Here is a 230686-nt window from a genome sequence, read left to right as displayed (position 1 = left end):
TTATTAGGCAGCTAATCCTTCTGCGGAAGCATGTAAAGTAATAAAGGCAAAATCATATTATAATTATTGAATAAACACAGTAATTTGATTGCATTTTAATAGGCTTCTAACCTAATTATAACCCTATGAAAACCCTATGAAAACCCTATAATGACCCTATCTTTATTGCTCCTCCGGTGATCTTTAGTGCTAGATAAGAATAGACCAGTTCAATATTTTCAAGAAAAAGAATAGTGTAATTTCAACAACAGAAATAGCTTCCTTTCTTCACTTCATGTTTATGGAACAATTCAATACCAGTCAACTCACTAGAATTATCGCCCAACTAAAAGCTATTTGGGATGGCAAGTTGTGGGCAGATGTAAATCTAAAAGAGAAAGTATCTGCAATTAATGAAACCAATGCCTTTATCCAACCTGTAAAAGAGATGCGTTCAATTGCTGAAATCGTTTCTCACATGCTCGCTTGGCGGCAATACACAATCAATACAATAAAGGGGATTTCCAATACACTTACGATGGAAAGTCCGGATAACTGGAAATCAAATGAATTGCTCAAACCAATTGGATGGAAGAATTTATTGGACGCTTTTGAATCAAGCAATGATGAATTAATTACTCTTCTTAATGAAAAAGACGATGCCTTTTTAAAGCAAGAATATGTAAGCGGTTCACGATTTGAATTCTTACTTGAAGGTATTATTCATCATGATATATATCACCTGGGACAGATAGGGATCACGCTTAAATTCCTTTCGCTCACCCAATAAAAAATACCCAGGTTACAAAATCATCCGTAAACTCAATAAACTGATGCGCTGCATGAGCCGGCACATATAAAAAATCACCCGGCTTAAAATCGGTTTCTTTCTCCAGTAACCTGAATTTCCCGGTTCCTGCTATTATAAGGTAAAACTCATCACGGTCATGCGGCTGTTGTTTATCCACCAAATGTGGCCGGTATACTTCAACCGATAGCTTCCCCGCTTCAAACAAGGTAATGAATGTTGTGCCTGCCGCCTCTAATTGCCGCAACGCTTGTTCCTGCCCGATTTTATTTTGGAAATCCATGGTTATTTAATTCAGCTTTTAATTTCACTAAGTCTCCTAACAAACGGGTTTCAGTTACCTGTTCCCCCATACCCAGACTTTCCGCTATTCGTACGACTGCCGGATTCAATGTTTCAATTTCTGTTTCCCGCTTATTTCGGATATCCTGTAAGGTGGATATTTCCTGTCCGTCCGATAACCGGCTGATCTGCAACAAACTATTTTCCACTTCAACTACCTCCAGGTTTACACCCTTCGTTATTGCGATGGTCGTACATTCAAATATAATCCTTCGTGCGATTTGACGCGCCTCCTCACTTCTGTGAAAAATCCCATTGTCCACTTCCAGAAGCGGACAAATAGTATTGAATACACAATTTACAATCGATTTTTTCCAGATGATCGGCTGGATATTTTCCTCCTCCTTGAATTGGAAAAGGGGCGTACTAAGCTGTTCTACAAGAAAAGCTAACTGTTGCATAGTTCCCCGTTCTATTCCAACCGGGCAGCCGGATACTGGTTTGAACCGGACGGTCTGTTGATTGATGAGCTGGCTGGTTACAAACAGTACACAGCGATAGACTGCAGGAAATTGCTCATCCATAAATGGTTGCTCCACACCCAATCCATTTTGCAGCAATACGATGGGCGCATCTCCCGTTTTGGCTTTCAGTATCTTGGCAAGTCGGACATTCCCAAAGGATTTGGTGGCCAGCACGATGATCCCGTTAAGTACCGGGAAATTATTCAGTGTTGCTATGGTGATGGTTGATTCCTGCCAGATCCCATCTGGCATTTCCACCTTGATGCGTTCGCTGCTTATGGTACCATCTTGTATGCTTCCTCTAAGTAAATGTACCTCCTTACCCGTTTCCTGTAGAAATACCGCCAATGCCTTACCAATGGCACCTGCTCCTATTATGTAAATGGGCTGTTGCATTTTAACTGATCTCCCGCTAAAAGTAAATCCTAAACTAGTATTACCCTTTCCGCTTGTGTATATTGTCTAATTTTCGTACTATCACAACAATACGAGTAGTGAGCCAACCAATCTTCTGAAATATAATTATGGAATATAAGATACTTGACTGGGCTGCTGCCAATGAGTTGAGGAAAAAAGGGAAAGGAAAATTCCAATTAATGGTGGAGGCAACAAAGGCTCAATTGTTCCAATTAAAAGATGGCACTTATTTGCTCATGCCGATAAACCCTTTCGGAAACTCTATCCATATTATGGATAAGAATGTATTTGATAACTGGGTTTCAACCAATGAGTTTCCAATAATTGAAGAAGCAACGCAGTGGTATCATGATAACAAATTGCTCATTGACGATCTGTTGAAAAATAAAGAGAAATTAAAAAAAGATTTACTGAGTTATGTATATAAAGACAAGGACTACCATTCAATAGAAATAACTGATACTGTAATTGATGAAATCTTTGAGTATATCAAAACAAAAAGAAAATTGGACAATTTCAGACTGCATTTTATTGTTTTAGCCGGTGATTATTTAATGAAAGATCAGTCTGATATGAAATGGGGAGTGCTAAAAACCTGCCTGTTTGTAAATCCAATGTATTTGTTATCAATTATTAAAACAGATACTGAATTGAATTACTATAATCTTGAAGCTGCTTTTTTTGGGAAGTGGGGTTATGCAGTAATGTTATATTACAAAAAAACCTTTAAGAGCGAATTTAGACCTGCTTCTGAACTGGAAGAGATTATTTTCTTATAGCCTTATCTTAGAGCGGTAATCGATCTATCTGTTATACTATGAATATAAAAATTGATCAAATAATTGAAAAGCATACTGAATTATATGTAAATAGAATTTCTTCTTTTTGGGAGGAGAATCCTCAAGTACCACTTGCGCTTAACGAGATCTACTTTAATTCTGAAAAATCTGTAGTTGATCTAATAAAGAAGGTTGAAATAAAGAATTTTTATGAGTTTAAATTACCTATCGGCCATAAGGCAAATCTTGGCGATCCTGATACACTAGGATTAAAAAAACTGGAAATTCTTAATCCGATATCTTTTAAAGAGTATGATTTATTTGATCGAATAGAATGTAAAACGAAAGAGGAGGTTAATGAAAAGTCCCCTACTGCCTATTTTCTGATTCATAAGAAGTATTCACGTATTATAGATGCAAAACTTATTTCATTATTGCCTGATTACAAAAAATGTAATAATGGAAACCGCAAGAGAGTAATTAATGATAATTTGTCTTTTGAATTAGACTGGAGAATATCAAGGGAGAGGGCGGCTTTTCCTAACATTGAATATGTATTTCCTGAGTTCGTAATTAATTTCAAAGGAGAAGAATATTATCAACGCTTGGATATTACAAATCTCGCATTTATCGGTGGTCTACAAAGCTTCAGTGTTTTTTACGATATATGTATGCAATTTTATTATGATAGCTCCGGTGCAATTTATAAAGGGGAACTAAAAGAAGGACAACCAGTTGTCTATTTTGACAATAGCACCAATCTATATATCATTACCAATTCAAAAGAAAAAATTGTAAGCTGGAACAATTATATTTCTACTGTGATGAATCTGTTTTATATGCATTTTACAATTTTTGAAAACTGGTTGATTGATTCAATTTCGACGGAACTTTAACTTTTTTAAGGTGGTTTCTATGTAGCTTTTTTTCTATAAACACCACGCTTTCGGGAATAATTTCGACGGTTTCGGGAATATTTTCAGTTGCTGTTTTTTTTCAAAAACTTGTTGCAACTTTCTGTGGCAAAACATCCCAGAAATTCCCAAACCTCTTTTTATGAAGAGCAAGTTCCTGTCTTTCCAAAATGGAACCACCTTCTACAAAATCCCAATCGATGATATCCTTTTCATTCAGGTAAAGGACGATTACTGTGCAATTATTACAGGCTCCTATTCCTGCTGGATGAAAATTACGATGCAACACCTCCTTGAGCTGCTACCGGAGAATCAATTCTATCGGGTGCACCGCTTTTATACGGTTAACCTTAACCTGGTGACCGGCGTTGGGAAAAACTTCCTGTTGGTGCAGGATCAACGAATTCCTGTTAGCAGATCGCTATCCCCTGTCTTTAATGAACAGTTTATTAAGTCCAGCTGAGTAGTTCCTGAACGCTTCACTGACGCTTCACTGATGCTTCCAGAACGTTGAAACAACAGTCAAACAACGATCAAAATTCGGTTCCTGATGACTGACAGGATAGATGAAAGTGCCCGAATGGACGGTGAAAGTATGCCGAATGGTACTGAAAAAACATAGTTACGGACAACTATAACTTTCTATACTTGTCCGTAACTGTGTTTCCTACACCCCAAACTGCTTTAAATGATGTTTCGCATGCTTGTGTAGCAATTGCACCTGGCCCTCATAATTCAGCGGACCAAAGAAAGGATTCAGAATCTCCCGCTCCGGATTCTCAGCAAAGGCCTGCTGGAAGGCTTCCAGGGCCCGCTTTAATTCAGTAATCGCAGTCTCCATGTTTGGATACCGCACCGGTGCAGGGGTTTCCCCCATAAGAGGATTCTTGAAATTCTGAGGGAAGGGATCCTCGCTGAACAGAAAAGCTACCATCTGCGGCAACCGATTCTCAGGGCTTAACAACTTCACCGGTATCTTGCCCGCAGCCACTAACACCGCATCTGTCATATGTTCCACCATCTGCTGCACATTCATCTGGCCCCAGGCAGGTGGGGTAGACGGGTCTAGTTCTCTGAGTAGACGGGGGAAGTCTTCGAGGAGGAAGCTGAGCTTGGGGGACATATGAGTTGATTTATAGGTTTTACCGGGCGGGACGGCTGGCGCCTTACCCGACCGGAAAAACCCTAAGCCGCTTTGCGCTTTTCAATTTCGGCGCAGAGGGCATCAAAGATATCGTCTACACTCCCCTCGCCTTTTACCTCCACTACCTTGCCGAACTGGCGGTAATGATCAGCTACTGCCGATGTCTTCTTATGATATTCTGTAATCCGCGCACGGATAATACTTTCATTCACGTCATCTGTCCGGCCACTGGTCAACCCGCGGTTCAGCAATCGCTTCACCAACTCCTCTTCTGTCACTTCCAGGGCTAATACCACATTGATGGCCTCCCCGCGCTGCTCCAGCAACTCATCCAGAGCTACCGACTGCGCCTGGGTACGTGGAAATCCATCAAACAGGAATCCTTTGGCCTCCGGGTTATTGTCCAATGCCGACCGAATCATGCCTATTACCACGGCATCCGGTACCAATTCCCCGCGATCCATGAATCCCTTCGCCTCCAAACCCAATGTGGTCTGGTTCGCGATCTCGGATCTCAATAAATCACCGGTGGACAAATGTTTTAAACCATAACGGGCGATCAGTCTTTCTGACTGCGTACCCTTCCCACTACCGGGAGGACCAAATAGAATTAAATTGAACATGTTGTTAAAAAACTCAGATGAATGTCAAATTTAAGGGTTGCTGGCTAAAAATTGTCCATTAAAAGCCGATTAACCTTGAATTCTGTCAACTTGCCGACAATCCAAACGAACCTGTCTCCCGTAGCTTTGTTATATAATTATGCGAACTATGTATCTTAAATTCCTCCTGCTCGGCTGCCTGATCAGTTTCCAGTATTGCAGCTTTTCGCAAGCCAAAAAGGAAAACACAGCCACCCAACAAAAATCATCAACTATGGATAGCTCCAAAAATCCCGTTTACTCCCGCAATTCCACTGATAAAGTGAATCTAAGCGAGGAGGAATGGAAGAAAATCCTTCCTTCCGATGTTTATTACATCGCACGGCAAAAAGGAACCGAAAGACCTTTTACCAGTCCCTTTGAACACTCTAAAGATGTAGGTACCTATCATTGCGCAGCCTGTGGAAACCCTCTCTTCCAGAGTGATACCAAGTTCGACAGCGGTTGCGGATGGCCTAGTTTCTACCAGCCCATCTCGAAAACCAGTATTATCTATACGCCTGATAATTCCCATGGTATGCGCCGGACGGAAGTGCAATGCGGTAGATGTAAGGCCCACCTGGGACATGTTTTTGAAGATGGTCCCCCGCCAACCGGCCTCCGCTACTGTATTAATGGGGTGATCCTCGACTTCGCCAAAGCCAAAGAAGCCGAAAAATCCTACAATGAGAAGTCCGGTAAGCAGTAAAAAGCTCTTCCCGGTTTCCCATTCGTCGGGTAAAAATGACAGCCTGGCGAGTAAAAAAGCACGATAACCGAACTCATTCTTTAAACTCCGGATCCCGTTGCATCTTTACATCATGAAGCAGCAGTAATGAAATTGTCTCGGTTGTTACATTTGGACAAATTCTGGATCTGGATCACTAAACACTACAAAAAAACAAAAAGCCCCTCTGGACGGGGGCTTTCTTGTTTATGGTTGGTTCCTTCAATTATTTTACTTCATCCAACTCCACTTTTACTGTCACTTCAACCTCCTTGCCTACTACCAGTCCGCCTGTTTCAGTTGCCCGATCCCATTTCAGGTTATAATCAAATCGATTGATGGTGGTCGTTGCCTTGAACCCTGCCTTACGGCCACGGCTACTCGCAAGTATACCTCCATGTGTTACCTGAAAGGTTACCGGCTTGGTCACATCCCGAATGGTGAGGTTGCCTTTCAGTTCGTATTTGTTATTACCCAGCGGCTTCATCGAAGTGCTTTCAAATTTCATGGTTGGAAACTTCTCCGCATTGAAGAAATCATCACTCTTCAGGTGACCATCCCGGCGCTCATTATCGGTATTGATAGAATTCACATCTACTGTAAAACTGATCTTCGCATCCGAAAAATCATCCTTGCTGTGCTCTACTGTTCCATCCCACATCTTAAAGGTACCCTCCGCCTCAGACACCACCATGTGATTCACGGAAAAGCGAACACTGGAATGTCCTTTGTCCAGCTTCCATTTGGTTTGCGCAGTTGCACTCATGCCCAGCGCCAGGGCTGCACCCATCATAAGCAGGTTTAATTTTCGCATATTAATTGGTTTTATTGGTTAAACACTAAGGTACACCTTTCATCAATTTCCGAACAGGGTTCCAACATTATCCTTTAATTTCCTTGTTCAAATTGAATCGCACATGACACACTGGAGAAAAATTGGACTGGCAGGAACCCTGCTGGTTGGTTCTGCTTTGGTAGCAACGGCGCAGAAAAAAACTGCTCAAAAAACGCCGGGCCCTGCAGCTGCTGAAACTGTTTCACTCGACCAGTTCAAAAACTGGAAACCCCGGAATATCGGTCCGGCTGGTATGAGTGGACGTATTACCGCCATCGATGCGGTGGTTGATGACCCCAACATTATTTACCTGGGTTCTGCCTCCGGCGGGGTCTGGAAAACCATCAATGGCGGCCATGAATGGAAGCCTGTTTTTGACGAACAGCCAAATATCAATATCGGGTCGGTGGCTATCCAGCAATCCAATCCCAATATTGTTTGGGTGGGTACCGGCGAGGGCAATCCCCGCAACTCAATCAATATTGGCGAGGGCATTTACAAAACCATCGATGGGGGTAAAACCTGGAATCGCATGGGCCTGGAAAAGACCCGCAACATCCATCGCGTGCTGATTGATCCCAATAACCCCAACACCGTATATGCCGGCGTGATTGGCAACCCCTATGATTTTCACCCCGATCGCGGTGTATTCAAAACCACCGATGGGGGCCAGTCCTGGAACAAAATTCTCTATACCAACGATAGCTCCGGCATTGGAGATATGATCATGGATCCCTCCAATCCCAATAAACTCTTCGCCGCCATGTGGCAGCATTACCGCACCCCCTGGAGTTTCATGAGTGGTGGTAGCGGCAGTGGCTTATACATGACCCTCGATGGAGGTAAAAACTGGAAAAAGCTGGGCAAGGAAAATGGCCTGCCGGAGGGTGATTATGGCCGGATTGGCCTGGCCATCGCGCGCAATAACCCCAATGTCGTATATGCCCTGGTGGAAGCCACCAAAAATGGTTTATATAAAAGTGAGGATGGCGGCTACAACTGGAAACTCGTAAACAGCAATCCAAGCTGGGTTACCAACCGCCCTTTCTATTTCCAGGAAATCGCAGTAGATCCCCTGAATGAAAACCGCGTTTGGCTGATTTACCAGATGATTGCTAAAAGTGAAGATGGTGGAAAGGATTTTGAGGTAGTCATCCCTTACAATGGTATCCACCCCGATCACCATGCGTTCTGGATCCACCCCAAAGACAATAAGTTCATTATAGATGGCAATGATGGCGGTATTGGTATCACCCGCGATATGGGCAAAAACTGGGTATTTGATGAAAAGCTGCCAGTCGGACAATTCTACCATATTAATGTGGATAACGAACAGCCTTATAATGTAATGGGCGGTATGCAGGACAATGGTTCCTGGCGCGGACCAGCCTATACCTGGATGAGTGGTGGTATCAAAAACTATTTCTGGGAAAACCTCTGGGGTGGTGATGGCTTTGATGTGATGCCCGATGCTGAAGATGCCAACTGGGTTTATGCCATGAGCCAGCAGGGCAATGTGGGCCGCTATAATGTGAAGACCGGCGAGTCATGGTTCATCAAACCAGCTAATCCTAACCTCCAGACTATCTTACGGTTTAACTGGAATGCCGGTATTGCGCAGGACCCCTTTGATAAAAAGACCATCTATTTTGGTAGCCAGTACCTGCACAAGAGTACGGATAAGGGTGTTACCTGGGAGATGATCTCCGGTGACCTGACTACCAATGATTCCAGCAAAATTGACCAGAATAAAAACGGAGGTCTCAGTCTTGATATCACCGGTGCCGAAAACCATTGTACGATTCTGACCATTGCTCCTTCTGCCAAACAGCAGGGAGTAATCTGGGTAGGTACGGATGATGGCAATGTGCAGCTGACTCAGGATGGTGGTAAAACCTGGACCAATTTCCGTGGCAAGATTCCTGGAATGCCAACCGGCGCCTGGGTTCAACAGATTCAGGCATCCCGCCACAATGCGGCGGAGGCTATGGTGGTGGTTAATGATTATCGTCGCGGTGATTTCAAACCTTATATTTTCCGCACCACTGATTTTGGCAAAACATGGACTCGCCTGGTGGATGAGAAAAAAGTAGTGGGATATGCGCTTTCAGTAATCCAGGACCCCACGGAACCCAACCTGATTTTTGTTGGCACCGAGCAGGGACTTTGGGTAAGTCTGAACAATGGGGCCAGTTTCCAGCAGTGGAAGAATGGATACCCTTCCGTTTCTACCTATGATATGGTGATCCAGGAGCGTGAGGCCGACCTGGTGATTGCAACTTTTGGACGTTCTATCTGGGTGCTGGATGATATCCGCCCCCTGCGTAAACTGGCTTCCAATAAGGGAATAGCAACCAAATCCGCCCTCACTGTTTTCCCTGCTCCAACTGCGGTGCAGGCGGAGATCCGCAATGCTCCAGGGTATGAGTGGAGCACCTGGGGTATCTGGGATGCGGAGAATCGGAGAAGAGGCGCGGCACTTACCTACCATGTGGACAAATCCCGCCTGGATACTACTGCTGCTAAAAAAGCGGATAGTCTCTGGGTGAAGATTTACGACAATAAAAATGAGCTAATCAGAACCCTCAAGTGGAAAGCCGACTCAGGTTACAACCGCAACTACTGGGGCTTTGAGCAAAAAGGTTTCCGTCGCCCTGGTTCACCCAAGCCGCGGCCCAATGCTCCGGAGCCGGGTGGTGAGGATGTATTCCCGGGTACCTATAAGGTGGTGATGGAACTGGCCGGACAAAAAGACAGCACCATGGTTACGGTGGTGAGTGATCCCCGCCTGGGAGATCGTAAAGAGGTGATCCTGGCCCAGCGCGCTTTAAGTGATCGCTTACGTAAGAGCAGTAATAAACTGATTGATGGCATGGATCGCCTGACTGAGGCGGAGGATTTGACCAAAAAGATGGAGGCTCAACTAAAAGACATGACCGGCAAGGAAGCAGATACCCTGCGCAAGGCGGGTAAGCAAATGCAGGAGGAGATTAAATCCATCCGGGAATTCATCAATGGCAAAACGATTGAGCGCCAGGGTTATGGTCGGCCTCAGCAACCACCTACCCCCATGAGTGTGCTGATGCAGGCGAACCGCTATATCAGTGCCAAACCAGTGAAACCGAGTGCGCAGGAAGAGCAGTTGGTAAAAGATGCGGAACTGAAACTGGGTGAAGCAGTGGAGAAGATCAACAGCTTCTTTGCTGGCAAGTGGGCGGAGTACCGCAAACTGGTGGAAGCCAATCCGGTAAAACTGTTTAAAGACTATCAACCGATTCAATAAGGAATTGGATAAAATTCAAAGTCCCGCTGGCTTCAACGCAGCGGGACTTTTTTATAAAGAAGAGCAAACCAGCGGGCAGTCCTCTAGTAACCTAGTTCATTCAATTGTTTTTGAGTAAAGGGTTTTTCCATGATCTTAAGCCTTGCCCGATCCACATTCTGGGGGATATTGGGGTGAAAGGCACTGATCAGGTGTAATTCCAGGTCCGGGTATTTGTCAAGAATTTCCGGCGCATAATCCCACCCGAGTCCGTCGGGCAGATTATTATCGAGAAAAAGAACATCCGGTTGCAGGGATTCTAATTTGGCTAATCCTTCCTGCAGGGTGTTTGCGATGGATACATCGTATTGTTTCCGGCTGAAATAGATCTTCATCAGCAAACACAAGTCTTCTTCATCATCTACGATTAGTATTTTTTTGGCTGAACCCATGTTTAAACTTGAACAAAAAAATTGCCACAATTTTTTACGGTGGACAAGGGGTGAATCCTTATCCTCTTGGGGATCAATTTCCCCATTCATTTTCGCCTGAAAAGCAGGATGGGGCTAAAATAGGCAAAGTTTGTTCTGGCATGAAGTTTTGACCTATTTATTCAGATTAAAATTTGTAACCAGTAAACTTAATATCATGACAAACACATCAAAAATTGTATTGGGAGTTTTAGGCGCAGCAGCCGCCGGAGTAGCGATCGGGATGTTGATTGCGCCTGAAAAAGGAAAAGACCTTCGTACTAAAATTGCCGACAACGCAAAGAACTGGGCAGATGAACTGGGCTCCTGGCTGAACGATAAAAAATCAGAAATGAGTTCAGCAGCCAAAAAAATGTCTGCTAAAGCAGAGGATGTTGCACATTCTATGAGCTAAGCAGTAGAGTCGCACTGTCGGGTTAGGCAGTGCGACATTTTATAATTCCACAATCAAAGAGCATGGATGCATTAAAATCAAAAGTGGCGGATTTGCTGGAACAGGGAAGTGAATTACTAGATACCTATTACCGGTTGACAGTAGTTAATGCAACTGAAAAAGTAGCCAAGGCGAGTTCTGTAAGTGTGGTAGCGATGGCTGCAGCAATTTTTGGACTCATCGTGATTTTCTTTGGCGGCATTGGCCTGGCCTGGTGGATTGGGGAATCTATGGATAATATGAAAGCCGGGTTTTTCATTGTAGGTGGCATTTTTTTACTCCTGCTGGCCGCTCTGCTCCTATTTCGTAAATCACTCCTGGTACCGCTGATACGTAACCAGATAATACAAGCTATTTATGACAAATCCGATCAGAAACCACGATGATTTGCTGGCTGAGAAGGCCCGTTTGAAAAGCCTTCTGCTGGTACAGAAAAATCAGCTCAGACGCAGTTGGGAAGGCATTGAAGAAGAACTGGAGCCGGCTACCAAATTTCTGGGATCGCTGAGTTTATTCAGTTCCAGGAAATCAGATAATCCTTTGTTGAAATTGGGGCTGGATCTGGGTATCGATATGGTCATGCGCAAAACCCTTTTCCGGCAGGCAGGATTCCTGACGAGATTAGGTGCACCTATCCTGGTGAGGAATCTTGTAAGTAACCTCTTTGATAAAAAGGGTGCAGGGCTATTAGCAGGAATTAAATCTATTTTTAGGGGAAAGAAAGAAAACGCATCGGCTGTTCCTTCTTAAGGAATCTGGGCCGTGCTGAACCAATAAGAGCGGATATCTTCAATTGTTTTAACCAGGTTTTCAAAACCAACCGGTTTAACTACATAGGTATTCGCACCCAGTTCGTAACAACGATTGATTTCATTTTCATTCTTGGTAGTTGTAAACACAATCACGGGGATCTTCTTAAAACGGGGATCCTCTTTGATTTCCTTGAGCACCTCGCGTCCATCTTTTTTGGGCATATTCAGATCGAGCAGAATAAATCCAGGTAGGGGATGGTCGGTATTGGCGTCCTCTTTTTTGAGGTTTCGCAAATAATCGAGCAACTCCACACCGTTCTCTACAAACTCAAGTTTCCCCTTGAATCCATTTTCTGCGAAAGCGGTTTCAAGCAGGAAGCGGTCATCTGCATCGTCTTCTGCTACCAGGATATAAACTTTACTCATATTAAATAAAGGTACAAACAAAGGGCAGTGTTGAGCTGCCCTTTTTAAAGAATTTGCATTACCCTTTGCGTAACATCCCTGAAATCAAGGATATCAGGAATAGGACGATGAAGATATAAAAAAGAATTTTGGCAATTCCTGCGGCGCTAGCTGCAATACCGCCGAATCCAAACACAGCAGCAATGATTGCTACTACGAGAAAAATGATTGTCCAGCGTAACATGATAATATGTTTTTGGTGATGAAATAGGGCTCAACCCCTGCTTTTAAATAATCATGCCATCCGCTGAAGGCGGAGTGAATCAGCTTTTGGGGAAATACATAGTGAAAGCTGCACCACGGTTCACCACCGCATGGGCATCTATAACGCCATTGTGGTTGGCCATCACCCGCTGGCAGATGGCAAGGCCGATACCTTTGCCCGAACGCTCTTCCTGGGTATGCAGTCGGCGGAAGAGCTGGAATACCTTCTCTTTGAAATCATTTTCAAACCCGATTCCATTGTCCTCTATGGTGATAGCGTGATATTGCTTTTGCAGCGTTGGAAGGCCTTTCACCCCGATATCACTCACATTCAATTCTTTATGCGTGATTTTGATAACAGGTGCTATTCCTTGTTTACAATATGTCAGTGCATTGTCGAGTAAGGCACGAAACATCTTTTTCACCATGGAGGGATGGACTTCGAGGTCGGGCATTTCTCCAATAGTGATGATTGCCCCGGTTTCATTGATTCTTTCTTGCTCCGCGGCCATTACTTCCTCCCATAATTTTCTGACAGAGACCACAAATGCTGCTTCCTTCCATTCCAGCAGGTTCATATAAGTTGAGATATCTTCCAGCATTCCCTGGAGGCGTTTGCCCGAAGCATCTATACGATCCAGGATCATTTTGCCTTCCTCATCCAGCTTTTCCTTTTGGCGGATGCGCAGCCGGTCAGTAAAGGTTCTGATCTTCCTTACCGGCTCCTGTAAATCATGGGAGGATGCGAAAGCCAGCTGGGATAATTCATCATTGCTTTGTTTGAGAGAAAGCAATTGCTCCTGTAATTCCTGCTGGAAGCGGAAACGATCCAATATGGCTTTTACCAACAGGATAAAAAATGCAAGGAAGATGATCCCCACAATAGCAACTGCAGTCAGGAACGTGCGGGAGGTCAGTTTCTGAAAGCGTTCTTTCTGCTGGAAACGCTGATCAAGCAGGCCAGCTTCTTCTGCTTCCATCAGGTCCAGGTTTTCGTGGAAACTCGCCATCAGATCCCGGCCTTTGGCTACACGCTGTAAAATGGAAGTATAGGAGGAGTCATTTTCAATAGATGATTCAACAGACTCCAGTAATTGCAGCCGCAGTTGCAAGGTACTGCGGATCATTGCCAGCCTGTTTTGCTGGCGGGGATTATCGGATACCAACTGGCCCAGTTCCTGCAAATTTTGATTGTATTCTCTGCGAACTGAATCCATCGGCACAATATAGCCGCTGTCGCGTGTGATGATAAAACCCCGCATAGAAGTTTCTGCACCTGATATCAGATCACTTAAACTTTTCAGACTGCCAATCACCTTATAAGTATGCTCCACCTGGTTGGAATAGCGAATCATTGAGTTCATCCGCTGAAAGCTAAGCAGGCTGAAAATCACCATAACAATCAGGGTTGTGGTGAAACCAATCATCAGGTAAAGGAAAATATTGCGCTTCATGATTATTAATTCCCCGAATTGGGGAATATTGGCTACAATGATCTAAATTTGATTGTCCACGCCCCGCTTTTCTAATAACAAATTTAAAAGTTTAAGGTACTATAAATCAGGTTGTTAGAAAATAAATTTGAAATCTGTGGAACCCTGCGAATTCTGGCTTTTGGATTGATTCTATATAACTGTTAAACTCTTGTTTATGATCAGCCAAAACCAATCACAGCAGCAGACACAAAAGATCTTACCGCAACAGATTCAGTTATTGAACCTGTTCCAGTACAACAGCCAGGAATTATTATTACACATCCGCCAGGAACTGGAGCAAAACCCTTACCTGGAAGAAGTAGCTGAACACAAGGAAGATGCTGGTTCAGACGAATACAATCGCGAAGCAGCAGCCGATTATAAGGATTGGGAAGAATATGCGGATAATGATGTACCTGACTATAAAGTGGAATATGCCAACTATTTCAATGAGTCGGATATGCCGGAGCGCCCCCTGGCTGCACAGGTAGATTTTCGGGAAGCGGCAAAGGGGCAATTGTTTCTCCTCAATTTGTCTGATCGCGAAATCGCTATTGGTAATTACCTGATTGATTGCCTGGAAGAGACTGGTCTATTGGAAAAAGATATGGAAACCATCGCGGACGATTTCTCTTTTTCACAGTTCCTCACTACTCCGGAAGAGATTGAATCGGTATTGAACTATATCCAGCAACTGGAGCCCCTTGGTATTGGAGCCCGTTCTATAGGCGAAAGCTGGCTGTTGCAGTTGCAGGCGAAAAAAAAGAAAAGTCTGATAGAGCGAAAAGCCATCGAATTGTTGGCCAACTATTATGAGGAGTTTAAAAACCGGCGTTTTGAAAAACTGATGGATAAACTGGATTTGGAAGAATCTGAATTCCGGGAGTTGGTGCTCTTTTTGAGCAAATTACCCATGCGCCCGGTGGCAGGGGATGCACATTCTTTGAGTCCGAAGAATAATATTGTTCCGGATGTGGAGATCAGTCGCAACGGTGAGGATTTCACGATTACCGTATGTGGTATTCACAGTGAGCAGTTCCGCATGAGTGATTCCCTTCAGGAGAATATGGACCAGACCAAAGACAAGGCTGCTCTGCAGTACCTGCGATCCAAAATGCAATCTGCGAATTGGTTATTGTATGCGATCAAACAACGCAATGAAAGCATCATGAAAATCACCAAGGCCATTTTGCAGATGCAGGAAGCGTATTTTGAAGAAGGAGATATCAATAAATTGCAGCCGATGGTACTGAAACATATTGCCGATAAAGTAGGACTGGATATTTCTACAGTATCCAGACTCACGTCTAACAAATATGCTCAAACGCCATTTGGTACTATTCACCTTAAGGAGTTGTTTACAGAGGGAATTGAGAACAAGGAAGGTGAAGTGATCAGCAATCGGGTGATCCGGCATGCGCTGGAGGAAGTGATCGAGCGGGAAGACAAACGCAATCCATACACAGATCAGCAATTGGTTGGCATCTTACTGAATAAAGGATTCAAAGTGGCGAGGAGAACGGTCGCAAAATATCGTGATCTCCTCCATATTCCGGTAGCACAGGTTCGCGCCATTTGGGCTTAATACAAAAACTACAACAGACCATGCAGAAAATTTTGGTAATTGATGATGATCGGGACATGTGCCTCCTCCTGAACCGCTTTCTGACAAAACGCGGATTCCAGGTGGTAGAGCATTACAACGGAAGAAAGGCATTGGAACACATTAGCGCAGACAGACCTGATTTAATTCTTTGTGATTTCCGTCTGGAGGATATGGATGGAAAGCAGGTATTGATCAAAACAAGGGAAATCTATCCCGATATTCCTTTCATAATTATTACTGGTTACAGTGATGTTAAAATGGCGGTGGAGATGTTGAAGCTCGGCGCCTATGATTATGTAACCAAACCTGTATTCCCCGATGAAATTTTAGTGACTATCAAAAAAGCGTTGGAAAAGCAGGGTAATCAGACACCTGCTGAAGCGGTACCTCAGGTTGCGCCGGCAAATCGAAAGTCAAAACCGGCTGAAACAGATGATAAATACATTTTTGGTAAAACACCGGAAATGCTGAATATTCTGAAGCAGATTGAACTGGTGGCGCCAACCAATTACAGTGTGATTATATATGGTGAAAGTGGTAGTGGCAAGGAAGCCATCGCGCAAAAAATCCATGCACAAAGCAGCAGGCGCAATCAGCCTTTTATTGCGATCGACTGTGGTGCGCTTTCCCGGGAACTGGCAGGCAGTGAACTCTTTGGTCATGAAAAAGGATCTTTTACTGGTGCACTGAACCAGAAGATCGGAAGTATGGAGCTCGCGAATGGCGGAACGATTTTCCTGGATGAAATCGCGAACCTGCCGTATGATATCCAGGTGGCTTTGTTGCGGGTGGTGCAGGAAAGAAAAATCCGTCGGGTGGGTGGCAATAGAGACATTGAACTGGATCTGCGGATTATTGTAGCTAGTAATGAAAAATTATGGGATGCGGCCCGCGTTGGTAAGTTTCGGGAGGATCTCTATCATCGATTTAACGAATTCTCGATTAATTTACCTCCCCTTAGAGAGCGGGCTGAGGACATTTTGTTATATGCGAGACATTTCCTGGCTGCTACCAATCGCGAGCTGGGAAAAAACATCGTTGATTTTTCACCGGAAGTTCAGCAGGTGTTCAACAGTTACCACTGGTATGGAAACCTGCGTGAACTGAAAAACGTAGTAAAACGTGCGGCCTTGTTAACCGATGGCCCCATCGTCGGTTTGCAATCCCTGCCTTTTGAAATCATTTATCATCAAAAGCTATCAGCTGAAACGACCCCGGCTCCTGCAGCTGCAGTGGCTGCCCCTGTTGCTCCTTTACCCCCTGAAAACACATTCGTTCCTTCAGTTCCATCATTTCACGAGAACAGTCTCAAAGCCGTAAGTATTGATGCGGAATATGAAATGATTGTAGAAGCATTGAAGCAATCCAATTTCAATAAGACCAAAGCTGCCAAACTGCTGAATATTGATCGTAAAACCCTGTACAACAAGATGAAGCAGTACCAGCAATTTAATAATCTGTAATGACCGTAGAAAATGATCTGATCCCGATTCAACAGCTCCGGCAATTACTGGCATCGGGAGAAAGCAACGAAGAACTGGTGAAACAAATCACCAATTTATTTCCGGCCCTGATTTATGTATATGATCCGGGCAAGGGAAAGATTCGTTATATCAACCGGAAGATTACTGACCTCCTGGGTTATTCCTGGGAGGATGTGGCTTCCTGGAAAGAGGATTTATCGCAGCTGGTTTATCAGGAAGATCTGGCAACTGTTTTGTCGGAGCTGGATAAACTCAGTAAGAACGGATCAGAACATTGTTTCCAGTGTCGCCTGGCACATAAGGAGCAAAGTTTTCGCATATTCAGTACTGTTGGCACCGTTTTGCGGCGCAATGAAGATGGCTCTCCTGCCAGTTTGCTCCTGGTATCGCAGGATATTACCGACCAGCTTAAATTGGAAGAAGAGCGCATTGCGGCCAGGAAACTGATGCAGGAAACAGAGCAGATGCTGGGAGTAGGCATGTGGAGTCATGATCTGATCACAGGAAAAACCGAGTGGTCAGATGGTATGTATCAGTTAATGGGATTGAGCAGACAGCAATACCCTCAGATACCAAACAAGTTATTTTATGAACATGTTTGCCCCAAAGACCTGGACACATTAAGGGGGAAAGTGGACTCGGCTATAACATCTGGAAAGGAATTCCGGCATGATTTCTCTATTGAACGGATGGATGGTAAGCGTCTGTTTCTGAATACCATTACCAAGCCGGTAGTAGATGAAAGTGGGAGGGTCCTAAAGCTGAATGGCATCAATCGTGACATCAGCGATCAGTACCAACAGACCATGGAATACAATGCGAACAAGGAGTTTCAGAAAGAAACCGAACGCATGTTAAACTACGGCATCTTTATCTGGAATGCGGATTCGCGTATGATATCCTGGTCGGATGGTTTGTTCCAGATTTTTGAATACAACCGGGCTTCCCTTGTAACACCACTGACCATGAACTGGTATTTCAACCAGATTGTGGAAGACGATCGGGAACGTGTGCAAAAAGTAGTAACAGAGGCATTGGAAGAAAAAAAGGAATTTGAAATTGAATACAGCATACTAACGGGTAAGGGCAACCTGAAAATTGTAAATACGAAAGGCACTGTTGTAGTGGATAATAAAAACCACCCGATCCGGATGATTGGCAATACCCGCGATATTACTCATATTAAAAAAGTTGAGATTGATCTGCAAAGAAACCTGCGGGAATTGAACCGTTCCAACAAAGAACTGGAAGAGTTTGCCTACGCTGCTTCCCATGATCTGCAGGAACCCTTGCGTAAGATCACCACTTTCGGGTCCCGGTTATCCCAAAAATTCAGCAATCAGGTAGGGGAAGAAGGACAGATGTATATTCAGCGCATGCAGGTAGCTACCGATCATATGCGGAATTTAATAGATAACCTGCTGGAACTATCCAGGGTAACCCGCAACCGCCAGCCATTTGAATCAGTAGACCTGTCGGCGTTATTCAGTGATGTATTAGGCGACCTGGAATTATCCATCGAGGAAACCGGGGCATCCATTGAAATGGGAATGCTACCTATAGTGGATGGCATCCCATCCTTACTCCGGCAGTTGTTCATTAATCTGCTTTCCAATTCCATCAAGTTTCATAAACCGGGCGAAGCTCCGTTAATTGAAGTGAGCTCCAAGTCCCTTTCGAAAAAAGAAAAAGAAAAACATTTTTTATCTCCCTCTTCTGGTTATGTACAAATTGATATCCGCGACCATGGCATTGGATTCGACCAGGAATACGAGCAACGTATATTCCAGGTGTTTCAGCGACTGCATGGAAAATCAGAATATCCCGGATCAGGCATAGGCCTTGCCATTTGTAAGCGAATTGCAGAGCGACACAATGGATTTATCAGTGCTTCCGGAAAGGAAGGAGAAGGCGCTGTATTCTCAATCATATTACCCGAAAAACAATAACTATCAATGCCCTTTACGAACAAACTGACACGTATACTCATCGTGGATGATGATGAGGATGATTTTTTTATTACCAGCGACTATATCCGGGAGATTGAAAATGCACAATTCGAAATTGTATGGGCGAATCAGTTCAACAAGGCATTGGAATGGATGTGCAGTGGTGCTTTTGATATTTATTTTGTTGACTATCGGTTGGGTGCAAAAACAGGAGTTGACCTGCTGAGGGAAGCAGTTGAAACCAAGTGTGAACAGCCAATTATCCTGCTAACGGGGAAGGGCAACCGTGAAATTGATCGCGAAGCCATGCGGCTCGGTGCATTTGATTACCTGGTAAAGGCAGAGCTGAATACGGAAAAACTGGAACGTACGATCCGGTATGCACTGGAACGATCTTCTTATATCAATGCTATCAAAAAAAATGAACAAAAATTCCGTAACATCTTTGAACAATCACTGGATGCGGTTTTTGTTACGGATATGGAATTAAAGTTCCTGGACCTCAACCCGGCAGCTATTAACATGCTGGGTATTAGCAGGGCAACAGCCAACCAATTGGCACTTAGTGATTTCCTGGTGAACGATGCCCTGCCCATGCATTTTAAAATCATGCTGCAGTCTGGAAATGATATCCAGGACAAGGAAATCGAAATAAAAACACCTGCGGGAGAACATCGCTTTTGTATACTTTCTGCATCCGTAGAAACAGATTTGGAGGGCAGTAACTACGTCCAGGGAATTTTACATGATATCTCCAACCTGAAAAAAGCGGAGTGGCTGACATTACAAACTGAAAAGTTAGCTGCTGCAGGGCGGCTGGTGAGAACGCTGGCGCATGAAGTAAGAAATCCCCTTAATAATATCAGTTTATCAGCGGATCAGTTAATCCAGGAAATCAAAGATGAGGAAAGTCAATTGTACCTGGATGTGATTCGTCGTAATAGCGCCCGAATTAGTACAATCATTACGGAACTACTGAATAGTTCAAGACCTTCTGAAATTGAACTCAGTTCCACCAGCATCCAGGAATTGTTACAGGAGGTAATTGACCAGGCTGCTGACAGTATGCAATTGAAGAATGTAGAACTGATTGTGAACTTTCCGCAACACCCCTTTCATGTACTGGCTGATCGCAGCAAGTTGAAAATTGCCTTCATGAACCTGGTGGTAAATGCTATTGAAGCGATGGAAAATGTTGAAAACGCCAGCCTTCTTTTAAGCCTATCATCCGATGAAAACCAGGTGCTATGTGAGGTAACTGACAATGGCTGTGGCATTCCGGCCGAAAACCTGGGTCGCTTATTTGAACCTTATTATACAAGTAAGAGAAACGGTATGGGACTGGGCCTGGCTTCCACCATGAATATAATCCAGTCGCATAAAGGGTATATTGAAGTACATTCAAAACCCGGTAAGGGCACAACTTTCCTGGTTCATTTACCATTAGAATAAAAAAGGGCTGCCAAAACTGGCAGCCTCTTTTTTTCGGGAACCGGACTCCAACCTAAAAGCCAATGCCTATAAATAAACTGATATTGCTGTTTTTGTTATCGCGAAAAGCTTCTCCTGAAAGGGAACCGGATTTTCCAACCTCTCTCATACCCAGGGTATAACGGGCACCGATTGTAGTGGGTCCAAGATCAATTCCGAATCCTGCTGCTACACCATAATCAAACCGATTCAGATTTTCGGGGTTCAATTCTGCCAATTCTTCCACTGATCCATCGGATTCCAGGTCAGTGATATTGGCGCCTGCCAGATAACCAACATATGGGCCCGCATGAATGTTGAAATTTTTAGCAAGATTGATTACACCCAGAACCGGCATTTCGATATAGTGCAGGTTCGTACGATATTCTCCTTCTCCAAAAATGGCATTGTCATAACTGCGTTTGGTGCCTTTGTTGGAATACAATAATTCCGGCTGGATGGAAAAGCCTCTTGTTACAGGGAGCTTCGCATAGACGCCTGCATTTAATCCTGCTTTGAGGTTGTTGTCATTGACGTCATCGCTATAAAAATTACTCAGGTTTAAACCGGCTTTGATGCCAATACGCGGACTCATTCCGTTTCCTTTGATTTCCTGCTCCTGCGCTTGCACTTGTTGTGCTGTAAACAGGGTTCCTGCTGTTACCATTAATAGGGTAATTTTTCTCCATTCTGTTCTCATGATATACGATTTTATATCAGGAGTATTAAAAATTCTGTGCCAGCTCAGTGGTTACCCATACTGATACAGATCCAGCATTGCAGGGAAATTCAGCACCACCTTTTTCATTTAGGGTGATTTCATCCGTCCGGTGCTTAGTTAAATCAACCATTTTTCTGCCAGCTTTATGTGCGCCGAGCTCCATATATTTCCACCCATCTGTACCATTGGACAGCACTACTGCGAAACCGGAATCAGCCTGTTCAACTGTGCCTGAACGAACCCAGCCGATGCAGTTCGGATGATCAAAATAATCGTGCTGATCCCCAACCAGACTGGTTTTGCGGAGATAGAGAAAGGCGGGTAACTCTTCTACTGCAGCCAGCCAAATCTCGTGTTCATTGCCATCCTCTCCCTTGTCTTTATAATGTGCTCCATAGAGTGCCGGATAAAAGACACAGGGGGTGCCCTGCATGCGCAAAAGGATCAGGGCATAGGCCAGTGGTTTAAACCAGGCTTCTACAGGTGATTCGAGCTCCTGAAGAGATTGGGTATCATGGTTATCAACCAGGGTTACTGCTAATTCGGGTATTATATTCACCAGTGAGTTGTCGAAAATATGCCGCAGATCATAATCTTTCCCCATTCGTGAAGCCACAAAAAAGTTGTGGTGCAGGGGCGCATCAAAGAGTTGTACTCTTCCGGAAGTGGCCTCTACGTATTCCTTCAATGCATTGGCGTCATGCACATTCCAGTATTCCCCTACGATGAATAAATGATCCTGGGTTATGCTCTGAACATGGTCTACCCATTCATTGATGATATTGGGCGACATGTGTTTGATGGCATCCAGGCGAAATCCGCCTACATGAGTCGTTTCGAGAAACCAACGCCCCCAGTATTTTAGTTCCTCTCTTACCTGCGGATTACGGAAATCAATGTCCGCACTCATCAGGTAATCATAATTACCCAGTTCAGGATGTGGCATCTCTTCCCATCCTTCTCCATATTCATTTTGGATGGAAAATATACCACTTTCCTTAATATCCTCCGCCCAGTCGATGCCACTGAAACAATGATAATCCCAAATGAAATTGGAATATTTGCCAGCTCTTCCGGGGAAGGTGAATTTTGTCCAGGTTTCAATTTCAAATGGCTCACTGGTAAATTCGTTGCGGTTGGAGGGATCCATCCTCCGAACAGTTACCTTCTCCAGTTCATCCGCCCCGGCTTTGTGGTTGAAGACTACATCCGCTACTACTTTAATACCATGCTGGTGGCAGGCCTCGATGGCAGAAAGATACTCTTCTTTGGTTCCATACTTGGTGCGAACAGAGCCTTTCTGATCAAATTCTCCGAGATCAAATAAGTCGTAGGTATCGTATCCTACAGAATAGCCCCCGCTTGCCCCTTTATAGGCAGGTGGCAGCCATACGGCATTGATACCCTGTTTCGCCAATTCAGGCGCTTCCTCTTTTAATTGATTCCATAAGGAGCCATCCGCCGGATAATACCAGTGGAAATACTGTGCAAGGGTGATGGGTGTCATATAGTTTGTGTTATCGATTAAAGGAAAAGATCTTCATATCGGGATCAGAGTTTCCAGTTAATGCGGCTGTAATCTGTTCAGCAGCCAGTAAACTGAACGTGATGCCATTTCCTCCAAATCCAAGTGCAAACCAGGTATTGGGTCGTTGGCTGATGGTACCTATGTAGGGTAGTCCGTCTTTGGTAGAGGCAAAAGTGCCTGCCCACTGGAAATCAATCCGGAAAGGGATATCCGGAAATTTCTTTTGAAAGCTGGTCAACAGTTGCTTCGATTTGGCTGAAATTTTAGCGTCTCTTTTTTCAGGTGAATAGAAGTCGTCATCCAGTCCGCCGATTAAAACTCTTTTATCCGTTGTGGTTCGCAGGTATAAATAAGGGTCTGCTGTTTCCCAGATGAGGCAGTTGCGGTACCAGAAATCCTGTTCGGGCATTGGTTCACTCACCATCGCATAAGTGGAGTGCAATGTTTCCACTTTTTGTGGGATATAGTTCTGTGATTCATAACCGCAGGCGATTACCAGTTGTTTTGCTTTGATGGTAAACCCCTGTTCAGTCTGCAATTCAACAGAACGTTTTTGATGATTGATTTGCGTGATGGCGGTATTATCAAAAACTTTGGCTCCTTTCCGTTGGATGGATTGCAGCAGGTGATGAGTCAGGCGATAGGCATCTACTTCTGCACCCAGTTGAGAATAGAGGGCTGCAGGGGCTTCAAAGCCGAGGGTGTCTTTTACTTTTTGCGCATCCCACCAGCTCAACTTGAAACCATGTTGTTTGCGCAGTTTGAATTCTTCTTCCAGGTCTGGTACATCTTTTTTGAAAGATGCATACTGAAGACTTGGGCGATAGGTGAAGCCTGCCGCACCTTCAAATTGTTTGGCAATTTTTTCAAGAGCCACAATAGAATAAGCGCAAAGTTCATAGCTGCGAACGGCATGAGCTTCGCCAACTTTGGTGATTAACTCTCTGAGGGGTGTATCAATTTCATATTGCAGGAGGGCGGTGCTGGCGGCAGTAGATCCCATTCCTACATGACGTTTATCGCAAACAATAACAGAGAAGCCGGCTTTCGCCAGATGCCAGGCACAGAGTGCACCTGTAATGCCGGCACCCATAACTACGATCTCTGTTTTTTCATGTTGGGCGATAGAGGGGTAATTGCTGATCAGTCCGTTTTTTAGTAGCCAGTAAGGGTTGGGGGAACGCAGGTCCATAAATATTTATTGAATTGTATCGATTTCTTTTACTTCTTTTTTGATAATAAATACCGCAGTGTCATTGGGTTGGATACCGGAGCCGTATTGCATGGCAAATTCTTTCGTAAATGCTGCTCCGAAATAGAGGATGGCGGATGAATAATAAACCCAGGCCAGGATGATCATAATGGATGCAGCTGTGCCATAGGTGAGGCCGTAATCAGAGCGACCGATATAGAAACCAATCAGAAACTTACCGATGAGAAATAACAGGGCAGTGAAAGAAGCGCCTTTGATAGCATCTTTCCAGGCGATATGGCCATCTGGAAGAACCCTGAAAATGATGGCGAATAATCCTGTTATGACTATAAAGATGGTTAAAATATTCAGTATATAAAAAACGACTACTGCGATGCCGGGAAAGAGTATCGTAAGACGCTCATTGAGTAAATCAAGCGTTGCGTTTATTATCAGTGCTACTAACAGAATAAAACTTATCCCTACAACAAGAGAAAATGAAAGTAACCGGTTTTTGATCAGTTTAAGCCAGCCTTTTTCAGGTTTGGCCCGTATAGACCAGATATAATTAATACTGCTTTGAATTTCTGTAAACACGCCCGTTGCGCCAATCACCAATACTATGAATCCTACAATGGCACCTGTAATGGATTTATCTGCTTTCTGAATATTTGCCAATATACTTTGCAATTGATAGGCAGCTGAATTACCAACCAGTCCATTGATTTGGCTAAATAGCTTTCCCTGCAAAGCGTCCTCTCCATAAAAGATTCCGGCAATGGAGATGATAAGCAGCAGCACAGGGCCAAGTGCGAATACAGTATAATAAGACAAGGAAGCGCTGAGTTTGATGGCATCATCCTGGACAAATGTTTTTCCCGCGCTGCCAAGCAGGTGGCCCAATTGACTAAAACCTTGTAAGAGCCTCTTTACAGAAAGTTTTTTTGAATTTTTTTTCATTCCGCTTTGTAATGGGAAAGAAATTATGCCGGGAGTTAAGCTGGAAAAAAATCTACCCCGTATGTACTTAATGAGGAAAGCTTTCCCCATAATTCGTTCTAAGCAGCAGGTATTTTGGGTTTAAAGAGAGGCGGCACGTTTTTTCTATAGGTTGAATCAATACAACAATATTCATCACTATAAAAAAGCATGTTATGAGAAGCATATTGTATTTGGTAGCCGTTGTCCTGATTATTGGATGGTTATTAGGATTTTTTGTTTACAGTGCCACCGGCTTGATTCATATTTTACTGGTACTGGCCGTGGTTTCTATTCTGCTGAGTTTTATCCGCAGGGGAGAAGTCTGAATGGAAGTATGAATTCTGAATTAGGAATTATGAATTGGAAGTAGTTAACGGGTTTCAGCTTTATTAATCTTGCGGGATGATATTGCTGAAGCCTGTTTGGTTTTTCCGATACTGAGGTCAGCAGTTGTTTTAGTGAGCAAAAAAATTGGGTATGGCTTTTTGCATCCATACCCAATTTTTTTGTTTTCAGTTGTCTCCTGTCTCCTTTGTCTCCTGTCTCCTTTGTCTACTTTTCCATGCCCTTCTTCTTCTTTATGTCCTCTACTTCCTTAATAAACTCATCCACATCAGGGTTTGAGTAAACGCCGTAGGCATCCACCAGCATACCCTTCCTGCCATCATTGGTTTCAATCACATACAGAATGGAATTATCATCCGGATCTGTGATTCCTTCAAATCGATAGAAATCAACAATGTGCACCTGGTCGGGCAAATAAGAATGGCCGCTGTCCATGTGCTGGAGATGCTGGTCCTGCACCCCAAAATTAGCTGTATATCCTTCTGCAGTCATTTTTTCCATACAATGACTTAGACTTTTCATTTGTGCCTGGTTTGAACTTGGTTGCATATAAAAGGTTTTTTAGGTTTAAAAATGGTTCTTTAAAGTTCGACTATTATATGGTTCAATTATTATTCCAGCCTGCTTTGTCTTGCAGCTGCAAAACTGTGTGTTCAAAATCGGGGAGATTTCCCAAAAGGAAGGAACAAAGAGGATAGTATTGAGGCAATTGTTCCACATCTGCAAGCCTTCCTGTGCCCTTTTCCTTTGACTTTTCTGCTGGTATTATTTTTTCCTTGTTCTGTAAAATCTCCAAATATGAACAGCAATACACCTCTCGCCGAAAGAATGAATAGTTTCCAGTATGGGTTATTCATGAACCTGAGTGATCAGGAGTTTCGTTTGCCTAATGGAATAGCGCGCCTCATTCACGCGGATGAGCAGGGGAATTGCTGGCTCTTATTCCATACAAATCTGCAGGATGCAGGTGCATTTGAAAAGCAGTTTCCAGCCCGTATACGGCTGTATGAAAAAGGCAAAGACTATTATATTGAAGCGGGTGGAACAGCTGTAATCCAAACCAGTCCGGATGAATGGGCTGCTTGTCCTGCCATTTCTTATGGCATGGCCAAGGCGCTTCGCTATCACGGACTGATTGTTTGTCTCAAACTTAACCAGGTAACAGTCACTTCCACCCAACGAAATCACTTTCTGCAATCCTTTTACAACTGGATGGAGCAGACAGCCGATTGGTTTGTTGGAGAACCATCCCGCAAAAGAGCAATGGGAACACATGTTTTTTCATCTTAAAAACGAATGATATGAAATCACCACTAATCATACACCTCGAAGAGTATATGGGAGCTAAAATGCCTGAAATTGATGCAGTAACACAGGAAACCACCAATACTTCAAATGGTATGGCAGGAAAACTGGCGCAGGGCGCGATGGCTGCCGGACTGGTTATCCTCTACAAATATTCAAGAAGTATTGATGGAGCCGAATACCTGGCGCAGACAGCTCCAACGGATCTGAATTTAAGTCAGCTCCTGAATCAAAAACACCAGGTGCTGGTTACGCAACTCGCCGGGTATGCTGGCTCAAGTGATATCCAGGCAAACACCATGTTATCGGCAGTTGTAAGAGAAGCTATGTTTTTTGTTCACCAGGAAAACAAAAACCATCGCGATGCAAGTGCAGTTCAAACTTATTTTGGCAACCAGCGCCAGGCGATTCTGGGCCATTTGCCACCTGAACTAGGACTGGGAGATATAATGAAAGATGATACCCTCGATGACCGGACCAACAAAATGGAAGGGCCTATATCATCTATCGCTCACGCTATTGAAGATGTATTCTCTTCTTCTGGTACTTCGAGAAAAGACTAATCTTCTTTTGACCAGATTTCGTAAATCGGATCTCCTTTGGAACTTTTTCCACGATGGTGCCAGTCGTTGCCTTCAACTTTTCCTTCAAAGTTGAGCGACATCCCAACCCGACTGGAATCACGTGAGAAAAATTCAATGTTTTCAGTATAACGGCCATCTGTAAACGTATAAGTGCCGCCTCCCGTTCCAAAAAATTCACCGGTGGCGGTATTGATAGCTGCCCACTGGAAGCGACCACCCGTCATGATCTTGATTGTCTTTCGGGCAGACTTCTGAATAGTATTCATTTTGCCTCCCTGCTCGCGACCAGTTATTCTCCAGGTTGCATTTAAAGCGCCTCCGCCATTGTCGATGCGTGTCCACTTGCTGTCAGCAACCGGCCAGTCTATGGTCAGCTCCTTATTGGATGCAGCGGCGTTTATTGTTGTCTGTTTTCCCATTACGCCTGGATCCGTACTATTAAACTCAAGAATAGTTTCCAGCTTTGAATTGGTATGTGAATAAGTTCCAACCTCCGTATGATGGAATTTCTTTCCTTTCAAATCATAAATCGTATAGGAATAATGTTTGTTGGTGAACAGCAGTACATGTTGCAGTTGATCCTTTTCAAGCATCCAGGATCCAAGTAAAGCAGCATTGTTTGTAAGTGAGAAGGAACTAAATACGAGCACTGATAAAACAGCGATGGCAAACAATTTTTTCATAACTGATTTTATTTTTTCTTTCCACTAACTACCAGGAAGGCGCCAACTGCGGTTACAACTGCGCCGGCATAAACGGGCCAGGAAATATTTTTCTTTTCTTTTTTGTTGATTTCAACAGGACCCAGGTCAACCACTTCTTTTTCCTGTGTAAAACTGAATCCACGGAAAAGAAACATAGCTATTCCAACTACAATCAGGATGATACCAAAGGTTCTCATGTTGTTATTTTTTAAGGTTGTTAATACTGCTTATAAGATACTGAATTTATACAAAAGAAAATCGCCTATTTAATCTGCTAAAAACTGGACAAAACAAAAGGATGGTAGTAACTTTAAAATATGACCATCGAGATACATACACCAAAGAAAGGACTTGAAGAAACTGTGCTGCGGTTGGTTAAACTCTCCATCATCCGTTTCACTCAGGTTTACAAAGGGATTTCACGAATTGAATGCACCATCCGCGAAGATTCAAAAATCAGTCCTGTTGATAACAAAGTCTGTGAAATAAGAGTAACCATGTATGGTGAAAATTTATTCACGCATTCGCGTTCAAACGATTATGCAGATTCTGTACGGGAAGCAATCAATCATTGCGGAGAACAGATCGCCCTGCTTGCTTCCAAAGAGAAAGAGTTGCCCGATAAAATTACCACTACAGTAAAAGTTTGATTTCAATGCGTTGAATAGATGATTGCCCGTTAAAAGGGCAGATCATCTTCATGTACCGGATCAATCGGGCCATTATAAGGAGGCGGTTCTGATCCTGCTTGTCCCTGCGCTACCACTTTCCAGGCTTTCACATCCGTATACCAGCGTCCATTGTATTCGCGGCTTTCTACATCAAATGATACCTGTACCGGATCACCTATGCGAAACTGGCTCATGTCAATTTTATCGCCCCAAACTGCTATGCAGATCTTTTTCGGGTACTGATCGCCTGTTTCCAGGATGAACTCCTGCTTTTTCCAGGTTCCATTTTTCCCCTGGCCGGTCTGCACACCCAGCAGTTGTATAATTTTACCATTTACTTCCATTACTGTTTTTGCACAAAGAAAGGCAATTTCCTAACTTTGCGCCTCAATTCTTCCCATGAGCGACGCTATTAAACACGAATGTGGCCTGGCTTTCATTCGTTTACGCAAGCCCTTCTCTTATTACCAGCAACAATATGGAACAGTTATGTATGGGCTCAACAAGCTCTACCTCCTGATGGAGAAACAGCACAACCGGGGTCAGGATGGGGCTGGTATTGCATCGGTTAAGTTGCATGTGGAGCCGGGATATCCTTTTCTGCACCGAAACAGGAGCATAGAGCAGCGGGCAATAGCAGATTTGTTTACGCAGGTAGGGGAAGAAGTGGCAGATCTTGAAAAATACCAGCCAGATATCCGGAAACACCCTGGCTTATTGAAAGGGCATGTTAAATTTCTGGGAGAATTGTTACTGGGGCATTTGCGCTATGGTACGCAAGGAAAGAACAATGTGGAATTCTGTCATCCGTTTATCAAGCGCGATACCATTCAAAGCCGGAACCTCGCACTCGCGGGCAATTTCAACCTGGTAAATACGGAAGAATTATTCGGATTGGTGAATATTGATCCAGGTGTATTCCAGCGCCAGAGTGATCTCGCGGCCATGATGGAAGTAGTTCACCATTTCCTGGTGCAGGAAGACCAGAAAAATCCGGGTCGCCCTGATATTGCTGAAGTGCTGAAACAATCAGCCAAATGGTTTGATGGAGGTTATCATTTCGGCGGACTGGTAGGCAGTGGTGAAAGTTTTGTGATGCGTGATGCACATGGTATCCGTCCGTCTTATTATTATATTTCTGATGATGTAATCGTAGCAGCTTCAGAGCGTGCTGCCATTCGTACTACGTTTAATGTGGGTGAGAATGAGGTGAAGGAACTGATGCCCGGACAGGCGCTTATTGTAGATGTGGATGGCAATTACAAAATTGAGCAGGTGCTTGAAGCCAAAGAGCGCAAGGCCTGTAGTTTTGAACGCATCTATTTCTCCCGTGGTAATGATGAAAAGATCTATAGAGAGCGTAGTCAGTTGGGTTACAACTTGCGTGATGCTGTGTTGAAATCCATTGATTACGATCTGAAAAATACCATTTTCTCTTTTATCCCCAATACAGCTGAGGTTGCCTTTTATGGCATGGTGAAAGGGATGGAGGACTATATGAACCAGATCAAAGTACAGCGGATTCTTTCCTGGGGTAAGGATTTCGACGAAGAGAAGCTAACGGAAATGATCAACCGTAAAATCCGGATGGAAAAAATTGCCATCAAGGATGTAAAGATGCGCACCTTCATTACCGAGGATGCGAACCGGAATGAAATGGTTCAGCACGTGTATGACATCACCTATGGTACTGTTCGGCCTCATGTGGATACCCTGGTAGTAATTGATGATTCGATTGTTCGGGGTACCACACTGAAAGAGAGCATTGTACGTATGCTGGGAAGATTGAATCCGAAGAAGATCATCATTGTTTCCTCCGCACCACAGATTCGTTATCCTGATTGTTATGGTATTGATATGAGCAAGCTGGGTGATTTCATCGCATTCCGGGCTGCCATTGCATTGATGAAAGACCGTGGCATGGAAGATCGATTACAGGCTCTGCATGAAGAATGTAAGGAACTTGCACGCCTGGGTCAGTTAGACAGTAAGAACCTGGTGAAAGAAATATATCATCCGTTTACTGCAGAAGAGATCTCAGCCAAAATCGCTGAACTGATCACACCTCCTGAAATTAACTTCCCTGTTGAATTGATTTTCCAGACAATCGAAGACCTGCACCTGGCTTGTCCTACGAACACCGGTGACTGGTATTTTACCGGCAACTATCCTACTAAAGGGGGGAATCGGGTAGTAAACAAAGCATTCCTGAATTATATGGAAGGCAAGAACGAGCGGGGCTATTGATTTTGGTCAAGCTTTCGCTAAACTTGGGTGAAAATCGCGCCCATGGCTTGTTTTGGCAACATATTTGATGATTGAACGCTGACCGACCGTTTTTAATACACAACCTATGAGGGACCAATAAACAGGCCTGTTTATTTTCCATCTGTACCCATGTAAAACGGTTAATTTTATGGGATGAAAACCATTTATTTGGTCCGTCATGCCAAGAGTAGCTGGGGTGATTTGACCCAGCCTGATTTCGATCGCCCCTTAAATGAAAGGGGACAAAAAAATGCGCCGGAAATGGCCCGGCGGTTGCTCGACAAGCAAATTCAGATTGATGCATTTGTGACGAGCACGGCAAAGCGTGCACTTCAAACAGCCAGCCATTTCATTAAAACCTATGATCGCAATGTGGAGCAATTGCAGTTACGCGATGAATTGTATCACGCCCCTCCAACTGTTTACCGGGAGGTAATTTCCAGTTTGCCCGATTCCATTTCTTCTGTAGCAATCTTCGGCCATAATCCGGGAATTACTGAATTTGTCAACTCGCTCACATCCACCAGGATTGATAATATGCCAACCTGTGGAATTTTTGCTGTACAAATGGATTCCAATCGATGGTCGGATTTTCCGCTGGCCCGCAAAACATTCCTGTTTTTTGATGCACCAAAGTTGGGTTAATCTCTCACCTTTCGGGTGAGAGGATGTGGGCAAGGGAAAACCGATCCTGGTGCTGGGTTTGAATCAATTTTTTTTGTGATAGGTAGTGAGCCAGGTATTCTTGTTCAGTTTGACCGGGAGTAGGCACCATCCAACAGTTGGAATGATGGGGAAGCAAATCCATTATGCTGCTGTAGCCACTTCGGGTGAGGATGCAGTTAGCATTGGCAATGGCCTGCGAAAGGGCAGCCGGTGATAAATGATTGACTGCCATCGCATTTTGAATATGCACGACTTTCTCTTTATTACCCTTGTTCGCCAGGTTAATGTTTGTTTGAGTGCCTGAATGTTCTTCAGGCAAACCCCGCACTAATAGCAGCGACTGCCCGGGTGCCTCTGCCCATTGCTCAAGAATCAATTCCTCGAAAATGGATCGTTGAGGTTCAGGTCCGGATAACACAACCAATAATTGAATGGCAGTTCCAGGGTCCTCTTTAATCGCATCCGAGCTGAACTGAAAGGAGGTTTTGGTGATGGTGGATTCGAAAGCAGTTAAAGCAAGACCAGCCAATTCCGGAATGATCTCATTTTTTTCCACTTGAGTTATCCGCGTAAGTGGTCCAATGTATTCAACCGGAATACCTGGAAGGTGTTTGGGATGTGACAATTCCCCGGCAAGCGACTGCTCAAATTCTTCAAAATCAGGTACCCAGCAGGCGTGGAATTTTCCGATATACCGGTACAACTGGTTTCGAACCAGGGCATCTATCGATTTTCCAAAGGGAGTTTTGATGCCCAGTTGATGGGTAATCAGGTAGGAAGGAATCTTAGGGTGCCAGAGTCCATACCGGTTATCACTAATGATGGCGTCCAGAGGGTGATTCCTGGCAAACTCAAGCAGCCAGCGGTTTTCAGCCCTTATCCGCTGAGCCAGATGGGGCAAAGAAAAGGCCAATCGGGTGATAGTCCCGGCTCGGTTTTTGTGGTAGCTGACAGAGTAAGCAGGGATATCTACGATAGTGAGGGTAGGAAAAACAGCACGGATCAGGGCTGCCTGGGGGCCATTGGCAGCTACAACCAAATCAGCCTGGCAATTGTTAAGTAAATAGTTTAGAATAGGTATACAGCGGCTAGCATGTCCGAGCCCCCATTCCATGGGAGAAAGCAGGATTCGGGTCCCGGGTGAAAATTTTGGGATTAAATTCGAAAAATTGCTCAAACCGGGATACTTTTTTGTAGGAAAAATAGTTAAATTGTAAAGCTAAAATTATGAAGAAGACGCTGATATACGTCGTTCTGGCAATTATGATTAGTAGTATTGCGGTTTCCTGTAGCACTAGCAACCGTGCGGGGGGCAAGGGATGTGGCTGCAATATGAATAAGGGTTATGTAGGCTACTAAAATCTGATTAAATGAAAGCGCCAAACAGAGACTTGTTAGTGCTGGTTAAGCATGCTCGCGACAATGAGGACGCGATGGAACGTGAACTGGTTCAACTCAACAAACTATTGATGGATGTTGAGACGCAGGAAACCTATTCGCACGTGTATGAGATCATTGACTGCAACAAGTTTCGAATATCAACAGATTGCAGGCGCATCATGAAGTTCATCCACAGCGGTGAACCCCCTTTCGTATTTCTCAACAACAAAAACTGATCGGATCTAAGACAGTATATTTTGTCTTGGAGTTTGAAAATAAAATAAAAAGAGACAGGTGTTTGTGGCGCCTGTCTCTCTTTATTTATATCAATGCCGCTTTTAAACCAGCTAACATAACCGGGATTTCTTCTTTTTTACAGGTTCCAACGCTCAAGCGATACCAGGGTGATTGTGCCGATGCACCGAAGGCATAAAAGGGCACTACTGCCAGCTTTGCCATATTCAGTAAATAGCTGGTAACATCTGACTGAGTAGCCAACACCTTACCTTCAGGGGTCTGCTTTCCAACCAGGTCCACTTTGATGGTAAGATAAATGGCCGCCTGGGGCGCAACCGAATCCACCGCGAAACCTTCAGCCTTTAGCGCCTGAAAGCCATCATGAATAGCACGCAGCCGGTATTCCACTTCCGATTTGAAATGGGCGAGGAAGTGATCAATGGCTTCTTTTTCCTGCAGGTATTTTGCCACTGCTTTTTGTTCTGCCATCGGTGCCCAGGCACCCACATGGCCGAGGATAGCTTTCATTTTATCGATAATGGCAGCCGGACCAAAACTCCATCCCACCCGCACACCGGTTGCAGCAAATACTTTGGAGATCGCATCTACGAAAATGGTGTAATCGCGCATAGCCGGCCGCAGGCTAACCGGATTGTAATGCTGGATATCACCATAGGTCAGGTGCCAGTACATCTGGTCATATAATACATAGAGTTTTTTCTCTTCGGGACCACGGCTTGCATTCTCTGCCAGTACCAGGTCGCAGATTTTTTCCAGTTCTTCCTTTGTAAATACAGTACCCGTCGGGTTTTGAGGTGAACAAAGCGCCAGCAGACTGGCACCTTTCAGCAGGGGTTGCAATGAAGCAGCGCTGGGCATGAAATTGGTATCTGGTCCGGCTTCCACTACCACATGTTCACCACCTACAAAGTGGGTATAGTGATTGTTATTCCAGGAGGGCACAGCATACACCACCTTTTCTCCCTCGTCCACAATGGCCCGAAAAATTGCATAGATCAGTGGCCGGCCACCCGCAGCAACGAGATATTCTGATTTGGAATAATCTAATCCCTCTCTTTCTTTAATAAATGCCGCGATGGATTCTCTCAGGTCGAGATTGCCTTCAGCCAGCGGATAGTTCGTGAAATGGGCACGATAGGCCTCCACGATATGATCTTCCAGTTCTTTGGGAATGGGAAATACATTCGGATCAAAATCTCCAACAGTAAAATTGTATATCTTTTCTCCCAGCCGGATCTTCTCCCGGATTTCTCCACCCAGTTTCACAATCTCGGATCCAATAAGTGTTTCAGACAAATGACTCAGTTTCATATACGGCAATTTGGGGGGCAAAGGTACGGAAAGGGATGCTCTGCCCGGTTCAATTGTTGACCTTATATTTGCCGGCTCTATGAGTAAACCGGAACGTCAAACCGCCCTCTTTTTAAAACCGAATCGTCTCCATCAGCGCTGGTCGCCGGTAGAAGCTTTTTATATCACCAAACAGGCCAGGGGCGTGGATTTCGCCCGGGAAGCACTGGATGGGGATGTAGTGCGCAAAGCCTTTCCTGCCTGGCCAAGGGTTGCGCAGGAATGCCTTGCTGTTTTAGGGGATGAAGCACTCACCCAACTGGTTCAACAACTTACCCGTACGCATGCCAAACAAAAAGCCGGCACTTCACTTACTGCTTATATTGATCGCTCTTTTGTGCGGCAGGTACACCAGCTGTTTTCTCAATTGCTGGAGCAGGAAGTTGATTTCAGCTGGTATCACCAGACGATCAATCCCAAAACCGGCAATCATCTTACGATCAGTTGTAAAGTGATGCGGCAGGCTCCTGAACTGCGATTTAAAGTGGATAAATCGGAAGCCGGACTCGAACTGATTCCTCTTGTTAAAGTAGATATAGAATTTGAACCTCTGAGTGAATTTCAGCGGGAATATTTTTTTCTTTTCAGGGAAAACAGCTACTGGTTGTTGAGTATGACAGATTACCAGACCCTTCAGTGGCTGGCGGCAAATGATCCGGCGGTTTATGCAGCCGATCCCGCAGGATTTTCTGAACATGTATTGAAAAGACTGGAGCAGGACTATACCATTGAAATGGGTGCTGTTTTAAACAAGGATATCGTGGAAGTGGAGCCAACCCATGCGATTTATCTGAGTGAGATAAGTGGCAGCTTCCTGATGCTGACTCCCCGCTGGAACTACGATGGATTTTGGGTAGAAGGCGCATTCAAACTAACGGAGGAGTTTAACCGAAATGGACAGGTATATGTAGTCAAACGTAATCGGGCAGCAGAACAGGCTTTTCATGATAAACTGCAATCCCTTCACCCGAATTTCGCCAAACAACTGAACGGGGTATTCAATCTTCCCTTTGCTGAGGCAAAGAAAAAGCACTGGTTCCTGAAAGTATATCACCGGCTAATTGAAGAGAATGTAGAACTGCTGGGAATGGAGTTGTTGCGCACCTTCCGGTATTCACCCTTCCCTCCGGAAACAACATGTGTTATCATCAAAACTATCGGCAACTCCCTGCATATTCAATTTTCACTCCGCTTTGGTGGTGAAACGATTCCACTAGCCGAATTGCAAAAGTTATTACTGGCAGGTGTGAAATCAGTTTTACTCAAGGATCACTCCATTGGAGTACTTACCGAAGAATGGTTATCGCGTTACAGTGCGATCATCAAACATGGGAAGATCAAAGGTGCTGAGTTAATCGTTCCTCAATGGATATTGCTGGGCTTGAAGAAAGAAGAAAATTCGGATAACCATGAGGGTGAGGTAACAGGAGATGCAGTAACTGAAGGATCTTATGCTTTGAGAAGAGCCATCGCCAGGGAATGGTGGGAAAAATGGCTGCACTGGCAATCTGCTGAAACGGCACTGATTCCGGTTCCTTCTACAGTAAAAGCTGTATTAAGGCCTTACCAACAGAAGGGCTTCGAATGGATCAGCCTGTTGTCAGAGATTGATGCGGGCGCCTGCCTGGCAGATGATATGGGCTTGGGTAAAACACTTCAAACCATTTGCTTCCTGGCACATCGGCAGGAAGGGCCGGGAACTGATCTTCGATTAAGCATGATTGTTTGTCCGGCTACCTTAATGCACAACTGGAGAAAGGAACTCGAAAAATTTGCACCTTCCCTTCGCTCTTTTGTATATCATGGAACTTCCCGGGATATGGAAGGGTTTCGATCTTCGGGTGCAAAAGTTCTAATTACAAGTTATGGGACTCTTCGTTCTGATATTGAATCGCTTCAGGTGGTGAACTGGGATGCGGTAGTGTTGGATGAAAGTCATACTATCAAGAATCCATCGGCGCAGATTACCCGTGCAGTGTATCAGTTAAAAGCTACAGCCCGTGTGGCCTTAAGTGGTACTCCTGTAATGAATAATACCTTCGACTTATATGCGCAACTGCAATTTCTGGTTCCGGGTCTGTTTGGTCAGCCCGAGTTTTTCCGAAAGGAATACGCGCATCCGATTGACCGGGAGCGCAATGAGGAAAAAGTGCAGGCATTAAAACAACTGACTGCACCATTTGTGTTGCGAAGAACCAAACAACAGGTGGCTACCGATCTGCCGCCTAAAACAGAATCGGTGCTTTGGTGTGAGATGTCGCCGGATCAGAAAGCGATGTACGAGGAAACAAAGAGCCAGATTCGCGATAGTATTTTCCTGAATATCCGGCAGGAAGGAATTGGTAAGAGTAAACTCTCCATCCTGGCGGGCATGCAGAAACTGCGACAGATTTGTGCCGCGCCGGCATTATTAAAAGATAGCGGATTAATGCAGGCAGACTCTGTGAAAATCGAAGTATTGATGGAAGAGTTACAGCACAATCTTCGTTCCAATAAAGTATTGGTGTTTTCACAGTTTAGGGGAATGTTGCATATGATTGGAAAAGCCTGCCAGCAGGCGGGACTTGCCTATTATCATTTTGATGGTGAGACTCCACCAGCGAAGAGGGCAGAACTGGTAGAGCAGTTCCAGGCACCGGATAATGATGTCAATATTTTCCTTATCAGTTTGAAAGCTGGCAATACCGGTTTGACCTTAACGGCTGCGGATTATGTGTTCCTAGTAGATCCCTGGTGGAATACAGCTGTTCAGCAGCAGGCGGTTGACCGGGCCTACCGGATCGGGCAAACAAAAAATGTATTTGCTTACCAGATGATCTGTAAAGATACCATTGAAGAAAAAATCATCGAACTGCAGGAGCGGAAACGACTGCTGTCACAAACCCTGGTTCCCGACGATGAGAGCTTCATCAAACAACTGACAGAAGATGATCTTCAGTATTTGTTCTCCTAACCTCTCCACCCGTCCGGTGGCACCGGACGGGTGACAAAAGGCACGCAACGATTCCGGAAAGATTGGGTACTTTGCTTCAAATTTTTGAGATGGGAACCATTAAATTAACAACGGAACAGTTTAAAGAGCAGGTTTTCAATTACGATGGCGCTACTGAATGGTCATATAGTGGTACGCTGCCTGCAATTGTAGATTTTTATGCAGACTGGTGTGGTCCCTGCAAAATGGTAGCCCCGATCCTAGAAGATTTGGCGAAAGAATACGAAGGAAAACTGCTGATCTATAAAGTGGATACCGATGCAGAACAGGAACTGAGTGCAGTATTCGGCATCCAGAGCATTCCTACATTACTGTTTATTCCGGTTGGATCTCAGCCGATGATGCAACCCGGCGCGCTACCTAAAGCGGCCTTAAAACAAATTATAAATGATCATCTCATCGTTAAGCAGGATTAATTCAGCATAATAAAAGCCGCTTCGAAAATGAAGCGGCTTTTTTTCACACAACCTATCAGGACGACAACGTCGGATTTTTGGATAATTAGGCAGCAATGGCTTGAAGCAGTGTCTCGCCAATAACATGTTCAACATGTGCTGAATGTTCTGCAGCTCCTTTTTCCAATACCACCACTTTGTTGAGTTGGGGCTCCAGTCCGAATATCTGAACCGGGCTACCGTTTATGCTTACCCGAAAACGGGGTAATTCGTTGGCGGCTGTATAAGGTTTGGCTACTACTTCCAGCGGCTGACCATTCACTACCACTTCAAAATTCAATGCTTTTTGTTTTATTTTCTTTGCCATAGTTTGTCCATTTTAGTGATGAATGCTATTCTCACCAGTATAGGTTCAATAACTATGCCTCAGCGGGTAGAGAAATGTTAAAATGGCCTAACTATTTGACTTCTATGTGTTTACCGTTACCTGTTTTTTTCTGGAGAAGCTGTTTAGGTAGCGTAATATTCAATATGCCGTTGTCGTAAACTGCATTAATCTGTTCCTGTATCACTTCTTCAGGCAGATTAAAACTTCTGCTGAAACTGTTGTAATTATATTCTTTCCTGGAGTAGGCTTTGTCTTTCTCTTCTTTTGTTTCTTCTTTCTCGCAGCTTACTGTAAGCATATTGCCTTCAATATCAATATTGAAGTCTTTTTTCTCCATGCCAGGTATTGCCAGAGAGATCAGGTAGTTTTCTTTGTTGTCGGTAATGTTGACGGCGGGTACTTTCATGGTTCGGTTCCAGATATGTCCACTGTCGAACCATTCATTCCAGGGTTTGAAGAAATCTTCAAAAATTGAAGGGGTGCTTTCTTTTTGCACCATGGGTTTGTTTGCCATAACAACCTCCTTATGTTTAGTTGTGATTTAAGACTACTAATTTCAGAAGAAACAAACCCAAAAAAAATGAGGAGCGTCAGGAGAACCCCTGATAGGTGTCAGACAGGTGTATTTACACCTGTCTGACGTTTACTATAACTTATTCGTACACACGGATATAATCCACTTCCATAGATGAGCTCGTAAATCCGGCTTCCACCGGACCAGGAAAATTACCTCCCATCGCCACGTTCATGATGAAGAAGAAATCCTGATTAAATGGAACTGCTGCTGAATTGTTGAGGGAATGTACCAGCTGGTCATCTACAAACAACTGGATTTTATCCGCTCTCCATTCCATGCTGTATTTATGAAACTCGGTAGTGGCGTTCTGAATTCTGCGGGTTCCACCATCTGCATTTCCACCGAAGCGACCTGGATAATGAAAAGTTGCATAGATATTATTCAGATCACGGCCGAGGTGCTCCATGATATCAATCTCACCGCAGGCTGGCCAGCCCACCTGGTCGATATTTGCACCCAGCATCCAGATCGCGGGCCAGGTACCAACACCCACCGGCATTTTTGCACTTACTTCTACGCGGCCATATTTCATAGTGAACTTACCCTTGGAAAGCAAACGCGCGGACGTATAGGCACTGCCATTGAAATCTTCCTTGCGGGCAGTAATTCTCAATACACCATTCGTTACCACTACATTTTCTGCGCGATTGGTATAATACTGAAGTTCCTGGTTACCCCATCCGTTCTGACCTGTACCAATATCATATCCCCACTTGGTTGGATCAGGAGCACCATTCGAATTGAATTCGTCACTCCAGATTAGGCCCGGTTCATTGGAAGTTACATTCACACGAATTTGCGTACTCTTGGTGAGGTCTCCTGCTGTATTGCTTGCTTTCACCGTAACAACATACAGGTTGTTGCCCGCAGTTGAATAGGTGTATTCCAATTCACCATCTTCATCGGTTTGTGATACGCCGTTTCCAAATTCAAACAAATAGGAACTCGCATTACGTGCCGTTGCTTTAAATGTTACCAGTCCGCTGCCGTCAGCTGCAACGTCAGCTGAAATAACCAACTGGGTAGGTGCTCCATTCGAAGGCTCAGATTCATTCTCTTTGGAGCAACTGGTTGCTGCCAGTAAATAGCTAGCTATTAATAGTATGTTCATAATGATTCGCATCTTGTTAAGGTTTTACTTTTAATTTTTGATACCAGGCATTACCATCCACTCCAATATTGCGCAGGTGGATAGTATTCTCCGTAATTGAAAGGATTTCATACACATTAGCACCAGTTGCAAAATTGATGGCGCCATTGCCGGGTACGGAAAACTGAATCCGGGTAGATACGGAAGCCGGTGCTCCTGAAGTAGCATCACTGAAGGTCAATGCTTTTACTCCGCTTACATCAAGCGGATAACAATCTTCCGGACCACTGAATCCATAAGATCCAACGGAAGCTCCCTGGATCAGACTTGCACCCTTGTTGTCGATTGTCATGCTTACCCTGTTATTCGCATCCCGGCTAAAGGTGATCTCATCATCATAGAAACAACCGGTAAAAGCTTTCTCATCAGGAGATGCCTGGTACCAAATGGGTTCAAATGCATCTGCCGGACCTACACCGATATGTCCCGCCGCCTGGTTATCTGTTACCCAAACTTTGCTGCCATTTCCAGTAAGTGATGAAAGAATTGCAGCTGGGATTTCAAATATTACATTCACAGCAACCTTTTTGCTAATGGTTGAAACCACGCCGGCAGTACCAATGGCGTTTACTGTTACAACATATTCCTGGGTACCGGGAGTACCATAGCGATAGCGAACAGTTCCACCAGGAACCATGCGTGTAATACCGTCTCCAAAATCAATCTTGTAGGTGATTGCATTGCTGGCACTGGCTTCTATTTGTACATAACCGGATCCGTTTCCTTCCGGATTGGAAGCGTCTGCACCTTCCACCACGATATCAAGTGCCAGTTCGGATGGAGTCTTGATTTCTCCAAAGGAATATTCTTCTTTCTGACAGGCTACAATACCAGTTCCAAGAACTCCAACCAGTACTATACCTGTGATGTATTTTCGAATAGTCATAATTGTTAGTTTAATGTGATGTCATCAAAATACCAGGTAAAATTCGCTGAGCCGTCACCGGGAGTCCCCAGGTCGAAAATCAGCACTATTTTCTGATAGCTGTTGGCTGTATTGATGGCTGAATAGTCGAAGCTGAGTGTTTCCCATTCTCCTGCTTTGCTAGTGCTCAGTTCTCTTTCAAAGGCAATACCTCCATCATTCTGGTTTTCTACCTTGAGTAGAACCTTAGCACCTACCCTCGGAGAATATACTTTCATGGTAAAGGTTTTCTTTACAGAAAAATCAATCGGGGCAGCAAGTGAAAGAAAAGCACCTCCCCAGGGCTGGCCAGCATTTTTTACCATGCGACCAACTTTGCTGCTGGTATTACTACCTCCACTTACCGGATTATCAATTATGGTTACCTGTCCGCCATCAAAATTCACAAAGTCGTAGGCCAATGTTGCAGATTCAAAGCTCAACGGCAGGGCCAATACGTCATTGCCACCACCGGCTCCAACCATTTGCACATCGTCCCAATAGAACACTTTACCATTGCCATTGGTGCCAAAGTCAAAGAAGATGGATGCTTTATCGTAATTATTGCTCAGGTTCAATGCAGGTGTACCGGTATTAAAGTCAAACTCCAATGTTTCCCATGCATTTGCAACCGTGGTGGTGGCTAATTTTTCAACAAAGATGCCCCCGTCTGTATGGTCTTCCACTTTCAGCAGCACCGGAATGCCGGCTGCAGGTGAATAGACCCGCACACTCATTTTGGTGGCAGTAGCAGTAAAGGGAATTTTCTGCGGAAAACCTGATGGTGTTCCAATAGTAGTACCGGCCCAAACTTCAGCACCATTACCTTTAGTTGTTTTCTTCACATTATTCGATGCATTGGTTGGATCAATTGCATCTTCGCTGCTGTTCCCGCCAAAGTCTGTTACTGTGTAGTCCACATTATCCAGGTCGAATGTTACCGGCAGTGATATGGGTGCATCTGTAGGTGGCAAACTGTTCACCAGCCGGATATCATCAAACAGGAAGGTGAAATTCGCAGATCCGTCACCCGGGGTACCAAGATCAAATATTAATACTACTTTCTGGTAACTATTGGAAGTATTGATGGCACTGAAATCAAATACCAGGTCCTCCCATTCATTTGCCTTAGTTACAGGTTGTTGCAATTCATAGAAAATACCGCCATCCGAAATGTTTTCCACTTTAAGCAGTACTGTTGCTCCAGCTCTTGGAGAATAGACTTTCATGCGAAAGATCTTGTTGGCGCTGAAATCAATTGGCTGACTTAATGTAATTACAGAACCACCCCATGGCTCCGGAGCATATTTGATCATTTGTCCCACTTTAGTGGAAGGGTTACCCGGATTTACATGGGGGTTATCAACCAGTGTTACCACACCTCCGCCGAAATTGATCCATTCGTAATTGAGCGTACTGTTTTCAAAGTCTAACGGCAACAGCAACGGATTCACAATGGTGATCTCTTTACTCAATTCGGTACTGGCTTGACCGCCACTCAACGCTACAACGCGGATAGTATACGTTCCTGTTTGCGCATAAGTATAACTAGCAGTTCCTCCTTCGAGTAATGATACCGGCTCCTCATCTTCCTCTTCCCCGAAATAAACACGGAATACAGTTTCATAATCAGCGGTCGCGCTAATGTTCACCCTGAATGGATTGGAAGGATCAATGGTTGCCGTAAAATCCAGGTTTTCAGGAGCTTTGAAGCTTACAGTCAGGGGTTGTGTTACTTCAGTGGTCAAACCATTCACGCCAATCCCCAATATACGTACGTTGTAATTTCCTTCTGCGTATACGTGTTCCACATTTCTACCGGGACTAACCCGCTGCGGTTGTTGTGTGCCATCTCCGAAATGTACCAGGTAATAAGCCATACCTTCTCCGTTTGGATAGATGCTCACCTTACCGGTATTGTCCTGTGTGATATCAAACATCGCGCTTAGTTTGTCCGGCGCGGCGGCTCCCTCTGCGAAAGCAATATCGTCGAAACTTTCTTTCTTACAGCCACTCCAAAGCAGCCCTAAGGAAAGTCCAAGTATGAGTATTCGTTTCATGTTTCAATTTTTTGGATGATCAATTAATAACCGGGGTTCTGAGGTAACTCAGATACATCCACTTCTTCCTGTGGTATAGGGAAAACCTCGTGTTTGCCAGTTACAAATCCGGTGATTTCCTGTGCTGCTCTGCCTGTTCGTACCAGGTCAAAGAAACGATCTCCTTCCATAGCCAGTTCCAACCTGCGCTCATTCCAGATAGCTTCGGTCAATGCAGCTCCGGTTGCTGTGATGTTGTGATCATTGTCGCCAAATGCACGCTGCCTCACCCTATTCAGGTAATCCTGTGCTTTTGCAGTGTTGGGGGATGCTTTCCGGTTATTGGCTTCTGCCGCCATCAATAATACGTCAGCGAAGCGGATTACGCGGTTGTTGTTCAGATAGTTCAACTCTATTTGCCCGGATGTTTCACCCTTGCGCGGATGGTATTTATGGTTGTACAAGCCTGTGTTTTTATAAGGAGCAACCAGGTAGGTGATATTAAACTGAGGGTTGGCAGCACTATAGGCTTCGATATCCAGAATGGTTACATTCTTACGAGTATCATCTGTATCAAACGCATTGGCCAGTTCCTGAGTTGGCAGGTTTACACTCCATCCCTGGGCATACGGGCTGCCACCTGTCAGGTTCCGTACGCCATGGTGCTGTACAGCAAAATTACCCTGTCCGCGACCTGGATTACTCCAATCATAGAAGGGATTGTTATTGCTGTACTGGATTTCAAATACAGACTCCGGACCGTTTTCGCCACTGGCGAGGAAGATGTTTCCGAAATTGGGAAGCAGGCTGAAGGGGCCATTGATCACTTCCTCGAGTACGGTAGCCGCTTCATCAAATTTTGCCGGATTGGTACTTCCCTGGTAAAGCAGGACTTTACCCAACAAGGCCTGCGCTGCATATTTGGTAGCACGACCGGGTTCATTTACTGTTGTAGGAAGAGTAGCAATTGCAGTACGCAGATCCGTTTCGATTTGCGCATAAACTTCTGCTTTAGGTGTACGGCCAAGCGACTTGCTATCACCAACACCTAAACGACGCTCAGTAAACAGGGGCACATCTCCGAAGAAACGCACCAATTCAAAATAATAATAGGCACGCAGGAAATAAGCCTGTGCATATACCTGGTCCTTAGCTGCGAATTCCAGTTTGTTTTTATTTTCTTCCAGGTAATTGGCCCGGTTGATGCCTTCGTAGCAGGTTCTCCAGATTTCTGTGAGGTAACTGTTAACAGGAATGGTAGTGTAATCATCCATTTGCTGTAACCCCAATACATCGGTAGCGTTTTCGCCTCCTGAAACGGAGTTGTCAGAAGCTACATCACCAATAACGGGAACTGCCCAAAGCCACTGAAGAGGTGAATAAACACCGACCAGCATTTTCTGGTAATCGTCGGCAGTTTTAAAATAATCATCGGCAGTGATCTGATAATCCTCTCTCGGACTATAGTCAATAAACTTGGAGCAGGAAGGTGTGGCAGCCATCAGGGCCAGACCAACTGCTATGTATAAACGATTTTTCATTGTGCTCTGTTTGTGGTTAGAATTTTACATCAATACCTGCAGACCAGGTACGTGCCTGTGGATATACACCGCGATCAATACCTGTATCAAAAATTCCTCCTGAGATTTCAGGATCATATCCGGAATACTTTGTGAATGTCAGCGCGTTTTTAATTTGCGCATATACCCTGATGCGGTTCACTTTGATACGCTTCATCCAGTTGCTGTTGATGGTGTAACCCAGTTGCAGGTCTTTGATCTTGATAAAAGAACCATCTTCCACATAGCGGTCGGATGCGCGGGTATTGTTATTGCCATCCACAAATGAATAGCGGGGATAACGGGCATCATTTGTAGAACCTTCTCCGGTCCAACGACCCAATACACCACGGAATTTGTTGGTCATAGCCAGGTTACGCTCATACGCGCGGTAAATGTCATTTCCTACGGATGCATATACAAAAGTGGTGAAATCAAATCCCTTGTATTCGAGATTGAGTCCCCAACCCATGGTGAAATCAGGGAAGGGATCACCTATTTGTGTGCGGTCATCAGCATTGATCTGACCATCCTTGTTCATATCCATAAAACGGATATCACCCGGCTGTGCGCCCGGCTGTGCAGAATGGGCATCCACTTCGGCCTGGTTCTGGAACAGGCCATTTGTTTTGTAACCGAAGAAATAACCGGGTGTAAATCCTTTCTCGAAACGTGTAACCTGCTGTCCCGGAATTCCGTAGTTACCGCCAGCGATCAAACCATTATTGGTTTCAGTCACTTCATTTTTAGCAGTAGTGAAGTTCACATAGGTGTTAATCTTGAAATTCTTACCAATGGTTTCATTATAATTCAGGTTAAGGTCTATACCATTGGTACGGGTTGTTCCAATATTCGCAGTTGGAAGGGCAGCTGTTCCCAGGTACAAAGAAAGTGTTGGGTTGAAGAGCAGACCACTGATGTTTTTCTGATAATAATCGGCTGATAAGCTCAGTTTGTTATTCAGGATGGCGATATCAAATCCGTAGTTCTGCTGAACCTGTTTTTCCCAACCCAGGGCGTCATTGCGGAAGGAGGCGATAGTTGCACCAATTGAGGTGGCATTTTCACCAAATGTATAACCGGCATTCTGGCCTAACCCGTAGGAGTAAACGACGTTGGAGATGCGCTGGAATTGCGGGCTCACATTTTCGTTTCCGGTAACACCATAACTTCCACGGATCTTCAGGTGATTGATAAGGTTGCTATTGAAGAAGGCTTCATTGCTAACCACCCATCCGAGTGATCCTGCATAAAAATTTGCGAATTTGTTATCCGGGCCGAAGGCATAAGATCCATCCCGGCGAGCTGTAAAGCTTACCAGGTATTTATTATCGTAATCGTAGTTAAGTCTTCCGAAATAGGAGAGGTTGCGGCGTTCATATTGAAAGCTTCCTGCTCCAAGGCCATTGTTAACTGCCTGTCCGGTTGCCGCAGAAATGTCAGCAAACTCCCAGGAGTTAAAGGGTACATCCTGACGAGAAGCATCCAAACCGTTTCCGGTTATTTTAGCTACCGACATACCCACTACCGCGTCAAAATTATGCACGTCGTTCAGTTGCCAGTTATAACTGGCGAAGTTTTCCCAGGTATAGTTGTAATAGGTGTTTTTGTACTCTGATACACTATTATGCGCTCCGGGCCTGGGTGTACCATCTGCATTGAGTGTAGAATTGATATGACCTGCTCCATAAAAGGCAAGCGGAAAGAAATTCTTACCAACCACATTCGTGTAGGTATAACCGTAACGCGAGGTCAGGTTCAGGTTTTTAATCGGAGAATAGGTCAACTCCAGTTTACCATAGAGTTTGTTGGTATTGGACTTGTTATATGTGTCTGCCAATTGGGTCAGCGGGTTGAATATCTCGGAGAGAATATTCGGGCTGGTGGCATATCTCCCATAAACATTCGGGTTCGTATTGAAGATCGGTGTAGTGGGATCAAAGTTCAGCGCGTTGGAGATCACCCCGTTAATAGAGTTCTCAGGAACTCCGGAGCCTCGAATATTCACGAAACTGGTGTTCGCCGTGAACTTCAGTTTGGAGCTCAGGTTATAGGTAATGTTGGAAGTGGCGTTGATCCTTCTGAAAAAAGATTTATCGCCGCCGCCTACAATGCCATCCTGGTTCAGGAAAGAACCGGAGAGAAAGTAAGTCAGCTTTTCAGAACCACCTCGGGCTGTCAGTGCGTGTGACTGAATTGGTGCTCTTTTGAAGATCTGGTCCTGCCAGTCGGTACCTTTTCCAAGTACACTCAGATCAGGGAAAATGAGATCACCGCCACTGGCTACTGAACCTTCATTTACAATGGCTCCGTATTCGGTAGCATTAAGTACGCCAATTTTACTGAATACTTCCTGGATACCGTAGTTTCCATTGTAGGCAAACTCCGTTTTCTGGTTCCGGCGCCCTGATTTGGTGGTTACCAGGATCACCCCGTTACCACCCTTCACACCATAAATAGATGTGGTAGCAGCATCTTTCAGCACGTTAATGGATTCAATGTCGGCAGGTGGAATAGAGTTCAGGTCGTCCAGGGTCTGGATGGATCCGTCCACAATTACCACCGGATCGGTGCCTGTATAGGATGGAATACCGCGGATCAGTACGGTTGGTTTGGCTCCAGGAGTACCCGGTGAAATTACCGTAACCCCGGATGCCCGGCCCTGAATCGCATCTTCAGCACGAACCGGACGCAGCTTTTCAATTTCCTTTTCTTTTACAGTGGCAATGGCACCGGAAATCTTGGTCACTTTCTGGGTTCCATAACCCACCACTACTACCTCGTCCATTTGGCCAGACTTAGGCATCAGCGTAACGCTCAGTATGGAACCAGTAATCCGAACTTCCTGTTCAGTAAAATTTAAAGAGGAAACGGTGAGGGTGGTAGCGGAAGCAGGAACTTCCAGGGTGAAATTCCCGTTTTCATCAGTGCTTGTTCCCTGGGTACTACCTTTCACCAGGACAGAAGCATTGGGAACGGGATTTCCTTTGTCGTCAGTTACCCGTCCGGTTACAGGTTTGGTTTGAGAGAAGCCGAAAACTGCCAGCAGCAGCCCGACCCAGAGTAGCAATACTCGTCGCAGCACTTTTTTCATATGCAAGCTAATTTTAATTAATGCCCGTTAAATGCGGGAGATTAAATCTAGGAATCCAAATCGCCGCAAGCAAGCAAACCTATACAACACGACTACATCAATCATGATCAGTTGATTGATTATCAATGTAAATCAACTACATCATCACTACATCAATTCAATTTTGTAAGTTTATATGATGAAAAAATGTTGGTGGTTACTGGGGTTGTTTTTAACAGCGAAAGCATGGTCGCAGAATACGATCGGCCTGCCCAGGATCATCAATTATACCAAGACAGATTTCCGCGGTGGAGCCCAAACCTGGGATATCCGGCAGGATTCAGCCGGGCGGATCTATTTTGCCAACAATGAGGGGCTGCTAACTTTTGATGGCAGGTTTTGGAAGGATTATGCGCTCCCCAATAAAACCATATTACGTTCCCTGGCCCTCGATGAAAACAGGATATATGTGGGTGGTCAGGGAGAGTTGGGGTATTTTAGTCCGGATAGCGGGGGGCAATTGGCTTATCATTCGTTGCTGGCAGAGTTACCCGCTGATCAGCGAACTTTTGCAGATATCTGGGATATTGAAATATGGGGGTCGGCGGTTTTTTTCCGGGCCCTTGACCGGATCATAGAATGGCAGAATGGTAAAGCCAGGGTGTTCAAAGCGCAATCGGAATGGGTTTGGTTGAAAAAAATGGGTAATAGGTTATTTGCGCAGGATGTTGTGAATGGGTTGTTTGAATGGCGCGAGGATCAATGGCAGCCGGTCAAGGGAAATCAATTGGTACAATTCAAACCGATAAATGGCATGCTCCAGGCCGGAGCAGATTCCATCTTAATGCTGACCGTTCGGGAGGGGGGGTATTGGCTGGTGCGTGATTCGATTCATACCGCCACCGCATTTCCCAAAAGCTTCTTTCCATCGGATGTAAATGCAGTTTCCGCACTGAACCAGCAGGAGTTTATGGTTGGCACGAATTCATCCGGGGCTTTTGTACTGGATTATAAAGGTCGGATCATCCAGCAGTTAGGACGAAAGGAAGGCCTGCAAAACAATAATATATTATGTGCCCTGATTGATCGCGATGGCAATCTGTGGACAGGTTTGAACAATGGTATCAGTTTTATTGCCTACAATGCCGCAGTGAAATACATTCATCCGAATGTGGAAAATGAACTTTCGGGATTTGGTGCGAGAATACTGGACGGTCGGTTGTTTCTCGGCAGTTCGGATGGCGCATATGTGGTGAAACTGGACAGTTCGATGCAGGATCTGAGTTTTTCGAGAGGAGAGTTTAGGTTGATTCCGGGCAGTTCGGGGCAGGTGTGGCGATTGGATGAAGTAAATCAGGAGGTGTTGATGGCGCATAATGGCGGAACATACCGGGTAACAGCACAGCAGGCAGAAAAAATTGCACCAGAACCTGCCTGGATTTTTCAACCCTTGTCGCCAGTCCTGCCATCCAACGAAATCCTGGTTGGAAATTACACAGGTTTGAAACGATTGACCTATAAAGATGGACAATTCAAAAACGAAGGCAATCTCTCAGGTTTATATGAATCACTTCGGTTTCTTACAATTGATAACGATGGAACCATCTGGGCTTCTCATCCTTACCGGGGTATTTACAAAATCGAATTGTCAGGTGACCGTACCCGTTATGATGCCAAATTGTATACAGCGAAAGACGGTTTACCATCAGATCTGGGTAATCATGTTTTCAGGGTTCAGAACAGGGTAGTATTTGCCACTGAGAAAGGAGTATATGAATTTGATGCAACCAGCGGAAGCTTTGTGAAATCCGCTTTTTTGGGAAATGTTTTGGGGGAAATGGAAATCAGGTATTTGAAAGATGATATTCAGGGAAATATCTGGTTCGTTAGCGGTAAACGGATGGGTGTATTGTTGAGGGAGGAAGGGAAGATGGAGGAAGGAGGAGGGTTTATGGGGCCTGTATATTTTCCGGAACTGACAGGACAGATCTTATCCGGTTTTGAGCAGGTATATCCTTATGATCCAAGGAATGTATTCATTGCTTCTGAGAAAGGACTGGTACATCTGAATCTGGAAAAGTACCAGGCGAACCGGGTCCCCTTAACCGTACAATTAGGCCAGGTGAGGGCAATTGGTAGTAGGGATAGTATCCTTTATGGCGGATTTGGAAATTGGGAAGCAGCCAAATTGAACAGCCATTTCAGTGCCTTCCGCTTTGAATTCAGTGCGCCTTATTACGGCTTGTCCAATACCATTGAATACAGTTACAAACTGGAAGGGTTTGACGCGGACTGGAGCGAATGGTCTGTAAGAACGGAGAAGGATTACACCAATCTGACGAGTGGAACTTATGTATTCAAAGTAAAGGCAAGAACCAATCTGGGTCGCGAATCGGAGCCGGTAGCTTATCGGTTTACGGTATTGCCACCCTGGTACAAAAGCATTTATGCTTACCTGTTATACGCGGGGCTGTTTGTGTTGCTGGTGTTGGAATTGGTTCGGTGGCAGCGGAATAAATTGCGACAACAGCAGTTAAAGTTTGAAGAACAACAACGGCAATTGGAAATTCTGCACCAGTTAGAGATGGAGCAAAATGAAAAAGCAATTATCCAGTTGCAAAAGGAAAAACTCGAGAATGAGGTAAAGTACAAGAATAAGGAATTGGCGGATGCCGCCCTGCACCTGGTAGAACGAACCGATGCGTTGGCCCGGGTGAAAGAGGAATTGCAAAAACTATATAAATCGAGTGAACAGGATGCAAGTTTGAAGAAAGCCTTACAACTGGTGAATGATATCGAGCGAAACAATGAAAACTGGGACCGGTTTGCGGTGCGGTTTGATGAGATCAACAATGATTTCCTGAAAAAAATCAAAGGACTCTATCCGCAATTGACAAGTACAGACCTTAAGCTCTGTGCGTATTTGCAATTGAATATGTCTTCCAAAGAGATTGCTCAGTTAATGAACATTTCTCTTCGGGGTGTTGAAATATCCAGATACCGGCTGCGTAAAAAATTGCAATTGCCAACAGAGAAATCCTTTGTTGAGTTTTTTGCAGAATTGACCTAATTAGCGAATTAGCAGAAGGCTTCCTTTTTTCGATTCAACAGTTCCGCCCTGCAGTTGATAGGTACAGGTCCAAATGAAATTGTTGGAATCGGTTTGCTTGCCACGCAGGCTTCCATCCCATCCATTAGTTGGATCATTGGTTTCAAATATTTTCTCTCCGAATCTGTTAAAAATGACCAAGTGGAATTTTACTACAACTCCATATACCTGAGCTTTGAAGAAATCGTTTTTTTGATCGCCGTTGGGAGAAAATGCATTGGGAAAATACACTCCTATGAGGCAATCAATTGGTTCAACAAGAACGGAATCTGTGCTATGACATCCATTTAGGTCAGTACCAGTGAGATAGTATAGTCCCGGAGTTGAAACAATAATCGAGTTGGTTGTAGCACCCGTATTCCAATTATAGGACGTAAAACTGGAATTACTTTTAATCTCGACTTTGCCACCGTTTTTACATACTTCGAGTTTTTGGGGTAAAAAATCTTTGGCCGGGGGGATTCGGTCCACCAGATAAACGGTATCAGTTCCAGAACATCCGTTTTGATCGGTAACCCGTAACCAGTAGGTGCCAACCTGCTCCACTTCAATGGAGGAAGTTGTTGCTCCGGTGCTCCACAAGTATTGCTGGTAACCATTCAAACCCAATCGTATGCTTCCGGTATCGCAAAGAACAGGGTTGCCTAGCGCTGGTTGGGGCCGCGAGAAAACCTGTAAAATTCGAAGGGTGTCTGAGCTTATGCATCCTGATTCATGAGTAGCTTCTACCATATAAGTGCCAGGTTTCTGAACCTGTATTGATTGAGTTGTTTCAGTAGTATTCCATTTATATGCTAAATACCCATCAATAGCTGTCAGAGTTATTGCATCACCCTCACAAATAGAGCTATCAGCTCCAAGTTGTATAGGAGGAAGAGAGGGAAAATTAAGTTGTATGGAAGCTGTTGTTACGATGTCACAGAAATCTTTCATCGTTACTGAATAGGTTCCGGTTCTGTCGGCAATAAGACTGTCAAGTACCGAATTGTTCTGCCACTGATAGGAACTCATGAATTTGGGTGCTCGTAATACCAAAGGGGTCCCTGAGCAAATTGTACTATCCGGGCCAAAGCTGAAAGGTTCACCAGAACCTGTCACAATTATATCCAAAACAGATTCTAATAGTTGACATCCGGTTTCAAGCTTTGCGGTTATTGAATAATTTCCGGCTTTTTTAAAAAGGAATGTGGAAGTTGTGGCAGTTGTGTCAATTAATTGTATGGCAGTAGAATCATAGAGATATTGAGGCATTGCAGAACATTCCTGATTTTTAGTTAGGGTGAAAGTGTATTCTTTACCCAAGTCACAAATTTTTGATTCTCCTTCCAATTGCAGAGAGTTGCAAACTCCTGATTCACGACAAACAATGGTTGTAACAGCTTTGCCATTAAGAATAGTTATGTAAGGTTTATTTACAATTAATAAATTGGCATCTTTTACTTCCTGGTGACCTGGGGGACTTGTGAATTCTTCAAAAAAATCAGCAGGCTCTCCGGTAATTTTTACATCTGTTGACATACAGGATGCTGTTGCATTCTCAGTTATTTTTCCTTCCGAACTCAAGCTAATTATAAACGACCGATCCGCACCAAGATCTGTTAGCGAATTGGGTTCGCCTACCAGACCTGAAATCAAAAAATTAGAACCATCTTTTTTAACTGTAGATACGCGATATGTAGATAGACTATTAAATTTTCTGGACCATAAAACAATTCCATCAGGCTGAAATTTTGTTGCCTGTAGGTGGCTTAAACCATTTTCCCGCGTGGTATAGACTAACAAAAAGTTACCATCATTAGTTTCTGTGCAAACAGTAGCAAGATGGCGGTTCGTGAAATCAAATGGGTAGCCATTTATTGAAGGATACCAGAAATTGGAAATCTGGTTACCGTTCATGTCCAGGCATAGTAAACCAGGTGAAATGAACGATTGGAAATTGATTTGACGAAATCTAAAGTAGTTGATATAAAGCTTTCCTTGTTTAATGCTTAAAGAAGATGAAGTTAGGCCTTGGTCAGGTAAGCTGAAGTTTTTTTGCCAGATTATTGATCCGCTTGCAAAATCAATTCGTTGAACACTTAAGGTTCCATAAGAAATACTCAGAAATGATGTAACATAAATACTATTACCCTCAACTACCATTTTTGGTGATTTATCACTCCTCCCCATTTCTTTTTTCCAAATCACATTGCCAGAGCTGTTAATCCGAAACAGGTTAAAATTAAAATTTTGTGTGCAGGATAGTAAAATATCTCCATTCTCCAATTCAATGAGTTGTTCAGGTTCCAGGTCAGCATAATTATCGAATTGCAGAAACCATAAGATATCACCATTAGAATTAAATTTCGTCAGTATAGTGTAGGAGCCGGCATAGTGATCAAGAACCTGGTATTGTGTGCCAGCTGCTATAAAATTGCCATCTGATAAAGCCATCACCTCTGTAAAATTTCCAAGACGGGGGTATTGCGATAGAATTTTAGTGAAAGCCGGAGTTCCATTTTGATTCAGTTTTATAATCAACGGCTCAAAGTAATTAAAGTTATTGTACTTCCCCACTGACATCAGACTCCCATCTGATGTTCGGACAATATCTGTTAGATCGGTTCCTGCCAGGCCTTTCATTGTTAAATGAAAATTTTTATTGCACTGCTCTGGAAAACCTGTTTGTTCGAGGCAATAGTTACTGTTGCAAGTGTTCAATAAAGAAAATGGATTCGCTGATACAACCCATGAAATGGTAGTTGAAGTCCAGCTAGTAATACTTTCTAAGGCAACTGAAGGGATGTCTTTTATTCGAACAGAAGTAGAGTCCGAAAAACCGACCCGGTAGGAACTTGAACAATCTCCACTACTTAATAACTGGTTCACTTTCCAAACCCGAATATTATTGTTATTGGCGGGATCCCATTCATTTTCAAGAAAATGACCTCCAATTATATAACCATTACCGGGCACTGTATCTAGCCCGTAAAAATTACTTGTTTCAAAATCACCTCCGAGTCGTAAGACCATAGAATTAATTCCCGTCCGACCGTTTTTTATAAGATTTGGCATGTATGGTTTATAAGGGCCATTGGTCAGGTAAACAATTGAACTATCAGAGGAAACTCTTATAGGAATTAAGCCAACATCTTCAATTTCCTCCATTGGAAGCTCATCAAACATAGAGACAAACAATTTTCCATCATTTGTGATCTTACCATTAAATAGCGAAGGAACCTGGCGTTCGGCCTGTTCTGGTTGTGCTGCTTTATAAGCAAGTCCGAAATACATTCCACCATCGGCAAGCGGATGAAGACTAATCAGATTCTCATTGAATTTAGACAAAACATAAGTGTCCTGTTTTCGTATTTCAACCCGTTTCCATAACTCGCCGGTTGCTTTGTTAAGTTTTAAGAGCACACCGCCCATTAAGTCGCTCTCCAGCTGTGATTGTCCCCCAATCAGCAAACTGTCTTGTTTTTCCATAATACATTCCAGGCGGTCTTTTTTGCCTCCATCATACTTTCGTGTCCAGATAGTATTTCCATCCTGATCTATATTCAGAATTAAAGCATCAGCGGCAGCAGTTGCTTCATTTTGATTACAGGTGAGAACCAGCGTATTATCAGATAAGATCAGAAGGTCTGTAATTTTTTGCGTCCTTCCCTGCTGATAAAGTTCTTTTGTCCATATAGGATTGCCTTCAGCAGTTGTCTTTAGGAGAAAGGGACGCTCCTCGTTCGTACTGGCATCTGTCCACTTTCCAATGATAAAGAAATTGCCATCTTTTGATTCCTTAATTTTATTGAATTCTTCATCGCCATTGAATCTGAATTTTTTGCTCCAGCTGATCGCCCCCGTTTCAGTTAGTTTTAACAGGAAGGCATCAAAGTCACCTGGAGTGCCCGATGTTGTTCTTCCAATAACAATTGATCCTTTGTCCGCAGTATATAGAATGCCGGTGGTTTCATCATTCCCGGCTCCACCATATTCAGCTTTAAATAGTGGGAAACATTCTTGGGCAACTAGCTTACTGCCTGCAAGGACTGAAAAGAAAAGAAATAGGAATAGGTTTCGTAGCATTGGTTAGTTCAGGAACCGCCAATATAGAGGATAATTTCAGTCTATGCAAGCACCCAACTATATAATTCTTTTGCAAATTCCCTCCACAATGGCCGATCGAAGGCCCATACTTCAATGCTTTGTTCGAGGATGATAAACAAACCGGCATAAAGTGAAACCGGGTGGATTTTCTTCAGGTTTATCCAGTCATACACCCATAAAAACAGGATCAGACTATCGGCTAATACAAGCGCAAACCAGATTTCAGGATGGGGAATCGACGGAAAGTAATGCCGGAATCGAAACCAGGCGGGCCATAGAACCACAATTGTTGCCAGTAACATAAACCGTTTGTGAAAGTCGGGGCGGTTTCTGTTCCAGATTCCTGCAATTACTAAAGCGAAAAACAACAATCCGGAAACGATGGTTCCCAGAATAGATGAGTAGGCGCTATCTCCCAGTCCGGTTGCCAAATCCCGATCCACCACGAATTTTCCGGTCGGGAATAACGTTATTGCAATACCCGCAGCCAGGATCAATCCCAGTATGCCCAGCTTTGCATGCAGGGAATAGCGGGAGCGACGTATTAAAACGGCCTGGATAAAAAACAGGATGATCCATCCGAAAGCAAATGCACCATGAAAATGAATAATGAAAGGAGCTTGAAAGCTTCCCCGGGCAACAGGAAGAAAGAAGGTTTTGCCAAAACCGATAAAAGCAGCGGCTAGTCCTGTTAGTGACATGATAAGAAAAAAAGCAGAACGGCCGTTTTGGTTTTGGATAGAAGTAGACATTTTTTACCCGGTTGCTGTTTTACTAACTTTCATTTCCCATAAAACCAGCAGCATTATAATTGCTATTTCGCCCATAAAATAAAGCCACCCAATTGTTGTTATTTGTTGGAAATGTAATAGCAGAATTCCCAGACTGATGACACAATATACAGTATTTGCGATGGAGATAACAGTAAGAAAGGGCTTCCAGCGAGTAGGATTGAACCTTACATAATTGTACAAAGAGTAAGCGGCAAAACATACAGCGATTCCTCCAAGGAGTTTGGTGTAAAAATCCGGCAATCCGAATATGCCGGGAAATAATACAGGTAATAGAAGTAATAGGCTGGCTGTTCCCATTGCCCCCATGCCATCGATCAAAAACAGTTTTTTTGGATCATTCATTTTGTGGAATTGTGATGTTTGTCAAAACCTCCCGCATAATGCTGCTTACCTCTTTCATTTCGTTTTCATCCAAATGTCCAAAGCCCACCCGCATCGCTGTCAGGTTTTTTTGCTGATATAGCAGGGTTCGGGGAATGAATAGGTTTTTTGCTTCGCAGGCTTTACTGAACTGCGCCAGATTCAGTTCTCTTTTCCATTCCAGCCAGAAGGCGAGTCCGCCATTCGGGGGTTCAAACTGAAGTTGGTCGCTAAAATGTTCAGTCAGCAATTCAACCGTATTCTTTCTCCGTGCTCCATATACCTGAAGCGATTTCTTTAATAAACGATGCATCTCTCCCTCTTCAATTAGTTCACCCAATACCTGCTCCAATAATGGGTCACCCTGGCGATCCAGTACCTGCAGGTGTTTTTGCAGTTCAATAATCAGGTTTTCCGGAGCAACCACAAAGCCTGTCCGAAATCCGGGTGCCAGCGATTTTCCAAAACTTCCGCAATAGACAACCATACCACTGGTATCAGCACTCGCCAGGGGCAAAACGGGGCTTTTATCAAAATGGAAATCGTAATCAAAATCATCTTCCAGGATGATGAATCCAAATTCGGCAGATAACTTCAGGAGCTCCAATCGGCGGCCAGCACATAGGGTTACCGTCGTAGGATAGTGATGATGCGGAGTTATGTAAAGTAATCGAACCGGTTGCTTTTCGCAAAGTTTTCTGACTGCTTCTACATCAATTCCCTCTCCATCTACCGGTACCGTTTTGATGTGTGCGCCCGCCTGTTGAAAGATCATGTTCATGATGTAGTAGCTGGGGGTTCCAACTACAACGGTGTCGCCGGGCTGAAGCAGCAAATTTGCCGTTATAAAAAGGCTCATTTCTGTTCCCCTTGTAAGCAGGATATTGTCCGGTGAAACATGCAATCCGCGTGTGAGATTCAGAAAATTGGCCAGTTGCTTGCGGAAATACAGATTGCTTTCGGCCTGCTGGTATCCCAGGTGTCGCCGGTTGATTTTGCGTTTCAGGCTGGTGTTGTAATACCTGCTCAACTGATCCAGCGGTGTTAGCCGGTAATCCGGCAGACCATCATTCAGGTGGAGTCGGGCTTTGCTGCATCCAATTGGGTTATCCAGCAGGCTGGATTTTTTAAACTGAAAGCCGGTAAACGATGGATATTCAATTAATTGAACCGTTTTCCCGGCCTGGAATTTTATCGGCCTGGGGTCTGCTTTTCCAATTATAAAACTGCCTTTATTTGGATGAATTTCCAACCAACCCTGGGCTTCCAGTTCCTGGCAGGCCATAATGATCGTATTCCGATGCACCTGCAACGCTTTTGCGAGGATCCGGGTACCAGGTAAGCGGGTGCCGGCAGGTAGGTAGCGGCGCTGTATGGCATTGATCACCTGGTGCGCGATCTGCAGGTAAACCGGGGTTCCTGAGGATCGGTCCAGCTGAATGATAGACTCAAATGGTATGGTAACCGGACTAGTCATATTCTTAAAACTGGTACAGGTATATAGACCGGCAAGTTACTAGTTTTGTCCGCAAATTGAAATAAAGCAATGGTTTCCAGGAACATATTCATTAAAGCGACAGGCTTATTCACATTAGCAACCGGTTTATTTTCAGAAAGTTATGGTCAGAATAAACAGTCGGATCTAGATCCGGTAACAGTAACCGCTTCCGTAAACCCTATTCAGACTTCTCGTACCGGCAGGAATGTATTTGTAATAAAAGGGGATCGCTTCCTGGAATTGCCGGTTCAATCCGTTGATGAATTGTTACGTTTTTTGCCCGGCATAGAAATGCAGATGCGCGGACCCGCAGGCAGCCAGGGTGATATCGTACTAAGAGGCGGAAGTTTTCAACAAGTGCTGGTATTACTGGATGGGGTTCGCTTGAATGATCCCAATACCGGGCATTTTTCCGGTTATATCCCCCTGGCCCCGGCGGAAATCGATCGAATTGAGATTTTAAAAGGAGCAGGCTCCGCCATTTATGGAGCTGAAGCGGTGGGAGGAGTTATTCATATCATCACAAAAACCTATGCAAGCAAGGCGGATGGAGCAGACACGCTTGCCATACAGGCACAGGCTGCCATTGGAGAATATCGGTATGGATCGGTGCAGGCGGGGGCATTTTTGCGAAAGGGCCGTACGGCTTTCAGTGCGGGATTGTTATCGAATAACGCAGATGGACAACCGCAAAGAGGAACAAGAGGATTCTTTCACAATAATACGGTATCCGTATCGGCCAGTCAGTGGTTGAATGACCAGTGGAAAATTAGCGCCAGAGCAGCTTTTGACCATCGTGATTTTGGTGCGCAAAACTTCTATACCACTTTTGCATCGGATACGGCAACTGAAAAAATCAAAAGCTGGTGGTCACAGGTGCAGGCGCAGCGTGTGGGTAAGCGGGATCGCCTGGTGCTGGACCTGGGTTACAAACACCTGGTGGATCAATTCGCGTTTAATAATAGTTCGGTGGCAAACCGAAGTGTGAGCGAGCTCGTGCAGGCACAGGTTCGGGACGAGATCCGTTTTACGGAAAAGACAGAACTAACGGTCGGCTGGCAGTTTATCAGTAAAAAAATTGCTTCCAATGACAGGGGTAATCATACGGTTTTACAGAGTGGAGCATTTGTTGTGTTGAATCAGCAGTTAGGGGATAAATGGACTGTGAGTCCGGCACTTCGACTAGAATGGAATGAGCGCTCAGATGCGGAACTTATTCCGCAATTAAATATTTCTTATCACAGCGGGAACTGGCAATTGCGGGGAAGTGGGGGCAAAACAATTCGTGATGCTGACTTTACCGAACGCTTTAATAATTACAACCGCGCCCTGGTTACAGGCGGGCGGATTGGTAATCCGGGTCTGAATCCGGAACGATCCTGGAGTTATGAGCTGGGTGCAGATTATTTTTTCAACAGTCGCTTCAAACTGGCAGCTACTTATTTCCAGCGCTTTCATGAACAGTTGATTGACTGGACAAATACGCCCTATGCGGAGATGCCACGCAAGGAAAATTTATCCCCCACCGGTTCCTATGCATTGGCTAAAAATATTGCCCGTGTGAATACCAAAGGGGTGGAATTGGATGGACAATTTCAGCAACGGTTTAGTGAACACCAGGAACTCTGGGTAAACGCCGGACTAACCTGGATTGAATCCCGGAGCAATGAATCCACCCCTTCTCTTTATTTGTCTTCGCATGCGCGCTGGCTAATGAATATGAATGCACAATACCGGGTAGGAAGATTTTCCATGAGCCTGGGTGCCTTGTATAAATACCGGCTGGCACAGGAGGCTCCTGCAATTGGTGCGGCGTTAAACCAGGATTATTTCCTGCTAAACGCCAAACTGCAGGCAGCAGTATGGCAACAGAAACTTCGTGTATTCATCCAGGTAGATAATCTAACGGATGTCTCCTACCAGGATTTATTAGGTTCGGTTATGCCTGGCCGTTGGGTAATGGGTGGACTCAGTTTCAGACTCTGATCCACTAAGCATCTTTTGGATGTTGCTTGGGAGCTTCTTTTTTTGCAGGTCTGGTTGGCTTATCCAGATCAATCACTTTGATTACGGTCCGGATAATGTCAATCACGACCGGCGCACCAATTCCAAGTCGTTGTGCGTTGGTATTGGCCGGAACAATAGAAATGCTGGTTGGGTCAAATAAGATAAAATTGATCAAATTTTCTCCATCCTGGGTAGTTTCAGGAACATATACCTGTATGGTAGTTTTTTTATACCCATCCGGATAATAGCGGACATAATATCCTTCTGTATGTTGATACCATTGGTTCAGTTTGAATTCAGGATTGTGCATCTGCGAAAGTGTGCGGGGTACTGCAATGCGCTCATACGCCTCATACGAATTCACACCCGTATTGAAAATGTTCTGAATGTCTCCCAGTGTTCCACCTGAGGGCATAACTGCAGCAACCGTTTTTACGATCCCCATTACGCCGCCATTCAGTTCAAAGAGCTGTTTGGAATTTAGTAATCTTCGACCGGTGTATTGAACGGGTGTAGGAAGTTTGCTGAATTCGGTTCTGCTAACCACACCCCATAACAAAAGCTGAATATTCCTCTGATCTAGATCGTTAGCGGTTTGTGAATTTTTTAAAATGGTCTCGATAATTTCTTTGCGGGGATGATTCAGGGGAGCCTGGAAGTAGGCATCACGGGGTGTTGGATCGGGTGTGCCGGGCTGCAAACAATAGGATTTAAACTCCGCGGTATACAATCCCGGCTTTAAAACAAAACTGCCATTTTCGGTCTGGGGTTGCTCCACCATGGATAAAGATGCAGTGTCCTGCAATTCAAGGGTTTGCACGGAATACTGTGGTTCCATGGAAGTACTTGTAGTGACCGTTTTACGGGAGCTGCAGGCCATGAAAACCAGGTTGAAAAGAATGCAGGAGAGTACTAATCTTATCATGGTACAGACTCATTGGTTACCCTTATAACGAAATTTTCCGGGAGTCAGGTATATTACCGCTCTTCCAATTTTCCTGCTGGCAATGAAAGGAGCAGATAATTTTGATAGTATATGAGACCGGGATCATTGCTAACCATTTTCTTTTTGACTTTTTCATTGTTTTTGCAAGCCGGGACTATGGTCTATGACTATCCCCCTATCCAGGTAACTGTTTTCAATGAAAAGAAGGAACCTCTCGATTTTGTCAGTGTTCGTATTCTGCAAAAGGCTGATTCCGGCAGGGTGTTCAGTACGGTCAGCGATTCCACCGGTAATCTTGCCCTTCCGGATCTTAAACCGGGAGATTACCTGCTTTGTGTTAGTCGCGTTGACTATGAACCCGCCTGCCAGGATCTTATCATTTCTGCCAATAACACAAACACTACTCCACAGATACTTACTATAATACTGCATGCTTCCACACAATTAAGCACCGTAACTGTTACTGCTAAAAAACCTCCGGTTCAGTTTCTTTCTGACCGTACCGTGATCCGTGTAGATGCGAGTATCAACAATGCAGGTACTACTGCATTGGAAGTACTTGAACGTTCGCCCGGCATTACACTCGATAAGGATGGAAATATCAGTTTAAAAGGCCGCGACCAGGTACTGGTAATGATTGATAATAAACCCAGCTATCTGACAGGGGCCGAATTGAACGCTCTGCTGCAGGGAATGAGTAGTAATGACATTGAAACGATTGAGCTTATCGACAATCCGCCTGCCCGATACGATGCGGCAGGAAATGGTGGAATCATCAATATCAGATTGAAGAAAAACCGGCAGCGCGGTTTCAACGGCAACCTCAGTTTGTCGGGTGCACAGGGGATTTATCCAAAATCGAATAATGCCCTTTCGCTCAATTACTACAGTGGAAAAGTCAATCTGTATACTAATTACAGCATGACCATTAATCAGAATCTGCTGGATATGTACGCATTCCGCAGCTATTATGCGGATGATGATAAAACGCTACTGTCAACCCTGGAACAACCAACTTTTATCCAGTCGACCGCAAAGAACCATACGCTTAGAACCGGCATGGATTATACCCTGAATAAAAAAACATCGCTTGGTATTGCATTGGCAGGAACACAAATCGACCGAAACGGTACGGGCAGGGGTGAAGCGAGCTGGAAATCCGCCAACAACCTGCCGGATTCACTGATCCGTACCCGCAATTCCAATAGTACGGATTGGAAAAATGCTTCAATTAACCTAAACCTCCGTCATCAGTTTTCCGCCAAACAGGAACTTACCGCGGATCTCGACTGGCTGGGTTACCAGATCAAAGGCAGCCAGGGTTTTCAGAACATCCGGAGTGATAACAATTCTTACATGGAATCCTTCCTGGGAGAATTACCCAGCAAGATTAGGATCCTATCCTTTAAAGCGGATCACCAGTTACAACTTCCCAAACAATACAAATTGGAAACTGGAGTAAAATGGGCAGCTACTTCCACTAATAACAAAGCTGCTTACACCATCAATCAGGGCGGTGGCTGGGAAGAGGATCTTGGCAAAAGCAATCAATTCCTTTATGATGAACAGATACGTGCTGCTTACGCAAGCCTGGAGCGAAAGATCAATCGCTGGTGGTACCAGGTAGGGCTCCGATATGAACATACTTCTTTTGATGCACATCAGTTAGGCAATGCGGTTATTAAAGATTCTGCTTTTTCCAATCAATATGGAAGTTTGTTTCCCAGTCTGCAGGCCAGTGTAGAGCTTGATTCACTTAATGAACTCAGTTTAACCATGAATAAACGGATTGACCGGCCTCCTTATCAGCAACTAAATCCGTTTGTATTCATCATAAACAAATACACGTATCAGAAAGGGAACCCGTTGATGAAACCGCAGTTCACCTATACAGTTGAATTATCACATCGCTATAAAAACCTGTTGAGTACAAGTGTTTCGTATAGTGATACCCGTGATTATTTTTCACAAATCTTTTTATCTGATAGCACTGGTACGTTTTATTATTCAGAAGGAAATCTGGGAAGAAGAAAAATTCTGGGCCTTTCAGTTTCATTCAGTGAGCAATTGTTGCCATTCTGGAATTTCAGTTCACAAGCTGATCTTCAACATAAGAAGTTAAAAGGGTTTGTCTGGAAGCCATTGGAAGCAAGCATTACACAAATAAGCATTTCAATCAATAACCAGTTTAAACTCGGCAAGGGTTGGGCAATGGAAGCTTCGGGGTTCTGGATCAGTCGCAGCCAGGCCGATATACAGGAAGTGGTGGAGCCAACCGGGCAAGTTGGAGTGGGTATTTCTAAACAGGTACTAAAGAAGAAGGGAAGTCTGAAACTAACGGCACGTGATATTTTCTATACACAGGATATGGAAGGGTTTACCATTTTCAACCAGGCTACTGAGTATTTTCGCCTTCAGCGCGATACACGTGTAATTAATCTGGCCTTCACCTGGCGATTCGGCAAGCAAACTAAAACAACACCCCGCCGCACAAATAAAGTGGATGAAGCGGATCGGGTAAGTGGATAAAAAAAGAGCCGGTGGTTAGCCGGCTCTTTTTTTAGTTGCGTTTCTTTTTTCTTGCTTTCTTTTTCGATGGCTTGGCTGGCTCTTCTTTTTTACTCAAATCTTTGACACGGATATTCCGGAAGAACAGTGTATCTCCATGTCCGAGAAAACCGATATGCCCTGTTGTGCGTTTTAGACCAGGATGCTCCCGCTTATCTACTGTGCCATTGGCAGAAGCTGCGGCAAGATCACCTTCCGTAATAACGGTACCGTTCAGGGTCACTTTGATTTTATTGCCGATCAGTTCGATTTCCTGCTGGTTCCATTCACCTACAGGTTTCAGGTAACCGCGTTTGGCAGCTAATACACCGTATACAGAACCATGGTACTGGTAAACCTGCAGATTTTTATAGATATCAGCATCATTATCCAGGATCTGAATTTCCATTCCTTCATAAGCGGCGTCTCCTTCAAGTGGAGCACGTACGCCTACCCCGTTGTTGGCACCAGGGGTTAATTTAAATTCGAAACGGAAAACAAAATCGCCGTACTCATCTTTGGTGAAGAGGTTGCCATGTCCGCCTCTTTTCGGGTATACGGCAATATTACCATCTTCAATAATGTAGGCGGATTTGTTACCAACCCATTCGTGCAGGCTGGTACCATCGAACAGTACTTTAAATCCTTCCGCTTTCTCAGCTTCACTGAGCTCAAAAGGCTCTGGAGTTTTAATTTCCCGGATAAGTACATCACGATAGGCAACATAGGTTCCATGTGCCTGTAATTCGATCTGCTCTTCGCGGAACAGGGGCAGATTGCGATCCCAGTAATTTTCCAGGGGAACTTTGTCAACCACCAGTTTGCCGTTGAGATAAACGGTAACCATATCGCCTTCCATGAGGATGCGGAACTGGTTCCAATCTCCTATTGCATTGTCAGCCACTTGAGTTGGCTTACTTGGGTTTTTTTGGTTATTGTAAAGTCCTCCTGATCCTACCTGTGCACCTACATCTCTGCGGGCAGTATCCCAGATCTGAACCTGTGGAGTACCACGCAGGTAAATCCCGGCATCGCCATCTTTGGTAATCTTCCAGTCGACGAATAGTTCAAAGTCGCGGTATTTTTTATCAGTACATAGATTATCTCCATGACCGTTAAATACCAGCAACCCGTCTTTTACTGACCAGCCTTCCCGCATTTTTGCATTGGCTTTGTCCTGCTCACGAGCAAGGGTGATAACATCCATTTGAGCGCGACTGATAGGATTTCCAACCAATCCTTTCCATCCAGTAAGATCGCGCCCATTGAAAAGGGGGGCGAAATCACCTTCTTTGGGCAAGCTGGCGAGATGTTTTCTTACGGCAGCTTTCAGGTAATCGCTTTCATTGCCGGAAACAGTGGCGATAGCTTTCTCCAGCATCTGATGAACCTGCGCGCCTTTCAACTGACCGTTATTCAGGCAGGCATTCATCACTGCATTGGCTGCAGCGTTTTTCAGGGAGGGATCGTCCATGAAACTGGCTGTATATAACAGTGCCGGATAGGTGCTGATATTCCCCAATTGGCTGATAAGTGCTGCCTTTTGTTTATTATCCGCTTTGGGCAGGAGGTCGCGGATCATCAAGTATTTGTTTTCAGCGGGTTGATTACTGCTGCGTAATTGCTGTATAAATGCTGCAATCAATGATTTGCTAAGTTCCGGCGTTTGTTCTGAATTGGCCAGGCGGAAAACGGAAGCAAGCGCTTCGCCATCTTTCCATCCGCCGAGAGCATCCGCCATTTTTATGCGTGACTCAGCACTGGCCGCATTAAATCCGCCAAGCACCTCCTGTTCAAATGCTTTGCCACCAAGAGAAGCCATTACCCGGTAATAGTTGGACTGCTTATTGGCTGGCAGAGAGCGGTATACATTCAATAGCTGGTTGGTTTGAAGGGTTGGATTTTTGATTCCCTTCAATGCGCTGATCACAATATCCTGACGGTTTTTAAGGTCCTGATCAGAAGGGCCATTCGCCAATAAGGGGAACAGGCTTTCGAGTTGATCCGGGATAACCATTTTTGAAAGCGCCTGAGCAGCTGCTTCTTTCAATTGTTTATCGGAACTGCTCAGGTAAGGCAAAACCATTGGCACCTGTGAAGCAGCGGCACGTTCTCCCAGCACATTGATGCTGGCAATTTTTCCTTCTGTTCCGCTATTTGCAAGTGCGGCGGATGCAATTTCAATAGTGGAAGCTCGTTCCCCCAGCAAAAGGGCTTTTTGAATACCCATTGCTTCCTGCAAATTGGAAGATTTAAGGAGGTTCCCTAAAACAGGCAGTGCTTTGGAACCGGCCAGTTGAACGGCGGCATTCATCACGGATGAACGAATTGCCGGATCTTTTGAATCCAGTAATTGAAGCGCCATTGGTGCAGCTGCTTCGATGTTTTTAGAGGCCAGCAGGTTAACCAGCTCTGTTTTTGCTGCAGGATTCAGACTGCCTGCTGCTTTTATCCAGGCTGGAGCAGATTCCCTGGTAATATAAGGAGCAGCAAATTGGAGAGCCGACTGGCGATAGGCGGCATTTTTATCCTTTAAAGCGCCCTGTAGTAAAGGGATAGCTGCTTCTCCCTGGAGGTTACTGATCAGCTTGAGCAATGCGATTCGGGTAGCAGTCTGTTCTGGTTTGGTCAGGCTATTCATGAGGCTGCCTGCTTTTTTTACCGTGGCAGCTTTATTAGCTGTCTGTTGTCCAAGTAATTCCAGGTAGGCAGCGGTTGCCTCACTATTATCGAAACGGTATCCAGCCTGTTTTGCTGCAGCTGCCAGCATGTTTTCCGCGGCAGGTGATCCGATGGATGCAAGTGCATAATAAGCAGCATTTTTCAATGGACCATCTGCTGATTTGGCGATAGCAAGAATATCGGCCGTGGCAGGTTGATACTTTGCATATCCGAGTGACTGAACCAGGTAGAGTTTACTGTTTCCTTCAGCTGATTTCAGCGCTTCGTGTAAGGATGATAGTGATTCCTTGGTGTTTATGGTTGCCAATACACGGCTCGCGGCATCTGATAAGCGGTCTTTGGAGAGAAAGGGTTGCACATATAAGATAGCATCGTTTTTCCCAACCTGCTCCAGTTGTGCCAATAAAAATTGCTGAACAACCGGATCAGTTACCTGTGAGAGCACTTGTCCGTAAGCGTTAGTAGCCATAGAACGCCAGGCTTCTTTTCCTGTTTGTGTAGCATAAAAACTGAAGCCGGAGATGGCAAAATGCTGGCGGCTTTTATCGCCGCCACCTTCAAGTTGTTTGATTAGTTCTATCAGACCTTTTTCGCCCAGGTCGGCAACAGCCATGGCGTTATTGATCAGGTCGGTTGAATCGGCTGCAGGTGTTTTGGCCAGCAGATCTGCGATCTTGGTTGGTATGGTTCGGTTCTCATCGGTTTGGGCAAAGCTGTTATGGGAGGTAACAGCCAGCGCACCCGCCAGGATAAGAGAAAGATATGTTGGTTTCATAATTTGTTTGTCGGTTAATTGAATTAGATAGACCAGGGGCCGCGCATTGGCGGATTCATCAAGCGGTTTGCTCCTTCATCGTTGATAAAGACTTGTTGTACCGGGTCGAAATGCAGGGAGCGACCCAATTGCAGGGCGATCTTCCCGATATTCACAATGGTACAGGAGCGGTGACCATTCTGTTCGTTCAAAGCAAATTTTTTCCTGCCTTTAACGGCTTCTACGAAATCGGTGACCACCGGTGCGGGGTCAGGAAATTCTGCCAGTTTACGTTCGATATCGGGGATGGTACACTGAAAACCTTTGTAAAGTTTACCCTTTGGTCCTTCGATGTAGGCAGCATCTGTCATGCTGCCATCGCCATCCAGAATAATCTGGCAGCCATCTTCGTAGGTATAGGTTATTTTGCGCCAGGTGCCTACGGCATCATCGTGTTGTTGCGGAGCATCTACTGCCACATGAACCGGTGAATCATTGTCTTTGCCCAGGAAATATTGAATCGGGTCAAGATAATGCTGGCCCATATCACCAAGTCCGCCGCCATCGTAATCCCAGTAACCCCGGAAAGTGGTATGTACCCGGTGTGTGCTGTAGGGCTTATAAGGGGCAGGACCGAGCCACATTTCATAATCCAGTTCCTGCGGAACAGGTTCAACGGGCAGATCGGTTTTACCCACCCAATAAAATTTCCAGTCGAACCCGGTATGTCTACTAACGGTCACCTTCAGGGGCCAACCAAGCAGGCCGGAATCCACGAGTTTTTTAATGGGCTTCACGGTGGTATTCATACCATAGAAATTATCACTGAACCGGAACCAGGTATTGAGCCGGAAGATGCGGCCATGTTGCTGAACCGCTTCTACTACCCGTTTGCCTTCGCCAATAGTGCGGGTCATGGGTTTTTCACACCAGATATCTTTTCCTGCTTTGGCAGCATCTGCGGCCATGATACCATGCCAGTGTGGGGGTGTTGCTATATGAACAATATCTACTTCTGGCAAATTGATAAGTTCCCGGTAATCGCGGAAGGTTTTTACTCCGTTTCCACCTCCGAGTGCCTGAAGGGCCAGTTGGATATGACGGGTATCAACATCACAAATGGCAACGGTGCGTGTGCCGGCATATTCAAAATGCCCGCGTCCCATGGCGCCTACGCCAATCACCCCTTTTGTCAGGGTGTCACTGGGAGCTAAATAACCTCTACCTAATACATGCCGGGGAACAATTGTAAATGCGGCAATCGTTCCGACTGCGTTTCGAAGGAAACGTCGCCGGGAGTTTCTCTGTTGGCTTGACATAATGCTGGAATGATTTTGCGGGATTAAGTTACGGTTTTTAGAGGTCTGACTGTTCGGTGAATCAGATATGAAAAGCAGGCTTTAACAAGAGTGGCGTCTAAAAGGGTAAAAATCAGGAAACCTGGAACCGGATACGGGGATAAATTGGAGGAAAGGAAGAGGGAGGAAGGGAGGATGGAGGAAAGGAAGATGGGGAAGGGAGGAAAATCAAAAAACATGAAAATGCGGAAGATACTGGTTGCTGGAATTATTTCGGTTGGACTTTCCTGTATCGGAATGGACAGTGTTGCACAACCGTTGCCGGCACATAACCTGCGCTTCGATTCCCTGGCTGGACGCTGGGATGAAGGAATTCCACTTGGGAATGGATTGCTGGGTGCACTAATCTGGCAGAAAGAAGGTAGGTTACGCTTCTCCCTTGACCGGGCAGACCTTTGGGATCAACGACCCATGAAAGGATTGCATCGTCCGGAGTTTTCCTATAACTGGGTGTTTGGGCAGGTGATTCAGCAGGATTACGCACCTGTTCAGCGTTATTTTGATCATCCTTATGACCGTGAGCCTGCGCCCACAAAAATTCCGGGGGCAGCGCTTGAATTTGAAATTCAAAAGTTGGGTAAGGTAAATTCGGTTGAACTGGACATTAAGAATGCTGAGTGTAAGGTGCAATGGCAATCCGGTGCCCTTCTTCAGACCCTTGTGCATGCCAGTTTACCGATTGGGTTTTTTCGGTTAGAGGGAGTTGGGCCTGAAATGATTCCCGAGTTGCTCGCACCTCGTTACCAGGGTGCTGTTACCAACACAGGTGATCCGGTTGGAGGTGATGATCTATCCCGATTGGGGTATAAACAGGGTGTGATTACCCGAACCGCAAATAGCATGCTGTATGAGCAGGAAGGATGGGGCGGCTTTCGCTATCGGGTTTATGTTAAATGGAAACAGCGTGGTAAACGTAAGCTGGAAGGAGTCTATACCATTGAATCTTTTCCATTGAAGCAAAGCGGTAACAAAACATCCCTACTGGCGCGTAAATCACCACAGCAGATTGCTGATTCACTTTTGAATGCAGGATACTCAAGAGCACGTCAGGCGCATCTTGGCTGGTGGAAAACCTTCTGGTCGAAGTCGTCACTTCGTGTACCCGACCCTGTTATAGAAAAACAATGGTACCTGGAACAGTATAAATTCGGATCGGCGGCCCGTGAAAATACTCCCCCGATTTCGCTGCAGGCGGTTTGGACAGCAGACAATGGCCGTATTCCACCATGGAAGGGTGATTATCACCACGATTTGAATACCCAATTGAGTTACTGGCCTTCCTATACGGCCAATCACCTGGAGGAGGCAATGGGATATCTTAATCACCTGGATGAGAATAAACCCAACTACGAACGATATACCCGACTTTATTTTGGTGTGGATGGTTTGGCTGTACCCGGCGTAACCACCCTGAACGGAACCGAAATGGGAGGCTGGATTCAATATAGCTTATCCCCAACCGTTAGTGCCTGGTTGGCGCAGCATTATTATCTGCAATGGAAATATTCGATGGACACTGCATTTCTGCGTGAACGCGCCTATCCATGGGCCAGGGAAGTGGCCCGGTTTATTCGAAATATAACAGTTATAAACGAACGCGGTGACCGACACCTGCCAATCAGCTCTAGTCCGGAGATTAATGACAATTCCCTGGCTGCCTGGTTCCGGCAAACTACCAACTACGATCTGGCCTTAATGAAATATGCTTTACAGACAGCATCAGAAATGGCAAAGGCATTGGGGCTGCAGGCTGAGGCGGAAAAATGGGCTCAGGTGCTTGCAAGCTTTCCGGATTACGCTCTTACCGCTGATAAAGCATTGATGTTTGCCCCTACTATGCCCTATAACCAGAGTCACCGGCATTTTTCGCATTTGATGGCGATTCAGCCATTGGGATTGTTCAAATGGGAAGATGGTGAAACTTCACAGGCAATCATTCGTCAAACAATTGCTGAACTGGATCGTGTTGGACCATCTCAATGGTGCGGCTATTCCTATGCCTGGCTGGCAAACCTGAAAGCCTGGGCAAGGGATGGGGAAGGTGCAAGGAAGGCACTGGATGTTTTTGCCAGCGCTTTTTGTTCTGTGAACAGCTTTCATTTAAATGGCGATCAGACAGGTAAAGGATATTCAAGTTTTACTTACCGGCCGTTTACACTGGAAGGAAATTTCGCTTATGCATCCGGGTTACAGGAAATGTTATTGCAGAGTCATGCAGGATATATCAATTTGTTTCCTGCAATCCCTGCCGACTGGTCAAATTGCAGCTTTAAAAACTTCCGAACCCAGGGTGCTTTCCTGGTGGATGCCAGCTCTGAAGACGGTAAGGCTAAGCGGGTACTTATCCGTTCTGAAAAAGGTGGTGAAATACGGGTTTGGCTGGGAGAAGGATCCTGGACAATCCGACAACAGAAGTCCTGCGAAACGGATTTGAGTAAGAATGGCTGGCTAACCCTGAAAGCTGAAGTTGGTGGGCTGGTTGAACTATCCAGGAATGGAACTATTCCGTAACTTTCAAACAGGATGCCGCTATTTGATTTTCATATTCACCCATCACTCAAAGAATTATTATCTCCGGCTTCGGCTGCATTGACTCCCTGGAGTAAGAAAGAAGCAAAACTTTCCATCGGGAAACTATTCGGACAGGAAACTCAAATCGGCATTAATGCTTTGTTTAATCATGCGTTGAATTCCCAGGCAAATCTAACGCAGCTTCAAAAAGCAGGCATTAACCTGGCAGGTATTGTGTTGTACGCAATAGAAAAAAACATTGCGGAAGGAGTGTTATCCAGGAAAGTGGCCAGTAAAGGAAAGATCAAATTGTTGGATCCTGCTACTTTAAAATTGATTCTTCAATCCCCTTCGTATTATTCCTGGTTATGTAAGAATATGGATTCATTGCTGAAAAATGCTGTGAGTCCGGATGGCAAGTCGCGTTTCCGGTTTATTAATTCCATGACTGAGTACGATCAATCAGCTACTAATGTTATTCACGGTATATGCCTGGTGGAGGGTATCCATTGTTTTATGGATGACCCGGAATCGCCGGATGCGGAGCAGGCTTTTTACCGAAACATGGACGACTTTCAGAACAGGTATCAGACAAGAATTGTGGCCATCAACCTGGCGCATATGCAGTCGGTCCCGTTTTGCAATCATGCTTTTGGGATCCAATTTATAGAGGATGCATTGTTTTATCCGAAGGGGGCTGGTATAACGGATTCGGGTACCCGGATTATTAAGGAACTGTATAGTAGAAATATTTTGCCTGACCTTAAGCATCTAAGTTTTGTTTCCCGAAAGCAGCTTATTCAATTGCATAAAACAGAATTTCAGGCTTATCCATTGCTTTGCACGCATGCAGGTTTTGCAGGAGTGAGTATGCGAAACCGGTCTGCACAGTTGTATGAAAAACCGGTACGGCGGCAGGGTGTATGGGAAATCAGACATGTCAAGAGAAGAGGGCACCTGGCACAGTCGGCTTTTAATCACAGTAGTATTAATTTATACGATGAAGAAATAGTGGACATTTTACGATCTGTAGGACTGATCGGATTATCCCTGGACCAGCGGATTCTTGGGTTTCCTGCTGATAACATCGGGTACCAATGGAATATATTACCAACAGATCTGGAATATATTTCGGAAGCGGAAGCGGCTGAATTTTTTCATCCGTTTGCGGATCCTGCGGATGTATCCATTATAAAAGATCCTGATTCGGCATTAACAGGTGATGAGGTGCTGGAACAGGAGCCTGTAACGAATGAAGTACATTATTCTTATTTTCTGAATCAACTGATACATTTTCTGAGAGTTGCAAAGCAGGCGCGTTTTCCGTTGGATAAAGCCATCCGGCAAATTTGTATTGGATCCGATTTTGATGGTCTTATCAATCCAATTGATTGTTGCAATAACGCAACGGAATTACCTGCTTTCCGGACTGAAATCCATCACCGGTTGAAACGGGGAAAAAAAATTTGGGAGCAGGCGGGTATTTCCAAATCCGAAGTGGATCTGGATGGGCTGGTAGAAGGATTGTTTTATGAGAATGCAGTAAGGTTTTTGCGGAAATGGATGTGACTATTTCCTATTATTGTAATCTTTTTATAAACCTTAGTCTGTATGAAAATTCGGAATCGGATCTTTCCCTTATGTTTCTTTTTATTTTGTCTCTTGGGCCTTTCCAGCTGTTTGAATTCTAAAAGAATTGACAAATTTGTAACCAAACATTACGAAACAACGCCTCCGCCAAAAAAAGTAAAACCGGTTGAAAATATTATCATCAGTTCACCGCTTTCTATTGCAGGTCCCCAATCCGTAACAACCGGCAAAACCTACAATTGGCTGCCTTTGATTGTATACATTGAATTTCATTATGCGATGACCTGTACCCTTAACCCGGAACATGCAATAACGGTCTATTCAAATTCAATCCATAAATATGCTGCCAAAAAACTGAGCAAAAATTTGGGTAATAAACAGTTGAAGCTATCCATTGAAAAAATACCGCAGCAGTTTCAGGTACTGGATGAAGGGCATATGATATTCATTGGTTTAGCAGTTGCCTGGGATAAAATAACGATTGGTTCCATTGATAAAACGCTGGAGGTACGTTACCAGTTGCTGGAGAATGGCGTGGAAATCAGTTCAGGTACGTTAAGCGAATCCATGCCCGATTATATGGTACGGGTAAAACCAACTGTTAAACAGCAGGATATCGCCGAGTATTTCAGTAATTATGAAAAAAACATTACCATTCTAAGTCAGCGTATGGCTGATCAGCTCGAACGTGAACTGCAGTTGGTTAATCAATAACATAAATTTACAGGGTGAACCACTTCCGTAATATACTTCCGAATGGAAGCAAACCCGACCGGATTGTAAACCTCAATGGAAAACCATTTTTGTTTTTCAGTGGAACAGCCTACCTGGGTATGAATGCGAATCCGGAGTTTTCCCGGTTGATTGAAGAAGGAATGCGGATCTATGGGTCTAATTATGGCAGTTCCAGGTCTGGAAATTTCACCATCCCGGTGTATGAGGAGGCTGAGACTGCCATGGCCAAGCGTTTTAAAGCGGAGGCGGCACTGACTGTTTCTTCCGGCTTTATGTCTGCTCAACTGGTGATTCGGTATTTTGAAGAAAAAGCGGTATTTCTATATGCCCCGGATTGTCATCCCGCTTTATTTAGAAAGCAGGCGGATGGGAAAACCGGCGACTACCATAACTGGATAACCGAACTGCCAGAACTGTTGCTGCAGGTTCCTGATGAAAATGTTGTAATCCTTACCAATTCGATTGATCCGTTGAAGGTAAAATCGTATGATTTTTCCTGGATTAGTCAGCTACCAATAAACAAAAAAATTACAGTTATCATCGATGATTCCCATGGATTAGGAATCCTGGGAGAATCGGGTGAAGGAGTCTCCGGATTTCTGCCAGAGAACCCTTCCATTGATATCATCATCGTTTCTTCCTTAGCGAAAGCAATGGGTATGTCAGGAGGGGTAATTCTTGCGAATTCCAACCAGCTGTCGGCTTTACGTTCATCGCCTTTTTTTACAGCTGCATCCCCTATGGCTCCTGCCTTCCTGCATGCTTACCTTCATGCTCAAGAATTTTATGAGATGGAAAGAGTTGCCCTATTCCGAAATATCCATCAACTTCAGCAAGGTTTATTTTCGCTTACTACTCTACGTTATATCCCAAATTACCCGGTAATTTTTAGCAATAATAATCAGCTAGCTGCCAACCTATATGAGCATCAAATACTGATCAGCAGTTTTGCGTATCCCGGTCCGGATGATGATAAGATCACCCGGATCATAGTGAGTAGTCGCCATACAGAAGAGGATATAAATTATTTGCTTGAAAAACTGTATATCTGAGAAATGATCTTAATTGTCTGGACAGGATAGTGAAAATTTGATAAGACCTGGAGAAATTTACATAGTGCACCTGTTCTTAAAACATGTAACTTATAGCTATGAAACAATCTTCTCTGTTTTTTACGCTGTTATGCGTATTGTTTTCTATTCAGGTAACTGCACAAACTGTAAAAGAAGTAGATATCTGCATTTATGGCGGAAGTTCTGCTGGTGTGATGGCAGCGTATACGGCAAAAAAAATGGGGAAAACAGTTTTGCTCATTGAACCCGGGAAGCGATTGGGTGGTCTTACAAGCGGAGGCCTTGGCTTTACTGATATCGGCAATAAATTTGCCATAAGTGGATTGGCGCTGGATTATTACAGACGACTGGGAAAACACTATGGAACTTTTGAGTCCTGGATATTTGAACCGGGCGTTGCGGAATCGCTTTTTAAGGAGTATATCGCTAAAGCAAAAGTGGAGGTATGGTATGAAAGAGGATTGATCAGTCTTACCAAAGATAAAGGAGCGATTTCAGAAATCTCCGTTCGGCATCCCTTCGATCAATCAACTCGTATACAGAAGGTGAAAGCCAAAGTTTACCTCGATTGTAGTTATGAAGGCGATCTGCTAGCCAAAGCAGGCGTATCCTATACCATTGGTCGCGAAGCCAATAGCCAGTACGGTGAAACATATAATGGAGTGCAGGTTGAAAAATACCACCAGTTTCCGGATGGGATTGATCCCTATAAAACACCGGGTGATCCTTCCAGTGGCTTGTTATGGGGTATTAGTGCGGAGCCACTGCAGCCCATCGGTTCCGGAGATAAAAAAGTTCAAGCCTATAATTTCAGAATCTGTCTCACGAATAATCCCGCAAATAGACTGCCCATCGATAAGCCGGTTGATTATCACCCCCACCGATACGAATTATTACTTCGTTATCTCAATCATGGACAACCGAAAACGCTTCGGCAGATTCTCAAGATGGATCTTATGCCCAACCAGAAAACCGATATCAACAACAATGGTCCTTTTTCAACCGATATGATTGGAGAGAATTATGACTATCCGGAGGCGAGTTTTGAACAAAGAAGATCGATCATTCAGAAACATATCGACTACACCAAGGGTTTGCTCTATTTCATTGGGAATGATCCGCGTGTACCTGAATCCATCCGGCAAGAAATGCTTACCTGGGGTTATCCCAAAGATGAATATGTGGAAAGCGGTCATTGGTCGCCACAACTCTATGTACGCGAAGCGCGTCGGATGGTAGGTGAATACGTGATGACGCAGGCAAACTGCGAAGGTAAAGAAGTGGTAACGGATGGCGTAGGTATGGCGGCCTATACGATGGACTCTCACAACACACAGCGACTCATAATCAATGGCATGGTAAAGAATGAAGGAGATGTGCAGGTGGGAGGTTTTGGCCCCTATCCGATCAGCTATCGTTCGCTGATTCCCAAAAAATCGGAATGTACCAACCTCCTGGTGCCGATCTGTTTGAGTGCCAGTCATATTGCCTATGGTTCTATCCGGATGGAACCAGTGTTTATGGTACTCGGACAATCAAGCGCTGTGGCAGCCAGCCTCGCCATTGATCAAAAAAAGGCAGTGCAGGATATTGATGTGAAAAAATTGCAACTGGAATTAAAAAACAATCCGCTTGCAGATGGATCCACTCCTGAAATTATTCTGGATAATGCAGATATTACTGCTGTTGCGATAAACGGTAACTGGAAAAAAATGCGGCATGGCTATGGTCCTGATTACCTGCTGGCAGAGCAGCCGACTTCTACTGATCAGGTTGTTTTCCAACCCGCCATCAAAATCGCAGGTGAGTATTCAGTTTATGTCTATGTAATGCCGAGATACCCCAACCTGGCATCCCGTTACCAGGTGAAGGTTCAGGACGAACAAAAAGAACACCTGGTAATACTTGACCGGGAGCAAATGCAGGTAAGTGGTCAAACCTCCGGCGGGTGGAAATTGATTGGAACCTTTCAATTGGGTAAAAATGCCCGGATATCCATTGGTTCAGCCGGTGAACAAGGGGTAATCATTGCTGATGCGGTATTGGTGAAACCCTCTTTTTAGATTAATATGTATTACATAATGCATATATTTAGGAATGAAATTTTTCATTCTCAGTGTTGGATTGTTGTTGAGCGGATCGGTTTTCGGGCAGCTTCAGCTGGCGGATTGTTTTGCAAACCATATGGTTATTCAGCGGTCAAAACCATTCTCTATATGGGGAAAGGCTGTTCCGGGACTGCAGTTGAAGCTTCAGTTTAATGGGTTTAAGGGAACAACCACTGTACAGCAGGATTCCAGCTGGAAAGTGGATTTGCCTTCCATGCCAGCAAACAGCAAAGCCACCACCATGTTTATAAAGGCTGGGAAGGATAGCGTTCGCTTAATCAATATACTCGTTGGTGATGTCTGGATTTGCACCGGGCAATCTAATATGGAATGGGCATTCTCAAGAGAGGAGTTTGCCAAAAAAGAAACGCCGGATGCCAATCAGCCGTTCATCCGGCTATACAATACGCGCTTTATCGGGAAATACATTTATGGAGAACCCTATGCTGATTCCCTGACCGACCAATTACAAAGTGGAACATTCTATTCCGGAACCTGGGAGCCCTGCACTAGTGAAACCGTGCAACCTATGTCTGCTGTTGCCTATTATTTTGCCAAGCGGGTAACGCAGCAAACAGGTATACCAATAGGAATCATTAACCTGGCAATTGGTGGCGCCCCGCTTGAAACATTTATAAGTCAGGATGCAATGGTTACGCATCCTGTATTTCAAAAAAAACTAGATGGCAACTGGTTGTACAATTCTTATTTACCAACCTGGATCCGCGAAAGAGGGTTGCAAAACATCGGACATTTACCAACATCCCAAACCAAAACAGGAGAAGGCCCGAATCATGCCTATAAACCAGGTTTTGCCTATGCGGCTGCAATTCCGCAGTTTTCACGCTTACCCATTGCCGGTATATTGCTATATCAGGGTGAAAGTAATTCCCTTGAGCCAGCGCGGGTTTTCGAATATGGGTCCCTGTTAACCCTGATGGTAAAGGATTACAGAGCTGCTTGGAAAGACTCCCGACTACCCTTTTATTGGGTTCAGTTGTCATCCATTGATACGCTGAAATACCAGTCGGCCTATTGGCCTGCATTCCGGAATATTCAGAGGGAGCAACTGGATTCGATCCCTTACAGCGGTATGGCAGTTAGCAGTGATATCGGTCATGCAACCGATGTCCATCCAAGGAATAAACGCAGTGTAGGCTACCGGCTTGCCAATTGGGCATTGCATTATTATTATTGCGATAGACAACAATCTCCATCCGGCCCACTTTTTAAAAATGCAAAACTGAAATCCAACCGGTTGGAACTGTATTTTTCATACAGCGGAAAGGGATTAACAACCAGTGATGATCAGCCGATCAGGGGATTTTCCTTTGACGGAACAACTAATGTAGCAGCGATCCTTAAACGAAAAAAAGTAGTACTACCATTCCAGCATCGCCCAGTTACAGTTTACTACGGCTGGCAGCCATACTCAATTGGTAACCTGGTGAATTCAGAAGGAATGCCCGCTTCCACTTTTACTTTTAAACTTGCGCAGTAATGATACGTTTTGTTTTATGTAATCTGATTTTTGTGGTTACTAGCCTGGTTCGTTTGCGGGCACAGGAAACCGCATTGATTCCATTGCCTGTAACGGTAAACTGGAAACAGGAAAAAGGAACTTTACAAAAGGGTGTTTCAATACGGTATCGGGATAATAAACTCTCCTATGCTGTGCATGAATTACAGGATTTTCTGAATTCGAAAGGGATTATTGCCAGGATCAACACCAGTAATGCACCGGCTGTTTTGATTGAGCTGATTATATCCCCCAGGCTTGAAAAGATCTCTTCCAATGAAGGTTATTATCTAAAAGCAGATGCTAAAAAAATAGAACTCAAAGCCCTCTCTGATACCGGTATTTATAGGGGATTGCAAACATTGAAACAACTACTAGAAACACCACAACAGTTTCAGACCGCTGAAATAACAGATCAGCCCGCTTACCGCTGGCGGGGTTATATGGTGGATGTCGGCCGCAACTATCAGACAATGGAACTGCTGAAAAGACAGATCGACCGGATGGCAGTGTACAAACTCAATACCTTCCATTTTCATGTTACAGAAGACATTGCATGGCGCCTTGAAGTACCTGGTTTTCCTGCTTTAACAGCAGATTCTACCATGCTTAGGGATCCCGGAATGTACTATTCCATTTCAGAAATGAAAGAACTGATCCGGTATTGTGAAGAACGGTATATCCGGTTCGTTCTTGAAATTGATATGCCGGGGCATAGTGCCGCTTTTGAACGTGCAATAGGTGTATCCATGCAAAGCGAAAAAGGCACTCAATACGTGCAGGAAATCCTGCGTACTGTGGCTACCACCCTACCCATAAAGTACATTCATATCGGCGGCGATGAAGTAACAATTACCAACCCCGGTTTTCTGCCGGTAATGACCCGATTGCTGGATTCCTTGGGGATTGAAAGCCTGGGCTGGAGCCCTGGTGGCAACCTGGCCAATACCACCATTCACCAGCTGTGGATGTCAGAAGCTCCAATAATACCCGGCATCCGGTATATAGATTCCCGCCACCTGTATCTCAATCATATGGACCCACATGAAGCTGTAGTTACGCTGTTCCATCGTCAGATAGGTGATCGTACAAAAGCAGACGCTTCCATGCTCGGAGGTATTATCTGTGTCTGGAATGACCGGCGACTCATTAATGAAAATTATCACCTGCTCATAAACGGCGTATATCCATCCATGTTGGCTTTCGCAGAACGTAGCTGGAGAGGTGGAGGTATACTAAAATGGACTGCAGTGATTGGTGAAAAAAACACTAACGAAGCCAATCAGTTCATAGAATTTGAGGGAAGATTGATGAAACATAAAAAGGCCTATTTCCGTAATGAGCCCTTTCCCTATTTCGCCCAGTCCAAACTGGAATGGAGTTTATTCGGCCCTTTTTCAAATAATGGAAATCTGAAGCAAGTATTCGATCCGGAACTTGCCGGATTTTTTTCAAAAGAACCCCAGCCTGCTCTGAACGCAATTGGAGCATCCATTGTATTGCGGCACTGGTGGGCTCCTGCTATAACGGGACATATTCCGGATCCGAAAGAAAATACCACCTGGTATGCAAGAACCCGCATTTTTTCAGAAGTGGAAGGATGGCGAAATTGCTGGATCGGGTTTAATAATTTTTCACGTTCCATGATCACAAGAACACCTGACCTCGGACAGTGGGATGAGCGTAGTTCTGTCCTCTGGTTCAATGGCGATTTGGTGCCTGCCCCCGAATGGAAGCGTTCAGGTAAAACGATCAGTCTTGAAACGCCACTTGAAGACGAAGATTATTATTACCGCACACCTACCCGGCTCTATTTCAAAAAGGGCTGGAACGAAGTGCTGATTAAAGCACCAGTTGGATCTTTTAAAGGCAGTGATTGGCAAAACCCGGTGAAGTGGATGTTTAGTTTTCTGCCGGTGGATTAGTATCTTGTAAGTATGAGGAGTTGGCTATTTCTGACCGGACTGCTTATCCTATCTGCTAAATTATATTCCAAACAGGAAGCTGATTTGCCTGCCATCCGGCAACTCACAACGCAACAGGGCCTGGCTGATAACCGGGTCAAATTCTTCTACCAGGATCATAGCGGACTGATTTGGCTGAATACCAGAAATGGACTCCAGCGCTACGATGGAACCCGATTTTTTACTTTGTCCTACGATCCTCAGGATCCCCTTCGTTCCCTTCCTTCTTCCATTATGAACTTTGGAATTACAGAAGATGCGTACCAGAATATCTGGGCTGTTACCGAACACGAAGGCCCCGTTCGTTTTACTCCCGGTTCCGGAAAACTTCTCAGCTTCGCCCGGCAATTGAAACAGAAAGAGTATAGAAGATCACATACCATTGTGCATACTTCCAGGAAAACGATTTTAATGAGTACAGGAGGAGGCTTGTTGAAGTGGACTCCAGCCGGATTTAAACTCCTGGAAGATCAACGCAAACGGTTACCCATAAGCGATTTCAACAATCTTCGGAATGTACTGGAAGATCCGGATGGAATGATCTGGATTTCTTCGTCGCATGGTTTTTTACAACTAGATACAGCAGGACAATTTTATTCTTCCAACTATAATCCGCTTCAGAAAAAAATCCTGCAACATCAACTGGATATTTCTACGTCCCTCATGGATCGTGATGGATCCATTTGGTTCAGCTGTTGGAATGTAAATGAACAAAAAGGCAGGTCCCTTTACCGGTATGATACCCGAAAGAACCGGCTTGACAGTGTGTGGATGCCCGCTGCAGCAGGGATGCAGGATGATTATTTCAGCATACCCAATACGATGATCCAGGATGCTTCGGGAAATATCTGGATGTCGACCCTGGGTGGACATATTTATGTATTCAATAGCGATATGCAATTGCTGCAGGATTATACTTCTGTATCACTCAATGGAAACCAGCATAAACTGGAATCCATCTCCGCATTATTTGCCGATCGAAATGGTAATATCTGGATTTCATTCGAGCAGGGAGTTTTCATCTGCCGGCCTTCAGCAGCCAGTATCAATTTTTCATTACCCATCCGGTCGTTTAATTTTTCTTTTCAGCATGGGGCCACGCAGCTATTCTCTTCACCATCCGGCTCGATTTTCGTCAACAATCGTTCAAAGGGTTTATACAAATGGGATGTACAAAACAGGGAGCTACAGTATATTCCGCAACAGCTTTATCCCGGTAAATGGGCCAATTATTTGAAATTGCTCTATGCCGACAAACTGGGACTTTATATTAATCCCTGGTTCAGTGATGAAGTGCTGAGGTTTAATGAAAGCCGAAATCAGTTTGAACCCTTCATTCCTCCGGGAAAGCTTAGACTGCTTGATCCAGAGGGAATCAGTACGGATAGTTTCCATGTTTTTACAGGGAAACATGCGATCCACTTGTTTAATAACCAGGGGAATTTTATTGATTCAATTGTTGCTGGTCCGGGTCATACACAAGTAACGGACTGGACGGTTGCGGAAAAATCGGAATTGTTACTAATTGATACCGCAGCAATTATTTACCGTCTGGATCTTCAAAAGCGAAGTTTGGAAATGCTGGTCAGGCTGCCTTTCCGGGGAGGAAGTTATAACATCCTGAAACTGGGTGATAAGCTTTTAGTTGGTACTTTATATGAAGGCCTCAAATTAATAACAAAATCGGGTACTGTAGTACGCAGCTTTAGTACGCATGATGGTTTGCTTTCCAATACTATTTACGAATTGAGCAAGGATTCGCTTGGTAAAAGCTGGATAAAAACACCAAACGGAATAAACTACATTGATAGTGCCAATGGGTTGCACATTTATACCACCATGCTGCATGATAAGCGCTATCATGCCTTCCAGGATGCCTGTTTGGTTGGACAATATGGTGCCGCCTTCCTCATGCGCGATAAAATATTGTATTACCCCTATGTTGAATTGAAAGAACCGGAAAAGATCCCCTTTGTATTTACTCAAATTCAAAAAGGAAATGAGGACAATACCTACCGGTTCGAGTTTGCTGCATTGGATTATACACAACAGGAATCCATTCAATACCGCTATCGGCTGAAACAATCCGATAAAGACTGGATTTACCTGGGGAACCTGGGCAGCCTTGTATTTGATCAACTGCAGCCTGGGTCCTATCAATTGGAAATACAATACCGGCGACTCAATGAAAACTGGCAAGAGAATACGCTGGAACATCTTTTTGTGATTCACCGACCTTTCTGGAAATCCTGGTGGTTTTATACGGTCATGGCAATCCTAGTCCTGGCACCCATTGTTTACAGCATCCGTAAAGAATGGGTTTCTAAAAAAAGAATGGAGCAGTTGCGCTGGCAGTTATCCCGTGATTTACACGATGACATTGGTTCTACCCTTAGTAGTATTGGTATTTACAGCACGCTGCTGGAGTCGAGAGTAAAGGATGAAAAGGGTAAAAGTATCGTACAGGAAATCCGGCAACACACCAGGGATATGGTACAGAATATGTCAGATATTGTGTGGGCTATTCAACCACATAATGAAGAAGCAGAACCACTTATCAGGCGCTTTATTAAATATGCAGAGCCAATTCTGACTTCTGGAAATATCCGCCTGGATGCGGAAGGCGCATTCTCCTGTGTTTCGGTTGAATTAAGCATGTTGCAGAAAAGAAATATCTTTCTCATACTTAAAGAGGCAATGAATAACTGCCTAAAACATGGCAAGGCTACTGTCTTTAAATTAACCTGTTCTGTTTCAAAGAATCATTTCATCGTTGAAGTTGGAGACAATGGTATTGGATTTGATAGCAACGCGCTGTCCAGAAAAAACGGCCTGATTAATATGGCGGAACGAATTAAGGAACTCAGAGGAACGATCCAGGTGGATACGACCCCGGGTGCCGGATGCCGGATCAGGCTGACCATTCCATTACAGCAACTACCTGCATAAATATGCAGGGCTACTGTACAGATATCCTGAATTTATTAGCTTACTGTTATGAGTAGTGAAAAAAGAGAACTGACCATTGTAATTTTTGAAAACAATGAAGCCTATCGCCAAAGCCTGGAAATGTATTTCCAGGAATTTCCGGGCATCCGGGTGGTTGGTTCTTTTGCAGATGGAGCTGATGTGGAAAAACGGGTGCGTGAATCAAATCCTTCATTGATATTAATGGATATTGATATGCCGGTACTGAATGGAATTGATGCTACCACAAAGATTAAAACGCTATTTCCGGAACAACTGATCCTGATACTTACTGTATTTGAGGAAAATGAAAAAGTTTTTGATGCCATCAAGGCCGGGGCGGATGGATACCTTTTAAAGAGTACGCCACCCCATGAAATTGTACAGGCAATGTTTGATACGGTAGCCGGAGGCTCACCAATGACACCGGTAATCGCCCGGAAAATATTGCATGTTTTCGCAAGAGGAACATCCGTCCGGGCAACTCACACTCCCAACGAACTGACAGAAAAGGAAAAACAGGTGCTGCAATCACTGGTTGAGGGCAGAAGTTATAAAATGATTGCCCTGCAACTAGCTATCAGTCTGGATACCGTTCGTTTTCATATTAGGAATATTTATACCAAACTGCACGTAAACAGCGCTACGGAAGCAGTTGCACTTGCCATTCGCAACCGGCTGGTTTAATACCTACCTGCATGATCATGTGTTGCAGGCCTACGGGCTTTGCCTGAATTTTAGGGGAACTATTAAACCATCTTCCATGCGTGTCAAATTGCTTACCCTTTTTACCGCAGTTGCCTGCTGTTTCTCTTTCTGTAGTACAGACCCGAAAACAAGCACCGCTGCGGCTTCGATACAAATAGATTCCCCATCACCGGCTGCTATATCATGTGCTGATTTGCTGACATCAGAAATGGTTGAAACAACCTGCGGAATGAAAGGAATTGTTGAACGTGTAACTTCTGTTGAGCAGTCCGGAAAAAATTGCAACCGATCTTACCGGCTGGGAAAAGGCTGGGGAGATGATATGATATTTATTGTAACTCAAACGCCAGGAAAGGCAGACCTGAGTTATATTAAAAAAGCTTACGCTGATAAGGGAATAGAAGCAGTGAAAGGAATAGGTGATGAAGCCTATACGATGAACTTCAAAGACAAACTTACCGGCCGGCAGGAGCATCAACTGGTTTTTGTAAAGAAAAACCTGTTCATTGAAATCAAGACAAAAGAAAGTGCCAGTTCCAAAACTCCCTGTCCCTGTTACGACCTGGAGAACCTCAAAAAACTGGGAACTGCCATCGCCGCTAAAATCAATTGATCGTGAAAGCGCGAATTGTCTATTTCATTTGTTCTTTTCTAATGGCCTGTGCCAATGAAACGCCAAAAGAAAATGCAACTGAGGAAAATGTTCCTGTGGAAACAAAGGCAGCCTCAGTGGCTGATAATTCGGAACCGGGTTCCGCAATAAAAATAACTGTTCCCACCGGCCAAAGCAATTGGCAGTCGTCAGAAGAAGATCGCCGGTACATAGGCCATATGGAATTGAATAAACTGTATTTCCGATCGGTCAAAGAGTACCAGGAAAAAGGAAAAGAGCGGATGGAAAATATCTACCGCCAACCCTTACCGGATGCCTTTGCCTACTTTCTGGTACAAAAGGACAGGCTGATTGAACAGCGTAAAAAATCTAAGTTCAAAGTTTCACAACCTACCATACCAGATGGATGGGACCAGCCCAATTTCATCGCATATAACACGGAGTTGGCTGAACTGGAATACCGTTATGGCGATATGGATAATCTCGGTTATGGATGGCCGGTAGGTTTTGATCCCTTTTCCGGTGAATCAACCCCAAAGCATGATTATCCTTTTTACCCGGAACCGGATGATCCGGCTGGTACGGACCGGATTATGGTCATCTCCGGATATGAATACGACAAGACAACTTTTTCCAAACCTAATAAAGTGGATGGTTACACCAAATCCACAGAACGACCTTATAATCTTCCTGAACCATTAAAACTATCCTTTGATCTAAAAGGGCTGAAGGTTAAGCATGCCCTCTTGCAGCTGTTCCTGGACGATTTTCAACCCGCCACTTACCATTCCAAATTTCAGGTCTGGATCAACGACCGGGAAGCCGTCTGGATCAGCAGTTACCTCAATGAGCTGAAACAGGGTGGACCTATTGGTAAATTATTATCTGTTCAGGTATTGCCGGAATTCCTGAATGAGGTAGAAACCGGCCAGCTGACCATCCGGATTGATGGTCCGGCTACCAATTCAGGAGATGGTTTCGGAGTGGATTTTATCCGCCTGTTAGTGAATCCCAAATCCATTCCTGTTTCTGCTCTTGCAGGCAAAGTGATAAATGCCAAAACCAAAGCCCCCATTGAGCAAGCCATGGTAAAAGTATCCGGAGGCCGTGAAGTTCAAACAGGTACAGAGGGACTTTTTCAGCTCAGTGATGTGCCAATGGGCATGGTGGTGATTCAGGCTGCTGCGGCAGGGTATAAAAATAACAAACTGGTGGAAACACTGGATGCCAGGCCATTGGAGAACCTGGTAATTAAACTGGAACCTGAAACGCAGGATAACCTGGCAGCTGAATTGGAAGAGAAAGGTAAACTCGACCTGTATGGAATCTATTTTGATACCGACAAAGCCATACTAAAGCCCGAATCAGAAAAAACACTGCAACAGGTACTCGCGATTATTCGGCAGCATCCAGATTGGAAACTGGAGATAGGCGGGCATACAGATGCTGAAGGAAATGCTTCCTATAACCTGGAGCTATCTGAAAAACGCGCAAAAGCGGTGGTAGACTGGCTGAAAAAATCAGCTGCTGCATCAAAACTTGCAGCTAAAGGCTATGGAGCTACCCAACCGGTTGCTGATAACTCAACAGTAACTGGAAGAGCATTAAACAGACGTGTAGAAATTAAACTGATAAAATAACTACTATGTATAATCGAATCCTGTTTATATTGCTTGTTGCCTCGATTGGATGTGGAGATGCCGAAGAAAAAATAAGAGAGGAGTCGCCTGCTACTCCTTCAGCAGCAAGTTCAAAAAGAAGCACGCCAACAGCACAAGATCAGCCGAATGAAAATTGTTCTTTTTTATTTCCTTCCGGACTTCAAAAAGAATTAAAAGCACAAAATCTTCAAGTTGATTTTGCTGTTCAGACCGATAAAGTTTGTGATCAACGATATGAGAACAGGAAGACCAAGGCCGTATTGTGGATCAACCTGGAAAAATTTGAAGATACTGCTCAGTTGAAACGAATCATGATGGCCCTGGCCCAGATGCCGGGTTATCTTGGCCTGATCGATGCAGGAGATGGCGGAACACTGTTTCATGAAACAACCAATAAATCAGAGATCATCCGGGCCGCTTTTCGTGTCGGTTCGTATAAATGCATTATTCAATCCTCAATTCCGGAGAACGGTAAACCAGCTGATGGAATTCTCTTCACCGAAGACGAAATCCGGCAACTCGCGATGGATTGGGGCGCTCAACTTAAACAACTGTAATAATGAAAAATATCCTGCTGACTAGCTGTTTCTTGGTTCTTTGTTGCTGTATGGTTTCGAATGCCGTTGCACAGCCTTTTACACTTGACAAAAAACTGAAAGTGGTAAAACTTCAGCTCGAGAACCAAAAAGACTGGAAAGGGGCAAAAGGCATTGCAGGCGTGGGTAAACTTTCACCAAAAGGTGAATTTTTTTATGTGAAAGGAGCTTCCATGTTTCAGCCCATTGATGTTTTCCTGGTGGGCCCGGATGGCAAAAACGCCCGGATGGAAATTGTCAAAAACAATTGGGAGGATATAGAACTGAAAGGTTCGACAACCGATGCGCCTGATGGAATTGCCAATCTCAAATTAAGATCCTATGGTGATTTTGGTATAAGAGTGTATTCCGACACAGATGAAGGGGATTACCAACTGGTCGTTTATGCCAGTCCGGAAGTAAAAAACAACCTGCCATCACCTTTTGTAAAAATGGATGCCGCAAAAGAGAATACCGATTCCAAAAAAACCGAAGCTACCGTTGATGATAATTCGAATGCGGTTAATTCGGGTGGACAAAACAAGATCCTCTGGATTGCAGGCGGAATCATTGCAGTATTATTATTAATAATCCTGGTTTTGCTTAAAAATAAAAAAGGGAAGACGTTGATCCTCCTTGCTCCTATTTCAATTTTGTTACAACCAACTCCCTTATACGCACAAAGCTGGCAGATGCAAAAACATCTTTCGCAGATCAAGGAAATAATGGAAAGCAAGAATGCGGAGAACATACTGAAAAAACTGAAGGAACTGAAAGAACAGGGTGTCTCTATCAAAGAACTTTTGGAAGCGTACACGGGCATCGGAGATTGTATGGATCTGCCTATGCCTCCAGGTATGCCATCCATTCCCAGTTTTTGTGCAGAAGAGGAAGAGGGTGCAGCAAGCACGGTGAGTGATTCCCGTGGTGATTGTGCCCGTTGTTTTGTGGAAGCGAGGGCAGAGTTTGAAAAAGTGCGCCATAACCTGGAGCAACTTCGCGTGATTTATAAATGCACGAAAGATTTTTCAAAAAAGGCAATTGCCTTTGGCGATAACACATCCGGTATACATGCTGTTTCCGGATTGGCATGGCAGGCACAGAAGGTGAAGATTGAAGCCAGTGTCAAGGATATGGAAAAAGCCTATGATTTGAAATATGTTGAATTGATCGGTAAGCTGCAGGAGAGCCTGATTGCACTTGCTAATTGTGAAGAACAATTTGGAACCCGCGACTGGTATGACCGCTATGGCTATATGTTCTACGAGTTCGTGAAGGAAAAATACAAACGAAGCGGTGAATAACTACAATAAAACCTGCATATGAAAAATAGTGTCCTCCTTGTTTTGTTACTTTCTTCTTTTTTGGCACATGCTCAAAAGGATAAAGACAAAACAAACAATATTAAAAAACCGGTTGACAGAAAAGTTGTAAAGGATATTTCCAAAGGTCCTGCAGATTTTGATCTCGGTTTAATGGATAATCTGAAATTTGAATTTGTCGAATCTGAATACAAAGAACTCAAGAAAAAACACCTGGAATCTTTTGGATCGAATTATGAATCGCAACTTGGGAAAAAGGCACTCTTTGCTAAAGAATTAAAAGTTCGGGTTGCCGTGGATAACCTGGGCACAGAAACCTGGGCTTTCCGGAATTGTATAATGAACGCTTCCATTTTTGAGGGCTTTTATGATTTTACTAAAAGAACAAGTATTAACCGGACAACAATCTGGCATTTTGATACACGCCTGACAATGGACTATTCGCTGGAATCAGGAAAACTGGCGGAAATCTGGATTCCAATAAAAGGTAAGGAGACGAATAAACAAATAATGGTACGCTATCCCATGCCAATCCCGGGACTTACCGGCATTCAGAAAGTTGCGGCTCAAACCGGCAACAAGGAAATTTTTCTTGTTCCGGGTTTATGGTACACCATTAAAGTGGAGTTATCACAGCATGAACAGGATAAAAACATCCGGAACAATGCTGTTTTTATGAATTTTATTATTGATAAAAGCGGGGCTGTTACTGATAGAAAAGGACCTTTTGTTATCCCGGCTAACAAAGCAGGGGCGGGTGTTTCTGTTACAACCGGAGGCTAAGCACCTGATTATTTCGTACTTTCAGGGTAGCATAGTTGGCATGTTATCCGTTGCTTCATTTGCATTTAAAATTGACTCAGCTGCCCGGATTCTCCTGGCGCTAATTTCCTGTCTGGTACTATTTACACTGGTTCAGGACTATCTCTATGCATCATTCAGGGGTAGTGGATATTATATAGAGGAATCGCTGTTATTCAGTAGTTTCTGGCTTTTTTTTATCCCCCTTTGGTTGGCGCAGTGGAATTGGTTACGGTTTACTGTGAAGGCATCCACTCTAAGTATGCTTATCGCCAGTATTATTCCAATATTGCTACATCTCTTTATTTATGCAGTATTTATCTGGTTGTTTTCCGGTTTGTTTTTCAGTTATCAGTTTGAAGTCAGGCAAACCCTCTGGTTTGGACTGACCGAATACCTCTATGTGCTGTTGGGGTTTTACGTGGCACCGATTCTTTTGTATCGTTGGTATTCCCCAACTGAAAATATAACCAAGGAAAAACAGACTTCATCTGTTCAGCTGTCAAATCCAATACGCCAATTGATGGTGCCGGATGGCAACAGGAAGGTCGTTATTTCTGTAACGGATTTGCTTTACCTGGAAGCCAGCAGTCCCTACGTGATGCTACACCTTGAGCACAAAAAACTGCTTCATCGCGAAACCTTGAAAAGCCTGGAGGCACAACTTGATCCGGCTGAATTTGTCCGGGTTCACAAATCCTGCATGGTCAACTGTAATAAAATTCAGGTAGTTCGTTCACGCGGCAATGGTGATTACGACCTGGAGCTTGTTTCAGGGGCCGTTATCCGGCTTAGCAGGAACTATGTTTCTAATTTCAGGCAGGCATTGCAGTTATCGGGCCCTCAGGATACGCTTATTTTCACACAGGAAAGCTGATTCGATTTGTTCCCGGGCTGCAAGTTGCAGTAGTTTGCTGAAAAACCCCACTATGATTTGTTCAGTTTCACTTTCCCGGATCTTGATTTCATTGGCAATATTGCTGTTGGGTACCCTTGTTTCCTGTAAAGGACAACCCGGTTCCACACAGGTGCAAACCAGTTCAAAAGAAAAGATCGGGGGAGCTTGTGAAGGTTGCGAACTCATTTATGTTGGGATGCCAGCGGAAATTGATGCCGTGGATACCAGTGCCGGATGGGCTGAAAAAGGTCAGCGTTTGTTGATTGCCGGCACTATTTTTCAGGCCGATGGTAAAACTCCTGCTCCAGGTGTGGTTCTCTATTACTGGCAAACGGATGCAAGTGGTTTATATTCGCCTGCTGCGGGCCTTGATAAGCGGGTACTTGCACATGGACATATCCGGGGTTGGGTAAAAACCGATGAGAAAGGGCAATATGAAATTTATACCATTCGCCCGGGAGCTTATCCGGGAGAAAGTTTGCCGGCCCATGTTCATTTTTTTCTCTTGGAACCAGGGGCGAATGATGCGTATTACACCGAAGATTTGAATTTTGACGATGACCCCCTGCTGATTGCACATCTGAAAAAGTACCCATCTGAAAACCGGGGTGGTTCCGGCATAGCCCGGATCCTGCTTCGGGATGGAATGCAAGTTGCGGAACATGATATTATAGTGGGATTAAACATTCCCAATCATCCAAAAGCAATCCGAACCGGATCAGGTTTGCCTGTTGGTGAAGACCAGCCCTCCTTCATTCCATTTCATGCGTATGGTCCGGATAAAGGAACAAGGACCTGCCCGGTTTGTAAGTATGGACGTTATCACGGACTTCTTTATTTTGTGGGGAATCGTCCCGATTGGCAAGCCATCCGATCCTGGCTAAGTTTTCTTGAAAGAGAATCGGTTATCCGCCAGCAATACCTGAAAGTCTATTTCATTTATGCAAATGAGCAGGACTATTCAAAAGCCAAACGGGTAAAGGAACTGGAAAACCTGGGCCGTGAACTCGGCATACAACAGGTGGCACTAACCTTTGCTCCTTCTGTTCGGGATGAGGAAACTGAAATGTATCTCAACAAAATTGATGCAGGTACAGAAGGACTATTTGTTATTTACCGACATCGCCGTATCGTAGCCCGTTTTGAAAACCTGGCTCCAACAAAGGAAAATTTTGCGTTAGTCAGCAGAACCCTGGATAAAACAAAGGGCAATTATTTTGATCTGCAGGAACTGCCGCATAACTAATAACGAAAGCTACCACTTGTTTTTGCATTCATTGTTGGACTCGTAACACTTTGAGTTTCCATTTCAAGGAATGTGATATAAAAATCAGTAATAGTCGCACGATTGAAATAATTAACTGTTGAAAGAACAGATCCATCCGGATTGAATTGTAGCTGCTTGATTTTGGCCGGCAGCTTTTTTAAGGATGCTAAAACCGGGTAAGAATATAATTGAAAAAGTGGATGCAGTCCTGGTGATACAAAAACCCATGGATTAATAAAGCAGGGAGCTGAATAGGATTCAATACGGAGCTCTACCTGCAATATTCCGGCAGCGTTATAGGAGCGGATAAGCTGCAATTCATTTTGAGGGGAATAGGTATAAACAGCGCGACTAACCAGGCTGGTCCCGGCTTCATTGATTTGCGAATAGGTCATCTCTTTCACCAATCCGGAGCCCTGGTATTGAAATTGAAATTCATATCCGTTATTGCCAGGTATTTCTTTGTACCGGTTGCGGATACTGGTTATTTGTCCGGCTGCATTATAGGTATATACATTTTTATACAAGGAATTTTCCCTTGCATGCTCAGTAAGTTTCCTGTTGTTCCAGCTAAAAATTGTTTTCTGCGCATTTACTCCGATCTGATCAATTCTTTCCTTAACAGAACTGTCTGAATGATAATTGAAATTCGTTTGCAGATCTCCTTCCCATTGAATGGATCGCAGCAGCTTCACCGGTTGGTTGGGTAATTCGGGCTGAGTTGGTTCATCACGCTGACAAGCAGGTAAAACAATTCCGACAACTACCAGGAGTAAAAACCATTTTATGTGTAACAAGGGTTATATTTTCCTGCCTTGACAATAGTATCCAGGGAATCCGCGTGCGTGATTGGTGTATTTTTTGAAAAAACTGTATGAACGGTAATTCCAGGCGCGTCTAGCTAAAAAGGCTTAATTTGAAGCTGTTTATTGCTCAACCAACAAGAATTGATTGAATATGAAAAAAATCTTCCAGTTTTTTAGCATTGCTGCAGTTTGTATGACAGCCGGTATGGTGGCGACTGCCCAGGATCATGTTACAGTAAAATCAGCAGCGCCCCAGATTGAAGGACGTTGGGATATGACAGTTATAGAGAATGGAGTACCCAAGCCTTCCTGGTTGGAAATCAACCATTCGGGTCATAAACGATTGGTTGGTCATTTTGTTGGTATGGGTGGAAGTGCTCGTCCGATTTCCCAGGTATTCTTTACTGATGGAAAGCTCAGCTTTAGTTTACCTCCGCAGTGGGAAGCCGAAGACAATGATCAGAAATTTGAAGCAACGCTCAAGGATGGTAAACTTACCGGAACCATGGTGGAAGCCAATGGAAAAGTTTGGCCTTTCACGGGTGTAAAAGCTCCGGCACTGCGTCCGACCAAGGCACCGGTTTGGGGCAAACCAATTGCTTTGTTTAATGGCAAAAACCTGGATGGCTGGAAACCATTGGGCGAAAACAGCCAGTGGGTGGTAGAAAATGGCGTATTGAAGAGCCCCAAGTCTGGTGTAAACCTGGCGTCTGAGCAAAAGTTCCGCGACTTTAAATTACATGTAGAATTTCGTTGCCCTGCCGGCAGTAATAGTGGTGTATACCTGCGTGGCCGATATGAAGTGCAAATTGAAGACAGCTATGGTAAAGATCCGGCAAAAGATTTGTTAGGTGCGATTTATGGTTTTATCTCTCCGGTTGAAATGGCTGCAAAAAAAGCTGGCGAATGGCAGAGTTATGATATTACAATAGTAGGTCGTTATGTGACTGTTTTCCTGAATGGCAAGCAGATTATTCACTACCAGGAAATCCCTGGTATTACAGGTGGTGCGCTGGATAGCAATGAAGGAGAGCCCGGACCCATTTTCTTCCAGGGTGATCATGGCCCTATTGAATTCCGGAATATTACGATTACGCCAGCACTCTAACTACAGGGCACCTACATACATAAAGGCAGACAGGATTGACGAACCTGTCTGCCTTTTTTTAATAACTCATCTCATCGAGTTTGACTTTCCCTTTGAAGGTCCAGAAAACAAAAGCTGTATAAGTGGCTACGAGTGGTGTACCGATCATGGCGATTATTAACAGGGTTTTCATGGTTTTCGCAGAGGAAGCGGCGTTATCAATGGTGATGCTGTTTGCCGGATTATTACTTGCATAGAGCAAATGAGGAAATACTTCCACAGCCACCGCAATCAACAGGGAGGCGATAGTTATGGAGGAGAATAAAAAGGCAAGCCGGTAATTCCCTCTTTTTAATTGCCTGGGTATGCTGGCAATGGCAAGTATCATGATCACCGGAAAAATAAAATACTGCGGGTTGCTGCGTATTTTATCACTGAGGTGCGGAATGTATAACAAGGTGTATAAGGTAGTCAGTGAAAAGGCAACCACAAAAAATATGGTGAAATTCTTTGCCAGCACGGTCAGCTTAACATACAATCGGTTTTCTGTTTTCATCGCGAGATAGATGGCGCCGTGCATCATGAACAAAGCCAGTGTAGTAATTCCAACCAGAATTGAAAAGAGATTGAAGAAAGACAGCATCGAGCCGGAGAATTCTTTTTCTTCATTCAACGGAATACCAAGAGCAACATTTCCCAGCATGAGTCCGAGTGAAAAAGTTACCACTACGCAGGCGAATGTGTATATGATGTCCCAGGTTAGCCGCCATAGTTTACCAGGTTCCTTGCTTCTGAATTCAATAGCTACCGCCCGCCAGATCAATCCGATCAAAAATATCATTACGGGCAGGTAAAAGGCGGAAAATACAGCAGCATACGCTATAGGGAATCCTGCAAAAAGAGCTCCGCCGGCAATCACCAGCCATACTTCATTTCCATCCCATACCGGTCCGATGGCATTCAACGCGATGCGGCGGCTTTCTTCCTTTTTCAGGAAAAGGTGAAGGGCGCCTGCTCCCAGATCAAAACCATCCAGGATGGCATATCCGCTGATAACAGCGCCAAATACAAGAAACCACCAGGTATTGTAATCGAGTCCTAAAAACATACTTGATAATTTAATTCATGATAGGGTTTTCCCGGATACTTTTTGCTTCCACTTCTTTTTCATCCGCGGGGGCAGTTAGCTCTGGACCATGTTTGATCTTTTTATTCAGTAGGTAGAGGAACAACACTAACAGTATGGAGTAAACGAGTGTGAAGAGGATTAGAGAAACCAGCACCTGTTCCGCTTTTACGGCTTTGGATAATGCATCTGAGGTTCTCAGAAGATTGTATACAACCCAAGGCTGACGGCCCATTTCTGCAGCGAACCATCCTGCCTGGTTAGCAACCTGAGGTAATAATACAGCCCACACAAAAACACCCATCAGCCACTTGTTCTCAAATAATTTTCCTCGCCACCAAAGCCAGCTCGCATACAGTGTGAGTGCGATCAGCAGCATGCCAATCGCAACCATGATATGATAAAATTGAAAAACTGCATTTACCTGCCCCGGACGGTCTTCGGGTTTGAATGCGTTTAATCCGGTAACAGGCGTTTTGAAATCCTGATGCAATAGAAAACTGAGTCCGCCTGGTATTTTTATACCTGTGGTGGTCTGCGTTTTATTATTCACCCAGCCCATCAGGTACATATCCGCCACCGCACTGCTATCATAATGTCCTTCGAGTGCTGCCAGTTTCGCGGGCTGATTTTTTGCTACTCCATCGGCACTTTTATGCCCTGTAAAGAGTTGCGCAAGGGAGAAGATGGTCGCAACCGCCAGTGCGATTTTAAATCCTGGTTTGGCTATTTCCAGGTGTTTCCCTTTCCGTATATAATAAGCATGCACGCTTAATACAAGAAAAGCACCTGCAAGAAAAGCACCTATCCATACATGGCTCAGTCTTTCCATACTGGAAGGGTTAAAAACCATTTCCCAGAAATCGGTGATTTCGGCCCGGGCCTGTAGTCCCTCGCCTACAATATGATAACCTGCAGGTGTTTGCTGCCAGCTGTTTGCCACCACGATCCAGACGGCACTGAACATGGATCCCAGAAATACCATTATGGTTGAAAGGAAATGAACTTTTGAGCTAACCCGATTCCATCCGAATAATAGAATGCCTAAAAAACCACTTTCGAGTGCAAAGGCAAAAATACCTTCAGCTGCTAATGCACTCCCAAAAATATCACCTACGTATTTGGAATAAGTTGCCCAGTTGGTTCCGAATTCAAACTCCATGATAATTCCAGTTGCAACACCAAGACCAAAAATCAATGCAAAAATCCGGATCCAGAATCGGGTCATGTCTTCGTAAATCTTCAGTCCCGTTTTAAGATACAATCCTTCCATGATCACCAGGATTAATCCCAGACCGATGCTTAACGGTGGATAGATATAATGAAAGGCAATGGTGAATGCGAACTGAATGCGGGAAAGTATTTCAACATCCATGGATAAGAAATTTTAGCAGTGAAGAGCAGGCAATCGTTCGATCGATACTACAAAGATAGGTTGCCTTTCCGGCGAGCAATAGAATTGACCTGAAAATATTTAAAAAAGGACCAATGTGATAAATAGTACAACTTATTGTCCCGTTTTTTTGGATACATTAGAGTATGAAAAGATTGCTTCCTGTTCTTTTGATAACAACCATATGTTGTTTCTTCATTTTTCGTTTATACAGTAATGTTAGTAATAAGTCTTCCTTTAAAACTGGTGCAGAACGAACTGAACAATACCTGCCTTATTTAAAAGGGAAACGGGTAGCGATATTGGCCAATCCAACTACCGTTATTGGGAAAAAACACCTCGTGGACAGTCTGATGGCGCTTGGGATGCAGGTAGTGAAAGTATTTGGGCCGGAGCATGGCTTCAGGGGCAATGCCAGCAACGGAGCAAAAGTTAAAGATGAGGTAGATGCCGCAACTGGTTTACCTATAATTTCTCTCTATGGTTCAAAACGTAAACCCTCTGCTGCGGATCTGGCTGATGTAGATTTAATGATATTTGATATCCAGGATGTTGGTTGTCGGTTTTATACGTACATCAATGTATTGCGCGATGTGATGGAAGCCTGTTCCGAGCACAAAAAGGAGTTGATGATACTCGACCGTCCGAACCCAAACGGCTACCTGGTAGACGGACCGATTCTGGACATGCGCTTTAAATCAGGAATAGGTCAGTTCCCCATCCCAATTGCACACGGTATGACGATTGCTGAATTTGCGTTGATGATCAATGGTGAAAAATGGCTCCGCGATTTGCCTGCCTGTAAATTGAAGATTATCAAAATGCAGAACTACCATCACGACATGCCCTATACATTACCGGTACCGCCCTCTCCCAATCTGAATACACAGCAGAGTGTGGAATTGTATCCTTCCGTTTGTTTGTTTGAAGGAACAATTGTAAGTCAGGGTAGAGGAACGCAAACACCCTTTACCAAACTGGGGGCCCCTGCACTTAAGGGCAGTTATGCTTATCAGTTTGCACCGGTAAGTATCCCGGGGATGTCGGAAACACCGCTGCACATGAACCAGGTTTGTTATGGACTGGATCTTATGAACTATGATATATCGTCATTGAGAAAAGAGCGAAAGCTTAATATCCAATGGATGATGGAATTGTATAAAGCGTATCCGTATAAAGAAAAATTCTTTGACCGCAGCCAAAGTAACCAGATGGGTGATATTAATAAACTGGCGGGTACGGATCAGTTCCAGCAACAGATCCGGGATGGTGTTTCGGAACAAGCTATCCGTGCCAGTTGGGAGCCTGGATTATCGCAATACAAATCAATGCGGAAGAAATACTTGTTGTATCCTTAATGGGTCTTTATATCAGATAATTTAAGAGATGAATAAAATTGCACTTTTAGCACTGTTGTTTTTCCAACTAAAAGCAACAGCACAAAATCAACGTCCCAATATTATAGTATTCTTAATTGATGATATGGGTTGGATGGATACATCCGTTCCATTCGGTGACAGTCTGCAGCCGCTGAATAAACGATACCATACACCCAATATGGAGCGACTTGCAAGAGAAGGAGTGAAGTTCACGAATGCCTATGCCACACCGGTTTGTACACCCAGCAGGTCTAGCCTGATGACCGGTATGAATGCAGCCCATCATGGCATAACCAACTGGACTTCTCCATGGAGGGATGATCCGACGGATCAGGCGGATAAGGAGTTCGAACGTGCTAACTGGAATTACAACGGGTATTCAGGTTTGAGTGAAGTACCGCATGCGCTGCAGGCAACCCCACTGCCAATGCTGCTGAACAATGCCGGCTATTTCACGATTCATGTTGGAAAGGCACATTGGGGCTCTATAGGAACACCCGGATCCAATCCTTATAATTTGGGCTACCAGGTAAATATTGCAGGCCATTCAGCCGGGCATCCGCAGAGTTACCAGGGAAGAGAGAATTATGGCAATATTCCTGGTAAAGCTTCTGTGCAGGCAGTTCCCGATCTGCAGGAATACCATGGTACGGATACTTTTCTTACAGAAGCGCTTACACTTGAAGCGATTAAATCCTTGAAGGATCCAATTGAAAATAAGCGACCTTTTTTTCTTCACCTGGCACACTATGCAATTCATGATCCTCTTCAACCTGATAAACGTTTTGTACAGAAATACCTGGATGCAGGCTTACCGGCTCAGGAAGCCAATTATGCCAGCCTGATTGAGGGCATGGATAAAAGTTTAGGTGACCTGATGAAATTTCTTGAGGCCAGGGGTGTTGCCAACAATACCGTGGTGCTGTTTATGAGTGATAACGGCGGCTTAAGCCTGGTTCCCCCAAGAGCAGGCACTGCGCATAGTCATAACCTGCCACTGCGTGCGGGTAAAGGTTCTGTATATGAAGGAGGAATTCGGGTACCCATGCTCGTGAAGTGGCCGAAGAATTCCAAAGCAGGAAGCATCTGTTCAGAGCCTGTTATCATAGAAGACTTTTTTCCGAGCATCCTGGAAATAGCTGGTGTCAAACAGGTAAAAACGGTACAGCAGGTGGATGGCAAAAGTTTTGTACCGGCTCTATCCAGCACAACAATAAAAAACAATCCGGACCGGCCCCTGATCTGGCATTACCCAAACAAATGGCAAGTGGTTGACGGTCCGGGTATCAACTATTATAGTGCTATCCGCAAAGGCGACTGGAAACTGGTGTATTCCATGCGACAGCAAAAGCTGGAATTATATAATTTGAAAGAAGATATCGGCGAACAACAGGACAAAGCGCTTCAGCATCCGGAAAAAGTAAAGGAGCTTTCCAAATTGCTGAGTGATCAGCTCAGAATATGGAAAGCTCCTATGTTAACATATAAAGCTAACGGTAACAGGGTACCCTATCCGGATGAAGTGAAGCTTCCGTAACCAGATCAGTACCCTCCGTTTTGTGTCATATTTGGATTGGCATCCATTTCAGATTGGGGTATTGGCAGGATTCGTTTATCAAATGGATAAGGAATATTTCTTGCTGCAGCAGGTGCATTGGCACTGCGGGTAATCGGCCGTTTCAATCGGTTCAGATCATGGAAACGCTGACCCTCAAACGCAAGCTCTTTCCTCCTTTCTGTTAGAATATCTTCCAATAACTGATTACCGGATGAACTGTATCCTGCAAAGGCAGGGTCTCTCCGGGTTGCCACAGCATTCAGGTAGGAAAGTGCTGCGGCATCATCAGTTCCAACGGAAGCTTCAGCAGCCATCAGGTACACATCACTTAGTCTGAGTACCTTGGTATCGTCGCGGTCCGTAGCAATGTTGACATATTTATTGACGAATATAGAGGGCACACCACCTCGAACCCCAGCTTCAAATAACTGCCTGCGAACATCCGTCTCAGAATACAAGGCAAATAATTCAGGCGCGCATAAAAAATCACCGTATCCACTTTGATTGTAAATATTACCTAAGGCATCGAATCCCAGATTGGCTACAGCATCAGAGGAAACTTCAAACAAGGTTTCCAGTTTATTGGTAAGCGGTGCCGCATTCCTCCAATAGGCTACATAATTATCTGCACCAACCAGTGTAAAACTATTGGAATTGATTACCTCCAATGCGGCTGCACGTGCTGCGGTTTTATCTCCTTTACTCAGCTGGACTCTCGCTTCCAGTGCTTTAACTGCAAGCTTACTAAAACGGGAAGAATTGAAATAATCACCCAGTAAGCTGAATGCCTGGTTCAGGTCTGCTAAAATTTGTGCATATACTTCTCCAACTGTATTCCGGCCTGGCTTCAGGGTTGGATTGAAATTCAGCACAATTGGAACTCCCGGAGCATCAGCAGCTTCCGTGTAGGGCTTCGCAAAAAACCGGATCAATTCAAAATAGATAAGCGCCCGGAGTGCGTATGCTTCCCCTTTATAGGTTTTAATCGCGGGCGTTTCCTGAATATTGGAATTGATGATATTGTTGGAGCGTAAAATACTGCTATACGCATTTGACCACATCAATAGTGCATTACCATCTGCAATAGATTGAGCAAATTGATTAAACTGCGTATATCGGTTGGAATTGGAAACTGACTGATAAGTGTTGTCGCCCATAAGATCACCTAATAAAGGAATAGTTCTTCCATACAGATCAATGGTGCGTAAACCGGAATAATTTCCGCGAACCGCGATCAGGAGATCAGCTTCTGACTGAATGGCGTCCTCCACTGGTAATGCGTTGTATGGTTTTTTTTCGAGGTACTCCTTGCTGCAACTGCTTACGGTTACAGCCAGTAAAAGAGCAACTGCTATATTAGTTCGTATACGTTTCATGTTTCTTGATTTGTGGATTAAAAGCCCAGGTTAAGTCCGACTGTTATAGTTTTCGGAATAAAAATGTTCAGGTTGGTTTGACTGTTGATGCCCTGCTCCGGATCCCAGGGTAGATTTTTATCTCTTACCCAGGTAAAGAGGTTAGTTCCCCTGACATAAAAATTCGCATTGCTAAACCCTAAAGGTTTGAGTACCGTACCGGGTACCTGGTAGTTAAGGGTTATATCGCGCAAGCGGATATAATCTCCTTTATAGATATAAAGAGTTGAAGCGTTTTGAGCAAGTTTATTGCCATTATAAATGTATTTGGGAAGAGCGGCGTTATCACCCGGATTTTTCCAGCGATCGGTATATTGACGAAGGATTTTATTGAAACCGCCTCCGTTTCCACTGCCCATGTAAAAGCCTGCCCAGGTATCCTGTACATAGTTACCTGCGTTGTAATAAAACTGTGCGTCTAGACTGAAATTTTTAAATCGGAACCGGTTATTTACCGCGCCAAAATAACGTGGTGTTGCAGAGCCATAAATGACCCGTTGTGCCTGATTCCAGTTATTGGTTGTTTCTTTTCTGGTGCCATCAGTATACCAGAGCGGATCTCCTGTTTGTGGATCTACGCCAGCCCAAACCCGCAGGTAGAGAGATTGGAAATCATATCCCGGGCGACGCATAAACACACCCGCAAGAATATCCTGGTTATTGACTGTTTCCAGGATTTTATTTTGATTCAATGCATAGTTGATAGAAAGATCCCACTCAAATGATTTGGCTTTAATCAAGGTAAGTCCAAGGTTGATTTCAATTCCTTTATTCTCCATGGATCCGAAATTTCCACGGATAGTGGCAAAACCGGAGGAACGCGACAAGGGTGCGTCTAATAAGAGATTGGTTGTTTTCCGGTTATAATAGTCTGCGTTTAACCGTACCCGGTTGTTGAACATGGCCAGGTCAATACCCACGTTAAAGGGCTTATTCAGTTCCCAGGTTAAATCCAGGTTTCCAATATTGTTGGGAGCACTGCCTGGTTGTTGGTTGTAGTTAAATCCAAATCCATAAGTGGGTTGCCAGTCGTAGTTTCCGATCGAAGCATTTCCATTGGTACCATAAGAGGCCCGGATTTTCAATTGTTGAATGGCATCAACTTGCTGAATGAATTTCTCCTGGTCCAGGTTCCATGACGCACCAACAGACCAGAAATTACCATACCGGTTGTTAATGCCAAATCGGCTGGAACCATCCCTGCGAAAAGAACCACTTACCACAAAACGATCCTGAAAATTGATGTTGAGCGAAGAGAGGGCAGATGCAAAAGAATAGTCAGATCCCGTTGCAGAAGCTGCAATAGGAGTAGCTGCTACCACTGGCAGGGTTAATGCCGAAGTGGCCGGAAATCCTTCTGCCTGTATATTGCTCTGAAAGGTTCTGGAATCCTGGGCTTCATAACCTGCCTGTAAATTAAGTTTCAGATCCTTTTCTGGCAGAAGTGCAAGCTGGTAGTCGAGCAGGTTGGTAAAACTGTAATTAAACAGCCTTGTGTAAAAGGAGAAGCCCCGTCCATTTGCAGTTTGACCATCACCATGAAATGGGTTATTATAATTATTTTCTTCCAATACGTTATAATCCATGCCAAATCGGGAAGTGAATTTCAGGTTGGGTAGGATTTTGTAATCAGCCTGGAAGGACCCGCGTAAACCCAGTTGTTTCAGACTCCTTTTATCCAATTTTGAAACTGCAACGGGATTATAAATTACTCCATTGGGAAAATCCGGTGCTCCATAATTTAGTGAGCCGTCTTCTTTATAGGCTTGTTTAGAGGGTAACAAAAAATAGGCATTTAAAATAGGATTGCCGAATGCACCTCCTGTGAGAGGTGCTTCCTGGTTTACAAACCCGGCTGTTATATTTCCTGAAAATGTTAGTTTATCGGTGGCCTTGTTAACAAGGCTGATAGCCCCATTGTACCGCTTGAATCCACTTGCAATGGAAACCCCATCCTGACGAAAATAACCTCCGGATAAGTTAAAGGTGGTACGCTCGTTTCCGCCGGATGCACTAAGATTCACCTGCTGCTGATTAGCTCTTCTGGTAACTGCATTCAGCCAGTCAAAATCTATTCCATTCCCAAATCCAAAATTGGCAGTCATTACCTGGTTGACATTTGCAGGTGTAGCAAGATTCGCGTTGATTAATCCTTCCCTTGTTAATTCAAAGTATTCTGCAGCTTTCAAAGGACGGTAGCGGTTGTTGTAATAAGCGATATCATTCTGCCCGATTTCAGTATCCAGGCGAAATTTTGTTTTTCCTGATTTCCCTTTTTTGGTTGTAATCAGGATCACTCCGTTAGCTGCTCTTGAGCCATATAAGGAGGCGGCAGAAGCATCTTTTAATACAGAGATGCTTTCAATATCATTTGGATTCAGTGTGCTCAACAAATTTGCGGATGTGGTAATGCGAGAAGCATCCCCACTGTTTACCGGAATACCATCAATTACCCAGAGCGGTTCGGAACTGGCGTTGATGGATCCGATACCTCTCAACCGAATTTGCTGGATAGCTCCGGGAGCACCGGATGCAGCGGCAGACTGGAGTCCGGGTACTGCTCCCTGCAGTGCTTTATCCACGGATGTAAAAGGCCGGTTTTCAATATCAGCAGCTTTTACAGTATTAATAGCCCCAGTCAGTTCCGGTTTCTTAATAGTACCATAGGCAACTACCACCACTTCTGAGAGGTCATCTGTACTGGATTCCAGTTGGATTGAAATTGGGGTAGTGCTGATTCCGATTTCACGGCTTTTAAAATTGACGGAACTAATTACCAGTGTTTTGGCATTGTTGGGAACCTGCAAACTGAATTTTCCATCAACATCTGTACTGGTGCCCACCCTGGTTCCTTTCACTAGGACATTCGCATTGGCCAGTGGTTCCCCATTTTTGTTGGTTACTGTGCCAGAGACATTTTTATCCTGGGCCGTGGCCTGTTGGAAAAATGCAAGTAGGAACATGAGTACAATCATGCATTTACTTCTCATACTGTTAGAATTTGGTTTGTTAAACCAATGAAATTAGCCGACCACCGAATGGTGTTACATGCGATTCAATGAGCTGGCTGAAGAATCTAACAGAAAGCCGGTATCTGTCTATGAAAGGCGTACATGTCTTTTAAATGAAAACGGGATGTTGAAACACCCCGAGTTCGTTACAAATCACATAAATGTAACATGAGAAAATTAGTATGTAGCTTTTTGCTTTACGAATCAAATCTACAGTTACATACAAAAGGCCTGTCCGAATTTCAACGAACAGGCCTTTAAATGCTACAGATGGTTTTTGTCGACTGAAATAGCTTTTTCAGTATTAATAACTCATCTCTACTATTTCCTTTACCTTATCTAATGTAATAATGCCATTTTCTCCGAGGGCTTTCCAATTGCGTTTGCTGAATCGATCCTGGATAATACTGGCTGTTTCCTGGTATTGACCCGTATATTCGGAAAGACGGGTTTTAACGCCGAGAGACTGAAAGAAGGAAACTGTTTTCTCAATGGCTGCAGTTGCTTTTTCATCTACTGTTCCGGTATGAATGCCCCATACTCTTTCAGCATATTGTGCCAGTTTCTCTTTTTTATTGGAGAACATCACCCGGTACAGGTTAGGACCTATGATCGCGAGCGTTTGTGCATGATCGATACCATACAAGGCAGTTAGTTCATGGCCTATCATATGTGTAGCCCAATCGGTTGGAACACCTTGTGCGATCAATCCGTTTAGTGCCATGGTACAGGCCCACATGAAATTTCCCGCACTGATTTCATCAGCCGGATTCTCTAATACTTTTGGGCCAATTTCAATCAGCGTTCGGAATATTCCCTCGGCAAAATTATCCTGGATAGGGGCGTTAGCCGGATAGGTCATGTATTGTTCCAGTACATGACTATAAGCGTCAATTACCCCATTGGCAATCTGAATCTTCGGCAAACTTTTTACAACTGTAGGGTCTAATATGGAGAATGCCGGAAATACCAGTGGTGATCCGAACGAAAGTTTTTCACGGGTGGATTCCCTGCTGATTACTGAATTCCCATTCATTTCTGAACCAGTGGCAGGAAGCGTAAGAATTGTTCCAATCTGAATGGCTTTTTTCTGTTGACCTGCTGTACGGTTGACCAACATTTCCCAGGGATCAGTCCCTTCATACGGAATAGCGATTGCTATGAATTTTGCGGCATCCAATACGGATCCTCCTCCGACTGCCAGTATAAAGTCAACTTTTTCTTTTCGGCTCAGTTCCACCGCCCGCATACAGGTTTCATAACGGGGATTGGCTTCAATTCCACTGAATTCAATGACTTTATACGCTGTCAGCTCAGCCATTGCCTGCTCATAGATGCCATTTTTTTTAATGCTTCCGCCACCATACAGAAATAGAATAGTAGCATTAGCCGGAATATTGTCCTTCAATTTTTGAATTTTCCCCTTACCAAACAGAATCTTAGTGGGGTTGCGATATTCGAAACTATTCATGGTTTTTTTCTTTTAACAAAGATAGTCCCGGCTTGTTTGATACCCTGTTAATTGTTTGCATCCAGTGCAAATCGCCCGGCCCCGTTAAAAAGGAAAAGTACTGATCCAAAGAGAATGTTCAGCGCGGGAAACAAGGCTGTGAGGGGATCGTTATTCGCCAGGTGAACACCGGCAGCCAACATAAAATTAAGGACCAGTACAGCTGCCGCCCATCGGGATTTGTACCCGAGCAGCAGGAATAGTGCTCCGAAAAATTGTCCATAAACAGAAAGTAGCGCGCTCATCAGCGGAAATGGGAATCCTTCTGATTGGAGAAAATCCCTGAATTCAAGCATTCGATTCCAGCTTACAATATTATCCAATACGCCATGCAGAATCTGGAGGCAAAGGAATACCCGAAACAAAAATATACCCAGGTGTTGATTAGTAAGTATGGCTTTCATCATTAAATAAAAATTAATGAAATGAAGCTAGCGGAAAGCAGTGTTTGACTAAATTCCTTCTGATACGCTTTGGTTATTTTCTATGGACAAATGCTACTTGTTTAATCAGTACATCTCCAGTCAATACAAGTTTGGATGCTGTTGGTGGGTAGATTCCTGTTGTTCGGCGCTTTATTTTCGGTTTACTGCATTTTTATCGACTTTTGAACCGCATGAAGAAATTGCCCATTCATATTACCTACTGGCTCTTTTACCTTTCTTTAAAAACTCTGATTGAATATCTATGGGTTAAAGCGGTAATTACTACTCTTCCGGCTAATGAACTGGCACGCGGATCCGTATTAGCGGGAATTCTGTACCTGCTTCCAGAGATTTTGTTTGCGTATTATTTACTCTATATCGGACTGGATAAAGTCATTAAAAAAGGACGCTACCGCTTTTTTTATTTTCTCGAGATAGTGTTGCTGCTTTGTATTACGATTTATTCCATGCGGTTAATTGCTCACGGGCTGGTTGCACCGTATGCATATCAAAATCAGCTTCCGCTTACTCCAATTCTTGGATTCCAACGCGTATTGTTGTTATTGGTTGATATTATTTTTTCTGCAGGTTTATTGATTGCCATTGAATTTGGAATGCGGCAACTGGAGTATAAAGAAAGAGAGAAAGAATTGATCCGGGAAAAGATGAACACAGAATTGCAAATGCTTAGAAATCAGATCAACCCTCACTTCCTTTTTAACACGTTGAATAATATATACGCACTTACCAGGAAAAAATCGGATAAGGCCCCGGAAGTAGTTATGAAGTTGTCTGAACTGCTGAGTTTTATGTTGTATAAGTCAAGTGTGGATACCATTACCATACAAGAGGAAATCAGAGTTTTGGAAGATTATATTGAGTTGGAAAAAATTCGGTATAATGAACGCTTAACGGTTTCTTTCACTAAACAGATTGATGATCCTTCACAACGCATTATACCACTTTTATTCCTGCCGCTTGTTGAAAATGCATTCAAACATGGTGTAAGTGAATCCCGTTTCGACTCCTTCGTTCACATTGATTTAAAATTAAAGGACGGATTTTTAAACTTTAGTATTGAAAATTCAGTTGAACAAAAAGGAACCGAAATTCAGTATGGGAATATTGGACTTTATAATACCAGAAGACAATTGGAACTAACTTATCACGATCATCACCTGCAACAGCAAAATTCGATGGATGCTTTTCGAATAAACCTGGACCTGAACCTACTGAGTTATGGAAAAATATAGCTGTATCATCGTTGAGGATGAACCGCTTGCTGCGGAGGTATTAACTGATTATATCAGGCAAACGCCTTTCCTTGATTTAAAGGGAATATGTTCAGACGCTATCTATGCGCTGGAGTTGTTACAGCGGCAATCGATCGATCTCATTTTTCTTGATATACATCTGCCCAAGCTACGAGGTTATGATTTTATTCGCACCCTTAAAAACCAACCGCAAATTATTATTACTACCGCCTATCGGGAATATGCGTTGGAGGGATATGAATTAAATGTTGTTGATTACCTGCTTAAACCCATTAGCTTCAATCGGTTTCTCGCTGCTATAAATAAAGTGAGGAAAAATATAGATCCAGCGCAGAACCAGCTGGCACGACAGCCTGTTGGAGAATTGGAGCCACCGTATCTTCTGATTAATGTAAATAAGAAAAGAGTCAAAATAGAACTCAGTGAAATTTTGTACATAGAAAGTAAAAAAGAATATATCTCAATAGTCACCCGGCAACAAGCCTATCTCACTAAATACGCGTTGGGGGATATTGATCAGCAACTTGATAAGGCGCGGTTTCTCCGGGTCCATCGTTCATTTATTGTTGCCAGAGATAAAATCAAGGCATTTAATGCAACTGAAGTAGAAATTAATGGCATCCAACTCCCAATAGGGAGAAGTTATAAGGAGTTGGTACTTTCTTTATTAGGTGACCCTCTACTATAAAAAGTCCGCCCCATAAACAGAGGCGGACTCATATTGGGGAATATTTTCCCTTCTTACATTGCTTTTGTATTGAGATTGGTGTCTGCAATTCCAGTTAGTAACTCATCGCATTTTTTCTCTTCATTCAGGGTTTTGAGCAACTCCTGTAAAGCAGCTTTATGTCCGAGTACTTTGGCAAAAGCTGCCAAGGTTCCATAACTGGCAATTTCATAATGCTCCACTTTCTGGGAAGCTGCAATGATGCCGGCATCCCGCACAGAACCTGCTTCAGTTTCTTCCATGATGGATTTTCCTTCATCCAGCAATCCCTGCATGGCATCACATTTCTTTGCCTGGGCTTTCTTACCAAGCGCATTGAAACAGGCTTCCAGACGGGTTACATGATTTCGGGTTTGCTCCAGGTGGTTCCCAATTGCTTTTTTCAATTTGGCATCGGAAGCATTTTTCTCCATTTTAGGGAGTGCTTTTACCAGGGCTTTTTCCGCCCAGTACAAGTCCTTTAATCCGTCTTCAAAAAGGGAAGACAGGTCTTTGGCGGCATCTTTTTTAGCGGGTATTTTGGCAGATTTCTTGTTGGCTGCTTTTTTTGTAGGCATACAAAAAGGTTTATTGGTTAATGGATCTGATTGTATTCCCTTTAATCAAAAAAACTATGCCAACACTTGATTTACTCCGTCTCTTTTAACTCATCCAACAGTTTACGTATTTGCTTTGCATGTTTTCCATAATACTTTTCTACCCACCAGTTGGTTGCCCAAATAATAAATACCGTCATTAATATGAGCACCACCGGAATCACAATCCAGTCGCTGGCGTCCATTAATTGTTTGTCCGGGTACTTCACTAACCTCCTGCTAAATACAATCAAAAGGGCTGCAATCATGGCAAAGGGTACCAGTAAAAAAGAGAAGGATTTGTAGGCTTCCATATTCAGCCGGATCTCATAATACAACTCATATAGATTATCTTTTGAATTGCCCGTATACTGATGCGACTCTTTAAAAAACCTGTAAAATCGCAAAAAATAATAGACCGATACCATTATCAACAAAGCGTAAATGCTGTAATAAGCGATGCTGAATTGTTGATTGAATTTGAAATAAATGGGCCAGAATCCCATTATCAAAATTGCAATACTCTGATAAATGAGCTCCTTCCGCATATTACTGCGGATCCTGTCAAGCGGTTGATGCGCTTTATTTAATTTTTCAAGCACGAGTTTCAATGGCTCACTGTCCGATCCTTCCTTGCCCCATGCTTTCTGAAGTTCATCAAGATTCATATCCAAGTTGTTTTATAATTTGCTGTAATTTTTCTTTGGTGCGACTCAGTTTCACCCTTGCATTGTTTTCTGTTATACCAAGTTGTGAACCGATTTCACGATGTGATAGGCCCTCCATAAAATAAAAAATCAGGGCTTTTTCAATAGAATTCAGGTACTGCACCGCTTTATAAAAAATCTTCATTTGTTGTGCCTGTTCCGAAGCATGGTCATCAGCTCTCAACTCCGGCAGGTTTTCAGTTTCAGTAACTAGTATCGGTTGTCTTTTCTCCTTTCGTAAAAACGTGATGGCTGTATTTACCGCTACCCGGTACATCCAGGTTGAAAAACTGCTCTTGCCTTCAAACTGCTGGTAGTTGGTCCATAAGCGCAGCACGATTTCCTGGATAAGATCTTCCTGATCCTCCCTGCTGTCCATATACAACCTGGACACCTTGATAAGGATGCCCCGGTTTGCTTCCATCCGCGCTAAAAATTCTTTCTCCGGTATGTTGTTCACAGTTATATTCTTCCAGTTGATACTATAGATAGTCGCCCAATTTCCGGTTTCGTTACAAGAGCCTCAAATTTTTTATAGTAACTTAACACAGCAGCATGACCACTGATACCTCTACCAAAGCACCTGTTGCGGATACTGAACTGGCTATTGACCAGGAACTGCTTACCGCTGTTGATGAAGCCGGACAAGTAATTGTTCACGCCTCCATCACCTGCCGGGCCAGTTGGGAACTGGTGCGTATCTGGAAATCTACGTTTTTGATTGATCGTGCTTCGGGTTTTCAGAGCCGACTCCTGCATGCCTCCAATATATCCATAGCACCTAATTGGACACCCATTGTACAGGGACAAACCATCCGCTTTACCCTGGTTTTTGAAGCACTTCCCAAAACTTGTACGGCTTTTGATTTTGCTGAAATTATTCCAGAACCGGGCGGTTTTTTTATTGAGAATATTCCCAGAAACCAATCAGATGTATATCGCATTGATCTGAGCAACCAGGATTTATTTTAGGGTTTCAGGATGCAATTCCCATTTTATTGTTAGTTTTTCGGCATGCTTCGTCACCTATACGTTCAGGTTATTATTGGAATTCTCGCAGGTATCCTGGTAGGAGCCCTGTTCCCCTCCTTCGCTCCCGGTGCCAAACTGATCAGCGAAACCTTCATCAACATGATCAAGATGGTGATTGCACCCGTGATTTTTTTCACAGTAGTAGCGGGAATTGCTGGTGCAGGTGATCTTAATAAAGTGGGGAGGGTCGGACTTAAGGCTTTTATCTACTTTGAGGTGGTAACAACCCTGGCACTGATTATCGGACTGGTTACAGCAAACCTTGTGAAACCCGGGGCTGGCGTGAATTTCAGCGGCGGACCTAACCAACAGGTGGAAAAAATCGCACAGCAGGCTGGGGAAATGGACTGGGCGGAATTTTTCACGCATATCGTCCCCTCCAATGTGGTGGATGCTTTCGCCAAAGGAGATATTCTGCAGGTACTTTTTTTCTCCATCCTGTTTGCCATTGGTTTAAAAATGACCGGATCCGCAGGTAATAGCCTGTTGGTTTCTTTTGAAAAGATCAACAAGGTACTGTTTAATATTCTTCATATCATCATGCGCCTTAGTCCGCTTGGTGCATTTGGTGGAATGGCCTATACAATCGGTGAATATGGATTCGGAACGCTTGCAGTTCTTGGTAAACTGATGATGACTTTTTATCTGACAGGCTTTCTCTTCATCTTTGTGGTACTCAATCTGATATGTCTTTATTATCGTATCAATCTTTGGAAACTGCTCAAATACATTAAGGAAGAAATCTTTGTCGTAATTGGTTCCAGCAGCAGTGAAGCTGCACTGCCCTCACTGATGGAAAAGCTGACCAATGCGGGTTGTGAAAAAGAAGTAGTGGGTCTTGTTGTGCCTACCGGTTATTCTTTTAATCTCGATGGTACTACCATATACCTGAGTATGGCAGTTATTTTCCTGGCCCAGGTGTTTGATGTTCAGCTCGGCCTGGGACAGCAACTAACCGTCATCGGCATCCTGCTGATTACGAGTAAAGGTGCAGCAGGTGTAACCGGAAGTGGATTCATCGTTCTTACATCAACACTTACGGCCCTAAAAATTATACCCCTGGAAGGGTTGGCACTGCTGATCGGTGTGGATCGATTCATGAGTGAGGGCCGGGCAGTGGTGAATTTTATCGGAAACTCTGTTGCTACCATTGTTATTGCCAAAATGGAAGACGCTATCGATATGCCTACTTACAGGGCAGTAGTGGACCAGGGCAAGGAGGCAGCCTGATTGGTTACAGTAGTGCTGAATGGTACACTTTCCTTTAATAAAATAAGGGGCATGCGTTCAATTCCGTTAGCCAGGTTTTTTGTTTTCTTTTTACTTGCGTTTTATGCGCCCGGCAGTCTGACTGCTCAAACCAACACCGTTCCTTTTCAGTTGAAACAGGTGGATGGCAGCCCAACTGTTGCACCTTACAATTTTCATCCCGCCCGGCTTCTGCCTGAAATTAACTGGACGGCCGACTGGATCTGGTTGAATCCGGAGGACTACCCAGCGTATCAACGCACCAAAACCACCTGGTTGGGACCAGAAAACAGGAACTCTCCCTACCGTGTTTTCTTTCGGAAAGAGCTGAACTGGAAACCCGGCACTTCACCGGTCTACCTGTATTGTACAGCAGATGTACGTTTTCGGTTATATATCAATGGTATACTTGCTGCTGAAGGTCCTGTTAATACAGGCGGAGATTATGATGATACAAAAGCCCCTGATTATTGGTATTACAGTATCTACGATATCAGTGCGCATTTAAAAAGCGGAACCAATTCCATTGCTTTTGAAGTGTTCAGTTATGCACTTGAATGGTCTGAAATTACCAGTACCTATGGTGGCTTACTCGCCGAAATTAAATCGGGAGACCAGACAATCCTGCGCACCGATGCCAGCTGGCAGGCTATGCTGGATACCAGCCTGCAAAAAAAAGGCGACTGGCTGGAGTGGCAGGCTGGCATCGAACCCGAAGCATGGTCCCAACCTGGTTTTAATGCTTCCACCTGGAAAAGGGCGGCTGTGCAACAAGGCCTATCCAATACCCGTTTGTTCCGGAGCAATATTCCTGAATTGATGCAGGCGCCAATTCAGCCACTAACTCCCATGCCTGAACGTTTTTTGGCAGATTCCTCATTTTTGCTGGATTTCGAACGTAACCGGGTTGCCAGGATTCAGTGCAGTTTTATTGCCAATGAAGGCGATACGATTGAAATCATACCATTTGAAAAGAAGGATTATGTAGCCAGTCCCTCACGTGCCATCAGAATTATTGCCAAAAAGGGAATAAACAAGTACCGCTCCCCCAATCTCTCCGCCTTCAGGTACCTGAAGGTTCGGGTTGCTTCGAAAATGCCAGTGAATTTTACAACTTTCGAAGCCCTATTTACCAGTTATCCCCTGGTGTACCGGGGCAGTTTTTCCTGCTCGGATCCTTTCTATACCAGGCTTTGGTCCATCGCCCGCTATACCACGCAACTTTGCATGGGTGATATGTTCTATGATTCACCCATGCATCAGGAACCCAATGCCTGCACCGGTGATTATTTTATTGAATCACTCAATGCCTGGTATGCTTTCGGAGATGCCTGGTTAACCCGCCAAAACCTGGTTCAGACGGCACAAATGATGGAAAAGAACCAGTACCGGATGTTTCATACCAGCTATTCCCTGATCTGGGTGCAGATGCTGCACCAGTATATTCAGTACACGGGCGATGCATCCATTCTTACCGAATTGTTGCCTCATGCGCATCAGTTGATGCTTCTTTTCCGATCCTATCTCAATAAAGATTACCTGGTTGCCAATGCACCCAATTATATGTTCATGGACTGGATTAAAATCGATCGATTTAATGCACATCATCCTCCCGCTATGATTGGCACGGGTTATATGACTGCCTTTTATTTCAAAGCCTTGCAAGACCTTGCCTGGTTACACGAATGGGGAAGCAAAAAATCAGTTGCTTCTGCATATTTGTCAAGAGCTTCCTGGTACAAGCAACTGGCAGACAGTATCCAAAACGGAATAGAAGCGCGGTTATGGGACCCCGGTAGAAAATTGTACCGCGATGGTATTCCGGGAATGACCGCCGTCTCCCCTTCCTTCTGGCTTCCTGCTGATACCAGCATCATAACCTACAGTGCTCATTTTAATACATTGGCGGTGTTATATGGAATTACGCAACCCGGCAGGATGGAATCGCTGATGCGCTATGTTGTAACACAACAGGACTATGAATTACAGCCTTATTTTATGTCCTATGTGCTGGCAGCTATGTCCAAGTTAAATAAAACAGACGAGGGACTTGCATTGGTAGATCGCTGGAAGAATGGAATTGATACCAGTACCTATACCCTGAAAGAAAACTGGCAGGATCTCAGTGCCACAGGTTATAGGGGCGATTACAGTCATGCCTGGGGTGGCTCTCCGCTCTTGTTTTGCTCTGTAAATCTGCTGGGTATAACATCTTACAGTCCCGGTTATGCGCAGATAGCCATCAAACCCTACGATGGCAATAAAATTGAATGGGCAAACGGAGCAGTTCCAGTTGGTGAGAATGAACTGGTTCAGGTAAACTGGAAAAAAAATGGAGCAAGTTCAAAGTGGGAATATCAACTGCCTCCCGGTAGAACTGCTGTTATCCGGATGCCGGAAAGCTGGCGATCCAAAAAGATCCGGATCAATGGAAAAAAGGTCAGCTACCAGTCCAGCCTGGCTTATCCTGTTCCAAAGCTCCTGATTGAAGTGGAATAATCAGTTTGCCAATTCCTGAAGCTGTTTGTTGTATTTATTCCGGTACGCCACCGGGTTGAGTCCGGTTATCTTTTTAAACAAAGACCGAAATGCTTTTGTATCGGTATATCCAACATCATACATTACTTCATTGATATTTTTGCGGGTGGCTTCAAAGCTACGTTTGGCAGCTTCCACTTTTACACGCTGGATATATTCTGCTACGGTGTTGTTGGTTGCCTGGCGAAAACGTCGTTCAAGGCTTCTGCGGCTCATGGCAACTGTTTTAGCGAGCTCCTCAACCGATAATTTTTCTGTGAAATTTTTTTCGATGAAATGTTGCACTTTTTTGACGTCTTCATCAGCATGGTCTTTCTGTCCGTTAAAAATGGCAAAGACAGTCTGGCTGTTTCGGTCAATATCAATTGCAAAATATTTGGAGGCCAGTATAGCCGTTTCGCGGTTGGTATATTTTTCCAAAAGATAAATCAGCAGGTTCCAATAGGAATTCGCGCCACCACTGGAATAAATCCCCTGTTCTTCTGTTATGATATGGCCGTCCATTATGGTTACCTCCGGATACCTTTCCCTGAACTCATTATAAAAGGCCCAGTGCGTAGAACATTTTTTCCCATCCAGTAAACCGGTTTCAGCCAATACGAAAGCTCCAAGGCAAAGAGATGCGATTTCTGCGCCTTGCTGGTATTGTTTCACCAGCCAGGGGATAAATGCCTTATTCATATCCAGCACCGGACCAATCGGACTCGAAATTGCAGGAATGATGATAAGGTCAGTTTGATCCACTTCGTTGATTAGTTTATCTGATTGGATGGAAAATACACCATTCAGCAAACTGGTTTGTTTTTCAAGTCCAACCAGTTGAATGGAAAACAGAGGAGGTCTGCCGGCAGCTTCAAGAAACTGGTTGGCAGTCGTGAACAGATACCTGGGATCAGCAACGGCTTCCATAACCGCACCTGGAGGAACCAGGATGGAGATTGATTTCATAGTATGAATTTACAAGAAAACGCTGACGGAAACCACCCCGCATTCCGTCGCAATCAGCAATCCTTTCTTCGGTTCAGGATGATGAATTTTGAATCAAATGATTTCGCTGATGCGCCAACTGATTACTTACCTCAGCTTCAATGGTAATTGCCGGGAAGCCATGCTGTTTTATCGCGATTGCCTGGGAGGGGAGTTGAGCTGGCAAACGATTGGCGACACACCAATTGCTGAAAAAATTCCCGAATCTCTGCAACATTTTATCCTGAGTGCAAGTTTGATTAAAGATGACTGGATTCTAATGGGAACGGATATGGTGGCAGATGGCGAATTGATTAAAGGAAATTCAGTTTCCATCCTCCTGGATTGCGTTTCTGAAGAAGAATTTTATTCCTGTTATCAACGATTGAAAGAAGGCGGACAAAGCACCCAGGAAATCGAGCGCACCTATTGGGGTGTTTTATTTGGTGGATTAACCGATCGTTTCGGGAATCAGTGGTTACTGAAGTTTGCGAACTATGACAAAACCTGAACGAAGCTGTTGGCTTTTGCTGAAATGTAGTATTTTGGTTGAGTGCGTGTATACCTACTTGTAACAGGAATAAATTTATTTTCTTTTGGTGCTATTGCACAAACAACTAAAGAAGCAGACAGTATTCTGTCAGGCTATTCCAATCAATATCACCAGGTGGCAGGAGAGGGCAACTGGTCAAAAGCGCTCTCTATTGGCAAAAGCGCACTGACAGAACAATCAGTAGCAATTGCTTCTTCGGCTAAAAGAGCTGAACTGTGGTTTGATATTGCTTATATGAGTGCTGAACTAAAACAATCAGACAGCGCTGTTTATTATTATGAGAAGGCCAGATTGGAATTGGAGACGATGCCAGAAAAATATAGAGAGCAATTGGGACTGATCTACAACAACCTGGCATTTGCAATGGATAACCTGGGTCGCCAGCAAAAGAAAATCTCCTATTATACGAAGGCATTGGAACTGTGGTTGTCTGCCAATCCGCAACCGCAGGGAAAACTCGTGACAGCACTTGGCAACCTGGTTGAAGCGCATACTGAATATGGTTCCTTCCGCGAAGCCGGCCAATACCTCACAGAAATGAAGAAGAGGAGCAAGTCTGCTCATGCTGAAACCATTCTGGCCTGTATCCGGTATTATGCAGCTACGGATTCTGTGGTACAGTTAAAGCATTGGGTGAGCCAAATGGAGAACTTATTTCGTCAAAGCCCTCCGGACAAAGCAATTGAACTTTCCGGATATCTTTTAACTGCACTGGAAACGGCGGGTTATGCATTCAAGAACCGGAGGGAATTTGAATTGTCGCGGCAATATTATGATAAAGTTAGCCGGTTGGCCGTGCAGCCTTTCTACCTGATGAAGGCCGCTGCTAATTTGGCAATCCTGGAATATGATCGGGGTGCTTTTAGTTCAGCACTTCAATACACCAAACTCGCACTTTCAAGAACCGATACGTCCTGGTCAGGTTCGAGTTGGTACAGCCTGATGGTGCTGGAAGCGGAATTGCTGGAAGGTTTGGGTCAACAGGATGCTGCGATCAGCAATATTGAAAGCCTGTTATCCAGGATGACCCGGAAAAAGGTTGACATCTCCACTATTTCCAAACTTACGATAGAAGATTTAAGGTCTTTGTCCAGTTATAACTATATCCAGGTACTTACCAAAGCCGGACAGGTTCTACGACGTTTATCGCGCACAGGCAGGACTTCTATAAAGGAAGGTCAGCAGATTTTTTTACTGGCAGCGGCTATGTTCAAAACCTATTACCAGGAAGGAGTTTATAATAAATACCTGGATGGATTGAATCGCAGTATCATGGAAGGATTGTTGAGTGGCGAGGTAACGGACGCTGTTATCGAGGTAATTGAGAACAATGGTTCCCGCCATATCTGGAAGAAAATGTTGCATCGGTACAATGGACAGCTGGCTCAACAACCCCAGGCTGTTTCCGTAGATTTTAAACTTGCCAATCTGCAGAATAAGTTATCCGGCAATCAACTGATGCTTCGATACTATCTTACAGATTCGGCCCTCTATGTACTGGAGATCAGGAAGTCAGGAATAAAAACGAACAGAATTGGAAAACATGCTGAAATCGTTTCACTTGTTAATGATGTGCAGCAGGCCATAACAGGCATCCGACCGGATTACCTTCCGCTACTGAAAAAACTTTCTTCGAAACTGATTAATCCTCTACAGTTGGTTGCCAGCAATAGTCAACAGCTAATAATCATTCCCGATGAAAACCTGGGATTTCTGGCCTTTGAAACACTGTTACTGCCAGATGGCAGGCACCTCATTGATCAGTTCTCCCTCTCCTACGCTTATTCATTACCGTTGTGGACCATTCATCAGCAAACGAAATCGCATCCAGCTAAGAATAATAAACTGGTAGCATTTGCACCGGCCTATCCGGAACTTCCTGAATCCAATCGTTCCATTGCAACAAGGGGTACGGGCTTGTATCAGTTGCCCTTTGCACAAAAGGAAGCTAAGGAAATTGCATCAATTTTCGAGGGCACTGTTTTCGAAGGTCAGGCAGCGAGCAGAACTAACTTCTTAAGTACAATTGGCAAGTTTGATTACTATCATTTTGCCATGCATGCAGAATTGGACACGCTCTCCTACGAATCTTCCAACCTGGTATTTTCTAAAACTGAGCGATTGCATTTTTATGAGTTATACAACCTGGATTTACCTGCAGAAATGGTGGTGTTGAGTGCCTGTAATACTGGAATCGGTGCAATGGTGAAGGGAGAGGGACTAATGAGTCTTTCTCATGCGATGAGTGCCGCAGGAGTCAGATCTTCTGTTTATTCGCTGTGGGAAGTTCCGGATAAAGAAACAGCAGAAATTATCACCGGCTTTTATCAATACCTGGGCAAAGGGTACGACAAAGCGGCTGCATTGCAACACGCGAAAAATGATTTTTTGAAAGCCAATCCTGCTAAACAGCATCCTTATTATTGGGCAGGCTTTATACTAAATGGGAATACGGCTGCCATTCAGCAAAAGAACAGCTATTACTGGGTTTGGTTATTAGCAGGTGTTGCTGTTATGTTGGGCGGATGGCTGGTGTATAGAAAACAAAAATCAGTTTAATTCCCCCAATAGTTTGATTGCAAGGCTGGAAGCCGGATGGTTTTCCCTGCTTAGCTGGGATAGTAGCTCCTTTGCTTCCTGAACCTGGCCAAGCTTTAAATAAGCCAGCGCACGGTACCAGTCCGCCCAGGATTTCAGTGCATACGCATCTTTTTTCCAGGGTATAGCTTCGAACTGTTGGATGGCCTCTTTTAGATCACCGGTTTCCATCTGGCAAATTGCAGCATAAAAAAGCGTATAATCTTCCCTGTTGTATTGATAGGCTTGTTGAAATAAGGAACCGGCATCTTTGTACCTGCCTTCTTCATACAGTTGAAAAGCCTGGAGAACGGTACTATTGAGTGTATCAGCTCTTTCCCCGCGAACCGTTGGGCGTATTACATTGGGATAGGCCTGAAAATAGTGAGCATATAAGTTGTCGGATTGTTGCTGCGTGGAGTAGATCCAGTAAACCAATGCAATAACAGCCAGCATTGCAGCCACTGCCAGCAGCTTTTTGAACGGGTTGACGCTTTTTCTTTCAGCATCCCATTTCCGGAGCATTTCTTTGTCCTGCTTTCGTTGAAGAATATGCAAACCTGCACCTAGTTCTTTTCTGAAGGTCCATTCCTCTTTTAGTTCAGGATCGGAATCCAGTGCCAGCAGAAAAGCCTGTTCTTCTTCCGGGCTGAGACTCCCTTCGAAATAGCGGTTTAATAAATCAGTTGTATCCATACTACTTAACTGCGTAGCTGTTTTTTTAATTGTTGCAGACAGCGGGATTTCTGGCTCTTGGCTGTCTCTTTATTTTCATAACCCATGTTGGATACAATTTCATCCAGCTTTAATCCGGTGTAATAAAATGCTTTTAATATTTCCTGGCATTTCAGACCCAATAACCGGAATTGTTGTTCCAGCTTTTCAGTAAATCCTTCGGGTAAGGAATCCGTAAAGGGATCCCAGCTGAGCCGGACTTCACTGTTTTCATCCAAAGGAATCAAGTCGGGCTGTTTTTTTGAGTTGAAATAACTGTATTTCCCAATAGCAAACAAATAGGTACTCAACCTGGCTTCCAATTGATCCAACCTGCCTTTCCGGATATTTTCCAGCAATATTATAAAGGCATCCTGGTAACGATCTGCTAATGATTCTTCAGATGCTCCCAGTTTACGCAGGAACGCAAAAAATCCCTCCCTGTTGGTTTCGTATTCCATACGGGTGATAGATGGATCGCCTCTTTTTAATGCTTCGATTCGATTCAAGTCCTGCTCTTTAGTGTTGAAATCCCGAAAAAGTAAACATAAAAAAAATTTCTCCAGGCATGTTTACCTTTTTTCATTTTCACTACTAATAAGGATGCTACCAACAAAACCATTGCAAATATGAAATCTATTGTACTAGTATTACTGGCTTCCCTGGTGTTTTACTTTAACAGCGGGGCTCAAACCATTGATCCGAAAGAAAAAGTAAAACGCAAAACCACCCAGCGCGCAGATCAGCGTACCGAAGAAGGAATTGACAAAGGCCTTGACAAAATAGAAGAGGGTATCAATGGCTTATTTAAGAAAAAGAAAAAAGCAGAAAAAACTGCAGAGGAAGATGAAGAAGAGGAAGAAATCACAGGCGCTGATACTGCCAAAAAGCCGGGAACATCACCCGGTGCAGCCTCCGGATCCGAGTTCAAACGATACAGCAAATTCGATTTTGTGCCAGGAGAAAAAATTGTTGCCATAGAGGATTTTTCCCAGGATGCGGTTGGTGATTTTCCGGCCCGCTGGAATACCAACTCCTCCGGCGAAGTCATTACTGTTGATGGATCAGATCAGCATTGGATGAACCTGACCCAGGTTGGCTATTATTATCCTGAATTCCTGAATAAACTTCCGGATAACAGCACTATTGAATTTGAGCTGTTAGCATTGGGTGATTTTACACCTACAAACGAAGCCTTTTCTTTTGGATTTGTCAGAGATAGCAAGAGTTTGCTTACACCGGATGAACCATCAGCCGTTTGGGTTTCCTTTAATGCCTCATCCGAAGGAAGCGTCAATTTCACAGTGCGCGATGCCGAGGGGAATGAAATCATTAACAATAGTATTGCGAAAAACCTGTATTGGGCGAGTGAATACAATCGTAAGGCGAAGGTTTCTGTATGGCGCCAGAAAACAAGACTTCGTGTTTACATCAATGAAACAAAGCTGATTGATCTTCCCAGGGCATTTGATCCCGCCCAGCAGTATCGGCTGCTTTTTCATGCCAATCTATATGGCACAGAGGGACTTAGTTATGCTATCTCACAGCTTCGCGTAGCCGAAGGAATGCCGGATACCCGTTCCAAACTGATTACAGAAGGTAAATTTGTTACCAACGCTATCCTGTTTGATGTTAATAAGGCCATCGTTAAACCATCCAGTTATGGCGTGATAAAAGAAATTGCCCAGGTATTAAAAGAAAATGCAGCTGTCAAAGTTGCTATAGTGGGTCATACCGATAGTGATGGCAGTGCAACCGGAAATCTTACCCTTTCCAAACAAAGAGCGGAGTCAGTGAAAAATATCCTGGTGACTGAATTCGGAATTGATGCCTCTCGCCTTAGTACCGATGGAAAGGGTAGCAGTCAGCCTATCGACAACCGCAATTCGGCAGAAGCAAAAGCCAGCAACCGCCGGGTTGAATTTATAAAGCAGTAATCGGATCCATTTACCATTAAACCAGTTCTGAAACAGGGTGTTGGCAGCTCAGGTGTAAATTTTGCGGAATGTAAGATTGATCCTGCCTCCCAATACTCTGCTTCTTTTTGGCAGCGCATGCTCCCAGTAATGCTGGGTACTTCCTTTCATGAGCAGGAAGGAACCGTGTGTGAGCAACAGGGCCTGCTTCATTGATTTATCATAGTAATGCCGGAACTGAAATTCCCGGGCTTCACCAAAGGAAACAGAACCGATAATCGGATTGGGTCCCAGTTCTTTTTCATTATCGCGATGCCAGCCCATACTGTCCTGCTGGTTCCGATAATAATTCAACAGCGCACTGGTAAAGTTTGTCCCGGCTATTTCCTCAATTCGTTGTTTTATTTGTACCAGGGCAGGAGTCCAGGGATGCGGATGCATCGTAATTCCTGAGTACGAATAAGGTTTATCGTTATCCCCATACCAGGCGGTTAAGCGTGGCTGCATCACTTCCCTGCCAAAGAGCTTAATCGGTTCCTGTTTCCAGCTCACACTTGTTTTGAGTTCCTCAAACAACCGGTCACTTTCTTCTTTAGAGAAGAAATCCGGGTAATAATATACTTCACCGTCTTTCGGTAATACATTTTGCATGGTCAGTCTCCTTTTCTCAATACAAGACCGCTTTTCGCACCTGTGTGTTTGCCATTTTCCAATACCAGTTCCCCATTCACCAGGATCCATTGAAACCCTTCCGAAAACTGATGCGGATTCGTAAAGCTGGCTTTGTCTGTAACAGTAGCCGGATCAAACACAACAATATCTGCCGCCTTTCCTTCCAGTAACAATCCACGTGAGGGAAGGTTGAATTTCTGGGCTGCAAGAGAGGTCATGCGACGGATGGCTTCTTCTAGGGTAATGATTTTCTCTTCCCTTACATATTTTCCCAGTACTCGTGCATTGCTGCCATAACCGCGCGGGTGGGGCATGCCGGTTCCATCTGAAACTCCTGCATCTGCACCAATCATATTGTGTGGATATCCCATGAAATAACGCAGATCGTTTTCATTCATACTGTGGTATACCATCTGGGCGCCACCTGCATTTATCAGGTCCAGGACAGTTTTGATTTCTTCTTTCACTTTGTTCTTTCTGCCCTTGAGCTGATTGATCTCCGTGATGGATTTGCCATTGTAACTACTATCTGCCTCGTGACGCGCAACCACTGCATAGGAATAGTTCGGGTATTTGTTTCTCTTCAGGTTGGCCTGCATTTCCTTTTCAATCCTGGCTTTTATAACAGGGTCGGATAAGCGCTTCCGGATGGAATCCAATCCGCCCGATTGCGCCCAGTCCGGTAATTGTGTATTCAGGTTGGTACTGCTGGCGGTATAGGGATATTGATCAATAGTAACATCATATCCTTCTTCCCTGGCTTTTTTGATATAACCCAGTGTTTCGGTGGATCGACCCCAGTTCGCGCGGCCTGCTACCTTGAAATGGGAGATCTGCACTGGAAGTTTTGCCTGGCGCCCAATTTCAATGGCTTCATCAATGGCTTCCGCCACCTTGCCTCCTTCACTCCGGATATGGGAGGCATATACTCCCCCATAGGCGGCTGCTACTTTTGCCAGGCTCACCACTTCTCCGGTCTGCGCATACATACCCGGCAGGTAAATCAAACCGGTTGAGAGTCCAACCGCTCCATCCTTCATGGCTTTTGCCATCAGGCTGTCCATTTTTCGCTGGTGCATGGCTGTTATAGGAAGGTTTTCCAGTCCCACTGCCTGCCGGCGAATGGTATTATGCCCGGCAAGTGATGCCACGTTGATGGATACCCGCGCACTGTCCAGCTTCCTGAAAAAATCCGCAAGGTCATCCGAAGCAGACCCGCAATTTCCTGTTATGATGGTGGTTACGCCATCATAAATAAAATTATCCGCGGTCGGGCGACGAAATATACTGCCCTCAATATGTCCGTGTACGTCAATAAACCCGGGGGCAATCACCCGGTTCTCCACATCTATTGTTTTGGTGGCAGTTTTGTTTTTTAACTGACCGATGGCTGCAATTTTTCCGTCCTTAATACCCAGATCGCCATAAAACCAGGCATTCCCGGTTCCATTGATGATTCGTCCATTCAGCAACAGAATATCATAGTCCTGCGCGGCCAAAGGGCTGAATCTGCACAAGAATAATGTCAATAGAAAAGCGATCAGGATTTGTTTTCGGCTAAACATGCAGGAAAGTTACCAACTCCTGCTGAAGGGGAAAAACGGATAAATTTCAGGTAGTAGAATTCCTGAAGAGATGGCTAATTTGGTGCAAACATTCATCTGGTTATGCAACGATTTTGTTTGGCACTTGATTTAAAGGAAGATCCTGAACTGATTGCACAATATGAAGCGTACCACCGGGCTGTATGGCCCGAAATACTGGATTCCATCCGGGAAGCGGGCATCCTGGATATGCAGATATATCGTACCGGAAACCGGCTGTTTATGATCATGGAAGTGAGCGCCAACTTTGATTCCGCAGCAAAAGCTGCAGCCGATGCTTCTAATCCGAAAGTAGTAGAATGGGAACAGCTGATGGATACTTTCCAGCAGCGCCTGCCCTGGGCAGCACCCAACCAGAAATGGGTTCCCATGGAGCAGATCTTTGCGCTGAACAGCTAACCTCACCCGTCCGGTGCCACCGGACGGGTGAAGTTATTCCGGGGTTTTGATGATCTTGTCCAGCTCGGCTTCTGTGGATTTGAGTTTTTGTTGGCAGAACTCGACCAGTTGGGTTGCTCTTTTCACTTTAATTGCCAGCTCATCCACCGAAATGGTTTCATTTTCCAACGCAGTCACAATTTCCTGAAGTTCCGCATAGGCAGATTCATAGGTTAAAGGGGTCTCCATCGTATTCTTTTTTATGTTTCACGGCAGCATCCAACTGAGTGCCGGCAAATAGGATTTGTATCATGTCTTCCGGATGAATTTCTGTGGCATTGGCCTGAACCTTCCCCTCTTTGACCACCAGGGCAAATCCCCGGGCCAGTAATTTTTCCGGTGAGGACATCCGGAACAGACGCAACAGGTGGGCAAGGTCTTTTTCCCGGGTCCGGATAAACCCTGACGTATTTACCTGCAGCCCGGTTTTCATTTCCTGCAAAAGGAGTTGCTGGTTATTGAGCAGGCGCTGTGGTTGCCTGCGAACCAATGCATGCATTTCCCGGATCTGTTGTTTTTCCTGGTTGAGCAGCTCCTGCGTACGGTAACTAAGGGAGAACCGAACCCGGTCGAGGAACGATAACTGTTCCGAAACCAATTGCCTGCTTAATAACTGCACCTGGTGCAGTATTGTGAATAGGCCTGTTTCAAATCCCCGGTTCCGCTCTATAATAAATTCAGCCACTTTGGTGGGAGTTTTGAATGCGGTATGGGCCAGGAGATCCGCAATGGTCTCGTTTTTCTGATGCCCAATTCCTGTAAAAACCGGAAAAGGGCAGGCTGCTATTGCTTCCGCCACTTCAAACTGGTCAAAGATCAGTAAGTCGGTGGCCGCGCCCCCTCCCCGAATCAATATCACCGCATCAAAATCCTGTTCCAATTCCAACGCCCTGGTTTCAATGGCAGCAATGGTGGCGGCTAATTCCAGCGCATGCTGCTCTCCCTGGACCGTAGCATAAAAGGGATGAATCTCAAATTTGTAACCAAAGGAATTGGTATCCAGGCTGTGCAGGAAATCTTCATAACCTGCCGCATTTTTAGAACTCACTACTGCGATCCGCTGTATCACGGGAGGCAGATAGAGTTCTTTGTTGGCCGATTGCAGCTGTCCCTCCTGCTCCCAAACAAAATCCGGACGTTCAAGCAGCAATCGCTGGATGGTTGCCTGCTTTTTTTGCTCCAATTGTCCCAATGTAAAGCGGCTGTCAATATCCAGCAGCGTCAGTTTCAGCCCATATACAGGATGATAATCCACCGACACTTCAATCAAAACCTGTAACTCATTGCCGAAAACCTGCCCGGTTTCCTGTTCAAATGCCCGGATACGAATAGCCCCTTCCCGCCAGGCAACGCCTGCAATTTTGGCGGTCAGTGAATTAGCGGTTTTTGATTTCCTGGGCATCCGGGTAGTGGGTGCTACCGGCTCTTCTGTTTCCACCAAATCGAAGTAATGAAAGCCCTTATGACCATAATAGGTATGGTTGGTTATCTCTGCCACTACCCAGAATCGCTGCCAGGCAAAACTTTCCTGGAGCGTGAGCCGGATGAGTTCATTGAGTTCTGACAATCGCATGGGAGCCATCATCCTGTAAAGATACAGGGAGGCCACAAAAATATTTGCCGGATATTTTTAAAAGTGTATATTGTACATTTAATACCAGAATTGTTTGCCTATGTCTTTTTTATCAACTGCTTTCAGCCGTCAGCTGCTGCCTGTTTTTCTTTTATCTATAGGGATGACAAGCCTCCAGGCGCAAACCATCCCGGTTCGTTTGCAACCCTCTTCTGAAGCTCCGTTAATTGATAAACATATCTATGGTCATTTCGCGGAGCACCTGGGCACCTGTATTTACGGTGGTTTTTATGTGGGTGAAAAATCCACCCTCGTTCCTCATACGGAAGGCGTTCGCAATGATGTAATTGAAGCACTGAAAAAGTTAAAAATTCCCAACCTGCGCTGGCCCGGTGGCTGCTTTGCCGATACCTATCATTGGAAAGATGGGGTAGGACCAAAAGAAAAACGTCCCACGATTGTAAACCAGTGGTGGGGGGGAGTAACCGAAGACAACAGTTTCGGTACCCATGATTTTCTGAATCTCTGTGAGCGCATCGGAGCAGAACCTTACCTGGCAGGAAATATAGGTAGCGGAACAGTTCAGGAACTGGCCGACTGGGTACAGTATGTAAACTTTAATGGAGTGAGCCCAATGAGTAAATGGCGCAGAGAAAATGGTCGCGACAAACCGTGGAATGTGCGTTACTGGGGGGTTGGCAATGAGGCCTGGGGTTGCGGTGGACATATGACCCCTGAGTACTACGCCAATGAATACCGCAAGTATGCAACTTTCATGTCGGACTGGGGCAATAGTTCCAAAATTTTCCGGATTGCTTCAGGCGCCAGTTCCGGTGATTACAAATGGACGGAAGTGCTGATGAAAAATATTCCGCTCAACCTGCTGGAAGGCGTTGCCCTTCATCACTACGCAGTGGTCGACTGGAATAAAAAAGGTTCTTCACTCGAATTCAATGAAGATGAATATGCGGCCAATATGCGTGTCACCTGGCAGATGGAAGAACTGGTGCGGGAGCATAGCAAAATCATGGATAAATATGATCCAAAGAAAAGGGTAGCGCTGGTAGTTGATGAGTGGGGAGCCTGGTATGATCCGCTCCCGGGTACTAATCCCGGTTTCCTGCAACAACAAAATACCATGCGCGATGCCATGGTGGCCGGCATCACACTTAATATTTTCAACAACCATGCTGATCGGGTAAGAATGGCCAACCTGGCCCAAACCATCAACGTATTACAGGCAGTGATCCTGACAGATAAAGAAAAATTGCTGCTCACGCCAACCTTCCATGTAATGGAAATGTACAATGTTCACCAGGATGCGCAACTGATACCCGTAGACTTCAAAGCGCCCTTGTTCATTCGGGGGAAGGATAGTTTGCCTGCGATATCCATATCAGCATCGGTAGATAAATCCGGCAAAACACATATATCCCTGGTGAATATGGATCCTTCCAAAATTCATTCGGTACAACTGGATCTCGGTAAGGCGATGAAATCAGTAAGCGGAAGAATCCTGCAATCAGCAAGTCTGAAGGATCATAACAGTTTCGAACAACCGGAGAAAGTAAAACCCCGGGCATTCAATGATGCCAAATTAAAAGATAAACAACTGAGTCTTCAATTGCCTGCGGCTTCCGTGATTGTACTTGAACTTCAATAACTGACCGCCATGTGGAAATCCTTGCTGACGGGCCTCGTGCTCACCGGTTCAACATTGGTTGCGCAGGAAAAACAACCCCTGCAGATTGATCTGACCAATCTGAAAGATGAGATTGCACCAACCATGTGGGGTGTCTTCTTTGAAGATATCAACCTGGGAGCAGATGGTGGCATATATGCCGAACTCATCAAAAACAGGTCCTTTGAATTTTACAAACCCCTGATGGGTTGGAAAACCATCGGTACCCTAAAACAGGAAGGAGGTTTCCGGATTATCAATCGGGGCCTGCAGGCAGAACGTAATCCAAGGTTCCTGAGAGTGGAAGTAAAAAATGCCGGTGCCGGTGCTATCGGCCTGGAAAATGAAGGCTTCCGCGGCATGGGACTAAAGCAAAACCTGCGTTACGATTTCTCCACCTGGTACCGCCTCGAAGGGAAACCCATCACCCTGCAACTTGAACTATTGAATGAACAGGATCAGGTGGTGGGTACAACCAAACTTCAACTGCCACCTGCTGATGAATGGCGAAAAATCGAAACCAGCCTGCTCTCATCTGCCACTATTCCCAAAGGAAAATTTCGCTGCTGGATGGAAGGCGATGGACAGCTTGATATCGACATGATCTCTCTGTTTCCATCCGATACCTGGAAAGGCCGTAAAGGCGGACTCCGGGCAGATATGGTGCAAAAGCTGGCAGATCTGAAACCCGGATTTATCCGCTTTCCCGGTGGCTGTATTGTAGAAGGGCATGAATTAAGTACCCGCTACCAGTGGAAAAAAACAGTAGGCCCCCTCGAAGAGCGCCAAGTTATCATCAACCGCTGGAATACAGAGTTTGCGCATCGTTCGGCTCCTGATTATTTTCAATCCTTTGGTCTGGGTTTTTTTGAATATTTCCAATTGGCGGAAGACCTTGGATCTGAGCCACTACCTATTCTGAACTGCGGTATGGCCTGCCAGTTTAATACCGGAGAACTGGTACCGCTGGATCAACTGGATGAATATGTTCAGGATGCATTGGACCTGATTGAATTCGCTAACGGCGATGTTTCCACGAAATGGGGGAAACTGCGCGCCGATATGGGTCACCCTGCTCCGTTCAACCTAAAATACCTGGGCGTTGGTAATGAAAACTGGGGACCACAATACATGGAGCGATTGAAAATTTTTACGAAAGCCCTCAAAGCGCGTTACCCGGAGATCCAACTGATCAGCAGTGCTGGACCCTTTTCCAATGGCCCCTTGTTTGAATACCTCGATAAGGAGTTAAGAGCCATGTCGGCCGATCTGATTGATGAACATTATTACCGTAAACCGGAGTGGTTCCTTAGCAATGCAAACAGATATGATAGCTACGATCGTAAGGGCCCCAAAATTTTTGCAGGCGAATACGCTTCCCATGTGGAAGGCATCACCAATGGCCTGGTGCGCAACAACTGGCTGGCGGCACTTTCAGAAGCAGCTTTCATGACCGGATTGGAACGCAATGCGGATATCGTAAGAATGGCTTCCTATGCACCGCTCTTTGCACATCTGGAAGGCTGGCAATGGACACCTGATCTGATCTGGGTGGACAATCTGAATTCCTATGGAACGCCCAGTTACTACGTTCAGCAACTCTTTTCCACAAACAGGGGTACGCATGTCGTGAAGGCATTGCAGGAGGGGAAACCATTGGCTGGAAAAGACAGCCTTTATGTTTCAGCCGTTTGGGACGAAACCCAAAAAGAACTGGTACTCAAAATGGTTAATGCCGGGGATGTGGCTGTAAGCCTGCCCCTGCAATTGAAAGGAAAAAAGCCCGGGAAGGGAACTATCCAGGTGATGCAGTTGCAAGCGGATTCTCTCGAGGCTGCTAATTCCATCAGCGCACCACGGCAGGTGGCTCCGCAGGTAAGCAGTCTTCCGCTTCCAAAGAAAGCATGGAAAGTCAATCTTCCTGCCAGAACACTAACGGTGTGGAGGATTCCCATGAAATAAGCCTATTTTACTAAACTAAATTCAGCACCACTAATATGAAATGGATGAGCATACTTGCAACCGCAGCCGCCCTGAGTATGGGCAGTGCAGCCTGTAACAACGAAAGCAAAGAAGAACAGCCGGCAAAACCGCAAGCCGGAATCAGCAAACAGGCCTGGGGAACTGCCAATGGCCAGCCTGTTGACTTGTACACCCTTCGTAATTCAAAGGGTACTGTGGTTACCATCACTAACTATGGTGGTATCGTTACTTCCTTCCTGGCGAAAGATAAAAACGACTCTGTTGCCAGTGTTGTAGTTGGCTTTGATAGTATTGAACCCTATTTGCAGTCGCATCCTTATTTTGGTGCTATAATTGGCCGATATGGTAACCGGATTGGTGCAGGTAAATTCAGCATTGGTGATAAAAACTATACCCTGGCTACCAACAATGGAGCCAATCACCTGCATGGTGGTGTGGTAGGATTTGATAAAGTAATCTGGACTGCTGCGCCTATTGTTGACACACTGCCTTCCCTGAAACTCTCTTACCTGAGTAAGGATGGAGAAGAAGGTTATCCCGGAAATCTGCAGGTAACGGTTACCTATACCCTAACCGAAGAGGATGGCCTCAAGATGCAATATGAAGCAACCACCGATCAGGCAACCCCGGTAAACCTGACCAACCACAGTTATTTCAATCTCACAGGTGATACCAAAGAAACCATTTTCAATCACCAGTTGCAGTTGAACGCAGATGCCTACACGCCGGTAGATAATGGTTTAATCACAACCGGAGAAATCAGGCAGGTGGCTGGTACTCCTTTTGATTTCAGAAGCCCAATGAGCATTGGCAGCCGCATTGATTCGGTTCCAGGTGGATATGACCACAACTATGTACTGAACAACACGGATGGTTCCTTACGAAAAGTAGCTCATCTTGCTGATCCGGTAAGCGGCCGATTCCTCGAAGTATGGACAACCGAACCTGGTATCCAGTTTTACAGCGGTAATTTTCTGGATGGAAAATTCATTAACCATACCGGCACTGCGGTTCAATTGCATACCGCCCTTTGCCTGGAAACCCAGCACTTCCCGGATTCTCCCAATAAAAAAGAATTTCCTTCCACCATCCTGGAGCCCGGGAAAAAATATTACACAGAAACAATTTATAAAGTCGGGGTTGGTAAATGATGAATATAGACACTGTACTGTCGCGATATAAGGCACTCTTATTTGATCTCAATGGTACCATGATCGATGATATGAAGTACCATATCGTTGCCTGGTCGGATATGCTGAACAATGTGCTGGGTGCCGGTCTTAGTTACGAGGAGGTCAAGGCTCAGATGTACGGTAAAAATGAAGAACTCCTGGTCCGGGTTTTTGGTCCGGATAAATTCAGCCGGGAAGAAATGCAACAGTACTCCATGGAAAAAGAGCGCCGATACCAGGCTGCTTTTCTTCCGGAACTCAAACTACTGGATGGATTACCCGGATTGCTTGACCAGGCAAAAGCTTCCGGTATCCGCATGGCAATTGGATCAGCTGCCAATACCTTCAACATTGATTTTGTGCTGGATAACCTTCGGCTCCGGTCTTATTTTGATGCCATCATCAGCGCGGATGATGTCGAAATCAGCAAACCAGATCCGGATACCTATCTCAAATGTGCAGCTGCAATTGGTGTTACCACAAAAGATTGCCTCGTGTTTGAAGATGCTCCCAAAGGGGTGGAAGCTGCCTTCAACGCGGGAATGGATTGTGTGGTGCTCACCACCCTGCATGAACCACATGAATTTTCTGCCTACCCGAATATCATACACTTTATGAATGATTACTCCGGGTTAGCAGGTAAAATAGGGTAAGATTATATTAAATGTTGATAATACACTTAATTTTAAATAATTGTATCTTGTGCCAATAAGCTTGTCATAATAAGAAACTATGTCAACATCATTCGTGATTGGAGTGGACTATGGGACCGATTCCGTTCGGTCGGTTTTGGTGGATACCACCAACGGACAGGAGCTCGCATCAGCAGTATTTCACTACCCCCGCTGGAGAGATGGCCTCTATTGTGATGCTGCCAGCAGCCAGTTTCGGCAACACCCCCTGGATTATATAGAAGGATTGGAAACGACCATTCGTGAATGTTTAAAGCTGGCTGGTCCGGCTGCAGCTGCACAGGTGAAAGCCATCTCCATTGATACAACCGGCTCTACCCCGGTAGCTGTTAACCAGGCAGGTATACCATTGGCTTTACTCCCTGAATTTGAGCAGCATCCCAATGCGATGTTTGTACTCTGGAAAGATCATACAGCAATAAAGGAAGCTGCTGAAATCAACCAGCACGCAACCCGGTTTCCTACCAATTACCTGAAATACGTTGGAGGGATTTATTCCTCCGAATGGTTCTGGGCAAAAGCATTACACATTCTTCGGGTAGACCCGGCCGTTAGGGCCGCGGCTTATTCCTGGGTGGAGCATTGCGACTGGATTCCTTTCCTGCTTTCCGGTGGATCCAACATCAACCAACTGCGCAGAGGAATTTGTTCCGCCGGCCATAAAGCCTTATGGGCTGAAGAATGGGGTGGATTGCCTCCGAATGATTTTTTCAAATCGTTGGATCCCCTGCTAGATGGACTGACTGCAAGATTATTTGATAACGTATATACGGCTGACCAGGCTGCTGGTACACTTTGTACCGAATGGGCGCAAAGGTTGGGACTATCCACGACGGTTGTTATTGGAGTTGGTGCTTTTGATGCCCATATGGGTGCAGTTGGTGGACAAATTGAACCTTACCACCTCAGTAAAGTAATGGGTACTTCCACCTGTGATATGCTCGTGGCACCTATGAATGAAGTAGAGCATATCCTGGTGAAAGGTATATGCGGACAGGTACCCGGCTCTGTGATCCCAGGTATGATGGGCATGGAAGCCGGACAATCGGCTTTCGGTGATACCTATGCCTGGTTCCGGAAAATGATTACGCAACCGGTAGCCAAACTGTTGAAATCCTCCACGCTGATTGATGCAGCGCTTGCAGAAAAACTCGAACAGGAATTAAATGAAAAACTGATTCGCGAGCTGTCTGCAGAAGCAGCCCAATTACCACTTTCAGAACAGGATGAACTGGCCATCGACTGGCTGAACGGTCGCAGAACCCCCGATGCTGATCAGCGACTCAAAGCCACTATCACCGGTCTGCACCTGGGCTCCGATGCTGCCAGAATTTTAAAGGCCCTGATTGAATCCACCTGCTTTGGCGCTAAAGCTATTGTGGATCGCTTTACCTCAGAAGGAGTTCCGGTAAAAGGACTGATTGGATTAGGGGGTGTGGCAAAAAAATCACCCTATATCATGCAGGTGATGGCGGATGTAATGCAAATGCCCATTCGCATTCATAAAACTGAACAGACCTGTGCTGCAGGTGCTGCCATGTTCGCGGCAACTGCAGCCGGTATCTACCACCGTGTGGAAGATGCCATGCAGGCAATGGGACAGGGCTTTGATGCGGAATACCATCCGCGTCCAGCAACTGCCACGTATTACCGAAACCGATTTGAACAATATAAAAAGCTGGGTGCTTTCACAGAGCCATCCGGCGATTCAGAAAACTAAAGAAGCAGCATCATGCGATATGAGCATATCCGGCAGGAAGCATATGAAGCCAATATGCAACTTCCCCGTCTCGGACTGGTACTCTTCACCTTCGGGAATGTAAGTGCAGCTGATCGCAGCCAGGGGCTGTTTGCGATTAAACCAAGTGGTGTTCCGTATGAACAACTCTCACCAGCTTCCATGGTGATTGTAGACTTTGATGGTAAGACTGTGGAAGGAGATTTACGTCCATCTTCTGATACACAGACCCATGCAGTGCTTTATAAACACTGGCCGGAGATTTACGGTATCGTACATACGCATTCTGTGTATGCCACTGCCTGGGCCCAGGCTCAGCGCGATATTCCCATTTATGGTACCACGCATGCGGATCACAATACTGTTGATATTCCCTGTGCACCACCCATGGAAGACAATATGATTGAAGGCGATTATGAATACCAAACCGGTTTTCAGATCATGAATTGTTTTGCTGAAAGACAACTTGATTACCGCGAAGTGGAAATGATACTGGTGGGTAATCATGCTCCTTTTACCTGGGGAAAAACTGCTGCTAAAGCCGTGTACAACAGCGCGGTGCTGGAAACTGTTGCGCAAATGGCGATGCATACGGAACAGATCAATCCCAATGCACCCCGCCTCAAAGAAGCCCTGATCAAAAAACACTGGGAACGGAAACACGGTCCGGATGCCTACTACGGCCAATAATTTTTAAAAGACTCAATACAGTTTATATGCATAGTTTGAAGCAATACGAAGTGTGGTTCCTTACAGGATCACAGCATTTATACGGTGAAGAAACCCTGCAGCAGGTAGCTGAACATTCCCAGAAAATTGCGGAGGCGCTGGACGCAGCACCAACTATTCCGGTAAGAGTTGTGTATAAACCCATTCTCAAATCCCCGGATGAAATTTTTGCCATCTGCCAGGAAGTGAATACCGCCCGCAACTGTATTGGCATCATTGCCTGGATGCATACCTTCTCGCCTGCCAAAATGTGGATCAACGGTCTTAAGATTTTACAGAAACCGTTGTTGCATCTCCATACCCAGTTTAACCGGGATATCCCCTGGTCCAAAATCGATATGGATTTCATGAACCTCAACCAGAGCGCACATGGTGATCGTGAATTTGGTTTCCTGGTAAGCCGCATGCGCATGCGCCGGAAAGTAGTTACCGGATACTGGGAAGAAACTGCGGTACAGCAACAAATCAATACCTGGGTTAGAGCAGCCGCCGGTTGGGCCGACTGGCAGGGCGCCCGCTTTGTTCGTTTTGGTGATAACATGCGCGAGGTAGCTGTTACAGAAGGTGATAAAGTGGAAGCACAACTGAAATTCGGTTATGCAGTGAATACCCATGGTATTGGAGACCTGGTGCAGGTAATCAACCAGGTAACAGATGCAGAAGTAGAAAAACTCTGCCAGGAATATGAAGACAGTTATAAACTGGCGGGTGCCCTTGCAAAAGGAGGTGACCAACGTACATCCCTAACCGATGCGGCCCGCATTGAACTTGGGATGCGCCAATTCCTGGAAGCAGGTGCTTACAAAGGATTCACTGATACTTTTGAAGATTTGCATGGCATGACCCAATTACCCGGTATTGCCACACAGCGCCTGATGGCAGCAGGTTATGGATTTGGTGGAGAGGGCGACTGGAAAACAGCTGCCCTGGTACGCGCGATGAAAGTAATGGGACAGGGACTTAAAGGAGGCAATTCTTTCATGGAAGATTATACCTATCATTTTGATCCGGCTAACCAGATGGTGCTGGGTGCGCATATGCTGGAAATTTGTCCCTCTATCGCACATGGACAACCGAGTTGTGAAGTGCATCCCCTCGGCATCGGAGGTAAAGCAGACCCGGTTCGCCTGGTGTTCAATGTAGATGGAGGGGCGGCGTTGAATGCTTCCATCATCGATATGGGCAATCGTTTCCGCCTGCTGGTAAATGAAGTAGAAGCTGTAACCCCTGTACATGATCTGCCTAAATTACCCGTGGCCCGCGTGCTCTGGAAACCTTACCCGGATATGCAAACCGGCTGTACCGCCTGGATCCTGGCAGGGGGAGCTCACCATACCTGCTACAGCCAGAACCTGACTTCAGAGCACCTGGAAGATTTCGCCGATATGGCCGGAATTGAATTTGTGCTCATTGGCAAAAAAACAAATCTCTATCAATTCAAGAATGATTTGCGCTGGAGTGACGTATATTACCAAATCAATTCTTAACCAAACCGACGTTTAGCTTGTCATGACAAAGTACCTGTCTACGGCCGATATTCTGGTATTTCTGGCCTATATCCTCCTGGTTGGCTCTTATGGTTTCTGGATTTACAACAAAAAAAAGAAAGCCGTTACCGACACCAAAGATTTTTTCCTCGCGGAAGGATCACTCACCTGGTGGGCCATCGGCGCCTCCCTGATCGCCTCCAATATTTCTGCTGAGCAGTTTATCGGAATGAGTGGAAATGGCTTCTTTGTGGGCATTGCAGTTGCTGCTTACGAATGGCTGGCTGCTCTGGCCCTGATCATCATTGCGGTTTGGTTCATCCCCATATATCTCAAGAACAAGATCTATACGATGCCGCAGTTCCTGACAATGCGGTACAATGCCACAGTGGCTTTCATCATGACCATTTTCTGGTTATTTCTCTATGTATTTGTCAACCTCACGTCTATTCTTTATTTGGGCGCTATCGCGATTGATGGCCTGCTGGGCGGCCAATACCTGCACATCATCATGGTAGCCCTGGCGGTGGCCGCAATTATTATTACACTTGGCGGGATGAAAGTGATCGGTTACACGGATGTGATCCAGGTAGCCGTACTGATCATTGGCGGATTGGCAACCACCTATATGGCCCTTACCATCGTGAGTGAAAAATTCGGACTGGGCTCCAGTGTAATTGCCGGATTTAATCAGCTCATGAAAGAAGCCCCGGATCATTTTCATATGATGCTGAATAAACCAGGCCCTGAATCTACCCAGGAATACATCGACAAGTACAGGATTCTTCCAGGGGTTCTGATGTACCTCGGCGGACAATGGGTGGTGAACCTCAACTATTGGGGTTGTAATCAGTACATCACACAACGCGCGCTGGGAGCAGATTTGCAAACAGCCCGCTCCGGTTTGCTTTTTGCCGGTTTCCTGAAACTGATGATGCCCATCATTGTAATGTTACCCGGCATTGCGGCCTATGTGTTATACAAGGGAGGCCATCTTCCTGAGTTCTCCGGCAAAATGGACAGCGCATATTCTGCCATTCTCTCCTTCCTGCCTTCCGGACTGAAGGGCTTGTCAGTTGCCGCGCTTACCGCAGCTATTGTAGCATCATTGGCGGGTAAAGCAAACAGTATCTCCACCATTTATACATTGGATATTCATAAAAAATACATCAACAAAGGGGCGGATGAAACCAAAATGGTCTGGATTGGCCGTTCGGTAGTAATCATCTCAATGCTCATCGCGGTGATCTTTACCTGGGATGACCTGCTTGGTATCGGTGCTGAAGGCGGCTTCACCTTTATCCAGAAATATACCGGGTATTTTAGTCCGGGTGTATTTGCTGTATTCATCCTCGGCATGTTCTGGAAAAGAACAACCGGAACAGCTGCGGTAGCGGGTGTAATTGCCGGTTTCCTCTTGTCGATTCTCTTCAATGACCTGGCTCCGAAACTATTTGGCAATGAAACCTGGCTGTATACGGCTTATCCAAGAGGAGATGGCACCTATGAAATCCCCTTCCTGATTTGTATGGGCTTTGCCTTTTTTATGACAATGGGGCTCATGATCCTGATCAGCTTGTCCGGGCCGAAAGTCAATCCCAAAGCCTTCATCCATGATGAGGGAATGTTCAAGGTTAAACCGTCTACCCTGCTGCAAATTGTGGTTACATTGCTGATATTAATGGCACTCTACATTAAATTCTGGTAATTTAGCCAGCAGTTATGGGAAGAATTGAATACAAAAACAACGACCGCTTTTTACTCGCGGTAGACTGCATCATATTTGGTTTTGATGGCAGTGGGATAAAAGCGCTCCTGGTAAAAAGAGCCCTGGAACCTGAAGCTGGTAAATGGTCGTTAATGGGTGGCTTCGCGCAGCAAAATGAAAGCATTGATGATGCGGCAGCCAGGATCCTCCTGAACCTGACCGGACTCGATAAAATTTATATGGAACAACTCTACTGCTTTGGCGACCTCGACAGGGATCCGGGCGGGAGAGTTGTTTCTATTGCCTATTTTGCCCTGATTAAAATTGATGCTTCGGATAATGATAAACTGGAAGAACATCAGGCAAAATGGATTGATCTTAAAAAACTGCCACCGCTGGTCTTTGATCATAAAAAAATGATCAAACTCGCGAAAGAGCGATTGCAGCAAAAAGTATCCAATCACCCGGTTGGATTTGAATTGCTGCCGCATAAATTCACCCTGCAACAACTACAGGCCTTATACGAAGCGATCTTTGAAAGAAGCTTTGACAAGCGCAATTTCACCCGAAAGATTTTATCCCTTGGCATTTTGCAGCGCCTGGATGAAAAAGAGAAAACCTCTTCTAAAAAGGGTGCCTTCTTCTATGTGTTCGACAAGAAAAAATACAAGCAGTTGGAAAGCGAGGGAATCCAGATGATTTAAGCAGCGGGCTTACAATGCATGTCCGCAAAATTTACAGAACCGCGCATCCGGATCATGACCATCGTGCCCGCAACCCGGACAACTTTCCGTGAGGTTGTCTTTCTTTCCAAATTGTTTGGATAACTCTACCGTTACAATACCAGTTGGTACTGCGATAATTGCATAACCTAGCAGCATCACAAGAGAAGCTACCATTTTACCCATCGCTGTTACCGGAGAGATATCTCCATAACCAACGGTAGTAATGGTAACTATTGCCCAGTAAATACTTTGGGGAATACTACTGAAATCCGGATTGGCAGCATTTTCAACTACATAGATAATAGTTCCGAGGATCGTGCTTAACAGGAGGACAAAACTCAGGAAGATACTGATGCGTCTTACACTGGCTTTCATGGCCATCAGGATCCCCTTTCCTTCAGATACAAAGTGGGTGAGCTTGAGTATGCGAAAAACGCGCATCAATCGTAAAGCCCGAATGGACAACAGGAATTGTGACCCGGGAAACAGTATACTGAAATATGTAGGCAGAATAGCAAGCAAATCGATGATGCCATAAAAGCTGCGGGCATAATGCAAAGGCTTCTTCACAACCAGTAAGCGCAGGATATATTCAATGGTAAACAACCCGGTGATGATCCATTCAATAATCATCAGCTCTTTCCCGTATTGTGCAGCTACAGACGGAATGCTTTCCAGCATAACGACTACCAGGCTGAGAAGAATCAGCACCAGCAAGGCGAGGTCAAAACGTCTGCCTGCCTTTGTTTCAGCTTCAAAAATGATTTCAAACAATCGGGTTCTCCAGCTCATACGAAAAGCTTATCGACGTTGAATATCGACAATCATAACCGGAGGATCAAAATATTGATCGGTTTCCGGTTTGCGATAGATTTTTCTCACTACTTCCATGCCCCGGATTACCCGGCCGAAGGCGGCATAACCCTGGCCATCTGCATTGTTCTCACCCCCGAAATCAAAGCCCGGTAAATCACTTAATGTTATGAAAAACTCTGAACTAGCGCTGCCGGGTTCTTCTCTCGCAAATGAGAGCGTCCCTGCACTATGAGTGAGACCGGTTTGTTGGGTTGTTTCATGCGGGATCCGCGGTAGCTCGGGTCTTATTTTAGTGCGACTCCAAAGTCCGCCCTGGATCAATTCCGCCTTGGGTGCATTGGAGGGCTGATTTTCATCACTCAGGATCCGGTAAAAATAACTGCGCTGGTAAAGTCCTTTGTCTAAGATATCCAGGAAGGCTTTCACGGAAGCTGGTGCTTTTTTAGGGTACAGCTCTGCAACTATAGTGCCTTCTACGGTTTTGATCTCAATTTCTACGGTGTCGCTGTTTTTATTCGCTTCCCGGCAGCCCGCCAGCAGGCTGATCGCGAGAAGACAGATTCCCAACAACTTAGTTGCCATTTGTTTCATACCCCCAAAGTTGCATCTTTTCCTCCACTCGTCCGGTGCCACCCGTCCGGTGGCACCGGACGGGTGGCACCGGGAACCGATCATCAAACAATTGCAGCGGTAAAAAGGAATAAGTGCTAAATTGGTACTTACAACTAAGTTTTATGGCTGCCATTACACTGACGGTAAACAACAAACAACACAAGATTGATGTGGACCCCCAGATGCCCCTGCTTTGGGCAATCCGCGATTTCGTAGGACTAAAAGGCACCAAATTTGGCTGCGGAATGGCGCAATGCGGGGCCTGTACAGTGCTCATGGATGGTAATCCTGTTAGGAGCTGCAGCACCCCGGTAACAGCCGCTGCCAATAAAAAGATCTCCACCATAGAAGGACTTTCAGACAATCTTGAACATCCTGTACAGCAGGCCTGGATTGAATTCCAGGTGCCACAATGTGGTTACTGCCAGAGCGGACAAATCATGACTGCAGTTGCCTTCCTGAAGAAAAATCCCAATCCCACTGAGGAGCAGATTGATGCGGCCATGCAGGGCAATCTTTGCAGATGCGGCACCTACCCGCGCATCCGTAAGGCAGTGAAAAGAGCAGCCGAGCTGATGAAGACCAAACCTTTTTAAACTAACATAAACTACTTGCCATGCGTACGACTCTTTCCCGTCGTCGGTTTTTGCGTTTATCCTCATTTACCGGCGCAGGCCTGATCATTGGGCTGAATGGAGTAGATGGAAAAGCATTCGGACAGTTGGTGAACCTGAGCAATGATGCCGAACTAGTAGGTGTTACCCCCTTTGTGCTGATCGATCCGAAAGGAGGCATTACCATATACAATACCAAACCGGAGCTGGGACAGGGAACCTTTCAGTCTATTCCTTCGTTGATTGCGGAAGAGCTGGATCTTACCCTCGACCTGGTGACCATCCGGCAATCAGGCGGACAAGTTGAATTGGGTGCGGATCAGTTCTCCGGAGGATCTGCGTCTATTCGTACTAGTTATACCAAGTACAGAAAAGTTGGTGCTGCAGCCAGGGAAATGCTGGTAACTGCGGCCAGCCAGTCCTGGGGTGTACCTGCACAGGAATGTATAACCGAAAATGGAAAGGTCCTGCATAAGGCAAGCAATCGCTCCGCCACTTACCAGGAACTGGCAGCTGCTGCAGCGAAGCTGGAAGTACCCAAGGAGCCCAAACTGAAAGACCCCTCCAAATTTATATTACTGGGCAAGCGGGTAAAAAGACCTGATATCCCCCTGAAAAGCAATGGCACGGCAGTATTTGGTATTGATGTAGAGGTCCCGGGCATGCTTTATGCCAGCATTGAACGTTGCCCTGTTTTCGGCGGTAAAATGATCAGCTTTGATGATTCCGCAGCTAAAAAAGTAAAAGGTGTACAGCAGGTAATTACCTGTGAACGCTTAATTGGAAAATATCGCTTTGAAGGTGTTGCAGTGCTGGCAGATAATTATTGGGCTGCAGTTCAGGGCCGCAAAGCCCTGCAGGTAAAATGGGATTACAAGGGCTATGATAAATTTTCACTCACTGCTTATGAACAGCAGTTGAGAGAGTTGGCCAAATCTGAAGGCGTTGTGGATCATACCAAAGGTGATTTTGATAAAGCCTATGCAGAAGCTCCCACCAAACTGGAAGCTTTTTATGAAACTCCGATGGTATCTCACTCCCCGATGGAGCCAATGAATTGCCTGGCCCATTGGAAAGAAAACAACCAGATTGAAATCTGGACTTCCACACAAGTACCTTTCAGTATCAAAAACAGTTTCTCAAAAGAATACAAGGTAAAACCAGAGGATATTACGGTACATGTACAGTTCAATGGCGGAGGTTTTGGTCGCAGGTTGTACCCGGATTATGTGCATGAAGCAGTGCAGCTTTCTAAAAAAGCCGGTAAACCGGTGAAGGCGATCTGGACCCGCGAAGATGATACCCAGCAGGGACCATTTCGCCCTATGACTTTCTCAGCATTCAAAGGCGCATTGGATGCCAATAAAAAACCAGTTGCCTTTCAGCACAAGGTGATCTCGCCCTCTATCGGGGCATCTTCCAACCCGAACTACGATAAAACCAAAACGGATGGTGGCATGACCGAAGGCATTAGTGAACAGGCCTATGAGATCCCAAACATGAAAAATCTCTATGTGCATGCAGATATGCATGTGCCACTGGCTGCCTGGAGAGCGGTTACCTCTACCACGCTCGCATTTTCTCATGAATGCTTCCTGGATGAGATGGCTGTGAAAGCGGGTGCAGATCCCATGACATTTCGGTTGTCCATGCTGGATAGTAAACAATCCGATACGAAAAGACTATTGCAGAAACTAAAAGAGGTTTCCAACTGGGAGAAGCCCTTACCGGCCGGTTGGGGCAGGGGCCTGGCACAGTGGGAGTTTTTCGCCGGCCTTGCAGGCAATGTAGTGGAAGTGTCTAAAAAAGGCAATGGCATCAAAATAGAAAAAGTGTATGCAGTAATAGATCTGGGAACCATGGTCAATCCCGATATGGTGGAAGCCCAGGTGGAAGGTGCTATTGTTATGGCGATAACAGCAGCCATCAAAAATGGTATCCGCATAGAAAATGGAAAGACCATTCAATCCAATTTTCACAATAATCCGATTCTGAGAATAACTGAAACACCACCGATAGAGGTGCATATACTTGCAGAAGGTGGTGAAAAAATCAAAGGGGTTGGTGAGCCTGGCTTACCTCCCCTGGCACCTGCTTTGTGTAATGCGATATTTGCAGCAACAGGTAAACGTATCAGACGGCTCCCCTTTGATATAAACAAAATTTAATATTGGGGGTAACAAGCCGGTCTTAATATTGCCATATGACAGAAGAGATTCTCTTGCTGATCGGCGAGCGCATTCGCGCGCGCAGGCAGGAAAAAAACATAACACTGGAACAACTGGCCAATAAAGCGGGTGTTACCAAGGGCCTGATTTCTCAAATTGAAAACAACCGGACTGTTCCTTCATTACCTGTACTCTTAAGCATCGTGCATTCATTGGATGAAGACATGCGCGGTTTCTTTGAAGGGTTGCAGGCAAAAATGACTGATCTCAAATATTATGTCATCCGGAAAGATGAACTCAAGGAAGTGAATCGGGAACCGGTGAAAGGGTTCTCCTATAAACGAATTTTTTCCAGGGCTGTCAACAGTTCTGCTTTCGATATGGAACTGCTGGAAATGAAACCCGGTGCTGCCCGACGCCAGATGGTTACTACGGAAGCCTATGAATTGAAATACCTGGTCCAGGGTGAAATAGAATACCAGGTGGACAAAGAAAAGTTCACCATGAAAGCCGGTGACTCCCTCGCATTTGATGGCCGGCATCCACATAGAATTAAAAACATTGGGAAAGGGATAGCCCTCCTGCTCGTCATTTATCTCTTCTGAAAAATCACGCAATCGTTTGCCTTTTATTTAGTTTTTGTGCAATGTGAAATTTTCGTTAAGTTTAGTTAACCTAAACCAACCGTTTATTTAGCCTAAACCTTTACATTTTAATAAGATGGCGGTAACAAAGGCTTCATTTTGGGCGGATAGTTTTGGGTCGTAATTAAAAACAACTACTAAAGTTTATGAGAAAACCAAGACATCATCGAGCCTCGGGCCTGGTGGGGCTTCTGCTGCTCCTCATTTCGCCCCTTCTCCTCCTCGCACAGGAACAAATTACAGGTAGAGTTCTTTCTAAGCAGGATAACAGTCCGCTTAGCGGGATCTCTGTTCTCGTCAAAGGCACAACCCGCGGTGTGGCTACCGATATTGATGGCCGCTTCCGGATAACAGCCAAACAGGGCGATGTATTAGTATTCAGTGGTGTAGGTATCAGTACACAGGAAGTTACTGTTAGCGGCACAGGAGAAATTGTGGTAAGCGCTACCACACTCAACAATTCATTAAATGAAGTAGTTGTTACCGCCCTGGGTATTCGCCGCGAAAAAAAGAAACTGGGGTATGCCATCCAGGAAGTAAAAGGAGAAGACCTGACAGTTGCCAGGGAATCCAATGTAGTAAATCAGCTGGCTGGTAAAGTAGCCGGTGTTACTGTTGTTGGTAGTCCCTCTGGTATTGGTGGTTCCGCCCGCGTTACTATCCGGGGTGAACGTTCGGTTGACCTGAATAAAAACCAGCCCCTCTATGTAATTGATGGTGTTCCTGTTAGTAATGCAATTACAGGTGCATCCGGCAGAGGTAACCTGGAAGTGGATTTCGGTAATGGTGCTTCCTTCCTTAACCCAGATGATATCGAGTCCATGTCAGTATTGAAAGGACCTGCTGCATCGGCCCTCTATGGTTCCCGCGCGGCAAATGGTGTAATTGTTATCAAAACCAAATCCGGACGTGTTCAAAAAGGATTGGGTGTTGAAGTGAACAGTAACGTTACTGCTGAATCTGCACTGAAATTACCGGAGTACCAAAAGGTATACGGACAAGGAAATGGTAATGGTGGTGATTTCGCCTTCGTGAATGGTGCTGGTGCTGGTTTAACAGATGGTACTGACGAAGGATGGGGACCTGCTTTCCGCGGACAATCCTATCCCCAATACAACTCTCCCCGCACGCTTAACGGTCAGCCTACTGATTTCCTGGGTGGTGATCTGAATGCACCTGCCGGATCCGTAATTACAGCTACTCCCTGGCTTCCGGATGTAGATAACCTGAAGGATTTCTTACAAACAGGTCGCGCCATCACCAACAACGTAGCTTTAGTAGGTGGTAATAAAAGTGGAGATTTCCGCCTGAGTTATACCAATCTGGATCAGACCGGTATCGTACCCAATACGGATCTTCGTCGTAATACAATTTCTCTTACCGGTGGTTATAACTTTAACGATAAACTCAGTGCTCGTGCATTTGTAAGTTATATCAAGAGCGAGAGCGATAACCGTCCTTCTATCAGTTATGGTACAGAAAGCCTGATGTACCTTTTCAACTGCTGGTTACCGGCATCTATTCGGGTAGAAGATATGAAGCGCCTGTACATGCGTGGTGCAGAAGGACTTCGCCAGTTCAGCTGGAACTACAACTACCACGATAACCCCTACCTGACAGTAATGGAAAATACCAATGGCCAATATTATGACCGGATCATTGGTAACATTACACTGAAATATGAATTTACCAACTGGCTGAATCTGCAGCTTCGTTCTGCAACAGATTGGAGCCAGGAAAGAAGAGAGTACAGAAGAGCTTTCAGTACCCAACGTTTCCCATTTGGTCAGTATCGCCAGGTGAATATCACCAATGAGGAAAGGAACTCCGACTTCCTGTTGACTGCTACCAAGCAGGTAAGTGATTTCAACCTTACTGCAACTGTAGGTGGTAACCAAATGCGCCAGACCAGCCGTTTTGTAGAAAACGTAGCCGGACAGCTCAACATCCCTGGTATATACAGATTGACCAACAGCAGGATTCCGCTGGTTAGTGAAGACAACTTTGTAGAAAAGCGGATCAACAGCTTGTACGGAACAGCTTCAGTTGGTTATAAAGACTTCCTGTTCCTGGATGTTACCGGTCGGAATGATTGGAGCTCTGCACTGACACTGCCGGATGCGTTGAAAGAATTTGGATCCGAGGATAATTCTTATTTCTATTCTTCCGTTGCATTGAGTGCCATTCTGAGTGATGTAATTAAAATGCCCGACTTTATCAGTTTCCTGAAAGTTCGTGGAAGCTTTGCCCAGGTAGGTAATGATACAGATCCTTTCCGCTTTACTCAGTCCTTCAACCCAAGCACCCCGTATGGCTCTTCCCAGATCTATGGAGAAACCAGTGTACTGGCGAACCTGAACCTGAAGCCGGAGATCAGCTCTGCGTATGAAGTGGGAACCGATATCCGTTTCCTGGATAACAGAATCGGACTGGACCTTACTTATTACACCAGCCGTACCAAAAACCAGATCCTCTCTATTCCGCTGTCTAATACCAGTGGTTATGGAAGCCGCGTAATCAACGCCGGTTTGATTAAAAACTGGGGTTTTGAAGCGATGTTGAACCTCGTACCGGTTCGTAACAAAAACCTGACCTGGAATTTTGATGTTAACTGGTCTGCTAACCGCAGTGAAGTTATTGAGTTGAGTGATGGCCTTACCAACCTCGTAATGGCAAGCCGTGGTGTTAGCATTGAAGCCAGAGTAGGTGAGCGCATGGGTGATCTGTATGGAATTGGATTCGCAAGAGTACAGAGCAAAGACCCCAATGCTCCTTATTATGATGCATCCGGACAGTATGCCGGACAAATGGTGATTGGTTCCAATGGTCGTCCCGTACGTACAACCAATCGTATCAAACTGGGTAACTACAATCCTGATTGGTTGATGGGTATCCGTAACAGCTTTAACTATAAAGGTATTCGCCTGAGTTTCCTATTTGATATCCGCAGTGGTGGTGAATTGTATTCACTGACCCAGGTGGTTGGTCGCGAAGGTGGTATCATTACCGAAACACTGGAAGGCCGTGCGGATGGATATGACTTGACCAAACCCGGAAATGGTGTAATCGGAGAAGGCGTGGTTCAGAATGCAGATGGTTCTTTCTCACCCAATACCAGAAAAGTTACTGCCCGCGAATGGCATACTGCCTGGACCGGTGGTCGTAACATCGCAGAAGGTGTGATGTATGATGCCAGCTTCATCAAGCTGCGTGAATTGCAGGTTGGTTATAATATTCCTGATAAGGTTTGGGGTAAACTTCCTTTCCGTGGCGTAGCTGTTTCATTGGTAGGTCGTAATCTGTTCCTGTGGGACAATGTTCCGCACGTAGATCCTGAAAACATGAGCTATAGCGGTGGAACAGCATTACCTGGTATTGAATACATGAGTATCCCTACCACCCGTAGTTATGGTGTGAACCTGAGTTTCAAATTATAATCACTAACCCATCCAACTCTTTTATATGAAATTTCTTAAAATAACCCTGCCGTTTCTGATAATGGGGATGTTGGCAGGATGTACCAAAGATTTTGAAGAGATCAACACCAATGGGAACGTTCCTATTGATGTGAATCCGGATCTCCTTTTAAGTGGCGTTATCCGTAGTGCTATGAATCAGCAGGTGTTTGAAGCCTGGGGAATTGGAAATATTGTTGTGCAATACCACGCAAAGATTCAGTTCGTAAATGAAGACCGTTATCTCTGGAACGAGCAAAACGGTATCTGGAACAACGTGTATGGAAACTATCGTAACCTGCAGAATATTTTCAATAAAGTAGGAAGTGATAATACCAATGCGTACAATGCAGTTGCCCTGATTCTGAAGTCCTGGATGTTTGCCCAGGCTACTGAAGCCTATGGTGATATTCCTTATTCAGAAGCTGGCAAAGCCAAGAGTGATGGTATTTATACACCTAAATATGACACACAGGAATCCATCTACAATGGCATCCTGGCAGATCTGAAAACTGCCAATGAAATTCTGGCGGTAAGCACTACCAGTATTGCAGGGGATATCCTGTATGGCGGAGGCCCCTCTGCTATCATGAAATGGAGAAAATTGGCTAACTCTCTCAGGTTGCGTTACCTGCTGAGAATTTCAGCCAAGAAAGATGTAAAAGCAGAAATGCAGGCCATCGTAAGCGATCCAGCCAACAACCCCATCTTTACCGGTAATGCGGATAATGCTGCAATGAAATACCTGGCACTGGCTCCCAACCAATGGCCCTTGTATGAAAACCGGGTAGGTTCCTTTGATGAATTCCGGGTTAGTAAATCCTTGGATGATCGGTTAACTGCGCTTAATGATCCCCGTTTGAATATATTTGGCAGACCTTCACAGGCTTCTGTAGCTGCAGGAACTCCTCGAATTGAAGGTATTCCAAACGGTTTGGGTGATGTGGATGCGCTGAATTACAATGGAGGTCCGCAGGGTGTAAGCCGCGTTGGTTATACATTCGCCTGCCTGGTTTGTAATGATAATGGTCAGGCCCCACCGGTTCCCGATGCTCCCCAGGCGCTACTGATGACCTATGCTGAATTGCAGTTCCTGCTGGCTGAAGCACGCGAAAAAGAACTCATCACTACAGGTACAGCTGAAACCTACTACCTGAATGGTATCAATGCCAACTTCGAATACTGGAGAGGGGTAGTGCCTGCACAGTACAATATTAACCTGGCCATGCCGGCTGATTATCTTACGCAGTCAGGAGTTGCCTATACCGGCACACCACAGGAAAAACTGGCTAAGATTGCCTTGCAAAAATGGGTAGCGCTTTACTTCAACGGACTTGAAGGTTGGTTTGAATGGCGTCGTACCCGTATGCCGGAAGTTATTCCTGGTCCGGCTAACCTGAACGACAACAAGGTTCCGGTTCGTTATATCTATCCTCAATCTGAGCAGGCATTAAATGCTACCAACCGCAACGAAGCTGTTGCCCGCCAGGGAGAAGATACTCAAAACACAGCTACCTGGGTAAACAAATAAACTAAAAACAACCAAATCCGCGAGGCGATTCCTTTATTGGGTCGCCTTGCGCTTTTTAAATTTGAATTATGACAACTCCACAAGAACTAACCAACCAGATCTTCTCGCTTTACGAACAATTCGGCGCAGAAGAATACGCTGGCGAAAAAGTTTCCCAGCTCGAACACATGGTACAGGCTGCTCAGCTCGCAATGGAAGAAGGCTACGACGATGAAGTGGTGCTCGCTGCCTTCCTGCACGATGTTGGTCACCTCCTTCCTGTGCACGATGTGTCTGAAACCATGGATGGCTATGGCGTAATGGATCATGAAAAAGTGGGGGCCGATTGGCTGCTTGGCCTGGGTATGGGAGAACGCATGTGTAAACTCATCGCCTCTCATGTGAATGCCAAACGTTACCTCACCTGGAAATACCCTTCCTACTATGAGCAGCTTTCAGAAGCCAGTAAAAAGACCCTCGAATACCAGGGTGGTAGAATGGAAGAAGCGGAGGCAAAAGCCTTTGAAGCCGATCCGCTTTTTGATCTGTATATCCGCATGCGCACCTGGGATGAAGCTGCCAAGATCGAAGGCAAACCTCTTCCCGAACTGGATGAACTGAAACAAAAACTGACGCAGTATATTATTGGACGTCAACAGGCTAATTAGTCCATTGGCTGATGGTTTTTTCCGCAACAGCCGGACTAGCCGTCATGCCTTTCCCTCCAATTGCAGTAAGGACCAGGATATTCGTATCCGCATATTCACGGAATATATCCTGCTCCTTACTTTGTGTATAATACCCATTCCAGGTTTTGGCAATATTCCAGTGCGGCAGGCGGATCATTCGCTGCGCCTCCTGCAGAATGATATCTTCAATTACCTGCTTGTACTCAAATCCCAATGAATCCGTTTGATCAATAGGCGCATATTCATGTGAATCACCTATGATCATACTGCCATCCATCGCCTGTTTGAACAACACATGAATCCCCCATTTTTTGAAGCGGCTCTCTATCTGCGCTGCCTGCAACTTTTCAAAGGAAGGACACTCCCGGAAACTCTCATATCGTCTGATACTAAGTCCACCGAAAATGGACCCCTTCAGTTCATAATCCGGCATCGGTGTAGTCTGCATCATCTGCAACTTGACCAACTCAATGCCGGCATTCGCAAACAAAGAAGGATACAGGGTTTTAAACTCCCTTCCTGAACAGATCACCACATAATTAGAACTGAATTGCTCGCCGTTTCCTGTTTCTACCCAGGCACGATCTGACTGATAAACTACTGACTTCACCAGGGTGTTGGATTTATATAGCAGTCCCAACTGCTCCTTCATATAAGCGATCAGGTGATGCACCATGCGGTTAGGCTCCACCGTTATTTCATCCGGAAAATATAATCCGCCCTGACAATAAGAAGCCCGTAATCCCGGATATTGCAACAGACAATCTTCCTTGCTTACTAACGTACAGGCATATCCGTCTTTTTCATTAATTGCAGCAAGCTCTTCCAACAGTGTAGCTTCCGTATTGTCAGATGCCAGGTAAATAGAACCATTGGCACGCAGCGTGATGTCAAAACTGCTCTGAATCGACCGGTATATCTCCATGCTCCTCCTGCCATATTCCTTCCATTCCCCTTTTGCCATTCCGGATGGAATGATCATTCCAAAATTGCGGACAGATGCATCGGCCGGCTTTTCATCCTTCTCAATCATTAATACCTTCCATCCTTTTTTCGCGGCATGATAAGCATGAAAACTGCCGAGCACGCCGGCTCCTACCACGATCAGATCAAAATGTTTGGGTTGCATATAATTTATAAGAGAACAGGTTGAGATTTATACTTGCGACTGAAATAAAACCAACTGTACGCTACCATGGCAGCACCCACAATACCAAAGATCCAGCTGATCTTTATAAAGTAAGGAAGCCAGTTGGTCTGCGCATTAAATAACTCCTTGTTTAAAATCAAAAAGCAACTTCCCAGGTAACCTACCGAATCCATCAGGTAAAAAAAGAAGCCGATATTACCCTTCACTTTGAAAGCCGCAATAAATCGTTCGAGGAACAAACATTGCAGCGCATTGTAACTGAGATAAAGCCCGATGGTAAAGGTCACCAGCCAGAAAATGGCAGATCCCCAGTTGTTGGAAATGCCAAGGGAGCAAATGAGCACTGTAAGAAATCCCAGCCCAATTACCAGGTGCTGGCGATACAAACTTTTAAAATGATTATGAATGCCCGTTAAGGTCAGTAATAAAAAAAACACTGCCACAGAGGCGATGGTTTCCATTTGGGCAAAGATGCCAGGCGATGCTCCCGGCTCCAGTACCAGCAACATTTCAACCGCATAATTATCCTTGATATCCCTCAGAATAGTCAGCAGTAGATTGATCAATACAATGGCGGTAAGGCCCGGTAGAAACAACCGGATCAGCTCTTTCCGCTGCGATTTGTCCATCCGGATGCGCTCACCCCTTTCCTTTTTTTCCGTCTCCGCAGGTGGAGGTATCTTACCTAATAAATAAACCGATAAAAATAGCAAGGGTAAAAAGATAGCGCCGGTTACAAAAGGCATCATCAGTTCTGAAACTCCCCAGGATTCAATGCTGATACGGCCTACCGTCTTCACTACTCCCGAACTGAATATAAAATTGATGCTCAGAATAAGTGCGATCAGATCGGTATATTTTCTTCCTTCAATATAACTGAATACCAGTCCCCATATCAGCCCCAGGCACATACCATTCAAAAAAAGGAATAACACATTATAGGGCAGGGGTATCAACGCCATCAGCAACAAACAAAGATGCGCACCTCCAATCAGGGTCAATATATAAGTACCCCTTTTAGCCGGATTGATCTCCGAAATGAAACGGATCCCAATAAACTTGGAAGTCATATATCCCAGCACCTGGGCAATTACGATAGCAGATTTGAAACTGATCCCAAATGCCATCATGCCCTCAAAAGTTCCCGCACTGATCGCCTTTCGAAACCCATACATACAGAAATAGGTGGTAAAAGCAGCAAAAGATGCCAGGATAACGATGGCAAGTTGCTGCGTACGGGAATCAGGCCCCTTGAGTATCCGGTTCAACATAGCTGTTAATTTACTGAATCCCTATCGAAGATTTCCTTTTCCCTTACATTACTTTATTGCTAAGTCTGCACTCCATCTGAGTTTGGGCTTTCTTTCCACAGGTGTGAAAAAGATTCAACCCCTTCCTCCTTCCCTTACCCCTACTTTCGTGTCCAGTTCTTGTCATCACAACATCGGTTCAGCAGGTGCAACTTCTGCTGATTAATAGGGAACCACGTGTAACTCGTGGGCTGACGGGCAACTGTAATGTGCTTAGGCGCAAAGCCAGATACCTGCCGATTTTGTTTTGTTAGGACCTTCCCGCGTAAGGTACCGGCATAGGCAACACGCATCGGGACTGCAGACTCTGCAAGCCCAGGACGTATCAGCCCTTGCCCCCGCGGATAACTGATACATCTATCTAAATATACTACCATGCAAAACGAAGTGTTGCTGAAGGAAAACAAGGATCGGTTTGTGATCCTCCCCATTAAATATCCCGCCATCTGGGAAATGTATAAAAAACATGAAGCCAGCTTCTGGACCGCCGAGGAAATTGACCTCAGTGCCGATCTCGCCGACTGGGCCAACCTCAATGATGGCGAGCGTCACTTCATTTCGCATGTACTGGCATTCTTCGCCGCCAGCGATGGTATCGTGAACGAAAACCTGGCCGTGAACTTCATGAGTGAAGTGCAACTGCCCGAAGCCCGCTGCTTCTACGGTTTTCAGATCATGATGGAAAATATTCACTCCGAAACCTATGCCCTTCTGATTGATACCTATGTGAAAGATCCGGTTGAAAAGGATCGCCTCTTTCATGCCATTGATACTGTTCCGGCAGTTACCAAAAAAGCAGAATGGGCCCTACGTTGGATCGAACAGGGGAATTTTGCAGAACGCCTGGTTGCTTTCGCAGCCGTAGAAGGCATTTTCTTCAGTGGTAGCTTCTGCTCCATTTTCTGGCTCAAGAAACGCGGCCTCATGCCCGGACTCACCTTCAGCAATGAACTGATCAGTCGCGATGAAGGCATGCACTGCGAATTTGCCTGCCTGCTCTACAGCATGTTGTCTGAGAAACTCTCCCAGGAACAGGTGTACAGCATCATCGGCGATGCGGTTACGATTGAAAAAGAATTCATCACCGATGCGCTACCGGTTGATTTAATCGGGATGAATGCCCGCCTCATGCAACAATACATCGAGTTTGTTGCCGACCGCTGGCTCAGTGAACTCGGTTATCCGAAGATGTTCAATACCGCCAATCCATTTGATTTTATGGAGATGATTTCCCTGCAGGGTAAAACCAATTTCTTTGAAAAAAGAGTAGGGGATTACCAGAAATCAGGCGTAATGACTGGCGCAGCCGGACAGTCCTTCTCCCTCGATGAAGATTTTTAAATTGATTAAAGCGTTTAACCATGTTTGTTATAAAAAGAAACGGTCGAAAAGAGTCCGTAAAATTCGATAAGATCACTGCCCGCATTCAGAAACTCTCCTATGGATTGAGTCCGCTAGTAGATGTACACGATATCGCGAAAAAAACCATTGAAGGTATCTATGATGGGGTAACTACTACCGAACTGGATAACCTCGCTGCCGAAACTGCCGCCAGTCTTACTACCCGCCATCCGGATTATGCCCTGTTGGCTTCCCGGATTGCAGTGAGTAACCTGCATAAGAATACAAAGAAATCTTTCAGCGATACCATGCGGGCCTTACATCAATACATTGATGCGGCTACCGGCAAACGTATGCCCCTGATTGCAGATGATGTGATGAGTGTTATTGAAGCCAATGCAGAATTACTGGACAGCACTATTATCTATGACCGCGATTTCGGTTTTGATTATTTCGGATTCAAGACCCTGGAGAAATCCTATCTCTTGCGCATCAATGGTAAGATTGCCGAACGCCCGCAGCATTTGTACATGCGTGTAGCCATCGGTATTCACAAAGACGACCTGGAGCAGGCCATCAAAACCTATAACCTGATGAGTGAACGCTGGTTCACCCATGCTACGCCTACCCTTTTCAATGCAGGCACACCGAAGCCACAACTCTCCAGTTGTTTCCTGCTTACGATGAAAGAAGACAGTATTGATGGTATTTATGATACCCTGAAACAAACCGCCAAGATCTCACAGAGTGCGGGTGGAATCGGGCTGGCAATTCACAATATCCGGGCAACCGGTACCTATATCGGTGGCACCAATGGCACCAGCAATGGAATCATTCCGATGCTGCGAGTATTCAATGATACCGCGCGTTATGTAGACCAGGGTGGGGGTAAGCGAAAAGGGGCTTTTGCCATTTACCTGGAGCCCTGGCATGCTGATGTGTTTGAATTCCTGGATCTGCGTAAGAACCATGGCAAGGAAGAACTGCGCGCGCGCGATTTGTTTTATGCCTTGTGGATCCCGGATCTGTTTATGAAGAGGGTAGAGGACAATGGCGACTGGACATTATTCTGTCCGCATGAAGCACCCGGACTGCAGGATTGCCATGGTGCTGCTTTCGAAGAACTGTACACTACCTACGAGAAAGAAGGTCGCGGTCGCAAAACCATCAAGGCACAGGAACTCTGGTTTGCGATCCTCGATGCACAGATTGAAACCGGAACACCTTACCTTTTGTACAAGGATGCTGCGAATGCTAAATCCAACCAGCAGAACCTGGGTACGATTAAGAGTTCCAATCTCTGTACCGAGATCATGGAATATACCGACCCCAATGAAGTAGCGGTATGTAACCTGGCTTCCCTGGCATTGCCACGTTTCGTGAAAGAAGGCAAGTTTGATTTTGAAAAATTATATGAAGTAACCTACCAGGTAACACTCAATCTGAATAAGGTAATTGATATCAACTATTACCCGGTAGAGGAAGCCAAACGTTCCAATCTGCGGCATCGCCCGATTGGTTTGGGAGTACAGGGATTGGCGGATGTGTTCATCCTGCTTCGACTGCCTTTCGAATCGGAATTAGCGGCTATGCTAAACCGTAATATATTCGAGACCATCTACTTTGCTGCTATGACGGCCAGTAAAGACCTGGCCAAACAACAGGGGGCCTATGAAACCTTCCAGGGTTCTCCCTTATCGAAGGGTCAGTTCCAGTTTGATTTGTGGAAGGTGGAGCCATCCGGCAGACACGATTGGGAAACACTGCGCAACGAGGTAATTGAACACGGGGTTCGCAACTCCCTGCTGGTAGCACCGATGCCAACTGCTTCTACTTCCCAGATCCTTGGCAACAATGAATGTTTTGAGCCTTATACCTCCAATATTTACAGTCGCAGGGTGTTGAGCGGTGAATTTGTGATCGTGAACAAACACCTGCTGAAAGACCTGGTGGCATTGGGCCTGTGGGATAATGACATGAAAAACCGGATAATTGCGGCCAATGGGTCCATCCAGCAGATCACCAGCATTCCGGAAGAGATTCGTGAGTTGTATAAAACCGTATGGGAAATCAAACAGCGGACCATCATTGATATGGCGGCTGATAGAGGAGCCTATATCTGCCAGAGCCAGAGTCTGAATTTGTTTGTAAGCAATCCCACTGCCTCTAAGTTAACCTCCATGCATTTTTACGCCTGGAAAAAGGGACTGAAGACCGGCATGTATTACCTACGTACGCAGGCTGCAGCCCAGGCGGTTCAGTTTACAGTGGAAAAGCAGGGCGGACAAACTATGACACCTTTGGTTGACCAGACCCAGGTAGCGGAAGGCGCTGTCTGCACCATGCAGGATGGCTGCATCAGCTGTGGCTCATAAGGATGAAAAAAGGATACTCGAAAAACCAACCCACTTAAGCTAAAGGCCCGGATAATCCGGGCCTTTTTGTGATTCAATGATGCAATTCTGTCGGTTCATAACCGATTGATAATGCTTTCATTAGTAGTTATTAAGCGTAGGATGTACGTAGGCATACTGTAGGGTGTATGAAAGAATAGGAATCTCGCTGCATCAGACCAATTGGATTCTATTCCCGGAATTCAGGCTGAAATCCTTACTGGGACTGCATTATATTGAATGTAAGAACACAAAAATGCCTCTCTTCCGAAATATAAAAAAGGCAATTTCGAGACCATTAATTGACTCAATAGCATGAAAAATTGAATCAATTATGGGTATAATTGAATCAAAAGCAAAAAATCGAATCAGCCAAACTACCTGGCGATCTCAATTTTAACCCGCTGACCCTTGATTTTCTGCTTTTCAATCAAGGGCAGGGTGCGACTCATTTTGGATTTGCGGATGGCTACAAAGGAGAAGAAATCTTTGACTTCAATCAGACCGATATCCTCTTTTTTTAATTCACCCTGCTGGGTGAGGAATCCAACGATATCAATCTTGTTGATTTTGTTTTTCTTACCGCCAGCAATATGCAGGGTCACCCATTGGGGTTTATCAGGTACCTGCACCGTATCCGGAATATCAATCCAGCCGGAGGCGGTATCTATATAATCAGGGATATCTTCTGATGGACCCATCAATAAAATAGCAGTACCACTGGCTTCCATTCGGGCAGTTCGACCGTTCCGGTGAATAAAGGACTCCTCGCTTAGGGGTAGGTGATAGTGAATGATATACCGGATATGCGGAATATCAAGTCCGCGTGCCGCCAGGTCAGTAGTCACCAGTATATTGGAAGTGCCATTGCGAAACTTGCAAAGCGCGGCATCGCGTTCCGGTTGCTCCAATGCCCCATGATAAAATACATTCACCAGGCCTTTGTCTTTCAGGTATTCACTGGTTCTTTGCACTGCATCCCGGTGATTTAGAAATACAATGGTGGATCGGTTACCCAAATGACAAATGAGCCGGAACAGGGAATCCAGTTTATCCGCTTCGGTTGCCCGGGCCAGTTTGATTTCCAGGGCACCGGAGCTTTCGCCCGTCAGGAAATTCAGCGTGGTGGCTTTCTGCATGTGCAGGAAACGGGGCAGTTCCATCGCCTCGGTGGCGGATACCAGGATGCGTTTCTTCAAAGAAGGCAGACTACCCACCACAAAGGACATTTCTTCTTCAAATCCAAATTCTACAGATTTATCAAATTCATCCAGCACCAGGGTGTGGATGGTGTCGGTTTTAATATTCTCGCGACGGATATGATCTCCCAGTCGGCCGGGTGTACCTACAATAATGGTGGGTGCCTCCAGCAGGTTGTTTTCCTCGATCTCGCGTTTATGTCCGCCATAACAGGCTGTCACTTTCAATCCCGTCCCCATCTTTTTAGCCACGTCTTCAATTTGCAGGGCCAGTTCGCGGGAAGGGGCAATGATCAGGGCCTGGGTTCCTTTTTTATCCGGATCAATCTGATCGAGTGCGGGTAAGAGATAGGCCAGGGTTTTGCCTGATCCGGTGGCAGAAAGCAGGATGATATTATCGTGCTCGTGGTTAGCCGCCAGCGAGGCTTCCTGCATGGGATTAAGTGATTTGATCTTGAATGCTGCCAGAATCGTTTCCAGCGAATAAAAAGGAGTAGACATGGCGCAAAGCTAGTTTAGTTTGGGGGGAAGAGGCTAAATTGCCTCAAATAATCAGGCAGAACCGAATGAAAGCGGCTACGGTACACGAGATCAAGGAAGCCCTGCAGGCATTACCGCCCAACAAATTGGTGGATATTACCCTGCGGCTCGCGAAATTCAAAAAAGAGAACAAGGAGTTGCTGTCCTACCTGCTGTTTGAGTCGGAGGAAACAGATCGCTACGTGGGGGAACTTAAACTGGAAATGGAAACGGAGTTCGCCACGATGAATATTTCCCATGTCTATTTTGCCAAAAAGACCCTCCGTAAAATTCTCCGGAATGTCAACAAACAGGCACGATATATTGGTAACAAAGAATCCGAAACCGCGCTCCTGTTGCATTACCTGCGCTTGCTCAAAGATTCCGGATTGCCGGTACAAAAAACGCCGGTCCTGATGAATCTCTATCTCACGCAGTTGAAAAAAACAAAAAAGCTGATCGAGTCGCTGCACGAGGATCTGCAATACGAATACCTGCGACTCTGGAAGAAACTGGCTGCCTGATGCCCGGGGTTCTGTACTTTTAGGGCATGAAAGACTTCAAAAAATATTTCATGATACCGGTTGATCCGGAGCAATTGTATCGCACGCTGACCAACCCGGCTACGGTACAATTGTGGGCAGGTGCAGATGCGGTGATGTCAGAAGAGCCGGATTCCGAATTTTCCTTGTGGGAAGAAAGCATAGTGGGTAAAAACCTGGAGTTTGAACCGGGTAAAAAGATCGTGCAGGAATGGTATTTCGGGGATGATGCTGAGGCCCCTTCTATTGTCACCATTAAATTACACGAACACAAGCAGGGTACTTCCATGGAAGTACGCCAGACCAATATTCCGGATGATGTGTACGAGGAGATCACCGAAGGCTGGGAGCAGGTGTATATTGGTTCCCTGCTTGATTTTTATTCCGAAGGATAAGTACTGCTAACGGTGATCTGCATAGGTTTTTGCCGGCGCAATTGCTTCTGCTTCCTCCAGTGCTGCAGCAGGTACTTGTTGGTTAATCGCTTTTAGAGCTTGTTCTAACTGCTCCATCGTACGAATCCCTATCACAGCAGCACCAATTGCCGGTTTGGATAACGCAAAGTGGATAGCTATAGCTTCAGATTGTACATCATAGCGGTTAGCGATTTCCGTTAGTTGCATGCGGATCCTGTCTACTTCAGCTGCCGTATGTCCGAGATAATCCTTGCCTGCTTTATTGATCAGCATGCCGCTGGCCAAGGTTCCTCTTGCTAACACAGTTATTTTATTGGCAGCCAGTAAAGGAAGACAGCTTTCTTCCGGTCTCCGGTCCAGCATACTGTACTGCATCATGACACTGTTGATTTGGCTCTTTTCAACATATTGCCGGATCACATTCGGGCGGATGGAAGAAATGCCATAATAGCGAATCTTACCAGCTGCTTTCAGTTGTTCAAATGCTTCAATAGTTTCGTCGATGGGATCCTCAATAGTGCCACCATGTAACTGGTAGAGATCAATGCGATCTGTGTTTAATCGCTTTAAAGAAGCTTCCACTGCCTGAAGGATATACTCCTTGCGCGGGTTCCAATCCCAGCCACTGCCATCTTCCCGCCACTGATTACCAACTTTGGTGGCGATGAATACCTGGTTACGGTGAGGCTTCAGCAGGCGGCCGATCAGCTCTTCATTCGCACCCTGTTCATAGAAATCAGCCGTATCAAAATAATTGATGCCACCATCGAGGGCAGCATCAATTATGGAGGCAGCAGAAGTTTGTCCCGGTTTGAGCGACATGCACCCAAATCCGATCTGGCTTAACTGCTCTGTAGTAGTTCCCAAAAAATGATATTTCATAGTTGTTCGTTTAATGTCCGTCCATCTTCACGATCCTGGGTTGAAAGCTACCCAAAATAGATACAAGATCCGTTTGACAGGCCATCACTTCTTCCAGGTTTTTATAGGCCTGCGGCGCTTCATCCACACCTCCGCCGATCAGGCTGACCTTTGCTTCTTTCAGGGCCAGCTTCATGGCAGATTTGGTGATGGATTCATTCGCAGCTCGACGGCTCATCTGCCTACCTGCTCCATGTGAAGCAGATTGCAAAGATGCTGCCACCCCTTTTCCTTTCACAATAAAACCGGGAGCAGTCATGGAACCAGGAATGATTCCCAGTACATTTTCTCCCGCCGGTGTAGCACCTTTCCGGTGCACAATCAACTCTTCCCCGTTGATGATTTCCTTCCAGGCAAAATTGTGATGGTTCTGCACCGTGGTTACTGGTTTCTCTCCAATTGCCTTCGCAATTTTTTTGTGAATCAGTTCATGACAGGCGGCAGCATAATCACCAGCCAGGTTCATGGCAGCCCAGTATTCAGCACCTGCTTCCTCTTCAAGGTATAACCACGACAGGTGTTTGATATCCCCCTGCAAGCGGCGGGTGGAAATCGCAAGCTTTGTATAATGCTGCGCGATCTTAGCCCCCAAGGCACGGGAACCTGAATGGGACAGCAATCCCAGCCATTCACCTGCTGGCATGCCAAGTGTGCTGTCTTTCTCCTCAATTTTCACGATCCCGAATTCCACAAAGTGATTGCCGCTTCCGGAGCTGCCCAGTTGTTTCCAGGCCCGCGTGTGCAGATACTTGAGAAAAGGGATCTCGAAAAAGAGCCGGTTATCCATAACCGCATGATCCGGTGAACGGTCAAACTGTTTGCTGCTTCCAAACAGGGTTTGTTCATCCAGAATGCGTTCAAAAAAACCGGGTTTCTGGTTGAGTACAGACCCTTTTACAGCAAAGATGCTCAGCGCCATGCGGCAGCCGATATCAACCCCCACGCCATAGGGTATGACTGCATTTTTGGTGGCGAGCACACCTCCTATCGGTAATCCATAACCGTGGTGTGCATCCGGCATCAGAGCACCGGCCACGCTGATGGGTAAGCGCGCAGCCTGGTACATCTGGTGCAGGGCAGATTCTTCAATTTGTTTCCGGCCATATATATTGAAGCGGATACCCTGTGTATTCAGAGACTCCTCTACGGCCAATGGTAATTTATTTTCCATGTTTTTAATTCGTGGCCAATACCCTGCGAAACCCCATTACTTGTGTTTTTTTAGGTTCGTAGTTGGTAGCAGCCGGGTTCAATAATTCTGCCAGTGAAACCGGTGCATCGATAGTTGTTTCGATGTTCAGTTTACCAGCCAGTTGTTTTGCTTTGTCGACGCTCAGTTTGCCGAATTCATATTGGGCAATCAGTCGCCCTTTTCTTAATAGGGCAGGATCCACTAGGTGCAGTGCACTGTTAAACGTACAGATGATCTGCACATTCAGGCAATCACTCAACAAACCATCACTCAGGTTCAGCAGGTTGCTGACAGAATGATTGGATTGATAGGTACGATCCAGGATAATATTCTCCGCATCTTCAATCACCAGGATGGAATTCGGGTGTTCGATCAGCAGATCCATAAAATCCGGATTCATCAGGTTGCCTGCAACAGAAGGAGAGAGGAATAATACTTTCTTTTTCACTCTTCCAATCAGATAACGCAGGTAGGTTGTTTTACCGGTACCTGGTAATCCGTGCAGCAAAACAATTCCTTTGTCCTGCTCTTTCAGCAATCGTTCCTGGATCTTTGCATCCACTTCGATGAAATCATCGTTGTAGTAGAGATCCAGATCCAGTTCGCTGGGTTGGATGTTTAAAGGTTTCAGATCTAATCCATAACCAGTGGAATTGATAATGTATATCTGATGCTGACCTTCCTGCTTTGCAATACGAAATCCAATGATGGATTCCAGTATAGTTTCGGCTCGCAGATTTGCTTCCTGTGGGAATAAAATTTCTGCGTAATCTCTGCCCAGTTCAATCAGTATAGCGCCTTCCAATTCAAGGATGCTTAGACTGAATTCCTTTTTCTGATCCTTCCAGTTATAATAACTGCGTTGATACACCTGCAAAATCTTTCCGGCTGTGCCGCTCAATAAATAGTGCAGCACTTCACTGGTATTCATATGATTGATGAATAACACTGATGGTATGGATCCATACCGTTTTACATAGAAAGATTTCACTTCAATATAATTATCGTAGAAGAGATCATCTCCGCTTATAGCTGCTGATCTGGTCACGATAGAGCGTACGATATTTCTTATCCGCTGAATAGCGGATGCTAAAATTGTGTTCATAAAAAATTTGATTGAATCGAAATAAAAAACCCCGCTGTTTCGGCGGGGTTAATATCATGAAGTTGTTCGCTTAACGATTGGGAACAAACCACACCCCGCGCTGAAATGCACAGCCAGAAAGGCTTTCAGCGGTATGTTTACGATATGTGTTAAAGCGGGGCATTGTTCTTGTTTTTAAAATTTGTGAATGCAAAGATGGTTTAATTTTTCTGATTTCAAAATAGTTGCTGCATTTTTTTTATTGAATAATAATGCGACCGGTTTTTTCCTTTATACCATCGCGGGTAATGATATAGATATAAACACCACTAGTAAGATGGGAAGTCGGAATTGATTCTGTTGTTGTACTTAATTGTTTTTTCAATAAGGGTCTGCCTGTCATATCATACAATATCAATATCGCTGCTTCCGGATCTTTGGATAGGATGGTCAGCAGATTTCCTTTTCTTGCAGGTGATGGAAATACAAAGAAATCGTTGGTACTGAATTGGTAAACAGGTAACCAGTCAGTGTAGTATTCTGTTCCATTTCTTAGTCGAACAATAGCTCTGTACAGATTGAGTCCGTCTGTTGCAATTGCAGTTGTGGTAATTAAGCGGTTATTGCTTACTGTTATAGAATCAATCGTTTCAAATCCTGTGTTTGTTTTTTTCTGAAAACGGATGCTTGCTACCTGGTAAGTGGTGCCCAATTCAAGTTGAAGTTTTGCACTACCTGGCCCATCGGGATCTGCGAGGAAATTTTGAATATAACACTGGGTAAATTGATTTTCATATGCAAAGGCATAGGAACGTCTTCCTTCTTTTTCATTTTCAAACAGGGGTGCTACGCTAAAATGGGTGAAGGAGTTATTTTGTTTGGATTGAATCAAAATGGTATCTGTAGTAGTCGTAAATCCTTCCATATAGTTTTCTCCCAACCGGAATACTCGATACCCGATTGCCCTCGGAACGGGTGCCCAATACAAAAGGAAAGAGTCAGCGCAGTTAAAGCCGGTTACCATTCTTGTTTCATTGGAAACAGTGATGGTATCGGAAATAAGTTCTTTATTCGGAAATACAAAACGAAACTGTACCCATGGAAGGGAGTCGGGCACCCTCCAGGGAAAATTAGTTCTTGCTGGCTCAATAACACTGGAAATTAATTTCCATTCCGCGTCATAAGTTCTGTAGAAAAGCGATCCGGTTTCATTGCTGGTTGTTTCCCAACGGATGCGGTGTTGATTGCCAGGTATTAGAATATCAGCCTTTGTTGGATAGGTAATCCGGAAATGATCAAGGCTATCCAGTTGCCAGGCGATGGCAAAAGTTTGCTGTGGGGTGGATAAAGCTGTTGCCCTGACTTCAATGGTATAGGTGCCGGCTGTTGGAAGGGTAATACTGATTTGCTCCAGGTTATTCAATGAATCACGACCCCGGGTGGCGGTTTGATTGCTGGAGAGGGCAGCGGTACGATGATCCAGTACCCAGGGTAGGATAGTATTCCCATTTGGATCCACCACGCGCAGGTCCAGATCGTTTACCAGGGCAGGAAAACTGTTGGCGGTGGCAGCAGGATCATTCCAGGCAAGCGTGATCTTGCAGGTAGCTGTTTGTTCCGGCACCTGTATACTAAATCGCAGCACTGCATTTTCGGTTATACCTGCCAGTAGGTACTGGTCTGTTTGCAGGAGTTCAATGGCTTTGGCTGCATTCAGTGCCCCGTAACCGGATTGAAAATCTGGTCCCGGTGCGTTTACTTCATCTGTACTGGTGACCAATACAGCCCGGAGTAGGGCTGAGGGTGCCGGTTTGGAATGCTTGCGCTGGTATAATTCCTGCAGTAAAAGCGTGGTTCCGGATACCAGTGCCGCGGCTCCCGAGCTGCCATCTTCTCCAAAGGCAATGAGTTCCGGTTTGATGCGACCATCGTGTGCAGGTCCCCGTGAGCTGAGGGCCACCACCTGTTGCAGGGAGTCCATCGCGCCGACTACCAGGCTGTTTTTACTCATTTTGAAACTTCCGGTAAGGTTGGCCCATCCAGGTATACCGGCATAGGGGCCATCGGTGCTGGTTTCAGTTCCCCGGTTGCCTGCAGAAAAAATATGCACCAGACTGGTATCTTCATTGAGTTGCTGGTCGTAGGCAGCAGCATCCAGCCCATAAAAATTTTCTATTCCAACCCCATAGGAATGGTTCTGTACAGTAACGCCCTGGCTTCTCAGGAGGCTGGTTGCATCCGGCATCAATTCTGCAAAATCAGCAGATCGGATGCCTGCACCCCAGGCCGCCCCTTTGCCAGTGTAATAGGTATTGCCTCCACCTGCTGCAATCGTAGCCATATTGGTGGCATGGGTTTCCATCTCTGGGGCAGCATTTATGGAGGGGAGCCATCTTCCTTGGAAATCAATATCTGCTGTATCAGGTTTACTTTCTTTGATGGAGATCACCTGGTTCCTGCCCGAGAGTTCAGGAAACCAGAAGTGGGCGGCATTGAGTTTATTGGCGCTGAGGTCGAACCCGGTTAATTCTCTTTCGGTTCTGGCTTTCCGGTAGCGGGTCACCTGTTCAATGGCGGGTGATTTCAACAACTCCGGCAGCTGGGAGGGATTCATCTTTACAACAAAAATTGACCAGGCGGAATTGGTTCTCAGGATGCGCAGTTTGCCTTCCTGCTCCAACGATTTTAATTCAGTAGCAGAGGTGGTTTTAAGAATCAACTCCAGGTCCTGACTCCCCCTGGTTATGCCTGGATAGTCGGCCAGCAAATCGGGGGATAGTTTCCAGAGATCATTAACCGGCCGGAGCTTAGGGATGGTTTTTTTTGAATTCGGGACCTCATCGCGGTAGCGAACAATAAACCCGGAGGGGGATAGCCTTCTTAGAATGAGTACATCGGGTGGAACAGTTGTAGCTTCCAATAGAAAAAATCGACCGCTGGTAGCAGAATCCAGCAATCGTTCTGTTCCGGGTAGATGCTTTTCTTCCTGTGCCTGTACGTGCAGGGTCAGGACAAAAAATAGGAGCAGGGAACAGGTTGCCTTCATATACTTGGTGTAATCTAAAATAGGAAATCCGGACTGGATCTGACTGTGCAACACAGATGCAAAAATATTTATACTTATCTAGTACTTTAACAGTATTTTAAGTTTCTAAAAACACACACACCTATGTTGAACAAATTTTATGTTGCAGCTGCTGCTGTGCTGCTATTCAGTGCTACCTCCTGTCAGAAAAACGACGCCCCCGTACAGGAAGAAACCATCACCAATGATGTGATTAACAGCGTAAAAGCGATGGGCTTCTCAACCCAGAACATCATGGCCACAGAAGGGGGTTATATCGTGGAAGGCGATATTTTCATTCCAGGTTCAGATTTGAAACGCGCTCACAATGGAACCATTTTGCGGGTGGGAGAATCTGAGCAGTACCGCACGACCAACCTGGTTACCGGATTGCCCAGGGTTGTTACTATTTCAGTGGATCCTGCACTGCCAAGTTCTTATGTAGCAGCTACTGATGAGGCAATCGCCCGTTTCAATGCGGAAAATTTACAGCTCAGCTTCCAGCGCGTTAGTTCAGGAGCCAGCATTGCTATTAAAGCTGCACCCCGAAATGCACGTTACCTGGCTTCCGCAGGATTTCCGACCAGCAATGGAAATCCTTACAACCAGGTTTTAGTTGCTACCCGCCAGATCGGTAACCAGCCCCAAGCTACTGTTGCTACCATCCTGGCACATGAAATTGGCCATTGCATTGGCTTCCGTCACACCGATTACATGGATCGCTCCTATAGCTGCGGTGGTTCAACTGCTAATGAAGGCGCTTCAACCGTGGGTGCTATTCTGATTCCCGGTACACCAGCCGGACCGGATCCCAATTCCTGGATGCTGGCTTGTATTGGCAGCGGTCAGAACAGACCTTTCAATAACAATGATAAAACGGCATTGGCTTTCTTATACTAACACTCACCATCCGTACTTGCATGAAGGAGGCCGTTCGTAGTACACGAACGGCCTCTCTTTATGGGAACCAACCTCAACCTCTCAACTTACTGAATGCTATAGTATCCTTTTCTTACCGGAGAGATATCACCGATTACCACGATGGTGGTGGGGGCTGGTAATTTCTCATTGTTCCGGCCGATGGAGTAATAGCCTTTTTTAACTTCCGGGGCTTTCCTGCTCAGGGTGGTTTCGCTTACCGGCTGCTTATTGGAAGGCAGTTCAGCTGCCTTGTTTTTCATGGAATAAAATCCTTTCTGCGCAGCTTTTACTGGTAGTTTGTCCTGTGCCATTGTTGTTCCGAATGTCAATGCTGCTATTAAAAGAGTACATGTAATCTTTTTCATGGTGTTTATTTGATAAATAAAAAATGAGATACGGGGGTGCCTGAGCGTCATCTGATCAGATGCGTCAGTTAAATAAAGTAGTGAGACCAGCCTAAATCAGGAAACTTCGATGTTGCAGATAGAGAGGAGCTCCTGGTGCATAATGAACATTGGTGCTGAGCTGCTCCTGTTTTGCAGGATTGGTTGAACCAACCGCTTGTACACGAACAGAGGTTGATACCGGCAATTGAGCTGCCTGCACCCTGTTTCGGTAATGAATGAAATGCTCCTCCTGCTTTTCTTCCGTGGCAGATCGTTGATCTCCACTATTGGTAAGTTCAGTCAGGGAAGCAGGATCCACCAATTGCTGAATGGCTGCTCCCGGCAAACTTGCCAACAGGAACAGAAGACCGAGCAATATGGTTAGTACCTTTTTCATTTTTTGATTATGCAAAGATACTAGCCCCCAGTCGCTTACTTATTTAGATTTTTGTTAAATCGTTTCACCCGTCCGGTGCCACCGGACGGGTGGGGGTTATTGGGTGAATTGGCGCAGGAACTGCCGGGTTAGGATACCGGATTGCTTGAGATCGGTTTCTTTCCAGCCCCCTTCGGAGGAGGCGGAGGGATACAAAACAGAGCAGGTTTCATCCTTATCTGAAACCGACCAGGTTACCCAGCTGATCTTGTTTTTCTCTGACCAGTCGATCCAGCGCTTCCATTCTTCTTCATTCAGCGGACCATTGCCTGTTGCTTCCATGCCGGCGGATTCGGATATAAAAAGTGGAATCCCTTTCGACAGCGCATACTCACCCCGATCGCGCAGAAACTGCTTATGCGTAGCAGCATAATAATGCAGCGTATACATAATATTGGTCTGTCCCTTTATCGGATCATCCGCAACAAGGTGCAGATCCTGGTCCCAATGCGGATTACCCACCAGTATAATGTTATCGGTATCAATGGCACGGATGGTCTTAATCAACTCAACAGAATACCCTTTCACTTCTTCCCAGCTTTCCTGGTCCGGCTCATTGAAAATTTCATAAATGATATGTGGGTACTTGCCATAACGAGTTGCTATCTCTTTAAAAAATGCTTTTGCTTCTTCCAGTTGAATATTGTGCGAATGCCAGTCGACTATCACATAGATGTTTTGCTCAATCGCTGCCTTAATTACAGTTTCAATGGCTTTCAGGGATGTCGCTTTCGCATGCAGGTATCCGTTAGGTTTGGGTTCAATCCCCATCGCAGCACGCACCAGATCTGCTTTCCAGTCTTCGTGTAACCATTTCACAGCTCCGGCAGTATAAAACCGGGGCCAGAAATTATGCCACCCAAAACTCATACCCCTTAGAATAATGGGCTGTCCCTGCTGATCACAGAGTTGGGTTCCGATTACTTGTAGCTGCCCATATTTTTTAACGGGTTGGGCAAGGAGGAGAGTAGGCAGAAAAATCAGAACAAGAAAAGTATAGCGGCGCATGCATCGTTGTTTGGTGAACAGTAAGTTCCAAAAAAAACACCACATTGCTGTGGTGTTGAATTTATTGGCCACCCGTCCGGTGCCACCGGACGGGTAAAGGGAAAAGCTTATCCGAAGGCCTGGGTGATATCGTCCTTGATATCATCAATATGTTCGATACCCAGGGAGATACGCAGCAATCCGGGCTCAACTCCCGCAGATTTCTGTTCCGCCTCACTTAATTGTTCATGGGTAGTAGTGGCCGGATGAATGATCAGGGTTTTCGCATCACCCACATTCGCAAGGTGACTGATCAGCTCGAGTTTGTTCACAAACGCATCAGCTGCTTCCTTACCCCCTTTGATTTTGAAAGACAATACCCCACCAAATCCATTGCGCAGGTATTTCTTCGCCAGTGCGTGGTATTTGTTATTCTTGAGTCCGGGGTAGTTGACATATTCCACCTGGGGTTGCTTTTCCAGCCATTCCGCCAGTTCCATAGCATTATCCACGGTGCGCTGTACCCGCAAGCTCAGTGTTTCCAGTCCCTGCAGGAAAAGGAAAGAGTTAAACGGACTCACAGCAGGCCCCAGACTTCTCAATCCGGTTACCCTTGCCCGTATGATAAAGGCGATGTTGCCAAATGGTCCGCCAGAGCCGAAGATGTCCCAGAATTTCATGCCATGATAAGCTTCATCCGGTTCTGTGAAGTATGGAAACTTGCCATTGCCCCAATTGAAATTGCCTGCATCCACAATAATTCCCCCGATGCTGTTTCCATGTCCGCCAATCCACTTGGTTGCTGATTCAACAATTACATTCGCGCCAAAATCAATAGGGCGACAGAGATAACCTGCTGCTCCAAATGTATTGTCCACGATCAATGGGATATTGTGTTTTTTGGCGATGTCCGACAGACGCTCAAAATCAGGAATGCTGAACCCGGGGTTGCCGATGGTTTCCACATACAGGGCCTTAGTGCGGGCATCAATTTTGGATTCAAAATCAGCAGGATCATCTCCGTTGGCAAATCTAACCTCGAAGCCTAAGCGCTTAAAGCTCACCTTGAACTGGTTGTAGGTGCCGCCATATAGAAAAGAAGAGGACACGATATTATCACCCTGCTGCAGGATATTCTGGAAAGTGATGAACTGTGCTGATTGTCCGGATGCCATGGCCAATGCTGCCACCCCTCCTTCCAAAGCCGCTACCCGTTTTTCAAATACATCCGTAGTGGGATTCATCAGGCGGGTATAGATATTACCAAACTCCCGCAGTCCGAACAGATTTGCTGCATGTTCAGCACTGTCAAATACAAAAGAGGTTGTTTGGTAAATAGGTACCACCCTGGACTTGGTTACCGGATCAGCTTCCTGCCCGGCATGCACCTGCAGGGTTTCAAATCGGAGTTGCTTGGCCATAGTTTGTTTTTTTGAATGTCTACAAATATACTAGGAATTCTAAATCAAGTGTACGATTGATCAGGATCAGTTTTTAAGGAGTGTATAGATTCTACTTTTAAACCTATGAAAAAGTTTCTGCTTGTACTGGATGGATTTCAACTTTCTATGGGAACGGTTGATTTTGCGATCCGCCTGGCTCAGTCGGAGCAGGCTCAGCTGGTGGGTTTATTTCCGGAGGAGCCAACTTATCGCAGTTATGACATGTACAAGGTGATCATGGGGGCCAGTGATGTAGACCAAACGGTGGAAAATCTCGACAAGCTGGATGAAGCCAAAAGAGAGGAAGCTGTGAGTCAGTTTCAGTCTGCCTGTGAAAAAGCAGGAATCACATTTTCTATTCACCGCGATAAAAGATTGGCAGATCGGGTGATTCTTGAAGAAAGCACCTATGCAGATTTACTCATTATCTGCAAACAGGAACGCTTCTCGATGGCAGAAGAAGTTATCCCATCTGTCTTTTTACAGAAACTGATGGCTTCCAGTTTTTGTCCCGTTTTGATCCTTCCCCTTTCTTACCAGCCGGTGGATGAAGTGTTTGTGTTGTATGATGGGAAACCATCGGCTGTATTTGCAGCTAAACATTTCCGTTATATCCTGCCAGGAATGGCAACCAGCTCCAAAATTCAGATTGTCAACGTAAAGCAGGAAAGCGAATCCAGTCACCTCCCCAATAACAAACTGATGCGTGATTTTGTTAGCAGATTTTTCCCCAACGCCACCTATACTCAACTGAGAGGATCAGCTGAAGAGCAGATCAAAGGGTATGTTCGCAACAACAGCGGCAACGAATTACTGGTTGTTGGTGCATACAGGAGATCTGATCTTTCACGATGGTTTAAGGCCAGTATGGCTGATACGCTGATAAAAGAGTTAAACAATCCGGTCTTTATTGCTCACCATTAAATTAGTAGTATGCTGAAACGATTTTTAGTTCCCACCGATTTTTCCCCCACCTCCGAAAGGGCCTTCCGATATGCGCTGGAACTGGCATCCAGAACAGGTGGTACGGTGGTGCTGTATCATTTGTATTCCCCTGTAGAGTCGGGTTATATTGATAATATGACCAAACTCTCTGCCTATAATCAACAGATGGAAGCCGACCTGGTGAAAGAGCTCAACCGGCTGGCGGACAAATACAAGGGAAATTATCCCGGACTGAATATCTCAACCGTACTCGGGCGATCTCCGGTGGTGAATAATATCCTGGGCTTTGCCGAACACAATGCCATTGATATGATTGTCATGGGTACACAGGGGGCAAGTGGCTTGAAAAAAGCATTGGTGGGTACCATCGCCTCCCGGGTAATTGAAAAAAGTGATTTGCCCGTGCTAATGATCCCGGAACGATATGAGTGGAAATTACCTAAGACCCTGGTGCTGGCCACCGACTACCAGGCTGCTGATAAACTTGCTTTACCACTCTTATCCGGAATAGCCAATCTATTTGATGCTTCGGTTACTGTTACCCGTTTGATGGATGGCCATATCACCCCGGATGATGCCCGCCTGGAGCAGGAGCGTTTTGATGCATATGCTGCCCGATTGCAGGAGGAGTTTGCTGACCAGCCAATGGAGTTTAAATTGATACGAACTTCTTCCATAGTGGATGCGATGGAGCGCCTGGATGATGATATCCCCTACGACCTGCTGGCCCTGGTTCGCAGGAAAAAGAACTTTTTACAAAAATTCCTCTTTGAAAGTTTTACCCGGCATATGGCCTATCTCACCAATCATCCTTTCCTGATGGTGCCAGATAGCGAATAATTTTTTTTGGTACTGAATGGGAGTTTTTCGATTTCGGCGGTCTGAATAGAGAAGCTTGTGATATGAAAAATTTCCATTTTGTTCTGATGGCTGCTCTGTTCAGCTTTGTTTTCGCGTGTAAATCACCATCCCTGAAAGATAGTATTGATTCCAGTTTCAAGGTGGCGGCCCAGCGATACGACAGTCTGCTTGCAACGGCAACTGACCTTTCCCGTTATCCGCATTCGTTTACACCTAAAGGTGAGCTCTTCTATTTTGGAATCGACGAATGGACAGGTGGCTTTTGGCCCGGCGCCCTCTGGTATATGTATGAATATACCGGTGATGTAAAATGGAAAGAGGCAGCTCTCAAATGGACCGCCTCCCTGGAATCGAACCAGTATAATACCAAACACCACGATATTGGTTTTATGATGTTTTCCAGTTATGGAAATGGACTGCGAATCACAGGAGATACCTCTTATAAACCCATTCTTATTCAGTCTGCGAAATCACTTTGCCAGCGTTATTCTCCCATTGTTGGAAGTATTCAATCCTGGAATGCCAGACCTTCCATTGATAAAAAGAACCTGTGGAATTTCCCGGTAATCATGGATAACATGATGAACCTGGAACTGCTCTTCTGGGCTGCCAAAGAAACAGGTGATACCGGTTTTTACAACATTGCCGTTCAACACGCAAAGACCACGCAGAAAAATCACATACGTAAAGATTATGGCTCCTATCATGTTGTGAATTATGATACAATAACAGGTGAAGTCCTGCATCGTCAGACCCTGCAGGGTTTTTCAGATGAATCAACCTGGGCACGCGGACAGGCATGGGGCATCTATGGTTTTACAACTGTTTATCGCTTTACCAAAGACAGCAGTTTTTTGACTACTGCGAAAGGACTGGCTGACTTTTTCCTAAAGCATAAGAACCTTCCAACTGATAAGGTTCCGCTATGGGATTTTAATGTTGGTGAAGAGGGATACCAGCCCGATTGGAATTTTGATCCATCAAAATTTCCTGAAACTCCCCGGGATGCTTCTGCTGCTGCCATTGCTGCGTCTGCCCTGTTGGAATTAAGTGATTATTGCAGTGGTGAAGAACAGCAATATTATAAAAATGCTGCAAGCGATATCCTGGTTTCACTCAGCAAGGAACCTTATCTGAATACCGACAAAGCCAACCCTTATTTTGTTTTAAAAAACTGTGTTGGGAATTTGCCGGCAGGAAGAGAAATCAATGTGCCACTTATTTATGCAGATTATTATTTTCTGGAAGCCATGCATCGCTGGCTGGCAAGAAATAAATAGTCATTGCAACGTGTTCGGAAATACAATACATTTGAATTTAACTACCGAATGCCCCTGGAAAATCTGACCATACTAACCGACGCTGAATTACTTGAAGCCCTGAAAACCGATAACAGTCTGGCGTTTGATACACTCTATGAACGTTATTGGCTGATCGCTTACCAGGCTGCCTTCAAAAGACTGCGGGATGAATCAGCAGCAGAGGATATTACCCAGGACATCTTCCTTCAACTTTGGCTTCGGCGGCAGGAATTGCAAATCGAATACCTGAAATCTTACCTGTTAACTTCCGTTCGCAACAATGTGTTGAAGCGGATGGAAAAGGAAAACAGGATCTTACCTGTTGATAAACTCCTGGAAGAAATCACCATCCAGAAAGGCGCTGCAGATGCGGCTCTCATTGAAAAAGAATTAAAGCGTTTATACGAAAACGTAATCTCCGGCCTTCCAAAGGCACAGCAGCAAATCTTCCGGATGCGGTACGAACAGGACTTGAGTACAGCAGAAATTGCTGAGCAACTTCAGTTATCCAGAAAGACGGTTCAGAACCAATTGGGAAAATCAGTTCAACAGTTGAAGGAATCGCTCTTATTCTGGGCCATACTTTTCTTTATGAAATAAAGTTCCCATTCGCATGGGATTTTTTTCAAGTTTCCGGTCTATATAGAAAGTGTTGTAACGTATGGATCACTCTTTTTTACGTGGGTTATTAAAAAAATACCGGGAAGGCAATGCGAGTCCGGATGAAATTGAACTCTTACATACCTATTACGACGCATTTGAATTAATGGAGCCCGATCCAACAAATTCTGAGGAACAACTCAATGAACGAAAGGGTCGGATCAAATATGCCATCGATCATGCTATTGCACACCAGGAACAGGTACTGCCTGTTCGTAGGTTGCGACTTCGTAGCTGGCTGATTGCAGCCGGACTGGTACTGGCCGCAGGATCCGGTATTTTCTGGTGGATGCAAAACAGCACCTCGGGGCCAAAGGTTGCAGACGTTCAATCAACTCCTGTGAGCACAGATGTTACACCTGGAACTAACCGCGCAGTACTTGTGCTGGCGGATGGTTCATCCCTTTTACTGGATGATGCACAAAAAGGTGAGTTATCCCGCCAGGCAAATGCCATCATCAACAAAACAGCAGATGGTCAGATTGTGTATGAAAACCAGGCAGCCAATGAACCGGCTCCACTTGTGTATAATACGATCTCTACTCCAAGGGCAGGTCAATACCGGCTGACCCTGACCGATGGTACTAAAGTATGGTTGAATGCAGCAACCAGTCTGCAATTCCCGGCAAGTTTTAATGGGAAGGAACGTCGCGTGAAATTAACAGGTGAAGCTTATTTTGAAGTAGCCCAGAATGCAGCTCAGCCTTTTATTGTCGAAACACCTTACCAGACCGTGGAGGTGCTGGGTACCCATTTCAACGTGAATGCCTATAAAGATGAGGCGCTTTCCCGCACTACCCTGCTGGAAGGAAAGGTGAAAGTACAATCCGGAACCTCCAGCCAGGTGATTAAACCAGGTCAGCAGGCAGCTTGCATACAGGCAGGAAGCATTCAAATTAATGAAGCAGATACCGAGGAAGCGGTTGCCTGGAAGAATGGTTATTTCAAATTCAATAAGGCCGATATAAAAACGATCATGCGCCAGTTAGAAAGATGGTATGATGTAGAAGTGGAATACTATGGTGCTGTACCAACAGATCTCTTTGTAGGTAAGATCAACCGGAGTGAAAATATCTCCGGTGTGTTAAGGATACTTGAACTGAGTAAAGTACAATTCAAAATTGAAAACCGAAAGATAATTGTAGGAAGTAAATAACGAATTAATCAACTGATACAAAAAACCGGAAGTGCTACCAACACAACCGGTTTTGACCCTTTCAGGTCGCTTGGATCAGATGATAAAGAGTCTCGCGAAAGATTCTATTTCTTAACCAAACTGCTCAAATGTATGCAAATTAACGTTATCGGCCGGCTCCGACAGATGATCGGGGAACCGGCTCTCAAAACGGTTTTGTACATGAAACTGACTGCTGCCTTTTTATTGCTGGGATGCCTGCAACTTAGTGCCAATGGCTTCTCACAAAATGTAACCCTGACAGGTAAGAATATCAGCCTGGAAAAAGCGCTTGCCGAAATCGGCGAGCAATCCGGCTATTTTTTCTTTTACCGCTACAATGAATTGAAAAATGCTACTCCTTTCAACATCCGGTTGAAGAATGTGCCATTGAAAACCGCACTGGAAGAGCTGTTCCGAAATCAGCCTTTCAGTTATGCCATCGATAATAAAACCATTGTGGTGGTTCGGAAACAAACGGAAATCAAAAATCCATTACCAGAATTACCGCCTGTTGATATTAAAGGGCGTGTAGTGGATGAACGCGGTAATCCCATGCCGGGTGCAACCATCCGGGTAAAGGGGACCAACAATGCTACAGTATCCAATGCGGATGGAGAATTTTCCATTCCGGATCTTCCGGATGGAACGGTGCTGGTGATTACCTATACCGGTTACCTGATGCAGGAACTGGTGTTGAAACAAAACCAGGCTATCCGCATTGTATTAAAAGAAGACGACAACAGCCTCAAATCGGTTGTGGTAGTAGGTTATGGTACCCAGGAAAGAAAAGATATCACCGGCGCAGTGGCTTCCTTGCCTTCCAAAAAAATCAAGGACCAGCCAGTTGCTTCAATGGATGCAGCTTTAGCCGGACAAATAGCCGGTGTACAGGTTGCTCAAACTACGGGTACTCCCGGTGGTGGTGTTACTGTTCGGGTTCGGGGTGCAGGATCCCTAACTGCAGGTAATGAACCGCTGTATGTAATTGATGGTTTCCCTGTTACCAGTGATTACAACCAAACCAATAACCCGCTTAATACAATCAATCCGAATGATATTGAATCCATCCAGGTGTTGAAGGATGCTTCTGCTACTGCGATTTATGGTTCAAGAGGTTCAAATGGAGTTATCATTATCACGACCAAATCGGGTAAGTCGGGCACTTCCCGCGTGAACCTGGATATGTTTACCGGGTTCCAGGAAGTGGCAAAGAAAATTGATATGCTGGATGCGGAAGGATTTGCCAACTATGTAAATGAAACCCGCAACAATGCCTGGGTGGACCGGGGCGGTTCTGTTACAGATGACAACACGGTACGTAATAATGTATTGTATCGCCTTCCTCCATTTTTAGCTGACCCCGCAGCGCTAGGAAAGGGCACCGACTGGCAGAATGAGATTTTTCAGAAAGCGCCGATCAGAAATGTTCAGTTAAGTTTCTCTGGTGGTAATGAAAAAACAAAATATTATATGTCGGCCGGTTATCTCGACCAGGACGGTGTTGTGATCAATGGCAATTTCAAACGCTATAGTTTTAAGTTGAATGTGGAGTCGCAGGTTTCTGATCGCATTAAAGTTGGCGCAAACCTTACTCCCAGTTTTACCACCAGTGATGTAGTAGAAGCGGAAGGCCATTGGAGTGGTGGTGCAGTGATCCTCTCTGCTTTGCTGATGGCTCCTCATCTGCCGGTTTATAATCCGGATGGTTCGTATACGCACGCCCTCAATCTCGGTTATGGATTCAGTAGTGTGGAGAACCCGGTGAAATCAGCTAAAGAGCGTGTGAACAAATGGAACCGCATGCGGTTGCTTGGAACCAGTTTTGCGGAAGTGGAATTAATGAAGGACTTGAAATTTAAAGTATTAGTAGGTGCTGATTTTGCATCAGGAAGAAACAGAACCTTTATTCCTTCTATTGTGGGACGGGATGGTGCACCGCCGCCACAGATTCCTATTGGAACTTCCACTACGAACCAATCTATCAACTGGTTATCGGAATACACACTGGCCTATAAAAAATCTCTTGATCGTCACCAGTTTGATGCCTTACTCGGTTATACGGCACAGAAAGATAATTTCGAAAGCAATTTTGTATCCGCTACCAATTTCCCAAATGATAATGTTCAGACCATCAATGCTGGAATCATTAATGGAGGTAGTTCTGATCAACAACAGTGGGCACTGCTTTCTTACCTGGCCCGTGTGAACTACAGCTTCGACCGCAAGTACCTGTTGACAGCCACTATTCGTCGCGATGGCTCCTCCCGTTTTGGTGCTAACAACAAATGGGGTACGTTCCCGTCAGTTTCTGCCGGTTGGAGAATTTCTGATGAATCTTTTATGAGGGGTATTAACTGGATGGATGAATTACGTCTTCGGGCCAGTTATGGTGTAACCGGAAATAATTTTATTGGTAACTATGCACATATTGCGTTGTTGTCTGCACAGAATTATATCCTGGGTACAGGATCAGGACAGGAAGTGAATGGTTTGTATCCAAGTACATTTGGTAATGTGAACCTCGGTTGGGAAATGAACAAGCAGCTTGATCTTGGTTTTGAGTTGGCTGTATTTAATAACCGGGTATCGTTAACTGCTGATTATTATGATAAACGTACTTCCAAATTATTATTGAATGTACCGGTTCCTTCACTCACTGGATTTACCACTGCTACACAAAACATTGGAAAAATCCGCAACCATGGTATTGAACTGAGCCTTGCTACCAAAAACACAGTAGGTGCATTCAAATGGAATACCGATATCAACGTCTCTTTCAATCGTAACAAAGTATTAGCCCTGGGACCTGAAGGTGCACCGATTTTCGGAAACTATCAATTGAACTCCAGCCATAAAACAGAGATTGGTCAGCCAATGGGTAATTTTTATGGTTATAAAGTGATAGGTGTTTATCAGGATGAAGCGGACCTGGAAAAGAGTCCGAAGTTTGCAGATTCCCGTCCCGGTCATTTGAAGTTTGAAGATATCAATGGAGATGGTGTATTGTCCACCGATGATCGCACCATCCTCGGGAATCCTTTTCCGGATATGACCTTCGGAATCAATAACAGTTTCTCCTACAAAGGATTTGAATTGAATATTTTGTTGCAGGGAGTACAGGGATTTGAAGTGTTGAATCTGGGTCGCCGTTTTTATGCCAACTATGCAGGAACCGGAAATGGTTCTGCGGATATGTTGAATGCCTGGCGTTCAGCACAGGATCCGGGTGAAGGGAATGTGCCCCGCCTGAACCGCGACCTGGCACGTTATACCAGCAGCAATGCGAGTGCAAATATTACTTCTCTTTTCGTGGAGGATGCATCCTTCCTGCGGATCCGGAATATTTCTTTGGGCTATAACCTGAATGAGAAACTAGCTGCTGCAATTCGTGCACGATCTGCGCGCCTGTATGTAAGTGCGCAAAACCTGCACACATTTACCAACTACAGAGGATATAATCCCGAAGTGAGTGTAACTGGTGCAAGTACCCTGACACCGGGTGTTGACTATGGAGGTTATCCGGTAGCACGCACGTTTACACTTGGATTAAATCTTGGTTTCTAATCACAAAACTGACGAAACATGAAACGAATTCTTATCTATACAACCGCAGTTATAAGTTTGAGTATGGCAGGCTGCAGCAAGGATTTCATTGAGCTGGCGCCCATCTCTCAAAATAACAGCGTGAATTTTTACAAATCTGCGGCTGATATGAAACTGGCCGTGAATGCAGCGTATGGCGCTTTGCAATACAGTGGTCAATACTGGAGTGCCTTACATGAAGTGGCGGAAGTTCGTTCTGACAATACTGAAATCCTGGATGTACAAACCGGATTGAATGTAGTCGAGATTGATATTTTCACCAACCAGTCGGGCAATACTCTCTTGAATGGCATGTGGAATGATCATTACCGCGGTATCGCACAGTGTAATATTATTCTCAACCGGATTGATGCCATTGACATGGATGCTAACCTGAAAAACAGGTATATCGGCGAGGTGAAATTCCTTCGGTCCCTGATGTACTTCAACATGGTACGCACGTTTGGTGATATCCCATTGGTGTTAAATGAAATCAAATCACCTGAAGAAGGATATGCCTATGGGCGGGAACCGGTTGCGAAAGTATATGAGCAAATCATTGCAGATCTTCAGGATGCGGAAAGCAAATTGCCAGTAAGTTATACAGGCGCTGATATTGGAAGAGCAAGCTCCGGAGCAGCTAAGGCTTTACTCGGCAAAGTATACCTGACAAACAAACAATGGGGATTGGCGGCTGCTAAACTAAAAGAGATCATTGATAATACCGCTGAGAATAAATACATGCTGCTGGCGAATTATGGCGATCTCTGGAAAGTGACCAATGAAAATCACCGCGAATCTATTTTTGAAGTACAATTCAAAAAAGGTGGCACCGGGGAAGGAAGCCCGTTTACCAACCAGTTTGCTCCCAGGGGTTCCGGTGTGATTGTAAGTAAAGTTGGAGCAGGATTGGGATATAATATTCCTACCCAGGATATGTCGGATGCGTATGAAGCTGGTGATTTGCGTAAGGATTTATCCCTGGCCCAGGGTTATATGAGCGGGAATACGTTTGTTCCGGTAAAATACATCACCAAATACCTGGATATTCCATTCCAGGCAAATGACGCCGATAATAACTGGCCGGTATTGCGGTATGCAGATGTACTGCTGATGTATGCAGAAGCGCTGAATGAACAGGGATTTGTTGCGGATGGTGAAGCGTTTGGTTTCCTGAACCAGGTTCGCAGAAGAGCTGGGTTAGCTGATAAAACCGCGGTGAATGCTGAACCTTCCCTGCAAGTAGCAGACCAGGCAGCATTCCGCCTGGCGATTGAACAGGAAAGAAGAGTAGAACTGGCATTTGAGAACCATCGCTGGTTTGATCTGGTAAGAACAGGAAGAGCCATTGAGGTGATGGCCGAACATGGCATCACCATTCAGCCACACCAGTTACTCTATCCGATTCCACAATTGCAAATCGATATCAATCCCGCGAAGATCACACAGAATCCCGGGTATCAATAACCGAAAATTTTTTCTCTTGATCAGAATTTGTGTTTTACTAGTTCTATGTTGCCGGGCATTTCTATGCGCCGGCAACATAGATACGTCTATAACCCTAAACCAGGTAGTAAATGGGTATCGGGGTATCTGGTACAGCAACCAGCCTTCGGGTGATGAATATGTGTATAAATACAGTGGCGGATTAGGAACCTATCCCGCTAATCATTACCCATTTTCTGTTTATTCGCCGGAGGTGAACAAGACTTTTTTCTGTTATGGTGGAACTGATGCCGCTGGTAAAACCCTCCTGCACATGGTTTCTTATTTTGATCATAAAACAGGAAAAGTGCCTCGTCCCACACTGGTACTGGACAAAAAAACCAATGATGCCCATGACAACCCGGTTTTGAATATTGATCAGCAGGGCTACCTCTGGTTGTTTTCCACTTCCCATGGAACCAGTACGGTTTCGTATGTACATAAGAGTAAGAAGCCTTATGATATCTCTGAATTTGAACGGGTGCCGGCGACAAAGCAGGTCAATGGAACTACGTGGCCGCTGGATAATTTTTCCTACCTGCAGGCCTGGGTGGTTCCAGATAGTGGCTTTTTGAATCTATTTACGCATTATGACCGAAAAGTAATTCCGGGTCAGCCTTCCAAGCCACGCAGAACGATCTCCTACATGAAAAGTAAAGATGGTCTTAGTTATGGCGAATGGATGGATATAGCTGCCATTGAAGAAGGGCATTATCAAACAAGCGGTCAGTGGGGTAAGAAACTGGCCACCAGTTTCAATTATCATCCCATAAAACCAAAAGAAAACGGTTTGAATTATCGGACCAATCTGTATTACCTGGAAACCAGTGATTTTGGAAACAGTTGGCAGAATGCAAAAGGTGAAACAGTGTCATTACCGGTTGCTGCTATTGATAATCCGGCATTGGTAAAAGACTATGCAGCTGAGGGTAAGCTGGTTTATATAAATGATTTGGCTTTTACGGCGGAAGGCCATCCGGTTATTTTATATATTACAAGTACCTCTTATGAAGCAGGACCAAAAAGCGGTCCGCAGGAATGGTTTACGGCTGCTTTCACCGGTACGGAATGGCAGATCAGCAAAATAACCGAATCAGATAATAATTACGATATGGGTTCCCTTTACATAGAATCCGATGGAAGCTGGGTAGTAGTAGGTCCAACTGCAACAGGTCCGCAGGCCTATAACACAGGTGGTGAAATCGTGCAATGGGAATCCAATGATGCGGGACAAACATGGCGAGCCAAACAACTGACAAGCTCAAGTTTATACAATCATTGTTATCCGAGAAAACCGGTTCGCACACATCCTGATTTTTATGCTTTTTGGGCAGATGGGCATGGTCGTCAACCTTCTGAAAGCAGGCTCTATTTTTCAGACCGGGAAGGTCGTGTATATCAATTGCCAGTGAAAATGAAAAAAAACCAGGTTAAACCTCGCAGAATAAGATGATTCGGTTACTAGTTACTGTTAGTATCTTGCTTTTACTTGCCGGTTGTACAGGCAGGGATGAAAAAGTTTTTCCCCAGATTGCTACTATTGAAACGGAAGGCAGTTTGCTGGGAGTGCATGAACTGGCTGTTAACCGCAATGTGCCCTGGGAACTATGCTGGGGGCCGGATGATATGCTGTGGTTTACAGAACAGGAAGGAAGGGTTTGCCGGCTTGATACAAAAACCGGTGTGGTGGATACCCTGCTTGTACTTCCTGAAGTCTGGTTTAAGCGAACAGCGGGATTACTTGGTATGGATCTTTACCAGGAAAAGGATGGAACCATTGAGGCATTTCTTAACTATACCTATAAGCAAGACAGCCTTATTACAAGCAGGTTGGTTCGGTATGAATTAATAGAAGATAGCCTGTTAAATCCAACGCTTTTACTTGAAATTCCAGGAAATACCGCACACAATGGATCAAGGGTGAAAATAGCTCATAACGGTTTGGTTTACTGGGCTACCGGCGATGCATATGTGTATGGGAATGCACAGGATAGTACATCGCTGAATGGGAAAATACTAAGACTGAATCGGGATGGATCCATTCCTGCTGATAACCCAATACCAGGTTCCCCAGTTTGGGCCTGGGGTTTTCGTAATATGCAGGGACTTGCGGAAAATTCGCGCGGACAATGGTACAGCTCAGAGCATGGTGAAGCTACTGACGATGAGTTGAACCTGCTGCAACCATTGCGCAACTATGGATGGCCATTGATAGAAGGATACCTGGATACAGAAAAGGAGAAAGTTCACCAACTAATCAACCAGCAGGAACCATTACTCGCATGGACGCCTACCATTGCGCCAGCCGGAATCTTGTATTATGAATCGGCGCAGCTTCCTGCTTTGCAAAACAGTATACTACTCGTAACGCTGAAAGCGAAAAGTCTGCGTCAAATAAAAATGGATAGCACTGGTACAAAAGTTCTTTCTGAAGAGATTTTATTGGATTCTGTATTTGGCAGGCTGCGCTCTATTGCAGTTTCAGATAAGGGTATTATTTATCTATCCACCAGTAATCGCGACTGGAATCCGGCTCCCGGTTTTCCAAAGTCAACAGATGATCGTATTTTGCAAATACGCCTGGCTACGGAGAGAAAAGGAAATTTATTGAAGTCGAAGCCGGCACTTGTTCAGGAAACCAACGATGGTGCAGGGCTCTATCTCCGCTATTGCGCATCCTGTCATAAACCCGATGGGACAGGAGTAATGGATATATTTCCCTCCCTGTTAAAGAATGAAACAGTTACAGGAGATAAAATGAAACTGCTGCAGCTTGTCCTGAAGGGGAAAAATCAGATGCCATCCTTTGCTTTTTTGTCCGATGAAGAACTGGCTGCTGTATTGTCCTATATCCGACAATCCTGGTCCAATGAATCGTCTGATATAACAACAACGTATATACGAAATAATAGAAATGACCGATAAAACTGCTATTACAAACTGGTTATCCAGGCTGGGTCCGGGTATTATTACGGCGGCATTGGTATTTGGTCCCAGTAAAATGACCATCACTTCCAGGCTGGGAGCTGAATACGGCTATGGGCTAACCTGGATTATAGTAGTGGCCATCTTTTTTATGATCAGTTATGCCAATATGGGAGCCCGCGTTGGAGCAAATGCGCCGGGTAGTTTTCTTTCTGTGCTCCGTCAGAAATGGGGCAATGCAGCAGCCATCGCGATTGGGTTTGGCATCTTTCTGGTAACTGCCTCTTTCCAGGCGGGCAATGCCATTGGTTTGGGCATCTCACTTGCTGAATCTACCGATACCAAACCCAATGGATGGATACTTTTGTTTACGGGGGTTTCAATCGGGCTGCTTTTCTTTCGAAGTTTTTATTCGATTCTGGAAAAACTGATGATTGCGTTGGTTGGATTGATGTTGTTTGCATTTGCATCCACCCTGTTTATGGCAAAGCCTTCCTTATCGGGCATTGTATCGGGATTGGTTCCTTCTGTACCAACAGGATCAACCGGCCTGATTATCGCTTTCATTGCTTCCTGTTTCTCCATTGTGGGAGCTGTTTATCAAGCCTACCTGGAAAGAGAACGCAGGCGGTTAAAGCCTTATTCATCCAATGGAAGTTCAAGCGCAACTACAGGCATTCTTATTTTAGGCATCATGAGTGCAGTGGTATTGATCTGTGCCGCTGCTGTGTTGAATCCCCAACAGATACAGGTTACCAATGCCGCCGGGATGGCTAAGGCACTGGAGCCATTGTATGGAGAATATGCATCCGGATTATTTTATTTGGGACTCTTTGGTGCTTCTTTTTCCTCTCTTGTCGGTAACGCTACCGTAGGAGGAAGTCTGATGGGAGATGCACTGGGTTGGGGCGATGGTTTTCGTGATACTAAAGTAAAATTCCTGATTGCAATTGTAATGATAATCGGTGCAACAGTGGCGGTGCTTTTTGGAAAATTACCTCTCGAGATGATTATACTCGCGCAAAGTATCACCATTTTCCTGGTACCCTTTATTGGATTTGCGCTGCTGAGCATTGCCAATGATAAAACGATCATGGGATCAAAAGTGAATACCCGGTATCAATCCCTGGTGGGTTACCTGGGTTGGCTACTAATCACCGTACTGGCAGTTTTTAATTTTTACGAACTCTTTATAAAATAGCAAGCATGACTGACCGAAAAACTGATTTGCTGAATTGGGAAAAGCGCTTACTCGCACCTTCCGCAGCATTAATCGATGACCTTAAACAGATTGATGGGGATATCCTGTTGTTGGGCGTGGGTGGCAAAATGGGGCCAAGTATGGCAAAACTGGCGGTGGAAGCAATCAGGGCAGCCGGGATTTCCAAAAAAGTAATTGGGGCATCGAGGTTTTCTGAAACTGGTCTCAAAGAAGAACTGGAAGCCAACGGGGTGGAAACCATCACCGTGGATTTGCTGGATGATACAGCCCTGCAGCAATTACCTGAGATTGAGAATGTGATTTACCTGGCCGGACAAAAATTTGGTACCACAGGTAAAGAAGCTTTTACCTGGGCGATGAACAGTTACTTACCCGGACGTGTAGCCGAAAAATTCAAAACTTCCAGGATTGTTGCATTTTCTACCGGTAATGTATATCCGTTTGCGCCACTGCACAAAGGAGGATTAGATGAATCCGTTACTCCTGAGCCTATTGGTGAATATGGACAATCATGTTTGGGCCGCGAGCGCATCTTCCAGTATTTCTCAGAAAAGAACAATACTCCTACCCTGATCTATCGCCTCAATTATGCAGTTGATTTCAGATACGGTGTGATATTGGAAATCGCCAAATCTGTATGGGAAGGCAAGGCCATTGATCTGAGTTCAGGAAACGTAAACGTTATCTGGCAGGGTGATGCCAATGAGATTGCTATCCGTTCTTTGAGACATTGCAGCAGTCCGGCTCGTATACTGAATGTTACCGGTCCGGAATTGTTATCGGTACAATGGATCGCAGACCAATTCGGAAAACAATTTGACAAGCACCCCGTATTTGTTGGAGAGCCTGAACCTACGGCATTACTTAACAATGCATCTGCCTGTCACCAGCTATTCGGTTACCCACGCATTACCATCCGGGATATTATTGATATAACGGCAGAGTGGATCAAACAGGGTGGCGACACATTTGGAAAAGCTACTCATTTTCAGGAACGAAAAGGACAATTCTAAACATGGAACAAAAGAAATTAAAGCCGGTCCTGGCTGCGCTTTTACAGGAAGGGACAGTAATTCCTGCGCATCCGTTAGCACTTACTGCGGATCGTAAGCTCGATGAAAAAAGACAGCGATTGCTGTCCAGATATTATATAGCCAGTGGAGCAGGTGGGATGGCAGTGGGCGTTCACTCCACTCAGTTTGAAATCCGTGATCCGAAGATCAATCTTTACGAAACAGTATTGCGTATGGCAATGCAAGAAGTAGAATCCGCCAACCTACAGCGCCCTTTTATTATGGTGGCAGGCATCTGCGGACCAACAGACCAGGCAGTTGCAGAAGCAAAGCTCGCAGCTTCTTTGGGGTATGATATTGGTTTGCTCAGTATGGGTGGGCTTTCTCATTATTCAGAAAAAGATTTACTGGAAAGAACAAGAGCAGTGGCGGCCATTATGCCTGTATTTGGGTTTTACCTGCAACCGGCTGTCGGTGGAAGAATATTCAGCTATTCATTTTGGGAAGAATTCGCAGCTATTGAAAGCATAGTCGCCATCAAAGTGGCTGCCTTTAACCGGTATTGTACACTGGATGTGGTGAGGGCAGTAGCAGCTTCACCGAGAAAGGATGCCATCGCCTTATACACCGGGAATGATGATAATATCATTGCTGATCTGATCACTCCGTTCCGGTTCAATATCAATGGGCAGTGGGTAGAAAAAAACTTTGCAGGCGGATTGTTGGGGCAATGGGCCATCTGGACCAGTAAAGCAGTTGAGTTGTTAGATCGGATTAAAGCTGTACGGGCTGATACTTCACACAATCGTGCAGACTTACTGGCAGAAGGAGTACACCTTACCGATGTCAATGCTTCGATCTTTGATCCTGCTCATGATTTCCATGGTTGTATTCCTGGTATTCATGAAGTACTGAGAAGACAGGGACTATTAAAAGGAACCTGGTGCCTCAATGAAAAAGAGCAATTGTCTGAAGGACAGGCGGATGAAATCACCAGGGTGTATACAGCCTATCCGCATATGAACGATGATGCTTTTGTAACTGAATTTTTATCTCAACAGTCCGATTTGTTATCCTAACATGAAATCATTCATATACTGGATTGTCCTTTTATTCATTGTCTGTACACAAACAGTGAAAGGGCAATCTGCATGCACCAACCTTGGTCCTCAACTCCGTGCTGCCATGATCCAGGGTAGTATTATTATAACGGATACAAATAAACGCAACTGGATTTATACAGTAGTTCGCGGTGAGCCTGCCCATCTGTTGGGATATGAAGCTGAAACCGGAAAGCTGCTGGTGGATCAGCCATTACCCGGGGCAGATGGCGCCTGGGATATGGCCTGGTCGGAAGATGGCTGGCTGTATGTGCCAGGTGCCAGTGGGTATCTGTTCCGGCACAAGCCAGGTACACAGGAAGTAGAGAACCTGGGACTCGTATTACCTGGTCAAACCTATGTATGGAGTTTGACAACTGGCAAGAAGGGTGAGTTGTTTGGTGCCACTTATCCGGGATGCCGGGTATTCCGGTATCACCCAAAGGAGGGTTTCAGGGACCTCGGAAATGGACCTTTAGTGGAAAGTGAGAACTATGTAAGAAGTCTCGAATTCAATAAAAAAACGGATAAACTTTATGCTGGTGTAGGCTCGCATGCTCACCTGGTTGAAATTGATACCAGGACAGGCAGTAAAAGAGAGCTTCTTCCAGAGAAATACAAGGAGAAAGAATTTGTATATGGATTGGAAATCGTTTACCAGGATAAAGGTCCGGATTACCTGCTCGCGTTGCTGACAGGCGGACAATTGACACTGGTAATCAATCTGAATACCATGCAGGTAGAGAGAGAATTGGAAGGAATCGATATGAAAACAATTGTCCAGGAACCGGGTTCAGCTGTTATCTATTACACGATGAAATCAAAACTCTATCAGTTGGATCTGACAAAAAAAGGAAGCTTACCCCAACCCATAACCGAAACCAGGGGAAGTGCCAACGCGTTTCGCTGGGATGGAAAAAAGAAACTGAGTTTGCTTACATCCAATGCGGTTTATCATCAGGTTGCAGTGAAAAATAAAAAAGCCAGTACCCATAAACTCGATGTACCTGGTCAACCGATTCCAATTCAATCCATGATGAAGGGCCCGGATGGAAGAATCTGGATGGGTGGGTACCTCGCGGGAGGACATGCAGCTTTTGATCCGGCAACCGGCGTAACAACTCCTTACAAAGGACTGGAACAAACAGAAGGCATGGCCTATTCAGGTGATATTATTTTCATGGGGATCTATCCGCATGGACATTATTATTATTACAACACTCAATTACCCTGGGATCCCAAACAGGGGAACCCCAAACACCTGGGACAGGTGCCGGGTCAGAGTCGGGCTTTTGCAGTACTCCCTTTAACAGATCGCAAGAAAGTGTTTTTTGGAACTGTACCGGATTACGGACAGTTGGGAGGAGCCCTGGTAAGTTACGACCTGGAAAAACAACAGCTGGATGCGATCGTGAATATCATCCCGGATCAATCCATTGTCAGCCTTGTGTCGGTGCATGATATGGTTATCATGGGAAGTTCGATCAGTGGTGGATTAGGAGCAAAACCAACAGCAGTGGAAGCAAGGTTGGTTGGCTGGAATCCGGATACCAAACAGAAGTTGTTTGATATCGCGCCTTTACCTGGAGCAATGGCAATTACAGGACTGATGAAAGCAAAGGATGGAAAAATATGGGGACTGGCAGATGGTCTTTTATTCATTTTTGATCCAGTCCTGAAAGAAGTGCTTCGTACCCAACGAATTCATGAACCTCCATCCCGTGGTGGGCATATCTGGAGAAGTGCTTTCCTGGTGAATCATTCGAATGGATATATTTATGGAACAGGAGGCAACTGGTTGTTCCGAATCGACCCCAAATCATTCGAAGTAAAAATGCTGGAAGAAAATGCGAGTTTGCTGGCAATGGATGAAAAAGGCGACTTATATTTCAAACGCAATACAGAATTGTGGCGTTATAAGGTGAGTGAAAACTAACAACATGCACGAAGCAGTTACGATAACCAGGCAACTGGTGGCCATTCCATCTGTCAATCCTATGGGTAAGGGATTAACAGGTCCCCAGTACACGGAGAAAAATATGGCTCTGTATATTCAGGATTTTCTAGCAGAAGTGGGTATAAGTGCTGAACTGTTTGGCAATGATCCGGAGCGCCCCGATCTCGTAGCGTTTATAGATGCAGGTAAGTCGCACACCATTATGCTCGAAGCGCATATGGATACAGTTTCTGAGGAGCAGATGACCATTGCGCCCTTTGATCCTGTGATTCGTGAGGGGTTGTTATATGGTCTCGGTTCCTGTGATACAAAGGCATCGCTAGCAACCTATCTGCACGCGATCAAGCGCATCATACAGGAGGGAAAATTGCTGCAACACAATGTGGTATTGGCTTTCGTGAAAGATGAAGAATATTCATTTTCCGGAGCAAGAGAACTGGTAACACGGGGTATTAAAGCAGACTATGCAGTGGTAGGAGAGCCAACAGAGCTGAATCTGATCTATGCACACAAGGGTCTCTGCCGGTTTTTTATTCATACAGACGGACTGAGTTGTCATTCCAGTATGCCCTGGAATGGAGAAAGTGCTATTTATAAAATGGCGTCTATATTACAAGGGGTAGAAGCCTATGCAAAAAGTTTGGCGCAGTTGACCCATCCGGTATTGGGACAGGCAACTGCCAGTGTGGGAAGAATCACAGGCGGACAAACAGTGAATACTGTGCCAGCGTTGTGCAGTATTGAGCTGGACAATCGCCTGTTGCCCGGTATGACATTGCAGGATATTTTGAATGGATTAAAACCCTATTTGGGCGATCCTTCAGGCTATCGGATCGAGGAGCCTTATTTATTAGCCATGGGAGTTGAAAATGCCCGTGATGCTGCACATCTGAAAGCGCTTGTACATGCCTGTGAGTTGGAGGGAATTCATCCTGAATTACAAACTGCTCACTATGCCACCGATGCTGCCATTTACCAGGAAGCAGGTATTCCTTGTGTGGTCTTTGGTCCGGGTTCCATTGCCCAGGCTCATACCGCCAACGAACACATTGCCATATCTCAAATTGAAAAAGCCAGCGATATCATCTTCCGCCTCCTGACCACTTAAAGCCTACACCTATTTTATTGTTCCCTATTCTTTTCCCCTTTCCTCCCTTTTCCATTCCTCCTTTCTTCCCTCTTCCATTCGCCCATCTTCCTTTGTCCTTTCTTTCTTTCCTCCTTCTTCCATTCCTCCATCTTCCATGCCGTCTCACTTTATTAAATGCTGTCCATACCCCTCCCTCACCAGCAATTCAAACGCCTCCCACACTTCCTCCGGAATCTCCATTTCAATCTGAAATCCTTTGGCCGGATATTCCTTTATCCGTTGTAAATCACCCGCCATAATATTGATGATTCTCTCAAGCGGAATTTCTTCATTTGGGTATTCATCATATGTGAGTGGTGGGGAAGTTACCAGCAACTCTTTTTCCGGCATATGCTTTTTGAACGTGGCATAACTTCTTTTTTCCATATAGGGTTTCTGCACTACGATAAAACGTTGAGGATCCAGTCCGCGTGCTGCCAGCAATGCCTTGGAAAACAGGATATTCTCCCCTGTATTCGTCGACTGATTTTCAATTAGAATAACATCATCGGGCACCCCCATCTTCCTGGCAATAGCTGCAAACTTATCGGCTTCCTTTTCAGTCCACATGCCGTGGGTAAAATTTCCCAGTCCGCCGGATAGCAATAACAAAGGCGCCCATCCCTCCAGCCATAATTGCGCTGCCCATTCTGCAACCCGCAAATCATGACTGCCCAACGCGAAAATGCAGTCGGATTTTTCCAGGGAATGATTCATATGGTGGTAATCCCAGATCAGGCGTGCCGCCTTATTGACGCTTTCTTTCATTCGCTTGTTTTTCTTCCCGGCGAAGATAGATTTTCAATCGTGCATTGATATAATTGATCATATCCTCCTCATTGGACTGGCGGCAGAATTCATAGCTGGGGCGAAAACGTAACATAAAGGTCTGAAGGGAATCACCTTTTAAGCCTGTATAGCGCTGCACGAAGGATCTGGAGAATCGGTAATCAACATATTCAACCTTCTCATTCTCCAGGAGTTTTTTCTTGAGTTCCCGTTCCTGGCGGTTTTTGGAGGAGAAAAAGCTAGCCGGACTCAACACAATTCCGAAACCGGATTGAGGAGTATTCCTTCCTGTAATGCCAGGAAGTGGTTCATCAAGTATATGGCGGTAGGCTTCTCTTCTTTCCAGGGAATCAGTGCTGTAATCTCTTTCTGTAACCACCACCGTTTTAAGCAAGTTGTATCGTTGCTTTAGAGAGATATCATACCCGGTCACAAACATGTGAAATTCTACCCTCAGTGTATCTGCCACGTATCCGATAGCAGAAAAAACTATGCGATGGCCTTCAGCTGCAGGAATGCTGTATTTACCTGTTTTTGATACCGTCGTCGTTTGATTGGTATTCAAATTTATTAGAAATACATCCTGTAAGGTGGAGTCGGTTTGAGCATCAAAAACTGTCCCGGACAATTGTTGCTGTGCGGCAGTATAAAGAAAGCAACTCATTCCAAAAAAGACAGTGAGGATCAGTCGAAAGACAGTCATGCTTAAAGTTAATGAGCAACCTGAATGGGAGTTGCAGTTATCTTCCAAACATTTGTTAATCATTCCTAATATGTAGAAGGGCAGATTCAACGGTTATCTTTGCAAAAGGGATTAGTTTATTGTAATGAAAAAACTACTGGTGATTACAGCCATCGTGCTGACGGGAATAGCTACTGTCGCATTGACCGAACAAAAAGGTTCATTGAGAAAGATGTACAGTAAACCGACCCATTTATGGCCTGCTCCTTTGATTGAACCAGGCATTCACTGGAAAGAGCTGGAAGCTTTGCCTATAACTGATTCCGCCAGCACTGCGGTATTGAACGATCCCCTTGTTCTATTAGGGAAGACGCTTTTTTTTGATCCGCGATTATCTGCATCCAACCAAATATCCTGCAGCAGTTGTCATGATCCGGATTTGTCATGGGCCGATGGCCGGTCAGTAGCTTTGGGTCATGATCACCAGCAAGGAAAAAGAAATACACCCTCCTTATTGAATATTGCCCGAATGCAGACTTTTTTCTGGGATGGCAGGGCTAGAAGCCTGCAACAACAGGCCATTAATCCCATCAGCGAACCCCATGAAATGGCCCAGGACCTGACCAAATTAATTCCGAAGATCAGGGCCATTAAAGGCTATCATCAGCTCTTTAAAGATGCCTACGATTCAGAAGAAATTTCAATGGAAGGAATACTGGATGCCATTGCTGCATTTGAAGAAACGATTGTTAGCAGATCCAACCGGTTTGACAACTTTGTACGCGGACAATACAATGCACTCACCGATGAAGAAATAGAAGGACTGCATTTGTTTCGCACCAAAGCCCTTTGTATGAATTGCCATTACGGGCCTGATTTTTCGGATCAGCAATTTCATGCACTGGGTTTCTATGATTCAACGGATCAGAAACAGGATCCGGGTCGGTTTGCGGTTACAAAAAAGAAAGAAGACCTGGGTCGATTTCGAACTCCCTCTCTGCGCGATGTCATGCGCACCGGACCCTGGATGCATGATGGCAGGTACAACGAAATGGAAGATGTCATCAATTTGTTCAATGATGGCGGAGCAGGTCCCCGGATCAAAAAACTGAACTTAACAGCAAAGGAAAGAAAATCGCTCCAGGCTTTCCTGCATGCTATTACTGCCGCCCCTTTTAAAGTGCAACGCCCGGAATTGCCTAAATAAAAATGCCCCCACAAAAGCAGGGGCATCTTTTCAACTATATAATGATTAAAACGCTTTCTTTTCTCCTGTTATCTGTACCTCGGTTACCGGTCCATATTTTTCAGCCAGCTTTTTAATCTCCTCCGACTTGCCCACCAGTATAAACTGCAATTTATCTTTCGGGAAATAGGTCTGGATGATCTGGCGCGCCTTCTCCAGTGTTAAACCATCCACATTCGACTGGAAGTTATTGATGAAGGATTCATTGAATCCATACCAGAACATCTGGGTCATTAAAGAAGCCAACTGGCGGCTCGTTTCAAAATCCGGCGGAAACTGTCCCTTTACATAGTTTTTTGCAGAAGTAAGCGACTCCTCTGTTACCCCCTGTGCATGCAGTCTGTTCAATACCTCCAGCGATTTGTCTATGGCGGCTTCTGTATTCTCTGTTGCTGTAAAGGTGCTGATTGCAAAACTTCCGCCATATTTCAAGGTGCTAAAAGAGCTTCTTGCCCCATAGGTCAACCCACTGTTCACACGCAACTCATCATTCAGCATAGAGGTAAATCGTCCGCCCAGCAGGGTATTGATTACATCTATAGCAATATAATCCGGATTGTTTCTGCTGATACCAGGTGCACCTATATAGAAAGTGGTTTCCCTTGCATCATTTTTGTTCACGAGCAATACCCGGTTGCCGGAAGGCTTTGCAATAGCCGATTTGGCATTGGCATCCGAAACAGCCGGACCTTTTTTCCATCCCGCAAATGCCTTAGTCACCAGTGCTTTCATTTGTTTGGCATCAAAGTCTCCCGCAATTGCAATGGCAGAACCATTCGGAATATAATGACTCGCATAAAAGGCACGGATATCAGCAGCAGTTAAGGGTTGTACACTTGCAGGTGTACCCGAAACAATATTTCCGTACACATGTTCTCCGTAAAGAAACTTATCAAAGTAAGAACCGATCACACTTCTCGGACTCTCTTTCTGTTGTTCAAGCCGAATCAGTGCCCGCTTTTTTTCTTTTGCAAATTCCGCTGTATCAAAACGCGGAGCAGTTAATACCTCGTTTAAGATGGCCAGCATTTTCTCCGTATCCTTGCTGGCAAAGGAAGAGGATAAGCCTGCATATTCCTTATTCGCATAACTGTTGATACTGGCTCCGATGAAATCAATTTGTTGATCCAGTTCCTGTTTGGAATAGGAAGCGGTTCCATGTTGAAGAGCTGCTGCTGTAAGGGAAGCTAATCCCGCCTTTTCTCCATCAAAGATGGCACCGGCAGGAAAGATAGCAGATAAAGAAATCATGGGAACCTCTTTTTGTTCCATCAGGTAAACCGTCAGTCCATTTTTCAACGTGAACTTCTGGTAAGCAGGCAGCTTGAAATTCTGCGCCTGTAGAACTGTAGTGGCACTCATCGCCAATACCGTTGTTAGAAAAAATATATTGAATAGTTGTTTCATTTCTTTGTATTAATAGGTTATTGATCAACGTTAGCTGCCAGTACCCCAACCGTACGATTCGGTTTGGTAAAGTATTCAGCCGCAACCCGCTTGATATCCTCAATCGTTACCTTGTTGTAAAGCGATGGCGCATCAAACAGTTTTTTATAATCCCCAAAGAACACTTCGTAAGTGCCGATATTATTGGATTTTCCATTGATGGTTTCAATCTGGCGATAAAACTCAATCAGCTTTGCATTCTTTACTTTTTCAAGCTCTCTTTCAGTAACACCTTCTTTTTTGATGGACTCCAGCGCTGCATAAATTTCTTTTTCGATGTCTTCTGTTTTCACACCTCTTGAAGCGGTTGCCGTAATGCTGAACAAGGTTGGATCAAAACTTTCTTCATACCGTGCAAATACTGAGGTAGCCAGTTGTTTTTGATCAACCAATACAGAATACAAGCGGGATGATTGTCCCTGTGTGAGCAAATCTGACAAAAGCGACAACGCATAATAATCAGGATGTTTCGCCTCCGGTGTATGCCAGGCTATGCTGAGGTAGGGATTGGCGACCTGCTTTTGTACTGTTATTCTTTTTTCCCCGGTTTGCTTGGGCTCTTTGATATGAACCGCAGGTGGCGCAGGTTGTGCAGGTATGGGGCCCAGGTATTTTTCGGCCATCGCTTTTACATCTGCAAATTTCACTGCTCCGGACATCACTACTACACAGTTATTCGGCGCATAATAGGTTTTGAAATAGCGTTCCAGGTCTTCCTGTTTCCAGTTTTTCATATCATCCAGGTAGCCGATTACCGGCCAGTGATAAGGGTGCTCAGCAAATGCCTGTCCCTGTACCGCCTCAAACAATACCCTGTAAGGAGAGTTTTCGAGTCCTGTACTGCGCTCGGAAATCACCACCCCACGCTCACTTTCCACTACTTTCGGATCAATGGTCAGGCTGGAAATCCGGTCGGCCTCGAGGTCAAAAATCACTTCGGTTGCGGAAGCAGGAAACCAGTTGGTATAAACAGTTACATCTTCCCGGGTATAGGCATTGTTCGCGCCCCCATTGAATTCCATGGTACGATCAAACATTTTGGGACCGTATTTCTTTGCCCCGTTGAACATCATGTGTTCAAAAAAATGCGATAAGCCGGTTATGCCCTGGTATTCATTCCGGGATCCTACCCGGTAAAACAGGTACATATTGGCATTGGGAATGGAAAAATCCTCTACCACCAGGAACTTCATCCCGTTGGCAAGGGTAAAACTTTGAACATCATCTGCTTTTAACTGTGCCTGGGCCACCGATGCACAAAGGAGCAGGAGGCCCGTCCAGATTTTCTTCATAATCGTGTGTTTAGTGCGCCTTAAAGCTAATAAATGTTCACCGGGAAGATCAACCATTCCTAAAAAACCCGGTTGCTTATACATTATTTTTCACGGCTTTACGTTGTAGAATCAAAGATCCAGACCTTGAAGAACTGCTACCTGCTTTTTTTACTGCTTTTTTGTTGTTTCATTGGTATCGCCCAACCTTCTATTGATACCACCGTTAAACTCATTGCCCAGAAAGAAAATGTGATAAAAGAAAATACGATCATCAAGATCGAGAACCTGGGTCCCGGTATCAATTCCGAACTGCCTGAACTGCGTCCTACTATTTCTGCGGATGGCAACCTCCTGTTTTTCATCTGCGAAAATCATCCCCGTAATACCAAATACCGTTCCGTACCCAACAGCCAGGATATCTGGGTGGCTTTCCGCGATACCCTGGGTAACTGGAGTGAAGCCAAACACCTTGCTTCTCCACTGAATACAACACATTATAATGCTGTATACTGGATATCTCCTGATAACAACCGGATCCTGATCAGAGGTGCTTTTGTGAAGGGGGGCTATGTGGGCAAGGGAATCAGTATGTCTGTTTTGAAAGATGATGGTCGCTGGAGTGAGCCGGAAGGCCTTAATATCAAAAACTATTTCAAATACGATCGGGGTCGCCTCTCAGGTGCCTCCATGGCACATGATGGCCAGACCCTCCTGCTCTATATGACCCCGGAAGAAGGCAGTTCACTGAATGATATTTTTGTTTGTTTTCTCAAGGCAGATGGCAGCTGGACCGAGCCTAAAAGCCTGGGTAAGAAAATCAACCTGCCCGAAACTGATGAGATGACGCCCTACCTGGCTGCGGATGGGGTAACCCTTTATTTCAGCAGTAACCGTGCAGGTGGTTTGGGAGATAATGATATCTGGAAAGCCCGCCGGCTGGATGAGAGCTGGACCAAATGGTCAGATCCTGAAAATCTCGGAGCTCCTATCAATTCCGCCAACTGGGATGCTTTTTTCACCATGGATGCGGGAGGAGAATTTGCCTACCTCACTACCAGTGAAGAAGGTTATGGCGCCAGTGATATTGTGCGGGTTCGGCTTTTGGAAGAGAAAAAACCGGATCCTGTTGTACTGGTTTCCGGCAATGTGTACAACAAGAAAACAGGAGAACCAATTGCTGCTTCGCTTTTATACGAGACACTGCCGGATGGGGTTCAGGTGGGCAATGCACTTTCCAGTCCATTTGATGGAGCCTTTAAAATCGTTTTGCCCTTCAATCGCAATTACAGCATTCGGGCAACTGCCAACCATTTCTTCTCCATGTCTGAAAACCTGAACCTGGATTCCATGATCCAGGCGGGGTATACGGAAATCCATAAAGACCTCTACCTGGTACCCATTGAAATTGGACAAACTGTCAGGCTAAACAATGTTTTCTTTGATTTTGACAAATGGGATTTGCGCAAGGAAAGCTTTGTGGAACTGGACCGGGTTGTGAAATTGCTGGCTGAAAATCCGGCAATCGAAATTGAACTGGCAGCCCATACCGATAGCAAAGGTTCGGATGATTATAACTACAAGCTCAGTGATAACCGCGCCCGCTCGGTGATGAACTACCTGATCTCCAAAGGAATTGCGGCATCCAGGTTGCGTTCCCAGGGTTATGGAGAAACCAAACCCCTGGCTTCCAATGAAACAGATGATGGCCGTCAGTTGAATCGGAGGGTTGAGTTCACCATTTTAAAGAATTAATGTAGCTTAGCTGACAGGTTAAGGCAGGCATTCATTAAAAATTTAAACTCATGCATTCAGTTCAATTGCCTTCCGTATCTAATTTCTACAGATCAGTTCTCTACATTGGTACTGTACTTTTTGGGCTACTCGGGATGAATTCCGCATTTGCGCAATCTCTTCCCGAAAATTATGAATTTGCCCTTGGCGTTACGTATGAAATGAGCTCCGGTAAAAATGGGAACCTTAAGAAAGGTGAACAGATGGGGATGTGGTTCTCCAATCAGCCTTATACCGGGATGGAAGTTCCCAAGCAAAAAGGATTCTTCATGGTGATGGATCTGAAAGATCAGAAAATGGTTACCCTGATGACAGATCAGAAAATGGCCATGGTGATGGATCTTAAGAAAATGCAGGAAAAGATGAAGGGACAGGTAAAGGAAGAAAATCCATCGGATGTCAAGATTACCAAAACCGGCAAATCAGAAACAATTCTAGGTTATAAATGCGATCAATACCTGATAGAGACCTCAGATGGTCAATCGCTGGTATGGATTACTACTGAGTTGGGTTCTGGTATGGGGAATCTGGCTAAAAGCCTCTCCTCCATACTCAGTTCCGGTCCCAAACCAGTAGGACTTCCCTCCATGAAAGGAATTGAAAACGGGGTTTTAATGCGGCTGGAGTCTACCGATAAAAAATCTGGCAACAGCACCCGAATTGAAGCTGTGAATGTCAATAAAGATGGCAAAAAATTCCCGACTGCAGGTTATAATGTGATGGCTATGCCGGGCATGTGATCTGCGGAAGCCGGATTTCTATCTGATGCATACCATCTACTGTTCTGTTCACCAGCAGCTGGCCGCCCTCCGCCTGCGTCATAGAAATTGATTTTTTCAGCAAGAGTAATTTGGCTGGATCTACCACACTGTTGGTCTGTGGGCGATAGCGAAACTTCAGTTGTATATCCATTTCCTGCTGAATGCTAATTTCAAGCTGCTGCGCTCTATAGGTTTTAACCAGGGGTAGTACTGTTTGCAATAAGCGGTATAAAGTGAGTCCGCTTGCTGGAGCTAACTGTTCCTCCAGTTCCATTGTAAAATCAACTGCTACCCGGTTGTTGGCGGACCATTGATCAACCAGTTCATGAATTAACAATTTCGCGTCAGCCTGGTACGCATCAATCGGTTTGATATAATTACACAGCAGCCGGATCTCATTGATAATATGTTCTATGTTTTCCTTGCTCTTGATAAGGAAAGACTCACTCAGGTCCTTTTCTGTCTGCGCGAATTCAATATAGAGCTTGGTGGCAGCCAGCGTCTGGGCAAAATTTTCATGCAGCTGGTGCGCAATAAAACTTCTTTCTTTTTCTTCTTCCTTAATGGAAAGCCGGTGCAGGGCTTTTTCTGCTTCGATTAGTTTATTGGTATAGTTGATGAGTGATTTGTTTTTTCTCCTGAGATCCATCAGCCGGCTTACCTGGTTGGCGATGGTATGCAATGCATCCAGTTGAAATTTATTCAGATTGCGGTTAGAGATGGAATCTAATACACAAACAGATCCCAGTTTATGTCCGGAACTACTTCGTATAGGAGCACCGGCATAAAAATGAATATGGGGTTCCCCATTAACCAGCGGGTTGTCCTGAAAGCGGGGATCTTTTTTTGCATCGGGAACCAGCATAATTCCATCCTGCTGAATAGTATAACGGCAGAAAGCTACGTCCCGGGTGGTTTGCTTGGTGCCAATATTTTTAATTGCCTTGAACCATTGACGATCTTTATCAATAAAACTAATAGCCGCCATCTGGCAGTTGGTGATATTCGCAGCCAGTTCAACCAGCTGTGTAAAATCCTCTTCATCTTCAGAATCGAGGATCCCGAAAGAGTAAAGATCAGCCAGCCGCATTTCTTCCTGTAAGTCGGGCAATTCATTCATAGTACAGATTTTAAAGTGGGAGTCATTAGGGTTCTTATATAAACGTAAGCATCCGGTTAATAGTTTGGGCGGACCTGTCGAAATATTTCTAATCTCATTATATTCGGGTTCACTCATATATGAATGCCATGACGAGATCGCAACTGGAACAACTCTTTTCAACAGAGTCGGCTCAATTGGAGAAACTGAATGAAATGGTTCGGCGGTCCGTTGAGGAAGAAAAATTATTAACGGAGAAACTAAAAGAATTTGAAGACCAGCATCCAGGGTTACAGAGTCGCGTGGCAGACAAAGTTGCTTCCTTCGGAGGAAGCTGGCGCTTTATTATCAGTTTTGCAATATTCATGTTGGCCTGGATCTTGCTGAATATATTTTTATTAACAAGACCCTTTGATCCCTATCCCTTCATTTTACTTAACTTGTTACTCTCTACTATTGCGGCCCTTCAAGCTCCCATCATTATGATGAGCCAGAACCGAAAAGAAGAAAAAGACCGCCAGCGGGCCATTAGTGATTATATGATCAACCTGAAGGCTGAAATCGAAGTCCGTAACCTGCACAGCAAACTGGATCTGCTGATAACAGAACAAATGCAGACACTGTTTGAGATTCAGAAGACACAGATTGATATGATGGATGACATGAAGGATCTTTTGATGAAGATCAAAAAGGTTGATGATTAGTATCAATTACTGCTTACAGTGTTCTACCTAGTTTCGTAACGAAATCTGACCGGCTATGATTCCAGCACTTACACCAGACCTGAGGAAGGTACTGGAGGCGGTTCATTATCGGCCTGCAGTATCTATTGTTTTGCCGTTTGATCCAAAAATGACGGCCAAGGACAGCTTGTCCACTTCTTTAAAGAACACCTGTGACCAGGTGGAAAAATCTCTTTTGAAGCAATACCCCGCTGAACTGGCACTGCTATTGCTCCAGCGTTTACGAAATCTGCTGAATCAGCTGAACTACAGTACGCATAAAAAAAGTATTGCATTGTTTCTCTCTCCAGTATTTGAGAAACTATTGTATCTCGATATGGATGTGGTTCCGAAAATCATCATTGATGATTCATTCGAAATCCGGGATCTGATTGATTGCAAAATAGTTTCGCGGCAATTCCTGGTATTGTTGCTGCACAGCCAGCACATGCACATTCTTCTTGGAGAACCGGGCAAACAGCAACGTATTTTGTCTGCTCCAATTGAGTATTCATTACCCACATCCATTAAACAGGCCGATCAAACCCTTGAACAATTAATGCGGGCTTACCAGTTACCAGCCTTTGTATTGGGAGAGGAGAAATTAATCGGGATCTTCAGTAATGCAAACAATTGCACCGGAAGCATCATTGACTACATTGAATTTTCCGGAACCGAGAAAGATTCGGATCAAATTGACGAGGTACTCAAACCCTACCTTGAAAAATGGTCAGACTGGAAAGAGGCGGCAGTGCTGCAGCGATTGAAGGAAGCCGGTAAATCACAACGATTGACAATCGGTATGTCTGAAGTTTGGAAAGAAGCCATGCACCACAATGGCAAGTTGCTGGTAGTGGAACGCGGATTTCATTTCGATGGATTTCAGCCCCACAATCCTTACTCCTATGTGAAGGATGCGGTGGATGAGATCATTGAAAAAGTACTGGAATCAGGAGGAGATGTTGAATTTGTGAAGCAAGGAAAACTGACCGACCAGGGACAAATTGCACTGGTTCGCTTTTATTGAATCCGTGCTCAATAGCATAATCATGACTAAATCAGCCTGGATCAGACGCTTTCGCGAAATCGGTCTTACAGATGTACCCAGCGTGGGCGGAAAAAATGCCTCCCTTGGTGAAATGATCTCCCGCCTTGCTTCCTTTGGCATCCCGGTTCCTGACGGCTTTGCTACAACTGCCCTTGCATTTGAAGATTTTCTTAGCCAGAACAGCTTGCACCTGCCGTTGCGTGAACTCATCCAACAACTGGATCATGTTCAGTACAGCAATCTGCGTGAAATCGGAGCTGCCGCCCGCAAGTTATTGATGGAGGCAGAACTGCCCATTCACCTAAAGAAAGCTGTACTGGAGGCCTATAAAGAACTTGGAAAGGAAGTACCAATTGCTGTTGCTGTAAGAAGCAGTGCCACTGCTGAAGATTTACCCGAAGCTAGTTTTGCTGGTCAGCACGAATCCTATCTGAATATCCGGGGAGAAGAAGCCCTGCTGCAGGCAGTGAAAAAATGCTTCGCCTCTCTGTATACGGACCGTGCTATCAAATACCGGGAAGATCATGGTTTTCAACACGAGAAAGTGGCTTTATCAGTTGGGGTGCAGATAATGGTGCGATCCGATATCTCCTGCTCAGGTGTGCTGTTTACATTGGAACCTGAATCCGGCTTCCGGGATATTATTCATATTTCCGGTGTATGGGGACTAGGAGAAAATATTGTGCAGGGTACTGTTACGCCGGATGAATTCATGGTGTTCAAATCTACATTGGGTAAAGCAAAGCAGCCTATTCTGCAAAAACGGCTCGGCGAAAAAGAGCAAACCATGATCTATGGCGATACTGCTGAATCGCCTGTACGTAACCTTCCAACTTCACCTGAAAAGCGAAGCGTTTTTGTTCTTTCAGATGAGGAGATTATTCAACTTGCCAACTGGTCCAGGATTATTGAAGACCACTATGCCAAACCCATGGATATTGAATGGGCAAAAGATGGCTTGCAAAATCAGCTCTATATCATACAGGCCCGGCCAGAAACAGTTCATTCCCGCGCGAATCCATTGTTGCAGAAAGAATATAAAATTGAGAAGGCAGGCGTCAGGTTACTGACATCCGGCCAGGCGATTGGATCTGCAGTTGCCATGGGTACTGCCAGGTTGCTGAAGAGCACAGCTGAAGCTGATAAACTACAGCCCGGTGAGATCATTGTCACCGATCTTACCAGTCCCGATTGGGACCCCATTCTAAAAAAATCCGGCGCGATTATTACCAATAAAGGTGGACGTACCAGTCACGCTTCCATTGTTGCCCGCGAATTAGGTGTGCCGGCAATTGTAGGTTGCGAAAATGCAACAGAGCAGATTCAGGATGGACAGCCCATCACGGTATCTTGTTGTGAAGGAAAAACGGGGAAGGTTTATGAAGGCTTGCTGAAACTGGAAACCATTGAGCATGATTTCAGTACGATCAGTAAGCCCGAAAATACCGGTATCATGCTCATCACCGGTGATCCGGAAAAAGCCTTCCAGTTATCTTTTTATCCTAATGATGGAGTGGGATTGATGCGTATGGAATTCATCATCACACATGCCATCAAAGTTCATCCGATGGCATTGGTGCAGTTTGATGAACTTGCAGCAGACGCGGCAGACAAGCAGGCCATCGCAACACTTACTAAAGGATATGCGGATAAGAAGGAATATTTTATTGACAAACTTTCACAGGGTATTGCTACCATCGCAGCAGCTTTTTATCCTAAGCCGGTGATTCTTAGGATGAGTGATTTCAAATCGAATGAATATGCCAACCTGCTGGGCGGTGCTGCATTTGAACCCAAAGAAGAAAACCCGATGATCGGTTTCAGAGGCGCCTCCCGGTATTATCATGAAAAGTATAGAGAAGGATTCCGACTGGAATGTGAAGCCGTTAAACGGGTGAGAGCGGAAATGGGTCTCAGGAATGTTAAAGTCATGATCCCCTTCTGCCGCACAGTTGAAGAAGCAGCAAAAGTGGTAGAACAAATGAAACAATTTGGATTGGAAAGAGGGGCAAACGGACTTGAATTGTACATGATGGTGGAGATCCCTAGCAATGTTTTGCTGGCAAAAGAATTTGCCCGCTATTTTGATGGTTTTTCTATCGGTTCCAATGACCTTACTCAGCTTACACTGGGAGTGGATCGTGATTCTGCCCTGGTGAGTCCTCTCTTTAATGAACAGAACCCTGCCGCCCGGGAAATGATCCGCCTGGCAATAGCATATGCACATGAAGCAGGCCGGCCAATTGGTTTATGCGGACAAGCACCCAGCGATGATCCTTCCTTTGCCCGCTTTCTTGTAGATGCAGGTATAGATACCATCTCCTTTAATCCGGATGCGCTGCTGAAAGGCGTGGAAAATGTGAAACGTGAGACGTGAGAAGGGAGAAGGGAGGAAAGGAAGAAAGGATAAGGGAGGAATGGCCCTTCTTCCATTCCTCCTTCTTCCTTTTCTCCCATCCTCCAAAATGTTAATTTTCCCTTTCTACTATTTTTCCCACAATTACTGCAAAATCTTCGCCCCCTGTTACGATTGCAAATCCATACATTTGCATCCTTCAATGAATGTTAATCATGGATTGGAAACAGTTTGAGAAAGTGTCAAAGGCAATGGGTGATCAGAACCGCCTCCGAATCCTCGAAGCAATTTCAAAGAAAAAAGGTGTTTTGGAATGTGCTGCTATTGTCCAGAAACTGGACCTGGCGCAGCCTTCCATCAGTCATCACATCAAAACCCTGGTTGAAGCTGGGTTGATCGAACCAGAAAAATCCGGTCGTAATTACACGTACATCCTGAACACTGAGCTGCTTGATAAGTATATCAAAAAGCTGAAGACGATTGCCGGCTAAAAAAGCCAACGTAGAAGCGAAACAAATCAAAAGATGAGAACAAAGTTACTCTTGTCCGCACTCCTGATCGGGTGGTTACAGGGCAATGGACAGGCTGTTCCTGACAGTTTACCAAAACAACTGGACCTGGAACAGGCTATTGCATTTTCCCTTAAGAACCAGCCTCTGGTGCAGCAATCAGAAATCGATGAGAAAATTACAGCAGCCAATATCCGGAACCGGTTGGCCGACTGGTATCCGCAGGTAAATTTCAATTACAACCTGCAACACAACTTCGTAGTACAAACCAATATCATTGGTGGCAACCCGGTGAAACTCGGTGTAGACAATGTTTCTGCTTTGCAGTTTACGATGTCGCAAACCCTCTTCAACCGCGATGTACTACTGGCCCGCAGAACCCGTACGGATGTATTGCAACAGTCCCTGCAAACTACCAAACAACGTAAGATTGATATAGTAGTCGCAGTTTCAAAAGCTTATTACGATGTACTGGCTACCACGCAACAGGTGAAAGTGGCAGATGAAAATATTCGTCGGATTGAACGCAGCCTGCAGGATGCCAAATACCAGTACGATGCCGGGGTAGCTGACAAAACAGATTTCAAACGTGCTACCATCGCGCTCAACAATGCCAAAGCTTCCAAAGTTGCCAATGAAGAAATACTGAAAGCAAAACAGGAATACCTCAAATCACTAATGGGCTATCCGGTAGAAGCACCCATCGATCTGGTATATGATAGCGCGGCATTGGAACAATCCATCACAGCACCGGCTGATGAAAATCCGGAACTGAATAACCGGATCGAATACCAGTTGCTGACTACACAGATCAAGTTGCAGGAAGCCAATCTCAAATACAATAAGTGGGCCTACCTGCCGAATGTGTCGCTGAATGGCGCCTATAACCTGAACTACCTGAACAATGAATTTTCAAAACTCTACAATGTAAACTATCCTGCTTCCTTTGCAGCTATCACACTGGGCTTTCCAATTTTCCAGGGAGGTAAAAGAAAATCTGCCATCGATGCGGCAGAATGGCAACTGGAGCGCACTAAATTGGATTTACTGAGTTTGAAAAACTCAGTAAATGCGGCCTACTCACAGGCAATAGCAACCTACAAGAGTACCTATACCAATTACCTCGCCCTGAAAGAAAACCTGGATCTCGCGAGGGAAGTATATGATGTGATTCAGTTGCAATACCGGAATGGTATTAAAACCTACCTGGAAGTGATCAACGCGGAAACAGATCTGCGTACCGCTACCATCAATTATTATACAGCATTATATAATGTACTGGCCAGTAAAGTGGACGTACAAAAAGAACTCGGACAATTTAACTATTAATCAACTGGTATGAGAAGCATTTTATATACAGCCTTTATCGGATCCATTCTTTTAGCAGCCTGTGGTCAACAACAGCAACAGGCAGGTCCCATGGCTCCAGCAGCAACGAATGTAACACTGGAAGCTGTAAAGCCGGGCAACCCACTATATTACGATGAATTTCCTGCTACCTTAACTGCCCTTAACCAGGTGGAATTACGTGCACAGGTGAGTGGTTTTGTTACCGGGATTCATTTTAAAGATGGCCAACGTGTACGCAAAGGCCAACTGCTCTATAGCATCGATGCACAACTTTACAATGCCAACTACCAGCAGGCAGTAGCCAATCTGAATGTACAGGAAGCTAACCTTGCCCGCGCTCAGAAAGATGCAGACCGGTATCATGAACTGCAGAAGAATGATGCGGTAGCCCGCCAGCTCGTGGACAATGCAGATGCAGCCCTGGAAGTAGCTAAAAAACAGGTGGATGCTGCCAAAGCATCCATTGCTGCCGCGCAAACCAGTGTGCGTTATACACGTATCACAGCTCCATTTGACGGATTGATTGGAATATCCCTGGTTAAACCAGGTGCACCTGTTACAGCCGGACAAACCATTCTCAATACAGTTTCAACAACCGGAGAAATCGCAGTTGATTTCAACCTGGATCAATCACAGATTTATCGCTTTAGTCAATTGTTAAACACAGCACCCAAAGATTCCATTTTCCGTCTTGCTTTTGGCAGCGATGAATATCCTGCCCCTGGTAAACTCGTGCTGCTGGATCGGGCCGTGGATGCACAAACCGGAACCATCAAGGCAAGAGTAGTTTTCCCAAATAAAGAAGAACGCCTTCGCGCTGGCATGAATGGAACGCTTAAAGTGAAGAATGCTTCCGGCGAGCAGGCTTTGTTGATACCATATAAAGCGGTTGTAGAGCAACTGGGTGAATTCTTCGTTTACAAAAAAACCGATAGCAGTACAGTAACTCAACAAAAAATTGTGCTGGGTAAACCTATTGGTTCAGATATCATTATTCAATCCGGACTGCAGGCGGGGGATTCCATTGTAACACAGGGAGTGCAAAACCTGCGGGAAGGTGCCAGGATAGTTTCTGCGCCACCGGCAGCACCTGCTCCAGCCAAACAATAATTCCGATTCATCAGAAGAAGTTAGAATAGCATGATAGCAGATATTTTTATTAAAAGGCCCGTAACAGCCATTGTAGTATCCATTGTAATTGTACTGGTGGGTATTATTTCGCTGATCAATTTACCGGTTGCCCAATACCCCGATATTACTCCTCCTACTGTTTCTGTTACCGGTAACTTTATAGGTGCCGATGCACAAACAGTAGAGCAAACTACCACTACTGCCATTGAAACACAGATCAATGGAACTCCTGGTATGACCTATATGACCAGTAATAGTACGGCAAGCGGACAAAGCAGTATCACGGTCAATTTTGAAGTAGGTACCAATATTGATATCGCCACCCTCGATGTCCAAAACAGGGTGAGTGTAGCAGAACCTACTTTACCGGATGCGGTAAAGCGCTTAGGACTTACTGTTAGAAAGAGAAATCCGAGTGTGATGATGGTACTCGGATTCTATTCTCCGAATGGATCACATGACGCGACCTTCATCGGGAACTATGTGAACCTCTATGTGAAAGATGCGATTACCCGTGTAAAAGGAGTAGGTGATGTATTCACCCGTGCAGATGACTTCTCCATGCGCATATGGCTCAATCCGGAGAAACTGGCAGCCCTGAATATGACGCCGGCCGAAGTGAACCAGGCACTGCAGGAGCAAAACCTGCAGGTGGCAGCTGGTACAGTTGGTGGTAATCCGCAGCCAGGTTCCCAGGCATTTGAATATACCATCCTTACCAACAGTCGCCTTACCACGCAGGAGCAATTCGAGAATATCATTGTAAGAACCCGCCCTGCCGATGGTTCTATTGTATACCTGAAAGATGTAGCTCGCGTGGAATTGGGAAAATTCGATTATGGTATTAACGCCTTTGTGGAAGATGGAAAACCGGCTGCCTTCCTGCTGATCTACCAGGCCCCGGGAGCCAATGCGCTGGACACGTATAAAGGCATCCAGAAAGCCCTGGATAACCTGCGCTCTACCTTTCCGAAAGACATTGATTATGTTGTTCCTCTGGAAACCGTTTCCGTGGTGGAGGAATCAATCAGTGAAGTATTACATACACTAGTGGAGGCACTTATACTTGTGGTATTGGTAGTGTTTCTCTTCCTGCAAAGCTGGAGAGCTACTTTCATTCCCTTGCTCGCGATTCCCGTATCACTGATTGGTACCTTTATTTTCTTTGGTCCGCTTGGCTTTACGATCAATACCCTCACGCTCTTTGCCTTTGTATTAGCCATCGGTATCGTGGTGGATGATGCTATTGTAGTGGTGGAAGCTGTGCAGCATAATATAGACCATGAGAAAATGTCGCCAAAGGAAGCAACGCAGAAGGCGATGAAGGAAATATCCGGACCTGTTATTGCGATTGCATTAATCCTTGCTGCGGTATTCATTCCGGTTGGATTCATTCCCGGAATTGTAGGACGCTTGTATCAGCAGTTCGCGATTACCATTGCAGTATCTGTACTGATATCCGCTTTTGTAGCACTTTCGCTTACTCCCGCACTCTGTACCCTCATGTTGCGGCCCTCTAAAGACGCGGATGCGAAGAAAAATATACTGGAAAAGTTTTTCTTCAACTTCAACAACTGGTTTAATAAAGTAACCCGTGGTTATGCGAAATCAGTAGGTGGTTGGATTCGCCGTACACCCTGGGTATTGGGTATGATGATCGCCTTGTTTGTCGGACTCTTTCTGTTATTCAAAGCCAAACCAACTGGTTTCATTCCCACGGAAGATGAAGGTCGCGTACTCGTTACCTATGAAATGCCCGAAGCAACTTCTACTACCCGTAGCGTTGAAATGAATAATGAACTGATCAAACGCATCTCTGCTATTCCTGAAACCCGTGTGGTGGGTGGATTAGCTGGCTTGAACATCATCAGTTTTTCTAATAAATCCAATGCTGGTACCGTATTTGTAAACCTGAAATCCTGGGATCTCAGAAAGGACAAGGGGCAACATGCGATGGATGTTATGAATAAGATCAGGGCTGCAACAGCAGATATCAAAGAAGCAAGAATCCTGGTAATTGCACCACCTGCCATTCCCGGACTGGGTTCTACTTCCGGGTTCTCCTTTGAATTGCAGCAATCCGGTGGAGCTGATGATGTGAAGCGTTTTGAACAGGTGGTCAATGAGTTTGTAGGTAAACTGAACCAACGACCAGAAATCGCTATGGCATACACTTTCTTCAATGCGAGAACCCCTTCCTATAAACTGGATGTGGATCGCGAACAGGCTAAAAAACTGGGTGTGCAGGTATCTGAAGTGTATAGCACACTGTCCAATTTCCTGGGAAGCAGTTATATCAATGACTTTAATATATACGGCAGAAACTTCCGGGTGGTAAGCCAGGCCGATAGCAATTACAGAAGTTCGCTGGCCGGAGTTGAGAAGTTTTATGTCCGCAACAGTATGGGTAATATGATACCACTGGGTTCTCTGATCAAAACACAGGTTATTGAAACACCTGCGGTGATCAACCACTTTAATATCTTCCGGTCTGCACAGATCAATGGTTCTGCGAAACCAGGATATAGTAGTGGTCAGGCTATTCAAGCCCTGCAGGAAGTGGCTGCTACCCTGCCCGCCGGATATACCTATGAGTTCTCCGGATTAACAAGAGAAGAAGTGGCAGCAGGCAGTCAGCAAACCATCATCTTCGTGATATCAGTTGTGTTTGTATTCCTCTTCCTGGCAGCCTTGTATGAGAGCTGGTCGGTTCCCTTCTCGGTGTTGTTTGCAGTTCCGATCGGCGCATTTGGCTCCATTCTGACCCTTACTTTAATACCCTCATTGTCAAACAATATCTATGCGCAGATTGGTTTGATCACACTGATTGGATTGGCTGCCAAAAACGCCATCCTGATTGTTGAATTTGCTAAAGAGCGGGTAGATAAAGGAATCGATATTGTGTATGCAACCCTGCAGGCAGTTCAGCTTCGTTTGCGCCCCATCGTTATGACCTCCCTGGCCTTTATCCTGGGAGTATTGCCACTGGCATTTGCAACCGGTGCGGCTGCAGAATCACGCCGGACCATTGGCTGGACAGTATTCGGTGGTATGATCGCGGCCACTACTCTTGCCATCTTTGTAGTACCGGTATTGTATGTATTGATCACCAAATTGGCCTATGGAAAAAAGCTGAAAGAAATCAAAGCCCAAAAAGACCTGGAAAGCCAGATCGATCAGCATATCGTAGAAAGCAGAAACTAATGGAAGTAAGAATTATGAGTTATGAATTATGAATTGAGCATGGATCTACATATCCAATTCATAATTCATAACTCTCACTTCATAATTCTTCCTGATTTTTCTCATCCATACACCTGATGCAAATCACCCCGTTCTGTAACTAAGCACACAAATCCTCCTATAGAAGATGGTCAAATTTGAAGTACTAAAATTGACCATCATGAAAATTGAACAGATTTATACCGGATGCCTGGCAGAAGCAGCCTATTATATTGAGAGTGAAGGAGAAGCCCTGATCATTGATCCCCTGCGGGAAACCAAGCCCTATATCGAGCGGGCCGCAACAAACAATGCCAAAATCAAGTACATCCTGGAAACCCATTTCCATGCTGATTTTGTAAGTGGTCACCTCGACCTGGCTGCCAAAACCGGTGCTACCATTGTTTTTGGTCCCACAGCTGCACCCGGCTATCCAGCACATATTGCTAAAGACGGTGAAATCCTGTCTCTTGGCAAGGTAAAAATCAAAGTACTTCATACACCTGGACATACCATGGAATCTACCACTTATCTGCTCATAGATGAAGCAGGTAAGGAAGTAGCCATTTTTACCGGCGATACCCTCTTTATTGGTGATGTGGGTCGCCCTGACCTGGTGCAGAAAGTGAAAAAAGAAATTACGCCTGAGTTTCTGGCCGGACAATTATTTGATTCGCTTCGTAATAAGATTATGACCCTTCCGGATGAAATTATTGTTTATCCTGGTCACGGTGCAGGAAGCGCCTGCGGTAAGAACATGAGTAAAGAAACTACCGACACCCTGGGCAACCAAAAGAAATTCAACTATGCGCTTAGGGCGGATATGACAAGAGAAGAATTTATAAAAGAAGTTACAGAAGGATTGGTTGCTCCTCCACAATATTTCCCACACAATGTAATTATGAATGTGACAGGTGGATTAAACAGCATCGACCAGATCATTCGCAGAGGAACTTCTGCACTGGAGCCTAAGGATTTTCAATTGGTTTGGGAAACAGAAGAAGCACTGGTAATTGATGCCCGTAGCAAGGATGAGTTTCCGAAGGACTACCTGCCAGGTGCCATCTTCATCGGACTGGATGACAATTTCGCTCCCTGGGTAGGAACCCTGGTTACCGATCTGAAACAACCGATCCTGCTGATTACAGATCAAGGTAAGGAAGAAGAAGCTGTTGTTCGACTAGCTCGTGTAGGATATGATAATACATTGGGTTATCTGAAAGGAGGCGTACAGGCCTGGATCCAAGCCGGACTCCCAACTGAGCAGATGGATGAAATAGAAGCACCGGAATTTGCAGAACTCTATAAAAAGAATCCTGAGATCAAAGTGCTGGATGTACGTCGCGAAGCTGAATACAATAGTCAGCATATTGAAGGCACGATCAACTTCCCGCTCGACTTCATCAACTCGAATATGAGTATGCTGGATAAAAACAGCACCTATTATATCCATTGCGCAGGTGGTTATCGCTCTATGATCACTGCTTCCATTCTGAAAGCAAGAGGATATGAGAACCTGATCAATATTAGAGGAGGATTTGCTGCTTTGGCTACAACATCTCTTCCCAAAACAAACTACGAAGCACCCAAGACAATGTTATAGGTTGGTTTTCTGGCAGTTGGTTATAAAGCCGCTCTGTTCCTCCGGTCGGTCGGAAACAGGCGGCTTTTTTATGTGATATAAGTCACGCAGGCAATGTGACTACCATCACCGAAAAAGGATTTTCAATAGCTCAAATTTGTATTCTAAAATCAAGGATATGGAAATCATCGGATACATTGCTTCACTGGTAATTGGAATCTCACTCGGACTGATTGGTGGTGGTGGTTCCATTCTTACAGTACCGGTGCTGGTTTACCTGTTCAGAGTACAACCGGTTGTTGCAACCGCATACTCTCTTTTCATAGTAGGTTCAACCAGCCTGGTAGGAAGTTTCCCCAAATACAAGGGCAATGAAATTAACCTTAAGACAGCCCTGATCTTTGGTCTTCCTTCCATCGCTGCAGTATATGCAACACGCGCATTCATTGTGCCGGCTATCCCGGATGAATTGTTCACCATCGGATCCATCGTATTTACGAAATCACTCCTGATGATGTTGCTCTTCGCAGTGCTAATGGTGTTTGCTTCCGTATCAATGATTCGAAGCAAAAAAGAAGTAGTTACGGAAGATGAAAATGCTGTACAAAAATTCAATTATCCGGTTATTTTACTCGAAGGTGTTGTCGTAGGTATATTAACCGGACTCGTTGGTGCAGGCGGTGGATTTTTAATCATTCCCGCACTGGTACTGCTCAGTAAGTTGCCTATGAAACAGGCAGTTGGCACCTCGCTGTTAATCATCGCTGCAAAATCATTGATCGGATTCACCGGTGATTTGAAAAATGCTTCAATGGACTGGAGCCTGTTGCTGAGTGTAACCGGACTTGCTATCATCGGAATTTTTATCGGGAACAAGCTGAGTAAAAAAGTATCTGCAGAAGGATTGAAAAAAGGCTTCGGCTGGTTCGTCCTGGTAATGGGTATCTATATCATTGTAAAAGAATTGTTCCTCAGTTAATCAAACACTAAACTTTTAAATAATACAACTATGTTTTTCCAACACATTTACGACAAATCTCTTGCACAGGCCAGTTATTTCATTGGCTGTCAGAAAGCAGGTGTTGCCGCTGTGATTGATCCTAAACGCGATATCGATACCTATCTTGAAATCGCTAAACAACAGAATATGAAAATCACACATATTCTGGAAACCCATATTCACGCCGACTTCCTCTCTGGCTCCCGAGAACTCGCTGCTGTAACCGGCGGTAAACTATATCTCTCTGCTGAAGGTGGAGAAGGATGGGAATATGAATTTCCGCATGTGGGTGTGAAAGATGGTGATGTGCTGATGGTGGGCAATCTCAAACTGGAAGTGATGCACACGCCCGGTCATACACCCGAAAGCATCAGCTTTGTTTTAACGGATACACCTGCAAGCGATGAGCCTGTAATGATTTTCACCGGCGACTTTGTATTTGTTGGTGATATCGGTCGCCCTGACCTGCTCGAAAAAGCAGCTGGTGTCAAAGGAACACAGGATAAAGGAGCACATCAGATGTATGAATCACTTCGCAAGTTCAGTGCCCTTGCTGATTTCGTTCAGGTATGGCCCGGCCATGGAGCAGGATCTGCGTGTGGTAAAGCGCTGGGTGCAGTTCCCAGTTCCACTGTTGGGTATGAAAAAGCAAGAAACTGGGCATTCCGCTATAAAGAAAATGAAAAAGGATTCGTGGACTTCCTGCTCACTGATCAGCCTGAGCCACCGAAGTATTTCGCGATGATGAAAAAACTCAATAAAGTGGATCGCCCACTGTTGACGGAAGTGCCCAAATTAAAAAAGCTGGATCCAACCGCAGCAAAAGATGCGTTGAAGAAAGGTATCATGATCATCGATACCCGCAATAAAACTGATTTTGCCAAAGGATTTATTCCCGGCACGATCAATATACAGGGGAACAATTCCTTCAGCACCTGGGCAGGATGGTATCTCAATTATGAAGAACCCTTTATCCTTGTAGCAGAAGAAGCACAGCTGGATGATCTGACTCGTAAACTGATGCGCATCGGTTTGGATAATATACTGGGATATATTTCCGTGGAGGATATCGAAAAAGTTGCTGATGGCAAACTCGATACCGTGAAGCTGGTGGAGTATGATGAATTCAAAAAAATTGTGGATGCAGGTACTGCCGAGATCATTGATCTGAGAGGTGCGACTGAATACAATTCAAATCATATTCCGGGTGCCAAACATGTATTTGTGGGTACGCTGCCACAGCACCTGAATCAGATTCCAAAAGATAAAGAAGTGGTGATTCATTGCCAGGGTGGTGATCGTGCATCTATTGGTTACTCCCTGCTTGCAAAACATGGATTCACCAACGTACGCAATTTCTCAGCGGGCATGAACCGCTGGGTTCAGAACTAAAACTACCCGTCGGGTAACCGACGGGTAAAAAATCTTGCAACGAATGAACTTGCTGAAAAAACACTGGTTTCCGGCTCTGTTGGTACTATTGGTAGTGGTTGTTGTTGCATATCAACTGGGAAGCAGCGATAAGGCTGGTGAGAAAGTTATGCCTGTCCGCTCTGGTGAAAACCTGGGCTGGCAGGCTCCCAGTTTATACCTCGACAATGAACTGGAGGGTGAAGCACGTGACATGGTGATCTATGGTGAAGAACTCATCGCTCATACATCCAAATACCTTGGCCCCAAAGGAACTGTTGCTCAAATTTCCAATGGGCTGAATTGCCAGAACTGTCACCTGGATGCCGGTACCCGAAACTGGGGCAATAATTATGGTGCCGTTTCATCTACCTATCCCAAATTCCGCGATCGTAGCGGAGGCCTTGAAACCATTCCGAAAAGAGTAAATGATTGTTTTGAAAGAAGCCTGAATGGGGAAGCACTCGATACTACCAGCAAAGAAATGCAGGCGATAGTTGCCTATATTAACTGGCTTGGAAAAGATGTAGCGAAAGGAGAAAAACCCAAAGGTTCAGGAATCAGGGAACTGACTTACCTTGAGCGTGCAGCTGATCCTGTAAAAGGAAAAATCATTTACCAGGCGCAATGTCAATCCTGTCATGGTGCAAATGGGGAAGGCATGATGGCGTTGGATGGCAGCGAATATTCCTATCCTCCTCTATGGGGTGAACATAGTTATAATTCGGGAGCTGGCTTGTATCGTTTATCAAGGTTTGCAGGTTATATCAAAGACAATATGCCCTTCAACCAGGCCACGCACAAATTACCGACCCTTACTGATGAAGAAGCCTGGGATGTAGCAGCTTATGTTAACTCGCAGCCCCGGCCAAAAAAAGATTTGAGTGGGGATTGGCCAGATATCTCCAAAAAGCCGGTGGATCATCCTTTTGGTCCATTTGCAGATGGCTTCTCAGAACAACAACATAAATTCGGACCCTACGGTCCAATTGTTGCAGCCCGTAAAGCACAAGCCGCTAACAAGAAATAATCATAAATATCCGATTGCCATGCCTGGTTCCATTCATTCAAATTGCTCCTGTCATTCCTGCCAGCAGGAAACCGTTCGCGAAGCGGAAAAAAAATTACATGTAGAGATCAGTGAAAACAGTCGCCGTGAATTTCTTAGAAACGCAGGCCGCCTTGGCCTCGGTCTCGGAATTGGTGGCGGATTGCTAACTACTCCTATGGCAGCTTCAGCCCTTACAGGTGAAGACGCTGCACATCAGTTCAAAGAAATTGAAAGAAACAAAGCCTTGCTAACTGGTAAGGCTAACCGCTTTACGATCCTGCACACAGCAGATATCCATGCGCAATTATTGGTGCATGATGAATTCTTTATTGAGAATGGGAAAGTGGTGTATAAAAAAAGGGGCGGAATGGCCACCCTTAAAACCATGATCCGGCAATTGAAAAATGAAAACCCCGCCAGCACATTGGTGATTGATGGGGGTGATTGTTTCCAGGGTAGTGGTGTGGCTGCACTGACAGAAGGAAAAGCCATCGTGCCGTTGATGAATAATATCGGCTATGATATTATGTTGCCAGGTAACTGGGAAGTAGTCTATGGCAAGGAAATGATGATGAAGGATATGTTCGCTTATGATGGTGTAAAAGTTTGCGCGAACATGTTTCACAATACCAACGATGATCTCAATGGTGACCTTATTTTTCCTCCTTATTTCGTTCAGCATATTGGAGGCTTGAAAATTGGATTCATAGGGTATAATGATCCCCTGACACCCAAGCGGCAATCCCCTGCCTATAGTGATGGTATCACCTTTACGCCACCAGAAAAAAATGTGGCTAAATACATTAAACTCCTGAAACAATACGAGCAGTGTGATATGGTCTTTTTATTGACGCATATGGGACTGGCACAGCAAATCGGCTTATCCAATATGGCACAGATAAAAGGAGCGGATTATATTCTGGGTGCCGATACACACGAACGTGTGCGGGAGCCAATTCAGGGCCTGCATGCGAAAGTAACAGAGCCGGGTGCTTTCGGTTCCTTCCTGGCAAAACTGGATATTGTAATTGAAAACGGCGTCATCAAAGACCAGGTCTATCAATTGCTGGATGTGGATCCCGAAAAATATCCGGAGGATCCTGAAATGAAACAATTGATTGATGAAGCCCGGGAACCGTATAAAAAAACATTACACCGGGTGATCGGTAAAACAAAAACACCCCTGGTACGCTACTACGTGATTGAAACGCCGATGGATAACTTCATCACGGATGCCATCATGTGGAAATTCAAACCGGATATCGCACTGAGTAATGGATTTCGTTTTTGTCCGCCGTTGGTACCAGATCCCAAAACAGGTGTTGCTGATATTACGATGGACTATCTCTGGAATATGTTGCCGGTGGATAGCGAGGCTAAAAAAGGGTTTGTCACCGGCGAGCAACTCTGGAACTGGATGGAAAAAGAACTGCAGAATGCCTTTGCAAAAGATCCGGCCAAACGTTTTGGCGGTTGGGTGGTTCGGTTCCAGGGTATGCAGGTCAATTTCACCATTAATAAAGACATGGGCCAACGCGTCAATTGGATCAAGGTTGGAGGCAAACCGCTGGATCGAAATAAGACCTACAGTTTTGTTGCCTGTGAACGCGAAGGTGATCCGGATACTACGATCTGTCGTGTGGAAGGAGTAAAGGAACCCAAACGCCTGGGTGCTACTTTGCACAGTGTAATCCAGGAATACCTGGCTGCCAATTCACCGATTGCTCCAAAGCTGGAAGGCAGGTGTACTGCCACCGATGCACCGAATTCACTCCTTACCCAGTTAATGGGATTTGGTTATGAATTCCGGTAAAACTGGATGAGCGGCGGAACCGGATCAGAATAGTATGCTAGCTTCATATTCATGGAGCAGCATCGCAAATCACTGATTTTTTATTTTGTATTCCTGGCTATCGCAGTCGCAGGAATTATGTACGGTGGTCAGTTAATCAATAACTATCCCAACCTGCGCTTATGGCCCTGGTCAAATATAGCATTATTGTTAATCGGACTTCCATTTGTTTTTCTGCAAAAGCCAGTTGGACTCCCGGCTGTTTGGGATGATCAAATTCCGGTAACAAAAAGAATAGTACAGCCAGTGCTCATTGGTTTGTTGTTTGGTTTGGCAGATTGGTTGCTGATAGAATTTATACTGCGCCAGGAGGCACATAATGGTCTGCCTCCCTATACCCAACCTTTCCCTTATTCAGTGTTTTTGTACAGTTCCGGTGCCTTCGAAATTGAAGTATTTTATCGCCTTGTTCCGGTAACCATCATTTTATTACTCTTCACGAAAATAAAAGAAGGTCGTTACTGGTTGCCGGCTTTCTGGACCATTGCCATTCTTAGTTCTATTCGCGAACCGCTGGAGCAATTACCGGGCGGACCGACCTGGTTTATTGTATATGCCTTTCTATCCGGATTTGCAATGAATTTTCTGCAGGTCTGGTATTACCGAAAAGCAGGATTCAGTGCCTCCCTTTTTCTGCGCCTCGGGCACTACCTGATTTGGCATATCTTCAATGGGTGGCTGATTGAAAACGGGTGGCTTTTCTAATTTTGAATTATTGCATGATGCGCTATTTTCTGTTTCAACTTTTCCTGCTGTTTTCATTTGTCTCTTTTGCGCAATCCAAACCTTTTGTACTGGGTACAATAGAGGAAATCAATTCCAAAGAATTGAATGAAAAGAGGGTCCTGAATATTTATCTGCCTGAAGGTTATAAGCAAAACGATACCACCCACTACCCGGTTATTTATCTACTGGATGGGTCAGCGGATGAGGATTTTATCCATATATCCGGACTTGTACAATTCAATAGTTTCGAATGGGTGAACCGGGTTCCAAAATCGATAGTGGTGGGTATCGCAACAGTTGACAGAAGAAGGGATTACACACAACCAAGCAAGGCGCCCGAAGAACAAAAAGCATTTCCTACCATTGGAGGTTCTGCAAAATTCATAGCTTTTATTGAAAAGGAATTGCAACCCTTTATTCAAAAAAAATTCAGAACCACTTCTTCTAAAACTATCTTAGGGCAGTCATTGGGCGGCTTGCTGGCAACTGAAATACTGCTTACCAAACCCGCCCTGTTTACTAAATATATTATAGTGAGCCCGAGTTTATGGTGGGATAATGCCTCCTTGCTTCAGGGAAAACTTACTAACTGGTCGATCAATGACTCTCTTCAGGTATACATTGCCGTTGGAAAGGAAGGACTCACACCGGGTGCTAATCCAAGAGTTATGGAAGTAGATGCCAATCTGCTGTATGAAAAACTAAAAGCGCTTTCACCGCGTATGCAATGTTATTTTGATTACCTGCCGGATGAAAATCATGCAACCATTTTGCACCAGGCCGTGAACAATGCATTTATCAGGTTGAAATAATCAGGCAGCCTTCCTTTTGGTACCCAAGGTGAGCAATACAATGGTCATTAGTACAAACAACGTACCCAACCAGTCCATGCCACCAAAGGGAACCTTCAGCCAGAGGACCGCAACAGCCGCAGCTGCCAGGGGTTCAACACAACAAAGTAAACTGGCTGTAGGTGCACCTATTATTATAACCGAACGAAGGAAAATATAAAAGGCAATCACGCTTCCGAAAAGAACGATGTATCCGAATGCTAACCAGGTACCTGTGTCCCAAACACCCTGGATCTGCCAGGGTTTGGTAAACAGGGAAAAGAGGATTCCTCCGATCAACATACCCCATCCCGTTACAGTTGCAGCAGAATATTTTCTAAGCAACTGAACAGGTTGAATAGTATAAAATGCCAGCGTAAAAGCGGATAACAATCCCCAGAAAAGCGCTGCCTCCGTAATCACCATTTTGTCCAGGCTTCCATGTGTTACAAGGAGAAAAGTTCCTCCCAGTGCAAGTAACAGGGAGGCATATTCGATCAGCACCGGCCAGCGTCTGTTTTTAATGGCATAAAATGCAACTACAAAGAGGGGACCAATATATTGCAGCACGGTGGCCGTTGCAGCATTCGACAAATGAATGCTGTAGAAATAAGTATACTGTACGGCTACCATTCCTAATATGCTGAAAAGCAACAAGGATAAAGCATCCATTGGATTTTTCCAGATCCTGAATGCATCACTGTCTTTTCTGGTAATAGCAAATACCACCAGGATACTACCGGCTAGCAATAATCTCCAACTTACGAGCCAGCCTGGTTCTATAGCTTTCTGCTCAAATAAATACTGTGCACAGGTTCCGGAAACACCCCAGAAGATAGCTGCAAACAGCGCCATCAGGATGCCGGAAAATTTATTCGTCGCACTCATATAGCAGAGAGTTCTTGTAGAATGGATGCAGCGAGCTCAAAGGATTTCAACCGGTCTTCCAGGTGGAACGCATTTGTTGTTATCATCAGTTCATCTACCTGTGTTAGTACCAGGAATTCCTTTATCTGCTGTTTCACTGTTTCACGCGACCCAATAAAACTGTATTTCAAAAAAGACTGCAAAGCAGGATGTTCCCGCAATGCTGCCAGCTCACTGGTCATTTCACCCGGCGGTTGCAGGTAGTCAATTTGTCCGGACATAACACCTAGGATCATACGCAGATAAGAAGTGGATAATCTTTCCGCTTCCTCCTCCGTTTCTGCAGCAATTACATTTACACAAGCAATAGCATAGGGCTTATTTAATTCTGCTGAAGGCTGAAAGCGCTGGTGATAAATCTTTAATGCTTCCAGCAAATGTGTGCTGGCAAAATGACTGGCAAATACATAGGGCAATCCTTTCTCTGCAGCCAGGTAAGCGCTATCTGTACTGGATCCCAGGATATACATCGGGATTTGAACCCCCTCTGCTACCGCTGCCCTTACTTTGGCACCTGCATTCGCCGGAGAAAAATACTGTTTGATCTGGCTGATCTCCTGCGGAAACTGGAAAACCGATTGCATCCGGTCGGGCCGGATGGCCTGTGCTGTTAGCTGATCTGTACCAGGCGCCCTGCCCAGCCCCATATCAATCCGATTGGGATAGAGTTGACCCAATGTTCCAAATTGTTCAGCTACAAGAAGGGGTGAATGATTAGGTAACATAATCCCGCCAGAGCCTACCCGAATGGTTTTGGTTCCTCCTGCAATATGGCCAATTAGTACTACCGTAGCCGAACTTGCCACACTTACCATATTGTGATGCTCTGCCAGCCAGAACCGGGTATAACCCCATTTTTCTGCCTGCTGAGCAAGGGTGAGACTGTTTCGGAAGGCATCAGCAGGGGTGGAGTCTTTCGCCACCACCGCTAATTCCAATATGGAATAAGGAATTGCTTTCATGACGCGCAAAGATACAACTCCCTTTTTGCGCAAACAGGTCCTAACTGCAACAAGTTTGCAATCATTTATTTCTTACAATCACATGGCTTACTCGCGCAACCCGATTTTCCTGGGTATGCTATTCAGTGTATTCGGTTTGTTTCTGGTACTGCCAAACCTGATCACTTTTTTTGTATCGTGTTGCAGTTATATCGTTATCCAGATTCAGATACGATTAGAGGAAGAGTTTCTTGGCCGTCAGCATGGGGAAGCCTATACGCGGTATAAAGAGCGGGTGAGGCGTTTGATTTGAACTTTATTCCTTCGGCTGAAATTCCGGATCACCTGTTTGCCATAAGGCAAAACGAAGTATATCAAAAATTTCACCTGCTCCTCCCAGGTGCCCACCTTCCCATTGAACCCTCAATAGTACGGGGCGATGGCCTGCCTGACTGTCCTGGTATCTTGCCGCATATCTGGCAACCGGAGAAAGGGAAAGAATATAATCTGTGGCACCATGAACAATTAGTAAACCTGGCAGCGATTTTCCCGTTGGAATATGATGAATAGCACTGATCTCATAATTGGAACGAAATCCTTCCGGGGTGTTTTTAGGTCCTACTGATTTCTCTTCCCGGGCACCTGCAGCATCTGTGTGTAAGGCGAGATCAGGTAAACCGGCAAGGAAAATTCCTCCTGCAAACAGATCCGGTCGCTGATTGAGTGAATTGCCCACCAGGAAACTTCCCGCACTCCCTGCCATCACTACGATTCCCCCTGGTTTCGAATAGTTATTGGTCATCAGAAAATCTGCCACATCCACCATATCATTGATGGAATTCATTTTATTTGGGTACTGCCCATCCTTGTACCAGTCATCACCCAATTCACCTCCTCCTCTTACATGGGCATAGGCATAGATACCGCCCCTGTTAAGCCAGGGTAGGAATTGCGGATTGAAATATAGATCATTGCTTGCACCACTGTTCCCATAGCCTTCTATCAGGAAGGATCGATTGCTGAAAGGTTTTTTTATACTGTCTCCATAGACAAGTGAAACCGGAATTTTTTTCCCATCTCTCGATGGTACCATCCATACCTCTGTTTTCAGTTCTCTGGTTTTATCCAGCGACTTTGCAGTAAAGGGCAATCCGGTTAGTTCGTTCTTTCCTGCATTGTATATTTTGTATTCATCTGATTTGACGGGACTTGATTGACAAAAAACAAGATCATTTTCATTGCGAAGGAACAACTGGCTGATACTCACTTTATCGTTTATGGGCAGCAGCTTTGTTTTCCTGGTTTTCAGATCTACTTGCACAATCTGCATATTCCCGATTTGTCTAAGCAGTATATACAGAAAATCTTTTCCTGCTATAATGGCTTTGTTATACTGAACATCAGTACCTGCAATGGGCAACTCAAATGGAGGGAGCAGCGCTTCCGGTTCCTTTCCTGTCTTCATATTGATTCGAACCATCCGATAATTTGGATGACCCGTTGTTACTGCATACAGCCATTCCCCATTGGCATCAAATCCGTCTCCAAGGTTTATATAATTCTGTAGCCTCACCCAGGGTGTTGTTGCTCCCTGCAGTTTTGATATATGCACTGCGAATGCATAATTGTCATCTGAACCGGAACGAACTCTTGCAATGATATAGGGCGAATTGGGAAAACTATATACGTAGGGAGTTTCTCCGGCCTTTAATGATATATCCGGATTCAGCCCGGATCCGAATAGCGCGACATCTTTTGAAGGATCTGTTCCAACTTTATGGAACTTAATCTTCCCATTGAAATATTTTTCTGCTTGGATGGTTGTTGGTGGTGCCTGTGTGTAAAAAATTCCAGTATCATCCGGTGCCCATGCCATGGATACACCTCTTGAATCATTAAACATGACCGGACCAATACTGTCCGCTAAAAACTCCTTTAAATCGAGGTGGTAGATTCTGATATGCGGATCATTTTCTCCATTTCGGGTAAGCATCACTGCAAGTAATGGCCGCTTGTTTGCAAACAGGCGCTTTCTTATTGAGTAACGTTGGCCGTTTATGATTACTCTGTTGAGTATTCTTTCCTCTTCACCGGTAACCCCTTTTCTCCTGCACAACGTTGGGCCTTTATCTTCTGTATCACGATAATAGTAGAAATTGTCGCCAATGGATTGCAGATTCCAGATTTCCGATTGCAATCCGGAATAAGCATCATTGATCTCTTTTTCCAGGAGGCTAAGGCCTGGAACTTTATTTAAAGCAGCATCAGCAAATTCCCCCTGTAACTTGCAGAACTGCATCATTTCCGCTTCTCTATCCTTTCTTTCCATCCAGAAATAGGGATCCGATATTCGGATTCCCATCACCGTGGTATCAAACTTTTCTGTTTTTGCTTTTGGGTAAACCAGCTGTGCTGTAAGCCGATAGAAAGGCAGTAAAACCAGCAGGAGAAGGTAACATCGCATGAATAGGCGCTTTCCTAAATATACTTAACATTTACACCAAAAAATAAATAGAATACCCCCCTTCATTCAACTCATTGGCCGAAAAAGACTGCTGCATCAATTCGATTTTATCAAACAATTCACCTACTCCTAAACTGGACCAGATAATAAATGCGCCCAATAAAACCTTGCTCCATACAGGAATACGAAATCCGGTTATTCCCTGGATAATATGTGTTACCGGCGGAAAATATATCAGCGCCAGCAGTACCACAAATACACCATAAAGCGGGTCGTTTCCCCAGAACAGGTTGATCAGCCCAATCGCTGTAAATACCAGGCCGAAAAACCAGCCTGCGAGTTGTTGAATAGAAATTCTTGCTTCCATATTAATTGTTTAAAAAGCACTTTGAAATACAAAGTTATCAGACTGGATGACATACGCAAGCTTTTCATCGAGATTTTGATAAAAAATTCCCAGTCCTTTGGTAAGCTGCTGATAATCAGAAAGGCCGGCACATTGGCCTCAGGGCTTTTTAAATGGCAATTCCTTCTCTGCCCGCTTCCAGAGCAATTGGGCATATTCCTTACTGAAATTTTCAATGCTCGTTGGATTATATGCCTCTGTTTGAACCGACCAAAGCTGCTCCTCCGTTTTTACATCAAAGAGATTGCCTTCGAGAAAATAGGTCTTATCTGTGGTATAATAACCGGGATCATACCCAAACGGATACCAGTAATTATAATACCCCCAGAAACCCCGTCCATAATATCCCATATAAGGCCGATAAGGCATACTACCCGGAACGTACCGGCTCTCACTCTCCTTATCGACAAGGGCAACTGTAAAAATGACGTCACTGTTCAGTTCGCGGATTTTGCCCAGCATTTCTTCACGGGCAGGCATTTTCTCGTCTGTAAAACCCGGACGAAAAATATCTGAACTTTTGATGGCTGTGTATCCTTTTTGCTGGATAAAAGACGCCAATTCATTTTCAATTTTCGTCTTGACTGTTTGCCGGTTACTTAACACAGCAATAAAAACCGTTTTGTAATTGGGGTTCGCTGGCCAGTCGGGATTTACCCAGGAACTGGTTATTTTTTGAGAGGAACCGCAACTAAGAAGAATTGCCGTTACAATAACAGCTAACAATACTGGAGGGCGCATATGATGGCGTTTTATATGGAACTAATACGGGTAGGATTAGTTGCTACCAAAACAAGCCGCGCAATTTGAGTTATCTGTACTAAATGTAATTAAATTTCCAACCCTATTTTTCTTTCACCTCGAAAATAAATTCCGGACGTATGTTGAGCATCAGATACAACCAATTATTATGCCGTTGCGCACCCGGAATATTTTTTACACCTTCCGAAGTCAACGATTTTCCCGCCAGAAAATGACTGTACCCCAGCTCCATGCCAATCATCCTGGTGAGACTGTACTTCCCAACCAAATCCAACTCTGTTCCAAAATTTCGGGATAAGCCTCTTCCATTAACATCCATCACGCTGCTCGCACTGCTGAACTGATGCAGGTCAAGCAGGAGTTCACCTTTCTCCCCAACTTTATGCCTTGATCGAATAGAATAATCAATCAGCCCCTTTTCACCAAATCCGGATCCCGCATAGAAATAATCCATCAGTCCCCAGAACTTATGTGGTGTTCCATACAAAGGATCAAAGGCATTGGACCTTCCTTCAGACGAACCGCCTGTTGTATAATCCAATCTCAATCCCAACTTCCATTGGTTTCTAACCTGCTGAAAATACTCCATACTCAATAACCAGGCTGATAGGTCCTGTCCTTTCGCATTTTTCCCAAACTGAAAATATCCCTCAGCAGTCAAATTCGCGTTGCCAGCTTTTTTCTCTGCATAGAACCCCGTTGTCATCCGGGTCCAGACTCCCTTTTCCCAAACTTTCACACTACTACCATTGTTGATTTCTGTCCGGTATTTAGAAAACTGATCGCTGAAAAACAAAACCGAAAGCCTTCCTCCCGCATAGACTTTATTCGCATGCATATACTGAAAACTTTTATACATGCTGCCTCCATTGGTATTTCCCGGATACCCACCAGCTGGTGTAAGGATATATCCTGTTCCATTTGATGTTTCCTTATTTTGATTATACGCAAATCCCGTATGTATCCACCAGTTTCCATGGTGATATTTTAACAACAGCGCATCATGTCGCCGGGCCTGCTGCAGCCAGTCCAGGTTGCCAATCAATCGCTGGTCATCATAATGCAATTCCTGTCTTCCGATCTTTAATGCCAGCTCTCCTTTTCGACTATTCGTATCAGTTAATAAAACTTCCGCCCAGGCTTCATGAACCATGAATCCATTGTTGTCCTGTGTAGTAGTTCTGTTGATCGTACTTACATCCTGTCCCCAAACGCGTACATCCTGCACCGTTAGTCCCATTTTTAACCGGTAGGCCTGGAACCCCAATCCCAGTCGCGTTCGCTGGGAAGTAAAAAATGCCGGATCTACACCTTCCTGCAAGGGTGCTCCCTGTCCATCCCGAAATTCTGTACGGGTTCTCAATTGTGCTGTTACTGTCAATTGAGCCTGCGTTTGTGCAATAGAAAGCACCAGAATAAGCAGGAAGCTTATTCGCCGTATACTGTTTTTCATTTCCGTATGTATTAAGTAACTAAGCGGCTTTTTGAATTGGGTTGATGTCGGATTTTTGTTGCCGCCCGTACGTGTAGTAAATGGCCATCCCGGTGAACAGCAATCCACCTATGATGTTTCCAATGGTTACGATCAGTTGATTATAGATCCACCAGTCGGTCAGTGAGACCTTAGCACCAAACAATATGCCGGCAGGTATCACAAACATATTCACCACCGCATGTTCATAGCCGAGTGCAAAAAAGATAAAGATGGGAATACCGGCTGCCAGAATTTTTCCTAAGGTTGATTTGGAGGTCATAGCCATCACCACTCCCATGCATACCATCCAATTGCATAGTATGCCTTTTACAAAGGCAGCTAAAAATCCGGGTATCCCATGTTGCGCGTATCCGATGGTTTTTTTCTCAGCAGCAGTCACCAGCAACTGTTCAATAGCACCCAAACTTGTAACTGTTCCCATCTCCGAGGATGCAGCCCAGTGCAGCAACGCATACAGTAAACTACCGGCCAGGTTCCCCAGGAAAACCCAGCTCAAATTTTTCAGCATGGTGGCACCACTGATCTTTTTTTCAAAATAGGCGAGGGGTATCAGGGCAAAACTTCCCGTTACAAGCTCTAATCCCAATATAGCGATGATCACAAATCCAACCGGAAAAACAATAGCTCCGCTTAAGGGAATCCTGGTTTGTGATGTGGCAGCCAATGCCAGGGTTACTGAGATCGCGAGCAATGCCCCGGATAACATGCCTCGTATCAATAAATCTTTGGTGCTTAATGCAGCTTTGTTTACTGCGGCCTGTAACATGGTTTCAGCTACTTCCTTTGGTTGTACGTAATCCATAATCAGTTGTTTTTAGTGATGGTTAGTGTATATCTACTTTTATGTAGACCAGTCCGTCTTCTACTTTCACCGGGTAGGTTTTAATGCTGCAGCTGTCTCCTGTCAGACATTCGCCTGTACGAAGCGAAAAGGTTTTCTTATGAAAGGGACAAGCAACTTTGGGCTCTTCCCCCTTGGTGCCGATCATACCCCTGCTTAATGCCATCTGTTTTTTATGCGGACATTCATTCTGTGTCGCATACCATTCATTTCGGCGCGTGAAGTAAAACAAGGCAATCTGTTCATCGCCATACTTAATGCATACGCCGCCATTTTCTACAACATCTTCTACCCGGCAGGCAGCAAACCAGGTCTTGTCCTGGGTCAGGATCGCTTTTTCTGTAGTCATATCCAATAGTTAAGAAGGATTACCAATTCGCAGCTTTCTTCTGTTCCCTGAGCGAATCAAATTGAACAGTAGGATCTTTTTCGCCTGGTGCATTGACGAAATGATTGAATCGTTTTCGAATTTCAGGCGTTTCAATAGCCACCTTCCATTCACACTGATATGCATTCACCAGGGCCTGCATCTCTGCTTCCCATTGCGCACCCATTCCCAAACTGTCATTCACTACCACATTTCTGAGATAGTTGATGCCGCCTTCCATTTTATTCAGCCAGGTGGCTGTGCGGGTTAATGGATCAGCCGTTTTAATGTAAAACATCAGGAAGCGGTCGATATACCGAATACAGGTTGCGCTGTCAAGATCTGTTGCAAGTAATAATGCATGCTGTGGCTTGCTTCCTCCATTTCCGCATACATATAAATTCCATCCCTGTTCGGTGGCGATGATCCCAAAATCCTTACTCTGTGCTTCTGCACATTCCCGTATACATCCTGATACAGCGGATTTGATTTTATGGGGTGCCCGCAATCCACGATAACGCTCCTCCACCTCAATGGCAAAACTTACACTGTCCTGCAAACCAAACCGGCACCAGGTACTGCCTACACAACTTTTCACTGTGCGCAACGCTTTTCCATATGCATGACCACTTTCAAATCCCGCTGCAATCAATGCCGACCAGATAGCCGGCAGGTCACTCACATGGGCCCCGAATAAATCGATCCGCTGGCCCCCTGTGATCTTGGTATACAAACCATATTGCTGCGCAACCTGCCCAATTACAATCAGTTTCTCCGGCGTGATTTCTCCTCCCGGAATTCTAGGCACTACTGAATAAGTTCCACCCCGTTGAATATTGGCCAGGAAACGATCATTGCTGTCCTGCGATGTGTCATTGCCTTTTGTCAACACCATCTCATTCCATAAACTGGCCAGCAGAGAGGATACAGCCGGTTTGCATACTTCACATCCATCGCCCTTACCCAACTGATCCAGCACCTCATTATAGGTTTTGAGTTCATGGAGTTTGATCAAGTCGAAGAGCTCCTGGCGACTGTAATTAAAATGTTCACAAAGCACATTCCGCACATATTTGCCCTGTTGTTTCAGGGTATGTACCATTAGGTCCTTGACCATGGGTAAACAGCCACTGCAGCCGGTTCCGGCCTTCGTGCATTTTTTTATTTCGTCCACTGTTTCACATCCCTGGTCAGATACTGCCTGGCAGATGGCTCCTTTTGTTACTCCTTCGCAACTGCAGATCAATGCTTCATCGGGAAGTGCTGTTATTCCGGTACCTTCTTCTTTTTTTCCTTCGCGTACAGGCAGGATCAGGTCTTCCGGGTGCTGTGGCAGCAGTATCCTGTTCTTACAGGTTTGTAATAACAGGTTGTATTGTTTGGCATCACCCACCAGGATACCACCCAGCAGGTACTTGCCATCTGCTGTTACATTGAGTCGTTTATAAATGCCTTTGGCAGAATCTTTCAGGATGATATTCCGCACCTCCGGCCCGTTTGCAAAGGGCTCCCCAAAACTTGCTACATCCGTACCTACGAGTTTGAGTTTGGTGCTCATATCATAGCCTGTGAATTCGCGGGTGCGTTGAGTTGAATTTGCGCTTAGTCGGCAAATTTCTTGTACGGCCACTTCCGCCATCTCATATCCCGGCGCTATCAGCCCATAAATCATTTCATTATACAGGGCACATTCACCAATTGCATAAATAGAAGGATCGCTGGTTTGCAAGAAATTGTTTACCACAATCCCGCCATTCATCCCTGTTTCCAGGCCTGCTTCCACTGCCAGCTCTCCCCGCGGCCGGATGCCTGCCGATACCACCAGCAGATCGGTCTCCAGGCTTGTTCCATCTGTAAATTCCAATCCGGTGATGCTTTCTTTACCACAGATGCGGGCCGTGTTCTTGCCCGTATGTATGGATAATCCAAGACTCGTTAAGGTGTTGGTTAAAATCTCTGCGCCACTTTCATCCAGTTGCCTGGGCATCAAACGGTCTGCATACTCAATCACATGACTGTCCTGAATTCCCAGGTCCAGCAGGGCTTTGGCAGCTTCTAGCCCCAGTAGTCCGCCTCCAATTACTACCCCCTTGCGGGCTTTTTTGGCATAGGCAGCTATAAGGTGGAGGTCTTCAATCGTTCGATAGAGGAAAACACCCTGTTTTTCAATGCCTTCAATACGCGGCACGAAAGCTGAAGAACCGGTAGCCAATACCAGAATATCATAATTCCGGATATGGCCTTTGTGGGTCTGTAATAATTTGATAGCCGGACGAATATACTGAACCGGATCCCCCAGGTGCAGGTCGATCCCATTGTCTGCGTACCAGCTGGCAGGCGCCAGACTTAGGTCTTCCGGCTTTTTGCCGGCAAAAAAATCACTGAGGTGAACCCGGTCATAAGCAGGATATTGTTCCTCTCCAAATACCGTGATTTCTGCATTGGGCAGTTTTTTCGCGATCAGTTTCTCGCAGAATTTATAACCTACCATGCCATTTCCGACAACTATTATTTTCATAAACAGCTTGTTTTAGTGTCTGAAGGAAAGGGCAAGCAATCGTATGTGAAAAAAATCTATATCACATATGTAAGCAATAGTTGAAGAAAAATGATCGTTTTGGCAAGAATTATATTGTGAATATAACAAATAAACTTAAAAAATCAAATAACTTGTATGAAATTTATTACATAACAAAATATCATATATAGATATGTCAACATTATTTCTGGTAGGTGCCGGCCCTGGCGATCCGGAACTGATTACCCTGAAAGCCATCCGTGTATTAGCGGAAGCGGATGTTATTTTATATGATGCCCTGGCAAATACAGCCTTGCTGGACTATGCCGGTAAAGCTGTTGTCAAGCAATTTGTAGGGAAGCGGTTTGGCTGTCATTCCCTGAGCCAGGAGGAAATCAATCTCCTGATCCTCGAATACGGTAGGCAGTACCAGCGTGTGGTGCGGCTAAAGGGAGGTGATCCCTTTGTTTTCGGTAGGGCCTGTGAGGAAATCCTGGCAGCCAGAGCAGGAGGTATGGAGGTGGAGATGATTCCTGGTTTAACCAGCGCCATCACAGTGCCTGCCCTGGCTGGTATACCCGTTACCTGCAGAGGTGTCAATGAAAGTTTCTGGGTGCTGACCGGTACTACCAAAACCAATGAATTATCGCGCGATATCTACCTGGCAGCCCAATCCACGGCAACAGTAATCATCCTGATGGCGATGAGCAAACTGGAAACCATCACTGATATCTTCCGGCAACAGGGTAAATCAGAAACACCCGCCGCGATTATTCAGAATGGTACCCTGCCCAATGAAAAAATCATCACTGGAAAAGTGAAGGATATCTGTTTCCGGGCACAGCATGCTGAACTCACCAACCCGGCGATCATTATTATTGGAGAAGTGGTCGACTGGCAGGCAGGTGCTTTCCGCAAGGAATTGGGACGGGTAGTAAATACGACAGTATAGAAGTTAATCCATCAGCCGGGATTATCTTTAAGGATATGAAACTGCAGAAAGGTCCCTACGACGCGAGCTCCTGTTTTATTTATCAGAAATGTATAAAAGAATGGTGGCCGGCACTGGATACCAACCGGCGTATTCAGCACTACAAAAAAGGAGAACTCCTCTTTAAAGAAGGTGATCCGGTGGAAGGTGTTTATTTCATGGTAAAAGGTGTGGTGAAAGTGCACAAACACTGGACCGAAGACAAAGAGTTGATTATCCGGTTTGCGCGGGAACAGGATATCCTGGGACATCGCGGACTCTCCAGTTTAAACGAACCCTATCCCATAACAGCTACAGCCTTATCAGAGGCAACCGTCTGTTTTATTCCGATGGATTTTTTTCGGGTAAGCCTGACTGTTAATACCGGCTTCTTGCATGAATTCATGATGTTCCTGGCAGATGAATTACGCCTCTCGGAACAACGCATGCGCGATCTGGCCCACATGCAGGTGAAAGGCCGAACAGCACGTGCCTTATTGATGCTGGAAAAAAAATTCGGAACCGACAAGGATGGCTTTATCGGTTTCACTATTTCGCGTCAGGATTTGGCCGCTTATGTTGGTACTGCTTACGAAACCGTGTATCGCTTATTACTCGAATTCTCAGAAGAAGGATTGATAAAAACAGATGGTAAAAATATTGGCTTGTTGAACCTGGAAGGTTTACATCAATTAACAGAACAGTCATAAAAATCGGCCCCCGGAATGGCAGGCCGATTTCCGTCAGGCAACAATTGCTTATTGAACCTGGATATTTTTTGTGATGCGCTGCACACCTTCTTTTTTTGGCAGCGAGATGCAAAGGATACCGTCTCTGTATTGGGCGGCAATCTTGCCCGCGTCTACGGTATCATCCAGGTTAAAATTCCTGGTGAAGGATTGCATGCGGTACTCCTGACGCAGCAGGCTCTCAGTTTTTTCCTGCTTCTCTTCCTTGTGTTCAAAGGAGACCGTAAGCATATCGTTGCTGACATGCACGTTGAAGTTTTCTTTTTTCAATCCGGCCGCTACCAATTCCAGTTCATAACTGGTATCTGTTTCCCGGATATTGACAGGCACTTGTTGATTGGTTGTTAAACCACTGAAGCCCCATTGGCGGTCATCAAAAAAGCGGTTCAAGGCATTATAAAAGACGCCATCAACCAGACCACCTGTGTTTTCTTTTTTTCTTGTGATCATGTTTGTCATATTGACCTCCTTTTTTTACCTGTATTTTCTATAACAAATTCCGTGCAAGCAGGATTCCTACTTGAAAAATTGTCAGAAAAAGTGAAAAAATTTCGGTTGAGATGAAAAAATTTCACCTGCTTACCATTCTGACTCATCTATCTACTCAAAGGAGCGATAGAAAACTTATTTTAGAGCGATTAGAAAATCATACACATGAATACAAACCTGATCCTGCTAATATCCCTTGCTGTGAACCTCATCGTTCTGATCATTTTATTGTTGCGAAATAAATCAGTAGTCCCTGCTGCTCTTACCAGAATGGAAGCTGCTGTCAAAGAAGAATTCCGGAACAACCGGACAGAAAATGCAACGCTATCAAAGGAGAATAGAATGGAGCTTAATAACACCCTTGTCGAAATGAACAAAGCTGGTAGGGAATCATTGGCGGCCGGTTTAAAGGATTTCACCTTTGAACAACGCAACAAATTAGAGGACCTTAAACTTGAACAAAAAGAATTCAGAAACAGAACGATTGAACAACTCGAGAAGATCAATGAAAAGCTAGCCCTTTCCATCAGGGAATTTCAGGAATCATTTGATAAGAACATGGTGAACATGAACAACCTGCAGCGGGAAAAATTCCAGCAATTGGAAACAAGGCAGGAAAAACTGATTGAAAGCACGGAAAAAAAATTAGAAGAGATGCGGGCTACTGTAGATGAAAAACTACAGAAAACACTCAGTGAGCGAATCGGGCAATCCTTTGAGATCGTGGGTAAACAATTGGAGAGTGTGCAAAAGGGACTAGGAGAAATGCAGACCATTGCGCAGGATGTAGGCGGACTGAAAAAAGTCCTGAGCAATGTTAAACTTCGGGGTGGAGTAGGAGAAGTGCAACTCGCGATGTTGTTGGAACAAATCCTGGCTCCGAATCAATATGATGCCAATGTAAAAACCAAAGCAGGTAGTTCCGAGCCGGTTGAGTTTGCTATCAAGTTGCCCGGCAGAAGTGAAGAAGAAAACAGTTTCGTTTACCTGCCCATTGATGCTAAATTTCCTAAAGATGTTTATGAAACGCTGATCAATGCCTATGAAAATGCGATAGCAGAAGAAATTGAGTCAGCTGCTAAAGCAATGGAAGCTACCATCCGCAAGATGGCAAGGGATATCCGCGACAAATACATTGAACCACCTCACACAACCGACTTTGCCATTCTCTTCCTGCCCTTTGAAGGAATCTATGCAGAAGTAATCCGCCGTACAGCCCTGGTGGATCAGTTAAGAGATGAATATAAAATAACCGTTGCGGGCCCTACAACTCTTGTTGCCCTGCTCAACAGCCTGCAAATGGGTTTCCGCACCCTTGCTCTTCAGAAAAGAAGTAGTGAGGTCTGGAAGGTATTAGGTGCTGTTAAAACTGAGTTTGAAAAATTTGGCGGGCTCCTGGAGAAGGCGCAGAAGAACCTGCATAGCGCCAGTGACACGGTAGATGAACTCCTGGGTAAAAGAAGCAGGGCAATTACGCGTAGATTGAAAAATGTGGAAGCCCTGCCGGCAGCTGAAGCGCAGCAATTGTTACCCGACATAAATAATGATGTGCTGGAGGAGGATGAGTAATTATGCGCTACCGTTTTTAAATCTTCTTTAAATTGAAGAATGAAAAAAAGCCGGAAGAAATTTTTGCAGCAATCCGCTGCAGGAGTATTGGGACTATTTGCTGCTCCCCAATTGTTTGCTGAATCTTCCGGAGATGCCCAGCCTGTGGTGTTGCATGCCGATGAAGGTGAAACCTATTGGATTGGCAGAAGAAATTCGCCGCTTACGATCAAAGTAGCAAAAGACCGGCAGGGCAATGAAACGATGTCCTTTTGCCGGGAATTAATTGCCCCGAAAGAGGGCATTCCGTTGCATAAACACCTCAATGAAGATGAATTGATTGTAATTCATCGGGGTGAAGGCTTGCTTGAGCTGGATGGAAAGCAAATTCCTGTTAAAGAAGGCTCGGTAGCTCTAGTTCCCAAAGGAGTTTGGCATGCAATGACTAATTCAGGTACAGAAACATTGATTATGCTGTTCAGTTATTCCCCAGCCGGCTTCGAAGGTTATTTCAGAGAATTTGGATCACCGGTTGGAACTCCCTGGAAACCTAAGTCCCAGGAAGAATACAACCGGCTGAATAAAAAATGGGGAATTGTGTATAAATGATAGGGGCTTACGCGTGGACACCCTCTCTGATCTCTTCCACCATCTTTTTGTTAAAGGCAGGCAGATCTTTTGGTGTTCTACTGGTAACCAGCCCATTATCTACTACCACTTCTTCATCCACCCAGCGGGCACCTGCATTTTTCAGATCCATTTTGATAGCCTCAACGGAAGTAAGGGTGCGACCATTAACCACTTCTGCATTGATTAATACCTGTGGGCCGTGACAAATTGCGCCAACAGGCTTGTGCTCATCAAAGAAATGCTTCACAAAAGCGATGGCATCTCTATTGGTTCTTAACTGATCCGGATTGATCACGCCACCCGGCAATACCAGGGCATCATAATCGGAAGGCCTGGTCTGGCTTAATACTTTATCCACCTTATAGGCTTGTCCCCAGTTGGTTTTTGCCCAGGCTTTGATCTCTTCCGCTTCCGGACTCACAATATGCACGGTCCAACCTTGTTGCTCGAGTGTTTCTTTGGGCGATTTTAATTCACTTTCTTCAAAACCATGTGTAGCGAGAATCGCGATTTTCTTGTCCATGAGAATAAGCTTTAAATGTGTACAATGGTTCTCATTTCTTTTTTGTTACTTATGATGGAATACTTCAAATTTCAGTGAATCTTCTGGAAAATAAAGTACGCTATCCTGGAGCAATGCTGTTTTTCCTAGTTGGAAATCCAGGGGAATATCAATACTAATGGTATCTGCTTCCTGTTTGTAGGTACCCCAATAGGTTGTCTTGCTAAACCGATCAATTTTTTCCCCAATCAGCACCTTGTTTTCCTTGAAGTTCAAACTGAATCCTCCATCATTTCCAAACTCATTGCTGCTTGCTCTAAACAAAGTTTGATAACTTTTCTGATTAGAACGAAATACCTTATGATTGGAAGTAATCCCTATAAAGATAAGTCCGATTACTGACGGAATAAATGCAACCAGTTTTTCGTTTTTCTGGAAATTCGTGATAGAACGAATCAAATAATATAGAGTGATCGCACAAAGTGAGTAAAATGGGATGGATTCAGTTATAGGTCCAGTTAATATGTCGCTTTCCTGAATATCCCTGAATTCAAATTCAACGGAGATTATACCCAAAACCAACAGAAGGAGTAATAGAATAATTCGCATTTACTCTATTAATTTGTATTCAATCCAATTACATCCTTTCTTACTTCTTTTTTCCAATCGTTTCCGTAGGTGCCACTTAAATGTTTGAAGATGGTTTCATTGTATTCCTGCAGGCATTCAATAGGTCCGGGTGCTACACATCCGAATATCTCATACCCGATTTTATATGTCTCACGGAATGTTTTGTCTGTTGGATAATATATAGGTGCAATACCCCCTTGAACCAATAACCGGGCCTTTCCGGCTTTAATATCATTGAGCGCCTGACGTTTACTGTAAATCCCGTTGCAGACTGTGTCTTTAATTTGATTGGTTTGCGCTTGTATTTGCATACTTGGTTTGCTTACAAATGCTACAATAATTGCTGGCAAAATCAAAATAAATGCGAAGGTGATTTTTTTCAAATAAGGATGGTTTATTTTTTTTATTTCAGTAATTCGTTTCAATAGAAGTGTGTCACCAATTACTGCCATCATGTTGCTTATCAGGAATTTGGTATCTATTCAGGAATGGCTAACCGCTTAAGAAGATTATTGTCCTCTTCCAAAATCTTGCTTAATAATGCTATGGCATCAAATGTTCTGGATGGACTATCGGAAATACTGCTTAAAAGAGATAATAAATCCTCGAGTACTGTGTCGGGTAATGTGTCCAGGATTTTATTTATCTCGGATTTAATCTCTTCTTTTGACATTATAATAGCAGGTAATTATTACTTTAATAAAGCCAGTATTTAAATTAAATTTCCATAAACAAGTTTTCTGGAATTTGAAATAGACAGTACAAAATAGGGATTCTTCAACGCTTTCTCTTCAATTAAGTCCACGGGTCTTTTAAATAGATCCTCTAACGAAAATTTAAAATTGAAATAGTTATTTGTATAATTTATCAAGTCCATATTGTCGAAATAGACTAAAAAATCAATGTCGCTGGACTCATTAAAATCTTCTCTGAGGACTGAACCAAAAGCAAATAACTTCTTCACCTTGTGAGTCGCGCAAAGTTGTTTAATAGAGTCTGAATAATTGTCCAGCAGTTTCATATAGCTAAATTAACATTTTTGCTATATGCAGGAGTTTCTGAAAAAGAGGCCAGGTATAATGCGCAATGATTGGGTATTGGCGAAGACAAGGCAATTATTAAGGTTCCGCCCGCCCCCCCCGAAATATTATTTACAGAAAAAGCTCCATGTGCCGCCCTGCTTTTGCCATGCCCTTTTGATGGCTGAAGTGCAATTAAGTTAGTAACTCTGAATTAACACTTCAGTCGGAATGCCAAGTGTTTGATGTAATTTTCGAATTATTTCTAGGCTAAGCTTACGCTTTCTATTAAGTATTTAACTAGCCCTACTTTTAATCCTAACATATTTGCAAGGTCATTTTGACTTTACCCCAATTGTTCCATACGGAACTTAATAGCTTCAATTGGGTCCGGGTAATCTATTTGATAGTGCTCTTGTTCATATTTGTCAATCAGAATGCCCAATACCTCCAACTCGTCACCCTCAGGAGTTCTTGGTTGTGAATCAAAGATTGCCTTCATGCGATTGATGGCCATTTGGTAATCTTTTTTTGTTTTAATTGGTTTGATTGTCACTTCAAGTTCTATTTATATGGCTATTTCATCAATTATATCATACGATGCCGTGAGCAAATTTAATTTTAACGATTAGCCGGTAAAGACAAAAATATCCTGATTGCTTATAACCTTGTAGAAAATTATATGCCGGCCCACTTTTATACCTTGTAAGCCTTTTTCTATGATAGAATAAGATCTACCAATTTCTGGTTTATTTGAAAGATCCCTAATTGTATCAATCAATAATGAATAGTATTTGTCAGCCTGTCGCTCAGACCATGTTTCAAATGTATACAACCAAATTTCAGATAAATCTTTAACGGCACGTTTGGTCAATTTATGATTTGCCATTCTTATTTATCTTAGATTTCAATCTTTCCAGATGTTTTTTTGAATCAAAATTAGTGTCAATTCCGCTTGAGAGACCTTGTTTTATAGCATCACGTAGCATAAGTAAACGTTGCTCATCTTCTTCCAACAGACGAAGCCCAGCTCTGATTACCTCGCTTGCATTCTTATACCGTCCCTCTGAAATTTTAGATTCTACAAAGTCCTCAAAATAGTCACCGAGTGATACAGATGTATTACGTCCCATTTTAATGATTTTTATAAAGTTACCAAAAATTGGTACTTCTGCAAAATTGTTTTGAACCTTTTGATGCTCAATTGAATTACGCCCAACGTTAAAGTATTGGCGAAGGCAGGGGCATTACTAACGTCCGGTCCGGCCAGCAGATTTATAATTTTCTAAAGTTCATGTTTATTACCCAAAAGCCCAATTGAAGCCGTTACAAGACTGTACTAACGTTCATCAATGATCTACTGCTGATGTTTAGTCGTCCCGCCCTGCTTTAGCCAAGCCCTTATGCTATATAAAGTAGGCGTTTAGAGCGGTAGTAGTCTATTCTGCAAGCAGGATAGCTACAGTAACTTTGATAGTTAACCAAACATCTAAACGCCATGTCTAAAATTACAGCCAATT

The 230686-nt window shown here is 44.9% G+C and carries 194 protein-coding genes and 1 riboswitch; of the genes, 109 read left to right on the top strand and 85 right to left on the bottom strand.

Annotated features, from left to right (window positions below):
* Positions 1-280 precede the first annotated feature (280 nt).
* Complete coding sequence (locus MD536_RS10270; RefSeq protein ID WP_239598651.1) at positions 281-769, top strand: DinB family protein; 489 nt, start codon at positions 281-283, stop codon at positions 767-769.
* Here MD536_RS10270 and MD536_RS10265 read toward each other — a convergent pair.
* Positions 759-1070 (bottom strand): cupin domain-containing protein, encoded by a 312-nt coding sequence (locus tag MD536_RS10265; RefSeq protein ID WP_239598649.1) that lies wholly within the window; start codon positions 1068-1070, stop codon positions 759-761. The two genes, MD536_RS10270 and MD536_RS10265, sit on opposite strands and share 11 nt — an antisense overlap.
* Positions 1054-1989, bottom strand: coding sequence for a ketopantoate reductase family protein (locus tag MD536_RS10260; RefSeq protein WP_239598647.1), 936 nt, complete (start codon positions 1987-1989; stop codon positions 1054-1056). Before MD536_RS10260 ends, MD536_RS10265 begins: the two co-directional genes overlap by 17 nt.
* Before the next feature lie 128 nt (positions 1990-2117).
* Between MD536_RS10260 and MD536_RS10255 the strand changes: the two genes are divergently transcribed.
* The 3 genes from MD536_RS10255 (at position 2118) to MD536_RS10245 (ending at position 4166) form a co-directional block, all read left to right on the top strand.
* Entirely contained in the window at positions 2118-2789 is a 672-nt protein-coding gene (locus MD536_RS10255; RefSeq protein ID WP_239598646.1) for a hypothetical protein, read from the top strand.
* A 38-nt stretch (positions 2790-2827) separates the two neighbouring features.
* Complete coding sequence (locus MD536_RS10250; RefSeq protein ID WP_239598643.1) at positions 2828-3685, top strand: hypothetical protein; 858 nt, start codon at positions 2828-2830, stop codon at positions 3683-3685.
* Between the two features lie 160 nt (positions 3686-3845).
* Positions 3846-4166, top strand: a complete 321-nt coding sequence (locus MD536_RS10245; RefSeq protein ID WP_239598641.1) for a LytR/AlgR family response regulator transcription factor — start codon at positions 3846-3848, stop codon at positions 4164-4166.
* Between the two features lie 204 nt (positions 4167-4370).
* Here the strand turns inward: MD536_RS10245 and MD536_RS10240 are convergent, their stop codons facing one another.
* Both MD536_RS10240 and MD536_RS10235 read right to left on the bottom strand, forming a co-directional pair.
* Complete coding sequence (locus tag MD536_RS10240; RefSeq protein ID WP_239598633.1) at positions 4371-4826, bottom strand: DinB family protein; 456 nt, start codon at positions 4824-4826, stop codon at positions 4371-4373.
* A 62-nt stretch (positions 4827-4888) separates the two neighbouring features.
* Entirely contained in the window at positions 4889-5470 is a 582-nt protein-coding gene (locus MD536_RS10235; protein ID WP_239598632.1) for an adenylate kinase, read from the bottom strand.
* A 148-nt stretch (positions 5471-5618) separates the two neighbouring features.
* Between MD536_RS10235 and msrB the strand changes: the two genes are divergently transcribed.
* Positions 5619-6197, top strand: a complete 579-nt coding sequence (gene msrB, locus MD536_RS10230) for a peptide-methionine (R)-S-oxide reductase MsrB (protein WP_239598628.1) — start codon at positions 5619-5621, stop codon at positions 6195-6197.
* 244 nt (positions 6198-6441) lie between these two features.
* Here the strand turns inward: msrB and MD536_RS10225 are convergent, their stop codons facing one another.
* Entirely contained in the window at positions 6442-7029 is a 588-nt protein-coding gene (locus MD536_RS10225) for a YceI family protein (RefSeq protein WP_239598626.1), read from the bottom strand.
* Between the two features lie 103 nt (positions 7030-7132).
* Here MD536_RS10225 and MD536_RS10220 point away from each other — a divergent pair, with 103 nt between their 5' ends.
* Positions 7133-10333, top strand: a complete 3201-nt coding sequence (locus MD536_RS10220) for a WD40/YVTN/BNR-like repeat-containing protein (RefSeq protein ID WP_239598622.1) — start codon at positions 7133-7135, stop codon at positions 10331-10333.
* Between the two features lie 83 nt (positions 10334-10416).
* On the opposite strand, the gene MD536_RS10215 is transcribed toward MD536_RS10220, so the two are convergent.
* On the bottom strand, positions 10417-10764 hold the full coding sequence (locus MD536_RS10215) for a response regulator (protein ID WP_239598620.1): 348 nt from the start codon (positions 10762-10764) through the stop codon (positions 10417-10419).
* A 196-nt stretch (positions 10765-10960) separates the two neighbouring features.
* On the opposite strand from MD536_RS10215, the gene MD536_RS10210 reads away from it, so the two are divergent.
* The 3 genes from MD536_RS10210 (at position 10961) to MD536_RS10200 (ending at position 11986) form a co-directional block, all read left to right on the top strand.
* The gene (locus tag MD536_RS10210) at positions 10961-11197 is read left to right on the top strand and encodes a YtxH domain-containing protein (protein ID WP_239598616.1); all 237 of its coding nucleotides are present in this window, start codon (positions 10961-10963) and stop codon (positions 11195-11197) included.
* A 62-nt stretch (positions 11198-11259) separates the two neighbouring features.
* A complete protein-coding gene (locus MD536_RS10205) occupies positions 11260-11622 on the top strand; it encodes a phage holin family protein (protein ID WP_239598614.1) in 363 nt (120 codons plus the stop codon).
* On the top strand, positions 11594-11986 hold the full coding sequence (locus tag MD536_RS10200) for a hypothetical protein (protein WP_239598611.1): 393 nt from the start codon (positions 11594-11596) through the stop codon (positions 11984-11986). The genes MD536_RS10205 and MD536_RS10200 overlap by 29 nt, the downstream gene beginning before the upstream one ends.
* Here MD536_RS10200 and MD536_RS10195 read toward each other — a convergent pair.
* The 3 genes from MD536_RS10195 to MD536_RS10185 form a co-directional block, all read right to left on the bottom strand.
* Positions 11983-12414 (bottom strand): response regulator, encoded by a 432-nt coding sequence (locus tag MD536_RS10195; protein WP_239598608.1) that lies wholly within the window; start codon positions 12412-12414, stop codon positions 11983-11985. The genes MD536_RS10200 and MD536_RS10195 overlap by 4 nt on opposite strands.
* A 58-nt stretch (positions 12415-12472) precedes the next feature.
* Positions 12473-12637: a DUF1328 domain-containing protein gene (locus tag MD536_RS10190; protein ID WP_234866171.1), complete on the bottom strand. Its 165-nt coding sequence runs from the start codon at positions 12635-12637 to the stop codon at positions 12473-12475.
* A 79-nt stretch (positions 12638-12716) separates the two neighbouring features.
* Complete coding sequence (locus MD536_RS10185; protein ID WP_239598598.1) at positions 12717-14111, bottom strand: sensor histidine kinase; 1395 nt, start codon at positions 14109-14111, stop codon at positions 12717-12719.
* 196 nt (positions 14112-14307) lie between these two features.
* Between MD536_RS10185 and rpoN the strand changes: the two genes are divergently transcribed.
* Genes rpoN through MD536_RS10165 form a run of 4 tightly spaced genes read left to right on the top strand, consistent with a single transcriptional unit; the run spans position 14308 to position 20623 of the window.
* Positions 14308-15717: an RNA polymerase factor sigma-54 gene (gene rpoN, locus MD536_RS10180; protein ID WP_239598596.1), complete on the top strand. Its 1410-nt coding sequence runs from the start codon at positions 14308-14310 to the stop codon at positions 15715-15717.
* Between the two features lie 20 nt (positions 15718-15737).
* Entirely contained in the window at positions 15738-17201 is a 1464-nt protein-coding gene (locus tag MD536_RS10175; RefSeq protein WP_239598593.1) for a sigma-54-dependent transcriptional regulator, read from the top strand.
* Positions 17201-19171 carry a PAS domain-containing sensor histidine kinase gene (locus MD536_RS10170; RefSeq protein ID WP_239598591.1) on the top strand — a complete coding sequence of 657 codons (1971 nt, stop codon included), beginning with the start codon at positions 17201-17203 and terminating at the stop codon, positions 19169-19171. The genes MD536_RS10175 and MD536_RS10170 overlap by 1 nt, the downstream gene beginning before the upstream one ends.
* A gap of 6 nt (positions 19172-19177) precedes the next feature.
* A complete protein-coding gene (locus MD536_RS10165) occupies positions 19178-20623 on the top strand; it encodes a hybrid sensor histidine kinase/response regulator (protein ID WP_239598589.1) in 1446 nt (481 codons plus the stop codon).
* 52 nt (positions 20624-20675) lie between these two features.
* Here the strand turns inward: MD536_RS10165 and MD536_RS10160 are convergent, their stop codons facing one another.
* Genes MD536_RS10160 through MD536_RS10145 form a run of 4 tightly spaced genes read right to left on the bottom strand, consistent with a single transcriptional unit; the run spans position 20676 to position 25042 of the window.
* The gene (locus MD536_RS10160; protein ID WP_239598588.1) at positions 20676-21341 is read right to left on the bottom strand and encodes a porin family protein; all 666 of its coding nucleotides are present in this window, start codon (positions 21339-21341) and stop codon (positions 20676-20678) included.
* Between the two features lie 25 nt (positions 21342-21366).
* On the bottom strand, positions 21367-22869 hold the full coding sequence (gene amyA, locus MD536_RS10155; protein WP_239598585.1) for an alpha-amylase: 1503 nt from the start codon (positions 22867-22869) through the stop codon (positions 21367-21369).
* A 10-nt stretch (positions 22870-22879) separates the two neighbouring features.
* Complete coding sequence (locus tag MD536_RS10150; RefSeq protein WP_239598582.1) at positions 22880-24082, bottom strand: NAD(P)/FAD-dependent oxidoreductase; 1203 nt, start codon at positions 24080-24082, stop codon at positions 22880-22882.
* A 6-nt stretch (positions 24083-24088) separates the two neighbouring features.
* Positions 24089-25042, bottom strand: coding sequence for a YihY/virulence factor BrkB family protein (locus MD536_RS10145; protein ID WP_239598570.1), 954 nt, complete (start codon positions 25040-25042; stop codon positions 24089-24091).
* 194 nt (positions 25043-25236) lie between these two features.
* On the opposite strand from MD536_RS10145, the gene MD536_RS10140 reads away from it, so the two are divergent.
* On the top strand, positions 25237-25389 hold the full coding sequence (locus MD536_RS10140) for a lmo0937 family membrane protein (protein WP_234866161.1): 153 nt from the start codon (positions 25237-25239) through the stop codon (positions 25387-25389).
* 226 nt (positions 25390-25615) lie between these two features.
* Here the strand turns inward: MD536_RS10140 and MD536_RS10135 are convergent, their stop codons facing one another.
* Complete coding sequence (locus MD536_RS10135) at positions 25616-25957, bottom strand: hypothetical protein (protein ID WP_239598567.1); 342 nt, start codon at positions 25955-25957, stop codon at positions 25616-25618.
* 249 nt (positions 25958-26206) lie between these two features.
* On the opposite strand from MD536_RS10135, the gene MD536_RS10130 reads away from it, so the two are divergent.
* Positions 26207-26698, top strand: coding sequence for a hypothetical protein (locus MD536_RS10130; protein WP_239598565.1), 492 nt, complete (start codon positions 26207-26209; stop codon positions 26696-26698).
* Positions 26699-26709: 11 nt separating this feature from the next.
* On the top strand, positions 26710-27276 hold the full coding sequence (locus tag MD536_RS10125) for a hypothetical protein (protein WP_239598564.1): 567 nt from the start codon (positions 26710-26712) through the stop codon (positions 27274-27276).
* On the opposite strand, the gene MD536_RS10120 is transcribed toward MD536_RS10125, so the two are convergent.
* Complete coding sequence (locus MD536_RS10120; RefSeq protein ID WP_239598561.1) at positions 27273-27980, bottom strand: hypothetical protein; 708 nt, start codon at positions 27978-27980, stop codon at positions 27273-27275. The two genes, MD536_RS10125 and MD536_RS10120, sit on opposite strands and share 4 nt — an antisense overlap.
* An 8-nt stretch (positions 27981-27988) precedes the next feature.
* On the bottom strand, positions 27989-28198 hold the full coding sequence (locus MD536_RS10115; RefSeq protein ID WP_239598559.1) for a hypothetical protein: 210 nt from the start codon (positions 28196-28198) through the stop codon (positions 27989-27991).
* 120 nt (positions 28199-28318) lie between these two features.
* On the opposite strand from MD536_RS10115, the gene MD536_RS10110 reads away from it, so the two are divergent.
* Positions 28319-28651, top strand: a complete 333-nt coding sequence (locus MD536_RS10110) for a hypothetical protein (protein ID WP_239598554.1) — start codon at positions 28319-28321, stop codon at positions 28649-28651.
* Positions 28652-28680: 29 nt separating this feature from the next.
* On the opposite strand, the gene MD536_RS10105 is transcribed toward MD536_RS10110, so the two are convergent.
* Entirely contained in the window at positions 28681-29016 is a 336-nt protein-coding gene (locus tag MD536_RS10105) for a DUF3127 domain-containing protein (RefSeq protein WP_239598551.1), read from the bottom strand.
* A 55-nt stretch (positions 29017-29071) separates the two neighbouring features.
* On the opposite strand from MD536_RS10105, the gene MD536_RS10100 reads away from it, so the two are divergent.
* Positions 29072-30919, top strand: a complete 1848-nt coding sequence (locus MD536_RS10100) for an amidophosphoribosyltransferase (RefSeq protein WP_239598548.1) — start codon at positions 29072-29074, stop codon at positions 30917-30919.
* Between the two features lie 174 nt (positions 30920-31093).
* On the top strand, positions 31094-31585 hold the full coding sequence (locus tag MD536_RS10095) for a SixA phosphatase family protein (protein ID WP_239598547.1): 492 nt from the start codon (positions 31094-31096) through the stop codon (positions 31583-31585).
* Between the two features lie 4 nt (positions 31586-31589).
* On the opposite strand, the gene MD536_RS10090 is transcribed toward MD536_RS10095, so the two are convergent.
* Positions 31590-32720, bottom strand: coding sequence for a hypothetical protein (locus MD536_RS10090; RefSeq protein WP_239598544.1), 1131 nt, complete (start codon positions 32718-32720; stop codon positions 31590-31592).
* Positions 32721-32976: 256 nt separating this feature from the next.
* Between MD536_RS10090 and MD536_RS10085 the strand changes: the two genes are divergently transcribed.
* The gene (locus MD536_RS10085; protein ID WP_234866150.1) at positions 32977-33222 is read left to right on the top strand and encodes a hypothetical protein; all 246 of its coding nucleotides are present in this window, start codon (positions 32977-32979) and stop codon (positions 33220-33222) included.
* Between the two features lie 85 nt (positions 33223-33307).
* Here the strand turns inward: MD536_RS10085 and MD536_RS10080 are convergent, their stop codons facing one another.
* Positions 33308-34555 (bottom strand): pyridoxal phosphate-dependent aminotransferase, encoded by a 1248-nt coding sequence (locus MD536_RS10080; RefSeq protein WP_239598542.1) that lies wholly within the window; start codon positions 34553-34555, stop codon positions 33308-33310.
* A 79-nt stretch (positions 34556-34634) separates the two neighbouring features.
* On the opposite strand from MD536_RS10080, the gene MD536_RS10075 reads away from it, so the two are divergent.
* Positions 34635-37547, top strand: coding sequence for a DEAD/DEAH box helicase (locus MD536_RS10075; protein ID WP_239598540.1), 2913 nt, complete (start codon positions 34635-34637; stop codon positions 37545-37547).
* A gap of 89 nt (positions 37548-37636) precedes the next feature.
* Positions 37637-38002: a thioredoxin gene (trxA, locus tag MD536_RS10070; RefSeq protein ID WP_239598538.1), complete on the top strand. Its 366-nt coding sequence runs from the start codon at positions 37637-37639 to the stop codon at positions 38000-38002.
* A gap of 85 nt (positions 38003-38087) precedes the next feature.
* On the opposite strand, the gene MD536_RS10065 is transcribed toward trxA, so the two are convergent.
* From MD536_RS10065 to MD536_RS10035, 7 genes are all read right to left on the bottom strand, one after another.
* Complete coding sequence (locus MD536_RS10065; RefSeq protein ID WP_234866146.1) at positions 38088-38348, bottom strand: hypothetical protein; 261 nt, start codon at positions 38346-38348, stop codon at positions 38088-38090.
* Between the two features lie 91 nt (positions 38349-38439).
* Positions 38440-38883, bottom strand: a complete 444-nt coding sequence (locus MD536_RS10060) for an Hsp20/alpha crystallin family protein (RefSeq protein WP_234866145.1) — start codon at positions 38881-38883, stop codon at positions 38440-38442.
* 139 nt (positions 38884-39022) lie between these two features.
* Positions 39023-40057: a family 16 glycosylhydrolase gene (locus MD536_RS10055; protein ID WP_239598537.1), complete on the bottom strand. Its 1035-nt coding sequence runs from the start codon at positions 40055-40057 to the stop codon at positions 39023-39025.
* Between the two features lie 16 nt (positions 40058-40073).
* Positions 40074-40982 carry a PKD domain-containing protein gene (locus MD536_RS10050; RefSeq protein WP_239598536.1) on the bottom strand — a complete coding sequence of 303 codons (909 nt, stop codon included), beginning with the start codon at positions 40980-40982 and terminating at the stop codon, positions 40074-40076.
* Positions 40983-40987: 5 nt separating this feature from the next.
* Positions 40988-43060 (bottom strand): hypothetical protein, encoded by a 2073-nt coding sequence (locus tag MD536_RS10045; protein ID WP_239598534.1) that lies wholly within the window; start codon positions 43058-43060, stop codon positions 40988-40990.
* A 23-nt stretch (positions 43061-43083) separates the two neighbouring features.
* Positions 43084-44580, bottom strand: a complete 1497-nt coding sequence (locus MD536_RS10040) for a RagB/SusD family nutrient uptake outer membrane protein (protein ID WP_239598532.1) — start codon at positions 44578-44580, stop codon at positions 43084-43086.
* 16 nt (positions 44581-44596) lie between these two features.
* A complete protein-coding gene (locus MD536_RS10035) occupies positions 44597-47692 on the bottom strand; it encodes a SusC/RagA family TonB-linked outer membrane protein (RefSeq protein ID WP_239598531.1) in 3096 nt (1031 codons plus the stop codon).
* Between the two features lie 175 nt (positions 47693-47867).
* Here MD536_RS10035 and MD536_RS10030 point away from each other — a divergent pair, with 175 nt between their 5' ends.
* Positions 47868-50741: a ligand-binding sensor domain-containing protein gene (locus tag MD536_RS10030; RefSeq protein WP_239598529.1), complete on the top strand. Its 2874-nt coding sequence runs from the start codon at positions 47868-47870 to the stop codon at positions 50739-50741.
* Here the strand turns inward: MD536_RS10030 and MD536_RS10025 are convergent, their stop codons facing one another.
* From MD536_RS10025 to MD536_RS10010, 4 genes are read right to left on the bottom strand one after another with little or no spacing between them, the layout of a single operon-like run.
* Positions 50742-54845: a T9SS type B sorting domain-containing protein gene (locus MD536_RS10025; protein ID WP_239598524.1), complete on the bottom strand. Its 4104-nt coding sequence runs from the start codon at positions 54843-54845 to the stop codon at positions 50742-50744. It abuts the gene before it with no gap.
* 41 nt (positions 54846-54886) lie between these two features.
* Positions 54887-55618: a hypothetical protein gene (locus MD536_RS10020; RefSeq protein ID WP_239598519.1), complete on the bottom strand. Its 732-nt coding sequence runs from the start codon at positions 55616-55618 to the stop codon at positions 54887-54889.
* A 3-nt stretch (positions 55619-55621) separates the two neighbouring features.
* Positions 55622-56002: a hypothetical protein gene (locus MD536_RS10015; protein ID WP_239598517.1), complete on the bottom strand. Its 381-nt coding sequence runs from the start codon at positions 56000-56002 to the stop codon at positions 55622-55624.
* Positions 55995-57497 carry an aminotransferase-like domain-containing protein gene (locus tag MD536_RS10010; protein ID WP_239598516.1) on the bottom strand — a complete coding sequence of 501 codons (1503 nt, stop codon included), beginning with the start codon at positions 57495-57497 and terminating at the stop codon, positions 55995-55997. Before MD536_RS10010 ends, MD536_RS10015 begins: the two co-directional genes overlap by 8 nt.
* Positions 57498-57566: 69 nt before the next feature.
* On the opposite strand from MD536_RS10010, the gene MD536_RS10005 reads away from it, so the two are divergent.
* A complete protein-coding gene (locus tag MD536_RS10005; protein WP_239598514.1) occupies positions 57567-59504 on the top strand; it encodes a TonB-dependent receptor plug domain-containing protein in 1938 nt (645 codons plus the stop codon).
* A 4-nt stretch (positions 59505-59508) separates the two neighbouring features.
* On the opposite strand, the gene MD536_RS10000 is transcribed toward MD536_RS10005, so the two are convergent.
* Positions 59509-60450 carry a hypothetical protein gene (locus MD536_RS10000; RefSeq protein WP_239598512.1) on the bottom strand — a complete coding sequence of 314 codons (942 nt, stop codon included), beginning with the start codon at positions 60448-60450 and terminating at the stop codon, positions 59509-59511.
* 111 nt (positions 60451-60561) lie between these two features.
* On the opposite strand from MD536_RS10000, the gene MD536_RS09995 reads away from it, so the two are divergent.
* Positions 60562-63000 carry a TonB-dependent receptor gene (locus MD536_RS09995; RefSeq protein ID WP_239598511.1) on the top strand — a complete coding sequence of 813 codons (2439 nt, stop codon included), beginning with the start codon at positions 60562-60564 and terminating at the stop codon, positions 62998-63000.
* Positions 63001-63031: 31 nt separating this feature from the next.
* On the opposite strand, the gene MD536_RS09990 is transcribed toward MD536_RS09995, so the two are convergent.
* Together MD536_RS09990 and MD536_RS09985 are read right to left on the bottom strand one after the other, a co-directional pair.
* Positions 63032-66475, bottom strand: coding sequence for a DUF1080 domain-containing protein (locus tag MD536_RS09990; RefSeq protein WP_239598509.1), 3444 nt, complete (start codon positions 66473-66475; stop codon positions 63032-63034).
* Positions 66476-66498: 23 nt separating this feature from the next.
* Positions 66499-67773 (bottom strand): Gfo/Idh/MocA family oxidoreductase, encoded by a 1275-nt coding sequence (locus tag MD536_RS09985; protein ID WP_239598508.1) that lies wholly within the window; start codon positions 67771-67773, stop codon positions 66499-66501.
* Between the two features lie 222 nt (positions 67774-67995).
* On the opposite strand from MD536_RS09985, the gene MD536_RS09980 reads away from it, so the two are divergent.
* From MD536_RS09980 to MD536_RS09905, 16 genes are all read left to right on the top strand, one after another.
* Positions 67996-70323 carry a glycosyl hydrolase family 95 catalytic domain-containing protein gene (locus MD536_RS09980; protein WP_239598506.1) on the top strand — a complete coding sequence of 776 codons (2328 nt, stop codon included), beginning with the start codon at positions 67996-67998 and terminating at the stop codon, positions 70321-70323.
* Positions 70324-70335: 12 nt separating this feature from the next.
* Positions 70336-71892, top strand: coding sequence for an amidohydrolase family protein (locus MD536_RS09975; protein WP_239598504.1), 1557 nt, complete (start codon positions 70336-70338; stop codon positions 71890-71892).
* Between the two features lie 111 nt (positions 71893-72003).
* Positions 72004-72627, top strand: coding sequence for a hypothetical protein (locus MD536_RS09970; RefSeq protein ID WP_239598502.1), 624 nt, complete (start codon positions 72004-72006; stop codon positions 72625-72627).
* A gap of 14 nt (positions 72628-72641) precedes the next feature.
* Positions 72642-73700: an aminotransferase class I/II-fold pyridoxal phosphate-dependent enzyme gene (locus MD536_RS09965; RefSeq protein WP_239598500.1), complete on the top strand. Its 1059-nt coding sequence runs from the start codon at positions 72642-72644 to the stop codon at positions 73698-73700.
* A gap of 98 nt (positions 73701-73798) precedes the next feature.
* Positions 73799-75784, top strand: a complete 1986-nt coding sequence (locus MD536_RS09960) for an FAD-dependent oxidoreductase (protein WP_239598495.1) — start codon at positions 73799-73801, stop codon at positions 75782-75784.
* Between the two features lie 34 nt (positions 75785-75818).
* Positions 75819-77330 (top strand): sialate O-acetylesterase, encoded by a 1512-nt coding sequence (locus MD536_RS09955; RefSeq protein WP_239598493.1) that lies wholly within the window; start codon positions 75819-75821, stop codon positions 77328-77330.
* A complete protein-coding gene (locus MD536_RS09950; protein ID WP_239598491.1) occupies positions 77330-79273 on the top strand; it encodes a family 20 glycosylhydrolase in 1944 nt (647 codons plus the stop codon). The genes MD536_RS09955 and MD536_RS09950 overlap by 1 nt, the downstream gene beginning before the upstream one ends.
* A 12-nt stretch (positions 79274-79285) precedes the next feature.
* A complete protein-coding gene (locus tag MD536_RS09945; RefSeq protein ID WP_239598490.1) occupies positions 79286-82261 on the top strand; it encodes a sensor histidine kinase in 2976 nt (991 codons plus the stop codon).
* A 48-nt stretch (positions 82262-82309) separates the two neighbouring features.
* Entirely contained in the window at positions 82310-82966 is a 657-nt protein-coding gene (locus MD536_RS09940; RefSeq protein ID WP_239598488.1) for a response regulator transcription factor, read from the top strand.
* Entirely contained in the window at positions 82941-83600 is a 660-nt protein-coding gene (locus MD536_RS09935) for a hypothetical protein (protein WP_239598487.1), read from the top strand. The genes MD536_RS09940 and MD536_RS09935 overlap by 26 nt, the downstream gene beginning before the upstream one ends.
* Before the next feature lie 2 nt (positions 83601-83602).
* Positions 83603-85240 carry an OmpA family protein gene (locus MD536_RS22065; RefSeq protein WP_239598485.1) on the top strand — a complete coding sequence of 546 codons (1638 nt, stop codon included), beginning with the start codon at positions 83603-83605 and terminating at the stop codon, positions 85238-85240.
* A gap of 5 nt (positions 85241-85245) precedes the next feature.
* On the top strand, positions 85246-85818 hold the full coding sequence (locus tag MD536_RS09925; protein ID WP_239598483.1) for a hypothetical protein: 573 nt from the start codon (positions 85246-85248) through the stop codon (positions 85816-85818).
* Positions 85819-85820: 2 nt separating this feature from the next.
* Positions 85821-87140 carry a hypothetical protein gene (locus MD536_RS09920; protein ID WP_239598482.1) on the top strand — a complete coding sequence of 440 codons (1320 nt, stop codon included), beginning with the start codon at positions 85821-85823 and terminating at the stop codon, positions 87138-87140.
* Between the two features lie 18 nt (positions 87141-87158).
* Positions 87159-87941 carry a hypothetical protein gene (locus MD536_RS09915; RefSeq protein ID WP_239598480.1) on the top strand — a complete coding sequence of 261 codons (783 nt, stop codon included), beginning with the start codon at positions 87159-87161 and terminating at the stop codon, positions 87939-87941.
* Positions 87942-87981: 40 nt separating this feature from the next.
* The gene (locus tag MD536_RS09910; RefSeq protein ID WP_239598479.1) at positions 87982-88836 is read left to right on the top strand and encodes a LytR/AlgR family response regulator transcription factor; all 855 of its coding nucleotides are present in this window, start codon (positions 87982-87984) and stop codon (positions 88834-88836) included.
* Positions 88837-88888: 52 nt separating this feature from the next.
* Complete coding sequence (locus MD536_RS09905; RefSeq protein ID WP_239598473.1) at positions 88889-90103, top strand: dioxygenase family protein; 1215 nt, start codon at positions 88889-88891, stop codon at positions 90101-90103.
* Here MD536_RS09905 and MD536_RS09900 read toward each other — a convergent pair.
* The gene (locus tag MD536_RS09900; protein WP_239598472.1) at positions 90100-90921 is read right to left on the bottom strand and encodes a hypothetical protein; all 822 of its coding nucleotides are present in this window, start codon (positions 90919-90921) and stop codon (positions 90100-90102) included. The genes MD536_RS09905 and MD536_RS09900 overlap by 4 nt on opposite strands.
* 160 nt (positions 90922-91081) lie before the next feature.
* Between MD536_RS09900 and MD536_RS09895 the strand changes: the two genes are divergently transcribed.
* On the top strand, positions 91082-92038 hold the full coding sequence (locus MD536_RS09895) for a 3-keto-disaccharide hydrolase (protein ID WP_239598470.1): 957 nt from the start codon (positions 91082-91084) through the stop codon (positions 92036-92038).
* 58 nt (positions 92039-92096) lie between these two features.
* Here the strand turns inward: MD536_RS09895 and cydB are convergent, their stop codons facing one another.
* Complete coding sequence (gene cydB / locus MD536_RS09890; RefSeq protein ID WP_239598468.1) at positions 92097-93125, bottom strand: cytochrome d ubiquinol oxidase subunit II; 1029 nt, start codon at positions 93123-93125, stop codon at positions 92097-92099.
* 10 nt (positions 93126-93135) lie between these two features.
* Positions 93136-94518 (bottom strand): cytochrome ubiquinol oxidase subunit I, encoded by a 1383-nt coding sequence (locus MD536_RS09885; RefSeq protein WP_239598467.1) that lies wholly within the window; start codon positions 94516-94518, stop codon positions 93136-93138.
* A gap of 164 nt (positions 94519-94682) precedes the next feature.
* On the opposite strand from MD536_RS09885, the gene MD536_RS09880 reads away from it, so the two are divergent.
* Together MD536_RS09880 and MD536_RS09875 are read left to right on the top strand one after the other, a co-directional pair.
* Positions 94683-95894 carry an exo-beta-N-acetylmuramidase NamZ family protein gene (locus MD536_RS09880; RefSeq protein WP_239598465.1) on the top strand — a complete coding sequence of 404 codons (1212 nt, stop codon included), beginning with the start codon at positions 94683-94685 and terminating at the stop codon, positions 95892-95894.
* A 28-nt stretch (positions 95895-95922) separates the two neighbouring features.
* The gene (locus tag MD536_RS09875) at positions 95923-97452 is read left to right on the top strand and encodes a sulfatase (protein WP_239598463.1); all 1530 of its coding nucleotides are present in this window, start codon (positions 95923-95925) and stop codon (positions 97450-97452) included.
* A 5-nt stretch (positions 97453-97457) separates the two neighbouring features.
* Here MD536_RS09875 and MD536_RS09870 read toward each other — a convergent pair whose 3' ends face one another.
* The 4 genes from MD536_RS09870 to MD536_RS09855 all read right to left on the bottom strand — a co-directional run bounded on the left by MD536_RS09870 (position 97458) and on the right by MD536_RS09855 (position 103816).
* The gene (locus MD536_RS09870; protein WP_239598461.1) at positions 97458-98849 is read right to left on the bottom strand and encodes a RagB/SusD family nutrient uptake outer membrane protein; all 1392 of its coding nucleotides are present in this window, start codon (positions 98847-98849) and stop codon (positions 97458-97460) included.
* 17 nt (positions 98850-98866) lie between these two features.
* Positions 98867-101878, bottom strand: a complete 3012-nt coding sequence (locus MD536_RS09865) for a SusC/RagA family TonB-linked outer membrane protein (RefSeq protein WP_239598459.1) — start codon at positions 101876-101878, stop codon at positions 98867-98869.
* A 325-nt stretch (positions 101879-102203) separates the two neighbouring features.
* Positions 102204-103370, bottom strand: a complete 1167-nt coding sequence (locus tag MD536_RS09860; RefSeq protein ID WP_239598450.1) for an iron-containing alcohol dehydrogenase — start codon at positions 103368-103370, stop codon at positions 102204-102206.
* Positions 103371-103417: 47 nt separating this feature from the next.
* Positions 103418-103816, bottom strand: a complete 399-nt coding sequence (locus tag MD536_RS09855; RefSeq protein WP_239598448.1) for a DoxX family protein — start codon at positions 103814-103816, stop codon at positions 103418-103420.
* Positions 103817-104025: 209 nt separating this feature from the next.
* Between MD536_RS09855 and MD536_RS09850 the strand changes: the two genes are divergently transcribed.
* Positions 104026-105087, top strand: a complete 1062-nt coding sequence (locus tag MD536_RS09850) for a sensor histidine kinase (RefSeq protein WP_239598446.1) — start codon at positions 104026-104028, stop codon at positions 105085-105087.
* Positions 105074-105796 carry a LytR/AlgR family response regulator transcription factor gene (locus MD536_RS09845; protein ID WP_239598444.1) on the top strand — a complete coding sequence of 241 codons (723 nt, stop codon included), beginning with the start codon at positions 105074-105076 and terminating at the stop codon, positions 105794-105796. The genes MD536_RS09850 and MD536_RS09845 overlap by 14 nt, the downstream gene beginning before the upstream one ends.
* Before the next feature lie 53 nt (positions 105797-105849).
* Here the strand turns inward: MD536_RS09845 and MD536_RS09840 are convergent, their stop codons facing one another.
* The 3 genes from MD536_RS09840 to MD536_RS09830 all read right to left on the bottom strand — a co-directional run bounded on the left by MD536_RS09840 (position 105850) and on the right by MD536_RS09830 (position 107577).
* Positions 105850-106392, bottom strand: a complete 543-nt coding sequence (locus MD536_RS09840) for a YciE/YciF ferroxidase family protein (protein WP_239598443.1) — start codon at positions 106390-106392, stop codon at positions 105850-105852.
* A gap of 71 nt (positions 106393-106463) precedes the next feature.
* A complete protein-coding gene (locus MD536_RS09835) occupies positions 106464-107078 on the bottom strand; it encodes a hypothetical protein (protein WP_239598441.1) in 615 nt (204 codons plus the stop codon).
* Positions 107068-107577 carry an RNA polymerase sigma factor gene (locus MD536_RS09830; protein WP_239598439.1) on the bottom strand — a complete coding sequence of 170 codons (510 nt, stop codon included), beginning with the start codon at positions 107575-107577 and terminating at the stop codon, positions 107068-107070. The genes MD536_RS09835 and MD536_RS09830 overlap by 11 nt, the downstream gene beginning before the upstream one ends.
* Before the next feature lie 95 nt (positions 107578-107672).
* Between MD536_RS09830 and MD536_RS09825 the strand changes: the two genes are divergently transcribed.
* From MD536_RS09825 to MD536_RS09815, 3 genes are read left to right on the top strand one after another with little or no spacing between them, the layout of a single operon-like run.
* Positions 107673-108089 carry a hypothetical protein gene (locus MD536_RS09825; protein ID WP_239598438.1) on the top strand — a complete coding sequence of 139 codons (417 nt, stop codon included), beginning with the start codon at positions 107673-107675 and terminating at the stop codon, positions 108087-108089.
* 42 nt (positions 108090-108131) lie between these two features.
* A complete protein-coding gene (dctA, locus tag MD536_RS09820) occupies positions 108132-109379 on the top strand; it encodes a C4-dicarboxylate transporter DctA (RefSeq protein ID WP_239598432.1) in 1248 nt (415 codons plus the stop codon).
* Between the two features lie 51 nt (positions 109380-109430).
* Entirely contained in the window at positions 109431-111896 is a 2466-nt protein-coding gene (locus tag MD536_RS09815; protein WP_239598431.1) for an alpha-L-rhamnosidase-related protein, read from the top strand.
* On the opposite strand, the gene MD536_RS09810 is transcribed toward MD536_RS09815, so the two are convergent.
* Positions 111897-112883, bottom strand: a complete 987-nt coding sequence (locus tag MD536_RS09810; RefSeq protein WP_239598429.1) for a GlxA family transcriptional regulator — start codon at positions 112881-112883, stop codon at positions 111897-111899. It abuts the gene before it with no gap.
* A gap of 109 nt (positions 112884-112992) precedes the next feature.
* On the opposite strand from MD536_RS09810, the gene MD536_RS09805 reads away from it, so the two are divergent.
* Positions 112993-113412, top strand: coding sequence for a VOC family protein (locus MD536_RS09805; RefSeq protein WP_239598428.1), 420 nt, complete (start codon positions 112993-112995; stop codon positions 113410-113412).
* Between the two features lie 42 nt (positions 113413-113454).
* Positions 113455-116013 (top strand): CHAT domain-containing protein, encoded by a 2559-nt coding sequence (locus MD536_RS22060; protein WP_239598426.1) that lies wholly within the window; start codon positions 113455-113457, stop codon positions 116011-116013.
* On the opposite strand, the gene MD536_RS09795 is transcribed toward MD536_RS22060, so the two are convergent.
* Together MD536_RS09795 and MD536_RS09790 are read right to left on the bottom strand one after the other, a co-directional pair.
* Positions 116005-116727 (bottom strand): tetratricopeptide repeat protein, encoded by a 723-nt coding sequence (locus tag MD536_RS09795; RefSeq protein ID WP_239598424.1) that lies wholly within the window; start codon positions 116725-116727, stop codon positions 116005-116007. The genes MD536_RS22060 and MD536_RS09795 overlap by 9 nt on opposite strands.
* A 5-nt stretch (positions 116728-116732) precedes the next feature.
* Entirely contained in the window at positions 116733-117254 is a 522-nt protein-coding gene (locus MD536_RS09790) for an RNA polymerase sigma factor (RefSeq protein ID WP_239598423.1), read from the bottom strand.
* Positions 117255-117374: 120 nt separating this feature from the next.
* Here MD536_RS09790 and MD536_RS09785 point away from each other — a divergent pair, with 120 nt between their 5' ends.
* Positions 117375-118682, top strand: coding sequence for an OmpA family protein (locus MD536_RS09785; protein WP_239598421.1), 1308 nt, complete (start codon positions 117375-117377; stop codon positions 118680-118682).
* A 48-nt stretch (positions 118683-118730) separates the two neighbouring features.
* On the opposite strand, the gene MD536_RS09780 is transcribed toward MD536_RS09785, so the two are convergent.
* Together MD536_RS09780 and MD536_RS09775 are read right to left on the bottom strand one after the other, a co-directional pair.
* Entirely contained in the window at positions 118731-119312 is a 582-nt protein-coding gene (locus tag MD536_RS09780) for an alpha-ketoglutarate-dependent dioxygenase AlkB family protein (protein ID WP_239598419.1), read from the bottom strand.
* A 2-nt stretch (positions 119313-119314) separates the two neighbouring features.
* Positions 119315-120898, bottom strand: a complete 1584-nt coding sequence (locus MD536_RS09775; RefSeq protein ID WP_239598418.1) for an N-acyl-D-amino-acid deacylase family protein — start codon at positions 120896-120898, stop codon at positions 119315-119317.
* A gap of 102 nt (positions 120899-121000) precedes the next feature.
* Here MD536_RS09775 and MD536_RS09770 point away from each other — a divergent pair, with 102 nt between their 5' ends.
* On the top strand, positions 121001-121336 hold the full coding sequence (locus MD536_RS09770) for an L-rhamnose mutarotase (protein ID WP_317208118.1): 336 nt from the start codon (positions 121001-121003) through the stop codon (positions 121334-121336).
* A 33-nt stretch (positions 121337-121369) separates the two neighbouring features.
* Here MD536_RS09770 and xseB read toward each other — a convergent pair whose 3' ends face one another.
* A complete protein-coding gene (xseB, locus tag MD536_RS09765; protein ID WP_239598416.1) occupies positions 121370-121564 on the bottom strand; it encodes an exodeoxyribonuclease VII small subunit in 195 nt (64 codons plus the stop codon).
* Positions 121542-122984 (bottom strand): exodeoxyribonuclease VII large subunit, encoded by a 1443-nt coding sequence (xseA, locus tag MD536_RS09760; protein ID WP_239598415.1) that lies wholly within the window; start codon positions 122982-122984, stop codon positions 121542-121544. The genes xseB and xseA overlap by 23 nt, the downstream gene beginning before the upstream one ends.
* Before the next feature lie 64 nt (positions 122985-123048).
* Between xseA and MD536_RS09755 the strand changes: the two genes are divergently transcribed.
* The 9 genes from MD536_RS09755 (at position 123049) to MD536_RS09715 (ending at position 134842) form a co-directional block, all read left to right on the top strand.
* Entirely contained in the window at positions 123049-124611 is a 1563-nt protein-coding gene (locus MD536_RS09755) for an alpha-N-arabinofuranosidase (RefSeq protein WP_239598410.1), read from the top strand.
* A 9-nt stretch (positions 124612-124620) separates the two neighbouring features.
* Positions 124621-126591: an alpha-L-arabinofuranosidase family protein gene (locus MD536_RS09750; RefSeq protein WP_239598408.1), complete on the top strand. Its 1971-nt coding sequence runs from the start codon at positions 124621-124623 to the stop codon at positions 126589-126591.
* A gap of 35 nt (positions 126592-126626) precedes the next feature.
* The gene (locus MD536_RS09745) at positions 126627-127763 is read left to right on the top strand and encodes an aldose epimerase family protein (RefSeq protein WP_239598406.1); all 1137 of its coding nucleotides are present in this window, start codon (positions 126627-126629) and stop codon (positions 127761-127763) included.
* Positions 127763-128437, top strand: coding sequence for an HAD family hydrolase (locus MD536_RS09740; protein ID WP_262916001.1), 675 nt, complete (start codon positions 127763-127765; stop codon positions 128435-128437). The genes MD536_RS09745 and MD536_RS09740 overlap by 1 nt, the downstream gene beginning before the upstream one ends.
* Before the next feature lie 79 nt (positions 128438-128516).
* On the top strand, positions 128517-130196 hold the full coding sequence (locus MD536_RS09735) for a ribulokinase (RefSeq protein WP_239598401.1): 1680 nt from the start codon (positions 128517-128519) through the stop codon (positions 130194-130196).
* 12 nt (positions 130197-130208) lie between these two features.
* A complete protein-coding gene (locus MD536_RS09730; RefSeq protein ID WP_239598399.1) occupies positions 130209-130904 on the top strand; it encodes an L-ribulose-5-phosphate 4-epimerase in 696 nt (231 codons plus the stop codon).
* 26 nt (positions 130905-130930) lie between these two features.
* Positions 130931-132430, top strand: coding sequence for an L-arabinose isomerase (araA, locus tag MD536_RS09725; RefSeq protein ID WP_239598398.1), 1500 nt, complete (start codon positions 130931-130933; stop codon positions 132428-132430).
* A gap of 22 nt (positions 132431-132452) precedes the next feature.
* Positions 132453-134138, top strand: coding sequence for a sodium:solute symporter family transporter (locus MD536_RS09720; RefSeq protein WP_239598396.1), 1686 nt, complete (start codon positions 132453-132455; stop codon positions 134136-134138).
* A gap of 14 nt (positions 134139-134152) precedes the next feature.
* Positions 134153-134842 (top strand): NUDIX hydrolase, encoded by a 690-nt coding sequence (locus MD536_RS09715; RefSeq protein ID WP_239598395.1) that lies wholly within the window; start codon positions 134153-134155, stop codon positions 134840-134842.
* 9 nt (positions 134843-134851) lie between these two features.
* On the opposite strand, the gene MD536_RS09710 is transcribed toward MD536_RS09715, so the two are convergent.
* Positions 134852-135655 carry an ion transporter gene (locus MD536_RS09710; RefSeq protein WP_239598393.1) on the bottom strand — a complete coding sequence of 268 codons (804 nt, stop codon included), beginning with the start codon at positions 135653-135655 and terminating at the stop codon, positions 134852-134854.
* Between the two features lie 9 nt (positions 135656-135664).
* Entirely contained in the window at positions 135665-136270 is a 606-nt protein-coding gene (locus tag MD536_RS09705; protein ID WP_239598391.1) for a peptidylprolyl isomerase, read from the bottom strand.
* A gap of 143 nt (positions 136271-136413) precedes the next feature.
* Here MD536_RS09705 and MD536_RS09700 point away from each other — a divergent pair, with 143 nt between their 5' ends.
* From MD536_RS09700 to MD536_RS09675, 6 genes are all read left to right on the top strand, one after another.
* Positions 136414-136887, top strand: a complete 474-nt coding sequence (locus MD536_RS09700; RefSeq protein ID WP_239598389.1) for a (2Fe-2S)-binding protein — start codon at positions 136414-136416, stop codon at positions 136885-136887.
* Between the two features lie 20 nt (positions 136888-136907).
* Complete coding sequence (locus tag MD536_RS09695; protein WP_239598388.1) at positions 136908-139073, top strand: xanthine dehydrogenase family protein molybdopterin-binding subunit; 2166 nt, start codon at positions 136908-136910, stop codon at positions 139071-139073.
* A 35-nt stretch (positions 139074-139108) separates the two neighbouring features.
* On the top strand, positions 139109-139678 hold the full coding sequence (locus tag MD536_RS09690; protein ID WP_239598383.1) for a helix-turn-helix domain-containing protein: 570 nt from the start codon (positions 139109-139111) through the stop codon (positions 139676-139678).
* Between the two features lie 185 nt (positions 139679-139863).
* Entirely contained in the window at positions 139864-143154 is a 3291-nt protein-coding gene (locus MD536_RS09685; protein ID WP_239598381.1) for a SusC/RagA family TonB-linked outer membrane protein, read from the top strand.
* Between the two features lie 25 nt (positions 143155-143179).
* Entirely contained in the window at positions 143180-144703 is a 1524-nt protein-coding gene (locus MD536_RS09680; RefSeq protein ID WP_239598375.1) for a SusD/RagB family nutrient-binding outer membrane lipoprotein, read from the top strand.
* 68 nt (positions 144704-144771) lie between these two features.
* Positions 144772-145350, top strand: coding sequence for an HD domain-containing protein (locus MD536_RS09675; RefSeq protein ID WP_234868234.1), 579 nt, complete (start codon positions 144772-144774; stop codon positions 145348-145350).
* Here the strand turns inward: MD536_RS09675 and MD536_RS09670 are convergent.
* The gene (locus MD536_RS09670) at positions 145343-146500 is read right to left on the bottom strand and encodes a TIGR03364 family FAD-dependent oxidoreductase (RefSeq protein ID WP_239598370.1); all 1158 of its coding nucleotides are present in this window, start codon (positions 146498-146500) and stop codon (positions 145343-145345) included. The two genes, MD536_RS09675 and MD536_RS09670, sit on opposite strands and share 8 nt — an antisense overlap.
* Before the next feature lie 5 nt (positions 146501-146505).
* A complete protein-coding gene (locus MD536_RS09665; RefSeq protein ID WP_239598365.1) occupies positions 146506-147792 on the bottom strand; it encodes a DUF5690 family protein in 1287 nt (428 codons plus the stop codon).
* Positions 147793-147949: 157 nt separating this feature from the next.
* Positions 147950-148086: riboswitch (cobalamin riboswitch) on the top strand.
* Positions 148087-148206: 120 nt separating this feature from the next.
* Here MD536_RS09665 and MD536_RS09660 point away from each other — a divergent pair.
* Both MD536_RS09660 and MD536_RS09655 read left to right on the top strand, forming a co-directional pair.
* Positions 148207-149172, top strand: coding sequence for a ribonucleoside-diphosphate reductase small subunit (locus MD536_RS09660; RefSeq protein WP_239598360.1), 966 nt, complete (start codon positions 148207-148209; stop codon positions 149170-149172).
* A 20-nt stretch (positions 149173-149192) separates the two neighbouring features.
* Complete coding sequence (locus MD536_RS09655) at positions 149193-151547, top strand: ribonucleoside-diphosphate reductase subunit alpha (RefSeq protein ID WP_239598358.1); 2355 nt, start codon at positions 149193-149195, stop codon at positions 151545-151547.
* A gap of 395 nt (positions 151548-151942) precedes the next feature.
* Here MD536_RS09655 and MD536_RS09650 read toward each other — a convergent pair whose 3' ends face one another.
* Positions 151943-153265 carry a DEAD/DEAH box helicase gene (locus tag MD536_RS09650; RefSeq protein WP_239598357.1) on the bottom strand — a complete coding sequence of 441 codons (1323 nt, stop codon included), beginning with the start codon at positions 153263-153265 and terminating at the stop codon, positions 151943-151945.
* A gap of 65 nt (positions 153266-153330) precedes the next feature.
* Here MD536_RS09650 and MD536_RS09645 point away from each other — a divergent pair, with 65 nt between their 5' ends.
* Positions 153331-153807, top strand: a complete 477-nt coding sequence (locus MD536_RS09645; RefSeq protein ID WP_239598350.1) for a hypothetical protein — start codon at positions 153331-153333, stop codon at positions 153805-153807.
* Between the two features lie 26 nt (positions 153808-153833).
* A complete protein-coding gene (locus tag MD536_RS09640) occupies positions 153834-154220 on the top strand; it encodes an SRPBCC domain-containing protein (protein WP_239598348.1) in 387 nt (128 codons plus the stop codon).
* 6 nt (positions 154221-154226) lie between these two features.
* Here MD536_RS09640 and MD536_RS09635 read toward each other — a convergent pair whose 3' ends face one another.
* The 4 genes from MD536_RS09635 to MD536_RS09620 all read right to left on the bottom strand — a co-directional run bounded on the left by MD536_RS09635 (position 154227) and on the right by MD536_RS09620 (position 160484).
* The gene (locus tag MD536_RS09635; protein WP_239598346.1) at positions 154227-155123 is read right to left on the bottom strand and encodes an aldo/keto reductase; all 897 of its coding nucleotides are present in this window, start codon (positions 155121-155123) and stop codon (positions 154227-154229) included.
* Positions 155124-155133: 10 nt separating this feature from the next.
* Positions 155134-156333, bottom strand: a complete 1200-nt coding sequence (locus MD536_RS09630) for an RtcB family protein (protein ID WP_239598345.1) — start codon at positions 156331-156333, stop codon at positions 155134-155136.
* 4 nt (positions 156334-156337) lie between these two features.
* On the bottom strand, positions 156338-157459 hold the full coding sequence (locus MD536_RS09625; protein WP_239598343.1) for an AAA family ATPase: 1122 nt from the start codon (positions 157457-157459) through the stop codon (positions 156338-156340).
* A 238-nt stretch (positions 157460-157697) separates the two neighbouring features.
* Positions 157698-160484, bottom strand: coding sequence for a S8 family serine peptidase (locus tag MD536_RS09620; protein ID WP_239598341.1), 2787 nt, complete (start codon positions 160482-160484; stop codon positions 157698-157700).
* 123 nt (positions 160485-160607) lie between these two features.
* Here MD536_RS09620 and MD536_RS09615 point away from each other — a divergent pair, with 123 nt between their 5' ends.
* Positions 160608-161402, top strand: coding sequence for a M57 family metalloprotease (locus MD536_RS09615; RefSeq protein ID WP_239598339.1), 795 nt, complete (start codon positions 160608-160610; stop codon positions 161400-161402).
* Positions 161403-161488: 86 nt separating this feature from the next.
* On the opposite strand, the gene MD536_RS09610 is transcribed toward MD536_RS09615, so the two are convergent.
* The 4 genes from MD536_RS09610 to MD536_RS09595 form a co-directional block, all read right to left on the bottom strand.
* On the bottom strand, positions 161489-161788 hold the full coding sequence (locus tag MD536_RS09610) for a hypothetical protein (RefSeq protein ID WP_239598337.1): 300 nt from the start codon (positions 161786-161788) through the stop codon (positions 161489-161491).
* A gap of 91 nt (positions 161789-161879) precedes the next feature.
* The gene (locus MD536_RS09605; protein ID WP_239598335.1) at positions 161880-162206 is read right to left on the bottom strand and encodes a hypothetical protein; all 327 of its coding nucleotides are present in this window, start codon (positions 162204-162206) and stop codon (positions 161880-161882) included.
* Positions 162207-162302: 96 nt separating this feature from the next.
* Positions 162303-163253, bottom strand: a complete 951-nt coding sequence (locus MD536_RS09600; RefSeq protein WP_239598333.1) for a glycoside hydrolase family 5 protein — start codon at positions 163251-163253, stop codon at positions 162303-162305.
* 107 nt (positions 163254-163360) lie between these two features.
* The gene (locus MD536_RS09595) at positions 163361-164653 is read right to left on the bottom strand and encodes an O-acetylhomoserine aminocarboxypropyltransferase/cysteine synthase family protein (protein ID WP_239598331.1); all 1293 of its coding nucleotides are present in this window, start codon (positions 164651-164653) and stop codon (positions 163361-163363) included.
* A 105-nt stretch (positions 164654-164758) separates the two neighbouring features.
* On the opposite strand from MD536_RS09595, the gene MD536_RS09590 reads away from it, so the two are divergent.
* The 14 genes from MD536_RS09590 to MD536_RS09525 all read left to right on the top strand — a co-directional run bounded on the left by MD536_RS09590 (position 164759) and on the right by MD536_RS09525 (position 184010).
* On the top strand, positions 164759-165598 hold the full coding sequence (locus MD536_RS09590; protein WP_239598329.1) for a universal stress protein: 840 nt from the start codon (positions 164759-164761) through the stop codon (positions 165596-165598).
* 9 nt (positions 165599-165607) lie between these two features.
* Positions 165608-166459, top strand: coding sequence for a universal stress protein (locus MD536_RS09585; RefSeq protein WP_239598323.1), 852 nt, complete (start codon positions 165608-165610; stop codon positions 166457-166459).
* Positions 166460-166521: 62 nt separating this feature from the next.
* Positions 166522-167760, top strand: coding sequence for a glycoside hydrolase family 88 protein (locus MD536_RS09580; RefSeq protein WP_239598321.1), 1239 nt, complete (start codon positions 166522-166524; stop codon positions 167758-167760).
* Positions 167761-167808: 48 nt separating this feature from the next.
* Positions 167809-168381, top strand: coding sequence for an RNA polymerase sigma factor (locus MD536_RS09575; protein WP_239598319.1), 573 nt, complete (start codon positions 167809-167811; stop codon positions 168379-168381).
* A 61-nt stretch (positions 168382-168442) separates the two neighbouring features.
* A complete protein-coding gene (locus MD536_RS09570) occupies positions 168443-169597 on the top strand; it encodes a FecR family protein (protein ID WP_239598318.1) in 1155 nt (384 codons plus the stop codon).
* A gap of 132 nt (positions 169598-169729) precedes the next feature.
* The gene (locus tag MD536_RS09565; protein ID WP_239598315.1) at positions 169730-173182 is read left to right on the top strand and encodes a TonB-dependent receptor; all 3453 of its coding nucleotides are present in this window, start codon (positions 169730-169732) and stop codon (positions 173180-173182) included.
* An 18-nt stretch (positions 173183-173200) separates the two neighbouring features.
* Positions 173201-174667 carry a RagB/SusD family nutrient uptake outer membrane protein gene (locus MD536_RS09560; RefSeq protein ID WP_239598314.1) on the top strand — a complete coding sequence of 489 codons (1467 nt, stop codon included), beginning with the start codon at positions 173201-173203 and terminating at the stop codon, positions 174665-174667.
* Between the two features lie 16 nt (positions 174668-174683).
* On the top strand, positions 174684-176138 hold the full coding sequence (locus tag MD536_RS09555; RefSeq protein ID WP_239598312.1) for a BNR-4 repeat-containing protein: 1455 nt from the start codon (positions 174684-174686) through the stop codon (positions 176136-176138).
* A complete protein-coding gene (locus MD536_RS09550) occupies positions 176135-177610 on the top strand; it encodes a PQQ-dependent sugar dehydrogenase (protein WP_239598310.1) in 1476 nt (491 codons plus the stop codon). The genes MD536_RS09555 and MD536_RS09550 overlap by 4 nt, the downstream gene beginning before the upstream one ends.
* Positions 177600-178811, top strand: a complete 1212-nt coding sequence (locus MD536_RS09545) for an NRAMP family divalent metal transporter (protein WP_239598308.1) — start codon at positions 177600-177602, stop codon at positions 178809-178811. Before MD536_RS09550 ends, MD536_RS09545 begins: the two co-directional genes overlap by 11 nt.
* Positions 178812-178816: 5 nt before the next feature.
* Positions 178817-179845, top strand: a complete 1029-nt coding sequence (locus MD536_RS09540) for an NAD-dependent epimerase/dehydratase family protein (protein WP_239598306.1) — start codon at positions 178817-178819, stop codon at positions 179843-179845.
* 2 nt (positions 179846-179847) lie between these two features.
* Complete coding sequence (locus MD536_RS09535) at positions 179848-180924, top strand: dihydrodipicolinate synthase family protein (protein WP_239598304.1); 1077 nt, start codon at positions 179848-179850, stop codon at positions 180922-180924.
* 1 nt (position 180925) lies between these two features.
* Positions 180926-182881 carry a ligand-binding sensor domain-containing protein gene (locus tag MD536_RS09530; RefSeq protein ID WP_239598296.1) on the top strand — a complete coding sequence of 652 codons (1956 nt, stop codon included), beginning with the start codon at positions 180926-180928 and terminating at the stop codon, positions 182879-182881.
* Positions 182882-182885: 4 nt separating this feature from the next.
* A complete protein-coding gene (locus tag MD536_RS09525) occupies positions 182886-184010 on the top strand; it encodes a M20 family metallopeptidase (RefSeq protein WP_239598295.1) in 1125 nt (374 codons plus the stop codon).
* A 144-nt stretch (positions 184011-184154) separates the two neighbouring features.
* Here the strand turns inward: MD536_RS09525 and MD536_RS09520 are convergent, their stop codons facing one another.
* Both MD536_RS09520 and MD536_RS09515 read right to left on the bottom strand, forming a co-directional pair.
* Positions 184155-184799, bottom strand: a complete 645-nt coding sequence (locus MD536_RS09520) for a YdcF family protein (protein WP_239598293.1) — start codon at positions 184797-184799, stop codon at positions 184155-184157.
* On the bottom strand, positions 184780-185523 hold the full coding sequence (locus tag MD536_RS09515; RefSeq protein WP_239598291.1) for a peptidase associated/transthyretin-like domain-containing protein: 744 nt from the start codon (positions 185521-185523) through the stop codon (positions 184780-184782). Before MD536_RS09515 ends, MD536_RS09520 begins: the two co-directional genes overlap by 20 nt.
* Positions 185524-185647: 124 nt before the next feature.
* On the opposite strand from MD536_RS09515, the gene MD536_RS09510 reads away from it, so the two are divergent.
* On the top strand, positions 185648-186709 hold the full coding sequence (locus MD536_RS09510) for a cytochrome-c peroxidase (RefSeq protein WP_239598290.1): 1062 nt from the start codon (positions 185648-185650) through the stop codon (positions 186707-186709).
* A gap of 45 nt (positions 186710-186754) precedes the next feature.
* Here the strand turns inward: MD536_RS09510 and MD536_RS09505 are convergent, their stop codons facing one another.
* The gene (locus tag MD536_RS09505; RefSeq protein WP_239598288.1) at positions 186755-188155 is read right to left on the bottom strand and encodes a M16 family metallopeptidase; all 1401 of its coding nucleotides are present in this window, start codon (positions 188153-188155) and stop codon (positions 186755-186757) included.
* A gap of 17 nt (positions 188156-188172) precedes the next feature.
* Positions 188173-189486, bottom strand: a complete 1314-nt coding sequence (locus MD536_RS09500) for a M16 family metallopeptidase (protein ID WP_239598286.1) — start codon at positions 189484-189486, stop codon at positions 188173-188175.
* Between the two features lie 126 nt (positions 189487-189612).
* Here MD536_RS09500 and MD536_RS09495 point away from each other — a divergent pair, with 126 nt between their 5' ends.
* Together MD536_RS09495 and MD536_RS09490 are read left to right on the top strand one after the other, a co-directional pair.
* Complete coding sequence (locus MD536_RS09495; RefSeq protein WP_239598285.1) at positions 189613-191220, top strand: OmpA family protein; 1608 nt, start codon at positions 189613-189615, stop codon at positions 191218-191220.
* A 50-nt stretch (positions 191221-191270) separates the two neighbouring features.
* Positions 191271-191999, top strand: coding sequence for a DUF4412 domain-containing protein (locus tag MD536_RS09490; RefSeq protein ID WP_239598283.1), 729 nt, complete (start codon positions 191271-191273; stop codon positions 191997-191999).
* Here MD536_RS09490 and MD536_RS09485 read toward each other — a convergent pair.
* Positions 191983-193140 carry a sensor histidine kinase gene (locus MD536_RS09485; RefSeq protein WP_239598281.1) on the bottom strand — a complete coding sequence of 386 codons (1158 nt, stop codon included), beginning with the start codon at positions 193138-193140 and terminating at the stop codon, positions 191983-191985. The two genes, MD536_RS09490 and MD536_RS09485, sit on opposite strands and share 17 nt — an antisense overlap.
* 128 nt (positions 193141-193268) lie before the next feature.
* Here MD536_RS09485 and MD536_RS09480 point away from each other — a divergent pair, with 128 nt between their 5' ends.
* The 14 genes from MD536_RS09480 (at position 193269) to MD536_RS09415 (ending at position 211890) form a co-directional block, all read left to right on the top strand.
* Positions 193269-193823, top strand: coding sequence for a DUF1003 domain-containing protein (locus MD536_RS09480; RefSeq protein ID WP_239598279.1), 555 nt, complete (start codon positions 193269-193271; stop codon positions 193821-193823).
* A 55-nt stretch (positions 193824-193878) separates the two neighbouring features.
* Positions 193879-194868: a baeRF3 domain-containing protein gene (locus tag MD536_RS09475; RefSeq protein WP_239598271.1), complete on the top strand. Its 990-nt coding sequence runs from the start codon at positions 193879-193881 to the stop codon at positions 194866-194868.
* Positions 194869-194890: 22 nt separating this feature from the next.
* A complete protein-coding gene (gene ppsA / locus MD536_RS09470) occupies positions 194891-197266 on the top strand; it encodes a phosphoenolpyruvate synthase (RefSeq protein ID WP_239598269.1) in 2376 nt (791 codons plus the stop codon).
* Between the two features lie 194 nt (positions 197267-197460).
* The gene (locus MD536_RS09465; protein WP_234868156.1) at positions 197461-197736 is read left to right on the top strand and encodes an ArsR/SmtB family transcription factor; all 276 of its coding nucleotides are present in this window, start codon (positions 197461-197463) and stop codon (positions 197734-197736) included.
* A gap of 33 nt (positions 197737-197769) precedes the next feature.
* Positions 197770-199083: a TolC family protein gene (locus MD536_RS09460; protein ID WP_239598267.1), complete on the top strand. Its 1314-nt coding sequence runs from the start codon at positions 197770-197772 to the stop codon at positions 199081-199083.
* Positions 199084-199092: 9 nt separating this feature from the next.
* A complete protein-coding gene (locus MD536_RS09455; protein WP_239598266.1) occupies positions 199093-200214 on the top strand; it encodes an efflux RND transporter periplasmic adaptor subunit in 1122 nt (373 codons plus the stop codon).
* A 30-nt stretch (positions 200215-200244) separates the two neighbouring features.
* Complete coding sequence (locus MD536_RS09450) at positions 200245-203439, top strand: efflux RND transporter permease subunit (protein ID WP_239598264.1); 3195 nt, start codon at positions 200245-200247, stop codon at positions 203437-203439.
* Between the two features lie 199 nt (positions 203440-203638).
* The gene (locus tag MD536_RS09445; RefSeq protein ID WP_239598262.1) at positions 203639-205060 is read left to right on the top strand and encodes an MBL fold metallo-hydrolase; all 1422 of its coding nucleotides are present in this window, start codon (positions 203639-203641) and stop codon (positions 205058-205060) included.
* 157 nt (positions 205061-205217) lie between these two features.
* Positions 205218-206018, top strand: coding sequence for a sulfite exporter TauE/SafE family protein (locus tag MD536_RS09440; protein WP_239598255.1), 801 nt, complete (start codon positions 205218-205220; stop codon positions 206016-206018).
* A 30-nt stretch (positions 206019-206048) separates the two neighbouring features.
* Positions 206049-207431 carry an MBL fold metallo-hydrolase gene (locus MD536_RS09435; RefSeq protein ID WP_239598253.1) on the top strand — a complete coding sequence of 461 codons (1383 nt, stop codon included), beginning with the start codon at positions 206049-206051 and terminating at the stop codon, positions 207429-207431.
* 43 nt (positions 207432-207474) lie between these two features.
* Positions 207475-208479 (top strand): c-type cytochrome, encoded by a 1005-nt coding sequence (locus tag MD536_RS09430; RefSeq protein ID WP_239598252.1) that lies wholly within the window; start codon positions 207475-207477, stop codon positions 208477-208479.
* Between the two features lie 19 nt (positions 208480-208498).
* Entirely contained in the window at positions 208499-210313 is a 1815-nt protein-coding gene (locus MD536_RS09425) for a bifunctional metallophosphatase/5'-nucleotidase (RefSeq protein ID WP_239598250.1), read from the top strand.
* Positions 210314-210364: 51 nt separating this feature from the next.
* Positions 210365-211057 (top strand): hypothetical protein, encoded by a 693-nt coding sequence (locus MD536_RS09420; protein WP_239598249.1) that lies wholly within the window; start codon positions 210365-210367, stop codon positions 211055-211057.
* Between the two features lie 14 nt (positions 211058-211071).
* Positions 211072-211890 carry an alpha/beta hydrolase gene (locus MD536_RS09415; RefSeq protein WP_239598246.1) on the top strand — a complete coding sequence of 273 codons (819 nt, stop codon included), beginning with the start codon at positions 211072-211074 and terminating at the stop codon, positions 211888-211890.
* On the opposite strand, the gene MD536_RS09410 is transcribed toward MD536_RS09415, so the two are convergent.
* Together MD536_RS09410 and MD536_RS09405 are read right to left on the bottom strand one after the other, a co-directional pair.
* Positions 211891-212796 (bottom strand): DMT family transporter, encoded by a 906-nt coding sequence (locus MD536_RS09410; RefSeq protein WP_239598244.1) that lies wholly within the window; start codon positions 212794-212796, stop codon positions 211891-211893.
* The gene (locus MD536_RS09405) at positions 212793-213797 is read right to left on the bottom strand and encodes an LLM class flavin-dependent oxidoreductase (protein WP_239598243.1); all 1005 of its coding nucleotides are present in this window, start codon (positions 213795-213797) and stop codon (positions 212793-212795) included. The genes MD536_RS09410 and MD536_RS09405 overlap by 4 nt, the downstream gene beginning before the upstream one ends.
* Between MD536_RS09405 and MD536_RS09400 the strand changes: the two genes are divergently transcribed.
* Entirely contained in the window at positions 213796-214089 is a 294-nt protein-coding gene (locus tag MD536_RS09400; protein ID WP_239598241.1) for a methyltransferase family protein, read from the top strand. The two genes, MD536_RS09405 and MD536_RS09400, sit on opposite strands and share 2 nt — an antisense overlap.
* Before the next feature lie 3 nt (positions 214090-214092).
* On the opposite strand, the gene MD536_RS09395 is transcribed toward MD536_RS09400, so the two are convergent.
* The 7 genes from MD536_RS09395 to nirB all read right to left on the bottom strand — a co-directional run bounded on the left by MD536_RS09395 (position 214093) and on the right by nirB (position 222629).
* Positions 214093-216240 carry a prolyl oligopeptidase family serine peptidase gene (locus tag MD536_RS09395; protein WP_239598234.1) on the bottom strand — a complete coding sequence of 716 codons (2148 nt, stop codon included), beginning with the start codon at positions 216238-216240 and terminating at the stop codon, positions 214093-214095.
* 31 nt (positions 216241-216271) lie between these two features.
* The gene (locus tag MD536_RS09390) at positions 216272-216607 is read right to left on the bottom strand and encodes a hypothetical protein (RefSeq protein WP_239598232.1); all 336 of its coding nucleotides are present in this window, start codon (positions 216605-216607) and stop codon (positions 216272-216274) included.
* A gap of 138 nt (positions 216608-216745) precedes the next feature.
* Entirely contained in the window at positions 216746-217387 is a 642-nt protein-coding gene (locus MD536_RS09385) for a DUF4136 domain-containing protein (protein ID WP_239598230.1), read from the bottom strand.
* Positions 217388-217490: 103 nt separating this feature from the next.
* Positions 217491-218861, bottom strand: coding sequence for an alginate export family protein (locus tag MD536_RS09380; RefSeq protein ID WP_239598228.1), 1371 nt, complete (start codon positions 218859-218861; stop codon positions 217491-217493).
* Positions 218862-218880: 19 nt separating this feature from the next.
* Positions 218881-219705 carry a formate/nitrite transporter family protein gene (locus tag MD536_RS09375; RefSeq protein WP_239598226.1) on the bottom strand — a complete coding sequence of 275 codons (825 nt, stop codon included), beginning with the start codon at positions 219703-219705 and terminating at the stop codon, positions 218881-218883.
* 22 nt (positions 219706-219727) lie between these two features.
* Complete coding sequence (gene nirD / locus MD536_RS09370) at positions 219728-220093, bottom strand: nitrite reductase small subunit NirD (protein WP_239598224.1); 366 nt, start codon at positions 220091-220093, stop codon at positions 219728-219730.
* A gap of 19 nt (positions 220094-220112) precedes the next feature.
* Complete coding sequence (nirB, locus tag MD536_RS09365) at positions 220113-222629, bottom strand: nitrite reductase large subunit NirB (RefSeq protein WP_239598222.1); 2517 nt, start codon at positions 222627-222629, stop codon at positions 220113-220115.
* A 193-nt stretch (positions 222630-222822) separates the two neighbouring features.
* Here nirB and cobA point away from each other — a divergent pair, with 193 nt between their 5' ends.
* Positions 222823-223581 (top strand): uroporphyrinogen-III C-methyltransferase, encoded by a 759-nt coding sequence (gene cobA, locus MD536_RS09360; protein ID WP_239598221.1) that lies wholly within the window; start codon positions 222823-222825, stop codon positions 223579-223581.
* Between the two features lie 35 nt (positions 223582-223616).
* Positions 223617-224309, top strand: coding sequence for a Crp/Fnr family transcriptional regulator (locus MD536_RS09355; RefSeq protein ID WP_239598219.1), 693 nt, complete (start codon positions 223617-223619; stop codon positions 224307-224309).
* A 48-nt stretch (positions 224310-224357) separates the two neighbouring features.
* Here the strand turns inward: MD536_RS09355 and MD536_RS09350 are convergent, their stop codons facing one another.
* On the bottom strand, positions 224358-224798 hold the full coding sequence (locus tag MD536_RS09350; protein WP_239598217.1) for an Hsp20/alpha crystallin family protein: 441 nt from the start codon (positions 224796-224798) through the stop codon (positions 224358-224360).
* A gap of 204 nt (positions 224799-225002) precedes the next feature.
* Between MD536_RS09350 and MD536_RS09345 the strand changes: the two genes are divergently transcribed.
* Together MD536_RS09345 and MD536_RS09340 are read left to right on the top strand one after the other, a co-directional pair.
* On the top strand, positions 225003-226406 hold the full coding sequence (locus MD536_RS09345) for a DNA recombination protein RmuC (protein ID WP_239598215.1): 1404 nt from the start codon (positions 225003-225005) through the stop codon (positions 226404-226406).
* Positions 226407-226445: 39 nt separating this feature from the next.
* Positions 226446-226994, top strand: coding sequence for a cupin domain-containing protein (locus tag MD536_RS09340; RefSeq protein ID WP_239598208.1), 549 nt, complete (start codon positions 226446-226448; stop codon positions 226992-226994).
* Positions 226995-227001: 7 nt separating this feature from the next.
* Here MD536_RS09340 and MD536_RS09335 read toward each other — a convergent pair whose 3' ends face one another.
* The 7 genes from MD536_RS09335 to MD536_RS09310 all read right to left on the bottom strand — a co-directional run bounded on the left by MD536_RS09335 (position 227002) and on the right by MD536_RS09310 (position 230299).
* Positions 227002-227538: a type 1 glutamine amidotransferase domain-containing protein gene (locus MD536_RS09335; RefSeq protein WP_239598206.1), complete on the bottom strand. Its 537-nt coding sequence runs from the start codon at positions 227536-227538 to the stop codon at positions 227002-227004.
* A 45-nt stretch (positions 227539-227583) separates the two neighbouring features.
* Complete coding sequence (locus MD536_RS09330) at positions 227584-228126, bottom strand: hypothetical protein (RefSeq protein WP_239598204.1); 543 nt, start codon at positions 228124-228126, stop codon at positions 227584-227586.
* A gap of 8 nt (positions 228127-228134) precedes the next feature.
* Positions 228135-228458 (bottom strand): FEKKY domain-containing protein, encoded by a 324-nt coding sequence (locus MD536_RS09325; RefSeq protein ID WP_239598202.1) that lies wholly within the window; start codon positions 228456-228458, stop codon positions 228135-228137.
* A 401-nt stretch (positions 228459-228859) separates the two neighbouring features.
* The gene (locus tag MD536_RS22160; protein WP_369075803.1) at positions 228860-229168 is read right to left on the bottom strand and encodes a nucleotidyltransferase family protein; all 309 of its coding nucleotides are present in this window, start codon (positions 229166-229168) and stop codon (positions 228860-228862) included.
* Positions 229169-229512: 344 nt separating this feature from the next.
* Positions 229513-229722 (bottom strand): helix-turn-helix domain-containing protein, encoded by a 210-nt coding sequence (locus MD536_RS09320; protein ID WP_239598201.1) that lies wholly within the window; start codon positions 229720-229722, stop codon positions 229513-229515.
* A 72-nt stretch (positions 229723-229794) separates the two neighbouring features.
* Complete coding sequence (locus MD536_RS09315) at positions 229795-230055, bottom strand: type II toxin-antitoxin system RelE/ParE family toxin (RefSeq protein ID WP_239598200.1); 261 nt, start codon at positions 230053-230055, stop codon at positions 229795-229797.
* Positions 230042-230299, bottom strand: a complete 258-nt coding sequence (locus MD536_RS09310) for a type II toxin-antitoxin system ParD family antitoxin (protein ID WP_239598197.1) — start codon at positions 230297-230299, stop codon at positions 230042-230044. The genes MD536_RS09315 and MD536_RS09310 overlap by 14 nt, the downstream gene beginning before the upstream one ends.
* Positions 230300-230686: the final 387 nt, after the last annotated feature.

Source organism: Flavihumibacter cheonanensis (assembly GCF_022352215.1).
GTDB lineage: Bacteria > Bacteroidota > Bacteroidia > Chitinophagales > Chitinophagaceae > Flavihumibacter > Flavihumibacter cheonanensis.
This window is presented reverse-complemented; position numbering and strand designations above follow the sequence as displayed.

What these genes read in the sequence shown, in the direction of transcription:
- MD536_RS10270 (WP_239598651.1), top strand. Translation starts at nt 281, where the DNA reads ATGGAACAATTCAATACCAGTCAACTCACTAGAATTATCGCCCAACTA.
- MD536_RS10265 (WP_239598649.1), bottom strand. Translation starts at nt 1,070, where the DNA reads ATGGATTTCCAAAATAAAATCGGGCAGGAACAAGCGTTGCGGCAATTA.
- MD536_RS10260 (WP_239598647.1), bottom strand. Translation starts at nt 1,989, where the DNA reads ATGCAACAGCCCATTTACATAATAGGAGCAGGTGCCATTGGTAAGGCA.
- MD536_RS10255 (WP_239598646.1), top strand. Translation starts at nt 2,118, where the DNA reads ATGGAATATAAGATACTTGACTGGGCTGCTGCCAATGAGTTGAGGAAA.
- MD536_RS10250 (WP_239598643.1), top strand. Translation starts at nt 2,828, where the DNA reads ATGAATATAAAAATTGATCAAATAATTGAAAAGCATACTGAATTATAT.
- MD536_RS10245 (WP_239598641.1), top strand. Translation starts at nt 3,846, where the DNA reads ATGAAGAGCAAGTTCCTGTCTTTCCAAAATGGAACCACCTTCTACAAA.
- MD536_RS10240 (WP_239598633.1), bottom strand. Translation starts at nt 4,826, where the DNA reads ATGTCCCCCAAGCTCAGCTTCCTCCTCGAAGACTTCCCCCGTCTACTC.
- MD536_RS10235 (WP_239598632.1), bottom strand. Translation starts at nt 5,470, where the DNA reads ATGTTCAATTTAATTCTATTTGGTCCTCCCGGTAGTGGGAAGGGTACG.
- msrB (WP_239598628.1), top strand. Translation starts at nt 5,619, where the DNA reads ATGTATCTTAAATTCCTCCTGCTCGGCTGCCTGATCAGTTTCCAGTAT.
- MD536_RS10225 (WP_239598626.1), bottom strand. Translation starts at nt 7,029, where the DNA reads ATGCGAAAATTAAACCTGCTTATGATGGGTGCAGCCCTGGCGCTGGGC.
- MD536_RS10220 (WP_239598622.1), top strand. Translation starts at nt 7,133, where the DNA reads ATGACACACTGGAGAAAAATTGGACTGGCAGGAACCCTGCTGGTTGGT.
- MD536_RS10215 (WP_239598620.1), bottom strand. Translation starts at nt 10,764, where the DNA reads ATGGGTTCAGCCAAAAAAATACTAATCGTAGATGATGAAGAAGACTTG.
- MD536_RS10210 (WP_239598616.1), top strand. Translation starts at nt 10,961, where the DNA reads ATGACAAACACATCAAAAATTGTATTGGGAGTTTTAGGCGCAGCAGCC.
- MD536_RS10205 (WP_239598614.1), top strand. Translation starts at nt 11,260, where the DNA reads ATGGATGCATTAAAATCAAAAGTGGCGGATTTGCTGGAACAGGGAAGT.
- MD536_RS10200 (WP_239598611.1), top strand. Translation starts at nt 11,594, where the DNA reads ATGACAAATCCGATCAGAAACCACGATGATTTGCTGGCTGAGAAGGCC.
- MD536_RS10195 (WP_239598608.1), bottom strand. Translation starts at nt 12,414, where the DNA reads ATGAGTAAAGTTTATATCCTGGTAGCAGAAGACGATGCAGATGACCGC.
- MD536_RS10190 (WP_234866171.1), bottom strand. Translation starts at nt 12,637, where the DNA reads ATGTTACGCTGGACAATCATTTTTCTCGTAGTAGCAATCATTGCTGCT.
- MD536_RS10185 (WP_239598598.1), bottom strand. Translation starts at nt 14,111, where the DNA reads ATGAAGCGCAATATTTTCCTTTACCTGATGATTGGTTTCACCACAACC.
- rpoN (WP_239598596.1), top strand. Translation starts at nt 14,308, where the DNA reads ATGATCAGCCAAAACCAATCACAGCAGCAGACACAAAAGATCTTACCG.
- MD536_RS10175 (WP_239598593.1), top strand. Translation starts at nt 15,738, where the DNA reads ATGCAGAAAATTTTGGTAATTGATGATGATCGGGACATGTGCCTCCTC.
- MD536_RS10170 (WP_239598591.1), top strand. Translation starts at nt 17,201, where the DNA reads ATGACCGTAGAAAATGATCTGATCCCGATTCAACAGCTCCGGCAATTA.
- MD536_RS10165 (WP_239598589.1), top strand. Translation starts at nt 19,178, where the DNA reads ATGCCCTTTACGAACAAACTGACACGTATACTCATCGTGGATGATGAT.
- MD536_RS10160 (WP_239598588.1), bottom strand. Translation starts at nt 21,341, where the DNA reads ATGAGAACAGAATGGAGAAAAATTACCCTATTAATGGTAACAGCAGGA.
- amyA (WP_239598585.1), bottom strand. Translation starts at nt 22,869, where the DNA reads ATGACACCCATCACCCTTGCACAGTATTTCCACTGGTATTATCCGGCG.
- MD536_RS10150 (WP_239598582.1), bottom strand. Translation starts at nt 24,082, where the DNA reads ATGGACCTGCGTTCCCCCAACCCTTACTGGCTACTAAAAAACGGACTG.
- MD536_RS10145 (WP_239598570.1), bottom strand. Translation starts at nt 25,042, where the DNA reads ATGAAAAAAAATTCAAAAAAACTTTCTGTAAAGAGGCTCTTACAAGGT.
- MD536_RS10140 (WP_234866161.1), top strand. Translation starts at nt 25,237, where the DNA reads ATGAGAAGCATATTGTATTTGGTAGCCGTTGTCCTGATTATTGGATGG.
- MD536_RS10135 (WP_239598567.1), bottom strand. Translation starts at nt 25,957, where the DNA reads ATGCAACCAAGTTCAAACCAGGCACAAATGAAAAGTCTAAGTCATTGT.
- MD536_RS10130 (WP_239598565.1), top strand. Translation starts at nt 26,207, where the DNA reads ATGAACAGCAATACACCTCTCGCCGAAAGAATGAATAGTTTCCAGTAT.
- MD536_RS10125 (WP_239598564.1), top strand. Translation starts at nt 26,710, where the DNA reads ATGAAATCACCACTAATCATACACCTCGAAGAGTATATGGGAGCTAAA.
- MD536_RS10120 (WP_239598561.1), bottom strand. Translation starts at nt 27,980, where the DNA reads ATGAAAAAATTGTTTGCCATCGCTGTTTTATCAGTGCTCGTATTTAGT.
- MD536_RS10115 (WP_239598559.1), bottom strand. Translation starts at nt 28,198, where the DNA reads ATGAGAACCTTTGGTATCATCCTGATTGTAGTTGGAATAGCTATGTTT.
- MD536_RS10110 (WP_239598554.1), top strand. Translation starts at nt 28,319, where the DNA reads ATGACCATCGAGATACATACACCAAAGAAAGGACTTGAAGAAACTGTG.
- MD536_RS10105 (WP_239598551.1), bottom strand. Translation starts at nt 29,016, where the DNA reads ATGGAAGTAAATGGTAAAATTATACAACTGCTGGGTGTGCAGACCGGC.
- MD536_RS10100 (WP_239598548.1), top strand. Translation starts at nt 29,072, where the DNA reads ATGAGCGACGCTATTAAACACGAATGTGGCCTGGCTTTCATTCGTTTA.
- MD536_RS10095 (WP_239598547.1), top strand. Translation starts at nt 31,094, where the DNA reads ATGAAAACCATTTATTTGGTCCGTCATGCCAAGAGTAGCTGGGGTGAT.
- MD536_RS10090 (WP_239598544.1), bottom strand. Translation starts at nt 32,720, where the DNA reads ATGGAATGGGGGCTCGGACATGCTAGCCGCTGTATACCTATTCTAAAC.
- MD536_RS10085 (WP_234866150.1), top strand. Translation starts at nt 32,977, where the DNA reads ATGAAAGCGCCAAACAGAGACTTGTTAGTGCTGGTTAAGCATGCTCGC.
- MD536_RS10080 (WP_239598542.1), bottom strand. Translation starts at nt 34,555, where the DNA reads ATGAAACTGAGTCATTTGTCTGAAACACTTATTGGATCCGAGATTGTG.
- MD536_RS10075 (WP_239598540.1), top strand. Translation starts at nt 34,635, where the DNA reads ATGAGTAAACCGGAACGTCAAACCGCCCTCTTTTTAAAACCGAATCGT.
- trxA (WP_239598538.1), top strand. Translation starts at nt 37,637, where the DNA reads ATGGGAACCATTAAATTAACAACGGAACAGTTTAAAGAGCAGGTTTTC.
- MD536_RS10065 (WP_234866146.1), bottom strand. Translation starts at nt 38,348, where the DNA reads ATGGCAAAGAAAATAAAACAAAAAGCATTGAATTTTGAAGTGGTAGTG.
- MD536_RS10060 (WP_234866145.1), bottom strand. Translation starts at nt 38,883, where the DNA reads ATGGCAAACAAACCCATGGTGCAAAAAGAAAGCACCCCTTCAATTTTT.
- MD536_RS10055 (WP_239598537.1), bottom strand. Translation starts at nt 40,057, where the DNA reads ATGAACATACTATTAATAGCTAGCTATTTACTGGCAGCAACCAGTTGC.
- MD536_RS10050 (WP_239598536.1), bottom strand. Translation starts at nt 40,982, where the DNA reads ATGACTATTCGAAAATACATCACAGGTATAGTACTGGTTGGAGTTCTT.
- MD536_RS10045 (WP_239598534.1), bottom strand. Translation starts at nt 43,060, where the DNA reads ATGAAACGAATACTCATACTTGGACTTTCCTTAGGGCTGCTTTGGAGT.
- MD536_RS10040 (WP_239598532.1), bottom strand. Translation starts at nt 44,580, where the DNA reads ATGAAAAATCGTTTATACATAGCAGTTGGTCTGGCCCTGATGGCTGCC.
- MD536_RS10035 (WP_239598531.1), bottom strand. Translation starts at nt 47,692, where the DNA reads ATGAAAAAAGTGCTGCGACGAGTATTGCTACTCTGGGTCGGGCTGCTG.
- MD536_RS10030 (WP_239598529.1), top strand. Translation starts at nt 47,868, where the DNA reads ATGATGAAAAAATGTTGGTGGTTACTGGGGTTGTTTTTAACAGCGAAA.
- MD536_RS10025 (WP_239598524.1), bottom strand. Translation starts at nt 54,845, where the DNA reads ATGCTACGAAACCTATTCCTATTTCTTTTCTTTTCAGTCCTTGCAGGC.
- MD536_RS10020 (WP_239598519.1), bottom strand. Translation starts at nt 55,618, where the DNA reads ATGTCTACTTCTATCCAAAACCAAAACGGCCGTTCTGCTTTTTTTCTT.
- MD536_RS10015 (WP_239598517.1), bottom strand. Translation starts at nt 56,002, where the DNA reads ATGAATGATCCAAAAAAACTGTTTTTGATCGATGGCATGGGGGCAATG.
- MD536_RS10010 (WP_239598516.1), bottom strand. Translation starts at nt 57,497, where the DNA reads ATGACTAGTCCGGTTACCATACCATTTGAGTCTATCATTCAGCTGGAC.
- MD536_RS10005 (WP_239598514.1), top strand. Translation starts at nt 57,567, where the DNA reads ATGGTTTCCAGGAACATATTCATTAAAGCGACAGGCTTATTCACATTA.
- MD536_RS10000 (WP_239598512.1), bottom strand. Translation starts at nt 60,450, where the DNA reads ATGATAAGATTAGTACTCTCCTGCATTCTTTTCAACCTGGTTTTCATG.
- MD536_RS09995 (WP_239598511.1), top strand. Translation starts at nt 60,562, where the DNA reads ATGAGACCGGGATCATTGCTAACCATTTTCTTTTTGACTTTTTCATTG.
- MD536_RS09990 (WP_239598509.1), bottom strand. Translation starts at nt 66,475, where the DNA reads ATGAAACCAACATATCTTTCTCTTATCCTGGCGGGTGCGCTGGCTGTT.
- MD536_RS09985 (WP_239598508.1), bottom strand. Translation starts at nt 67,773, where the DNA reads ATGTCAAGCCAACAGAGAAACTCCCGGCGACGTTTCCTTCGAAACGCA.
- MD536_RS09980 (WP_239598506.1), top strand. Translation starts at nt 67,996, where the DNA reads ATGCGGAAGATACTGGTTGCTGGAATTATTTCGGTTGGACTTTCCTGT.
- MD536_RS09975 (WP_239598504.1), top strand. Translation starts at nt 70,336, where the DNA reads ATGCCGCTATTTGATTTTCATATTCACCCATCACTCAAAGAATTATTA.
- MD536_RS09960 (WP_239598495.1), top strand. Translation starts at nt 73,799, where the DNA reads ATGAAACAATCTTCTCTGTTTTTTACGCTGTTATGCGTATTGTTTTCT.
- MD536_RS09955 (WP_239598493.1), top strand. Translation starts at nt 75,819, where the DNA reads ATGAAATTTTTCATTCTCAGTGTTGGATTGTTGTTGAGCGGATCGGTT.
- MD536_RS09950 (WP_239598491.1), top strand. Translation starts at nt 77,330, where the DNA reads ATGATACGTTTTGTTTTATGTAATCTGATTTTTGTGGTTACTAGCCTG.
- MD536_RS09945 (WP_239598490.1), top strand. Translation starts at nt 79,286, where the DNA reads ATGAGGAGTTGGCTATTTCTGACCGGACTGCTTATCCTATCTGCTAAA.
- MD536_RS09940 (WP_239598488.1), top strand. Translation starts at nt 82,310, where the DNA reads ATGAGTAGTGAAAAAAGAGAACTGACCATTGTAATTTTTGAAAACAAT.
- MD536_RS09925 (WP_239598483.1), top strand. Translation starts at nt 85,246, where the DNA reads ATGTATAATCGAATCCTGTTTATATTGCTTGTTGCCTCGATTGGATGT.
- MD536_RS09920 (WP_239598482.1), top strand. Translation starts at nt 85,821, where the DNA reads ATGAAAAATATCCTGCTGACTAGCTGTTTCTTGGTTCTTTGTTGCTGT.
- MD536_RS09915 (WP_239598480.1), top strand. Translation starts at nt 87,159, where the DNA reads ATGAAAAATAGTGTCCTCCTTGTTTTGTTACTTTCTTCTTTTTTGGCA.
- MD536_RS09910 (WP_239598479.1), top strand. Translation starts at nt 87,982, where the DNA reads ATGTTATCCGTTGCTTCATTTGCATTTAAAATTGACTCAGCTGCCCGG.
- MD536_RS09905 (WP_239598473.1), top strand. Translation starts at nt 88,889, where the DNA reads ATGATTTGTTCAGTTTCACTTTCCCGGATCTTGATTTCATTGGCAATA.
- MD536_RS09895 (WP_239598470.1), top strand. Translation starts at nt 91,082, where the DNA reads ATGAAAAAAATCTTCCAGTTTTTTAGCATTGCTGCAGTTTGTATGACA.
- cydB (WP_239598468.1), bottom strand. Translation starts at nt 93,125, where the DNA reads ATGTTTTTAGGACTCGATTACAATACCTGGTGGTTTCTTGTATTTGGC.
- MD536_RS09885 (WP_239598467.1), bottom strand. Translation starts at nt 94,518, where the DNA reads ATGGATGTTGAAATACTTTCCCGCATTCAGTTCGCATTCACCATTGCC.
- MD536_RS09880 (WP_239598465.1), top strand. Translation starts at nt 94,683, where the DNA reads ATGAAAAGATTGCTTCCTGTTCTTTTGATAACAACCATATGTTGTTTC.
- MD536_RS09875 (WP_239598463.1), top strand. Translation starts at nt 95,923, where the DNA reads ATGAATAAAATTGCACTTTTAGCACTGTTGTTTTTCCAACTAAAAGCA.
- MD536_RS09870 (WP_239598461.1), bottom strand. Translation starts at nt 98,849, where the DNA reads ATGAAACGTATACGAACTAATATAGCAGTTGCTCTTTTACTGGCTGTA.
- MD536_RS09865 (WP_239598459.1), bottom strand. Translation starts at nt 101,878, where the DNA reads ATGAGAAGTAAATGCATGATTGTACTCATGTTCCTACTTGCATTTTTC.
- MD536_RS09860 (WP_239598450.1), bottom strand. Translation starts at nt 103,370, where the DNA reads ATGAATAGTTTCGAATATCGCAACCCCACTAAGATTCTGTTTGGTAAG.
- MD536_RS09855 (WP_239598448.1), bottom strand. Translation starts at nt 103,816, where the DNA reads ATGATGAAAGCCATACTTACTAATCAACACCTGGGTATATTTTTGTTT.
- MD536_RS09850 (WP_239598446.1), top strand. Translation starts at nt 104,026, where the DNA reads ATGAAGAAATTGCCCATTCATATTACCTACTGGCTCTTTTACCTTTCT.
- MD536_RS09845 (WP_239598444.1), top strand. Translation starts at nt 105,074, where the DNA reads ATGGAAAAATATAGCTGTATCATCGTTGAGGATGAACCGCTTGCTGCG.
- MD536_RS09840 (WP_239598443.1), bottom strand. Translation starts at nt 106,392, where the DNA reads ATGCCTACAAAAAAAGCAGCCAACAAGAAATCTGCCAAAATACCCGCT.
- MD536_RS09835 (WP_239598441.1), bottom strand. Translation starts at nt 107,078, where the DNA reads ATGAATCTTGATGAACTTCAGAAAGCATGGGGCAAGGAAGGATCGGAC.
- MD536_RS09825 (WP_239598438.1), top strand. Translation starts at nt 107,673, where the DNA reads ATGACCACTGATACCTCTACCAAAGCACCTGTTGCGGATACTGAACTG.
- dctA (WP_239598432.1), top strand. Translation starts at nt 108,132, where the DNA reads ATGCTTCGTCACCTATACGTTCAGGTTATTATTGGAATTCTCGCAGGT.
- MD536_RS09815 (WP_239598431.1), top strand. Translation starts at nt 109,431, where the DNA reads ATGCGTTCAATTCCGTTAGCCAGGTTTTTTGTTTTCTTTTTACTTGCG.
- MD536_RS09810 (WP_239598429.1), bottom strand. Translation starts at nt 112,883, where the DNA reads ATGAAATCAATCTCCATCCTGGTTCCTCCAGGTGCGGTTATGGAAGCC.
- MD536_RS09805 (WP_239598428.1), top strand. Translation starts at nt 112,993, where the DNA reads ATGCGCCAACTGATTACTTACCTCAGCTTCAATGGTAATTGCCGGGAA.
- MD536_RS09795 (WP_239598424.1), bottom strand. Translation starts at nt 116,727, where the DNA reads ATGGATACAACTGATTTATTAAACCGCTATTTCGAAGGGAGTCTCAGC.
- MD536_RS09785 (WP_239598421.1), top strand. Translation starts at nt 117,375, where the DNA reads ATGAAATCTATTGTACTAGTATTACTGGCTTCCCTGGTGTTTTACTTT.
- MD536_RS09780 (WP_239598419.1), bottom strand. Translation starts at nt 119,312, where the DNA reads ATGCAAAATGTATTACCGAAAGACGGTGAAGTATATTATTACCCGGAT.
- MD536_RS09775 (WP_239598418.1), bottom strand. Translation starts at nt 120,898, where the DNA reads ATGTTTAGCCGAAAACAAATCCTGATCGCTTTTCTATTGACATTATTC.
- MD536_RS09770 (WP_317208118.1), top strand. Translation starts at nt 121,001, where the DNA reads ATGCAACGATTTTGTTTGGCACTTGATTTAAAGGAAGATCCTGAACTG.
- xseB (WP_239598416.1), bottom strand. Translation starts at nt 121,564, where the DNA reads ATGGAGACCCCTTTAACCTATGAATCTGCCTATGCGGAACTTCAGGAA.
- MD536_RS09755 (WP_239598410.1), top strand. Translation starts at nt 123,049, where the DNA reads ATGTCTTTTTTATCAACTGCTTTCAGCCGTCAGCTGCTGCCTGTTTTT.
- MD536_RS09750 (WP_239598408.1), top strand. Translation starts at nt 124,621, where the DNA reads ATGTGGAAATCCTTGCTGACGGGCCTCGTGCTCACCGGTTCAACATTG.
- MD536_RS09745 (WP_239598406.1), top strand. Translation starts at nt 126,627, where the DNA reads ATGAAATGGATGAGCATACTTGCAACCGCAGCCGCCCTGAGTATGGGC.
- MD536_RS09740 (WP_262916001.1), top strand. Translation starts at nt 127,763, where the DNA reads ATGAATATAGACACTGTACTGTCGCGATATAAGGCACTCTTATTTGAT.
- MD536_RS09735 (WP_239598401.1), top strand. Translation starts at nt 128,517, where the DNA reads ATGTCAACATCATTCGTGATTGGAGTGGACTATGGGACCGATTCCGTT.
- MD536_RS09730 (WP_239598399.1), top strand. Translation starts at nt 130,209, where the DNA reads ATGCGATATGAGCATATCCGGCAGGAAGCATATGAAGCCAATATGCAA.
- araA (WP_239598398.1), top strand. Translation starts at nt 130,931, where the DNA reads ATGCATAGTTTGAAGCAATACGAAGTGTGGTTCCTTACAGGATCACAG.
- MD536_RS09720 (WP_239598396.1), top strand. Translation starts at nt 132,453, where the DNA reads ATGACAAAGTACCTGTCTACGGCCGATATTCTGGTATTTCTGGCCTAT.
- MD536_RS09715 (WP_239598395.1), top strand. Translation starts at nt 134,153, where the DNA reads ATGGGAAGAATTGAATACAAAAACAACGACCGCTTTTTACTCGCGGTA.
- MD536_RS09710 (WP_239598393.1), bottom strand. Translation starts at nt 135,655, where the DNA reads ATGAGCTGGAGAACCCGATTGTTTGAAATCATTTTTGAAGCTGAAACA.
- MD536_RS09705 (WP_239598391.1), bottom strand. Translation starts at nt 136,270, where the DNA reads ATGAAACAAATGGCAACTAAGTTGTTGGGAATCTGTCTTCTCGCGATC.
- MD536_RS09700 (WP_239598389.1), top strand. Translation starts at nt 136,414, where the DNA reads ATGGCTGCCATTACACTGACGGTAAACAACAAACAACACAAGATTGAT.
- MD536_RS09695 (WP_239598388.1), top strand. Translation starts at nt 136,908, where the DNA reads ATGCGTACGACTCTTTCCCGTCGTCGGTTTTTGCGTTTATCCTCATTT.
- MD536_RS09690 (WP_239598383.1), top strand. Translation starts at nt 139,109, where the DNA reads ATGACAGAAGAGATTCTCTTGCTGATCGGCGAGCGCATTCGCGCGCGC.
- MD536_RS09685 (WP_239598381.1), top strand. Translation starts at nt 139,864, where the DNA reads ATGAGAAAACCAAGACATCATCGAGCCTCGGGCCTGGTGGGGCTTCTG.
- MD536_RS09680 (WP_239598375.1), top strand. Translation starts at nt 143,180, where the DNA reads ATGAAATTTCTTAAAATAACCCTGCCGTTTCTGATAATGGGGATGTTG.
- MD536_RS09675 (WP_234868234.1), top strand. Translation starts at nt 144,772, where the DNA reads ATGACAACTCCACAAGAACTAACCAACCAGATCTTCTCGCTTTACGAA.
- MD536_RS09670 (WP_239598370.1), bottom strand. Translation starts at nt 146,500, where the DNA reads ATGCAACCCAAACATTTTGATCTGATCGTGGTAGGAGCCGGCGTGCTC.
- MD536_RS09665 (WP_239598365.1), bottom strand. Translation starts at nt 147,792, where the DNA reads ATGTTGAACCGGATACTCAAGGGGCCTGATTCCCGTACGCAGCAACTT.
- MD536_RS09660 (WP_239598360.1), top strand. Translation starts at nt 148,207, where the DNA reads ATGCAAAACGAAGTGTTGCTGAAGGAAAACAAGGATCGGTTTGTGATC.
- MD536_RS09655 (WP_239598358.1), top strand. Translation starts at nt 149,193, where the DNA reads ATGTTTGTTATAAAAAGAAACGGTCGAAAAGAGTCCGTAAAATTCGAT.
- MD536_RS09650 (WP_239598357.1), bottom strand. Translation starts at nt 153,265, where the DNA reads ATGTCTACTCCTTTTTATTCGCTGGAAACGATTCTGGCAGCATTCAAG.
- MD536_RS09645 (WP_239598350.1), top strand. Translation starts at nt 153,331, where the DNA reads ATGAAAGCGGCTACGGTACACGAGATCAAGGAAGCCCTGCAGGCATTA.
- MD536_RS09640 (WP_239598348.1), top strand. Translation starts at nt 153,834, where the DNA reads ATGAAAGACTTCAAAAAATATTTCATGATACCGGTTGATCCGGAGCAA.
- MD536_RS09635 (WP_239598346.1), bottom strand. Translation starts at nt 155,123, where the DNA reads ATGAAATATCATTTTTTGGGAACTACTACAGAGCAGTTAAGCCAGATC.
- MD536_RS09630 (WP_239598345.1), bottom strand. Translation starts at nt 156,333, where the DNA reads ATGGAAAATAAATTACCATTGGCCGTAGAGGAGTCTCTGAATACACAG.
- MD536_RS09625 (WP_239598343.1), bottom strand. Translation starts at nt 157,459, where the DNA reads ATGAACACAATTTTAGCATCCGCTATTCAGCGGATAAGAAATATCGTA.
- MD536_RS09620 (WP_239598341.1), bottom strand. Translation starts at nt 160,484, where the DNA reads ATGAAGGCAACCTGTTCCCTGCTCCTATTTTTTGTCCTGACCCTGCAC.
- MD536_RS09615 (WP_239598339.1), top strand. Translation starts at nt 160,608, where the DNA reads ATGTTGAACAAATTTTATGTTGCAGCTGCTGCTGTGCTGCTATTCAGT.
- MD536_RS09610 (WP_239598337.1), bottom strand. Translation starts at nt 161,788, where the DNA reads ATGAAAAAGATTACATGTACTCTTTTAATAGCAGCATTGACATTCGGA.
- MD536_RS09605 (WP_239598335.1), bottom strand. Translation starts at nt 162,206, where the DNA reads ATGAAAAAGGTACTAACCATATTGCTCGGTCTTCTGTTCCTGTTGGCA.
- MD536_RS09600 (WP_239598333.1), bottom strand. Translation starts at nt 163,253, where the DNA reads ATGCGCCGCTATACTTTTCTTGTTCTGATTTTTCTGCCTACTCTCCTC.
- MD536_RS09595 (WP_239598331.1), bottom strand. Translation starts at nt 164,653, where the DNA reads ATGGCCAAGCAACTCCGATTTGAAACCCTGCAGGTGCATGCCGGGCAG.
- MD536_RS09590 (WP_239598329.1), top strand. Translation starts at nt 164,759, where the DNA reads ATGAAAAAGTTTCTGCTTGTACTGGATGGATTTCAACTTTCTATGGGA.
- MD536_RS09585 (WP_239598323.1), top strand. Translation starts at nt 165,608, where the DNA reads ATGCTGAAACGATTTTTAGTTCCCACCGATTTTTCCCCCACCTCCGAA.
- MD536_RS09580 (WP_239598321.1), top strand. Translation starts at nt 166,522, where the DNA reads ATGAAAAATTTCCATTTTGTTCTGATGGCTGCTCTGTTCAGCTTTGTT.
- MD536_RS09575 (WP_239598319.1), top strand. Translation starts at nt 167,809, where the DNA reads ATGCCCCTGGAAAATCTGACCATACTAACCGACGCTGAATTACTTGAA.
- MD536_RS09570 (WP_239598318.1), top strand. Translation starts at nt 168,443, where the DNA reads ATGGATCACTCTTTTTTACGTGGGTTATTAAAAAAATACCGGGAAGGC.
- MD536_RS09565 (WP_239598315.1), top strand. Translation starts at nt 169,730, where the DNA reads ATGCAAATTAACGTTATCGGCCGGCTCCGACAGATGATCGGGGAACCG.
- MD536_RS09560 (WP_239598314.1), top strand. Translation starts at nt 173,201, where the DNA reads ATGAAACGAATTCTTATCTATACAACCGCAGTTATAAGTTTGAGTATG.
- MD536_RS09550 (WP_239598310.1), top strand. Translation starts at nt 176,135, where the DNA reads ATGATTCGGTTACTAGTTACTGTTAGTATCTTGCTTTTACTTGCCGGT.
- MD536_RS09545 (WP_239598308.1), top strand. Translation starts at nt 177,600, where the DNA reads ATGACCGATAAAACTGCTATTACAAACTGGTTATCCAGGCTGGGTCCG.
- MD536_RS09540 (WP_239598306.1), top strand. Translation starts at nt 178,817, where the DNA reads ATGACTGACCGAAAAACTGATTTGCTGAATTGGGAAAAGCGCTTACTC.
- MD536_RS09535 (WP_239598304.1), top strand. Translation starts at nt 179,848, where the DNA reads ATGGAACAAAAGAAATTAAAGCCGGTCCTGGCTGCGCTTTTACAGGAA.
- MD536_RS09530 (WP_239598296.1), top strand. Translation starts at nt 180,926, where the DNA reads ATGAAATCATTCATATACTGGATTGTCCTTTTATTCATTGTCTGTACA.
- MD536_RS09525 (WP_239598295.1), top strand. Translation starts at nt 182,886, where the DNA reads ATGCACGAAGCAGTTACGATAACCAGGCAACTGGTGGCCATTCCATCT.
- MD536_RS09520 (WP_239598293.1), bottom strand. Translation starts at nt 184,799, where the DNA reads ATGAAAGAAAGCGTCAATAAGGCGGCACGCCTGATCTGGGATTACCAC.
- MD536_RS09515 (WP_239598291.1), bottom strand. Translation starts at nt 185,523, where the DNA reads ATGACTGTCTTTCGACTGATCCTCACTGTCTTTTTTGGAATGAGTTGC.
- MD536_RS09510 (WP_239598290.1), top strand. Translation starts at nt 185,648, where the DNA reads ATGAAAAAACTACTGGTGATTACAGCCATCGTGCTGACGGGAATAGCT.
- MD536_RS09505 (WP_239598288.1), bottom strand. Translation starts at nt 188,155, where the DNA reads ATGAAACAACTATTCAATATATTTTTTCTAACAACGGTATTGGCGATG.
- MD536_RS09500 (WP_239598286.1), bottom strand. Translation starts at nt 189,486, where the DNA reads ATGAAGAAAATCTGGACGGGCCTCCTGCTCCTTTGTGCATCGGTGGCC.
- MD536_RS09490 (WP_239598283.1), top strand. Translation starts at nt 191,271, where the DNA reads ATGCATTCAGTTCAATTGCCTTCCGTATCTAATTTCTACAGATCAGTT.
- MD536_RS09485 (WP_239598281.1), bottom strand. Translation starts at nt 193,140, where the DNA reads ATGAATGAATTGCCCGACTTACAGGAAGAAATGCGGCTGGCTGATCTT.
- MD536_RS09480 (WP_239598279.1), top strand. Translation starts at nt 193,269, where the DNA reads ATGACGAGATCGCAACTGGAACAACTCTTTTCAACAGAGTCGGCTCAA.
- MD536_RS09475 (WP_239598271.1), top strand. Translation starts at nt 193,879, where the DNA reads ATGATTCCAGCACTTACACCAGACCTGAGGAAGGTACTGGAGGCGGTT.
- ppsA (WP_239598269.1), top strand. Translation starts at nt 194,891, where the DNA reads ATGACTAAATCAGCCTGGATCAGACGCTTTCGCGAAATCGGTCTTACA.
- MD536_RS09465 (WP_234868156.1), top strand. Translation starts at nt 197,461, where the DNA reads ATGGATTGGAAACAGTTTGAGAAAGTGTCAAAGGCAATGGGTGATCAG.
- MD536_RS09460 (WP_239598267.1), top strand. Translation starts at nt 197,770, where the DNA reads ATGAGAACAAAGTTACTCTTGTCCGCACTCCTGATCGGGTGGTTACAG.
- MD536_RS09455 (WP_239598266.1), top strand. Translation starts at nt 199,093, where the DNA reads ATGAGAAGCATTTTATATACAGCCTTTATCGGATCCATTCTTTTAGCA.
- MD536_RS09450 (WP_239598264.1), top strand. Translation starts at nt 200,245, where the DNA reads ATGATAGCAGATATTTTTATTAAAAGGCCCGTAACAGCCATTGTAGTA.
- MD536_RS09445 (WP_239598262.1), top strand. Translation starts at nt 203,639, where the DNA reads ATGAAAATTGAACAGATTTATACCGGATGCCTGGCAGAAGCAGCCTAT.
- MD536_RS09440 (WP_239598255.1), top strand. Translation starts at nt 205,218, where the DNA reads ATGGAAATCATCGGATACATTGCTTCACTGGTAATTGGAATCTCACTC.
- MD536_RS09435 (WP_239598253.1), top strand. Translation starts at nt 206,049, where the DNA reads ATGTTTTTCCAACACATTTACGACAAATCTCTTGCACAGGCCAGTTAT.
- MD536_RS09430 (WP_239598252.1), top strand. Translation starts at nt 207,475, where the DNA reads ATGAACTTGCTGAAAAAACACTGGTTTCCGGCTCTGTTGGTACTATTG.
- MD536_RS09425 (WP_239598250.1), top strand. Translation starts at nt 208,499, where the DNA reads ATGCCTGGTTCCATTCATTCAAATTGCTCCTGTCATTCCTGCCAGCAG.
- MD536_RS09420 (WP_239598249.1), top strand. Translation starts at nt 210,365, where the DNA reads ATGGAGCAGCATCGCAAATCACTGATTTTTTATTTTGTATTCCTGGCT.
- MD536_RS09415 (WP_239598246.1), top strand. Translation starts at nt 211,072, where the DNA reads ATGATGCGCTATTTTCTGTTTCAACTTTTCCTGCTGTTTTCATTTGTC.
- MD536_RS09410 (WP_239598244.1), bottom strand. Translation starts at nt 212,796, where the DNA reads ATGAGTGCGACGAATAAATTTTCCGGCATCCTGATGGCGCTGTTTGCA.
- MD536_RS09400 (WP_239598241.1), top strand. Translation starts at nt 213,796, where the DNA reads ATGACGCGCAAAGATACAACTCCCTTTTTGCGCAAACAGGTCCTAACT.
- MD536_RS09405 (WP_239598243.1), bottom strand. Translation starts at nt 213,797, where the DNA reads ATGAAAGCAATTCCTTATTCCATATTGGAATTAGCGGTGGTGGCGAAA.
- MD536_RS09395 (WP_239598234.1), bottom strand. Translation starts at nt 216,240, where the DNA reads ATGCGATGTTACCTTCTCCTGCTGGTTTTACTGCCTTTCTATCGGCTT.
- MD536_RS09390 (WP_239598232.1), bottom strand. Translation starts at nt 216,607, where the DNA reads ATGGAAGCAAGAATTTCTATTCAACAACTCGCAGGCTGGTTTTTCGGC.
- MD536_RS09385 (WP_239598230.1), bottom strand. Translation starts at nt 217,387, where the DNA reads ATGCGCCCTCCAGTATTGTTAGCTGTTATTGTAACGGCAATTCTTCTT.
- MD536_RS09380 (WP_239598228.1), bottom strand. Translation starts at nt 218,861, where the DNA reads ATGAAAAACAGTATACGGCGAATAAGCTTCCTGCTTATTCTGGTGCTT.
- MD536_RS09375 (WP_239598226.1), bottom strand. Translation starts at nt 219,705, where the DNA reads ATGGATTACGTACAACCAAAGGAAGTAGCTGAAACCATGTTACAGGCC.
- nirD (WP_239598224.1), bottom strand. Translation starts at nt 220,093, where the DNA reads ATGACTACAGAAAAAGCGATCCTGACCCAGGACAAGACCTGGTTTGCT.
- nirB (WP_239598222.1), bottom strand. Translation starts at nt 222,629, where the DNA reads ATGAAAATAATAGTTGTCGGAAATGGCATGGTAGGTTATAAATTCTGC.
- cobA (WP_239598221.1), top strand. Translation starts at nt 222,823, where the DNA reads ATGTCAACATTATTTCTGGTAGGTGCCGGCCCTGGCGATCCGGAACTG.
- MD536_RS09355 (WP_239598219.1), top strand. Translation starts at nt 223,617, where the DNA reads ATGAAACTGCAGAAAGGTCCCTACGACGCGAGCTCCTGTTTTATTTAT.
- MD536_RS09350 (WP_239598217.1), bottom strand. Translation starts at nt 224,798, where the DNA reads ATGATCACAAGAAAAAAAGAAAACACAGGTGGTCTGGTTGATGGCGTC.
- MD536_RS09345 (WP_239598215.1), top strand. Translation starts at nt 225,003, where the DNA reads ATGAATACAAACCTGATCCTGCTAATATCCCTTGCTGTGAACCTCATC.
- MD536_RS09340 (WP_239598208.1), top strand. Translation starts at nt 226,446, where the DNA reads ATGAAAAAAAGCCGGAAGAAATTTTTGCAGCAATCCGCTGCAGGAGTA.
- MD536_RS09335 (WP_239598206.1), bottom strand. Translation starts at nt 227,538, where the DNA reads ATGGACAAGAAAATCGCGATTCTCGCTACACATGGTTTTGAAGAAAGT.
- MD536_RS09330 (WP_239598204.1), bottom strand. Translation starts at nt 228,126, where the DNA reads ATGCGAATTATTCTATTACTCCTTCTGTTGGTTTTGGGTATAATCTCC.
- MD536_RS09325 (WP_239598202.1), bottom strand. Translation starts at nt 228,458, where the DNA reads ATGCAAATACAAGCGCAAACCAATCAAATTAAAGACACAGTCTGCAAC.
- MD536_RS22160 (WP_369075803.1), bottom strand. Translation starts at nt 229,168, where the DNA reads ATGAAACTGCTGGACAATTATTCAGACTCTATTAAACAACTTTGCGCG.
- MD536_RS09315 (WP_239598200.1), bottom strand. Translation starts at nt 230,055, where the DNA reads ATGGCAAATCATAAATTGACCAAACGTGCCGTTAAAGATTTATCTGAA.
- MD536_RS09310 (WP_239598197.1), bottom strand. Translation starts at nt 230,299, where the DNA reads ATGGGACGTAATACATCTGTATCACTCGGTGACTATTTTGAGGACTTT.